The organism is Miniphocaeibacter halophilus (assembly GCF_016458825.1).
In the GTDB taxonomy this organism is placed as follows: Bacteria; Bacillota; Clostridia; order Tissierellales; family Peptoniphilaceae; genus Miniphocaeibacter; species Miniphocaeibacter halophilus.
This window is the reverse complement of the sequence record NZ_CP066744.1, coordinates 5,001-235,686: the sequence shown is the minus strand read 5'-3', so window position 1 is coordinate 235,686 and position 230,686 is coordinate 5,001. Positions and strand designations below refer to the sequence as shown.

Here is a 230,686-nt window from a genome sequence, read left to right as displayed (position 1 = left end):
TTCTGTAAAAGTAGAGGCTGCTCCTAATTTTAAGTAGGAATCTTCCTTATATACTTTTTTTAATTCAGGTATTTTATATAAATAAATGTAATTTAATGATTCATCATTTTTAACCATTAAATCTGTACCACCAGCAAAAGGAACTAACTCATTATTTTTCATTAATTCTAATGCTTCATCTAATGATTTAGGTGTATAGTTTTTTACCATAATCCTTCACCTTCCTTTGCAGCAATACCAACAGCTCTTACAATGGCATTATAGCCTGTACAACGACATAGATTTCCGGAAATACCATCTCTTATTTCCTCTTCTGTTGGATTTGGATTTTGACTTAGTAAGTATTCTGTAGCCAGTACCATTCCAGGAATACAAAAACCGCATTGGACTGCTCCAACAGAGCTATAGGCCTTATCTATTACATCAAATTTTTTAGTTTTACTAAATCCTTCAATGGTCATTACTTCACAGTTTTCAATTCTTCCAACAGTAAGCATACAGGAATTTGCTAAAACTCCATCTATTAAAACTGAACAAGCACCACATTCGCCTTCTTTACATCCACATTTTACACCGGTGGAATGAAAATAATTACGAAGTACATCTAGTAGTCTTTCAGAAGGATTTCCATTATATTCTACATTTTTTCCATCAAGAATAAATTTAATAGTATTATTCATTATTTTGCCTCCTTAAATGCTACTAAAGTTTCTTCCATTGTTATAGGGTTATGATTAATGTTTGATTTAGTTGCATTTTCAACAGCTTCTATATATGCACTGGCAACTCCTACTAAAGGTAGCTCTCCGGCTCCTTTTGCCCCATAAGGTCCTAACGGATATTCTACAATATGCATATCTACATCAAAGAATGGAATATCGGCAGCAGTAGGAATTATATAGTCGGTAAAACTATTATTTCTAATTCTACCCTTATTGTCATAATCCATATTTTCCATATGGGAATATCCAATACCTTGTAAAAGTCCACCCTCCATTTGTCCAACAACTATATTCATATCTATTGGTGTACCAACATCAAAGGAGGACCAAACTCCTATTACTTTATGGCCACCTGTTAAGGTATCAATTTCCAGTTCAATAATTTGTGCACCCCATGCATATGTTGGATAAGCGTCTCCTTGGAAAACATTAATATCAAAAGGTATAACAAAATCCGGCTCTTTAAAATTTTCTATTATAACCTGTTCTTCGTTTTCAATCCAATTGCTTCTTAATTTAATTGCAGCTCTTCTTAAAAGCTCTCCAACAACCATAAGGGAACGTGAAGCTACAGTAGGTCCAGAGTCAGGAACTCTATCTGTATCCGGATTGTTAATTAAAATTTCCTCGTAAGGAATATTAAGCTCATTAGCCACTATTTTAGAAAAAGTAGTTTTAAGTCCTTGACCAATATCGGCATTAGATGCTAATATTTCCACCTTATTGTTTGCGTGTTTTAATAATTTAACTTCAGCTTTAATTAAATCCCTTTCTGCTGAACCGGTAAAACCTGCTCCATGTAAATGCCAAGAAAATCCAATGCCTTTTCTGTATCTACCTGTTTGATTTTTGTATTCTTCCTTCTTTCTTCTATAATCTGATTTTTTCAGTATTTTTTCCATCATTTCCGGTAGAGGAACGTGGAAATGGAATTTTCCTGAAGTAGATGTAGAATCTCCTTCTTTTACAACATTGGCTAACTTAAAGTCTATTTCATCAATGTTTAAATCTCTAGCAATTCTGTTCATTATAGTTTCAACAGCAAAGAAGGTTTGTGGAGCACCAAAACCCCTGTAGGCTCCAGTAGGCGTTGTGTTGGTCTTTACAGCCTTACCATGAACTTTTAAATTTGGAACATTATAAACTCCATTAGAGCACATTAATCCCCTTTGAAGAACTACTGCAGATAAAGTTGTATAGGCACCGCCATCAAAAATTACATCTATATCCATAGCGGTTACCTTACCGTCTTTAACAGCTACCTTATATTTTGAAATAGAAGGATGTCTTTTAGTAGTAAATTCCATGTCCTCTCTTCTTTCAAAAATACATCTAACAGGTTTTTTTGCTTTATGGGATGCAACAGCTAATTGACAACCTAATAAAGAAGGATAATCCTCTTTACCTCCAAAGCCTCCGCCGGTAACATCTTGAATAATTTGTACCTTTCTTGCCTCTAAGCCCATTGCCTTAGCAACAGCACCGTGAACATAGTAAGGACATTGCATAGAACCTCTTACAGTAACTTTTCCATCATGATAATCTCCAATCATACCTTGAACTTCTAAGTAGGCCTGTTCTTGGTAACCTGTTCTAAAGGTTTCAGTATATACCTTATCCGCTTTAGAAAAAGCTTCTTCAACATCACCTTTTCCAAAATCATATTCAAAAAAGGCGGTATCTGATTTTTCAGGGTCTAAAACTGGAGTTAGAACTTCATAGTCAACAACTATTTTATTTAGTAGTTCGTCGACTATTTTTAAATCCGGACCAACTACCATTAAAATAGGATCCCCAATAAATTCTACAATTCCGTCAGCAAAAACCGGTGTATCGTCTTCTACCATATGTACTTCATTAATACCTGGAACATCATTTTTATCTACAATAAAATAACCCTCAGGTAAACTAGGTGTTTTGATATTTAAAATTTTTGCTCTAGCATATTTAGAACGGAGTACTCTTGCCTGTAACATTCCGTCAATATTTAGGTCTTCAACATATTTTGCACTACCATCTATTTTTGCACGATGATCTTTTTTTCTTACAGATTGACTTATATTCATTTATTTACCTCCCTTAGTAAATATATATAGCCTACTTAAATTATACTAATGAGCCAAGTTGTTTTCAAATACTTTGTTGCAATAACTCGCTTAATTTTAATAGTTATTATATAAAGAAGAAAAATTTGTGAAAATGTAGTAAAATATTACTTTGAGGAGGATTAAATGAGTAGAAAAAAACTATCAGGAAAAGCTTATAAGAAAAGAAAAAGACAAATCATGAGAAACAGGCTTTTCTTAATAATAATTATTATAGTAATAGTAGTATTAGCAGTAAATATTTTTTCACTTGGAAATGGCGACGACAGTGACAATAGATTTACAAGACTAATAGGTACTAGTGAATATGATAGAGAAGATGATGAAAAAAATAAAAGAAATAATAATATAGATGTGGAATATTCAGAAGCAACAGATGAAAAAGGATGGAAGGCAAATATAGAAAAAGCTAAAAAAGTCAATGAAAATGCTTCAGTAATTTTAGAAAATATTGACAGAATTCCGGAAGACTTGTTGAAGATGGCTGGAACTAATCCACAAACTATCGATTTTGTTGCAAAATTTGCCGATACTTCAATAAAATATAAACTTAATTATCCAAATAAAATATATAAAGATGTAGATTATCCTTATTATATTCAATGGGATCAAAGATGGGGATATAAAGAATATGGCTCAGGCGTAATTGGAAGTGCCGGTTGTGCACCAACTTCTTTAGCTATGATGTTATCGGGTTTACTAGGATATAATATAACTCCCGATGAAATTGCAGATATAGCCATTAATAATGGACATGTAGGTGATTATGGAACAGGCTGGGATATTTATCCCTTCATTGCTAGGGAATATAATTTAGATATTAAGGAATTAGAAATTGACAAAGAAGCCTTACTAACTGAATTGGATAAGGGTAATCCGGTAATAATTTCAGTAGGACCTGGAACATTTACAACAGTATCTCACGTTATGTTAATAGTAGGTAATGATGATAATAACAATTTAAAAATATATGATCCGAATAATTTGGGAAATAGTGAAAAAACTTGGGATTTTGATTCTTTCAAAGAAGAAGTTAAAAAAATGTGGGCTTTTAGTGAGTAGGATTTATGGAAAAACTAAAACAGTATAAAAAAGAATTTACTTATACCTATACATTAGGACCTTTTCCAACCTTTGAGCTAATAAATAGTAGACCGGAATTAGTGGACAGGGTTATTTTATCGGAAAAATTTAATGAATTAGATAAAATAATTTCAATTTTAAATGAAAACAGCATCCCTTTTTCCTTTGAACCTAGAACATTAGATAGAATAGGGAATAAAAAGAAAATATATGTTGCCGGTGTATTAAAAAAATATGATGAAAAAATTAAAGAAGGTAACCATTTAGTTCTTGATAATATAAGCGATATGGGAAATTTAGGAACTATTATAAGAACAATGGTTGCCTTTGGTATTAAGGATTTAGCCTTAATTGGAAATAGTTGTGATATTTTTAATCCTAAGGTAATAAGAGGAAGTATGGGGGCTTTGTTTAAAATTAGATTTGAATATTTTAAAACCATAGAGGACTATATTAAAAAATTCAATAACAATAAATATGCTTTTATATTAGATGAAGGCTCAAAAAATGTTTTAAACACCACCATAGTAAAGCCATATTCATTAATATTTGGAAATGAAGGCTCGGGTTTAGGAAAAGAATACTATAGAAATGATATTGAGAAAATTATAATAGAGCAAAGTAGTGAAGTAGATTCGTTAAATTTACCAATAGCAATAGGAATAGGTATATATACAATTAAAAATAAAGAATAAAGTGAAAAGAACCTACTTTTTTGTATATACATTTAAGTAGGTTCTTATAAATTAGTAGGGAATAATATATAAAAGGAAGGTGTTACATGTATAAAGCATATGTTTTTGATTTAGACGGAACAATTATTGACAGTTTAAACACAATAGCAGATTGTTTTAATGAAGAATTAATAAAGCTAGGCTATAAACCGGCAAAGGTTGAACTATTTAAATATTTTGTAGGAGATGGTCCTAGAATACTTACAGAAAGAGCATTGGCCTATATAATGGAAAGGGATAACCTTACTTATTCCAATGAAGAAAAAGAAAATATTATTAAAAAATTACATTCTAATTATCTAAATAGCTATAATAATATAGACGACGATTATACGGAAGTTTATAAAGGAATAAGAGAATCCTTAGAATATTTAAAGGAAAACAACAAAAAAATCGCAGTTTGTACAAACAAACCTTTAAAAGCAGCAAAAAATGTTTTAGAGAATAATTTTGGAGAAAATTACTTCGATTATATAATTGGACTAGATGAAAACACTCCAAGAAAACCAAATCCATATATGATGGAAAAATTAATAAGGGATTTAGATTTAAAGAAAGAAGAAATAGCATATTTTGGAGATACTTCTACCGATATGCTAACAGCTAAAAATGTAGAAGTCTATGCTGTAGGAGTAACCTGGGGATTTAGAAAAAGAGATGAATTAGAAGAATATGGAGCAGATAAGATAATTAATGATCCATTGGAAATTAAAAGAATTTAGGTGGAATATGAAAAAAATCTTTTTATTTATAACAATAGTTACTATACTTGTATTTCAAGAAAATGTTTCTTATGGAAGTAGTAAAATTGAAAGAATTTCTGGAACTAATAGGTATAAAACATCTGTGGAAATAAGTAAATATAATTACGAGAAAAATGAATATGTAGTCTTGGTAACAGGAGAAAATTATCCGGATGCAGTTTCAGCTGGGGGATTGGCATCTTATTTAAATTCACCTTTATTATTAACAGAGTCAAAATATTTAAATGAGGATACCTATACTGAAATTAAAAGATTAAACCCTAAAAAAATATATATTATTGGTGGAGAAAATGCTATTTCTAGTAGTATTTTTAATAAACTTAATAAAGAATATGAAGTAAGTAGAATTTCAGGTAAGGACAGATACTATACTTCTTATGAAGTTAAAGAGGAAATGATAAAATTAGGAGCTTCAAACAATATAGGAATTACAAATGGTAATAATTTTCCAGATGCTATTTCAGCAGGAGGGATTATTGCAGAAAAGGAATTGGCTTTATTATTAACTGATGGATATAAAGAGGAATTGACTGAAAATTCTAATATTCAATATATTTTTGGTGGATTAAATGTTGGTAACATTAGTGGTAAAAGATTAATGGGTACAAATAGGTATAAAACATCTTTAGAAATTGCCAAAGAAAAGGGAAATGAGGTAACAACTGTTATATTAGCAAGTGGTGAATCTTATCCTGATGCTTTATCTGCTATTTCACTTAGCAAAAAATACAATGCACCTATATTGTTAACAGCGAGAAATTCCATAGACAAAGAAGTTAAGGAGTATGTTAAAAAGGCAGGACAAATAATAGTGGTAGGAGGAACAGGTTCTATTTCAGATACTGTTATAGATGAAATAAAGGGAATTAATATTCCAGAGGAATTTTATATCTGGGATAAAATTAATAATTATAGTAGGGAAATTATAATGACAGAAGAAGAAATAAAGGATTTTAATAGAAAGAATATTCAACAGAACAATGATATGAATGATGTTTTGAATATAAATAAGACATATAGTAAAAATGAAATTATATCTATGATAAACGATCTATCTAAAGTTCCGAATAACTCCTACGGTAAAAACAACAATAAACATAGTCAAAAAACTAAAAATAATTGGAAGAATAATTTAAATTTAGAAAATGTAAGAGATCAAAAAGAATTAGCATTTGGAATAGTAACAGAGAGGACATTGTTAAGGACTTTTCCAACATGGGATGAAAATAGAACAAGTGGGGGAAGCCATGATTTTTTTACAGAAACAGCTTTAAATCCATGGGATCCAGTTTTAATTCTTCATTATAGTAAGGATGGTAATTGGATTTTTGGAATAACAGAGAATTATAAGGGTTGGATTTTTAAAGATTATATTGGAATAGAAGACAAAGAGAATATTAGAAACTATAAGAATTTGGAAAAAGAAGTAGTAATAGATAAACAAATTCAAATTAAAGATAAATATTTTGATATGGGGACGGCAATACCAATTTCTAATAATAATGTATTAATCCCAAATGTAGCAAAGAATGGTAATTTAGAAGTGTATGAAAACAATATTCCCGAAGTAGGAACAAATAGAGGATATATAGCCTATACAACTGCAAATATTGTAAAACAAGCTTTGAAATTTAAAGGGGAAGTTTATGGTTGGGGTGGTTCTAATAATGCTCATGATTGTTCTTCTTTTGTTCAAGATGTTTATAAATCTTTTGGAATTAAAATGTCTAGAAATACAAGGGATCAAGAAAATATGAAGTATACAAAAAGAACTAACTTAAGTGGATTATCCAGAAAGAATAAGATTGAGAAAGTTAAATCTCTTCCAGTTGGTACAGCATTATATATGAAAGGTCATGTTACTTTATATTTAGGAAAAGATTCAAAGGGAAATGAAAAGATTATTCACCAATATGATAGCCATTACGAAAATGGTAGATTTATTTCCGTTAAATCGTGTCAAATAACAGATATATTATTAGGTTCAAGTAGTGGTGTAACATATTTAGATAAATTTAATACTGCAGTAGAGTTTGTAAAACCGTAAAATATTTATTCTATTGCAAATAAAAAAGATACGACATATTTATTGTAAAAATTTTCAAAGTTTTTTTAATTGAGTCCTACTAGATTATTTATAAGTAATATAAAAAGGCAGATCAGAAATGGTCTGCCTTTTAGTATTTGGACAGGGGGTCGATATTTAGATATTTTTAATTACAAGGGGGTGTAATCTATAAGTTATTAACTAAAAAAACCATAAAACTATTAATAAGGGTTGTCAATTAAAGGAAATATTGGATAATATTTACTATAAATTAAAATTTTATTTTAAAATAATCGGTTAAAGGATATGATTTAAAAAAATAGAAGTAATAATAAAATATATAAAATACTGTAATGAACTAAGGATAAAAGAGAGATTTGGATTGTTAAGTCCAGTAGAGTATAGAGAATAATTATCTGCAACATAGCTGTGGTATTATTTTGAAAGCCATAGGTCAAGGTAGATTCGATTTTGCTCTTGATGTGAGTCTTTCAAAATAATTAAATAAAATTAGCTACAATATAATATAAAAAAACCAGAGCGATAAATCCGTTCTGGAAAAAGTCCAAATTTTTGGAGTTATCTTATTGCAGGTAGTTTTGTATTTCGTACGCTACAAAAGACAAAATAAAAAAGCAGACAGGGGAGTCTGCTTTTAAGTTATGGATAGGGGATCCATATTTAGATATCTTAATTACAAGGGGTGTAATTTATGAGTTAATATCTAAATACTATTATAGACTTATTGATAATGATTGTCAATTAAATTAAACATTGAATAAATATTTACTATAAAATATAAATTTAATATTATCAATATTTAAAATAGACTAGAAAACAGGTAAAACCTGCCTTTAAAATAATTTTATTTTACAGTTATTATATTTTTTAAATTATTTTCATTATAAATTTTTATGCCATTATTGTTTAATAAATTAGCTGTAATGCCATTTCCATTAATTAAATTATTTGAAAAAGTTCCATCGTAAATCTTTCCGAAACCACAAGAAGGGCTTTTAGATTTTAAAATTGCATGTTTAATATTAAATAATTTACATAGATCTAAAGCTTCATTGGCACCTTTAATAAATTCATTGGTTTTGTCTTTACCATTTTTATTTATAATTTTATCACCAACTATTTCACAAGGAATTCTAGGAGTTGGCAATCCACCGGCTTGTTCAGGACAAAAAGGAATGAGGCAAAAGTCATTGGAAATAAAATTAGAAATATTTACTTTTTGCTCCTTACCATCATACCTGCATTTACAGCCTAGTAAACAAGAACTAACTAAAATTTTCATATATTCTCCTTCTAACCTCTACAACCGGAAAGCCGACAATATTATAATAATCACCATAAACACTATCTACTAAATAAGTTCCAACTTCTTGTACTCCATAAGAACCGGCCTTGTCCATTGGTCGTTCAGAAGAAACATATTTCTTAATATAATTTAAAGAAAATTTTGTTTCCTCTACAAATTTAACTGCAGATACAGAATAAAATAAGTCGTAATTATTTTCATCTATAAAAAGACATACAGAAGTTGCAATATAATGAAATTTTCCTAAAAATGATTTTAAACTTAAAAAAGCATCTTCTTTACTCTTAGGTTTACCAAAAATTTTATCTTCTGTTACAACAATGGTATCAGCGGAAATAATAAGAGAATTTTTATTGTTTTTATATATGTTTTTGGCCTTTGCTAAGGCAATTTCACTACAGGAAATAAAGGAATCCTCTAAAAAGTCCAATTTTATATTATCATTAAAGGATTTTAACAGTATTTCTTTCTCGTTAACATTTGGTTTAATAATCTTAAAATCCCTTGTAATTTCTTTAAGTAATTCAATTCTTCTAGGGGAGGAACTACCAAGAATAACAGGGTATTTTTTATCGAATTTTAAGTTATTTGTAATATTAAAAACACCAATAGTATTAAAAATTTTATTCATTAATGTTTTCCTTTAAAATTTTTTCTTGTATATCTTTGCTAATATCCATTAATGATTTAAAAAAATCTTCTAAATATTGACTGTATTCTTTGTTTTGCAATAAATTTTTATTTTTTTCAATAATTAAGTTTTCCCTACTAGAATCTAAAACCTTCATATTATTTTTTATTTTATAGTCTACAACATATTTAACAAGATCCATTCTTTTTTCAAACAAAGTAATAATTTCTTTATCAACTTTGTCAATTTCTTTTCTTATACTTTCTAAATCATTCATAATAATCTCCCTTAAATATTTTATTAAATTATATCATATTAAAATAATTTGAAAATTATTTGAAAAATGAGCGGAAATGATGGAAAATCTTTTAAAACTTGAAAGAAAATGATTGATAATGATAGAAAATGATGGTATACTTTAATAAAGAGGTAGATAAAATGTTATTTGAAGAAAGAGCAAAGTTAATTATAAAGCAGTTAGAAGAAAAAAGTACAGTTTCCAATAAGGAACTAGTTAAATTATTAGATGTAAGTGAAGCAACAATAAGACGGGATTTAGACGTTTTAGAAGAAGAAGGAATATTAAACCGTGTACATGGTGGAGCAGTACTAAAAAAAATAGAGGTAAAAGAGGACACAGCAGAGGAAAAATTTGTTTCAAGAATAAAAGAAAAGAAACAAATAGCTAAAATAGCTTCTATATTAATAGAAGAAAAGGACTTTATATTTTTAGACGCCGGTACAACAACTTTCGAATTAATTCCATATTTACAAGATAAAAATATTACAGTAGTAACTAACGGACTAATGCATCTTGAAGAACTAATGAAATATAATATTAACTCCTATTTAATAGGTGGTCATATAAAAAAATCTACAAAGGCTCTAGTAGGTTCTATTGCTTTAAACAATTTAAAGACAGTTAATTTTTCCAAGGCCTTTATAGGAGCAAATGGAATAGATGTTGAGTATGGTGTAACGACACCGGATATTGAAGAAGCCAGTATTAAAAGCAAAGCAATAGAAAATTCCTTAAAAGCATATATTCTTGCAGATGAAACTAAATTTGGAAAGGTATATTTTTCTAAAATAGCAGAACTAAGACAAGGAACTATTATAACAAATGATATAGGTAAGATAAGTGATGAAATTAAGAAGAAAGCTAAAATACTAGGAGCTTAAGATGATTTATACAACAACATTAAATCCTTCTATTGACTATATTGTGAAAGTTTTAAACTTTAAAGAAGGTGAAACAAATAGGTCTCATTATGAAATGAAAATTCCCGGTGGAAAGGGAATTATGGTATCGAAACTTTTAAACAATTTAGGTATTAATTCACATAATATAGGTTTTGTTGGTGGATTTACAGGAGATTTTATAGAAAAATCTTTAAAGGAAATAGGAATAGGAACGGATTTTACAAAAATAAAAGATGATTCAAGAATAAATGTAAAACTCAAAACAAAAATAGAAACGGAAATCAATGCAAAAGGTCCGAAAATAAGACCAGAAGAAGAAAATGATTTTTTTGGAAAAATTAAAAATATTAAAGAAGATGATTTAGTTGTTTTATCAGGCAGTATTCCAAATTCTTTAAGTAATGATTTCTATGAAAGAATAGTAGTTGAATTAAATAAAAAAAATATTCAGTTTATTATTGACACTACAGGAAAAAAGTTACTTAGGGTTTTAAAGTACAAACCTTTTTTAATTAAACCAAATAAAAAAGAACTAGAGGATTTATTTGATGTAGAAGTAAATAGTCTTGAAGAAATAATTATTTATGGAAAAAAACTATTAGACCTAGGAGCTAAAAATGTAATAGTTTCTTTAGGTGCACAAGGAGCAGTATTTGTTAATAAATTCATGTCGATATACGCTCCGGCAATTAAAGGGAAATTAGTAAACAGTGTTGGTGCAGGGGATTCTATGGTAGGCGGTTTTATATTTGGTATAGAAAACGAACTTTCAGTAGAAGAATCATTTAAGTGGGCAGTAGCATCTGGAACAGCAACAGCTTTTTCAGAAGATATAGGTAGTAGAAAATTTATAGAGGAAATGTATAGTAAAGTTACATTAATAAAAAAATAAAGGAGCTATTATGGAAATTAGAGATTTATTAAAAAAAGATTTAATAATAATGAATTTAAAATCTTCAACAAAAGAATCAGTTATAGATGAAATGATAGATCAATTATATTTATATAATATTATTTCAAATAAAGAAGTATTTAAAAATGAAATAATGAATAGAGAGAAAGCTTCATCAACTGCTTTGGGAAAAGGTGTAGCAATGCCTCATGCAAAGACTTCAGTAGTAAATACTCCTGCAGTTGTATTTGCAAAATCAGACAATGGTTTAGATTTTGAGTCTTTAGACGGGGAATTAAGCTATTTGTTTTTTATGATTGCAGCACCAGCAGGAGCGAATGAAACCCATATAGAAACATTGGCTAAATTATCAAAATTAATACTTAAAGAGGACTTTGTCGAAAAGTTAAAAAATGCAAAAACTCCAGAAGAAGTATTAAAGATTATTGATGAAGAACAGGAAGAAAAAGCTAAAACAGAACAAACAATAGAAGATAGGAATAAGCCTTTTATAGTAGCAGTAACAGCTTGTCCAACAGGTATAGCTCATACTTACATGGCACAGGAAGCCTTGGAAGAAAAAGCTGAAAAATTAGGAGTTAATATAAAGGTAGAAACAAACGGTTCGGATGGTGTTAAAAATAAATTAACGAAAGAAGATATCAATAAGGCTATTGGAGTAATTGTATCTGCTGACACAAAAGTAGAAACGAATAGATTTAGTGGTAAGAAAGTCATTGAAACACCTGTTTCAGAAGCAATAAACAAACCGGAAAGATTAATAAATAAGATATTGGAAGGAAATATTCCAATATATAAAAAATCACAGTCACAGTCTGAAGATGAGGACAGTAAAAAAGATCAGGGAATAGGTAGTAGAATTTATAAGGACATAATGAACGGAGTTTCCCATATGCTTCCATTTGTAGTAGGTGGGGGAATCTTAATGGCCTTGTCCTTCCTATTTGAAAGAACCTTAGGAAACCAATCAACCCCATTTATATTTTTAAATACTTTAGGTGGAAATGCTTTTAATTTTCTACTTCCAATATTAGCAGGTTATATTGCCTATAGTATTGCTGATAGACCGGCATTAATGCCAGGTATGGTAGCAGGTATTATGGCAAGCAGTGGTTTTAGTTTTATTGAAGCAGCCGAAAACCAAGCAGGAGCAGGTTTTTTAGGAGCATTAGTAGGAGGGTTTGTAGCAGGGTATTCAATACTATTACTTAAAAAAATGACTTCTAAAATGCCAAAATCCTTTGAAGGATTAAAACCAATGTTAATTTATCCTGTATTAGGTTTATTATTAACGGGTTTTGTCATGTATATAGCAGTAAATCCTGTATTCGTAGTTATTAATAATGCAGTAAATACTTTCTTAAAAGGACTAGGAACTACAAATAAGGTTTTACTTGGAGTATTACTTGGTGGAATGATGGCTGTAGATATGGGAGGACCGGTAAACAAGGCTTCTTATGTATTTTCAACAGGAGTACTTGCAACAATAGGCGATGGAACATTTATGGCCTCATCAATGGCTGGAGGAATGGTTCCACCATTAGGAATAGCTTTAGCATCTACAATATTTTTTAGAAATAAATTTACAGAAAAAGAAAAACAATCGGGTTTTACTAATTATTTTCTTGGACTATCATTTATAACAGAGGGAGCAATACCTTTTGCAGCGGCAGATCCTCTAAGAGTTATAGGTTCATCAATAGTTGGTTCAGCAGTAGCAGGTGGTTTAACACAGTTATTTGGAATATCCTCACCAGCTCCTCATGGAGGAATATTCGTTGTTCCTGTAATGGATTCAGCAATGAAAGCTTTATTATTTATAGCATCAGTATTAATAGGTGCAGTTATAACAGGTTTAATATATGGTGCTGCTAAAAAAAGAAATAACGAATAGTTTTTTATTAATATATAATTATGATATAATATTTATGTTAAGACTTATAATAATATGGTAATCGTATTTAATTTTAGGGGGTATTTAATCAATGCTAGTATCAGCAAAAGAAATGTTAGACAAAGCTTTAGAAGGTCATTATGCAGTAGGTCAATTTAATATTAATAACCTAGAATGGACAAAAGCAATATTAGAAACAGCACAAGAATTAAAATCACCGGTAATACTTGGAGTATCTGAAGGTGCTGGAAAATATATGACAGGTTATAAAACCGTAGTAAAAATGGTAGAAGGAATGGTAGAAGAAATGGGAATAACAGTTCCTGTAGCTATTCATTTAGACCATGGTTCATACGAAGGAGCTAAAAAGGCAATAGAAGCTGGCTTTACTTCAGTAATGTTTGACGGTTCACATTATTCAATAGATGAAAATGTTGAAAAAACAAAAGATATTGTTAACCTTGCACACAGTAAAGAAATATCTGTTGAAGCAGAAGTTGGTTCAATAGGTGGAGAAGAAGACGGTGTTGTTGGTACTGGTGAATTTGCAGACCCGGCAGAATGTAAAATGATAGCTGACTTAGGAATTGATTTTCTAGCAGCAGGAATTGGAAACATTCATGGAGTATATCCTGAAAATTGGCAAGGATTAAACTTTGATGTTTTAGCAGAAATACAAAAAGAAGTTGGTAAATTACCATTAGTATTACACGGTGGTACAGGAATACCAACAGATATGATAAAGGAAGCTATAACATTAGGAGTTTCTAAAATCAATGTTAATACAGAATGTCAATTAGCATTTGCAGCTGCAACTAGAAAATATATAGAAGCAGGTAAGGACAAAGAAGGTAAAGGCTTTGACCCTAGAAAATTACTTGCACCGGGAACTCAAGCTATAAAAGATACAGTAAAAGAAAAAATGGAAATTTTCGGCTCAATAGGAAAAGCATAAAATTTTTACATTAATAAGGCATATAGAATATTCTATATGCTTTTTTTTGTTATATTTATTGTTATTAAGCAATAGAATATACTTAATCTATTATATAAAATATATTTAGTTTTTATTATAATAATCTTAATTAATGATTTTTATATAGAAAAGATGTATAATATAATTATAAATACATAAGATGACTTTGCATAACAAATAGTAAAATTTTGTTTTATTCTTAGTATTTGGAGTTTTAATCAGATGACTTTACTAAATTAACGAGCTGTACAATCGTTGATTACAGCAAATAAGGGGGAGATTATGAAAAATAAATTGCCAGAAGGTTTTTTATGGGGAGGTGCAGTTGCAGCACATCAATTAGAAGGTGGTTGGAAAGAAGGAGGAAAAGGTATTAGTGTTGCAGACGTAATGACTGTAGGCTCCGTTAATAAGCCTAGGGAAATTACAGATGGAGTTATACCAGGGAAAAATTATCCAAATCATGAAGCTATAGATTTTTATCATAAATATAAAGAAGACATAGCATTATTTGCCGATTTAGGACTTAAGTGTTTTAGAACTTCCATTGCTTGGACTAGAATTTTTCCAAAAGGTGACGAGTTAGAGCCAAATGATGAAGGATTGAAATTTTATGACGATTTATTTGATGAATGTTTAAAAAATGGTATAGAACCGATAGTAACATTATCTCATTTTGAAATGCCTTACCATTTGGTGATAGAATATGGTGGTTTTAGAAATAGAAAAACCATAGAATTTTTTGTACGCTTTGCAAAGGTTTGCTTTGAAAGATATAAGGATAAAGTGAAGTATTGGATGACATTTAATGAAATTAATAATCAAGCAAACTTTAATGAAGATTTTGCTCCATTTACAAATTCTGGAATAGTTTATAAAGAGGGAGAAAATAGAGAAGCTATAATGTACCAAGCAGCACATTATGAGTTAGTTGCTAGTGCGAGAGCAGTTATATTAGGTAAAAAAATTAATCCGGATTTTGAAATTGGATGTATGATTGCAATGGTTCCTTTATATCCAAAGACATGTAAACCGGAAGATGTATTAATGGCTCAAAAAGCAATGGAAAAAAGATATTATTTTACAGATGTTCATGTTCATGGAAGTTATCCAAATCATATTTTAAGATATTTAAATAGAAAAGGAATTAAATTAGATTTTACTGAAAAAGATAAAGAAGAGTTGGAAAATGGTGTGGTTGATTACATAGGTTTTAGTTACTATATGTCAAAAGTTGTAGAACATAAAGAATCTAATAAATTTTTTGACTATGATGAAAGTAAAGACATAGTTAAAAATGAATATGTAAAAGCTAGTGATTGGGGATGGCAAATTGATCCTGTAGGGTTAAGATATTCACTAAATTGGTTTACAGATATGTATAATTTACCGCTATTTATAGTAGAAAATGGCTTTGGTGCTTACGATAAAGTTGAAGAGGACGGATCAATACATGATGATTATAGAATAGAGTATCTAAAAGCTCATATTGAACAAATGAAATTAGCAGTTATCGAAGATGGAGTTAATTTAATAGGATATACACCTTGGGGATTTATAGATTTAGTTTCTGCAGGTACTGGTGAAATGGAAAAAAGATATGGATTTATTTATGTTGATAAAGATAACCAAGGTAAAGGTACATTGAAAAGAAGTAAAAAAGATTCATTCTATTGGTATAAAGAAGTAATAGAATCCAATGGTGAAAATCTTTAATTTAAAAATATAATATTAGGAGGGATAATATGAAAAAAGCAGTAATTATTTGCGTAGGAGCAATGTCTTCGTCAGTTATGGCAAAAAAAACAACAGATTATTTTAAAAATAAGGGAGAAGAAATTCAAGTAGATGCTTCTTCTGTAGGAGAAGGAAAAAAACAAATTGAAAAAGATGAATATGATGTATATTTATTAAGTCCTCAAGCTAAAATGAATTATGATAGTTTGAATACTATGGCTAAAAAATCAAATAAAGAAATTGTAAATATTCCATTTGATGCTTATGTACCTATACCTACGGGGGTTGAAAAATTAGCTAAGCTTATTGAAAATAACATCTAATTTATTTACTGAGTAGTTATTAAATAGTATTTAATAACTACTCAAAATTATATTTATATAAAGGAGTTTAGTATGGAAAATAACAATCATGAAGAAAAAATTGAAAAGACAGAAGATGATACAGAAGTAGTTTCATTTGAAATAATAATTCATAGTGGACAAGCAAGAACTATTATACATGAGGGCTTCAAGCTTATGAGAGAAGGGAATTATGAAGAAGCTGATAAAAAACTAGAGGAAGCAAATGAAGAAATTCTTCAGGCTCATAGAGCACAAACAAAATTATTACAGGATTTTGCAGCAGGCAAAGAAGTTGATATGAATGTAATAATGGTACATGCGCAAGATCATTTAATGACTACTATAGCTTTAAGAGAAGTTGCAATTGAAATGAATGTACTATATCAAAAGGTAGGAAAATTGGAGAGTGAATAGAAAAAAGCTAAGCAAAAAAGAAAAGAGAATAATTGATAGAAAAGGTAAGGAATTAAGTTTAAAAAACATGTATTTTAACAGGTATTTAATAGTTAGATACACAGTTGCATTCTTCTTTTTTATAAACGTATATTGGTTGATATCACTTTTTTTAACTAAATCATTTATGGTTATATTACCTTGTATATTAATTTTATTTTTAGTTTTTGTAATTTTTGAACATGTAAAATTATATAGTCATCACACCAATAAATTACCAAGAACAAAGTTATATTTTAAAATACAATTGTTTTTAAATATAATATTAATTATATTATCATGGACAAATTTATTTATAAAGATTTTTCCAATATTAAAGATTACACAAAAAACAAGATTATTAGTTTCGGTAGGACTATTAATAGGTATTATTATTTCTTATTTGATAATAAAAAAATTAAATATTATAGAGAAAAATAAAGATAAGCAATTTGAAAGAATAAAAAAATATGAGAAAGCTATAAGAAAATAAGGAGGAAGTTATGAGTAAGGGTTTAGGATTTTTGGAAAAATTCATGGGTCCAATGGCTAAAATAGCGCAGTTTAAATTGGTAAGGGCCGTAATGGCTGCAGGGGTTGCTAGTATTCCATTTACTATTGTAGGTTCAATGTTTTTGGTTTTAAATATACTACCGGATACAATTCCTGCATTACAAGGAATTTTTGATTCTTCAGTTTTTAGACTACAAGATTTGTATATGGTTGCAAATAAAGCAACAATGGGTATATTAGCATTATATTTTTCTATAGTTATAGGTTATGAATTAACTAAAATTTATGCTGACGAAGAAGATATAGATATAAATCCTGTAAGTGGTGCGTTATTATCATTATTTGCATTTTTTATGTGTATTCCTGAGTTAGTATTTGTAGATGGTAGATTTTCACTAATACAAAGTGTAACAGAAGATGAACATGTTATAAATGGTTGGAGAATGGTTGGAGATGGTGTTAGTAGAATAGGAACTTCTGGTATTTTTACAGCTATTATTATGGGAGTTATATCTGTATTAGTTTATCGTTTTTGTGTTAAGAGAAATTGGACAATAAAAATGCCAGATGCAGTACCTGAAGGAGTATCAAGGGCATTTACTGCATTAATACCTACATTTGTAGTTGCTTTTGTAGTACTAATTATAAATGGAGTTTTAGTTGCTTTAGGTACAGATATATTTAACATAATTGCAATACCTTTTGGATTTGTTACAAAACTAACAGATACATGGATAGGTATAGTTATAATATACTTCTTAATACATGCATTATGGTTAGTTGGTATCCATGGGGCTAATATAGTTGATGCATTAGTAAAACCTATGTTATTATCAAATATGGCTGCAAATGCTGCAGGTGCAAATATACCATTTGCAGGTGAATTTCAAAATACATATGTTGTATTAGGAGGTTCTGGTGCTACATTAGGAATGACTATTTTTATTGCTTTTTTAGCGAGATCTGAGCAGTTAAAAGTGTTAGGAAGAGCTTCATTAGGACCTGCTATATTTAATATCAATGAGCCAATAATATTTGGATTGCCTATAGTCTACAATCCTTTTATGGCAGTACCATTTTTCTTAGCTCCAATAACTACAGCATCTTTAGGATATTGGGCAACAAAATTAAAAATAGTAAAACCTATCATAGCACAGATGCCTTGGCCATCACCTGCGGGGACAGGTGCCTTTATTGGAACAGGTGGAGATTTTAAGGCGGTAATTCTGGCCTTTATATGCGTGATAGTAGCTTTTATTATTTATCTTCCATTTATTAAGTATTATGACAATAAATTATATAGAGAAGAACAAGGTAATAGTACAGACGTATAAAAAGATAAAAAAATCCTTAGTGTTTTTAACACTAAGGATTTTTTGCTATAAAAACTTCAAATAATTTAAATTATTATAGGAAAAAATATATTAAACAACATAGGGAAGAATAAAATTATCTATTAAATCCCATCTATCCCTTAAAGGAGTTCGCACAACTTTAGAAGCTATAGCGATTACCAGGTCGTATTTTGGAATTACTGCAATAATATTGCCACCTGTTCCCATAGCGTAAAAGGCCTTGTAATTTTCTATATTTCTTAGCCACCAAAGGTAGCCATAATCCTTACTGTAATCTTTTGTGCTTTTTTCTATCCAATCCTTTGAAATAATTTGCTCACCCTTATAAAGACCATTATTAAGATATAGCAGTCCAAATTTTGCCATGTCCTCTAAGGTTAAGGTTAATCCCCAACCTCCGATTGTAAGACCTTGTTTGTCCTTTAGCCATCCTTTTTCATCGGTAAATAAAATATCGTTTATATTGTAGGACTTCATTTCCACATCGGGTATTTCAGTCATGGAAATTTTAGAACAAAGGTACTTGTTTGTAAATTCTCTGGTAGTTAAGCTAGTCGTTTTAGTAATAATTCCGGAAAGTAAATGGGCAGAGGCATCGGAATATTTAAATTCACTATTATTTCCACCTAAACCTAAAATGCTAAGACAATGTTCTATCCAGTTTTCACTGTTAATGAGTTTTCCCAACTTCTGTCCAAAGCCACGGAAGGAATAAGGAGCAGTCATAGAAAGTAGTTCATGAATTTTAACCTTATCCCTAGTTCTATTTTTACTTAGTTCATATTCAGGAAAGTAATCTACAACCTTATCATCTAGGGACTTAATATAGCCCTTGTCTAAGGCTATACCAAAGGCAGCAGAAAGGACCGACTTGGTAACAGAGGCAACATTAAACCTGTCATTTTTGTTTTTATTATTAAAATATTCTTCTAAAAGGACCTCTCCGTTTTTTATAACCATAATTCCGTTTATATTTTCATAATTTTCTTTAATTTCCAAATTCAAATTACTTATATTTTCCTTATTCATATAATCACCTAAGACTATAATAGTATAAATAAAAAATAAAGACTAGGGCTTGAAAAATATTTAAATAATTTACTAAAAGTCTTATTTATCATATAATGGAAATGAAACATTTTTCATACATATTATAAGAAATAATTACAGGGGGATTTATGGCGAAAAAAAAAGATAAATATACATTTGAGTCCTCCATACATGTTCAGAGGGCAATTAAAAGAATGACACAACAGGAATTAGCGGATTTAGTAGGAGTTTCAAGACAGACTATAATGCAATTGGAAAAGAACAAATATAATCCTTCACTACTATTAGCCTATTCAATAGCACAGGTTTTTGGTGTGAGAATAGAGGATATATTTGAATTTAAAGAGGTGGTTTAATGGAATTGATAAAACAATTAATTGTTAAGTTAATGACCAATAATAATTTCATAAAGTTATCATTTATTATAAGTATATTAATGACAATATATATAATATATTTCTATTTATCAAAGGAAGGAAAAGATGAAAGAGGAAGAAAAATATATGGTGAGAGTGCATTTTTAGGATTTTTATTATATATTTTTGTTAGTAACGTATTACCTTTTCTATTACCTTTTGAAATAGATTTAGATGTTTTATTATTTTATGCAATTTCAACATATTTTTCTTTAGTATGCCCAACTTTTATATTTATATTGATTAAGAAAAAATATGAATAATTAATAAAAGTATCTATAAACAAGGTTTATAGATACTTTTATTAATTAACATAGTCTATTTGAATATGTAAGAAATGAAGTAATTAATAATTTGTTAATATTTTTTAATTCATTTATTTTTTTAGAACCAATAATATACTCAATTGTTTTCTCTTTTTCTTTTTTGTTTTTCATTAATTCTTCATATTTACTCAATGATACAACCTCCTAAAATACTATTTAAATACCGATATATACTAATTTTATCTTAGTATATCTTTTTTATTGGAAAATTTTATTCTATTTAATTTTCATTAACAATTATCTATAAATTAAAAGCCATGTTTTTATATTAATAAGATAAAATATTTCTCATTAATATAAAAATATATTTTAAAATGTATGAAATAGTTGACATTATAAAATAAATAGTTTATTATGTATTCAAGCAGAAAAACTGTTGTATAATCAAACGTTTGAAATAAAAAAGAAATTTTTAAGGAGAATAAATAAGTTAACTTATATTGTTTCAGGAATTTTAGTGGTTTCTATTTTAACTTTAGTTTTTAGGGCAGCACAGGGAAAAAGTTTATCAAACTTAGTTGCTAGTTTATTTTGGCTTCTATTTGGAGCTAGTACAGGATTTATTAGTTTTGCCAAGGTGAAGATTTGCTTATGTCCATAGGAATTACTGCTGGAATTTCTGTTGTAGCTTTAGTTTTAATAGAAATGGCCTATATCTTTGGTAAAAATAAAAGAAAGAGTAAGGCATAGGTAGATAAAAGGTTGACATAGTAGCCAACTTTTGTCAGTTTAAGAAGGAAAAGGAACATTCTAGGAAGTAAAGTAATTTATATAAGGATATTTAATATAATTATTTTACATATTTAATATATTTAAGGAGGAAATTATGAATAATATTGATAAAAAGAAAATGCGAGTAGAGGCTGACGCGGTATCTTATAATATTGTAATAGTGGTTTTTGCAATTTTGGCTGTTGCTGAGCTTATATTTAAATTTACAAGTGGTAAGTCAATTGCAAGTATATATCTTCTTATTTCAGCATCATTAATTGGTTCTTTTGGAAGATTATATATTACCTATAAGTATGATAGGAGTAAAAAGAATCTTTCATATTTGATATTTTTAGGTCTTGCAGCTGTTCTATGTTTGGCATTTGTTATATATGAAAGAATAATATTAGCGTAAATGTTTAAGAGAGAACCATTATAAACATTTTTATAGAAATAGCCTGTATATTTAGGAAAAGAATAAGCAAATGAAGTTGGAAAAGTTTGATTTTGAAAAGAATTAGGGAATATAAAAATTGAATATGATAAAAATGGAGGAAAAATGGCTTCAGAAAATAAAGTAATTACATTTGTGAAAAATCTTGGTTATGAACCGGTAGAAAAAGGTTCAATAATAGTAAGATATTTACCGGAAAATTTAAGTGCTAAAATAGCAAAAATGTTTACAGCAGAGATATATGTTTTACAAATATGTAAAAATGAAATAATTTTGTTACCTTTTAGTACAATTACAGGTTTTTTAAAAGAAGAAACCAGTCTTGTTATAAAAAACACAGAAATAAATAGTGTAGAAATAAAAGAAGAATTTTTAAATTACAATATTTATATAAAATATGGAGATGAAATAATAGCGTTAACAGCTCAACAAGCAGAAACTTCAGACTTAAGAAGTAATTCTTTTTATGGGGCAGGTCATAAGAAGAATTTAAAAAATGTTTTAAGTATTTTATCAGATTTTAATAAAAATACGTAATATAGTAACTTTGTAATTCACTAAAAGGTAAAAGGCTAGAATAAAGGTTGGCATAGTAGCCAACTTTTGTCATTTTAGGAAGTAAATTAATTTTATAAGGGGTTTTTATGGATAAGTTTTATTGATTATAGAGATTTTAATAATTTTAACGGCAGTTATTCTACATCAAGTAAAAGGTGATAAGGACTTAAAGACAGCTGCAGGAAGTGGAAGTTTTTATATATCTTTGTTGTTTTTTCTAGTAATAGGCCTTGTTAATTTAATTATTGGTAAAGGTCTTCCGGTAGAGCTAAGTCATTTGGATATGGCTTCTATATTATCGGTAATTTATTTAGGAATACTGGTATTTTTAAAGTCGAAAAGTAATAGTAAAGTTAAGAAATAAAGGTTTAAGAGAAAGGGTTATGGAAATATTCTTTTCATATAATGATAGAATTATTTATTCTTTATGAAAAACAAAGAAATGAGTTACTCTTAAGGTAACTCATTTCTTTACTAAACTCTATTAAATTAACTTCATAACCCTCTTCTTCAAGAAGTTTTATTAGGCCCTTTTCTCCCGGAAAATGACCTGCTCCTACTGCAATAAAGCTTTGATTTTCTCTTTCTAAATATTGTGGTAGTTGTTTAATCCAATTTAGGTTACGGTTTACCAGTAATAAATTGTACTCTTCTTCAGTCACTTCTAAGCTATTTGCATCTACATATTTTTCCAGAATATTTCCATCTATATATGATTGTAGTAATTCCTCAGTCATTTTTTTGTTTTCTTCATATGGCAGTATGGACTTAGCCCATTCGTTAGAGTCTGCCGGTTGGTCATATAATTTCGGTAAAACTTCGTATTGGTCTTCTGTGGTTTCTAAACCTATATTTTTTTGATTTTCGTTTTTGGCTGATAATGAACTTAGCTGTATATCCACTCCAAAAGCAGCCATAGGTGCGTATACTAGACCGTCGGTAATTTGTGAAATTCCAAACCTATTTAAAGAAGCTATATTTTCTTCTTTTAGTCCATAACTTTCAATGGTTTTAAGAAATTCGGTTTTTGTTTCTTCGTTTAATGTATTTATTAAAGGCTCACCACTTGTAATTTTTTCCATTAATACATCTTGAGTTTCCTCTTCTTGTAAATCCGTCATAAGTACTTCTGTAATAAAATTTTCACTTTCCTTAAGACTTTCTACTATTTCATTTGGGAAGGGATACATTTCCTCTTTTGCTATATGAATAGTTCCCAGCATATGACCTTTTACTTGACCATCTTTTTTTATTTCATAAAAAGGCCATGCTACATCAAGGGATTCTTTTTCTTCATTTTCTGTAGTTACTACTTCTCTAGTTTTTTCTGTTTCTTTCTTACTATTGTTATTGGAACAAGCTATTAATGTAAATAGGGTTAATATTAGTCCAACAACAAGTAAGTAAATTTTTTTCCTTTTCATATTTACCTCCAATTTTATTTACAAGAACATTATACTAGTAAATAATTCTTTTTAATAGTTACTAAAGTAATTAATTTCTTAATATATTAAATTTAATACATATTTGACTTAGGAAATCAATTGTAATACATAAAAACATTTATATATATTGACAAAATATAAATTAACAATTAGAATAAGCTTATAAAAATTTATATAAAAATATTTATACAATACAATAATTATAATAATAAGGAGAAATTAAAATGACATTTGATAAAGTTAAAGAAATAATAGTAGAAAATTTAGGAGTAGACGCCGGAGATGTTAAACCGGAAGCAAAGTTAATTGAGGATTTAGAGGCAGATTCTTTAGACGCTGTTGAAGTTTCAATGGCTTTGGAAGACGAATTCGATATTGAAATTGATGATGATGCTTTTGCCGGCTTAAGTACAGTACAAGATATTGTAAACTATATAGAATCAAATAAATAGGTAGAAATATGGAGTTTGAAAATATAAAGGAACTTATTAATATTTTTAATAATTCAGATATTGACAAATTAAAACTTGAGGATGGAGATTTTAAATTTTCTTTAGAAAGAAATAATACGGTTTTTGTTGAGCAGGCTGTTCAGCAAAAAGCTCCATTACAAAGTACAGAAACTCCAATACAAACAAATAATAGTGAAAATAAAGAAGAAGGTGTAGAGGATTATTATGTTTTTAAAGCTCCTTTAGTAGGAACTTTTTATGCTGCACCTTCTCCTTCTTCTTCACCATATGTTAAGGTTGGGGACACTGTAGAAGTAGATCAAGTAATTTGTATTATTGAAGCAATGAAAATGATTAATGAAATAAAATCGCCTGTTAAGGGCAAAATTGTTGAAATCTTAGTATCAAATGAGGATTTAGTAGAGTTTGATACTCCCATATATAAAATAGAGGCTGAAAATGTTTAAAAGGGTTTTAATTGCAAATAGAGGAGAAATTGCCATAAGAATAATAAGGGCCTGCCGAGAGTTGGGTATTGAGGCGGTTTCTGTTTATTCTACTGCAGATAAGGACCAACTACATGTAAAGTTAGCAGACTATGCTATATGTATTGGAAGTGCCAAGTCAAGTGATAGTTATTTAAATACAGACAATATAATTTCCGCTGCCCTTTCCATGAACTGTGATGCAATTCATCCGGGTTATGGGTTTTTGTCTGAAAATGCAGATTTTGTAAAAATAGTTGAAGCATATGGCATGAAATTTATTGGACCAAGTAGTGAAGTTATTTCGCTTATGGGAGATAAGGCCAAGGCTAGAGAACTAATGATAAAAAATAATATACCAACGGTTCCGGGCTCCGACGGTGTAGTTAATACAATAGAAGAAGCTGTAGAAATTTGTGAAAAAATAGGCTTTCCGGTTTTAATTAAGGCTGCTGCTGGCGGTGGCGGTAGAGGGATGCGTAGGGTATTTTCCATGGAGGATTTAAGTACGGAATATACCAATGCAAAAACTGAAGCCATAAATTGTTTTGGAAATGGAGACATGTATATTGAAAAGCTCGTTATTAATCCAAAACATATTGAATTTCAAATTATTGCAGATTCCTTCGGCAACACTATTCATTTAGGTGACAGGGACTGCTCAATTCAAAGAAGAAATCAAAAGATGATTGAAGAAGCTCCTTCGGTTTTCCTTGATGATGCTACAAGGGAAAAAATGGGACTTGTTGCAGTTAAGGCTGCTAAGGCCTGTAATTATGAAAATGCAGGTACTATTGAGTTTGTTGTAGATGAAAATAAGAATTTTTATTTTATAGAAATGAATACGAGAATTCAAGTGGAACATCCTGTTACTGAAATGGTTACAGGTGTTGATTTGGTTAAGGAGCAATTACGGGTTGCTTCGGGCTTGCATCTGTCTAAGGAGCAAAAGGATATTAAGTTAGACGGTTACGCCATTGAGTGTAGAATTAATGCGGAAAATCCTATGGAGAACTTTAGTCCTTCTGCAGGAACTGTAGACTTTTTCTATGCACCGGGCGGTATGAATACCAGATTTGATAGCTTTTTATACAATGGTTGTCCTATTAGTCCTTTTTATGATTCTATGATTGGAAAAATTATAGTAAAGGGTAGTACAAGGCTAGAAGCTATTAAAAAAATGAGAAGGGCAATAGAAGAAACTTTTATTGAAGGTATTAATACTAATCTTGGTTTTCAATATACTATTTTATTTGATAAGGATTTTGTTAGAGGTAATTTTAACACAGGTTATTTATCGGATAAGATGAATTGTTTATTAGACCGTATGCGATTAGTTGAGGATTAATATGAAAGATAATTTTAAAAAGAGAAAGAATTTACTTAATTTTATACGAAGAAACAGGGAAAAACCTCAATTAGAAAATAAAGAAGATGATAATTTTAATGATCATCTTTTTTATAAATGTCCAAATTGTGAAAAGTCCATTTTAAAGGACAATTTGCCGGAAACAAATTGGATATGTTCTAGTTGTGGTTTTTATTTACCCTTAAATAGTAAGGAAAGACTGGATTTAGTTATGGATATGGGCTATGAGGAAATTCAAGGCCAAGTGAATTATTCCAATCCATTGGACTTTCCAAATTATGTTGAAAAACTTGAAAACAATAGGAAAAAATCCGGTCAAGATGAAGCTATAAGGGTGGCTTTAGGAAAAATAAAAGGCTCATCTTGTGTTGTTGCTGTTTTAGATAGCAGTTTTTTAATGGGAAGCATGGGAACTTATGTAGGGGAAGAGGTTACTAAAGCCTTTGAAAAAGCTATGGACTTAAATTTACCGGTAATTATTTTTTCTGCAAGTGGTGGTGCAAGAATGCAGGAAGGAATTTTGTCCTTAATGCAAATGGCTAAAACTTCCAACGCTGTAAGACAACATAGTGAAAAAGGCCTACTTTATATATCTTGTTTAACAAACCCTACTACCGGCGGTGTTACTGCTTCTTTTGCAAGTTTAGGGGATATTATTATAGCTGAACCAAATGCTTTAATTGGTTTTGCAGGACCAAGGGTTATTAAACAAACAATTAAACAGGATTTGCCTGAAGGTTTCCAAAGTTCCGAGTTTTTAATGGAGCACGGATTTATAGATACAATTGTTGAAAGAGAAAACTTAAAGGAAGTCCTAAGTATAATTTTAAAAATTCATGGAGTTGAGGATTAATATGATTAAGAATATTGAAAAACAAATTAGTAAATTAAATTCTCAAATTGATGAATTTAAGAAGATGGAAGATAGTGATTTAGCTGATAATTTGATTCTTGAAGTGGAAAATAAGAAGAAGGAAATATTGGAAGAAGTAGCAGGGGAATTAACTGCCTACGATAGAGTATATTTAGCTAGACATATTGCCAGACCTAAAGCCAAGGATTTTATTTATCATCTCTTTAATAATATTATTGAATTTAAGGGAGATAGGCTTTTTAAAGACGACAAGAGTATTATTGGAGGTATTGCTACTTATTATGGAGTACCGGTTACTTTTATTGGCACAAATAAGGGAAAAGACACTAAGGAAAATATAGAGATGAATTTTGGAATGGCTAGTCCGGAAGGTTACAGAAAGGCAATAAGGCTTATGGAACAAGCCAATAAATTTCATAGACCAATTATTACCTTTATTGACACTCCTGGTGCCTATCCCGGAATAGGAGCAGAGGAAAGAGGACAAGGTGAAGCTATTGCCAGGTCAATTATGACCATGACCTCTTTAAAGGTTCCAATAATTTCTGTAATTACCGGAGAAGGTGGAAGTGGTGGAGCTTTAGCCTTAGGTGTTGGAAATAAGGTTATTATGATGGAAAATGCAATATACTCTATTTTGTCACCGGAAGGATTTTCTTCTATTTTATGGAAGGACAGTTCTAAAGCCGCAGAAGCTACTGAATATATGAAATTAACTTCTGATGATTTACTTGAAATGGGAGTTATAGATAGAGTTGTTAAAGAAAATATATCCTTTCTACAAGAGGATTTTAAAGATAATTTTAAAAGATTGGACAAGGTTATTAAAGAAGAGCTTACAGGTCTATTAAAATATACAGGTTTGGAGCTTCAAACAAAGAGAGAAAACAAATTTAGAAGCTTTGGAGTTTAATATGGGATTAAAAATTTTAGAAACATCCAGTTATCTTCCGGAAGAAATAATTACAAATGATGATTTTGCTAAGTATTTAGAAACTTCTGATGAATGGATTAGTTCAAGAACAGGAATAAGGGAAAGAAGAATTTCAAGAGTTGAAGACACCTCTCAATTAGCCTATAGTGCAGTTAAAAATCTGAATATTAAAGATAAAGAAAAAATAGATATGGTTTTAGTAGCAACATTTACTGCCGACAAATCCATGCCTAATATTTCTTCAGGAGTTCAAGGTTTACTTGGATTAAAAGAAAATATTTTTGCTGTTGATTTTAATATGGCTTGTAGCGGTTTTGTTGCAGGGCTAAATTTAATTGAAAAATTCTTAGATGAGGGTCGCCAAGCTATTTTAATAGGAGCGGAAGTAATTTCCAAATATTTAGATAAGTATGATAGAAATACCGTTGTACTATTTGGTGATGGCGCCGGTGCTGTTTTAATTGAAAAGAATAGTAGTAAACAATGTTTTGAAAGTGGAGTTAGGTCAAATGATGAATGTTTGACTTTAAATTATAAAGGATTAGAAGAAGTTAGGGAGTTTATTGGTATGAAAGGTAAGGAGGTATTTAGATTTGCAGTAGAAATAGTACCTTTGACTATTACCAATTTATTAAAAGAAAATAATTTAGACATTAATAGTATAGACCATGTAATTTGTCATCAGGCTAATTACAGAATACTTAATTCCGTTTCAAAGAAAACTAAAATTCCTATTGAAAAATTCTTTATGAATTTAGATAAATACGGGAATACCTCAGCAAGTTCAATACCTATTGCCTTAGATGAAATGAATAAAAAAGGTATTTTAAAAAGAGGGGAAAAAATAATATTAGTTGGTTTTGGAGCCGGACTTAGTTGGACAGGAACTTTAATGGAATGGTAGGAGAATAGATGAATTTACAAGATATTTTAGGTATAGAGTACCCAATAATACAAGGGGGAATGGCAAATATAGCAACAGGTGAGTTTGCTGCTGCAGTTTCAAATGCAGGAGGTCTTGGATTAATTGGAACCGGTGGAATGACCGTTGAGGAAGCTAAAGAGAATATTGAAAAATGTAAGAAATTAACAAATAAACCTTTTGGTGTAAATATTATGCTCTTGAATCCAAATGCAGATGAAGTTGCTAAACTTATAGTTGAATATGAAGTTCCGGTTGTTACTACCGGAGCAGGTAATCCTTCAAAGTATATTGATGAATGGAAGAAACATGGAATAAAAATATTTCCTGTAATACCGGCACCTTCCCTAGCAGTAAGAATGGAACGTTTAGGAGTAGATGGGGTAATTGCAGAAGGAACTGAATCAGGTGGACATATTGGTGAAATGACAACAATGGCTTTAATACCTCAGGTTTGTGACGTTGTAAAAATTCCCGTTATTGCAGCAGGAGGAATAGCTAGTGGAAGACAGATGTTGGCTGCTAGAGCTTTAGGTGCCATAGGAGTTCAAGTAGGAACTTGTTTGTTAGCTGCTGAAGAATGTCCAATTCATGAAAATTATAAAAACAGGGTTATTAAGGCAAAAAGCAGCAATATTACCGTTACAGGAAGAATTGGTGGAATACCTGTTCGCCTAATTAAAAATAGTATGACAAATGAATATATAAAAAGAGAAAAAGAAGGATGGACTAAGGAACAATTGGAAATATTTACCTTAGGCGGCTTAAAGAAGGCTGTTTTTGATGGTGATATAGATAATGGTTCTTTAATGGCAGGACAGGTTGTTGGACAAGTTAAGGAAATTAAAGCTGTAAAAGATATTATAAAGAATTTATACGATGAATATTTAGAAGAACTGGAGAAATTGAAATGTCAATAATGATTGGATCTAAGGAAATAAGTATTCCTGTTATTCAAGGTGGAATGGGAGTAGGAGTTTCTTTAGGTAATCTTGCCGGATCTGTAGCAAGAGAAGGGGGAATTGGAACTATATCTATGGTGGATATTGGTTTTAAGGAGCCTGATTTTTATACTAATAAAAAAGAGTCAGCTGCTAGGGCTTTTACTAAGGAATTAAATAAAGCAAGGGAAATATCTAAGGGTAATGGCTTAATAGCAACAAATATTATGGCGGCTTTAACAGATTATAAGGAATTGGTAAAAACTGCTGTAAAGGCTAAAGTGGACGCAATTGTTGTTGGAGCAGGTTTGCCTTTAGATTTACCGGGATTAGTTGAAACAAAGGATATAATGATTGCCCCAATTATTTCAAGTGCAAGGGCTTTGAAATTAGTTGTTAGAAACTGGATGAAAAAATACGATAGGACGCCGGATTTTGTTGTGCTTGAAGGAAGGGACGCAGGTGGACATTTAGGCTTTAAAAAAGAAGAAATTATTAATGAGTCCTATAGTTTAGAAACTATAACAAAAGATGTTTTATCCTATTTAGATGAGTTAAAAAACAATATAGGTAAAAAAATTCCTCTTTTTGTCGGCGGTTCATTTTTTGATGGCAATGACTTAAATATGGTTCAAGACTGGGGTGCTACAGGTATTCAAATAGGCACAAGGTTTATAGCTACAGAGGAATGTGATGTTAGTAAGGAGTTTAAGGACTTAATTGTTAAGGCCAAAGAAGAGGATATTGTATTATTACATAGCCCGGTTGGCATGCCTGCAAGAGCTATAAAAACTCCCTTAATAGAGAAAATGAACAAGGAAAGAATTCCATCTAAAAGATGTATTAATTGCTTAAAAACCTGTAATCCTAAAACTACTAATTTTTGCATTTCCGATGCTCTAATAAGTTCAGCTAATGGAGATGTTGAAAACGGTCTTTTCTTTAGTGGTAGTCTAGCTTATAGAATAAAAGGAATAACTACTGTTGAAGAAATTTTTAAGGAAATAAAAAATCAGTGGAGGAAAAGATGAAAATAGGTTTTTTATATGGTGGACAAGGAAGTCAGAAGGCAGGTATGGGTAAGGACCTATATGAAAATTATGATTATATTAAGGAATTTTATGATTCCCTTAATCTTGATTTTGATATAAAGGATTATTCTTTTAATAAGGACTTGGAAACAATTTCTGAAACAAAATATACTCAACCTATTATGGTTTCTTTTCAAATAGCTGTTACAAGGATTTTAAATAATTTAGGAGTTAAACCTTCCTTTGTTGCAGGTCTTAGTATTGGAGAATATTCTGCCCTTGCAGCTTCCGGAGTTTTAAAATATATAGATGCTGTAGAAATAGCCAATATTAGAGGGAAGTCCATGACTAAAGCAAGTTCCGGTATTAAAACCGGAATGGTAGCTGTAATGGGATTGGAAAAAGAAAAAATCGAAAGAATATTGGAAGAGCTTAGTGACAATGAAAATAAAGTTGAAATTGCCAATTTAAATTGTCCTGGTCAAATTGTTATTTCCGGAGAAGCTTCTAAAGTAGAGGAAGCAATAAGAGAATTAAAAGAAGCCGGAGCAAGACGGGCAATTCCTTTAAATGTTTCAGGACCCTTTCATACTTCATATATGGAGCCGGTAGCTAAAGAATTAGAAGAAGTGTTTAAGGAATATGATTTTTATGATGAGAAAATATCGATTGTCTATAATTTATTAGCTAGTGTAAGAAATGGTGAAGACATTAAGACAATAATGACTAAGCAAGTTAAATCAACTGTAAAATTTCAAGAATCAATTGAATACATGATAGGTCAAGGAGTAGACACCTTTATTGAAATTGGATTTGGAGATGTAATAAAAGGTTTTTTAAAGAAAATAGATAGAAAATTAAAAGTTTATTCTATTAATAATATAGAAAGTATTAAAGCCTTTGAAAAGGAGTTTAAGAATGTGTAATAAAAAAGTTGCCTTAGTAACCGGAGCAGGAAGAGGAATTGGTAGAACTATAGCAATAGAATTATCTAAAGAAGGTTATAATATAGCTTTAAACTTTAGATCAAACGAAGAAGAAGCTAATTTAGTAAAAGAGGAATGTGAAAAGAATGGAGCAGAGGTTTTACTTGTAAAGGCTGATGTTTCAATTTTTGAAGAATGCGAAAAAATATTTAAAGATATAAAGGAAAAATTTAAAAGATTGGACCTTCTTGTAAATAATGCAGGTATTACAAAGGATAATCTGATTATAAGAATGACACCGAAGGATTTTAACGATGTTCTTGAAGCTAATTTAAATTCAACTTTTTATTGTATGAAATTAGCATCAAGAATTATGATGAAGCAAAGATACGGAAAAATCATAAGTATTTCCAGTATTGTAGGTTTACATGGAAATGCTGGACAAGTTAATTATTCAGCCAGTAAGGCAGGTATTTTAGGTATGACAAAATCCTTAGCTAAGGAATTAGCATCTAGAAATGTAACTGTAAATGCTATAGCTCCGGGCTTTATTGAGACAAGTATGACTGAAAAATTACCTGAAGATATTATTAATTCAATGTTGGAAAATATACCTTTAGCTAAATTAGGCAGGCCTAAAGATATAGCTGATACAGTTGTTTTTCTAGCAAGTGACAAGGCGAATTATATAACAGGACAGACTATATCGGTAGATGGAGGTATGAGCATATAATGAAAAGAAGAGTTGTTATAACAGGACTTGGTGCTGTTTCTCCAATAGGAAATACCTTAGAGGATATTTACAAAAGCTTACAGGAAGGTTACTGTGCAGTAGACCAAATAACAAGATTTGATGTATCGAATAACAAAACGAAATTTGCTTGTGAGGTAAGGGATTTTAAACCTGAGGAATTTTTAGATAAAAAAACCATAAGAAGAATAGATTTAGTTAATCAGTTTGGTATAGTAGCTGCCCATAAGGCGCTAAATCATAGTGGAATAGAATTAGACAAGCTTGAAGACTTAAATAGATGTGGTGTAGTAATTTCTTCCGGAATAGGTGGACTAAAAACTATTCAAGATGAAACTATTAAAGGCAGCAAGAGGGGTTTTGAAAGAATTTCACCATTTTTTATTACAGGGGGAATTGCAAACATGACCTCTGCATTAATTGCCATTGAATTGGGTTTTCATGGTTATAGTGCTTGTCCTGTAACTGCTTGTGCTGGTGGAACCAATGCAATAGGTGATGCCTTTAGAAGTATAAGAGATGGTTACCAGGATTTAATATTTGCCGGTGGTTCAGAAGCCAGTATTACAGAAGTGGGAATTGGTGGTTTTACATCTATGAAGGCCTTGTCTACAGGAGAAAGTAAAGACAGAGTATCCATACCCTTTGACAAAGAGCGTTCAGGCTTTGTAATGGGTGAAGGAGCTGGAATAATAGTTTTAGAGGAGTTAGAACATGCAAAAAGACGTGGAGCTAAAATTCTAGCTGAATTAGTCGGTTACGGTGTAACTTGCGACGCCAGCCATATGACTGCTCCGGATAGTGAAGGAAGATTTACAGGAAGGGCTATGTTAGATGCAATAGAAGATGCAAAAATTAAACCAGAGGACATTGACTATATAAATGCCCATGGAACATCAACTCCTTTGAATGATAAATTCGAAACCTTAGCTGTAAAAAACACATTTAAAGAACATGCAAAAAATTTGAAAATTTCCTCTACAAAATCAATGACAGGTCATTTACTTGGTGGTTCAGGTGGACTGGAAGCTATTATATCTGTATTGGCTTTGGAAAATGGATATATACCTCCAACAGTTAATTATAAAGTGCTCGATGAAGAATGCGATTTAAATATAGTTCCCAATAAGGGTATATATGAAAATATTTCTTATGTTATGAGTAACTCATTTGGATTTGGTGGTCACAATGCTTCAATTATTATAAAAAAATGGGAGGAATAATGGAATATAATATTAATGAAATAGAAAAAATTATCCCACATAGATATCCTTTTTTATTAGTAGATAAGATTATTGACGGAAAAGAAGGGGAATGGGCTAAGGGAATTAAATGTGTAACTGCAAATGAACCATTTTTCCAAGGACATTTTCCAGGTTATAAAGTTATGCCGGGAGTATTAATAATAGAGGCCTTAGCACAAGTAGGTGCTGTTGCATTGCTGACTATTGATGAATTCAAAGGTAAAATTGCGTTATTTGGAGGAATTAAAAAGGCTAAGTTCAAAAGACAAATTATTCCGGGAGATGTACTTGAATTAGAATGTAGACTTACAAAAAGAAGAGGAAATGTTGGATTTGGTGAAGCAATAGCAAAAGTAGGAGACCAAGTTGCAGTTACAGCTGAATTGACATTTTTCATTTCTGACTAAAATTTAAAAAGAATATTATTAATTAAACAATTTACTTGCATAAATCTGTACTTTTTTGTTAATATTAAAGTAATATAAACTTAAAAGGGGAAAAGAATGATAGAAGAATTATTTAGTGAAGTATATGAAAAATTTAAACTGAATTTTTACAAGAATATATTTAAAAATTTTGAGACCAGAGAAGCCACCTTATCTGCAACAGAAACATTTTGTGTAGAGGTTATTAATGCATTAGGGCGACCAACAATAAGTGAATTAACGAATTTTTTGGAAATTTCACAACCTAATACTGCATACAAGGTAGCAAGTCTTGTAAAAAAAGGATATGTTAGAAAGGTTCAATCAAAAGAGGACAAAAGGGAATTCTATTTAGAATTAACAGATAGATTTCAAAATTATCAAAAGATTAAAAATGAGTATATCCATACGGTAATAGATAGGATGGAAGCAGAATTATCTAAAGAGGATTTAGAGAAATTTGAAGAAATTCTTGCAAGAATTAGCAATGAATTTATGCCTGAAGTTACTACATTTATGTTAGAAAATACAAATTCATAGTAGGATAAATCAAAAGCACAAGGATTAATTTTCCTGTGCTTTTTCTATGTCTATATTCCTATTTAAATTTTTTATATCTTTAGTTAAAAATATTACACTTAGTATAAAAGCAATTAAATCCGATACAGGATATGCTAGCCAAACACCTAAAAGTCCAAAGAATTTAGGTAGTATTAACAATACAGGTAAAAGAACTATTAACTGGCGAGATAAGGACAGTATTACTCCAATTATAGGTTTGCCTGTTGCTTGAAAATAATTGGAACTTAGTATTTGAAAACCCAGTATTGGAAAAACAAAGGATGTAACTTTTAAGGCTTCAACGGTTATTGGCATAATGGTGTTAATATTAGAAGCATTAACAATAAACAGATTTATTAATAATTCCGGTGCTAACATAATTACACAGTAGCAAATTGAAATGTATATGGTAGCTATTATAATTGCATAGATTAAAGTTCTTTTCACACGTTCGTATTTTTCTGCTCCATAATTGTATCCTAAAATTGGTTGAGAACCTTGGTTTAAACCGAATATAGGCATAAAAGCTATAGTGCTTATACTCTGTACTATTCCCATTGCAGTTATTGCATTTTCATTTCCGAATTTTGCTAATTGTATATTGAATATAGTTATAACAAGACTGGAAGCTATTTGCATTCCAAAAGGAGATAATCCTAGACTTAAAATTTCCCCTACAGTATGTAATTTCAATTTAATATTTTCTTTAGTAATTCTAATAGATGATTTTGAACCAAAGAAAAACATTAGAACCCAAACAAAAGAAAAAAATTGTCCAATTATTGTGGCTAAAGCAGCTCCTTTTACACCTAGTCCAAGTAAGATTACAAAAACATAGTCTAAAATTATATTTGTTATAGCACCTATTAGCATCGTTCCCATAGCTATAGTAGGGCTACCTTCTCCTCTTATAAAATAGTTAAGTCCAAATCCAATCATTTGAAATGGTATACCTATGGCTATAATTTTCATATAATCCATGGCATAAGGTAAAAGAACTTCTTTACTTCCAAGGATTTTTAAAATCGGTTCAAGAAAGAAAAATATAATTGCAAATATAATAAAGGATAACCCTACGAGCATAGTGAAGGAATTACCTAGAATTTTTTCAGCCTGATCCTTTCTACCTTGACCTAGTCTTATAGATGAAAGGGAATTTCCTCCCATTCCAACCAACATGGCAAAAGCCATTATTGCCAAACTTAGTGGATATGTTAAATGAACACCACCAATGGCAAGGGAATTTACCTGACCTAAAAATATTTTATCTACAACATTATAAAGGGCGTTAACAATCATTCCAATAATTGCAGGAATTGAAAACTTTAAAAGTAATTTAGTTATAGGCTCTGTTCCCAATAATTCATTTTTATTTGTATTCATGTGCACCTCCCAATAATAATGTATATTGGAATATGTATTTTGTAAAGCAAATTATTTTTATTAATGGGTATAAAGAAAATAAGAAAATTTCAAGGTAAATATAAGGAGGATTGTAATGAATGCTGAAGTAAAAGAAGTCTTGCTTTTGGAAACAGAAGATGAATTTAAGTATATGACAGTTAAACAAATTCTTGATGATAATAATATACCTTATATTATAAAAGATAAGGGTTCAGGAGGCTATATGAGAATAATAGGTGGATTTTCCATTTATTTAAAAGAAATTTATGTATCTTCTGAAGATTATAAGAAGGCATATGATTTAGTAAAGGAATTTATAGAAAAAACAAAGGAATAATAAAAATAAAGATAGTATGATTTTATACTATCTTTATTTTAGTCTTATTTAACTGTAACTCTATGGTAGATTTTTTTACCCTTTTTAATAACCAGTTCATCATTATCAAAGTCATCTAGGGTAATGTTTTTCCTAAAGTCATCTACAACGACTCCATTAATTGAAATTCCATTTTGTTGGACTAATCGTCTACCTTCGCCATTGGATTTAGTTAATTCCAATTCTGTTAACAGATTTAATATTCCAACGCCTTCAGTAAATTTTTCTTTACTAAGTTCTGTTGTAGGCATATTTTCATCAACGGCATTATTACTAAATAAAGCTTTTGAAGTTTCTAAAGCCTGTTTAGCTTTTTCTTCTCCATGTACTAATTTTGTAATTTCATAGGCTAAAACCTCTTTACCCTTATTTATTTCCGCACCTTCTAAGGCTCCTAATCTTTTACATTCTTCTATAGGTAAAAATGTAAGCATAAGTAAGAATTTTTCAACATCTCTATCATCAATATTTCTCATATACTGGAATAGTTCATAAGGGGTTGTTTTTTCTTCATCTAACCAAACTGCACCCTTCATGGATTTACCCATTTTTACACCATCGGCAGTAGTTAAAAGTTTAAAGGTAATTCCATATACTTTTTCCTGTTCTAATTTTCTAACTAAATTATAGCCGCCAATTATGTTTGACCATTGGTCAGAGCCACCCATTTGTAGTTTTACTCCGTGTTTTCTATATAGAACCAGAAAATCATAGGATTGCATTAGCATATAGCTAAATTCAAAAAATGTAAGTCCATCATGTAATCTATTTTTATATGAATCTAGGGTTAACATTTGACTAACTGAAAAATGTACACCTATTTCCCTCATAAAGTCCAAGAAATTTAGGTTTAGTAACCAATCTGCATTGTTTTCAATTATGGCCTTATCATTTTCAAAATCTAAAAATCTTCCTAATTGATTTGCAAAGCATTTTGCATTATGTTCTATTGTTTCTTTAGTCATAACCATTCTCATATCGGATCTTCCTGAAGGATCTCCAACCATGGTTGTTCCTCCACCAAGTAAAGCTACTGGTACATGGCCATGTCTTTGCATTCTCATCATAATCATAATTTGAATGAAGTGACCAATAGTTAGACTGTCGGCAGTGGCATCAAAGCCGATATAAAATTTCACAGATTCATTTTTTAACAGTTCCCTTAATTCATCTTCATGGGTTGCTTGTTCAAAGTATCCTCTTTCAACTAATTCATCAAAAACATTATCATGTTCTAATTTGTAATTAATCATTTACTTCCTCCATAAAATAAAAAATCTCCTAGTTGAAAGGACGCGTTACCGTGGTACCACCTTTCTTTACTAGAAGTCTCTTTGTTAAGTTAGGCACTTAACAGCCGTAACAAAAAATGTTGTAATTCCCTTGAAGACACTACTCAACAAGGTACTGATCATTTTATAAGTTAATATTTATTTATAACTGAAACTATAATATAAAAGTTATAAATAGTCAAGTTTCTTATCTTAATATTATATTTTAACTTTTTTAAAATAATTAAAATAATTTATATAATTATTTGCAAATGTAAATAAATTATGTTATGATTAAATGCAATAAATTACTTGTTGATATTTTTATCAAATAAGTGAGAAAGGATAAATTAAATGGTGGTTCACATGAAATTACATAATTTAGCAGCTAACTATTTTAACTTTTATTTTAGCTTTACTAACTATTTTAGTAAGGTCTTTTTGAGGTTAGCTGCAAAATAAAAGTTTCATGATATATTAATATACATTTATCAAAAAAGAGACTAGCAGATTAACTTCTGCTAGTCTTTTTTATATATATCCTTTAATTAATAAGTTTTATATAAGAATAATATATATTTTTTGGGAGGTTTATTATGATAGTAAAATTAAAAAATGGATTACAAAATGAAAAAACAAAAAGGCTAATTAAATGGTTAAATGAAAGAAATTTAGAAGTACATCCTTCAGAGGGAAAGACCTATACTGTTTTAGGCTTAGTAGGTGATACTTCCATAATAGATGTTAATAGTATTAAAGCCTTTGATATTGTAGAAGCTGTAACTAGAATTCAAGAGCCATACAAGGCAGCTAATAGAAAGTTTCATCCAGAGGATACAATTGTAGATGTAGGAGGAGTAAAGATTGGTGGAGGACACTTTGCTGTAATGGCAGGACCTTGTTCAGTTGAGTCAAAGGAACAGGTTTTAGAAATAGCAAGGGCAGTAAAGGCTTCCGGGGCAAATTTATTAAGAGGTGGAGCTTTTAAACCAAGAACATCTCCATACTCATTTCAAGGAATGGGAAATGAGGGAATAGAAATACTGTTGGAGGCTAAAAAAGAAACAGGACTACCAATAGTAAGTGAAATTATGGACATAGAGGATTTACCATTTTTTGAAGAAGTGGATATGCTTCAAGTTGGGGCAAGAAATATGCAAAACTTCGCCATGTTAAAAAAATTAGGACAAATAGATAAACCGATTTTACTAAAAAGAGGCTTGTCTGCAACTTATGAAGAATGGATAATGAGTGCTGAATATATTATGGCTGGTGGAAATAAAAATGTAATATTATGTGAAAGAGGAATAAGAACCTTTGAAACAGGTATAAGAAATGTATTGGATATTACAGCAGTTCCATATTTAAGGGAGAAAACCCATTTACCTATAATTGTTGACCCTTCTCATGCATCGGGAATGTGGGAAATGGTAGAGCCTTTATCAATAGCGGCAACAGCTATTGGAGCAGATGGACTCTTAATTGAAGTTCATAATGACCCGGAAAGAGCTTTATGTGATGGACCACAATCATTAAAACCGGAAAAATTTGAACATTTAATGCAGGAGATAAATAAAATTAAAACTGTAATGGTTTAAGTACTATTTCAGTTATAATATAAATATTAAATAAATTATATAAGGAGTTAAATTATGATAGTAAAATTAAAAAGAGGTATTGAGGATAAAAATGCAAAGGAATTAATTAAATGGTTAGAGAACCAAGGTTTAGAGGTTCAACCAACTATTGGTAAAACATACACTATTTTAGGTCTTGTTGGCGACACTGCATCTATTGCTATGAATTCGGTAAAGGCCTTTGAAGTTGTAGATTCAGTAACTAGAATTCAAGAGCCATACAAATCTGCAAATAAGAAATTACATCCAACACCATCTGTTGTAGATGTGGGGGGAGTAAAGATTGGTGGAGGACACTTTGCTGTAATGGCAGGACCTTGTTCAGTTGAGTCAAAGGAACAGGTTTTAGAAATAGCAAGGGCAGTAAAGGCTTCCGGGGCAAATTTATTAAGAGGTGGAGCTTTTAAACCAAGAACATCTCCATACTCATTTCAAGGAATGGGAAATGAGGGAATAGAAATACTGTTGGAGGCTAAAAAAGAAACAGGACTACCAATAGTAAGTGAAATTATGGACATAGAGGATTTACCATTTTTTGAAGAAGTGGATATGCTTCAAGTTGGGGCAAGAAATATGCAAAACTTCGCCATGTTAAAAAAATTAGGACAAATAGATAAACCGATTTTACTAAAAAGAGGCTTGTCTGCAACTTATGAAGAATGGATAATGAGTGCTGAATATATTATGGCTGGTGGAAATAAAAATGTAATATTATGTGAAAGAGGAATAAGAACCTTTGAAACAGGTATAAGAAATGTATTGGATATTACAGCCGTTCCATATTTAAGGGAGAAAACCCATTTACCTATAATAATTGACCCTTCTCATGCATCAGGAATGTGGGAAATGGTAGAACCTTTATCAATAGCGGCAACAGCTATTGGAGCAGACGGACTCTTAATTGAAGTTCATAATGACCCGGAAAGAGCTTTATGTGATGGACCACAATCATTAAAACCTTCTAAATTCGATAGATTAATGAAGGAAATAGCCTTAGTGAGAAATACAGTTAATGAAATAGGAGAAATGAAAAGTGAAAAGTCCCATTAAGATTCCAATAGATGCTTCAACAAAATACAATGTTGTAATTGGAAGAAATCTTTTAAATAATATTTCTAATAGAATAAAGGAATTAAAGGGAGATTGTACTGTTGCAATTATTACTGATGATATAGTTAACAGTTTATATGGTGAAGAAATATCTAAGGGACTATCTAATAATAAAATTAGAAATCATAAATTTGTATTTAATAATGGAGAAAAATCTAAAAATATTAATACTTTAAGCGAAATTTTAGAATTTTTAGCCAGTAATACAATTAATAGACAGGATTTGATTGTTGCCTTAGGTGGTGGAGTTGTTGGCGATATTGCAGGATTTGCAGCAGCAATTTACCTTAGGGGAATAGATTATTTACAAATACCTACAACTTTTCTTGCTGCAATAGATTCTTCTGTTGGTGGGAAAACAGCTATTGATTTAGAAGCCGGAAAAAATTTAGCAGGGGCTTTTAAACAGCCAATAGAAGTAATTTGTGATGTAGAAACATTTAAGACACTTGATGAGAAAATATTTGCTGATGGTATAGCAGAGGCTATAAAATATGGAGTTTTATTTGATGAGGAATTATTTAATAGATTTTTAAAAGACAAGCTTACAGCAAATAGTGAAGATATTATGGACATAGTGAAAAAATGTGTTGAACATAAAAGGGATATTGTTGCAAATGATGAATTTGATAGAGGTAAAAGACAATTGCTAAATTTAGGCCACACTGTAGGACATGCTATTGAAAGGTGTAGTGATTATGAAATAACCCATGGTCATGCAGTTGCTGCGGGAATGGGAATAATAGCAAGGGCTTCAGAAAAGAAGAATCTAGCTAAAGAAAGAATTAGTGAAAAAATTGAAAAGGCCTTAATAAAGAATAACCTTCCTATTAATTCAGAGTATTCTACAGAAGAATTATATGAAAAAGCTATAAAGGACAAGAAGGTTTTAGGTAGTAATATTAATTTAATAATTCCTGAAAGAATCGGAAAGTGTAAATTATATAATATTAAAACAGAAGAGATTAAAGAATTTATAGAATTGGGAAAGGAATAGTTTATGGATATTTCAATTAAACCAAATTATTTAAGTGGTGAAGTAGATGCAATTTCTTCTAAATCCCATGGTCATAGAATTTTAATTTGTGCAGCACTAGCAGATAAAGCTACAAATATAGTATTGGAAAAAACTTCAATTGATATAGATACAACTATGAATTGTTTAAGGGCATTAGGGGCAAAAATTGAAAAAGACGGAACTAATATAAAAGTTACGCCTATAGAAAAAACAAATTCAGTTCCTTTGCTGGACTGTATGGAAAGTGGAACTACCTATAGGTTGATGTTACCAATTGCAGCTGCCTTATATAGAGAAGTGGATTTTACCGGTAGGGGAAGATTGCCGGAAAGACCAATGTCGGACTTAATAAATGCAATGAAGGAACATGGGACTACTTTTTCTAAGGAAAAAATGCCTTTTACTGTGAAAAACGGTTTAAAAGGTGGAGTTTTTGAAATTCCCGGTGATGTTAGTTCTCAATATATATCTGGCTTGTTATTTGCAGCTCCCTTATTAAATGAAGATGTTGAAATTAGATTAACAACAAAACTAGAATCGGGAAATTATGTTGAAATGACAATAGATGCAATGGAGCAGTTTGGAGTAGTTGTAGAAAGACTTGAAAATGGATTTTTCGTTAAAAAAGGTCAAAAATATATATCTACAAGTGATGTAACAATTGAAGGTGACTGGTCAAATGCAGCGTTTTTCCTTGCTGCAGGTGCAATAGGAAAAGAAGTTGTTGTAAGAAAGCTAAATATGAACTCTACCCAAGGGGATAAGGAAATAGTTAAAGTATTAAAGGATTTTGGTGCTAAGGTGGAAGTTGGAAAGGACTATGTAAAAGTTAGTTCGAGTAAGTTAAAAGCAATAACTTTAGATATTTCAGAAATTCCGGATTCTTTACCTATATTGTCAATTGTTGCTTCTTGTGCTGAAGGAAAAACGGAATTTATAAATGCTAAAAGATTAAGATTAAAAGAAAGCGATAGGCTGGTAACCACTAGAAAAATGATTGAGAATTTAGGTGGTAAGGCTATTGAAGGACCTGAAAGCTTAACAGTTGAAGGTGTTGGAAAACTCAAAGGTGGTACTACGGAATCCTTTAATGACCATAGACTTGCAATGGCTTCAGCAATTGGCTCTATAATTTCAGAAAACAATGTAACTATTAAAGATGCAGAAGCTGTAAATAAATCTTATCCTAAATTTTATGAGGATTTTAAATCTTTAGGGGGAAAGATAGATGTCATCTAGTTTTGGTAGTAAATTAAAGGTTTCAATTTTTGGTGAATCCCATGGTAAGGCAATTGGATGTACAGTTGATAGTTTACCGGCCGGGGAAAAAATTGATTTAGACAGATTAAATCAATTTATGGGAAGAAGGGCACCGGGGAAAAATAAATTTGGAACTAAAAGAAAAGAAGCGGATGAAGTTGAATTTTTATCCGGAATAGTAGACGGAGTAACAACAGGTAGTCCATTAACAGCTATTATATTTAATAAAGATCAAAGATCAAAAGACTATAAAAACTTGGATATAATTCCTAGACCTTCCCATGCAGATTTTACTGCCTATGTAAAATACAAGGGATTTGCAGATATGAGAGGTGGCGGTCATTTTTCAGGAAGGCTTACAGCGCCAATATGTATTGTTGGAGGAATAGCTAAGCAAATTCTTGAAAGAAAAAATATTTTTGTAGGTGCTCATTTATTGTCCTTAGGTGAATTAAATGACGATTCCTATGATTTTGTAAATTTATCTAAAGAGGATTTAGAACTAGTATCAAATAGGGATTTTCCTGTAATAAATGAAGAAACCGCCGAGTTAATGAAAGAATATTTAAATAATATTAGAAAACAAGAGGATTCCATTGGTGGAATAATTGAAGCCGGAGTAATTGGTTTGCCTGTTGGACTTGGAAATCCTATGTTTGATGGAATTGAAAATAAACTTGCAAAAGTTTTATTTGGAGTTCCCGGAATAAAAGGCCTTGAATTTGGAAGTGGCTTTCAAGGGACAAAATTAAAAGGTTCAACACATAATGATGCTTTTGATATTGCTAATGGAAAAGTTGTAACAAAAACAAATAACAATGGTGGAATTATTGGAGGAATTTCCAATGGTATGCCGGTACTTTTAAAAGTTGCAATGAAAGCAACTCCTTCTATTTCCTTAGAACAGGATTCAATTAATTTAAATACCAATAGAAAAGAAAAATTGGTAATACATGGTAGACATGACCCCTGTATAGCTATAAGGGCAGTACCGGTAATAGAAGCAGTTGTTGCCATTGTAATATTGGATTTAATAATGGAAGAAGGGCTGTTGTAATTATGAAAGTAAATGAATATGGACTTTTAGGTGCTCATCTTTCCTATAGCTTTTCACCTGAAATACATGGCTATTTTGCAGACTACAAATATGAATTATTTGAAAAAGAAGAAGGGGAAATAGAGGAATTTTTAAAGGATAAAAATCTAAAAGCTATTAATGTAACCATACCCTATAAAAAAACAGTTATGAAATACTGTAATGAAATTTCAGACATAGCTAAGAGAATAGATGCAGTTAATGTTGTTAAATTTTCAAAGGGACAATTATATGGGGATAATACTGATTATTATGGTGTAAAGTACATGCTTTCAAAAGGCAAAATTACTATAAAGAACAAAAGAGTAGCCATACTTGGAGATGGTGCTACATCCCAAACCGTAAGGGTAGCACTTGAGGACTTAGGAGCTAAAGAAATACTTATAATTTCACGAAAGGGAAATATAAAATTTAGCGATTTGGAAAAATATAATTTTGTTGAGGTTATTATAAACTGTACACCTGTTGGAATGTACCCTGGAGAAGCAAAGTCCTTAGTGAATTTAAATAATTTTATAAACATAGAAGCAGTAGCAGATGTTGTTTATAATCCTGCTAGAACAGCCTTAATTTTACAGGGTGAAAAACTTGGAATTAAGACTATAAATGGACTTCCAATGTTAGTAGGACAAGCAAAACAAGCTGTCGAAATATTTTTAAATAAAAAAATAGAAAACAGTAAATTAGATAAGGTCTATGAAAAAATATACAGAAGTACCCATAATATTATACTTATTGGAATGCCCGGCTCAGGTAAAAGCAGTATAGGAGAAAAAAGTTGCACTAAAGTTAGGAAAAGAATTTATAGACATAGATAAGGAAATAGAAAAAGCAAAAAAAATGTCTATTCCACAAATTTTTGAAAGTGAAGGAGAAGAAGGCTTTCGGAAAATAGAAAAGGAGCTAACTCATAAATTCTCAAGAAAAACCGGTGTAGTAATATCAACAGGTGGCGGAGTTGTACTTGATGAAGAAAATTATAATCCTTTAAAACAAAATGGATTTATTGTACTTGTAGAAAGAGAAATAGAAAAACTTTCAACACAGGGAAGACCATTGTCCCAAGGCGGAATAAATAGACTAATAAAGTTAAAAGAAGAAAGACAAAGTAAATATGAGGATTTTAGTGATATTAAAGTAAATAATATCTATTTACCAAATGCTGTAGATGAAATAGTGGAGGCATTTAATGAAAATCCTAGTAATTAATGGACCTAATATAAATATGTTGGGAATAAGAGAGCCAGAGATATACGGTAGAGAAACCTACGATGATTTGATTGCCTATATAAAAGAAGAGACAAAACTATTGAATATAAAAGTAAGTTTTTATCAGTCCAATCATGAAGGGAATTTAGTAGATAAAATACAGGAGTCCTATGGTAAATATGATGGTATAGTAATAAACCCGGCAGCATACACCCATACATCTGTAGCCTTATTAGATGTAGTTAAGGCGGTGGGAATACCAACAGTAGAAGTTCATATATCGGACCCGGATAGTAGAGATGAATTTAGAAAAATATCCTACATAAGACAGGCCTGTGTCACCACAATAAAGGGTAAGGGATTTAAAGGATATATTGAAGCAATAGAATATTTAGTCAAACATCATAGTTAAGCTATGGTGTTTTTTATTTGAAATAAAATTATTAAGTATATTTATAAAATCAAGATAAAACTTAGAAATAATGATATAATATAATTTAATAACTATATTGGAACAAAATAAAATGTTAATAATATATAAATGATTTAAAATAAATATATATTTGGAAATTAATTGTTATTTAAATTCAGAAAGAGTAGAAGGAGGGGGAATGTTTTATTTTAAATAACAGTTAAAATAGTAACTATAATATTATTATGTGAGGAGGTTTAAATGTTAAAAGAATATGCCGATTTAGTAATTAGAAATGTAAAAGTGTATAACAGTTACTTTAAGAAATTTGATATGAAGAATGTTTACATTGTTGATGGTAAATTTTTGTATATTGGGAAAGACTATGATAATGTTTTAAAACCTAAAAAGATTATTGAAGGAAAAGAAAGATATTTAGTACCGGGACTTATAGATATCCATATGCATATTGAAAGTTCTATGGTATCGCCAAAGGGATTTAGTGATTTTATTGCAGGTTGTGGTGTAACAACTATTGTTTCAGAACCTCATGAGATGGCGAATGTAGCAGGTATAGATGGAATATATGAAATGATAAATGCTGGAAAAGATAGTAAAATAGATATATTTTATGGAATTCCAAGCTCTGTACCAGCCTCCTCAGAAGAACTTGAAACTACAGGTGGAAAAATTGATTACGAAGATATGAAAAAATTAAAGAAAAACCCTTTCGTTGCTTGTGTTGGAGAAGTTATGAACTATCGACAAGTTATAAAGCCTAATAATTTAGAAATTACTAAATTTATAGAGGATTTAAGAAAAACGGATAAAATTTTTCCGATAGAAGGACATTGTCCTGCCCTAGTAGATTTAGACTTAGCAAAATTCTTATATCTTGGTATTAATGCTGACCATACAGAACATAGTTTAGAAGAATTACACCAGAGATTTGAAAATGGAATGTTTGTGGAAATACAAGAAAAAATGCTTCATAAAGAAGTTATGGACTACATTATCGATAATAATTTATATGAATATTTTGCCTTTGTTACAGATGATGTTATGACCGATACCCTTTATGAATATGGACAATTAGACCATTTAGTTAGAAAAGCTATTAAATTAGGATTTACTCCTGAACAAGCTATTTATAATGCAACCTATACTCCGGCAAGGAGGATGAATTTATTCGATCGTGGTGTAATAGCCCCTGGAAAACTTGCGGATTTTGTATTATTGGATAATTTGGAAGAATTTACTGTAAGTTCTACATATAAAAATGGTAGATTAATTTATGATAAAAATATTACTGATAGTGAAGATAATAAGAAATATTTTTCAAAGCCATATTATAACAGCATAAAAATAAAAAAACAAGAAAAAGATGTTTTAAAAATAAAAGTACAAGAAAATGTTGAAAAAGTCCTTGTAAATGTAATGGAGTTAAAAGATAAAAGTACAAGAACTTCTAGAAAACAAATTGAAATGCCTGTAGAAAACAATATTTTAAAATGGGAAGATTCAGGTTGTTTATTAGCAGCTGTCTTTGAAAGATATGGTAAAAATAACAATATAGGAATTGGATTTTTAACAGGTGACTGTCATAAGGAAGGTGCAGTTGCATCAAGTTACGCCCATGACAACCATAATATTCTAGTAGCAGGTTCAAATGTAGAGGATATGATTTTAGCCTTAAACAGATTAATTGAAATGCAAGGGGGAATGGTAGTAACTAATAAGGGAGAAATTCAAGCTGATTTACAATTAAATGTTGGCGGGATACTATCTGAAGAACCTATTGCTAAAGTTGCTAATAAACTATCAGGTATTAGAGGAAAAATGATAGAGCAAGGATATAATCATTATAATCCAATTATGTCCTTTGGAACTTTAACTTTAACAGTAAGTCCTGAATTAAAAATAACTGATAAAGGTTTAATTGATGTGGTAAATTCAAAAATTATGCCATTATATGAGATATTATAGATAGGAGTTAAATATGAAAAGTAATAAAGAAGTTGTAAATGGAGGATTTCTTGAAAAAATATTTTTATTAAAGAAAAATAATACATCTATAAAGACAGAGGTTTTAGCAGGGATAACAACATTTGTAACAATGGCGTATGTATTGGGAACAATTCCTAATATGATGGCGACTGCTGGGCTAGATAAGGGAGTAATTTTAACTTCAATGGTAATACTTATAGTATTAACATCAGTTGCCATGGCAATAGTGACAAATAGACCATTTGCATTGGGACCGGGCTTAAGTAGTGTTGGTATAGTTGCCGGTATGATTTCCAATGAAGGTATTCCAATAGAAGTTGCTCAAGGAGTAATCTTTTGGAGTGGTATAATATTTGTTGTAATTTCTTACTTAGGAGTAAGAGATGCTGTTGTAAAGGCCATTCCTGCTAGTTTAAAACATTCTGTAAGTGCCGGTGTTGGATTATTTATAGCATTATTGGGATGTAGAAATGCAGGTATAATTGTAGGAGTAGAGGGAAAGAATTATTTAGCTTTTGGAGATTTCACAAGTATAGGAGTAATATTAGCTATAATAGGGTTTATTTTAATTTTAGTAACCAAAACTCTTAAAGTTCCAGGATATATGATAGTTTCAATAATAATTACTACTTTAATAGGTATACCAATGGGAATAACTAAATTACCTGAAACATGGTTTACTTTGCCAGCTAATCCTTTTAAATATTTTCTGCAAATAGATTTCTTAGGAGCTTTGAAATTTGCCTATATACCGTTTATACTGTCGTTATTTGTACCGGATTTTTTCTCTACCTTTGGAACAGCTTTAGGGGTAGGAGGAAAGGCAGGTTTTTTAGATGAAGATGGTAACCTTCCAGGAATCGATAAGGTATTTAAGGTAGATGCAATTTCAACAGTAGCAGGTTCATTATTTTGTATTCCTTGCATGACTACATATTTAGAGTCTTCTACCGGAGTTGAATCAGGAGGAAGAACGGGGCTAACGGTTATTTCTACAAGTGTGTGTTTCCTGTTGTCTTTATTAATAACCCCAATTGCATTAATGATTCCTATTGAAGCAACAGCACCGGCTCTTATAATTATAGGAATTGGAATGTTAAGTGCTATTAGTAAGGTGAAATTTGATGATTATACTGAAGCATTTCCTGCTTTTGCATGTATAGCTTTTACGGTTTTTGCAAATAATATTGCTAATGGAATTTGTGTTGCAATACCAGTATATTTAGTATTAAAAATAGCTTCTGGTAAAATCAAAGAAATACCTGTAACAATGTATATTTTAACTGCAATATCATTTTTATATTTTTATACAATTTCATAAAATATAAAAAATAGAAGGAAATAATATTTAAATATAGAATCATTAATAAATATAGAAAATAAAAACATTAAAAAGCATCATGGTTTTGGTTTTTAGAAAACTATGATGCTTTTTATTTAGTTTTTGTAATATTTTTTTAATCTATTGCTATAATTCTAAACAATATGTTTTAAAATTTTAATAGTTGGAAATATATTTCTAGTAAATTCAAATTAGGAAGTGGTTATATGTATATGAATAAAAATAGGCTAGAGGCTTTTTCAGATGGTGTTATAGCCATTGTAATTACTTTGTTAGTTTTAAACTTAAAAGTACCTAAAACACCATCTATTAATGAAATATGGAAAATTAGAGAAAGTTTAATTGCATATATTTCCAGCTTTATATTTGTTGTTGTTATATGGCAAAGTCATCACCAACTTTTATCTTTAGCCAAATCAATAAGTAATACTGCAGTTTGGGCTAATAATTTTTGGTTGTTTTGGTTAACTCTTTCTCCCTTTGTAACATATTGGATAAGTGAATTTCCTACAAAATTATGGCCAGCATTTTGTTATTCTGTAGTTTATTTTATGTGGAGTTTATCCTATGGAATTTTATCTAAAACATTATTAAAAGCCAATGAAGAGGATTCCAAATTCAAAAGAATATTATCCAATGATAGACGAAGCAAGTTTTCCTTAATTGTAAATATTTTAGTTTTTATAGGAATATTTTTTTGGCCTCCATTTGCAATAATTGGAAGATTGATTATATCTGCTATATGGGCTATACCTTATGGTAAAATTGGCAAATATTAAAAATAAGGTATAATATTACTTAATACAAACAAAAATATTGAAATATTATTTCTTTATATTATAATAGTGTTAAGAAGAAAAATAAAAATAAGGTAATTATCTATAGTTTTTATTATAATTAGTAAATATTAATGCTTAAAAAATATATTAAGAATTAATTTATATATAATTACAGACATTTCTTGGAGGGATGTAATGAATTATAAGATGGATATAAGCAAACTTGACACTGAAAAAAGAAATAAGAATTCGGAAAATTTAGACTCTCTAAATAGTTTGGAAATAGTTTCTTTAATGAATAAAGAAGATGAAAATGTGCCAAAAGCAATTGCTAGGGTTTTACCAACGATTGGAAAACTTGTAGATGCTGTTGTTGAAACTTTTAATAATGGTGGCCGTTTAATTTATATTGGGGCAGGAACAAGTGGAAGACTAGGTATTTTAGATGCCTCAGAATGTGTACCAACTTTTGGAGTAAGTAATGAAATGGTAGTTGGTCTAATAGCAGGTGGGAGTAAGGCAATTGTAGATGCAGTAGAAGGTGCAGAAGATAATAGAGAAATGGGAATTACAGATCTTAAAGATATTAATTTTTCTAAAAAGGATATTTTAGTTGGACTTTCTGCTAGTGGAAGAACGCCCTATGTTGTTTCTGCATTAGAATATGCAAAGGGAATTGGTGCTGTTACAGGTTCTGTTTCGTGTAATAGTAATTCTGAAATGGCTTCAATTGCTGATTATGGAATAGATATTTCTCCAGGTCCTGAAATACTTTCAGGTTCAACAAGATTAAAATCAGGTACTGCTCAAAAAATGGTATTAAATATGATTTCCACAGCTTCAATGATAGGTATAGGTAAGGCTTATAAGAACTTAATGGTAGATGTACAACCAACAAATGAAAAGTTAATTGAAAGATCTAAAAGAATAATAATGGAAGCTACAGATTCCAGTTATGAGAAAGCAGAGGAGTTTTTTGAAAAAGCTGACAGGAATGTAAAGGTTGCGATAGTAATGATTCTTACTAATAGTAGTAAGGACGATGCAATGAAGAAGTTAAAAGAAGCTAAGGGATTTGTCTCTAAAACATTGTAGGATATTTTTGGGATTACTGGAGCTACGATAAAAAACATATTAGTATTATTCTATTTAAGAAAGTAGAAAATTTAAAACGGCATACTCCCTCTATAGTATAAACATTAAGAATAAAATGTATATCTATGGATGGGAGTATTCTAAAATTAAAAATAATTAAATAAAAATTCCCCAGTAATTATTTTCTAGTCCTTCTTTTTGTTAAAAATAGAAATTTTTGGTGTTAGCAAGTCTATATTATCAGTTGCAGATTTGATTAATAATGAAAAAATTTCTGAGATCATTTTTTTAGATTCATCATCTAAATATTTGTATGAAGAAAATACAATTTTAGCTGCTTTAAGCCAACTAGTATTTAAAACGTCAATACTGGTTTTATTATTAATTTCAAATATTTCGAATATTTCAAATATTGCATCAAAAAACTGACTTCTTTTTTCCTCATCAACATTTGCTAACCAATTTCTTATTGTACTGTCAATAAATACACTATCGGAAGATACTTTATTTAAATAAACAAAGTCACTGCGCATTACTTCCCAAGTATAAATATCGTGTTGGGTTAAACCATCTTCATAACTGTGTATTACACTGTAATCCTCTTCATGTTCTAATAAAATTCCAACTATGGATGATTGGGGTAAAAATGTATGGATTTTATCTAAAACATTTCTATAGCCTTTTTCTTTTATTAAAATAGGGTTTAGTCCTGGACCGTCAAAATTATAAACCTTTTTAATTTTATCTTGAACTTTTTTTGAAGTAAAGGAAGATGAATAAATAGCCAGGTTTCCTCCTTTAGAATGACCTGCTACCCTAATTGGTAAATTGAAATTACCGGAAATTTTTTCCAAATAATTCTTTGATTCAATTTGGGCAGGAACTACATCCATAAAACTCATGTTGAAATCTTCCTTCCATCCTGTTAAGGTACTGTCAGTTCCTCGAAATGAAACAAAGATATTGTTGTCCAAGGTATCTATGGTAATGGCGGAAAACTGCTTTTCAGATTTTTCATCAACATCATTTACATAGGTATATAGTTTCATATTTCTAAATCTTTCATTTTTTGCCAATTCTTTAAATAAAGGATAATCATTTTCAAGAATTAGTTTATCTTTTAAGTCCTTGTCTTTTCTAAAAAGCTTATAGGCCTCCTTTATTGTAATAGGTTTGTCTATTTCTCTAGGAACTATATTATCAAAAGGTAAGTAAGAAAATCTTGCTAATATTAAAGCGTCAATATTGTTAAATTTTGCAATATTTATATTAAGATCCCCACGCCAATCTAAGTATTGAAATATTGTATTCATAATTCCTCCAAATAGTATATTTATTCATCCTTTTTATTATCTTTTACCAGCTTATTTCCTACAAAATATACTGATATTATAATTAATACTGTTACAGTTATATTTATTAAGTTTAAAGGTAGACTTTTATTGCGTTTAGCATTATTTTCAACTTCTATTTGATTGTTTACACTTGAAATTGAAAAGTTGTTATCATAAATTTGATTTGATACAGTTATTTTATATTCCTTTAAGTCCTTTAATTGATAGGTATAGGAATTTAAGATGGACCTATTTAAAAACAAGCTTTTATTATAGCTAAAGACAGCATATGTATCATCTAATTTATAAATATAAAGCGATGTATGATTAAAGTCTTTATTTAAGAGCAACTCTACATTTTTTGCAGTAGGCATACTCTGATATAGTAAATCTTCGTTGTGCTCTAATATTTCATCATTTGAAATAGTGTAAAATTTTTTTCCATCAATTATAAAAACAGATAGGAATATTAATAGTATAACTATAAAAATTTCTGTAATATAAGTGCGTTTTCTTTTCTTCATTTAATCAATTCCTTATTTAATTTATAATATAATTATATACTATTTTTAATATATGTTTAAATTGATAAGATATAAATTTGGAAATAGTTTTTATATGATATAATTTCTTTAAGAAAATGAGGGAGATATTATGATAAATATTCTTATAGTAATTTTTTTAATAATTTGTTTATCTGAAATAGTTAAATTAGTTAAAAACAAAGAAGTAAATTCACCATTAACAAAAATAATACCGGAAAATATTTTTTATTATTTTTACTTAATTACTTTAGTAATTATTGAAATTGTTTTGGTTGTTGTATTAATTTTTAATTTATTAAAATAGGAAGCTAATTGTATTAAAAGGCATTTGGAAATAAAAAATTCCAAATGCTATTTTTGTATCGTAAAAGTATATTAGTATAAAAAAGATATCTAAACAGTCGATATAATTTTATATTAATTTATAATATACTTTTAACATTAAATTAAAACAGGAGTTGTTATGAAAAATATATTAGAAATAAAAAATTTAACTAAATCCTATGAAAAGGGAAAGGAAATTATAAAAAATTTAAATATAGAAATTAAATCGGGGGAAATTGTTGGCTTTATTGGTCATAATGGAGCAGGAAAAACAACTATGATTAAATGTATAGTTGGTATACATGACTTTGAAAAAGGTGATATTTTTATTGATGGTATTTCCCTTTTAGAAGATCCTATTAGTTGTAAGAAGGTTATGGCATATGTTCCCGATAATCCGGATATTTATGAAAATTTAACAGGACTGGAATACTTAAATATGGTAGCCGATATTTTTAATATTTCAACAGAGGATAGGGAAAAATATATAAGAAAATACAGTGAAAGTTTTGAAATTTTAAATGCTTTACAGGATAATATTTCCACTTATTCAAGGGGGATGAAACAAAAGATTGTTTTAATTTCCGCCTTAATACACAATCCTAAATTATTGATTCTAGATGAGCCTTTTGTAGGCTTAGACCCTAATGCATCTTTTGAATTAAAAAAAATCATGAGGGAAATATGTGCAAATGGTGGTGCAGTATTATTTTCAACCCATGTGCTGGAAGTAGCACAAAATTTATGTACTAATATTTTAATAATAAAAAATGGAGAAATAATAGCTGAAGGTGAAACTAAAGCCATTATTGGTAAAAAAACTTTAGAGGAAATATATTTGGAGAACTATTATGTTAAATAACATTACTACCTTGGTGAAATATAATATTAAATCACAATTTAGTTTTAAAAATATCAAAAATTATATTAAAAATAATAAGGGAATGTTTCTTACCTTTGTAATTTTAGGTGTTTTTATAGTTTCATATATTTTTGGACAGGCAATTGTATTAATAGAATTAGGCTTGGGAGATTATATTCCAATATTGATTTTTTTCTTGATATTTATTATTTCTTTTATAGCAACATTTTCAAAAGCTAGAGACCAAATTTATAGTTTTAGAAATAAGGATATTTTTATGACTTTTCCATTAAAAACTCTATGGATAGTGCAAAGTAGATTTATAATAATATATTTTTATAATTTACTAATTAACCTCTTAATTACAATACCCTTTGCAATTGTATATTTTATATTTGTCAAAGTTTCAAGCTTAACAATTGTTAGTTGGGTATTGCTAACCTTATTTATTCCTGTAATTTCAATTAGTTTAGCTTTAATATTAAGTTCGGTTTTTAGTAGGCTCTTATCTGAATTTAAAAACAATAATTATTTATACAATGGTTTGGCCTTGTTATTAACAATAATTGTGATTTTCCTTTCTACTTATTTACCATTTAAATATATGGATGTGGAGTTTTCTATAGCTGGTGTAACTTTATTTGTAAGGGAATTTTTAAATTCAATTATGTATTATATTGTTCCATTAAATTGGATTTTTAATATTTTTAAAAACAATAGTATCTTTTACTTGTTTATAGTAATAGCTTCATCAGTAATTATTTATTTAATTACAGTAGTTTATATTAATTCTATATTTTTAAAAATAAATATTAATAAAGGAAAGAAAAAAAATAGTGGTGAAGATATAGAAACAAAGGCCTTTTCTAAAAAATCAATTTTAAAGGCCTTATATATTAAGGAGTTAAAATCTTATTTTAATTCAAGAATTTACGCCCTTAATACGATAATAGGACCTATTCTTTTAATAGTAATATCTGGCACGATACTGTTATTTGGATTTGAAAGTATAGGGTCCTTAGTAGGAAATATAGATTTAACGATGATTGGAAACATATACCCCTATATTGCCTGTATGATGATTTCTATGTCATGTACAACCCATGTTTCCCTTTCCTATGAAGGAAAAAACATCTGGTTTATTAAAAGTAGTCCAATTGATAATAAAAATTTATATAATAGTAAAATCCTATTAAATTTAACAATTATTATCCCAGCCGTACTTGTATATATTTTGTCGGTAATTAAAAGCGGTTTTAAAATAGAACAAATATTAATAGCCATATTTATTGTTTTAAGTTTTATGGTATTTATTGCAATATTAGGACTAAAAATCAACCTGAAATTTTTAAATTTCAACTGGGAAAATGAAGTTAAACTAGTAAAGCAAAGTATTAATACTTTTATTATAGTTCTAATTGGAATAGTAGGAACAATGCTAATAATTGGCATTAATATAATTTTTAAAAATTTTGCCCTGTATATTAATACGATTATTATCTTCTTGCTAGTAATATCGTCCCTTGTCCTATATAAAAATATTATAAAATTATCTTTTTAAGACTAGAAATTCTAGTCTTTTTTTATTTAAATTACTATTTGATATAATTATTATAGAAACATAGTAGAAAGGTATGGCGAAAGCTATAAATTGTTATTATATTTAAACTAAGGGGGAAGATATGAATAATATTTTAATAGTAGTGGATATGCAAAATGATTTTATAGATGGATCATTAGGAACTAAAGAGGCTAAAGCAATTGTGCCAAAGGTAATAGAAAAAATTAAAGATTTTCAGGGAAGAGTATTTTTCACAAGAGATACTCATAATGAAGATTATCTTAATACTTTGGAAGGAAAGAATTTACCAATTGAGCATTGTATAAAGGGAACTTTTGGTTGGGAAATTCAAGAGGACATTAATAAATTAAGGAAAACCACTCCTATTGATAAAGAGACTTTTGGTTCAAAGGATTTGGCCTTATTACTATATGAGGAAAATAAAAAAGAAAAAATAGATTCAATTACAATAATAGGCCTATGTACGGATATATGTGTAATATCCAATGCTTTAACTATTAAGGCATTTTTACCGGAAACTAATATTCTTGTAGATTCTTCCTGCTGTGCAGGTGTAACAGTAGAAAGTCATAAAAATGCATTAGAAGCATTAAAACCATGTCAAATAGAAGTTTTGTAAAATATTTTTATATAAAAATAACAAAATTTAATATTTATATTAGTAGATTGAAATATTAGGCAATTATTAAATAATTATTAAGATTGTTTTTGTTAATTTAAAAATAATCTACTATATGATAATATGTTTAGTATAATTGTTATATTTAGGAGTTAAAGTATATGAATAGAATAAAAGAGTTTTATGGAAAAAATAAGAAAATTATAAAGGCCATTTTAATAACTTTAATTATCTTATTAACTACATATGTGATTGTAAAAGAAGTAAGGGGATTAGATGCTAGAGAATTGCTGAGAATGGCAAGAACTATGACCTTTTGGCAAAAATTTATGTTTATAGCATTAGGTTTGTTGTGTTTTAGCTTTGCAGCGATTTATGATTTTATTTTAGCGGCTTATTATAGGATGAAAATGCCTAAACTTGAAGTTTTTAGAATTGGTTGGATATCCCAGTCCTTTAATAATTTCATTGGTTTTGGTGGAGTTGCAGGACTTACAATTAGGGAGTTTTCCTATAATAAATTCGATGTTGATAGAAAAGTAGTAAATAGAATTATGTTTATAGTTTTATTTTCAGACATTATAGGATTATTTTCCTTAGCTCTACCTTCCAGTATAGGATTGATAAAAATAGGTAAGCCTACTTTAATTCCATTAATGGTCTTAATGTTTGCAGTAGTTCTTTTATTTATTTTTAGCGATAAATTACCAATTAAAAAATACGTAACCGATGAGGATTCTATATTCGCTAAGGGACAATTAAAATTACGAGTTTTATTAACCTTACAATCTACATTTGAATGGTTTTTAGCTGCTTTATTTTTCGCTTTTACAATAAAGTTTTATCAACCAGAAATTTCCTTAATGGAGAGTTGTATTGTATATGTATTAGCAACAATTGTTGGAATTATAAGTATGATTCCAGGTGGACTAGGTTCATTTGAAGTTGCCTGTATGGTTTTATTTAAAATGATGGGTTATGGAGAGCCTAATATAGTATTTAGTCTATTAATTTGTAGAATTTGTTATACAATTATACCTTGGCTTGTTGGATTAATATTACTTATGATTTCACCAAAGGATGAATCTGGCGAGCAAGTTTTTGAAAAAGCTAATTTTATGTCCTTACTATTATCTTTTTCAGTATTAATGACCGGTGTAATTATCATATTATCTGTAGCAATGCCTAGACTATTTATTAAAATTAGAGTAATGGGAAGGCTCTTTCCGGATTATATGATAATGTTTAATAGGCGGTTTACCCTAGTAATTGGTATATTGCTTGTTGTCCTATCAAATGGAATAAAAAACATGGTTAAGGTAGCCCATAATTTGTCGGTTATGTTGTTAACTATAGCTGCAATAATCTATTTAAGTAAGGGAAGAAGTTATATTGAAGCTGTAATTTGTATAGTAATTGCTATGGCTTTATTATTAAATAGAAGGTATTTTCAAGCTTCAACAGGTAGGTTAAATAAAAGTCATCTTATTAAAAATTCGGTATTTGTATTCTTAATATTTATTACCTATATTATATTTTTTAATATAACCCATAAAGTTGATTTTTTAAACGGAACTGGAAAATATTCTTTGGATTTTATAAAGAACTATCCAATTTATGTATTATTCAGTCCATTGGTGGCAATACTTGTACTTGCTGTAATGGCGGGAATTAATAGAAAACATGTTGAATTTAAGAAAAATACCGATGAGGGTATGGAGATATTTAATAAGTTTTATGAAAAATATCCTTATACTCCATACACCCATCTCTTTTACATGGATGATAAAAATTATTTTTTAAATGAAAAAGGAACAGTTATGTTTCTTTATAGACCATATAAGGACAATATACTTGTTTTAGGTGATCCGGCAGGGGAACCAGATGATTTTGAAGATGCTATTGACGAACTTATTGAATGGGCTTATGGAAATAAAATGAAGGTGTGTTTTTATCAAATTACCGGTAAATATTTAGAGGACTATATGAGTATAGGATTTAGATTTTTAAAAATTGGTGAAAGCGCAACTGTAGATGTACAAAATTTTAACTTAGCGGGCAAGAGGAACAAGGTTTTAAGAAAAACCATTAATAGTATGGAAACAAAGGGTTTGTCTTTTAAAGTTATAGAGCCTCCATATGATAATAAAACCATGGAGGAATTAAAGGCTGTTTCTGATGAATGGCTAGGGAAAAGAGAAGAAATGCATTTTTCTCTAGGAGCTTTTGAAGAAAGTTATCTTAATAGAGCACCAATTTTTGTTATTGAAAATGAAGTAGGAGAAATTGAAGCCTTTGCAAATATGATGCCAATTAAAGGTAGTAAGGTACTTTCCATTGACTTAATGAGACATAAAAATGATGCACCTGATGGAATAATGGATATGTTATTTATTACTATTATTGAGTGGGCAAAGGAAAATGGCTACGAATATTTTGACTTAGGAATAGCGCCATTATCAAATGTTGGAAACAAGCGTTACTCAAGTACAAAGGAAAAGTTAGTGAATTTAGCATATGAATATGGAAATAAAATTTATGGATTTAAAGGATTAAGAAAATATAAAAATAAATTCAATCCGGAATGGAGTAGCGTATTTATAGCTTATAAAGATGATTTAAGTCTACCGGAAACTCTGCTAGCCTTAGTTAATGTTTGTTATGGTAGAGATACTATAAAGGATTTGGATTATTATGAAGAATTAAGAAAAAAGGCAATAAATTAAAAGGTAATAAAGTTTAAAAGCATCTGAAAGTTAGAATAAAACTAACATTTAGATGCTTTTTTTATAGTAAATATTTTGTGTTTTTAATTAGTTGCAATGTTTGTACCTGTTTCAACAACCTCTATCCAAGTTTGACCAGGGTTTAAAAGAATTTCTTCTCCATCGGAGTTTGTGAAAATTGTTCTGTCTGTTGCAGTATCTTTTGACCAGTTAATATCAATTACTTTTCCTTCTGTAATTAATTTACCGCTTCCCTTACCAATATGGGATATTTCTAAAGTACCAGCTGGTCCATTTACCTTACTGCTAGCAAATTCAATAATAATATTTTTTGCATAAACATTTTCTTCATCTGCTTCATCGACTATTTGAGTATCATTTCTAAATACTTCATAAGATTTTTTAGCTTCGTCATATTTGAAATCTACAATATAGGTTGAATTAAATGGAATATGAACTTCAGTAGCACTTTTTCCATTGTCCATTTGTTGTGAAATTTTATTTCCGTCTAAATCAAATTTAAAACCATCAAATTTTCTATCGGTTTCGTATCCTTTTTTTGAAATTGCATCATCTAATAATTCTATTGAAGTATAGGCATTATGTGGAGAAATTTTATTAACTTCCTTGTTTCTATAAAAAGTTGTACCTTCTAACTCCATACCATTTAAATTGTCTATATTTAATTTAGATATGGTACTCATACCTAAGTCACTACCGCCAAAATGAGCAAAAATACCGTTAAATTCAGCAATGGTTTGTACAAAGTAAGGTCTAGCTGATCTAACAGGTCCTATTAACTCTGCGTCACTATTTTGGAAAATAGCCAGATATCTTGTAAAATCTCCTTCAACTTTAAATTCATAAACTATACTAGCCTTATTAAAACCAGATTGAGGCATAGCTTCCGGATGGTTGTCCAACATTATTCCAATAACCGGATTATATTTATCTTTTTCAGAAATTTCACTACCATCAACTAAAGAATAAGGCTTTGTGTCATCATTTCCATTTATTTCTGTAGTACGAGTACTAGTAGTTTCATTATTGTTTTTTCCGTTACAGCTAGTTAATATTAATGCCATAAGGGAAAATAAAATTAGTAATTTTAATCTTTTCATTTAAACCTCCCTTTCTATATATAAATGATTATAACATAATATTCCTTTTTACTTATTAATTTGTTTTGAATAAAAAATTATGTTAGCATAATATTTAAATATAGATGTTTGGTAACTTATAAAAACAAATAGGAAGTAAAAAATTATAAATATTATTTTAGGAGAAAAATGGAAAAGTTATTATTAAAAAATGGAAATTACATTCCAAAATTAGGACAAGGAACCTGGAGGCTAGGGGAGAACTCAAAACAAAGAAAGTCTGAAGTAGAAGCCTTACAGTTTGGAATTGAAAAGGGTTTAAATTTAATAGACACAGCTGAAATGTACGGCGAAGGCGGTGCTGAATTAATAGTTAAAGAGGCAATAAAGGATTTTAATAGAAGGGATTTATTCATTGTTTCTAAAGTCTATCCCCACAATGCTTCTAGAAAGAAAATATTTTCAGCAGTAGAGAATACTTTAAAAAGACTAGGAAGCGATTATTTGGATTTATACCTTCTTCATTGGAGGGGGACTGTACCATTAAAAGAAACCATAGACTGTTTTGAAGAAATGGTAAAACAGGGAATTATTAAGCAATGGGGTGTTTCTAATTTTGACACCGATGACATGAAGGAATTGTTCTCAATACGAAATGGCAGTAATTGTGTTATAAACCAAGTGTTGTATCATTTAGGCTCAAGAGGTACAGAATATGATTTACAGAATTGGTTGATAGAAAATAATACTGTAATGATGGCCTATTGTCCCTTAGCCCAAGGAGGATATTTAAGAGAAGAATTAATTAAAAATAAATCGATTATAGAAATAGCAAAAAATCGTAACATAACTGTCTATCAGCTATTACTTGGATTTGTATTAAATAGAAAAAATACTATAGCAATACCAAAAGCAACAAAGAAAGAACATATAGAGGACAATATAAACTCTTTAGAAATAGTCTTAAATGAAGATGAATTAAAAATACTAAATAGGGAGTTTCCTGCACCAAATTTTAAAACTTGGTTGGATATAGTATAATATGTAATATATAGGTAGATTGTAATTATGTTTTTTGATTTTTTTAAGGAGGAATTTTAATGAAAGTTCATATTGTAACAGGTGGAGGAAGTGGCATAGGTTTTGAATGTGCAAAGAAACTTCCAGAAGGCGTTGTAGTAATAACAGGAAGAAATGAAGTTAAACTACAAAAAGCCGTAAAAGAGTTAAGTAATTTAAATGTAAATGCAAAATATTTTATTGGAGATGTTTCAAAAAGGGACTCTGTAAAAGATTTGTTGGAATATGCTAAATCCTTAGGGGAAATCGGTTCAGTAGTAAACTCTGCTGGGGTAAGTGGAGACGGTGCAGATGTAAGAAAAACACTTGAAATAGATTTAATGGGACCGGAAATTCTAATAGATGAACTATATAATTATTTAAGTAAGGATTCTGTACTTATATTAATTAGTTCCATGATGGGCTCAGTTATACCTGATAATCCGGAATATAATGAATTATTACAAGAACCGTCAAAGGATAATAACTTAGATAAACTTGAAAAATTAATGGAAGGCAATTCTTCAAATGCCTATAATTTCTCTAAAAAGGGAGTTAGATTATTAGTTAAAAAGAATGCAGAAAAATATGGAGAAAAGGGAGCGAGAATCCTTTCAGTATCTCCAGGAATTATTTTAACTCCAATGGCTGAAGAAGCAGCAAGGGAACATCCTGAGCAAATGGATTTCTTAAAATCTGTAACACCTATGGGAAGAACAGGTAAGGCAGAGGATATTGCAAATATGGTTGAATTTTTAGCTAGCGATAAAGCTTCCTTTATTACAGGTACAGATTTTACAGTAGATGGTGGATTGACTTTAAATTTACACAAACTAGCAGCAATAAAATAAAATAAGTCTAAAAGTATATATTTATTTTGGTTCTATAATTTATGGTGTTGGTGAAGGAAAATGAAAATCTTCTCCAGCACCATTTTTTTATAAAAAAGAGACATAACAACCATTTTTCCGATACAATAAATTCACTACAAAATACCAATCGGAGGTCATTATGTCTACAAGTAATTATATCTTAGATTTCTTAGGAATAAAAGATAAGAATATTAAATTTATTAAATTCAGCAATAACATGAGAAAGAACAATGTAACATATAAAGTTATAGACGCTAAACTTTCTTATACTCCTAATGTTTGTCCAATTTGTGGAAATATGGACAAGAATGCAATTATTAAGCACGGAAATAAAATATCAAATATTAAACTTCTTCCACTAAATGGAGATCCTACTATTTTAAAATTAAGAAAACAAAGATTTTTTTGTAAAGAATGTTCTCATACTTTTACAGCAAAAACCAATATTGTAGAGAAAAATTGTTTTATTTCAAATAGGGTAAAATTACATATAACTGAAAATCTAACTATGAAAATAAGTCAAAAGGATATTGCTAGGTTAAATTACGTATCTTCTAATACTGTTAGTCGTTCTTTAGAGGCTAATTATAAGGCTTTTAGAGTTAACAAGTCATATCTGCCTGAAACTTTGTGTTTTGATGAATTCAAATCCACTAAAGATGCTAAGGGCAGTATGAGCTTTATCTTTTGTAATGGTGATAGGAAGAATTTTAATATTATAGATATTGTTGAAAATCGTACTCTCCCTTATTTAACTAAATATTTTAGAAAGTTTACCTATAAAGCAAGAGCAAATGTTAAATATATTTGTATATATATATATATAAACCTTATATGTCATTAATTAAGGATGTTTTTCCTAATGCTCAAATAGTTTTAGATAAGTTTCATATTGTAAATCTTATTGGCAGAGCTTTGTTAAAAACAAGGATTGAAATAATGAAAAACTTTAGTACTTCCTCTATTGAATATAAAAGATTAAAAAGATATTGGAAGCTAATTCAAAAGGATTCTTCTAAACTTGATATAATCCACTTTAGTAAATGGACACATTTTAGTAAGTGGAAAAGCACATCTGATGTAGTAAATGAAACTATAGCTATTGATGATAATTTAAAGAAAACATATGAGGTTTATCAAATTCTTTTATCTGATATTAGATGTGAAAATTCTAAAGGATTAAGGGAACATTTAACTTTATTTAAGGATACAGTAAGTGAGCAAATGAAAGTAGCTATAAACACCTTGTTAAAATATTTTGAATATGTGAAAAACACTTTAAGTACGGACATTACAAATGGACCCTTGGAAGGTACTAATAATCTTATTAAAAGTATAAAAAGAATAGTTTTTGGATATAGGTCATTTTATAATTTTAGAAATAGGGTTTTTATAATTAAAAATTTAATGAAGCCAATAAAGAATTATCAGGCAACTATATAGCTGCCTGATATAAAAGTAGTTTGTTAGTTTATTGTATACCAACACCATTTGACAAAGAACCTTTATTTTAAGTAAATATATACTTTTTTCTATATAATACAATTAAAAAGACTAACTATATGAAGTCAAGTAAAAAAGATAAATTACGCAGACAATTAAATATCTAAAAATAGGCACACAAAAAATAAGTTATCAACAATAGAAATTATAAAAACACTATTGTGGAACAAACTCTAAATCGTTAATTAACAAATAGTGAAGAACTCTAATAAGTTTTTTAGCAACATGAGTAATAGCAACATTATGACACTTACCTTCACTGCGTTTCTTTTGGTAATAGTTTTTAAAGTTGTTATCTCTCATAGAAATTAGCCTAGCGGCTTGTAATAAAGCCCATCTTAAGTAAGGTGAACCTCGCTTTACCATAGAAACATTACTGGCTCTAAAATTACCGGATTGGTAGGTAGAAGGATCGAGCCCTGCAAAAGCTACAAGCTTTGAAGAAGAAGAAAATCTATGGATATCACCTATCTCCGATAAGATAATAGAACCTAGATTATATGAGATACCAGGTATAGTCAAAATAGGACTTTGAACATTCTCCATAATTGATTTTATCTCATTATCAAGTAATATAAGCTCCTCTTCGATATCATTGATTAGACGGATAGTTTGCTTAAGTTCAAAACTTAAAGCTCTACTATCAGAACCAATAGAGTTTTTAGCAGAGTTTTTGATATCAATTGCTTTAGCCTTGGAATACTTGCCCTTAGAATTTTTCTTAAGGATATTAGTAAACTTAGTAAGGTGAGCATCAGCTATTAATTTAAGAGATGGAAACTCATAAAGAATAGCCATAGTAGATTTTTGATTAATAGAATACAGACAATCAGTAATCTCAGGAAACATAATTTCAACAAGGCGGTTTAAAGAAACCTTTAGCTTAGAAGATTGTTCCCTAAGACGTTTTCTATGTCTAGTTAATGACTTTAACTCCAAAATCTGATAATCTAGATTAGAGTGGGGTTTTAAGTCAGGATTACTTAGCATAGAAGCAATACACTTAGCATCAACCTTATCGGTTTTAGTCTTTCTAAGCGTTAGAGCTTTTCTGAAAAGACTAGTTTGAAGCGGATTGAGGATAATGGGTGGGTAACCATTGCTGTTAAGAAAATTAGCGATATTAATGCTATAATGTCCAGTGGCTTCAAGCCCCACTTTTACAATTTCATCAGTAGAAGGAATAGAATCAATTAGATACTTAAAACCTTCAATAGAATTAGGAATAGTAAAAACATCCTTGATAACAGTACCATCAGAATGAACAATAAAACAATCATGCTTATTTTTAGAAACATCGATACCAACATATATCATAAAAAATCACCTCAATTAAATTTGTTGTGTTTTCCACATAGGCTATGTTGTGTATCCTTGTTCTAGATAAAACGTCTAGCGTTATCTAACTAATAAACAATAAAACATAGATATGTGGTTGGAGACTTAATTAAATAGTCGAACTATAGGAGTAAAAACCAATCCACAACATTATGTTTATTATATATAAAACATAAAAAACAATGAACTATAGTTGACTTAGTTCATTATACAAGGATAAGATTATGAAAAAGCTTAAATTAATATTATTATTTTCAATGACAATTTTTATACTTGTTAGTTGCTCATTAAATAATTCTGAGGAAAAATTAATTAAGGATTTTATAGAACTTAACTATGGTAGTTTTGAAGAGGATTCAAAAGAAATTCCTAGTTTGTCAGTTAGCGAATTGGGAATAAAAGATTCTCCTACAGAATCAGAAAATAGTGCCGGAAATTCAAATAAATTAGGAGAAAAGTATAGGAAATTTTTCACAGAGGACCTTTATGAAGAAATAATTGATAAGTCAATATTATATATATATATTGAAGATATAAATAAATACAAAGCAGAAGTAGAAAACATAGATATTAAATATGTTAAAGATAGTAGCCTAGGGAAAAAATATAAGGTAAATTATACTGGAGTAGTAGTAAAAAATAAAGAGGTTATTATTTCAGAAGATGTAGAATCGGAATTTACAGTATCTGAAGAAAATGGTAATTTTAAAATATCAAATTTACACAAGTATAAATCACCATGGATGATTATATTCCATGATAAAATTCCAAAAGAATAAATAAAAATATTTGACAAAGGAAAAATAATATAGTATTATCATATTTAATTTCATATAACTTTAAACCGATGAAGTGGAGATAAGAATAATTGTTAGCCCTTAAAGAGAGCTGGGATGGTGAGAAACAGCAGTAAGCAGATTATTAAATGGACCACTGAGGGCATAGTGAAAAGCTTAGGCTTAGTATTCTATGACGTAGGGCATACGTGAGTTGCCAGGGGTATGATGGTACCCTGATAGAGTAAGCGTTGTGCTTAAAACAAGGTGGCACCGTGGTGAATTTTTATATTTACCGCCCTTGACATATATTGTCGAGGGCGGTTTTTTTATTATTTAATATTTTTATAAATTTTAGGAGTTAAAAATGAAGAGTGTAACTTTTGTGTTGTACAGGTCAAAAATCAAAGAGAAATTTTACTGGCGTAGATAAAAATAAGATAGGTTTTAATTATTTAAATAGGTTAGAAGATGTTTTTAGTATAAATTTATAATTTTTAAGGAGAGTTAAAATGAATAAAGGACGTTACGGTCAACATGGTGGGCAATATATGCCGGAAGTTGTAATGGAAGAAATGAAAAAAATTGAAAAAACCTTTTATGAATGTATAGAAGACGAAAGTTTTATAAAAGAGTATAAGGATCTATTAAAAAATTATGTTAATAGGCCATCTTTATTATATTATGCAAAAAATATTTCAGAGGATTTAGGAGGAGCGAAAGTATATTTAAAAAGGGAAGATTTAAATCATACGGGAGCTCATAAAATAAATAATGTAATTGGACAGGCTCTTATAGCAAAAAAATTAGGCAAAACAAGACTTATTGCTGAAACGGGAGCAGGCCAACATGGAGTGGCTACAGCAACAATTGCGGCACTTTTTGGAATGGAATGTGAGATATTTATGGGAAAGGAAGATACAGACCGTCAAGCCTTAAATGTTTATAGAATGAAATTACTTGGAGCTAAAGTAAATGCAGTAAGGGAAGGTACAGAAACCCTAAAGGACGCTGTAAATGCAACAATTAGGGAGTTAGCAGGTAGATTTGATGACACTTTCTATGTACTTGGTTCAGCAGTTGGACCTCATCCTTATCCGGCAATGGTTAAATATTTTCAATCTGTAATTAGCAAGGAAGCAAAAAAACAAATACTTGAAGTTGAAGGTAAACTTCCTAAGGCGGTTTTAGCTTGTGTAGGAGGAGGAAGTAATGCAATAGGAATGTTTGCAGATTTCATTGAAGAAAAAGATGTACGCTTAATAGGATGTGAAGCAGCAGGTTTGGGCATAGAAACAGGAAAGCATGCTGCTACAATAACTACAGGAGAAGTTGGAATATTTCACGGTATGAAATCATATTTTGTTCAAGATAGCCAGGGACAAATTGCACCGGTTTATTCAATTTCAGCAGGATTGGATTACCCTGGCATTGGACCGGAACATTCCTATTTACATGAGACAAAAAGAGCGGAGTACGTTCCGGTAACCGATGAGGAGTCAGTACAAGCCTTTGAATATTTAGCTAAAAAAGAAGGGATTATCTGTGCTGTAGAATCTTCTTTTGCATTATCAAAAGCACTGGAAATTGCAAAAGAATATAGACCAGAAGACAGTATTATAGTTTGCTTATCAGGTAGAGGGGACAAAGATGTAGCTGCTATTGCAAGATACAGAGGGGAGAATATAGATGAATAGAATAGAGGAAGCTTTAAAAGACAAAAAATCTTTCATAGGATATATTACAGCAGGCCATCCAACAATAGATATATCGGAGAAGGTTATATATAAAATGGTTGAAGCCGGAACTGATTTAATAGAAATAGGGATTCCATTTTCAGATCCAAATGCTGAAGGTGAAGTAATTCATAATGCAAATATAAAGGCTTTAAAAAACGGTATGAAAATAGAAAAGGCCTTTGACTTAGTAGAAACTGTGAGAAAAAAAGTAAATGTTCCTATTGTATTTTTAACTTATTGTAATCCTGTATTTAAATATGGCTATGATGAATTTTTCAAAAAATGCAAAGAAGTTGGTGCAGACGGTATAATCGTGCCTGACCTACCATTTGAAGAAAGAGATGAAATGAAAGTTTTTGCAGATAAATATGGAATTATTATGATTACTTTAGTTCCTCCTGTTTCTAAAAATAGGATTGAAATGTTAGCAAAAGATGCTAAAGGATTTGCCTACTTAGTTTCTTCCATGGGATTAGCAGGAGTTAGAAAAAAATTTCCTGACGGAGTTAAAGAATTTGCAAAATTTGTAAAAGAAAATACCAATATACCGATTTTAATAGGATTTGGAATAGAAAATGAGGAACAAATAAAGGAAATGTCAGAAATTTCTGACGGAATTATTTTAGATTCAGCTATTGTTAATATAATTGAAGAAAGTGGAGAAGAAGCTCCGGAAAAAGTTTTTAAATTTATAAAGGAAATAAAAAATACTATAGCTTAAAGCAAATCATTATTAATAATTTTACTAGAAAGTATTTTTTCAAAAACAAAAATAAAGCTAGGGGAATAATCCCTTAGCTTTATTTTTAAATTTTATCTAATTTAATTATTTCATCTTTTCTTTTTGAAGTAATTTTTAATACTAATATATAGAAAAGAACTACAAAAACTGCTCCTAAAATATAGGATATTGTATAACTTTGAGGATCTAAACCTAAACGACTTTCTAAACCAAAACCAATAGGTTCATGGAATATATAGGAAGCAACTATAAAGGTATAGTAAAATCCTGGAATCATGGAAATCCAATAATTCTTTCCATGGGCTTTTAAATATACTGTAATTAATGCTAGGGCAAAAACAGCTACAAATTGATTTGTAAATCCAAAATATCTCCATAATAAGTTAAATCCGTCAGCATTTGATTTTGCAAAGAAAAGAATTGCAATAGCCGGTACAAATATAATTAAGGAAAGAACAACTCTTTTTACAGCGGATTTTTGGTCAATATTAAATTGCTCAGCTATCATTAACCTTAAGGATCTAAAGGCTGTATCACCAGAAGTAATAGGTAGTACTATAACCCCAGCTATAGCAAAAAGACCACCAACTGTTCCCATAAATTCCCTTGAAATAATTCCTACCATTTCTGTAGCACCGGTTGATACGTCAGTACCGGAGTTAAATAAAATCATTGCTCCAGCTGCCCATACCATAGCAATAAGGCCTTCTCCTATCATCATATTATAGAATACTCCACGGCCTTCTTTCTCATGTTTTACAGTTCTTGAAATTAACGTTGCTTGAGAACCATGAAAACCGGACATAATACCACAGGCAACAGTTATAAAGAATACAGGTATGAATTTTTGACCTGTTGGATGTTTTGCAAAAAGCAAGCCAGTATTTGTAAGATTGTGTAAATTTGCACCACCATCTCTTATAATACCTATGAATACTCCAATGGCAGATATAATTAAAACTGCACCAAATAAAGGATATACCCTACCGATTATCTTATCAATTGGGAAAATTGTAGAAATAATATAATAAAATAAAATTGCGGCATAAACAATCCAAATAACATTTGAATTAATATCCATGTGAAGAATATCGTTAACTATTAAGTCCCCTGGTGTATAAATAAATACTACACCTGTAAGTAACATTAATAGCCAAATAACAATATTATAGACTTTATTCATAGTATTTCCCATGTATTTTGAAACTAATTTAGGTACCTGTGCTCCATTGTTTCTCATAGAGATCATACCAACAAAATAATCATGTAAGGCTCCTGCTAAAACACATCCAATAGGAATGGTTATAAAAGCAACAGGACCAAATAAAATACCTTGAATAGGACCTAGTATTGGGCCGGTACCTGCAATATTAAGTAATTCAATAAGTTTATTTTTCCAACTTTTCATAGGTACATAGTCTACCCCGTCGTAGCTTTTAACTGCCGGTGTTTCCCTGTCATCTGGACCAAAAACCCTTTCACAGAACTTTCCGTAGAAATATCCTCCCACTATTAATAGAAACATTCCTAAAATAAATAAAAAAAACATAAAAAACCTCCTTTTTTGTTATTGGTAAAAAACTACCAACTTTTATTCTAACATTATTGATAAAATTAATAGATGATATTTATCAATATATAATATATTAAACTATTTTATAATAAATATAAATGTTTTTTACTTGAATTATGTATGTAAATTGTAATATGATATATATTATATGTTAACAAGGAGAGGTTATGGATTTACATAAAAAGAGGAAATTTTCTGTTTTTCTACAGATGCTAACAACAATTTTACTTTTCTATATTCTATATAAATTTGCAAAGAAAGAAATAAGTTTAATTTATTTAATAATTGGTGTATTAATTTTTTTAGCATCAATGTTTTATAGATTTAGAATTTTAACAAAAAATTTCTATGTACAAAGATTTAGAAAAACCAAAGTATTGGAATTTTTATCAAAAACGTTGCCTATTTTTGCTTTTTTTGCAATATTGTATATTCCGGACATATATGGAATAAATGCAATTATTGGAGCTATAATGTTTAATAGTAGTTTAATAATAGATGAAAGATATACTAAATATTATACTCAAGAAGAATATGATGAATATATGAAAAACAAGAAGAAGAAAAACAACAAAAAAAAGACAAAAAGTAAGAATGAAAGTGGGAAATAAATAATCCACTTTCATTTTTATTAAATAGTAGTCTTGAAAATATTAAGGATAAGTAGAGGAAATATATGGAAGTAATATTAATGAATATGTGTATGATACATGATTTAAAAGATGATAAAGTTTTAGTTTTAGATAAGGTAAAAAAAGAGGGTTGGGAAGGCTTAACTTTTCCCGGAGGTCATGTAGAAAAGAAGGAAAGCTTAGTTAATTCCTGTATTAGGGAAGTAAAAGAAGAAACTAATTTGGATATTGAAAATATTAAATTAAAAGGAATATTCCAATGGTATATGTTAGATTGTAATAAAAGATTAATTGGTTTGTTATATTATACAAATTCATATTATGGTAATTTAATTACCAATAACAGGGAAGGAAATCTATCATGGATGGAATTGGAAACATTTTTAAGAAAAGATAACAAGTCCGACTCTATGGATGAAATTATGAAAATATATATGGGAAAATATAAAGAGATAATATGTTATTATAAAGATGAGAAGCTAAATAATATTGACTATATTAAATAATCCTAATTAGGAGGGATACTATGAACAATATAGAGAGATTAAAGGAAGCTGTTAAAAAAAGTAATAATATTGTATTTTTTGGAGGAGCTGGAGTTTCGACAGCATCAGGTATACCGGACTTTCGTTCTGCAACTGGTCTTTATAACCAAAAAAATGATTCTAATTTTAGTCCAGAGTATATGCTTAGCCATGAGTTTTTTGCAAATCACCCTAAAGATTTTATGAAATATGTTAAGGAAAATCTAATTTATGAAGATGCTAAGCCAAATGCTGCCCATATTGGTCTTGCTAAATTAGAAAAAATGGGTAAATTAAAAGGAGTTGTTACACAAAACATAGATTCATTACATCAAATGGCAGGTAGTGAAAATGTAGTTGAAATTCATGGAAACTTAAGGGATTTTTACTGTACAAATTGTGGACATGAATATAGCTTAGAAGAAGTTAAAAATAATAATTATAGTATTGAGTGTAGTGCATGTAAAAATGGTATTGTAAGACCGGATGTAGTTTTATATGGTGAAAGTTTAAAGGAAAGAAATATTATAAATGCTATAAAATTAATAGGTGAAGCGGAAATACTTATAGTAGGGGGGACTTCCTTAAAGGTGTATCCTGCAGCTAGTTTTATTCAGTATTATAAAGGTAATAATCTAGTTTTAATAAATAAAGAAAAAACCGACTACGACCATATAGCTGACTATGTATATTATGATGATGTAGGAAATATAATTTCCTATTTAGCCGATATCTAGTTATTTGAAATTAATATAGCTAAAATACTGTATTTAATTGACATACAATAGGCTAAAAGATATACTTTTAATATACTTTATTACAAAAAAGTTTTAAATTTTTTTGTAAAGAATTAATTAATTCCTCTCAAAAGAGAGGTTTTTTATATAGTGGAGGTTTTATGATAGAAGTAAAAAACCTTGTAAAGGAATTTAAAGTTGGCTCTAATGTATTTAAAGCCGTTAACGATGTTTCTTTTACAGTAAATCAAGGTGAAATATTTGGAATTATTGGTTTAAGTGGTGCTGGAAAATCTACTTTAGTAAGATGTTTAAATAGGTTAGAAGAACCTACATCAGGTACTATTAAAATAGATGGTAAGATAATTACATCATTAAACCAAAAAGAATTATTGGAAGAAAGAAAAGATATTGGAATGATTTTTCAATCCTTTAATCTTTTTGATCAAAAAACCGTTTATAAAAATATAGCCTATCCCTTGGAATTATTAAAAATGCCCAAGGATAAAATAGAAGATAGAGTTAATGAACTATTGGAGTTTGTTGACTTAATGGATAAGAAAAACTCCTATCCAGCAGAGATTTCAGGAGGACAAAAACAAAGGGTAGCTATTGCTAGAGCAATTGCAACAGAGCCAAAACTACTTTTAAGTGATGAAGGAACATCTGCCCTTGACCCTGCAAATACAAAACAAATATTGGAATTACTTAAAAAAGTAGTTAAAGAACTGAATATGACAATTGTTATGATTACTCATCAAATGGAAGTAGCTAAAGATATTTGTGATAGAATTGCCGTTATGGAAAATGGAAAAATAATAGAGGAAAATACAGTAGAGGAACTTTTTAGAAATCCTAGGCATAAAAGAACTTTATCATTTATTGAAAATCTTAAAGAGTCAGATGATGAATTTTTATGGAATCCAGAGGATTTTAAAGGAAAACTCATTAGAATAACCTATGATGACAACACATCTAAAGAACCTATTCTTAGTGATATTGTTAAGAAGTTTGACTCTTCTATAAATTTAATACAGGGAAAAATCAACAAAGTAACAGATAAATCCATAGGCTATATGATAGTAGAAGTAATTGGGGATTACCAGGAATTAGGTAGAATTTTAGACTATCTGGAAGAAAAGAATATAAAGGCGGAGGTGCTATAATGACTTATGAACAAGTTTGGGAAGTAGTAGCGCCGGCAACTTTAGAAACTTTGTATATGGTTTTTGTTTCTTCAATAATAGCTGTAATACTAGGTTTACCATTAGCTGTTATTTTAGTAGTTACAAGGGAAGATGGAATATCTCCATCTAGCTATATCTATAATTTTTTAAGTACGGTTATTAATATTTTTAGATCCATTCCCTTTGCGATTTTAATAATGATACTATTGGGATTATCCAGAATTATTGTAGGAAAGGTAATAGGTCCAACGGCCTTTATTGTTCCATTGACAGTAGCCTCTATTCCTTTTGTTGCAAGATTAATGGAAGGTTATTTTTTAGACATGGATAAAGGACTAATAGAAGCAGCTAAGGCTATGGGGTCAACTAATTCTCAAATAATTTTAAAAGTTATGATTCCGGAAACCATGCCTATGATAATTAACGGTATTGTAATGACCATTATAAATATAATAGGATATTCTGCAATGGCCGGCTTTATAGGTGGTGGAGGGTTAGGAGCAGTAGCCTTAACCTATGGACATCAAAGGTCAATAACAATTCTACTATGGGTACCGGTAATTTTACTTGTAATAATAGTGCAGATTGTACAAATAATAGGTAATTACTTAAATAGAAAAATAAATAAAAAATAGGGGGTAAAAAATGAAGAAAAAAATATTAGCAATTTTGTTAGCAGTTTCAATGTTAGTAGTTGTTGGCTGTAGTTCTAAGGACAAGGAAAATGGCACTACAGAAACAACAGGTGCAGCAACAACTAGTGAAGAGAAGTTAGAAAAAATCAAAGTAGGTGCAACAGCAACACCTCATGGAGAAATATTGGAAGCGTTAAAAGAGGATTTTAAGGCTGAAGGATTAGAAGTTGAGGTAGTAGATTTTGATGATTATGTAATGCCAAACATTGCCTTAGACAGTGGCGATATTGATGCCAACTTCTTTCAACATAAACAATATTTAGAACAAGAAAATGACGAAAAAGGCTATGATTTTGTAGTTGCAGGAGAAATACATGTTGAGCCAATGGGATTTTATTCTACCAAGTATAAATCGTTAGATGAATTACCTGAAGGTGCAGAAATATTAATCCCAGATGATCCTACAAATGGTGGAAGAGCTTTATTACTATTAGAAAAAAATGGACTTATAAAACTGGATGACAGCACTAATTTAAGCGCTACAAAAGAAAATGTTGCTGAAAATCCTAAAAACTTAAAATTTACAGCCTTACAAGCAGTAAACATCCCAAGTGCTTATGTTGATGTTGATGGAGCCGTAATTAATTCCAATTATGCATTAACAGTGGATTTAAATCCATTAAAAGATAGTATTGTAACAGAAGGTAATGACTCACCTTATGTTAATATAGTTGCAGTAAAATCTGAAAATAAGGATAATGAAAATATTAAGAAACTTGTAAAGGTAATGACTTCAGAAAAATGTAAAAAATTCATAGAAGAAAAATATGAAGGAGCTGTAGTTCCTGCATTTTAAGGAAAAAAGAAATCAGTTTTTTGATTATATAATCTATAGTGTTGATGGAAATAAATCCGTTAGCACTATTTTTTATTGTAATAAAAGAAAGCTCCAAATGTAGTAAGAAAACTAGTCTAGCTATAATATGTATAAGAGTAATTTTTCATATACAAAATAGAATTATAATTATTATACAGTATTTATTTCAACATATAGAGGATAGGTAACGCATATAAAGATTAATATTATGTTGAAAATTATTAAGGCAATTATATAGTTATAAAGAAGTTGATATAATAGGAGTCGAATCATATAAATAATATATATATTTGTTGAAAAATACAAGTAAAACTGGGTGTCTGAAACTTTATGAGAAATTTAAGAAGGAAAGTAGTTAATGATATTTGCTAAATATGCAAGTTTAAGATATAAATATGGAAATAGAAAATTTTGGAGTAAAGGGTTTTATATAACTATGATAGAAGAAAGAGAAAAGTAATAGTAAATTGTATAAAAATCACTTAAAAAAGTTATAGTAATGGATAAATTAATCTTGAAAAACAGATAAGTCTTTTCTGTAAAAAAACAAGAATTAAGTATTAATAAAATAATTGTTTAATGGGACTGCTAGAGAAGAAAATACAATTAGCATTGAACAAATCACTTGTTTTACGAATAGTTATAATTATAAAACATTAAACTTTAAGAATATATAGTTTTGCGATATGATAATGGTAGGGTGTAAATATAAAATATATTGTAAAGGAATATTAAAATATGAGTTTATTTATTGAAATAATTAAAGTAATTTTTCCTACTTTTTTTCTAATAGGTTTAGGGTTTTTAGCAGGCAAGTATAATGTAATGTCAAAAAGTTTCGTAGATGAAGGAAATCGTTTAGTTTTTAATGTTTTCATGCCTCTATATATGTTAACTAGTATAGTTAATTCGAAATCCTTAAAAAACATTAATTTATATGTACTTTTATACGTAATAATATTTTATATTTTTGTTTTTGTAATAGCCATGTATTTATTAAATAGAACTAGGAGAAGCAGAGGTGTAAAAGCTACTATGCTTCAAGGAATTGTAAGACCAAATATGTTGCTTTTAGGAATAGCCTTAGCAACTAATTACTACGGTAAAAACATAGATATAAGTCCACTAATATTACTAATAGCATTTCTAGGACCAATTACCAATATTTTTGCAGTGTTAGGATTTGAAATTTATGCCAGTGTAGGAAAAATAAAATTTTCTAAAATAGTTATAAATATTATAAAAAATCCGTTGATTCTAGGTGCAATTCTAGGCTTGATAATTAATGTTTGTAAAATACCAATTTCTCCAATAATATTGGAACCGTTAACGGACTTAGGGTCCTTAACTACACCTTTAGGACTAATGTTTATTGGTGCAGGATTAATTTTGAAAAAGGATAGAACCATGTTAACAAATGTTTATCTTACTTGTTTAGGAAGAAATTTACTAATTCCGATATTTGGAGTTTTTATTGCGGTTCTTCTAGGATTTAGAGGAATGGATTTATTTGCAATAGTAATTTCCATGTCAGCACCGGCTGCGGTTTCAAGTTATGTTTTAGCTGTAAACTATACTGGTGAATCACAGTTAGCATCGAGAATAATAATGTATACTACTATTTTTAGTGTATTTACATTAGTAGTTGAATTTTATTTATTAACTTTAAAAAAATTGTTGTAGGTGTAATATGGTTATAGAAAAATTAGATATTAATTTAAATTATAATTTAAAAAAACTAGAGAATTTTTTAAGTAAGCAGGAGTTACGACTAGATAAAATAGATTCCGTTTATGTAGTTTATGATGAAGTTGGAGAAATTATTGCATCAACTGGTAAATATAGAAATATTATAAAGTTAATTGCAGTGGATAATAGATATAGAAATAGAAATATTACAAATATGACTATTTCAAAAATAATAGAAGAACTTTTCTTAGAAGGATATAGTAATTATTTTATTTTTACAATTAAAAAAAACGTAGATTTGTTTAATGATTTTGGATTTAAAATAGTTTCAGATACTGGAGAAGTTGTATTATTACATAGAGGTAAAAACGATATTTATGAAAGACTAAATAAATATGAAGATGTAAAGAAAAAAATTGAAAAATTTATAGTTGGAACAATTGTAATGAATGCAAATCCATTTACTAAGGGACATGAATTTTTAGTGAAAAAAGCTTTAGAAGATGTGGAAAAACTACTTATTTTTGTAGTTGAGGAAAATGATTCATTCTTTTCATTTAATGACAGATTAACTATGACAAAAAATGCTTTAAAGAATTATGAAAATATATTTATTTTACCATCAACTGAATATGTTATTTCTAATAGTACTTTCCCAACATATTTTATTAAGGACATATCAAAAATACATAAAGAATATGCGAAATTAGATATTTTGATATTTAAACAATATTTTATTCCGTATTTTAACATACAGAAACGTTTTATAGGAAAAGAAAAATTAGATAAGAGTACTGAAATATATAACAATGTTATGCAAGAATTATTAAAAGATATTGTTGAAGTTAAGGAAGTAGAGAGAAAAGAAATTAATGGAGAAATAATTTCAGCATCAAGTGTAAGAAAATATTACAAGGAAGGAAATTTTAGGAAAATAAAAAAAATAGTACCAGAAAGTACTTATAAATTCTTAAAAGATAAGTATGAAAAATAGTAGTTTAATAATTTTAAATGACAGAGAAAAAAGATGGAATAATTTTAATAAATTAATAAATTCAAGTAATAGAAAATCCTGGATTATTATCAGAGCTAATATTCCAGGAAATAATAAAACTTCATATTTGTCTAATTATTTATGTTATCAAGGTTTTAAAAAAATAATTGAAAATATAACAATAAAGGAAATTTATTATTATTTTGGCGAGGATGGTTTAAATATTTACTTTAGTACAAATGAAGATAGTTTATCTTTAAAGAAAAAAACCATCTTAATTGAAGAACAAGAAATAGGTAGGTTCATTGATGTAGATGTGATAGACAATGGTGGAATAATTTCTAGAACTGATTTAAACTATGAAAGAAGAAAATGTTATATTTGTGATAACGATGCAATAATATGTGTAAAAAAAAGAAAACATAGTGTAGACGAATTAATCAAATTTATTGAAGATAGCACTACAGAATTTATTTTCAAAGATAGTAAATATATATTTAAGAATATCTTTGAATTGGCTTGTATTATCGAACTATCAAGAACTTTTAGTTATGGTTGTGTGAATGTAATTGGCAATGGAAGTCATAGCGATATGGATTTAATAAGTTTTTTTAAATCCATAAAGTTATTAGGTTCTTATTATATTAAGGATCAATTTAATAATATAAAAAATTTTAAAGATTTAAGAAATTTAGGAAAAGAAATAGAAAAAGAGTTGTTTAAAATCACAAAGGGTATTAATACTTACAAAGGTTTAAATTTTTTAGTATTATTTGTTAGTTATGCTTTTTTTAATAATTATTCAATTAATGATTACTCTAAGATAATTAAAAAACTAGCAGATAATATATATGATGATTTTAATTCTAATCTAAATACAAACGGATATAGAATAAATGAAAAGTATAATATAAAGGGTATTAGAGAAATCCCTTATACAGGATTTGAAATAGTTGAAAATATATTTTGTCCTTATTTGAAAAATTTTAAAAATATACAAGAACTTAATTTAATAATTATGAAATATATTAATGACACCACTACAATTAACAGATGTGGAATAGATCAATATTATATATTTAAAAATTTAGTTTCAGAAGTAATAAATAAAAAGTTATCTAAAGAAGAGTTGGATAGATATTGCTTAGATAAAAATATAAGCACAGGAGGTGCTGCAGATATAATAATTATAACAATAATGTATTTTCTAATATATGTTTATGAGGAGGAAGGTGAGATAAGTGAAATTAATAAGAAATGGAACTTGTGGAAGTTTACAGTCTAATGATTGTTTAGTAAAAGTTAGTAAAAATAGCAGTAATGAAAATAAGATAATTATAGAAAGTATAGTAAAGGAAGAATTTGGAGAAGAGATTCAAGAAGTTATAGTAAACAAATTAAATGAATTAGATATTGAATCATGTATTGTAGAGATTGAAGATAAAGGAGCTTTGAATTTCACCATATCTGCTCGGGTAGAAACTGCGATAAGGAGAGCAATATGAGTAATAGAACATTTTTATTTATGCCTGGAAATAACCCTTCAATGATATTGAATTCGGATGTACTGGGATCTGATGTAGTTATTTTGGATTTAGAGGATTCTGTATCGTTAGATGAAAAAGATTCAGCGAGAATTTTAGTTAGAGAAGCTTTAAAATCTTTGCCTTTTATTAATTCGAAAGTTACTGTTAGGATTAATCCAACAGATAGTCCATATTGGAGAAAGGATTTAGAAGAAATAATACCAATGAATCCTTATGGAATAGTTATACCTAAAGCAAATAAAAAATCTATAATATGGATAGAAAAGGAAATTAATAACATTTCAAAATTTAATACTGAAAATAATATATATTTTTATCTTTTAATTGAAAAGCCTTCAGATTTAATTCACATTAAGGAAATTGTTGAATCTTCAAACAGGATAAAAGGTATATTGTTAGGAGCAGAGGATTATTGTAGTTATATGGGGATAAAGAGGACTAAAGATTCTAAAGAAATTGAGTATGCAAGATTTGTAATTGCAACTACTGCAAAAGCCTATAATCTAGAATGTGTAGATACTCCATTTACAGATGTTGATGATTTAGATGGACTTAAAGTAGATACAGAGTTTGCAAAGGCAGTAGGATTTTCAGGAAAGTTGTCAATTAATCCTAAACATATTGATTTAATCAATGAAATATTTAGTCCAAGTCTTGAAGAAATTGAATATGCAAAAGCTATAGTTGAAGCAGATAAAAATGCAAAAGAAAAGGGAATTGGTGTATTCAGTTTTAATGGTAAAATGGTTGATTTACCAGTAGTGAGAAGGGCAGAAATGATTATTGATTCTGCAAAAAAATGGAGCTTATTATAATGAGTAAAGAAATAAAAGAATATGGGAAAGAATTTACTGGTGCTTTTAAAAACGTAAAGTACAAAGACTATAAATTTAAAAAGAACAATAAAAAACCGGTATTTTTAGAGAGTATCTCCCAATTTAAAAATTTGTTAAATTTAAAAGATGGAATGACTTTCAGTTTTCATCATCATTTAAGAAATGGTGATTATGTTCTAAATATGATTATGGAGTATATACATAGTTTAAAAATCAAAGATATAACAATAGCATCTTCTTCATTTTTCCCTTGTCATGAAACCATAATAAAAATGATGGAAGATGGAACTGTAAAGACTTTACACGGTGATTATTTTTCAGGTCCAGTAGCAGAAGCTGTAAGCAAAGGAAAATGTAAACAGCCAGTAGTAATAACTACTCATGGTGGTAGGCCGAGAGAAATAATGGAAAATGAATTACCTATTGATATTGCTTTTATTGCGACGCCATCAGTAGACAAGGATGGAAATGGAACTGGTTCACAAGGACCTTCAAATTGTGGGGTTTTAGGCTATGCTATAGCAGATTCAATAATGGCTAAAAAAGTAGTTTTAATTACTGATAATATTGTAAGTGAAATTAATCAAAAAGAAATAGAGTTTTATAATGTCGATTATGTTTTAAAAGTAGATAAAATAGGTGATCCTAAAGGAATTGTCAGTGGGACAACACAAATTACTAAAGACCCAGTTGGTATAAAAATTGCTCAGAAATGTGCTAAAGTAATTGAAAATTCAGGATATTATAAAGAAGGATTTAATTTTCAAACAGGTGCTGGAGGAGTTTCTTTAGCTGTAGCAAAAGAATTAAAAGAAATCATGAAAAGAACTGGAGTTAAGGGTGGATTTGCTTCAGGAGGAATAACTGATTATTTAGTAGAAATGTTAGAAGAGGGATATTTTAAAAAACTTTATGATGTACAATGCTTTACTGTTGGTGCGACTGAATCTATCGTTAAAAATAAAAATCATATTAAAATGACAGCCAATGAATATGCAAATATAAATAACAAGAATAATATCGCAAACAAATTGGATTTTGTAATATTAGGTGCTTCTGAAGTGGACTTGAATTTTAATGTTAATGTAACAACTGGTTCAGATGGTGTCATTATTGGTGGTTCTGGGGGACATGCTGATACAGCGGCAGGTGCAAAGGTTTCAATTATTGTAAGTAAGTTGGTAAATTCTAGAAGGTCTGTTATCGTAGATAGAGTAAGAACGATCTCTACGCCAGGAGAAACAATAGATATAATTGTTACAGATAGAGGTATAGCAATTAATCCAAAAAGAACAGATCTTATAGAAAATCTTTCCAAAATAAAAAGCCTAGATATTGTGAATATTGAAGAACTTTATAGAAGAGCTATTAATTTAACAGGAAAACCTAAAAAAAGAAAGATCAGTGATGAAGTCGTGGCAATAAGCAAGTATAGGGATGGAACAATTTTAGATTTAATTTATAAAGTATGATTTTAACACTTAGGTGTTTAAATAAAAATTTATAAAAAGAAAGGAAGAAATTATGAAGGATATTAAAATTTTAGGAATGAAATTGCCGATAGTTTTATTAATAGCAGTTGTTATTGTAGTGGCAATAGCTTTAGGAGTTTTACCATCGGGAATGGTAGGAGCGTTTTTGTTTTTAATGGTATTTGGTGAAATCCTTAATTTAATAGGAAACAATACACCAATCGTAAAAACCTTTTTAGGAGGAGGACCTATAGTCGTAATACTTGTGGGATCTTTTTTGGTATATAAAAAAATATTACCAGAAGCTGATGTAGAGAGTATAGGTACTTTTATGAACGCGGGTGGATTTTTAGATTTTTATATAGCAGCTTTAATAACTGGTTCAATTTTAGGGATGAATAGAAAATTACTTATAAAAGCGGCAATAAGATATTTACCATGTATTATTGGAGGAGTGGCTGCTGCTTTAGGACTTGTAGCTATTTTTGCGGGGATAGCTGGTTACACACCAGGAGAGGCAATAGCTTATATAGGAATACCAATAATGGGTGGTGGAATGGGAGCAGGAGCAGTTCCAATATCTAAAGTATTTGAATCAGCATTAAATATTCCTGCAGCTCAAATAATGTCTAAACTTGTTCCTGCCGTAGCTTTAGGTAATGCTATGGCAATAGTAGCAGGTGGATTATTAGATAAACTTGGTAAAATAAAACCATCTTTAACAGGTAATGGGCAACTTATGAGAATTGATGATGGCTCCTTAGTAGAAGAAAAAAAAGAAGAAAGAAAAATGGAATTAGTAGATTATGGAAAGGGAATAGTAGTAGCAACAGCATTTTTTACTTTCGGAGCAATAATTGCAACAATATTAAAAAATGGAATAGGACCTATAAAAATAGATATACATACATATGCATGGATGATAGTATCTGTAGCAATAGCAAAAGCTACAAATATAATACCGGAAAACATCCAAGAGGCATGTGCAGGATGGTATCAATTTGTTGCTAAGAACTTTACAGCTGCTTTATTACTTGGAATTGGTATTGAATATACTGATCTTGGTGATATTATAGCTGCATTATCGCCACAATATTTTGTACTTGTATTATTAGTAATAATAGGTGCAATACTAGGTTCAGGATTTATAGGTAGATTAGTAGGTTTCTATCCAATAGAAGCAGCGATTACAGCTGGATTATGTATGGCAAATATGGGAGGAACAGGAGATGTTGCAGTATTAACAGCATCAAAAAGAATGGAATTAATGCCATTTGCTCAAATATCTTCAAGACTTGGTGGGGCATTTATCATATTTCTAGCATCTATTTTAGTACCTATATTTTTTGGATAGGAGGTTTTTATGTCAAATATTTACGAATTAGCATTAAAAAAACATGAGGAATGGAAGGGAAAGTTATCTATAGAATTAAAGGCTAAGTTAGAAGATAAGGATGATTTAGCTATTGCATATACTCCAGGAGTAGCTGAGCCTTGTAGGAAAATTGCAGAAAATAAAGATAATGCCTATAAATATACTTGGAAGGGAAATACTGTTGCAGTAATTTCTGACGGTACTGCTGTACTTGGCTTAGGAGATATAGGTCCGGAAGCGTCACTTCCGGTAATGGAAGGCAAGTGTGTTCTATTTAAAAAATTTGGACAGGTTAATGCTGTTCCCCTTGTACTAGATACGAAAGACCCTAAGGAAATAATTAATATAGTAAAGGCCGTTGCACCAACATATGGTGGAATTAACCTTGAAGATATTTCCTCTCCTAGATGTGTGCAAATCGAAAGAACCTTAATTGAGGAATTGGATATTCCGGTTTTTCATGATGACCAACATGGAACTGCTATTGTTGTTACAGCTGCACTTATTAATGCTTTGAAAATAGTAAACAAAAGAGCGGAAGATATTACAGCTGTAGTTTCAGGAACAGGGGCTGCAGGTTTTTCAATTATAAAGATGATAGAACAATTAGGTGTAAAAAACATATATGCCTTTAATAGATCAGGTGTATTAAATAAAAAACATTCACAGGAATATAATTTTGTAAAAAAAGAAATTGCAGAGATTACTAATTTAAATGAGGAAGACATAACACTTGAAGAAGCTATGAAAAAAGCGGATTTATTTATTGGTGTAAGTGGACCAAAGGTTTTAAATAAAGAAATGGTTTCATCTATGAAAAAGGATTCTATAGTATTTGCTATGGCAAATCCGGAACCGGAAATAGGTTATGAGGATGCAGTTGAGGCTGGAGCAAGAGTTGTTGGTACTGGTAGATCGGATTTTCCTAATCAAATTAACAATGTTTTAGCTTTTCCAGGTTTATTTAAGGGAGCTTTAAGAGCTAAGGCAAAAAAAATTACAGAGGAAATGAAAATGGCAGCAGCTGTAGGTATAGCAAAACTTGTTTCTAAGGATGAATTAAATGAAGAGTATATTATTCCTTCAGCATTTGATGATAGAGTTGCAGATATTGTTGCAGATGAAGTTGAAAAGAAAGCAAAAGAATTAGGAATTACTAGAGAGTAAAGAAGGACAATAAGAAAACGCCTATTAGTTAAAATAGGCGTTTTCTTATTGTTAATTATTATTTAAGAATAGATCGAAATTATCTTGTTTATCTTTGAACTCTTCCAGAAGCATCTCCACCAACTAGGTTTTCAACTTCTTCTATAGTTACTAGGTTAAAGTCACCATTAATTGTATGTTTTAATGCTGAAGCAGCAACACCAAATTCTAAGGCATCTTTAAAGTTCTTTCCTTCAAGTAAGCCGTGAATAGTTCCTGAAGCAAAGGAATCTCCACCACCAACTCTATCTACAATTCTAACTTCATATTTTCTTGAAACATAGAATTCATTTCCGTCATATGCACATGCAGACCAACCATTGTCAGATGCAGAGTAGGATTCTCTTAATGAGCTTATAACATATTTAAAGTTGAATTTTTCTATCATTTGTTTAAATATGTTTTTATATCCTTCTAATTCCAATTCTCCTGTAGTTACATCTGTATCGCCAGGTTTAAATCCTAAAGTTAAATGAGCATCTTCTTCATTACCAATACAAACATCAACATATTGCATTAAATTTGTCATAACTTTTTGAGCTTCTTCTGGAGTCCATAAATTTTTTCTATAGTTTAAATCTACGGAAACAGTAACTCCATTAGCTTTTGCTGCCTTACAAGCCGCTTCTGTTAAATCAGCTGCTTCTTTACTTAATGCTGGAGTTATGCCTGAAAAATGGAACCATTTTGCATCTTTAAATATTTTATCAAAGTCAAAATCTTTTATAGTTGCTTCACTAATGGAAGAATGAGCTCTATCGTATACTACTTTTGATGGTCTCATTGAAGCACCGGTTTCTAAATAGTAAATACCTACTCTGTCTCCGCCTCTAGTTATATAGTCTGTATGTACACCATATTTTCTTAGGCTGTTTACTGCAGATTGACCAATTGGATTATTTGGTAATTTACTAACAAAATAAGCTTCATGTCCATAGTTAGCTAATGAAACAGCTACATTTGCTTCTCCACCACCGTAGTTTACATCAAAAGAATCTGATTGAACAAATCTTCTGTATCCAGGTGTGGATAATCTTAACATTATTTCTCCTAAGGTAACAACTTTTGCCATAATTAAATCCTCCTTGTTATTTAGCTTCTCTTGCTTCTTTAACTTTGCCAACAAATTCTTTAGCGGAATTTGTCATTTCATCACTTGTGCCTTTAGTAAGGTTTCCACCAACACCAACGGCTATACATCCATTTTTAATCCATTTGTCAACATTATCAATACTAACTCCACCAGTTGGCATTAATACTGCTTGAGGCAATGGACCTTTAACCGCCTTAACAAAATCTGGACCAAATGCAGAACCAGGGAATACTTTAATAACATCTGCACCCGCTTCCATAGCTTTAATCATTTCTGTTAAAGTCATACAACCAGGCATATAAGGAATTTGATATCTGTTACATAATTTTGCACTTTCTAAATCAAAAGCAGGACTTACAATATATTTAGCTCCAGCTAAAATTGCAGTTCTTGCAGTTTCACTGTCCAGTACTGTTCCTGCACCAACTAATAGATCATCTCCAAATTCATTTGTTAATTCTTCAATAACCTTAGTAGCACCAGGTACTGTATATGTAATTTCGATTGCATCAATACCACCTGCCATACATGCTAAAGAGATTCTCTTAGCTTCTTCTGTAGATGTAGCTCTAATAACTGCTACAACACCAACTTTTTCAATTCTTTGAATAACTTCAAATTTTCTCATGATACCCTCCTTGCGTTTCACCATACAAAACTATATACTACAATATGAAACTTGTTAATTCTATTATAGTTGGTTTATAATAGAATTGCAAATAAATTTGAAAGGGTAGTGTAAAATCATGGCAGAAATAGTTCAATCTTTAGATAGGGCCTTAAATATATTGGAAATAGTAGCAAAAAATGAAAATGGAATAGGAATTAAAGAGTTAAGTGAACGGACTAGTCTACATAAAAGTACTGTACATAGACTTTTACATTCTTTAATTTACAAAGGATTTGTAGAACAGGATGAAATAACAGGAAAATATTTCATAACATTTAAATTATATGAATTAGGAATTAATAAGATTCAAAATATCGACTTAGTTAAAATTGCAAGACCATATGTTGAAGAATTAATGGATAAGGTTGATGAAGTAGTTCATTTAGTGGTAAGAGATGGAAATTACATTGTTTATGTTGATAAGGTTGAAAGTAAAAATACAATTAGAATGTTTTCAACTATTGGTAAAAGAACTCCTTTGTATTGTTCTTCAGTAGGTAAGGCAATTACTGCACATTTATCGGAAGAAGAAGTTGAAGAAATTTGGAATAGTTCAGATGTTAAAAAATTTACACCAACAACTATTACAGATTTTAATAAATTTAAAGAGGAACTTAAAAATATAAGAAATTTAGGATATGCTATAGATAATGAAGAAAATGAAATTGGGGTAAGATGTATAGGAGCACCTATTTTTAATATAGATGGAAAAGTAGAATCAGCCATAAGTGTTTCCGGTCCAGCTAATAGGATGACAGATGAGAAATTAAATGAAATTTCAAACTATATTAGATATTATGCAAACAAAATTTCAGAAAGATTAGGATATAATGTAAACTAATAGTTAAGAAATTACCACAATTTTTTAATTATATTGTTATTTAATTAGAAATAAATTACAATTGTATTGGAACTTTGTATATTATGGAGGTGAAATATGAAAGTTGATTGGAATGAGAAGGATAAAACCAAAGCGATTTATGGGATAATTGTAGCTGTTGTTTCTATAATATTTTTCTTTGTCCTATATAGAATTGATGATGTAAAAGAAAGTATAGGAACTTTCTTTGGGATTTTCTATCCATTCATAATAGGTGGTGTTTTTGCTTTTCTACTAAATTTACCCTTATCTTTTATAGAAAAAAAGTTAAATAAAATAAAGGCTTTTTCAAAATTAAAAGATAAGACTAAAAGAGTTATTTCCACTACATTAACATATGTTTTGTTTTTATTATTTATAGTCCTGTTTTTTAGCTTATTGATTCCACAATTATATGATTCAATTAAGACCTTAATTGATAGTGCTAGTAAGCTTATGACAACTACAAATTTATATAAAATAGAGGAAATACTAGAAAAGTTTAAGATTGACCCTAAAATAGTTGAATTTATTACTGATAGGGCAAATGAAATTTTAGGTTTTATTACGGATTTCTTTAAGGGGATTCTGCCAAGATTAGGCTCAATGGCTTCCGGTGTAGTAAATACAACAGTGGCTTGGTTTATTGGCTTTATTGCATCTATTTATATACTATTTGATAAGGAAAGATTTGGGGCATTGACTAGAAAGGTGTCTTATTCATTTTTGCCAACAAAAATTTCTGAAAATTTAATTAGAATAGTTATGAAAATCAATACTACTATGAAGGGGTATATTGGAGGACAGCTTTTAGTAGTTTCTATGCTAGGTATAATGATAGCTGTTGCTTTAAGTATTCTTGGAGTAGAAGGCGCAATTGCAATGGGCTTTATTATAGCTGTTACGGATTTAATTCCATATATAGGTCCTTGGATAGGTTCGGTACCAGTATTTTTAATGATATCGGTACAGAATTTCAATAAAGCATTAATATTTATTGTAATTATCTTAGTGGCCCAACAAATTGAAGAAAATTTACTTAAGCCAAGGGTGCAAAGCGATAAATTAGGTATTTCTGCTTTTTGGATTTTAGTTTCAATTATAATAGGTGGAAGCTTATTTGGAATTGTCGGTATGATTATAGGTGTGCCAATATTTGTTGTAATATATCAATTAATAAAGGAAGTATCAGAATATAAATTAAAGAAAAAAGGCTTACCAGTAGCTACTGACGAATATTTAAAGGAAGAAAATAAAATTATCTCAGGAAAATCCAGTGAAAACAAAGATGGGAAAATTTTAGATATGGACAATAATGAATAAGGATTATGAAAAGTGAAGGTTATAAATAAAACTTTCACTTTTTATCTACCAGAAAAATGTTTTCATGTTATAATTATTACATACTTATTAATTTTTAAAATAGGAGGAATTTATGAAGGATTATACAACGGATAAAATTAGAAACCTAGCTTTAGTTGGTCATAGCGGAAGTGGTAAAACCACTCTTACAGAGGCTATGCTATATAACACAGGAGTTATAGGAAGAATGGGGAAAGTGGAAGATGGAAATACAGTTTCTGACTTTTCAAAAGAGGAAACGAAAAGAAAAACTTCCATTAATACTTCAATTATTCCAATAGAATGGAAAGATACGAAGGTTAATTTAATAGACACTCCTGGATATTTTGATTTTCAAAGTGAGGTTTTTTCTGCCCTTAGAGCAAGTGAAGCTGCTTTAATAGTAATAGATGCTACAAATGGACTTCAAGTAGGAACTGAAAAAGTATTAAAATATACAAAAGAAATAGAATTACCTAGAATTATTTTTGTAAATAAAATGGAAAAGGAAAATGCGAAATTTGCAAAAATCGTTTCAGATCTTCATATTGAGTATTCTAAAAGAGTAATTCCTTTTACTTTGACTTTAGGAGAAGGAGAAGATTTCAAAGGTATTATAGATGTGTTAAATAAAAAAGCATATGAATATAATGGTTTTGAAAGAAAAGAAGTACCAATTCCTGAAAATAGAGTAGATGAAGTTGAAGTAGTTTATAATGAAATTAGTGAAGTCGTTGCTGAAACCGATGAAGAATTAATGGAAAAATATTTTTCAGGAGAAACATTTACCCATGAAGATTTAATGAGGGGTATTACTGCAGCATTACTTGAAGGTACAGCTGTTCCTTTAGTTGCAGGATCAGCAGAAACAGGGGCAGGTTTAGATGTATTATTTGATTTAATTGTTGAATACATGCCTTCACCAGATGATAAAAGAGCTAAATATGGATTCAGACATCAAGATGATGAATTTAGGGAAGTTTCAGTAGATGAACCTATGGCAGCAGTTGTATTTAAAACTGTAATAGATCCATTTGTTGGTAAAATTTCAATTTTCAAGGTAATATCAGGTAAAGTTACAAAGGATGCAGAAATCTATAATGTTACAAAAGACAAGGTTGAAAAATTAGGAGCTTTATTCTACTTAAGAGGTAAAGAACAAATAGAGGCAAAGGAAATAGTAGCTGGAGATATTGGAGCTATTTCTAAACTATCTGTTACACAGACTGGAGATACTTTAGCTTCAAAGGCTAATCCAACTTTATTTAAACCTATAAAATATCCTTCACCAACCTTATTTATTGCTATTGAGCCAAAAACAAAGGGTGACGAGGACAAAATCTCTGCAGCTTTGGGACGATTACAAGAGGAAGATCCTAGTTTAGTAACTAATAGGGATAAAGAAACCAAACAATTAACCTTAGGTGGCCAAGGTAATGTTCAATTACAAGTGGCTTTAGATAGATTAAAGGATGAATTTGGAGTTGAAACTGAAATTATTCCTTTAAGAATTGCTTATAGGGAAACTATTAAAGGAAAATCAGATGTTCAAGGTAAACATAAAAAACAATCTGGTGGAGCTGGACAATACGGAGATGTATTTATAAAATTTGAACCGTCTACAGAAGAATTTGAATTTGATGAAGAGGTTTTTGGAGGAGCAGTTCCGAAAAATTATTTCCCAGCAGTTGAAAAAGGATTAATGGAATCTTTAGAAAAAGGACCTTTAGCAGGTTATCCTGTAGTAAATTTAAAAGCAACTCTTTATGATGGTTCATACCACCCAGTTGATTCAAATGAAATGGCATTTAAATTAGCTGCACAGTTAGCATTTAGAAAAGGTATAAAGGAAGCAAATCCTGTATTATTAGAACCTATTATGAAAATTGAAGTAACAATACCAGAAGAATATATGGGCGACATAATGGGAGATATGAACAAACGTAGAGGTAGAATTTTAGGTATGGAACCTCAAACCGATGGTACTCAACTTGTTATTGCAGAAGCACCTCATGCAGAATTATTTGAATATGCAATAGATCTAAGATCTATGACACAAGCAAGGGGACAATTCAATATGGAATTTGTAAGATATGAAGAAGTACCTTCAAACATTGCTGAAAAGATAATAGAGGAATCTAAAGAAGAATAAAATATTACTTAAGAAGCTTTCTAGGAAAAGTGATTTTCTTAGAAGGCTTTTTTATTATTACTAACTAGGTATTGATAATAATAATAAAAGATGCTATACTTAAATAGAAAATAATTGATTTTTTTATATTCAATAAGTCAAAGAAAGTCAAAGTTAGAGGTGTAGTATGGCGGGTCTAAGTAATAGTATAGAAAGATTTATAAAGGATTTACTTGAACAAACAGAAGATGGTATAGTAGAAATAGGAAGAAATGATTTGGCAAATCAATTTAATTGTGCACCATCTCAAATTAACTATGTATTAACCACAAGATTTACTCCATATAAAGGGTATTATATAGAGAGTAGAAGAGGTGGAAGTGGATATATAAAAATAATGAAACTAACTTTTACAGAAGAATCGTCAATAGATCAAATAATTAATGATGTAATAGGTGATAGTATAACTAAGGATATGGCATATAATATAGTAAATAGTTTATACGAGGAAGAAATTTTAAGTAAAAGGGAAGGTCAATTAATACTACATGCATTGGAAGATGTGGCTCTTACCAATGTTAATATCAACTATAGGAATATTGTAAGAGCTGATATTTTAAGAAATATGCTATTGGCTTTTCTCCGATAGGAGGATAATTATGAAATGCGATAAATGTAATAATGATGCTAATTTTGAAATTCATTTTATAGATAATAACAATAAAAAGACTATTCGTTTATGTAAGGATTGTTACTTTAAATATATAAGTGATATTATGCCTAATATGGATTTAGGAGAAGGAGATTTTAAATATTTCCAAGAAATATTAAGCGATTTAATAGGTTCAATTATAAATACTAAATCCGGTAAGGAAAACAAGACAGAAGAAGATACTACAACAAAAGGTGAGAAAAAATGTTCCAATTGTGGTACAAGTTTATCAGAGATTATATCAAAGGGTAAATTTGGTTGTAGTCAATGTTATGAAGATTTTAAAGATGAAGTAAAGGAAATATTAAATCAAACACAAGGTGATAGTAAACATAAGGGAAAAATCCCGGAAAGATACGAAGGCCTAATTAAAATTAGGGATAAAATAGAAGAAAAAGAAGAAATCCTTAAGGATTTAATAGTAAATGAAGATTATGAAAATGCAGCAAAAATTAGAGATGAAATCAAAGAATTAAAAATAGATTTAAGTGAAATTGATGGAGAGGTAAATGGTTAGGTGGTTAGAACTAAAAAAAGATACAGAATATGATGATGTAGTTATTAGTTCAAGAATTAGATTAGCTAGAAACTTAACTAAATATAAATTTCCTAATAGTATGAATTCAGAAGAGGCAAAAGAAATTTCCGATATCTTTATTAAGGCTATTAAAAATATAGATGAAAATAAGGAATTTACAGTTGTTTCTTTAAAAAATATAGATAGTATTGACAGAAGAGTGCTAATGGAAGAACATTTAATTAGTCCAGAGCTAATTAAAAACAAGGATATTTCTTATTATATTATTAATGAAAAAAACTTTCTGAACCTAATGATTAATGAGGAAGACCATTTAAGGCTACAGGTTTTATTACCGGGGTTTGATTTGCATCAAGCTTTTGAAATTGCAAAAGTCACCGATAATAAACTTGAGGAGAATATAAATTTTGCCTTTGATAAGGACTTTGGTTATTTAACATCATGTCCTACAAATACAGGAACAGGTATGAGAGCATCGGTAATGTTACATCTACCTGCTTTAAAGCTTGGAAATTACCTTCAAGGTATAATGGACTCCCTAGCAAAGCTCGGTTTAACAATTAGAGGAGTTTACGGTGAAGGCAGTGACGCTTTAGGTGATATGTTTCAAATATCAAATCAAAGAACTTTAGGTTTTTCAGAAGTTGAAGTAATAGATAAATTAGAAAATATAGCAATAAAAATAATAGAAAGAGAACGAAATATTAGAAGAGAGTTACTTGGTCAAAAATCCAATTATTTAAAAGATAAGGTTTATAGGGCATTGGGAACATTAAAATATGCAAGAATTATTTCTGATAGGGAAGCATTAAAACATTTATCGTTTTTAAGAATGGGTATAGACTTAGGATTATATAATAGATTGAATTATAATCAAATAACAAATTTAATGTTATCGGTACAAAAGTATAATATATTAAAATACAAATATTCTTTAAAGTCTTTTGAAGAAGAAAATGTATTAAGAGCTGATTATATTAGAGATTTCTTCGAACAGGAGGAGATAATCAATGAATAACAAAAACATGGGGAATGTAGATACACTTCTTAAACTATCGTCAAATGAAAGTTATACAATGAAACATGATTATATAGGAACAGAACATATTTTATTGGCTTTTATGAAATTAAATAGTAAAGATACAGAAATACTTGTTAACGCCGGTGCAAATTATGAAAATTTGAAACAAGTTGTAGTTAACAGTATAGGTTATGGCAATGCTAACAAGATACCTGATAATTTAACTCCAAGGGTAAAAAGATTAATGGAGCAAAGTAGAGAAGTTGCTAGAGGTTTAGGTAGCAATTTTATAGGAACAGAACATATTCTTCTAGCATTATTGGAAGATGATGATTCTTTTTCAAGCTACATGCTAAATATAACTGGAGTTAACAAGGATAAGGTTAAAAAGGAATTAAGGGAGTATTTTGCCTCAGCTAGTCAAAAGGCAAATCAGCAAAGTAGACAAAATAAAGGTGATTCAGCTATAGATAAATTTGCTAAGGATTTAAATGAATTAGCTAGAGAAGGAAAAATAGACCCGGTTATTGGTAGAGATAAGGAAATAGAAAGAATCATACAAGTTCTTTTAAGAAGAACTAAAAATAATCCAGTGCTAATTGGGGAGCCGGGAGTTGGTAAAACAGCAATAGCAGAAGGTTTAGCCCAAAGAATTGTAGAAGGTAATGTTCCGGAAATAATAAAGGACAAAGAAATCGTAAGTTTAGACCTAGCTGGAATGATAGCCGGTACAAAGTATAGAGGGGATTTTGAAGAGAGAATAAAAAGCGTAATCGATGAGTTAATAAGTCAAGACAATGTAGTTTTATTTATTGATGAATTCCATACAATAATTGGTGCCGGTGGTGCTGAAGGGGCAATGGACGCTGCCAATATATTAAAACCGGTACTAGCAAGAGGCGAGTTACAAATAATAGGTGCTACTACAATAGATGAATATAGAAAACAAATTGAAAAAGACGCTGCATTGGAAAGACGATTACAACCAATTGTAGTAGAAGAACCAACTGTTGAAGATACTATTGAAATATTAAAGGGCTTAAGGGATAAATATGAAGCCCATCATAAAGTAGTAATAAACGATGAGGCAATAGAAGCTGCAGTGGAACTTTCAAATAGATATTTAACTGATAGATTTCTACCGGATAAAGCTATAGATTTAATTGATGAAGCAGCATCTAAAATAAGAATTAAATTTTTTGTAGCTCCACCGGATTTAAAAGAGCTAGAAGCTAAACTGGAAAAATTACAGACTAATAAAGATCAAGCTGTTGCAATGCAGGATTTTGAAAAAGCAGCAGAATTAAGAGACAGAATAAAAGAAATAAAAGAAGAGTTAAAAAATACACAAGAATCTTGGAAGATGAAAAAAAGAACTCATGAAATGGTAGTAGGATTTGATGAAATAGCAAATATAGTTTCTGACTGGTCAAATGTTCCAGTTACTTCTATGACTAAAGAAGAAAGTGAAAAATACTTGAATTTAGACAAGGATTTAAAGAAGACTGTAATAGGACAGGATCAGGCAATAGAATCAGTATCCCATGCAATAAAAAGAGCAAGAGTAGGGTTAAAAGATCCTAATAAACCAATTGGTTCCTTTATTTTTGTTGGACCTACAGGAGTAGGAAAAACATATTTGGCAAAATCTTTGGCAAAAGCTTTATTTGGTGAAGAAGATGCTATGATAAGAATTGACATGAGTGAATATATGGAAAAACATTCAGTTTCAAGATTAATTGGCTCACCTCCAGGATATGTTGGATATGACGAAGGGGGACAATTAACAGAAGCTGTAAGAAGAAAGCCTTATTCAGTAGTATTATTTGATGAAATTGAAAAGGCTCATCCTGATGTATTTAATGCTTTATTACAAGTTTTAGATGATGGTAGATTAACAGATTCTAAGGGTAAAGTAGTAAACTTTAAAAATACAATATTAATAATGACTTCAAATGTAGGAGCACATAGTTTAGAAAGAAAAAGTACTTTAGGTTTTACTTCTTCAGAAAATGAAGAAAAAGAAGAATATGATAAAAACAAGGAAATTATTACTGAAGAATTAAAAAGAACCTTTAGACCAGAATTTTTAAACAGGGTTGATGATATAATCGTATTTAGTAATTTAACAGAAAAAGATACTAAGAAAGTAGCAGAAATAATGTTAAATGAAATGGTTGAAAGACTTGCTAAATTAGAGATAAAAGTAAGTTATGACAATAAATTAATCAATTTAGTTAGTAAAGAGGGGTTTGATAAAACCTATGGTGCAAGACCATTAGAAAGAGTAATCCGAACTAAAATAGAGGACAAATTGGCTGAGGCAATTTTAAGTCAAGAAGTTCAAAGAGAAGATGAGATTATTATTTCTACAAGAGGAGACAAAGTTACTTTTAAGAAAAAAGAAAACAAACCAGTTGAGGTTGAAAGTAAATAATATAATTTAAAAGAGGGGTTGAAGTAATACTATAGTAGTATTTCGTCAACCCTTTTTTATTTACATATTATAGAGATAGAAAATTAGAAAATAAAACGAATTAATAGGTAGGAAATTAAAATTAAATTATTGTTACTTCTTAAGTTACATCTTTAAAATCTTAAGTAAACATAGTCTAAGGTAAAAGAATACTATTTAAACCATTTATTTTATAGATGGTTATAATTGTTTAATAGAGTATTATAGATTGAAGAAAAAAATATTTAATATATGTTATTATGTTAATGAGAATAAAAGATATTAATTAAAATTGGAGATAGAGATGAATACTGAAATGTCTATTATAATTCCTGCCTATAATGAAGAGGAAAATATAGAATTAATAGTTGAAGAATTAGAAAAAGTTGTTAATAAATTAAATATTAGCTACGAATTGGTTTTTGTTGACGATGGTTCTAAAGACAAGACTTGGAATAAAATTTCTAAAATTGGAGAAAACAATAAAAATATTAAGGGAATAAAATTTTCAAGAAATTTTGGTAAAGAATCTGCTATTTTTGCTGGACTTAATTATGCTAAAGGAAAATGTTGTGCTGTAATTGATAGTGATTTACAACATCCACCAGAAACCTTAATAGAAATGTATGGTTTTTGGAAAAATGGATATGATGTTATAGAAGGCATTAAATTAGAAAGAGGAAAAGAAAATAAATTATACAAATGGTTTTCTAAATTGTTTTATAAATTAATGTCCATATCAACTAAAGTGGATATGGAAAAAACCTCTGATTTTAAATTATTAGATAGAAAAGCCGTAGATGAAATAATAGCATTACCTGAAAAAAATATGTTTTTTAGAGCAATGTCCTCATGGGTTGGTTTTAAAACAATAACCGTTGGCTACCAAGTACAAGAAAGAGCAGCGGGAAATAGTAAATGGTCAACATTTGGCCTTATAAAGTATGCAATTAGAAATATTGTTTCATTTTCCACAGCTCCATTACAAATTGTTACCTTTCTAGGATTATTATTTCTTGTATTTACAATTTTTTTAGGAATTCACTCCCTATATAAATATTTTTCCGGACAGGCTTTAGGAGGATTTACAACTATAATATTATTACAATTGATTACAGGTTCCATTACGATGTTGAGTTTAGGTATAATAGGAATGTATATTTCTGCAATTTATGATGAAGTAAAAAATAGAAATAGATATATAGTAGAAAAATCTGTTAATATTATGGATAATTAAAATATATTAATTTAATATAGAGTTAAAGAACAATATTAGTGGTGAAAATAAGTGAACATGATTATTAAAAATATAAAGAAGTATAAGTCAATAATTATTTATTTAATAACAGGAATATTTACTACAGTAGTAAATTTAACGGTTTATAGTGTCCTAGTTAAATACGGTAATTTTAATATTAATATTGCAAATATAATTGCTTGGATTTCTGCAGTAGTTTTTGCCTTTTTTACTAATAAAATATTTGTATTTAATAGTAGAAATTTTAAAATTCCTCATCTTTTAAGAGAATTTGCATTGTTTTTAGGTGGAAGATTATTAACGGGTATAATTGAAATTGTAGGCTTTCCAATTTTAATGTTTTTTGGAATAGATCAAATAATCTTTGGAATAGAAGGGTTAGTGGCTAAATTTTTAATTGGTGCAATTGTAGTAATATTAAATTATTTTTTTAGTAAATATTTTGTATTTAAAAATAGAAAAGTTAACAAGTAATATAGTAAGATATGTTATATAGTAAGAAATATTAATAACATATCTTTTATAATATAAACTTAGAAGTTCTTTTTAAATAAGGAGAGAAATGAAAAAGAAAAAAATATTTAGATGTAAAGAATGTGATTATGAAACTGTTTCTTGGACTGGGAAGTGTCCCAGTTGTCAAGCTTGGGGAACTTTAAAAGAAGTTGAAATAGTTGAAAATAAAAAGTCGGGGAAAAACAATTTAGAAAATAAAGTAGCTTTAAAACTAAAGGATGTAGTAATAGATAGTAGTGAAAGAATTATTACATCAATGGAAGAATTAAATCGTGTTTTAGGAGGAGGAATTGTGAAAGATTCCGTTTCCATACTAACAGCTAGGCCAGGAGCGGGGAAATCAACATTATTTTTAGAAATGGCCTATGACTTAGCAGAAAAGGGAGTAAGGGTATTATATATTTCAGGAGAGGAATCGGAATCTCAAATAAAAGCAAGGGCAATTAGAACTATGGAAGAAATCCCCAATGAAATTTGGATAGTATCGACTACTTCTATGGACCTTGCTGTAAAAAATATAAAGGAGATTAATCCTGATGTAATATTTTTAGATAGTATTCAAACATTTACTTTAAGCGAATTTAATTCAAGAGCTGGCTCTCCGGTACAGACTATTGAATGTGCCAATATACTGGTAGATATAGCAAAAAACAAGGATAATCCTAAAGCTGTTTTTATGATAGGCCATATGACAAAAAATGATGAAATGGCAGGCCTAAGGACTTTGGAACATTTAGTGGATACGGTTATTTATTTAGAAGGTGAGATAGATGAGCCACTTCGAGTATTGATATCCACTAAAAACAGATTTGGACGAACAGGTGAAATAGGTTTATTTAATATGACAGAAAATGGCATAAAGGAAATTAAGGATATAGATAACCATTTTGTAACGGAAAGGGAAACTTCAATACCAGGTTCAGCCTTATCCATGATAAAAGAGGGCTCCAGAATGATGGTCGTAGAAATTGAAAGTCTTGTTTCAAAAACCTTCTTACCTTATCCTACAAGAATTGGCGATAGCTTAAGAAAGGATCAATTAAATACCTTAATATCCATTCTTGAAGAAAGAGGCGGAGTTAATTTATATGATAAAAATGTCATAATAAAAACAACCGGTGGTATTAGACTTTCAGAACAATCTGTAAACTTAGCTATAATCATGAGTATTGTTTCAGCTTTTTATAACAAGGGCATAGATAATAAAACAGTATTTATATCGGAAGTTGGACTTACAGGGGAATTGAAAAGAGTACCACAAATAGAAACAAGAATAGAGGAACTAAGTAGGTTGGGATATAAACGAGTGTTTATTTTTAAGACTAAAATAGATTTGAAAAAATTTAAGGATATTGAAGTCATACAATGTAGTAATTTAATGGAAGTTATTAAAAATACATTTAAATAGGTGTGGTATGGAAATACAGTATATAAAATATGGAACAGAAGAATATAAGGAGTCTATTATTTTAAGAGATGAGGTTTTACGTATTCCTTGGGGAAGAAGCATAAAGGAAGATGATTTAACCCTAGAAGACGGTTTTGATATTTTAATTGGTGGATTTATAAATAATAAGTTAAAGGGAGTTATAGTTTTACATCCACTAGATGAAAATGAAATTCAGATTAAATATCTAGCTGTTTCTAAAGATAGTAGAGGATTGGGAATAGGGAGAAAATTAGTTTTAGAAACTGAAAAGTATGCCTTAAACAACAATTACAAAAAAATCTTTTTAGAATCAAGAGATACAGCAGTGAATTTTTATAAAGAACTTAATTATATTGTAATTGATAAGCCATTTATGCCGGAATTTGTTCCTATTCTTCATATTCCAATGATAAAGGATATTTAAAAGGTGATTTTTAAAATATATAAAATTAATTATATAAATTATTTCAGTATATTTATGCAGACACATACAAGAAATAAAAAAGTATGTTGATAAATAACATTTAAATATGCATAATTATAAAAAAAATATTTAACTATAGGTTGACTTTAGTTATAAAAAATGATAACATATTAAAAATATTAACAATATCAAATGCAATGATAGAGACCTAAATAATAAAAATATTTTTAGAGAGTTAACGGTTGGTGAAAGTTAACAGTAGGTTTATTATTTTACTCACTCTATGGCAGATTTTTTGAAATAGTAGTAGAAAAATCCGGTAAATCCGTTAACTTTAAAAGAGGTGTTTAACACAAAAAGGGTGGTACCGCGGAATTATCTTTCGTCCCTATGCAGTTGCATAGGAATGAAAGGTTTTTTTTTATAATTATATTTATGAAAGGATGGATAGAATGGAAAGAATATTGGTAGCAAAACTGGATAATGGAATGGATTCGTGTTTAAGGGTGTTGTCTGTCTTAAGGAACAGAAGAGTACCGATTAATGAATTTAATTTGGCAGATAATGATTTAACCTTAAAAATTGATGAAAATAATTACAAAGATGTTCGTTTGTTTCTATCCAAACTTGCTGATATAAAAATACAATAATTTTTTAGGAGGAGAAATATATTATGTTTTATGAGAAAGATGGAGATTTAGGTGTTTTTGAAGGAAAGAAAGTTGCAATTTTAGGATATGGTAGTCAAGGTCATGCTCATGCTTTAAATTTAAAGGAAAGTGGAGTTGACGTAATGGTTGGACTTAGGGAAGGATCTAAGTCAATTGAAAAAGCTAAAGAAAATGGTTTAACTGTTAAATCAGTTTCAGATTGTGCAAAAGAAGCTGATGTATTAATGATTTTACTTCCGGATGAGAAACAAAAGGATGTTTATGATAATGAAATTGCTCCATATTTAAGAGAAGGACAATCTCTAGCATTTGCCCATGGATTTAATATTCATTACAAACAAATTGTTCCTCCTAACAATATAGATGTTTTTATGGTTGCTCCAAAAGGACCAGGACATTTAGTTAGAAGAGTTTACCAAGAAGGTATGGGAGTACCAGCATTAATAGCTATTTTCCAAGATTATTCAGGAAAAGCAAAAGATAAGGCACTTGCTTATGCAAAAGGTATTGGTGGATTAAGAGCAGGTGTTATTGAAACTACCTTTAAAGAGGAAACAGAAACTGACCTATTTGGAGAACAAGCTGTTTTATGTGGTGGGGTAACAGAGCTAATTAAAGCCGGATTCGATACTTTAGTAGAAGCAGGCTATCAAAAAGAAATTGCATATTTCGAATGTCTACATGAAATGAAATTGATTGTTGATTTGATTTATGAAGGCGGATTTGAAAATATGAGATATTCAATTTCAGATACTGCTGAATATGGTGACTATGTAACAAGTAAGAGAATTATAACTGAAGAAACTAGAAAAGAAATGAAACAAGTATTAAAAGAAGTTCAAGATGGAACTTTTGCTAATAATTGGATTGAAGAAAATAAAACAGGAAGAAAATACTATAATCAAAGAGTAGAAGAAGAACTTGCTCATCCAATAGTAGAAACCGGTAAGAAACTAAGATCAATGATGAAATTTATAAAAAAATAAAAGAAAATAAGGTGATTTAATGAATAGTGATAATATAAAGAAGGGTATGGAAAGGTCTCCTCATAGATCTCTTTTGAGAGCTTTAGGGGTTGATGAAAGGGATATGAAAAAGCCTTTTATAGGCGTTTGTAATATGTTTAATGAAATAGTTCCAGGGCATATTCATCTACGTCAAATTACTGAAGAAGTGAAAAAAGGCATCTACATGGAAGGTGGAATACCTTTTGAATTTCCTTCAATTGCAGTTTGTGATGGAATAGTTATGAATCATACTGGTATGAACTTTAGCCTACCTTCTAGAGAATTAATTGTAGATACAATAGAAGTTATGGTAAAAGCTCATAAATTTGATGGTTTAGTTATTGTTCCAAACTGTGACAAAACTGTTCCAGCTGCCTTAATAGCAGCAGCAAAACTTAATATTCCTACAATTATTGTAAGTGGTGGACCAATGTTAAAAGGTAAGACTACTAAAAGAGATGTAGACTTGATTTCAAGTTTTGAAGCTGTAGGTAGTGTAGCAAATCACCAAATGGATCAAGAAGAATTTGAAGAAATAGAAAGAAATGCTTGTCCAACCTGTGGTTCATGTTCTGGAATGTTTACAGCTAATTCAATGAATTGTATAACAGAATCATTAGGTATGGCTTTAGAAGGAAACGGTACTATTCCAGCTGTTTATTCTGCGAGAAAAGTTCTTGCTAAAAGAACAGGTCAACAGATTATGAAATTAGTTGAAGAGAATATTAGACCTAGGGATATTATGACATTGGAGGCCTTTGAAAATGCTTTAGCAATGGATATGGCTTTAGGTTGCTCAACAAATACAGTACTACATCTACTTGCAATAGCTGAAGCTGCAAAAGTACCTTTAACTTTAAACGATATTGATGAAGTAAGTAATATTACTCCAAATCTTTGTAAATTATCGCCGGCAGGTACAGATTATATAGAAGATCTTTATGCTAGTGGTGGTATTTATGCAGTATTGGATCAATTATCCAGAAAAGATGGGACAATAAATAAAAATTGTAAAACCGTATCATTAAAAACCATTGGTGAATTAATTAAAGATAAGTATATAGGTGGAGTAATCAGAACTATAGAAAATCCATATTCACCAGTTGGTGGAATAAAAGTATTATTTGGAAACTTAGCACCTAATGGAGCTGTAGTTAAAGCATCAGGCGTATTACCTGAAATGATGACAGCAAAATTAAAAGCTAGAGTTTTTGATAGTGAAGAAGAAGCTTATAAGAAAATTTTAAAACTTGAAATACAACCGGGTGATGCAATAATTATACGATACGAAGGTCCAAAAGGCGGTCCAGGTATGAGAGAGATGCTATCCCCTACTTCAGCATTAAATGGTATGAAATTAGATACCTCTGTTGCCTTAATAACCGACGGAAGATTCTCCGGAGGTTCCAGAGGAGCTGCTATTGGTCATGTATCACCTGAAGCTGCACAAGGCGGACCAATAGGCGTTGTCCAAGATGGAGATACTATTATAGTGGACATTCCTAATGGAGTTTTAAAAGTAGATTTATCTGATGAGGAAATAGAAAATAGACTTAGTAAATTTACTCCTAAAACTAAAGATGTTGACGGATATTTAGCAAGATATATGGAATATGTTTCTTCAGCCGATAAAGGAGCATGCTTTATAAATGATGCTTATTTAAACGATTAAGGAGATTTTATGAAGGGATCAGATTTTTTATTAAAATGCTTAAAGGCCGAAGGTGTAAATACGGTGTTTGGATATCCTGGAGGAGCTGTTATACCTTTATTTGATGCTTTGTATAGAGATGGTACTTTTAAAATATATAGAACCAGTCACGAACAAGGTGCTACTCATGCAGCAGATGGTTTTGCAAGAAGATCTGGAAAAACAGGAGTTTGTATAGCTACTTCAGGGCCAGGTGCTACAAACACAATTACTGGTATTGCAACAGCCTACTCGGACTCTATTCCTTTAGTGGTAATAACAGGTCAAGTAGGACAACAGCTTCTAGGGAAAAATTCCTTTCAAGAAGTTGATACAACAGGAATTACAATGAGCATTACTAAATACAATGTTCTAGTTACAGATCCTTATAAAATAGGTGAAGCAATACAAATGGCCTTTAATATTGCTAGAAGCGGTAGGCCAGGACCGGTAGTTGTCGATATAACAAAAGATGTTCTTGAAAAAGAAATTGAAGATTATGATTATAAATCTTTAGGAATAGACAGAGATGAAAGACATTTAGACTACATTAATAATATTAAAAAGGCTTGTGACCTAATTAAAAATGCTAAAAGACCAATAATATATGCAGGTGGTGGGGTTATTCGAAGTAACTCATCGGAACTTTTAAGAAAATTAGCCAACAATTTAAATATTCCTGTTATGAATTCAATAATGGGTATGGGAGCATTTGATATGACCGATGAAAAGTCCTATGGAATTGTTGGTATGCATGGTCAGAAAATTACTAATATGATGGTCTATAAGGCAGATGTTATACTGGGAATAGGCGTAAGATTTTCCGATAGAGCAATAGGTCACAGAAGAGGCTTTAGTGAAAATGCAAAAGTAATTCACATTGATGTTGATGGAACGGAATTTAATAAAAATATTGAAGCAGAAGTGGAAATTCTTGGAAATTTTAATGAAATATTAAAAATAATGATAGATGAATTAAAAGATGTACATTTTAAAATGGATTTTAATCATGAAAAGCTACCAAAGTCTGAGGAGAATTTCTTACCAAAAAGATATATAGAAAAAATTGAGGATATTTTTACAAATGAAGCCGTAGTTGTTACAGATGTAGGTCAACATCAGATGTGGACAATGATGTACTGGAAAGCTAAATATCCTAATAGAGTAATTACTTCCGGTGGACAGGGTACTATGGGCTTTGGAGTAGGTGCTGCAATTGGAGCTAAAATTGCAAAACCGGAAACGCCAGTTATATTAATAACTGGAGATGGTTCTTTTAGAATGAATCATAATGAGGTTTTAACCTTAAGCACATATAAAATACCTATTACAATTTTTGTTTTCAATAACAACACCTTAGGAATGGTGCGACAATGGCAGGGGATATTTGAAAATGAAAGATATTCCGAAACCGATATTTACGATGCTTTAGATTTTAAATATTTAGCAAAAGCCTATGGAGTAAACTATGCGGGAAAAGTAGCTAACGAAGAAGAATTGGAAAAAGCTCTTTGTAATTGTGATTTAAAAAATGGAATAAATATAGTTGAATGTATGATAGACCACGATGATTGGGCGTATCCAATGGTGGCTGCAGGTTCAAGTATAAATAATATTATTGAAAGAAATTAAATAACAATAAATATGAAGATACTAAACTACGAAAGTAGTTTAGTATTTTTTGTTTTAAGTAAAGATAAACTATAATATAAAGTATAAGAAGCATTGTAATTATTAAATATAATTAATAATTACAAAAATAAACTTAAAAAGTATTAAAAATACTTGACCAACTGGCATATTAATACTAATATATTAGTTAATATATCAAATAATATATTATAGTAATATTTAATAAAGTATATTACTAGTATTAAAATGGAGGGGGAAATGGGAGAAAAAATTACTATGAGTGAAAAAGTTTACATGAAACTTCACTCAAAAATAATGAATTTAAATATTAAGCCTGGGAAAAACATAAGTATAAAAGATATTTGCGAGTCAATGAATGTTAGTAGGTCTCCGGCTAGAGATGCAATTATTCGTTTGGAAGAAGAAGGATTAGTAGAGAGTATTCCACAAGTTGGAACTAGAATTACCAAAATAGATTTAAAAACGATGGAAGATGAAAGGTATCTCCGCCATTGTATTGAATACAAAATGTATATAGATTTTTTAGAAAACGATTATCTAAAGCCTGATTTAGAAAAATATGAAAAAATAATAAATTTACAAATGAAAGCAATAGAAGAAAATGATTTTATTTCTTTTTTAGAATATGATAATAAATTTCATGAAATATTATTCGAGACTACAAATAGAAGATTTATATGGAAGGTAATAACGGATAATCAGGCACATTATGGTAGAATTAGACTTTTATCCTTAGCTTCTATGGGTGTGGAACATTTAGAAGAATTAGTGGAAGAACATAAAGAAATGGTTGGATTTATGGAAAAAAGAGATAAGGATTCCTTAATAGAAGTATTAAATAAACACATTTCAGAATTAGTAGAGGAAAAATTTTGGTTAAAGGATAATTATCCGGATTTAATTAATATGGATAATGAAAGTAAAGAGAAAATAAATAGACTGGAAGAAAATAGTTTTTTAGATGAAATAATAAGGAAACAAAATGTTTAAGTTAATATATAAAAAATAAATTATAAAAATTAGAGGTGTAATTATGAAAATGACTTTTAGGTGGTATGGAAAAAACACAGACAAAATACCATTAAAGTATATTAAACAAATTCCTAATTGCTCAGGTATTATGGGCATGTTAGATGATATTCCTGCAGGGGAAATATGGACAAAGGAAAGAATAAAAGAATATGTTGACTATGTACATGAACATGGACTAGAAGTAGAGGTAATAGAAAGTGTTAATGTTCATGAGGATATTAAATTAGGACTACCTAGTAGAGAAAAATATATTGAAAATTATATTGAAACAATTAAAAACTTAGCAGAATATGGAATAAAGGTAATAGTTTATAATTTTATGCCTGTATTTGACTGGTTAAGAACGGATTTAGCAAGAGAAATACCAGAGGATGGTTCAAATTCACTATATTATGATGAAGAGGAACTAAAGGGATTAACACCACAAAAAATAGTTGAAAATACTATAAAGGATTCCAAGGGATTTACTTTGCCAGGTTGGGAACCGGATAGATTAAAGGAATTAGACGAAGTTCTTGAAAAATACAAATCAGTAGATGAGAAACAATTACTTGAGAATTTTAAATATTTTTTAGAAAAAATAATTCCGGTTTGTGAAGAAGTGGGAATAAAAATGGCAGTTCATCCAGATGACCCTGCATGGCCTATTTTTGGTTTACCTAGAATCGCCCATAGTAAAGAACAATTTGAAAAAATTATGAATTTAGTAGATAGTCCTGCAAATAATATTTGTTTGTGTACAGGTTCATTAGGATCTAATCCGGGCAATAATATACCTGAAATAGTAAGATATTTTGGTAAAAAGAATAAAATAGCCTGTGCCCATGTTAGAAATATTAAATTTTTAGGTTATAGAAAATTTAGAGAATCTGCACATTTTTCACCAGAAGGTGATTTTGATATGTTTGAAATTATGAAAGCTTTCTATGATACGAACTTTGATGGATATATTCGCCCAGACCATGGAAGAATGATTTGGGATGAAGAAGGTAGACCAGGGTATGGATTATATGACAGGGCCTTAGGTTTAGAATACTTAACAGGTCTTTGGGAAGCTATTGAAAAAATGGATAAAATTAACAAAAATAAATAAAATTTCAAAAAGGAGGTAAGTATGTTTGTTAAATTTGAAGAATTAAAATCGGTAATAAAAAAAGCTTTATTAAATGCCGGATTAAGTGAAGAACAAGCTGAAATTTGCTCAGAAGTTCATGCACAATCCAGCAGAGATGGAGTAGAATCCCATGGATTAAATAGGGTTCCAAGATTTATTGATTATGTTAATAAAGGTTGGGTCGATTTAAATTCTGAAATGGAACTAGTAAATGCAAGGGGATTTATGGAGCATTATGATGGAGGTTTAGGCATTGGTATTGTAAATGCTAAAAAAGCTTCTAAAAGAGCAGTTGAACTAGCTAAAGAACATGGATTAGGGTTGGTAACTTTAAGTAATACAACTCATTGGATGAGAGGTGGTACATATGCATGGGATACTGTAGAAGATGGTTTTATTGGAATAAATTGGACTAATACAGAATCTTCAATGCCTGTATGGGGAAGTAAAAAACCAACTATTGGAAATAACCCTATTTGTATTGCTGTTCCATATAAGGATAGACCATTTGTTTTAGATATGGCAATAAGTCAATATTCCTATGGAAAATTAGAGGTTACAAGATTAGCAGGTAAAGAACTTCCATATCCAGGTGGTTTTGATAAAGATGGAAACTTAACTTCTGTTCCGGGAGATATAGAAGAATCTTTAAGAATTTTACCAATTGGATATTGGAAAGGCTCAGGTTTTGCTATAGCCTTGGATTTAATGGCTAGTATATTAAGTAAAGGTAGAACAGCGGCCGATATGGATAGAGAAGGTAAGGGTAGTTGTACAGGTTGTTCGCAAGTTTTTATAGCTATTGACCCATATGTTTTTTCTACTAAGGAAGAAACTGAAAAAATAGCTGAAGGATTAATTAATCAAGTGAAAAATGCAGAAAGAATTGATCCAAACAAGGAAATAACATATCCGGGAGAAGGAGTTCTTGCTAGAAGAAAGAAAGCCTTAACCGAAGGAGTTCATGTAGACGATTCAGTTTGGGAAGAGGTTAAAAAACTATAGAAATATAGTTTGGATATATAAAAAGGAGGAGTTTATGGATATTTTTATTGGTATTTTATTATTAATATCATACTTTGGACTTATTTATTATGCTGCTAAAGGTGGAAATTTAATGGTTGGTTTTTTCATCATGGCAGTAATATGGATAGCTCTATGTATGATAGGGGGAAACTTAAAGTGGAATCCAACAAGTTTAGATGAAGCTTCAGCTATGCGAGATATACTTCAAGGTGGACCGGAAAGTTGGGGAGCAACAGCTGTAAATGTAATCTTTGGTAGCTGGTTTGGAAGAATTTTAATTGAAACAGGAATTGCAAAAAAACTAATACGTTCTGTTACAGAATTAGGTGGAGATGATCCTTTAATAACAACTGTTTTACTTTCAGTAGTAACTGGAATTATTTTCACATCTACATTTGGAGCAGGTGCAGTTGTAGCTATTGGAGTTATTGTACTTCCAATTCTTATGTCACTAGGAGTTCCAAAACCGGTAGCAGTTACAAGTTATTTAATGAGTGTTGGTAGTGGTATGTACATAAACCAAGTTCTTTTCACACAAATGAAAGGTATATTTGGAGATATGAACTATGACAGTAGTTATTTCCCATGGGCATTTTCTGCAATGGCAGTACAATTGGTAATAATTGCAGTTATGTTGATTTTCAATCTAAAAACCAAGAAGAAAAAAAGAAGAGCTTGGGCAGCAAGAGCTGTTAATACTGTTGAAGAGGATTATGTACCTACAATAGCTATGATAACTCCAATCATACCAACGGCTTTGGCAATAATATGGAATTGGAGTGCCATACCTGCCTTTATTGTAGGTTCACTTTGGGGATTAATATTCTGTAAGAGATTAACTGGATTTAGTCAAGCTTCAAGAACAATATCTAGAACTTTCTATGATGGTGTAATAGATGTTGCAAGTTTATTGGGATTCTTATTTATTCTACCTATGTTTAACAAGATTTCCGGTGTAGCAGCACCTTATTTTGAAGCCATACTAGGTGGAATATTACCAAAATCTACTATAACATTAGCATTAGTATTTGCAATAATAGCACCATTTGGTTTATTTAGAGGTCCTTTAACTATATTTGGTGCAGGAGCAGCAACAGTAGGAGTATTAAATGCAATAGGAAACTTTTCAACTCCATTTTTATTCTGTTTAATGTATGTACCTACAATAGCTATGAATCTATCTGTTTGTCCTACACAGTCATGGAATTTATGGGCGTTAAACTACAGTAAAGTATCTGTAAAGGATTTGTTGAAAACAGGATTTATTTGGGCTTGGATAATAGCTATTATTAATATAGTATTAGTATATTTCTTTTTTGGATAGATAGGAGGATCTAATGAGTAATAGAAAAATAAGAGTTGGTATTGATGTTGGTGGTACTCATACAAAAGCTGTTGCCATTGATGATTCAACCTATGAAATAGTTGGAATAGGATCTGTAAAAACAACACATGAGGATGAATTGGGAGTATCAGCAGGAGTAGTAGAGTCCTTTAAAAAATGTTTAACTGAAAATGGAATATCACCAGACGAAGTAACCTTTATAGCACATTCTACAACCCAAGCTACAAATGCATTGTTAGAAGGTGACGTTGCGAAAACTGGAATTATTGCAATGGGACAAGGAGTTGTTTCTGGATTCTTGTCAAAGATTCAAAGTAATATTAAGGATATTCAATTAGATGAGTCAGGAAAAAGAAAAATAAAAACAGCACATAGATATATAAATTTAAAGGAAATTAATTCTGTAAAAATTAACGAAACAATAGATGAATTGTTACAGGAGAACTGTAAAGTACTTGTAGCAACTAAAACATTTGGTGTAGATAATATCGATGAAGAATTAGAAGTTAAAAAACTAGGTGCCAAAAGAGGAATAGAAGTAACAGCTGCTTCTGACATAAGTAAACTCTATGGTCTTACAAGAAGAACTAGAACAGCAGTTATAAATGCTTCAATATTACCTAAGATGTTTGAAACAGCAGATAGTACCGAATCAGCAGTAAGAAAGGCCGGAATTAAAGCTCCACTTATGATAATGAGAGGCGACGGTGGAGTTATGGACATAGAGGAAATGAGAAAAAGACCTGTACTGACAATGCTATCAGGTCCTGCAGCTTCAACAGTAGGGGCCTTGATGTATTTAAGGGTTTCCAATGGTATTTTCTTTGAAGTTGGAGGAACTAGTACAGATATAGGTGTTATAAAAAATGGTAGACCTATGGTTGATTATGCTGTAGTAGGTGGTCAAAATACATTAATTAACTCCCTAGATGTCCATGTTTCAGGAGTTGCAGGTGGTTCAATGGTAAGAGCTAGTAAAAATAAAATTATAAAGGTTGGTCCTAGATCTGCCCATATAGCTAATTTACCTTATGCTACTTATTCAGATCCGGAAAAATTAAAAAACCCGGAAGTAGTAAGAATTGAACCTTTAAAAGATGATCCATCTGACTATATAGCAATAGAGTGTGATAATGGATTTAGAGTAGCAGTAACTGTTACAGATGCGGCAATAGTACTTGGTATAGTAAAAGAAGGGGATTTCTCATTTGGTAATAAAGAATCCAGTTTAATTGCAGTAGGTGCTTTAGCAAAAGAGTTGAATATGTCTGTTGAAGATTGTGCAAAAGCAATATTAGATGATGCAGCAGATACTTGTATAGCGGTAATAGAAGAACTAGCAACTAAATATAAAATAGAAAGAGAACAAATAACTTTAGTTGGTGGTGGCGGTGGAGCCTTAACCCTATTACCATTTACAGCAAACAAAATGGGGCTTCCATATCAAATAGCGGATAATGCAGAGGTAATTTCATCTATAGGAGTTGCTTTAGCTATGGTTAGAGATGTAGTTGAAAGGGTTATTCCTGATCCGACTCCAGATGATTTAGCGGATATTAGAAGAGAAGCAACAGATATGGCTATTAAATCAGGGGCAACTGCTGAAAGTGTTGAGATTCAAATAGAAATTGATTCACAAACATCTAAAGTTAGAGCAATAGCAACAGGTTCTACAGAAATTCAAACCCAAGACCTGTCTAAATCCATAGAAGATGAAGAAGCTAAGCAAATTGCCGCAGATTCAATGCAAGTAGATGCTTCAAAGGTAGAAATACTTGCTAAAAATTCTCATTTCTATGTAGTAGGTTATGAAAAACAAAAAACTACGGAAATTAGAGTGGTAGATAAAAAGGGATTTGTTAAAATACAAAGGTCTGACGGAGATGCTGTTGCAACTACAGCAGCAGGAGTAAGAGCATTAACAGACAAACTTTGGGAAGAAATGTCAGTTTATAAATCAGATATAAAATTATCTCCAGATTTCTATATGTGTATAGGTGCTAAGGTAATAGATTATGAAGGAATGGCATCACTTGAACAAATGCATATGGTAATGGATTCAGAGTTAATAACAAGACCTTCTAATGAGGAGATAATATTAATTTCAGCAAGAAATGATCTATAAATGAAAGAAGAAATAATTAGATTATTAGAAGTATCCGATTATGATTACTATAGATATTTGCTAAATCAAGATCCTATAAGAAAAAAAATAGATGAAGACACAGTAGATTATTTAATATCTAAATCTGTTAAGTGTGGAGAAGATGAAGCAAATAAAATATTAGGTAAATATAATAATGACGACATATTTAATATTGTAAAAGAGATGAATTTGAATATTGTTTTTACTGATAGTTCAGAAACTGGCTATTATGGATACTTTGAAGAACCGAATAAAATAGTCATATATAATAATTCAATAGAGGGTGCTTTCAATTTTTTCGAAAAATATACCGATATTTCTATTAATAAAGAATATATTGAAAAAGTTGTATTAGCCCATGAACTATTTCATTATGTAGAGTACAAAAATCCAAATTTATTTATAAATACCTATAAAATCGAATTATGGAGTATTTTAAAATATACAAGAAGGTCTAATATTGTTTATCTAGGAGAAATTGCAGCAATGGCCTTTGCTAATAAATTAATTGGTAAAAATACCTATTCACATATACTGGATTATATTTTATTATTTAATTTAGACAAAAAGCAGGCAGATGTATTTCTTCAAGAGATTACAAAATAAAAAGTTATATATTATAATAAGTGCATCTAAGAGTTAAAATAAATTAACTTTGAGATGCACTTTTTATATGGAAAAATATATATTTAATTATAGTTTGAAATGATAATATATATGTATATTAAATATTAAGGAGCGAAATATGGAAAAACTAAAATTAGCATTACTAGGCTGTGGTCACCTAAATGAAATCGTAGCAAGGGCTTTAAAGGATGGATATCTTCCAGAATATGAACTTGTAGGAGCCTTAGGAAGAAATTCTGACAAGGTAGTTGAATTTTCAAAGAAATATAACTGTACTCCCTGTAATAATATTGACCAATTATTATCTTTAAATCCGGATTTTGTAGCAGAAGCTGCATCAGTTGAAGCAGTAAAAAACTATGGTGAAAGGATTTTAAAAAACGGAGCAAGTCTTGTAGTATTATCAATAGGAGCTTTTGCCGATAGTGAATTTTATGAACAAATAAAAAATACTGCTTTTGAAAATAATAAAAAGGTTTATATTGCCAGTGGTGCAGTTGGTGGATTTGATGTACTGAGAACAGCATCGTTAATGAGTCCTATTACAGCTAAAATAAGTTCTAAAAAATCCCCGAAATCATTAGAAAAAACACCACTTTATAGGGGTGGTTTATTGGATATTAGAGAAAAAGAACAGGTGTTTACAGGAACTACAAAGGAAGCAATTGAAATATTGCCAACCCATGTAAATGTAGCAATAGCAACGGCTCTTGCCAGTGCAGGACCAGAGAACACAAAGATGAAAATAGATGCATTACCAAATTTTAAAGGCGATGAATATAAGATTGAAATTGAAGGCGAAGAAGTGAAAACAGATTTAAATATTTACTCTAAAACCAGCGATATAGCTGGGTGGAGCGTAGTATTTATACTTCAAAATATTGTTTCGCCAATTGTATTTTAGGAGGATATATGTTTGAAAAATTAGTTGTAATAGAACCGGTAAGCTTAATTCCGGAGGCAGAGAAAAAACTATATAATTACGCTAAGGAAGTTGTTATATATAATGATATTCCAAAAGATGAGGAAGAAATAATTAAGCGAATAGGCGATGCTGACGGCGTATTGCTTAGCTACACAAGTACTATAGGAAAAAACATATTGGATAAATGTCCAAATATAAAATATATAGGAATGTGTTGTAGTCTATATTCACCGGAAAGTGCAAATGTCGATATTCTAACAGCAAATAAAAAAGGGATTGTTGTTTATGGAATTAGGGATTATGGCGATGAAGGCGTTGTTGAGTACGTACTAAGTGAACTTATTAGATATTTACATGGCTTTGGAGAAAAACAGTGGAAGGAACTTCCTTTGGAAATTACAGATTTAAAAGTTGGGGTAATAGGACTTGGAACATCCGGCTCTATGATTGCCAATACATTAAAGTATATGGGAGGGGATTTATATTATTTCAGCAGGACTAGAAAAAAAGAAGAAGAAGAAAAAGGAATAAAATATTTACCCTTAGATAATCTTCTAAAGGAAGTAGATGTGATTTTTACCTGTTTAAATAAAAATATTATTTTAATGAAGGAAAAGGAATTTGAAAAATTTGGAAATGGTAAGATTATGTTTAATACCTCAATAGGTCCTTCTCATGATATTGAAGCACTAAAAAACTGGCTAGATAATGGAAATAATGAATTTTTCTGTGATTCTTTAGGAGCCTTAGGAGATGAAAAATTATTAACTCATCCAAATGTTAACTGTATGAATGTTTCATCTGGAAGAACAAAACAAGCCTTTGATAGATTGAGTAAAAAAGTTATTGAAAACATAGAGAAATATTTTGAAAATAAAAATAACCAATAAGCTATTATATTAAATAATTATATATCTCTTTAAATGATATACTATAGTAAAGGATTTTAATATAATATGAGGTAAAAAATGAAGGATTTCAAATCTTTATTAAACTATGATATATTTAAGGGAATACTTGAAGACGAGATGAAGCCAATGTTTAACTGTATTGGTATTTATTCCAAAAAATATTATAAAAATGAATATATATATTTTGATGGTAATGAATTAAATAATATTGGCTTAATTTATAAAGGAACTGTTCATATGATAAAAGAGGATTATTGGGGGAATAAATCAATTTTTATGATAATGAATAGAGGGGAAATATTTGGAGAAAGCTATATATGTAGTGATATTTTAACAAGTAGTGTTTCTTTTTATGCTAATACAGATTGTGAAATTATCTTTTTACCTTTTTCCAGGGTTTTAAAGACCTGTAAAAACTCATGTCAATTTCATAATAGATTAATTGAAAATATGGTTACAGAAATTGCAAAAAAGAATATTCAACTTATAGAAAAGGTGGACATATTAAGTAAAAGAACTATTAGGGAAAAAATTATGACCTATTTATCTCAGATAGCTCAAATTTCCGGAGAGAAGAGCTTTGTTTTACCAATGGGAAGAAATGAACTATCGGAGTATTTGGGAGTTAATAGAAGTGCTTTATCGAGGGAATTAGCTCAGATGAAAAAAGAAAAAATAATAGATTTTTCTAAAAATACCTTTGAAATATTATAAAACATTGAAAACGCAAATATTTTGTTGCTTATGCAACAGGGTATTTGCATTTTTTTATGTAAAATTTAATTAGGAGAAGAAAAGGTTTTTATAATATTTCTGGAGGTAATATATGTATAAATTTAAGATTAACGGAAAAGGCTATGAATATAGTAAGGATATATCTCTATTAACTTTTTTAAGGGATAATTTAAGTATTACATCGGTAAAAAATGGTTGCAATCAAGGTGCATGTGGAACTTGTTCAGTATTGGTAGATAGCAGGGTAATGAAAGCTTGTGTTGTTAGATTATCTAAAGTCGAAAACAAATCGGTTATTACTGTAGAAGGCTTATCAAGTAAGGAAAAGGAAATATATACATATGCTTTTGGAAAAACAGGTGCTGTTCAATGTGGTTTTTGTATTCCAGGTATGGTAATTGCAGCAAAAGGCCTTATTGACCAAAACCCAAATCCAACTAGAGATGATGTAAAAAAAGCTATTAGAGGTAATATTTGTAGGTGTACTGGATATGTAAAAATTGAAGATGCTATTTTACTAGCGGCAGAAATCTTCAGAGATAATAAAACAATTTCTAAGGAAAACTCTAAAGGGAAAATAGGTGAGGAGTTTGTAAGAGTAGATGCAAAGGTTAAAACACTTGGAGTAGCTAAATATGTTGATGATATTGTAATTGATGAAATGGTGTACGGTAAGGCTATAAGGTTACCAATTGCAAGGGCAAAAATACTTTCAATAGATAAATCTAAAGCTTTGGAACATCCTGGAGTGTTAGCTGTTTATACAGCAGAGGATATTCCTGGAGAAAGATATATTGGTCATTTACAAAAAGATTGGCCTGTTTTAATAGCAGAAGGAGAGGAAACAAGATATATTGGGGACGCAGTTGCCTTAATTGTAACTAAGACTAAAGAACAGCTAAAGGAAGCTAGTAAATTAGTAAGAATAGATTATGAAGAACTAGAACCTATAACAAATCCTTTTGATAGTATGAAAGAAGGGGCATATGAAATACATAAAAAAGGATTTAATCAGTTTGGTAATCATTATATTCCTAAAAACAATATTTTATACAATCCAATACTAAAGAGAGGAGATGTAGATAAAGCTTTGGAAAAAGCTGACTTTATATCGGAACATGATTACTATACACCCTTTACTGAACATGCTTTCATGGAGCCGGAATGTGCAATAGGAATTCCAAAAGCTGATGGGATAAAGGTTATTTCTGGAGGACAGGGAATATACGATGAATACAGAGAAATATCAGAGGCTTTAGGCTTAGCAAAGGAAAAAGTAGAAATACAATCTGCCTATGTAGGTGGTGGATTTGGTGGAAAAGAGGATATGAGTGTACAACATCATGCAGCTATTATGGCATTTCTTTTAAAAAGACCTGTAAAAGTTCTTTTATCCAGACAGGAAAGTATAAATATACATCCTAAAAGACATGCTATGTATATGCATTTTAAAGTTGGTTGTGATAAGAATGGGAAAATATTGGGAACTAAAGCCCAAATTATTTCAGATACAGGAGCTTATGCTTCTTTAGGAGGACCGGTCTTAGAAAGGGCCTGTACTCATGCCGGTGGTCCCTATTATTATGAAAATGTAGAAATAGAAGGCAAGGCTGTTTATACAAATAATCCACCTGCAGGAGCTTTTAGAGGATTCGGAGTATCCCAATCCTCTTTTGCAATGGAATCTGCATTAAACGAATTGGCAGAGAAAGTTGGAATTAGTCCATGGGAAATAAGGTTTAGAAATGCGGTTAGACCTGGTCAGCCTTTACCAAATGGACAAATTGCAGAACAAGGAACAGCTTTTCTTGAAACATTAGAGGCTTGTAAAGATTATTACTATAATTATTTAAATAAGGATCAGTATTATGTTGGAATTGCTTCTACATTAAAAAATGCAGGATTAGGAGTTGGTGTTGAAGATGTTGGTAGATGTAATTTATATATAGACAATGGAAAAATTCATATACGATCTTCTGCAGCGGGTATTGGACAAGGTATTCAAACGGTTTTAACCCAAGTAGTGTGTGAAACTTTAAATATTAGTCCGGAAAAATTAATAATAGATCATCCTAATACAAGTACGACACCTGATTCAGGAACTACAACAGCATCTAGACAGACTGTTTTTGCGGGAGAGGCAGCAAGAAGAGCCTCTTTAAAATTAAAAGAGGACTTAAAAAAATATGATTTAAAAAATTTAGACAAAAAACTGTATATTGGTGAATTTTCTTTTGATTCCGATCCATTAGGTACAAAGAAGAAAAACCCAATAAGCCATGTTGCCTATAGTTATGCTACACAAGTAGCTGTTATAAACAAGGAAGGGAAGGTAGTAAAAACATTAGCAGCCCATGATGTAGGAAAAGTAATCAATCCTAAAAGTATTGAAGGACAAGTAGAAGGTGGTACATTAATGAGTATGGGATATGCATTAACAGAGGATTTTCCACTAGAAAATGGAATACCAAAGGTAAAATATGGAACCTTAGGTTTGTTAAGAGCAACAGATGTTCCGGAAATAAAATCTGTTTTCATTGAAAAAAACAATGTAAAATTAGCATACGGCGCTAAAGGCATTGGGGAGATTTCATCTATTCCTTTTGTAGCGGCAATTCAAAATGCCTACTATAATAAGGATGGAATATTTAGAACTTCTTTACCATTAAAAGATACATTTTATAAAAAAGGAAAATAGAAAATGAAAACAAAAATTAAAATTACATTAATTGATAAAAAAGGCGATTATAATTGTCATAGAGGTCATAGGATAGGAGATGTATTCGATTTTGATACAGAAAGAGGAAAATTATGTCCAATGGCTATGCATGTAGCTTTTCCATATATAGATATATTAAGATATGGTGGAGATATTCCTAAAGGAAAAAATAATGATATTAGATTTTGTTGCCCGGATTGTGATGTTATAAATATCTTTAAATTGGAAAAATATTAAAATAATAGTATATAATACAGAAAGGATATGAATTAAAAAGATACTTTTATTTATGTCCTTTTTTTCATATTAATATTAAAAAATAGTTTTTAAGGAAAAACTTTTAAATAATCTATTTAAAAGTTGATTATTTCCTTACCCTGTATTAAAATTAAGATGTATTATAAAATAATTATGGGGATTTTCAGGAGGATATCAATGGGAAAAGAAAAATTTGAAAGAACGAAACCGCACGTAAATATAGGAACAATAGGTCACGTAGACCATGGTAAAACAACAACAACAGCAGCAATCACACTAGTATTAAATAAAAGATTTGGAAGTGGAGAATTTGTTGACTATGCAAATATAGACAAGGCTCCAGAAGAAAGAGAAAGAGGTATAACAATATCAACTTCTCACGTAGAATATGAAACTCCAAAAAGACACTACGCACACGTAGACTGTCCAGGCCATGCTGACTATGTAAAGAACATGATTACAGGAGCAGCACAAATGGACGGAGCAATACTAGTAGTATCTGCAGCAGATGGTCCAATGCCACAAACAAGAGAACATATATTACTTGGAAGACAAGTAGGAATACCAAAAATTGCAGTATTCTTAAACAAAGAAGACCAAGTAGATGATCCAGAATTAATAGAATTAGTAGAAATGGAAGTAAGAGATCTATTAAACGAATATGATTATGATGGAGACAACGCACCAATCGTAGTAGGATCTGCATTAAAAGCATTAGAAGATCCTGACGGAGAGTGGGGAGACAAAATCGTAGAATTAATGGAAGCAGTAGATGAATATATTCCAGAACCAGAAAGAGACGTTGACCAACCATTCTTAATGCCAGTAGAAGACATTTTCTCAATAACAGGAAGAGGAACAGTAGCAACTGGTAGAGTAGAAAGAGGAGTAGTAAAAGTAGGAGACAACGTAGAAATAATAGGTTTAACAGACGAAAAGAGAACAGTAGTAGTAACTGGAGTAGAAATGTTCAAGAAAATGTTAGACGAAGCACAAGCAGGAGATAACATAGGAGCATTACTAAGAGGAGTACAAAGAGAAGAAATCGAAAGAGGACAAGTATTAGCGGCTCCAGGAACAATTCAACCACATACAAAATTCGAATCAGAAGTATATGTATTAACAAAAGATGAAGGTGGAAGACATACACCATTTTTCTCAGGTTATAGACCACAATTCTTCTTTAGAACAACAGATGTAACAGGAGTTATTCAATTAGAAGAAGGCGTAGAAATGGTAATGCCAGGAGATAATGCTAAATTTACTATAGAATTAATAACACCAATAGCAATAGAAGAAGGATTAAGATTTGCTATAAGAGAAGGTGGAAGAACAGTAGGAGCAGGAGTAGTAACTAAGATTTTAGGATAGTTATGAAATTTTATTTCTAGAGCAAGGGCAACCTTGCTCTTTTTATAAATAGACTTGTTATTATATTTTTTGATTATTTTAGGAGGAAGAAATGGATAAAAAGAAAATTTTAGAAGACATTAAGACCTACATAACTGAAAACGATTTAAATGATAAAGAAATATTAAAATTTATATCGGATTTAAAATTAGACATAGTATGTGACTACTACAAGGATAAGGAAGGTATTTATGTAATTAAGAAGAAGGGTACTGTGGAAAAGTTTGACAGGGATAAGCTTTTTAATTCCTTAGCAAATACTTCAGATGCAGCAGGTACTATGATGACAAAATCAGATATAGAAATAGTAATTAGAGAAGTTAATAGAAAAATTGAAGCAAATAATAGAAATGTTGTTACTACAGTTGAATTAAGAGATTATGTAACAAATTCTTTAATAGATAATAGTTATACTAAGGTAGAGCAAATGTATAACTCCTAGATATATTAATTAAGGTAAAGGGACAAATGGAGGAATAATGAATTTTTATTCAGAGATTGATAATTTAAGCATGTATGTTAACAGTGAAGGCGGTTTTGTTGAAAGCCTTAAGGATACAAAAGTAGATATTCTGTATCCTATGAAAAAATTAAAGCAAGAAGATGGTAGTATAAAAACAAGGGGAGGAATCCATTCCTGTATGCCGAATTTTGGAATTGACAGTACGGGGAAATTAAAAAACCATGGTTATGGAAGGGGTTTTAATTGGGATTTATTAGATAAAAAAGAAAATTATATTGCCCTATTCTTAAGAGGATTAGAGGAATATTCCAACTTAGATTCCTATTTAGAATATGAAATTAAGGAAAATACACTTAAAATGAGTTTAACTTTTTTTAATAGGGATAATAAGGATTTATTAATAGCACCGGGATTTCATCCGTATTTTAAAAGTGAAAACAGCTATGTTAAAGTCAATGGAAACACTTTTACTAATGAAGAATTAGAAAAATCTGTTTACCTAGATGGAAATGAACTTAGTTTTGAAACAAAAAAATATAAATTCAAATACACCGGTAAAAATATTAATACCTTTGTTATATGGTCAGATTTCAAAGATGATTATATTTGTGTAGAACCAACCTATAATGGTCCAAGCTTTTTAGATAGTTACAATAAAAGTCCGTTTAATTTAAAACCTAAAGAAAAATTTGAATTTGAAGCAATTTTATCATGGGAGCCTAAATAATAGGCTCTTTTTTTTGATAGGTTATAATAGCATATGATATAATAATGTTATTTACGGAGGTGTTAAATATAGAATCTAAAAATAAGAATATAAAAAATTTAGAACTAATAAATACTGTTTTCATGTCATATATATTTTATTTTTTATCATCAATAATACCAATTACTTTTGTTGTATTACCGGCTCCTTCTATTATTCTGTCGGTAAAAAATGGTATGAAATATGGAATAATTTCCTTTTTAATAACTATGGCCATTATATTTATTACAGGGGGTACAATTATAGCTAGTGTACTGTTGCTGTTTTTATTGCCGATGATAGTTATAATGAGTAAAATGATAAAAGATAATTATAGTTTTAACAAAATAATACTGGTAAACTTCTTTGCCTTTATTTTTATATCTGTAGTTAGCTATTTGAACCTTAAATTTGCTTTAGATAAAGATATAATTGTTGTAATTTTAAATAAAATAGATGAAATTATTGTAAGTTTACCTGAGCTTGTAGGCATGATTCCAAACCTAGGTGATACAAAGGAAGTTATAAAATTGCTGGAAGATTCCTTTAATCTTATGAAGATGTTATTACCTTCTATTGCTATAATAATAATACTGACTATTGAATATTCTTCTCTTTTATATTCATTAAATGGACTAAGAAAAAGAGGAGTTAAAATAAAACAGAATTTTAGATTTATAAATATTAGAGTAAGTGGCGTTATGATAATACCTGTAATTTTAATTACTATAATTTTAGGATTATGTTATTATTTTAAAGTACCATACTATAGTATAATAATTCAAAATGTACTTGTAATATTTAATTTTATCTTTATAGTTTCAGGTATTGCACTTGTAGATTATTATCTTATAGGTAGGGTTAATAAATTTGTTAGGTTTATAATTCCACTAGTGCTTATTTCCTTTAGATTATTTAGAGGAGACATTCTATACGGAGCTATAGGCTTAATAGATATGTTTGTTAACTTTAGAAAAAGGTTTAAAAGGATAGAAAATGAAAAAGTTTAAATATTTTAATATTAGGGATATTATTATAATTTATATTATTTTAGTAATTTTCTCTATTATTATTTCCTATTACAATTTAATAATTGGGGTACTGTCCTTTATTGTAACAGCATATATGGGATTTTATGGCTATAAAGTAATTTATTCATCAGAAAAAAATTTCGAATTATTTATAGAAAAATTTAATGAGCAATTTGATGAAATAACTAGAAGAGCTATTTTTACTATGCCATTTTCCTTAGTTATTTTAAATGAAAAGGGCAAAATAACTTGGTATAATACGAAGTTTAAAAATATTTTTGGCGAAACGGAAAAATCCTATATTAATATAGACATAAGGAATATGTTTAAAGAAGCCAATATTGAAGAGCTTTTTTCCGGAAAAGAGTATATAGAAGTAGACTATGAAGGAAAGTTCTATAAATTCTTTATAAATGTCTTTAGCGATGAGTCAGGAGAAAGCAATGCATTGCTTTATGGAGTGGACTATACAGAAGAATTTAGATTATCTAAGGAGATTTTAAACAATTCCTTGGCAGTTATATCTATTAATATAGATAATTATGATGAGTTATATGAAAATACTGAAGTAAACCACAGACCCTTGGTCTTTGCTAAAATCGATGGAATTATTAACAGCTTTATTCAAGTATATGATGGCTTTTCAATAAAATTTGAACAGGATAATTATCTTTTAGCCATGTCTTATGAAAATTTAAGAAAAGTAATGGATAATAAATTTAATATTCTAGATGAAGTAAGGGACTTAGACGAAGGTAATAAAATTCCTCCAACATTGAGTATAGGAGTTGGAACTAAGGAAGTTTCACCATCAGAAAACTATAAAAGTGCAAGGGCTTGTATTAATATTGCTATAGGTCGTGGTGGAGATCAGGCTGTTGTTAAAATTGAGGACCATTATGAATATTTTGGCGGGAAAAATCAATCTGCTATTAAAAGTAGCTCTGTTAAGGCAAGGGTAATGTCAAATGGACTAGAGAAATTAATAGAGCAAGGTGGAGATGTCTTTATAATGGGACACAGAAACCCAGATATGGATTCAATAGGCTCCTGTTTAGGTGTAATGGAAATAGCAAATATTGTAGGTAAGAAAAGCTATATAGTCCTTGATAAAATCACGCCGGCTATTAACAAAATATACAACTCTGTGTTGGAAAACTATCCCGATGAAAATATAAAGGATAGGTTTATTAAACCTGAGGAAGCAATAGAATTATGTAAAAGTGATTCAACTGTAGTGGTTTTAGATCACCATAGAAGAACCCATTCAGAATGTCCTGAACTTTTAGATTTATCTGAAAATATTGTATTAATTGACCACCATAGAAGAGGTGGAGATTATATTGAAAATACGGTTTTAACATATTTAGAACCACATGCATCATCAACTTCTGAACTTGTTACGGAATTGTTGTTATATATGAGTGAAAAACTAAAAATTCCTAAGATAGTAGCAGAGGGCTTATTAGCGGGTATAACTGTAGATACTAAGAATTTTATATTACAAACAGGTGTTAGAACCTTTGAGGCTGCATCAATATTAAAAAGACAGGGAGCAGATAGTATTGCAGTTAAACAATTGTTTAAAGACAGTGTGGACACAGTTAAAACCAAAGGTGAAGTAGTATATAATGCAAAAATTTATAGGGAAAAAATTGCAATAGGTATACTTGATGAAGAAGTTTCCGAGTCAATTTTAATAGCTGCCCAATCGGCAGATGAATTATTAAATATAGATAATATTGTAGCTTCTTTTGTTTTAACAAAGGATAATGATAAAGTTCATATAAGCGGAAGAAGCTTAGGGGAAATATCTGTACAGTTGATTTTAGAAAAACTTGATGGTGGAGGACATTTAACTTCAGCAGGTGCTCAAGTAGAGGGTAGTATTGAAGAGGTTTTAAAGATATTAGAAAAAGTTATAGATGAGTATTTAGAGGAGGACAATAATGAAAATAATACTAATAGATGATGTAAAGGGTTTAGGTAAAAAAGGGGAACTTGTAAATGCTAAAACAGGATATGCAAGAAATTTTTTACTACCTAACAAATTGGCTTTAGAAGCAACTAAAGAAAATTTAGCAAACTGGGAAAGAGAACAAGAGGAACTAGAACAAAAAAGAAAAGAAGAATATGAAAAAGCAGTGGCTTTAAAAGAAAAATTAGAAGGTAAAAAAGTTGTTATTAAAGCTAAGGTTGGTGAAGGTGATAGATTATTTGGTGCTATTACAAGTAAAGATATTGCAGAAGCTTTAGAAAAACAAGTTGGTTTAGAAGTAGATAGAAGAAAAATTGAATTAAAGGAAAATATTAAAACTTTAAAAACTGTAGATCTTCCAGTTAGAATTTATCCTGAAGTTATAGCTAATATTAAGGTAGAAATTACTAAGGAGTAATTATGGAAAATTTACCAGAAAGCAGTAGAATATTTCCACATGATTTAAATGCAGAAATGTCTGTTCTAGGATCTATGATTCTTGATAAGAATGCTATAGATACTGCAACAGGCATTTTAAAATATGATGATTTTTATGCAAACAAAAATGCTGAAATATACAAAAGCATTGTTAATCTTACAGATAAGGGAGAGGCAATAGATTTTGTAACCTTAAGTGAAGAATTAAACAAAGAAGGAAAATTAGAATTCATTGGTGGAATGCAGTATTTAATGAGTTTAACTGAATTTGTACCAGGTCCAACAAATGTTGAGGCCTATAGTAAAATAGTTAAAGAAAAAGCTGTATTACGATATTTAATTAGAACTAGCGATGAAATAATGACAAAATGCTATTCTAATAATCCGGTAAGTGAAGTATTGGAATTTGCAGAATCTTCAATTTATAGTATTAGTCAAAGTAAAAACAAGGGGGATTTAGAAAGAATAGGTAACATTTTAGAAGCAACCCTTGACCAAATTAATCAAATGAGCTTAAATGAAGGTGGATTAACAGGTATTACAACAGGTTTAATAGACTTAAACAAACATCTATCGGGTTTACAAAAATCTGATTTGATTTTACTTGCAGCAAGACCTTCAATGGGAAAAACCACACTGGCTTTAAATATGGCTTTAAGTGCAGCTTTAGATGGTAAAAATGTAGCTATATTTTCTTTGGAAATGAGTAAGCTACAATTATCCCAAAGATTTTTAAGCTCATTGTCCTTAATTGACTTACAAAAGATAATTTCAGGAACATTGGAAGAAGATGATTTTGAAATGTTGGGAAATGCAATAAGAATTATGGAAAACACACCTATTTTTGTAGATGACACATCTAGTATTTCATTAACGGAATTAAGGTCAAAATGTAGAAGACTTTCATCTAAAGAAGGTCTTGATCTAGTTCTTATTGACTATTTACAACTAATGACAGACGGTTCAGGTAGAAATGAAAATAGGCAACAGGAAATTTCTAATATTTCAAGGGGACTAAAGGGACTTGCTAAGGAGTTAAATTGTCCGGTAGTCGCATTGTCACAGCTTTCTAGGGCTGTTGAATCAAGGACGGATAAAAGACCTATGCTTTCAGATATGAGAGAGTCTGGAGCAATTGAGCAAGATGCCGACATAGTAATGATGTTATATAGGGATGATTATTACAATCCGGAAAGTGAAAGACCAAATATTGCAGATTTAATAATTGCAAAGCATAGAAATGGTCCAACAGGTACAGTACAGCTATACTTTAATAAGAAGTATACGAAATTTACAGATTTAGTATCGGAAGAAGATAGTAGTTTTTATGGAGCATAGATTACAAAATACAATAATAGAAGATAATAGCTTAGTCATAAAGAAATTAGAATTAGAAGATGCTTTAAAAATAAAATCTTGGGGAAGACATAGTAACAAATTATTTATCGACTATGATTTAGCTAAGTATAATCAAAAAGAATTAAAAATATGGTATTATAGTAAAAAATCTGGAATACGAAATAAATATTTTGCTATATATAATTACAATAATGACTTTATAGGTTATATTGGAATTAAAGATATTAATATTTTTAAGAAAAGTTCAACTTTAGGAATAGTCTTAAATCCCAGCTTTATTTCAAAAGGATATGGATATAAAGCAATGTGTATATTTTTAGACTATTATTTTAATGAAATGAATATGAAAAGAATGAATCTTGAAGTAAATGAATTTAATGAACGAGCTATTAAATTATACAAAAAATTAGGATTTAGATATGTATCTGAGTATTTAGGAATGTTTGAAAATCAAAATATTAATTTTGATGAAATCGAATATATAAAATATAGGGATAATTTTGTTGTAAATAATGGGATTATCTACTCTAAGATACATATAATGACTTTAGATTATAGGAGATATAAATTAAAGGAGCAATATAATGAAATTTAGTTTAGATACTTTTAATTTAGATTTAGGTGAAACTCCTATTGAAAATCTTTTTTTAGACTTAATGATGCCTACAGCAGATGGAGAAGCTGTTAAAGTATATTTATATCTATATAGACAGGTTTTAAAAAACGACAACAACTATGAATTTGATGAAGATGATATATCAAAGGACTTAGGAATGAGCTTAGATGACTTTAAAAAAGCTTTAGAGTATTGGCTTGAAGTAGGTATAATATCGAGGGAATTAGTTGTAGAAACAGGAAAATATAATTATAAATTCATTAGTATTAGGGAATTGCAACTAGGTTCAAAACAGTTTTATGAATATAATAGAAATGAAGAAAAGTTTTTAAATAAAAACAACAATATAGAAATGTTTGAAAAAATAGAGGATATTTTAGAATTACCACTAACGAATACAAATATTATGGATATTTTAGACCTACAAAAGACCACAAATGTTTCTTCTGATTTAATAGTAAAAGCCTTTGAGTATTCAAAAAAGAAAACCGGTAAAATGAATTTTAACTATGTTTTTGGAATAATTAGAAATTGGTACTTAGACGGAATTAGAACAGTTGAAGATTATTACAATCTTTTAGATAGTGAAAAAACTAAAAAAGCTAACATTAGAAAGAAGAGAAAATACTACAAACCAAAAAGTGGTGACGAAAATAAACTGGATATTGACTTTAAAGAGAATTCAGAGGAATTAGAATATATTAAAAATTATTTAGCACAAAGGAATAAAGATGAATGATTTTATTTATGCTGATAAAAAATTAGAAAAAATCAGACATAAGAATAATATTATACTGGAAAAAAGAAAAGCTGAAATAAATAAAAAAATACCGGAATATAGATTACTAAGTTATGAAATAAAACTTAAAAATTTAGAGCTTATTAATATTATGAAAAATGGAACTAAGGAAGAGATTTCCTTAGTTGAAAAAGATTTAGCTAATTTAAAAAACAATAGGAAGAAATTATTAGTCAATAAGGGATTTCCTACAGATTATTTAGATAAAATATACAGTTGTAATATTTGTAAAGATGAAGGGGAAATTAATGGTAAGATTTGCGTATGTAAAAGGAATATTATAAATAGAATTCGTTTTAAAAAGGCAAATATGTACCAAGCAATAGATACTGAAACCTTTGAAAATTTTGACTTTAGTCTATTTAGGGAAGAGAAAAAAGAAAATGAACAAATTTCACCAAGGGAAGTTATTCAAATATTATTTAAAAAATTTAAAGAATATTCTGAGAATTTTTCAATAAAAAGCAAATCACTATATATTAGTGGAGATGTAGGAGTAGGAAAAACATATATTTGTAATTCAATTTCAAGTGAGGTTATTAAAAGGGGATATAATGTTGTCTATATGACTGCTTCGGATTTAATGCAGCAATTAAGGGCCAATCAATATGATGCCTTTAATAGAATGGTAGAAAATAGAGAAAAATATAATCTTATAGTCCAGGCAGATCTATTAATTATAGATGACCTAGGAACAGAATATATTACAGATCAATCTGTAGCAAATCTTTTTAATTTACTAAATACTAGAATAATACAAAAAAAACCGATTATTATTTCTACAAATATAGGATTTAATGAAATAAGCAGGGTTTATGATGAAAGAATATATTCTAGGATTAAAGACTTTGAAAAATATAAAATATTAGGCGATGATTTAAGAGGTAAAAAATAGGAAAGGAGGAATTATGATTACTGTAACAGCAGAACAGATGAGAAATATTGACAAATATGCAATTGAAAAAATTGGAATTCCTTCAATTGTACTTATGGAAAATGCTAAAAATGCTATGATAAATTATATTCCATTAGATGGATACGAAAAATATATTATAGTAGCTGGCGTTGGTAATAATGGTGGAGATGCCTTAGCTATGGCTAGGGATTTAATTCTTGAAGAAAAGGAAACCTATATTTATATAGCCGGAAATCTAGAAAAAGCTAGCAAGGACTTTAAAATAAACTATAATATCCTTAAAAACATAGGTGGAAATATTATAGTTTTAGAAAACAAGGATGATTTATTAAAACTTAAGGAAAATCTTGGTGAAGATTCAATAGTTATAGATGGTATTTTTGGAACAGGTTTAAATAGTGGCATAAGGGGAATAATATTTGAAATAATAGATTTATTAAACTCTTCAAATGCCTTTATTTTTTCAATAGATATTCCAAGTGGTTTAGATGCAGATACTGGTGCTATTCACGGTACATCTGTAAATGCTGACTTAGTAGTTACATTAGGACTTATGAAAAAAGGCCTTCTTAATTATGAAGGCGAAGTAATGGTCGAAAAAATAGGTATTCCTAAACAAGCTGTAGAAGCTGTTTTGGGATAATTTTTATTATTTATAAATCTATGCCAAAAAAATTTAGAGAGGGAAGTGCGAAAGCACTTAATAAATATGAGTGAATTTTCAAAAATTAAAACTAAACTATTAGCAGAGCAAATAGAAGAGGAAATATACAACTATATAATTAAGTCCAATTTAAGTATAGGCGACAAATTGCCAAATGAATTTGAACTGGCTGAAAAATTTGGTGTAGGAAGAAGTACAATTAGAGAAGCTGTAAAATTACTAGAATCCGATGGAATATTGGAGGTTAGGAGAGGTTCAGGAACATATGTAATAAATAAGATGCCAAAGGATATTGATCCCTTAGGTCTTAGCGCCATTGAAGATAAAATGGCTTTAGCCATGGACTTGGCAGATCTTAGAATATTATTAGAACCTGGAATTGCAGAAATGGCTGCTCAAAAAGCAACAGAAGATGATATTGAAAAGTTATATGAACTATGTAAAATAATTGAAGAAAAAATTGAAAAGGATGAAAACTATATAGAAGATGATATAAATTTTCATACCTATGTAGCCAAAAGTTCTAAAAATATGGTAGTAGAACAGTTAATTCCAATTATTGATACAGCAGTAATGATGTTTGTAAATGTAACCCATAAACAATTAACAGAAGAAACCATTTTAACTCATAGGGCAGTAGTCGATGCTATTTCAGAAAGAGATACAATAGGTGCAAAAACTGCAATGATGATGCACATGACATATAACAGGAATTTAATAAAAAAACTAATGAAAAAAGAAAAAGAAAGAAAAATATAAAAATAAATTTGAAAGTGTATTTTAATCGTTTAAAGTACACTTTTTTATTGTTTATTTTTAAAATATCTATATATAAAACTTATATAAAGTATAAGAAAATAACTTTAATTTTGCAAAAGTCATATGATGACTTGATATATTTATCTAAAAATGATATATTAAAAACAAGAAACATCAGATGTCTTTAAAGAAAACGTTATGACTAAAAAGGAGGTAATTATGAAATTACACAGTCAAAAGGTTAGGGCTTTAGCTCCGGAAAACGATCCTTTGAAAATGGGAATGGGTTGGACAGTGGAAGATTTAGAGAAACCACAGATTATGGTAGAAAGCTCCTTCGGTGACAGCCACCCGGGAAGTGCTCACCTAGACAAGCTTATTGAAGAGGTAACCAGGGGAATTATTGACGAAGGCGGTAAACCTGCAAGGTATTTTGCAACTGATATTTGTGATGGAATAGCACAAGGACATGACGGAATAAATTATTCACTAGTAAGTCGTGAGATGATTGCAAATATGATAGAAATACATGGTAATTCTACAGGTTTTGATGCAGGGGTATTTATTGCAAGTTGTGACAAATCCATGCCAGGAGCTTTAATGGGCTTAGCTAGATTGGACATGCCATCAATTGTAGTAGCAGGTGGAGTTATGGACGCAGGCCCAGACTTATTAACCTTGGAACAAATTGGAATGTATTCAGCGATGGAACAAAGGGGGGAAATAACAAAAGAAAAACTTACATACTATAAACATAATGCTTGTCCTTCTTGTGGAGCATGTTCCTTTATGGGAACAGCATCAACTATGCAAATTATGGCAGAAGCATTAGGCCTTGCTTTACCAGGGTCAACACTTATGCCGGCAACATCTGATGAGTTAAAGGAACAAGCTTATTTAGCTGGAAAACAAGCTATGAAACTTGTAGAAATGAATTTAAAAGTGTCAGATATTGTTACAATGAAATCCTTTGAAAATGCAATTATGGTACATGCGGCTATATCCGGTTCAACTAATTCACTTTTACACATACCGGCAATGGCTCATGAAATGGGTTTTGAAATAGATTCAGACACATTTGACAAAATGCACAGAGGAGCTCATTATCTTTTAGATATTAGACCAGCAGGAAAATGGCCGGCTCAATTTTTCTATTATGCAGGAGGAGTTCCGGCAGTAATGGAAGAAATAAAGTCACAATTACATTTAGATGTAATGACGGTAACAGGAAAAACTCTAGGAGAAAATTTAGAAGAATTAAAGAAAAATGGATTTTATGAAAAAGCTGAAAAACACTTAGAACCTTGGAAAATTAAAAGAACAGATGTAATAAGAACTTTTGATGATCCAATAGGGAAGGATGGAACAGTTGCTATTTTAAGAGGTAACTTAGCACCTGAAGGTTCTGTAGTAAAACATTCTGCAGTACCAAAAGAAATGTTTAAGGCTGTTTTAAAAGCTAGACCTTTTGATAGTGAAGAAGAGGCTTTAGCAGCTGTATTAAAGAAGGAAATTAAACCTGGCGATGCGGTATTTATACGCTACGAAGGACCAAAAGGTTCAGGAATGCCGGAGATGTTTTATACAACAGAAGCTATTTCTTCAGATGAAGAATTAGGAAAAACAATTGCTTTAATTACAGATGGAAGGTTTTCAGGAGCATCAAAAGGACCGGCTATAGGTCATGTTTCACCGGAAGCAGCTGATGGAGGTCCAATAGCATTAGTAGAAGAAAATGATTTAATAAAAATAGATATACCAGAAAGAATTTTGGAAATAGTAGGGATTAATGGTAAGGAATTACCTAAAGAAGAAGTGGATAAGATTCTGGAGGAAAGAAGAAAAAATTGGACACCAAAAGAAGCTAAGTATAAAAAGGGAGTTTTAAAAATATATGCAGATCATGCAGTTTCACCAATGAAAGGTGGCTATATGGTTTAACCATATAGGACAAGGAGGACAACATGTTTATGAATTTGTTTTTAGCAGCAGCTGTTTCACCAGAACCTTTACAACTTGATCCTACTAGACTGGTAATAGCTGCCATAATAGGCTTATTAATATTACTAGTATTAATTATAAAATTTAAAGTTCAAGCTATGATAGCTATTTTAATAGGTGCTATATCTATAGGCTTAATAGCGGGAATGCCATTTCAAGAAATCATTAATTCTGTAAACCAAGGTATAGGAGAAACCTTAAAGGGAATTGCCTTACTTGTAGGTTTAGGTTCCATGTTTGGAGCAATACTTGAAATTTCAGGAGGGGCACAGACATTAGCCATTACCATGGTTAATAAATTTGGAGATGAAAAAGCAGCATGGGCGTTAGGAATTACGGGTTTAATTATAGCAATACCGGTATTTTTCGATGCAGGTTTAATAATTTTAATACCTCTTGCTTTCTCATTAGCTAGAAGAACAAAACGTTCATCTTTGTACTATGCAATACCTCTATTAGCAGGACTTGCTGTAGGACATGCTTTTATTCCACCAACACCAGGACCTGTTTTAGTAGCAAAGATGTTAAATGTTGAATTAGGATGGGTTATAATGATAGGTCTTTTATGTGGTACCCTAGCAATGATTTTAGCCGGTCCGATATTTGGTTCCTATGTAGGAAAGAAATATTATATTGCACCACCAAAACAATTATCATTAGATGAAGATTTTGATGAATCAAAATTGCCTAAATTTGGCACAATAGTTGGAATTATTATGATTCCTTTAGTATTAATTATATTAAATTCAATAGTAAAAATATTGGATAATGATATTGCAAATAAAATAAAGCCAGTACTTGGTTTTCTTGGAGAACCTTTTATAGCCTTGACTATTGCAGTATTAGTTGCAATGGTACTATTAGGATTTAAACATGGATACTCTAAGGAAGAATTAGAGGAAGTAATGACTAAATCCTTAGAACCAACAGGTATGATACTCTTAGTTACTGCTTGTGGTGGATCCTTAAGATATATCTTACAGAACTCAGGAATTGGTACAGTAATAGGCGATGCAGTATCATCTGCAAATTTACCAATAGTAGTAGTTGCCTTTATTATAGCAGCGCTTGTAAGGGTTTCAGTAGGTTCATCAACAGTAGCAATGACAATGGCGGCAGGGATAGTTGCTACAATGCCTGTAATAGCAACATTACCTCCAATGCAATTGGCTTGTATTACAATGGCAATTGCAGGTGGTTCCACAGCGTTTTCACATTTCAACGATTCCGGTTTTTGGCTAGTAAAGTCACTATTGAGAATTGATGAAAAAACAACTTTAAAGACATGGACAGTAATGGAAACAATAGTTGGAGTTACAGGTTTTGTAGTAGCCTTAATACTATCATTAATATTTTAAAGAAAAAAATCCATATTGGAGTTATTATCCAATATGGATTTTCTTTTTATAATAATAGGTATTCAATAATAAAAACAGTCAAGCAGGATATAATTGCAACGGTCATCATATTTAGTTTTCTATAGGATAGTATAATTGCAATAATAAATACTATAATTGCAGAGATAATTGAGCTAGTAGAATATAGTATGGCAGGAAAAATCAATACTGAAAGAGTTACATAAGGCACATAATAGAGAAAAGACTTAATAAATTTATTATTTATTTCTTTTCTTATTAAAGTTAAAGGAATAGCTCTAATTAAGTAGGTAACTATTGCCATAACTAAAATGTAAATATATAAATTATTCATGACCTTCCTCCTTTAAAGGAAATATAATTGCAAATATACTGGTTAATACAATACTTATAATTATAATGTGTATTCCGGAACTTAATTCTTTTAAATATGGAATAATCGTAAATAAAAAGCTTACAAACATAGAAATTGTAATAATAATTGCAATTTTTTCATTGTTTTTTGTAGCAGGGATAATAGCGCTTATTAACATTGCATAAAGTGCTATATTCAAGGCTGAAACAAGTGTACTTGGAAGAATATCGCCAAGAATAACACCAAAAAAAGTGCCTAAAGTCCACCCAGGTATAGCAACTGCCATCATACCATATACATAATAGGGACTTAGTGGTTGTTTAGAAGTAATTGCAAGGCTATAAATTTCATCAGTTGTACCAAATGCCATAACAGCTCTCTTAATAAAAGAAGTGTTGTGTTCAATTTTTTGTGATAAAGAACTAGACATTAATAAATATCTGGAATTTATTATAATTTGGGAAATTGCCATTTCAAAAAATGGACTGTTAGCAGCAATAATTCCAAGACCGGCAAATTGCCCCGCTGAAGTTAAATTTGTTAAGGAAATAAGAGCAGCATCAATTGCATTTAAGCCAATATGACTTGCTTGTATACCAAAAGTAAAAGATACTGTAAAATAACCTAACATAATTGGTATTCCATTGTGCATTCCCATTTTGAAAAAAGTTTTATTACGACTCATTTTTCACCTCATATCATTAAATTATATCATAGAAAAAATCTTCTAGTAATTCTAAAAAAATATGTCTGGTTATTATTTTACTTTAAATTTACAAAGAGACTTTTATTTAAATACTTTTTACATGGATTAAATATATTTCTAATAATTCCCACTTATAATAAAAATAGAAATATGAGGAGGAATTATGAAGAAAAAAATTATAAGTTTATTATTGGTAATTGGTCTATTGTTTACCGGATGTAAGAATACAACATCAAAATCAAGTGAAAAAGTGGTTTTAGACAATGAAAAAGAACTGGCTAAAAATGTGATAATGATTATACCTGACGGAATGAGCGTAGATGTCTTAGCCCTAGCAAGATGGTACAATGGTGGCAAAGAATTAAACGTAGATTCTTTGGCAAATGGTTTAGTTAGAACATATTCCGGAAATGCAGCAATAACCGATTCAGCAGCAGCAAGTACAGCTTTAGCAACTGGAAATAAATCTGAAAATGGAAGAATAGGAGTTCTAGGGGAAGAATATACAATGCCTGGAATTGAAAAAGTCGCAGAAGAAGACAAATCAAAACCTGTTGCATCTGTATTAGAAGGTGCTAAACTACAAGGTAAAGCTACAGGATTAGTAGCAACTTGTGAAATAATGCATGCAACACCTGCAGGTTATTCCTCTCATAGCTTAGATAGAAATGATTATAATACCATAGGAGAACAACAAGTTTATCAAAATATGGATGTAGTCATATCTGGAGGAAGTAAATTCCTGTCACCAGAAGAAAGAGAAGACAAAGAGGATTTAAAGAAGATTATAAATGAAAAAGACTATAACTATGTTGAAAGTAAAGAAGAATTAGAAAAAGTTAAAGAAGGAAAAGTTTGGGCTATGTTAGCTGAAACTGCTTTACCTTATGATATGGATAAAAACGAAGACGATATATCTTTAGCTGAAATGACTAGTAAGGCAATAGAATTATTATCAAAAGATGAAGATGGATTTTTCTTAATGGTAGAAGCTAGTAAAATAGACTGGGCTGCTCATGCAAATGATCCAATAGGCATAATCTCTGATGCATTAGCCTATGATGAGGCAGTAGGTGTTGCCTTGGATTATGCAGAGGAAAACAAAGAAACTGTAGTAATTTCAGTTACGGACCACGCTAATAGTGGTATTACATTAGGAAATAGAACAGATGAAAGAAAAAACATATCGGAATATATGGAGCCTTTATCAAAAGCAAAATTAACAGGTGAAGGTGTAGAAAATAAACTAAAGGAAAATCCCGAAAAAATAGAAGAAACAATAGCTGAATATTTTGGTATAACAGATTTATCTGAAGAAGAAATAGCCGAAATAGAGAAGGCGGAAGAAGGAACATTAAATGCTATAATTGGACCAATGATAGCTGAAAGATCAGGAATAGGGTTTACTAGTGGTAATCATACGGGTGGAGAAGTACCTTTGTTTATATATACACCTGAAAAAGTAGAAAAACTATCTGGAACAATAGAAAACACCGACATACCAAAATATATTGCAAAAGTATTTGGCTTTGATTTAAAAGAAGTTACAGACACTCTTTTTGTTAACGCAAAAGAGGAATTTGAAAAAATAGGTGCAAAAATTAATATAAATACTTCCGATGAAAACAATCCGGTCTTAGAAGTAACAAAAGACAATACAAAAATTGAATTTCCTGAAAATAAAAATATTGCTATAAAAGATGGAAAAACAATAGAACTAACAGGAGTAACAGTTTATAATGGAAAAGATTTTTATTTATCTAAAGATGCAATTGAATTAGTAAAATAAAAATCAATCCTTAATAATAATTCATACAATGTCACCACATAAATAAGAGAGATAATTTAATTATCTCTCTTATTTATGTACATGGCCATTAAGATTTAAAAGGTAGGATTTTAATATGATATAATTACAATACTAATTTAAAGGAAGTTAAAAATTTAGAGGTAAAAATGAAAGTAGAAAATTTAGAAATAATAGACATAACAGAACAAGGTCAAGGTGTAGCTAAAAAAGACAATTTAGTTTACTTTGTAGAAGATGTAGTAGTTGGTGAAACAGTAGATATTGAGGTAATAGAAAAAAAGAAAAATTTTTTCATTGGAAAGAAAATAAGAACTTTAAAAAATAGTCCATATTATATTGAGTCAAATTGTAAATATTCAAAAGAATGTACAGGTTGCTCATTGTTAAATACAAAATATAGCAAGCAGTTAGAATTAAAAAAAGAATTAGTAAAAAATCAAATTTCAAGAATTGGTAATTTTAATATAGAAAATATTAACATAAGAGGACTTGAAGAGCCTTATTACTTTAGAAATAAAATAGAGTTAAAAGTAGATGAAAATTATAAAATTGGATATTATATAAAAAAATCTCATAAATTAGTCCCAATAGAAGAATGCTTGGTAGCAAGTAAAACAATAAACAATATAATGGATAGACTATTGGAATTAATTAAAAAATATAAAATTAAAGGCTATAATCGTAATAAAAATACAGGAATAATAAAAAATATTACAATACGAAGTAACTACCTAGATGAAATTCAGCTAACAATAACCCTTTCTAAAGATAAATTTGAAAATAAAGAGGAATTTATAGATGAAATATTTAAAATTGATGAAGTAATAGAACTATATTTTTCCATTAATAATAAGAAAAATAGCGAAGTAATGGGAGAAAAAGTAAAACAATATTTTTCTAAAAAAGAATTTATAGATAAAGTGGGAGAATTAAAATTTAAAATATCTCCTAAATCATTTTTTCAAGTAAATAGTTTAAACACTAAGAACCTATACGATATAGCACTAAAACAAATGAAATTAGAAGGAAGAGAAAATATATTGGATTTGTACTGTGGAATTGGAACAACAACACTGTATTTTGGTAAAAATGCAAAAACAGCAATAGGTGTTGAAATAGTAGAAGACGCAGTAAAAGATGCAAACATCAATAAAAAATTAAACAAGATAAATAATGTAGAATTTGTATTAGGTAAAAGTGAAGAAAAAATAGAAAAACTTTTAAATAATAACATAGATATAGTAATAGTTGACCCACCAAGAAAGGGACTGGACAAAAAACTAGTGGATATATTAGGAAGGTCTAAAATAAAAAAACTTGAATATATCTCCTGTAACCCGGCAACCTTGTCGAGGGATTTAAAATACTTGCAGGAATATGGATTTAAATTACAGGAAATAGAACTGTGCGATATGTTTCCACATACCATGCATGTTGAAGCCCTAGCCCTTCTTACGAAGTAAGAGGTGGCAGGTCTCATACAAAAAATCTCCAAGAAATCTAGTAGAACGAAGATTGATTGGTAAGATTAGACTGTTGAAGCCGTAACACTACTTGTGAAGGAGTGAAACGACTGAAGAAGTAGATGTACATCTGCAGATAGTTCTGCTCAATAACTAAAGTACTTGAAGAACCAGTTGCATCAGACCTACTAATAAATTTTGTAAGAAGATTTTAGTTAGGTCTAGATCATGCAAAGACTTCCCAAGAGCAAAGCAATTGTCAAGAAGTTGACTGTTGGAGCTGAACACTACTTACAAAGTAAACAGCTATAATATAATTATGAGAATTTAAGTAATTTGTAAATATAAAGGGAAGAGAAAAATGCTAATTGAAGAGTATGCTTGGAATCTCCATGAACAAGATTTAAAGCTAAAAAATGGTAATTTATACAGTGCTTCTAAAATTAAGCTAAAAGATGATAAATTATTACGCAATAAATTAATGATTATTTTAGAAGAAATAACACAATTTCAATTGGTTATTTGGGCAATCAACATTTCCATGCCCTTGTTGAAATATCTTGATAATAATTTACAAAATGACCCTAGAATAGAAAAGGCACTAGATATTTTAACACAACGATTAAAGGACCAACTAAAAGTAAGTGTATTAAGAAATGTTGGATTTGAAATTAATAGGTTGTCAAAAGAATCAACTTCAGAAATTAGCAAAATCGCTGCTAAATGTTTTTCACAAGCAATTGCTGTGGGACATATGAGAGGACATGCTCTTGTTTCAAGTGACTATTGTATAAATTTAGCTAATCTGTTAAATAAATCACCTACAGTAGAAAGACAAGGACAAATAGATATTGCAAAGAAAGTTATTGGGAATAAAAGTAATGAACTTTTATGGACTGTTGATTAGTAGGTAAGCGTATAGCTTTTATTTATATAAGATTAAAATAAGATATATGGAAACATTAAATAGGAAAATATGAATATAAATTTATAAAAGTTAAAAAATATAAAAACATAATATAAGGTGAATCAGAAAATGGTTGGAGATTTAAATAAGTAGTGGTACTGCTTAATAAAAATTGGTGTCTTTGATACATTTGGATATGAAATAATATTTGAGAGAGAAGTAAAATAAAAAGGCTAAACTTTAATGATATTTAGTCTTTAACTAGTATAGAGGAAGGGTGAATAAATTGAATTTAAGAACAAAATATTATAAAGTAAAATCTTTTGATGGGTATAATCTAAATTGCAAATTTGATTATCCTGAAAATTTTGACACTATAGCTATATTTTGCCATGGAAGTGGACCTAATACATATGATAATCGAAGATTAATAAATGGAATTGAATTCAATTACTATGATTTATTTTCTAAAGAGTTTAATAAAAAAGGCATTGCTTTTTGTAGATGGAATACTAGAGGATGTAAGCCTTCAGATATTCCACCGGATTTTATAGAGATAGATGATGAAAAATATAAAAGTTATTTACCGAGTAGTTCAATAGAGGACGTTGTAGAAGTTATAAGATTTTTTCGCAAAACTAGTGAATATAAGGAGAAAAGAATAATCTTAATAGGAATTAGTGAAGGTGCAACTATTATACCATTTTCAGCTAAAAATATTCAGGATGAAATAGATGCCTTGTTATTGTTAAGTTTTTCTTATGATAATTTAAAAGAAACAATTGAATGGCAATTAAGTGGTGGTAGTTCTATGGTAAACATGCTAAAATGGTTTGATTATTCTTTAAAGGGATATATTACTGAAGAAGATTTTAAGTTAGATAAATATGGTGTGAGAAAAACTGTTTTGAAAGATGTAGATTTTTTAGACTTAGATGTAAACAGAGATGGTAAACTAACATCTGATGACTATGCTCTGATGCTAAAGGATTATAAAATAGAATTATTTAGAGCAATTGAAGAAGAAGATGATGAATGGTTAAAAGAAAATTATAGTGTTTATTTGACTTCAAGATGGTTTAAGGAACATTTCGATTTACCGTCAATTTCTGATGTTATGCTATTTTTAAATATACCTATCTATATATTTCAAGGAGCTGATGATGCAAACATACCAATTACAGATGTAGACAAAATTCAGAAAGATTTTAAGAATAATCATAAATCAAATTTAAAATTATTTATTTTTGAAGAACATGATCATGATCTGAACTATTTATGGTACCCACTATACAATAAAATTTCTAGTGGACTACAGAAAGTATTTGAAGTGGCTTCAAGTTTATAATTATTTTCAAATTTTAAGGCTTTTAATTTTATTAGAAAGTCAAATTATAAGTTTAGGTGAATATATATTTAAAAATATAAAAGGATTTAATAAATGAAAAAACATAAAAATATTAGTGAGCAATGCTCGTTTTTATTTAACTAATTGTATTATTTAACGACAGAAAGACATATAATATATAGTAATAATAAGGATTATATATTTTGCTGTGATTTTTTTAATAAGGTTTAAAAATTACATTATTTTATAGTAAAGGGAGTATTGTAAATGAAAAAATTTCTATATATTGGAATGACTATGTTAATTTTAATGATAGTATATATTTTTGTTGGATTAAGTCATCCTGAATACTCTTTGCCTTTTAGTCTTATTTTAACCTATATATTATATTTTATTTATATTGTTATTATGATAATGATGTTTATATTATATTTTAAAAATAGAAATAAGTAGTTTTAGTACTTTTAATTTATTTAGGTGGTGTTGAGTATGGCAATGTGGAATCCTTGGAGAGGTTGTAAAAAATATAGTGAAGGTTGTAAATTTTGCTATATTCATAAGGGTGATTTTAAAAGAAATATTAATACAAATGAGATTGTTAAAACCAATAGAAAAATTTTAAAATGATAACTATAAACTTAAGTCCGGAAGGGTATACTTATGTTTTTCAACAGATTTTTTAATTGAAGAAGCAGATAATTGAAGAAAAGAGTGTTGGAAAATTATTAAGGACCGTTCAAACTTAAGTTTTTTATTTTTAACTAAAAGAATAGACAGATTTTTAGCTTGCATTCCGGATGATTGGCAAAATGGTTATGATAATGTTACTGTTTGTTCTACTATTGAAAATCAACTTACGGCAGATTATAGGCTGTCCATTTTTAAAAATCTACCAATAAAATATAAATGTATTACTGCCCAGCCCTTACTTGAGGAAATTAATATAGAAGAATATCTGGATAATATAAGGTAGTGGTTGTTGGTGGAGAGTCAGACTATAAGGCAAGACCTCTTAACTACAGTTGGGTACTTAATATTAGGGACCAATCTATTAGGAAAAATACAAGTTTTGAGTTCAGACAATATGGTACAAATTTTATAAAAGATGGAAAAATGTATAAACTACAGACTAAAATATTAGCTTCACAGGCTAGAAAGGCGTATATAAATTATTATAAAAAAATGAAAAGTGGGAAGACTTTATAAAGTTAAAAAAATATTTTGACAAGCTTGTTGGATTTGATATTTATAAATTATTAGATATTAAATTTTAGACATATTATAATAAGTCTTAATTGAAAAACTTAACAACAGGGGATAGTATGAAATTTCATATATTTAATACAAATAGGGAACAATTACTAAAAGAACTTAAATCTAGGAATATAAAGTTAAATAAATATGCTGAAATACTTCTTAGTAGAGATGAGTTTAATAGAATAGACGAAATGAAATTGAATATAATAGAGACATCTTTAAATGAACTTAATATAAAAGAGCCTACAAATTTGAAAGCGGTCTATATGGAAGCAAAGCAAAAGGGACTAGGATTATTACCTTTAGTTGTAGCACCCTTTATAAGACTAGGATACAAAGACCAAAATAGTAGTTTAAACAATGTTTTATCGGGGCAGAAGAAATCTCCAGACGGAGCGATTAATATAGCAACACCTATTTTATCTCAAGATGACTATTATCCAAAGGGATTTTACATAAGAAAGGTAGAAAATGACCTTTGGCTTAGGGGGTACATTTGTGATGATATGCATTTGTTTCAATTAGAAGACAGATTTATTTTTGCAGTTAAATAATTTAATATATCTGAAATTTGTAAAACAAAGAAGAAACAGGCGGGATTTATGGATTATAAAAATGATTTAATTAAAAGTATAATTAAATTACATACAACAAAATTAGGCAAAGAAAGGGCTAAAAAGAACCTTTCATTAGAAACTAATAATATAGTAACTTGGTGAAGGAAACAAATAATAAATCCCAATTCTTTAATTTCAAGAAAGGGGAAAAATTGGTATATAGCTTAAAGATAATTTTATAATTACTGTAAATGCAAGTAGCCATACTATTATTACAGCTGACAGGAAAGATAAGCCTATTTAGAGTTTATCTTTTTTATTTGGAAACAAACATCTATAATTAATTATGTTTAATTAAAATAATTTAATATTGATTAAAATTTTTAAATCCTTTAATATAAAAGAATAGGCTATTATTATTACGACAATGTTTTAACAATTTATTTCAAAATAATTAAAAGGAGGTAGTTACCAAAAATATAAGAATTATTAATTTTTTATTATTTACCTTTGGTAACAAAATTATGAATAACAATTTTTTAAATAAAAAAAGGACACGGCTCTTAGGCTTGTTTGCTTTTATTGCAACAGGTGGCGGTTTAATTGTTTCAACTGCCATTAATGAAAAAAACATTTATAAAACGGAAATTTTAATAATTTTTGGATGTTTTTTTGCCATTAGTCTAGTAGACCACTTTAAACAGCTTATTGAAAAGGATGATGAAAATGAAAATTAAGAAAAAAAGTATATATGTTTTTATTTGTTCATTTGTTGGGGTAACGTTAACATGGTTTATTAATCATAAAATGGGTTATGGAGCAGTAATAGCCAATGGTTTAGTAGGGGTTATGGCAGCTACTTTTCTCCCAAATGATTTAGCCGGGATAACGTATACTTCTTCATTTGTTGGAATGAGTTCTCTGTCTGTAATACCATCGTTTGCAGCAGCTTTTTTAGGCAGTATTATAGTTGGAATAATTTTTTTAATTACTGCAGAAATATATGCCGGAATAGGTGGCAAGGGAGGAACTACAGCTGCTTTATCGACAATTATTACAAAAACAATAATTAATTTTTTTAGTTAGGAGGACAATATGGAAGAGGTTATTATTTTAATAGTATCGATTATTGCAGGTATTGCAACTTATATTGTTTCAAATATTTTAAATAGAGGTCCGGTAATTGCTTCAGCTATTATAACTTTAGCTTCAGGACTTATGCTTCCCTATTTTTTCCCGATTATAGGCGATGTTCTAGCAACAGCGGCAGCTTGTTCTTCTTATGCCGGAATGATATCTGTTGAAAATGCATTGAATCCATTAGAAATGGCTGTAATATCGTTATTAACGGGCATATTATTCATAGCTGCTAGCAGTGCTTATGTAGGTATTGGTGGAAGACTAGGAACTATAGCTGCTATATCGTGTTTTGCTTGGCTAGGTTTTAAGAAGGTATTTGTTGGGTTAGATAAATAGTTTTAAGGTAAACCTTTGCTAAAAATATAATTTTTAAATTAAAAGGGGAGGGATTTATGAAAATAAATAAAGTAAAGCTAATAGCATACTGTGGAATGGTTGCTCTATTAGCTAGTTTAATTTTAGGCTTATTAGGTTATTCTAATAATACAAACGAAATAGATAATATTAAAAATCAACTATTAAAAATGCATGTGGAAAATAATATTAATTTAACTATGAAATATATTAAAAACTCTTATGGTACCTTAACTCAAGGAGATGAAACTCTACTTGATGCCAATGGTAATAGTATTGAAGGAGAATTTGGTGTAGTAGATAGTGTATTAGAGGATTTAGGCGACAAATCCACTATTTTTGTTAGAGTTAATGATGACTTTAAAAGAATTTCAACTAATATTATGGACGATGGTAATGAAAGAGCAACAGATACCTACTTAGGAAGAGACCATAATGCATATGAAACTGTAATTAAAGGTAATTTATATACTGGTGAGGCTGAAATACTAGGGGAAAATTATTATACTGCCTATGAGCCTATAAAAGACATTAACAATAATGTAATAGGATTGTTATTTGTTGGTATGCCAACAGAAGATTTAGATAAAGTAATTAATTCACATGATACAAAAATGGGTAATATTAATATTTTAATAATTGTTTTTAGAGCTATTGCATTAGGTTCTCTAATAGTTTTAGTCGGTGCATCGGTTTTTGAAACAAAGGATGATAAGAAAAAAATTAGTAGTAAAAAAGACAAGTCCAATAAATTAGAATAGAAAAATCAATTTTAAATATATAGGGAAATATAATGATAAAAGAAAGAAAAGAAATAATTAATAGTATAAAAAATAAAAAAATATATCTTTTAAGGCATGGCGAAACTAAATGGAATAGGGAAGGTCGTTGTCAGGGAATATTAGATTCTCCCTTAACAGATAGGGGAAGAGAACAAGTTAGAAGAAATGGGATCTTACTAAGAAAATATATTTCCAATATAAAAAAAGAAGATATACAAATGTATTCCAGCCCCCTAGGCAGAACTAAAGAAAGTTCAGAAATTATCTTAAATGAATTAAAGTGGAAAGTAGTAGATGTAATTTATGACAGTAATTTACAGGAAGGTAATTTAGGTTCTTGGGCTGGGAAAACCAAGGAAGAGATTTCTAAGGAAAACAATGTTGATTTTACAAATTTAGGTTGGTATTTTAACTCTCCTAATGGTGAAAGTTATAAGGATATAGAAAAACGTTGTTCTAAATGGCTAAGTAGCATTTCCAATATAGCTAAAGATAATATAATCTTAATGACCCATGGCTTAGTTAGTATTGTTCTAAGAGGACTTATCTTAGACTTGGATTTTAAGGAAGCTATTCAATTAAAGGTTCCGCAAAAGGGATTTTATTTTATTAACAATGGAATTATAAATTTTATTACAGAAGAATATGATGAGTTTGATTCATATTCATTTTAACTAGGTGAGGAAATAATGGATACAATTTTAATTGTTGAAGATGATTTGAAATTAAATGATGGTATAAGACTGGCGTTGAAAAATGAAAACTATAATTTTATTCAATGCTATAGTGTTGAATCTGCAAAAAATGAATTAAACTCAAAGGATATTGAATTAATTTTATTAGATATTAATTTACCTGATGGAGATGGGCTTGAATTTTTAAAGGAGATAAGATTGGTTTCAAACATTCCTATTATCTTAATTACAGCAAATAATATGGAAATAGATATAGTAACCGGGCTTGAACTAGGTGCCAATGATTATATTACAAAACCATTTAGCCTTATGGTGTTAAGAGCAAGAGTTGATGTTTGGTTAAGGCAGAATAAAAATAATTTCAGTTCGATTTATAAATCTGAAGACTATTATTTTGATTTTAGAAAAATGATTTTTAATGTAGGAAACAATTTAATTGAATTAAGTAAAAATGAACAGAAATTATTAAAAATACTTATAGACAATAAAAACAAAGTGGTATTAAGGGAGAGGTTAATAGACGAAATTTGGGATGGGGATTTAGAATATGTAGATAGTCATGCCTTAACTGTTATAGTGAAAAGGCTTAGAGATAAAATCGAAATAAGTCCCAAGCACCCTTTAAATATTAAAACAGTATATGGAATAGGATATACTTGGTCGGAGAAAAAATGAAAATATATTTACTTATAATTTTAGTAGGTTTATTAACTATATTGTTGATGTATTTATACTTTAAAAAAAGAGAAAATCAATTAATAGATAATTTACAAAATATGATAGAATTAGCTGAGAAAGATAATTATTCTTTTGTTAAATTTGATGAAAGTAAATTGTCAGTATTAGAAAATTCCATGAAACATTATTTAATTGGCAATAGGATAAAACTTAATAGTATCCTCAAACAAAAGGAAAGCTATGAAACTTTAATTTCAGATATTTCTCACCAAAGTATTACACCAATTTCAAATATTATTTTATATTCTGAATTATTACAAGAAAATCATAAGCTAGAAGAAATAGATGCTATAAAAAACCAAGTAGAAAAATTACATTTTTTAATTGAATCATTAATTAGTTTATCTCGTTTGGAGACAGGCATTATAACTATAAATCCTAAAAAGGAAAATATTAAGTTTTTGTTGCAAAAACTGGAAAATCAATTTAAGCCTAAAATACTAGAAAAAGGAATAAATTTTGAACTAGAAAACAAATCAATATACGCCAAATTTGATTTTAAATGGACAGAAGAGGCTATTGGAAATATTGTTGAAAATGCTATTAAGTATACAGATTATGGTGGTAAAATTACTATTTCAATTGAAGAATATCAATTTTTTGCAAGAATAGATATAAAGGATACGGGAATAGGAATAAAAGAAAAAGAATTAAATAAAATCTTTAAAAGATTTTTTAGGTCAAACGATGTAAATGGTACTGAAGGAGTAGGGTTAGGTTTATATTTAACTAGAAAAATTATTAATATGGAAGGGGGCTATTTAAAAGTAGAGTCTAAAAAAAGTGTAGGAACAAATTTTTCGGTGTTTCTACCTATTTAAATATATCAATATTGATATATTTAGGATATTAATTTGAAACATTTATATGATAAAGTCTATATTGAAATATTCAATATAGATTTTTTTTAATTATTTTTAATAAAATGAGGTAAATTAATATGGAAATTGTAAAGGCAAAAGAATTAAAAAAGATATATGGAAAAGGGGAAACTTCTGTTTGTGCTTTAAATGGAGTGAATTTAACAGTAAATAAAGGAGAGTTTTTAGCTATTGTAGGAACCAGTGGTTCTGGAAAGTCGACATTATTAAATATTTTAGGTGGATTAGATAATCCAACGGAAGGGACAATAATAGTAGATGAAAAGAATTTAAGTAAATTAAATGATGAGGAATTGACGATTTTTAGACGAAGAAATATCGGATTTGTATTTCAAAAATTCAACTTAATACCTATGCTAACAGTTTGGGAAAATATTATACTACCTATAAAGTTAGACGGAAGAAAGTTAGATGAAGAATATATTAAAAATATAATTAAAACTTTAGGTATAGAGGATAAGCTGGATAGTTTACCAAATACTTTATCAGGTGGACAACAACAAAGAGTTGCAATAGCTAGAGCTTTATCGACAAAACCGGCGATTATTTTAGCTGATGAACCAACAGGAAACTTAGATTCAAGAACAAGTCAAAGTGTGATGGGCTTATTAAAAGTAACTAGTAGAGAGTTTAATCAAACAACAGTAATTATTACTCATAATGAAGAAATAGCTCAACTTGCCGATAGAATTTTAAGGTTGGAAGATGGCGTAATCCTTTAAAAAGAGGTAGGAAATGGTAAAAATAAAAAACAAAGAAAGTATTTTATTATTAACTAATAGATTTATAAAATCATATAAGAAGAATTCCTTATCGTTAATATTAGGGATGTCTTTAATAATCACTTTAATAGTAAGTTTAACAACAATGTTATATACAAATCATAGACTTGAATCAATACAAAATCAGTTTATATATACAAATATGGACTATGAAATTAAAAATCTATCAATGGAACAGATAAAAGAATTACAAGAAAATAAAACAATTGAAAATTTAGGAATAGAAAAATACTTATCTACTATAAAAACAAAAAACAATCAAGCAGCTGTAATTATATCTGCTAATACAGATTCTATTTTAAAGGTTTCAAAATTAATTGAAGGGAAAATGCCTAAAAACAAAAATGAAATTGTAGCTGAGAAATGGACATTATTAAATTTAGGAATAAACCCTATAGTTGGAACAGAATTTAGTTTTCCAATTAAACCAGGTAATGTAAACAATAAATATAAAATAGTTGGAATATTAAATGATATGCCATTAAATAAGATGGGGGGTGCTATAATTCTATATACTAACTTAGTATACGATGATTCCAAGGAATATTTAGTACATTTGAAATTTAAAGAAAATATAAATATAGAAAAAGAAATAGAAAAAATAGAAAATGAATTAGAAATTCCAAATAAAAATATAGTAAAAAATCCTTGGCTTGAAAACAAAGAGGAATTAATAATAGCGAATATAAAGTTAAATGCTTTGTTGTTATTAATTGGTGGACTAATTGTGTTTGGAATATATAGAATATCATTAATAAAAAGAGAAAAACAATTTGGTATGTTAAGAGCTATTGGAGTAACTAAAAAACAAGTAAAGAAGATAATGATATTGGAATTATTAAAACTTTATTTTTATAGTATACCAATAGGAATAATAATTGGATTTTTAAGTGTAAAAATAATAACTAATTTTTCAAATGATGAAAATTTAAAAATATTTTTTTGGGGGAAATTAGAGAAGTTTAATATTATATATCCAATAAATGAAATTATTATAAGTATTTTAATGTTTTTTATAGTTCTTGTTTTTGTAGGAGTAATTGGAAGTAGGGGAATAAATGGAGTATCTATAATAAAAAATATTACAGGACATGGGAATACCGGTAAGGACAAATTTAGTTTAGTAAATATAACTGGAGAAGAAAATAAAAACCTATTATTAAAAAAACTAAGTATGAAGTATATATTTACTAATGTTAAAACTTCTTTTATTGTGATTTTGTCTTTAATAATAGGAGGAACCTTATTTTATGGCTTAGCATATAAATCCTATATAATTGAAGAAATAAATAATATACAAACTAGAACTAATTTCTATAATAGTGATTATTTATTAACTGCCTATGATGACATGGATATAGGTAAGGGGATTTCAGAATTAACATTAAATAATATTAAAAATATTGATGGAATACAAAGCATAGAAACTCAAATTGCTTTGCCAATTAAAGTAGTTGATAATAATGAAAGTAGAAATAAAGAATATTTAAATAATCAAGAAAAAATAGTAAATTCCCATTATGGTTTTTCACTTAGAGGAAAAGATAAGTTTGAAAATTTATATCATACTAAATTAAAGGGCTATAATGATAATGCTTTGGAAAAATTGAAAAAATATATTGTAGAAGGCAATATTGATAATAATAACTTGAAGGAAAATGAGATAATAATTGCAATGCCAAGAACTAGTAGCTATGGAAAATCTAAGGGAGCTGTTGGTTATTTTAAAAATGGACTAACAATTATAGACTATAAAGTTGGAGATACAATTACAATTAAATATACAGATATTAATAATATAAATTCTGAAAGATATTGGAATTTCTCAGATATCAATAACAAATATATGGAAAAGGATTATAAAATTTCAGCAATAGTATATTATCCTTATATGAAGTCAGTATCTTTGTTGGAACAAGTTTACCCCCTGCTTATAACTAGTGAAGAAAATATAAGAAAAATAGTTAATAATCCTACATATTTAACAATTAACGTAAATAGGAATGTACTTTCAAGTAAGACAAATGATAGATTGATTGAAGAAAAATTAATAGAATTAGCAGTTGAAAATGGAGAAGTTACAGCTAGGAGTTTAATTGAAGAAAAAGAAAAAATTGACACTATGTATAAAAAGGAATTAATTTATATTTATGGAATAGCCGTTGTAACATTTATTTTAGTTTTACTAAACTTAACTAATAACTTAAAGTACAGAATTCAAATTAGAAGGGAAGATTTTTATATTTATAAAGCTATAGGTATGGAAATAGATAGTTTAAAGAAAATTATATATTTTGAGAATATGATTTTTAGTATATTGTCATTATTCTTTATAGTAATTTTTTCTAAGATTGTTTCAAAATTTTTATATTATGAGGCAGAATTATATTTATACGGAATAGAATATAGATATAATTATCCGATAATTATAATTTTAGCTATGTTTACATTAATGATATCCTTTATAATTTCATATTTTCTAAATAAAAACTTAAAGAATGTTAATATAATAGAAAAACTTAGTATAATAGAATAACTAATATATTTATGGAATATTTCATAAAAACAATTTACAATAATACTATATTAAATTATTCTAACAGGGGTTGAAATATGAAATACGCTTTAATAAATGGAAAAATTATAGATGGAAGAGGATCAATTCCCATTGAAAAAGGTACTTTAATAATAGAAAACAAGAAAATTGTTTATGTAGGTAAGTATAAGGAAGTGTCTGGAGATTATAGGATAATAGATTGTAGTAATAAAGTAATTATGCCGGGGATTATTGATACTCATTTGCATTTTTCCGGAAATTTAACTGACAATGATTCTAATTGGGTACTGGAACCTATTATGCAAAAGGCTGTTGTAGCAGTGGAGCAAGCAAAGGAAACCTTGTTAGGTGGAGTTACAACAGTTGGTGAAATTGGTTTTATAGGTCTTAATATTAGGGATATGGTTGAACAAGGAGTAATGGAAGGTCCAAGAATTGTTGGAACAGGCAGAGGTTTTTGTAGAACTTGTGGACATGGGGATTCCCATAAGTTACCTTATGAATACAACAATGTAAGTCATCCTTGGGCAGAGAGAGTAGACGGACCTTGGGATTTAAGGAAAGCAGTGAGAATGCGTTTAAGAGATAATCCTGATGCAATAAAAATATGGTCAACAGGCGGTGGAATTTGGCGTTGGGATAAAAAACTTGACCCTCACTATACAATGGAGGAGATTCAAGCTGTTGTTGATGAATGTAAAATGGTTGGTATTCCGGTTTGGAGTCATGCTGAAGGCTTTGAAGGTGCTTTAAATTCAGCAAAAGCAGGGGTTCATTTAATTATTCATGGACAGACTTTAAACGATGAATGTTTAGGTATAATGGCAGAAAAGGGCATTTATTTTTGTCCAACTATTCAATTTTTACAAGAATGGTTTAAAACTTATGAACCACCGTATATACCACAAATTCATGATAAATACGAAGGAAGTACTGTAGAAGAAAAAGAACTGCAAAGAGTTTATGAAAATTTAAGGAAAGCTGCAAAAAAAGGCATAGGATTAACTATTGGTTCAGATTCCTTTTGTTCTTCCTTAACTCCTTATGGAAAAACAGCTATTGGTGAAATTTATTCCTTTGTGGAAAAGGCAAAATTGTCTATTATGGATACAATTGTAGCTGCGACAAAAACCGGTGCAGAAATGTTAAAAGTAGATAATATTACAGGTACATTAGAAGAGGGGAAATCAGCTGATTTGTTGATTTTAAACAAGGATCCACTAGAAAATATAAGAAACTTAAGTGCGAACTCTATGGAATATATTTTTAAAGAAGGTAAAATTATTAAGGAAAACTTTAATATTAATATAATTTAAAAATGACTAAAGAAAAACAACGTAATTTTAAAAGTTACGTTGTTTTTCTTTCTATAATTCTACATGGAAAGACCATATTTATTGGAATATTATAGTTATGAAAATTATATATGAAATTTGCTGCATATTTTCCCATTTCATAAGCAGGAGCATGGACCGTTGTAAGTGGTGGATTAGTAAATCTAGAACCTACTACATCATTAAATCCTATTATGGAAATAGTATTAGGAACTTCTATATTATATTCCTGTAAGGCATTTAAAGCTCCAATTGCAATTGAATCACTAGCTGCAAATATTGCTGATGGGAGATTGTCATCTTCAATTAATTTTTTCATCATTTTGTATCCGGACTGTATGCTAAAGGAATCTTCTATTAAGTAGGGCTTGTAGTCTATTTTATTTTCTTGGCAAAATTTAATAAAATATTTTTTTCTCTTATCTTCATAGAGAGTATTTTCATTAACATATTCTAAACCGCCTAAATATCCGATACTTTTATGGTTTTTGGATTTTAAAAGACTTAACAAATCATATACAGCATTTTTAAAGTCTAAAGAAATAGTATTGACGATTATTTTATCGGTACATAAATCTACAAAGATTATATTTTTATGTTTGTTTTTCAAAGTAGTAATTTCATCATTTGAAAACTTACCAATACAAATAAGACCGTCTACATCCTTTAATGAGTCAATATAGTTAACATCATCTTTAAAATTTCTAATTAATTCTATTTTGTTTTTCCTACAGTAATCTTCAACACCCTGTCTAATATATAAATAAAATGGATCTTGAATTTCTTCTTTTATAGAAAACCATTGTAAAACACCTATTGAAAAAGAATGACTACTTTTAGATTTTTTTCGAACAGTATAATTTAATTCTTTAGCAGTTTCAGTAACTATTTTTCTAGTTTCCGGAGCTACCTGTAGGGTAGGGTCTTCATTTAATATTCTAGAAACTGTTGTAATTGAAACTTTTGCTTTTTTAGCAATATCTCTAATAGTAGCCATATCTTTTACCCCTTATTTGTTCTTTAAATAAAAATTCCACGCAGTTTTAATTATTTTTTTAATATCTGTATATTCTGGACTCCAATTTAATAATTCTTTTGCCTTTTTGTTATTAGCAATTAACCTAGCAGGATCTCCTGGTCTTCTAGGACTTATTTCTACATTTATTGGTAGATTTGTAACTTCTTTAGCAGCATTTATTATTTCTAATACTGAAAAGCCCTCTCCATTTCCTAAGTTAAAAATATTACTTTCATTTCCGTCATATAAATAGTTTAATGCTTTAAAATGAGCCTCAGCTAAATCATTAACATGAATATAATCACGAATACAAGTTCCGTCTGGAGTGTCATAATCATCACCGAAAATATAAATAGTATCACGAACACCTAAAGGAACTTGTAATACTAAAGGTATTAAATGTGTTTCAGGATTATGAAGTTCTCCTATTATTCCATCTTCATGTGCTCCACAAGCGTTGAAATAGCGAAGTGCAACCCATTTTATATCATAGGCTTTTTCACACCATTTCATCATTTTTTCCATTGCTAGTTTAGTTTCACCGTATGTATTAGTAGGATTTGTTTCATCGTCTTCAGTAATAGGTATTTTCTTAGGATCCCCATAAGTTGCAGCAGTTGAAGAAAATACAATGTTTTTTACATTATGTTTTTTCATTATCTTTAATAGACAAATCATACCATAAACATTATTGTCATAATAGTCTAAAGGTTTAGTCATGCTTTCACCAACTAATGAATTAGCTGCAAAATGAATTATACCTTTAATGTCCTCTTTTGTAAAAACCTCATCCATAAATTGTAGATCTCTAATATCACCTTTATAAAATCTTGCTTTTGGATGAACTAATTTTTCAAACCCTGTTTGTAAATTGTCAACAATTACTATGTCTTCACCTTTTTCAATTAATTTGTAAACCGTATGGCTACCTATATATCCGGCGCCTCCAAGAACTAAAATACTCATAATTATCCCTCCTTGTTACTATTAATTATAGCATTTTAGTAAAAAAAGTCAATATTTTAGTAAAATAATTGACATATTTTAGTAAAATGGTATAATTGAATTAAAATAAAGCAAAGGAGAATATTATGAACTATCAAATTAGCAGATTAATAAATTTTGGTTTACAAAAAGGCTTAATAGAAACAGATGATGTTGAATATTCAGTTAATATGTTGTTGGATGTATTACAGTTAGATAGTTTTGAATTTTTTAAAATTGAGGAAGAATTAGCTACAGCCGTTCCAATATTAGAAGAGATGTTAGAGTATTCCGTTAATAAAGGAATAATTAATAATTCTGTAACAGAAAAGGATTTATTTGATACAAGAATTATGAACTGTATAATGCCACGTCCAAATGAAGTGGTTAATAATTTTACTTCTTTGTATGAAAAAGAAGGGGCAAATAGTGCTACAGATTATTTCTATAACTTGTCCATAGCTTCAAATTATATTAGAAAAACAAGGACAGATAAAAATATATTTTTTACATATGATAGTGATTATGGAGAAATTGAAATTACAATTAATATTTCTAAGCCGGAAAAAGATCCAAAAGAAATATTAAAGTCAAAAAACATTGTTTCTACAGGTTATCCAAAATGTGCATTGTGTAAAGAAAATGTTGGATTTAAAGGTGATTTTAATCGAGCAGCAAGACAAACCCATCGTATTATTCCAATAAAACTAGATAATGAAGAGTATTATTTACAATATTCTCCTTATGTATATTACAATGAGCACTGTATTGTTTTAAATAAAGAACATATTCCAATGAAAATAGACATTGAAACTATTTCAAAATTATTTTCCTTTGTAGAACAATTTCCTCATTATATGATTGGTTCAAATGCTGATTTACCAGTAGTAGGAGGATCTATTTTATCCCATGACCATTTTCAAGGAGGTAGATATATTTTTCCAATAGAAAATGCAAAAATTATGTATTCAGTAAAATTAGAAAAATATCCATCAACTTCTGTTGAGCTGTTAAAATGGCCTTTATCAACTATTAGGCTTTCTTCAGATAAGAAGAAGGAAGTATTAGAATTATCAGAAAAAATATTAGAGAAATGGAAAAATTATTCCAATATAGATTTAAATATTATAAATAAAACAGATGAAGTAAGACATAATACTATAACTCCAATAGTTCGTTATGAAAATGGGAAGTATATTATTTATTTAACATTAAGAAATAATAGAACTTCTGAAGACTATCCTTTTGGAATATTCCACCCTCATGAAAGCTTACATCATATTAAGAAGGAGAACATTGGTTTAATTGAAGTTATGGGACTGGCTATTTTACCGGCTCGTTTAAAAACCGAATTGGAGTTATTAGGTAAATGCTTACTTGGGCAAGAAGATATAAATAAACATGAATCTTTAGAAAAACATTATGACTGGTATAAAGATTTGAAAAATAAGGACTTTAATGAAAACAATGTAAAGGAATTTATTGAGGAAGAAACAGCGAAAATTTTCGTTAAAGCCTTAGATGACTGTGGTGTTTTCAAATTAGATGAAACAGGAAGTAAAGCTTTTATTGAATTTGTAGAATCTATTTAAATAGAAGAGAAGAGGAAATATATGCTTAAAGTAAAAGAAGTTATAAATTTAATAAGAAATGACAAACTAAATAATGATTTTTTAAAACTATATAAGGATGAAGAAAAAATCAAAGAGCAAAAGGAAAGATATATTGGTGCTTTAGAAAAATTTGAGTCCTTATATGGAAATGAAGAAGTTGAAATATACAGTGTTCCAGGAAGGACAGAAGTACTGGGAAATCATACAGATCATCAATTAGGTCGTGTTGTTGCAGCAGCAATAAATTTAGATATGATTGCAGTAGTTAGTAAAAGTGAAAATATTAATATTGTAAGTGATGAACAAGTTATTGAGGAAATAAGAATTGATGATTTAGATAAAAAGGAGAATGAAGAGGAGACCTCAGAATCTTTAATCAGAGGGGTTACTAGTAGATTAAAGGACCTAGGATATAAAATCGGAGGATTTAAAGGCTATTTTACCAGTGATGTATTAATAGGTTCCGGTTTGTCATCTTCAGCAGCTTTTGAAGTAATGATAGGAGCAATACTGTCAGGCTTGTATAATAATATGACTATTCCACCTGTTGAAATTGCAAAAGTAGGTCAGTATGCTGAAACTGTATATTTTGGAAAGGCAAGTGGGTTAATGGATCAGTGCGCTTGTTCTATAGGAAATTTAATTACTATAGATTTTAAGGATATTAATAATCCATTAGTTGAACACCTAGATGTAGATTTTTCAAAATTGAATTTAAGTATTTGTATTGTTGACACTAAGGGTTCCCATGCTGATCTTTCAAATGAATACACTATGATTTCCGGTGAAATGAAAAAGGTTGCAAATGTATTTAATCAAGATTATTTACGAATGGTTAATGAAGAGGAGTTTTTCAAAAATATTACTACTGTTTTAGAAAAATGTGGAGATAGGGCAACTTTAAGAGCAATTCATTTCTTCAATGAAAACAGACGAGTAGGAGAAATGGTAGCTGCATTGGAAAATTATAATCTTGAAGAAATTGAAAAACTTGTATCAAATTCAGGTGATAGCTCTTTTAAATATCTTCAAAATATATATAAAGGTGGAAGTATAAAATCACAAGAAGTTGCGGTTGGACTGGCATTATCTGAAAAAATATTAGGAACTAACGGTGTTTGTAGAGTTCATGGTGGTGGATTTGCAGGAACAATACAAATTTTTGTCAATAATGAATTTGTGAATGAATATAAAGAAAGTATTGAGAAAGTTTTTGGCAAAGGTTCTTGCTATGTTTTAAAAATCAGAGAAGATGGCGCTACTAAGGTTTTATAATCTAAGTTAGATTTTAAGTTGATTTTAATTATTTGACAAATAAAGAATATACAATTACAATGTATTTAATTGAATATATCTTCAGGGCAGGGTGAAAATCCCTACCGGTGGTAAAGCCCACGCACCGAAAGGTATGATTTGGTGAAATTCCAAAGCCGACAGTAAAGTCTGGATGAGAGAAGATAATAGTAATATATTGTTGATTTGCTCTGAAATGGTTTCATTTCAGAGCTTTATTTTTTTCTAGGTATAAAAATAAATAGATTTATAATTATATAAACATAAATCTAAAATAAAACAAGAATAATTATTTTAAAATTTTGCCCTGAACAATTTTGTTCAGGGTTTTTTGTTGTAATAAATTTATTTTAAACATTATTGGAGGAGAAATGGACGAAAAAAAGTTTATGGCTTTGGCAATTGAACTAGCAGAAAAAGGTAGGGGTAAAGTAAATCCAAATCCATTAGTAGGAGCAGTAATTGTAAAAGATGGGGAGGTTATTGGAAGGGGATACCATGAAGAGTATGGTAGGGCTCATGCAGAGGTTAATGCAATAAATTCCTCTAAAAAATCCTTATGTGGTTCAACAATGTATGTAACCTTAGAGCCTTGTTGTCATCAAGGAACAAATTCACCTTGTACAGAAGCAATAATAAAAAGTGGAATTTCAGAAGTTGTAGTTGGAACATTGGATCCAAACCCAATTGTTGCCGGAAAGGGAGTTGGAATTCTTAAAGCTAAAGGAATAAATGTAAAAGTAGGATTTTTAGAAGAGGAGTGCAAGGAATTAATAAAAATATTTTCTCATTATATTAAAACTAAAACTCCCTATGTAACTATGAAATATGCAATGACTATGGATGGAAAAATTGCAACAAAAACCAATAAATCAAAGTGGATTACAGGCGATGAGGCAAGGGAAAACGTCCACAAAACCAGAGGGGAATATGCCGGCATTATGGTTGGTATTAATACAGTTGTTAATGACGATCCAATGCTGACTTGTAGACTTGAGGGTTTCTATAATCCAATAAGAATTATATGTGATACTAATTTAATTCTTTCACTAGATTCAAAAATAGTAAGGACAGCAAGGAAGGTAAGAACAATTATTGCCACCTGTAATAGAGACCTTAAGAAACAAAGGGAATATATTAACCTTGGTTGTGAAATTCTTGTAACAGATATGAAAGATGGTCATATTAATCTTTCTCAACTAATGAAAAAACTGGGAGAAATGAAAATAGATAGTATTTTACTTGAAGGAGGAGGAACTTTAAATTGGTCGGCTTTAGAAGGGGGAATTGTGAAATCCCTTCAGGTTTATATTGCTCCCAAATTATTTGGTGGCTTACATGGTATTTCACCAATTAGAGGAGACGGCGTCAGTGATCCAATTAATTCAATAAAGTTGTCTCCACCAACAGTTAAATATTTTGGCTCGGATATTCTATTAGAAAGTGAGGTTTTATTTTAATGTTTACAGGAATTATTGAAGAAGTAGGAGAAATTGACAGTATTAGCCGTAAGGGAAATTCTTTAAGTTTAAGAATAAAAGCAGATAAAATTATGTCCAATATTTCAATAGGAGACAGTATTGCTGTTAATGGAATTTGCTTAACTGTTACAGAATTTACTCAAGATGGATTTTTAGTTGATTCTATGAGAGAAACTCTAGAAAAAACTTCCTTAAAAAATTCCAAAGTAGGAGATTTAGTAAATTTAGAAAGGGCAATGACAGCTAACGGCCGTTTTGGAGGCCATATAGTAACAGGACACATTGACGGAGTTGGAAAGATTGTAGAAGTAAAAAAAGATGAAATTGCAACTTGGTACAGAATACAAACCAATGAAAAAATTATGCAATATATTATTGAAAAAGGCTCAATAGCTATTGATGGAATTAGTCTTACTATTGTTGATTTTACAGAAGATAGTTTTAGAGTATCGGTTATTCCACATACCTTTAATGAAACAATACTATCCTATAAAAAAATTGGAAGTATGGTAAATTTGGAAAATGATTGTGTTGGTAAATATATTGAAAGAATTTTAAATATAAACAAAGAGAAGGAAAGCAATATTTCCAGGGAATTTTTATTAAAATATGGATTTTAGGAGGAAATAATGAAATTTAAATTAGTTGAAGAAGCTATTTCCGATATTAGAGAAGGAAAAATAGTAATGGTAGTTGATGATGAGGACAGGGAAAATGAAGGAGATTTAATTTGTGCAGCAGAATTTGCTACAAGGGAAAACATTAATTTTATGGCAAAGTATGCTAAAGGATTAATATGTATGCCTATGAGTAGAAAAATTGCTGAAAACCTACAGTTGACTCCAATGGTAACCGTAAATACCGATAATCATGAAACAGCCTTTACCGTTTCTATTGACCATAAAGAAACATCAACAGGTATATCAGCTGAAGAAAGAGGCCTTACAGCTCGTTTATCTGTAGATGAAAATAGTAAGCCGGAAGATTTTAGAAGACCTGGCCATATGTTTCCCCTTGTTGCAAAAGATAATGGAGTTTTAGAAAGAAATGGTCATACAGAGGCCACAGTAGACTTAATGAAATTAGCAAATTTAAAGGAATGTGGAATTTGTTGTGAAATTATGGCAGATAACGGGCAGATGATGAGAAGGGAAGAATTAAAAGAGTTTGCAAAAAAATGGAACATTACATATATTTCCATAAAAGATTTACAAGATTATAGAAAAAATAAGGACAAATTAGTAAAAATGGTTTCAAAGACTAATTTACCAACTAAATATGGAGACTTTACACTCTATTGCTATATAAATATATTAAACCAAGAACATCATTTAGCATTGGTAAAAGGAGATGTAAATAATGAAGGTAATGTACTTTGTAGATTACATTCTGAGTGTTTAACAGGAGATACCTTTGGCTCTTTAAAATGCGATTGTGGAAAACAACTGGAAAATGCTATGAAAAAAATTTCAGAAAAAGGGCAGGGAATAATTTTATATATGCGTCAAGAAGGTAGGGGAATAGGACTTGTAAATAAAATAAAGGCTTATAACTTACAGGATAAGGGAATGGATACTCTAGATGCAAATCTTGCCTTAGGATTTAAGGGGGATTTAAGAGAATATTATATAGGAGCACAAATGCTAAAGGACCTAGGAGTTAGTTCCATAAAACTTTTAACTAATAATCCGGATAAGGTAAATCAGCTTTCTGAATTTGGTATTAAGATTACAGAGCGTTTACCAATTGAAATAGAAGCTAATAAACATGATTTATTTTACTTAAATACAAAGAAAAATAGAATGGGACATATTCTAAATATATAGGAGGAAAAAATGAAAGTATACGAAGGAAATTTAATAGCGGACAATATAAAAGTTGGAATAGTAGCAGGAAGATTTAACGAGTTTATTACATCAAAGTTATTATCGGGAGCAATTGATGGACTTAAAAGACACAATGTAAAAGAAGAGGATATAGAAGTGGCTTGGGTACCTGGTGCTTTTGAAATTCCTTTAATAGCTGCTAAAATGGCTGAAAATAACAAATATGATGCAATAATATGTTTAGGAGCTATAATTAGAGGTTCAACTACCCACTATGACTATGTTTGTAGTGAAGTTTCAAAGGGCATAGCACATATTTCTTTAAATAGTGAAAAACCTGTTTTATTTGGAGTATTAACAACAGAAAACATAGAACAAGCCATTGAAAGAGCGGGAACAAAAGCAGGTAACAAAGGATTTGAATGTGCTGAAGGTGCAATTGAAATGGTTAATTTAATAAGGGGATTGGAAAGTTAAAAACTATATATAATTACCGCGGTAATTTGATTTTAATCACATTTTATAGTAGGATTAAGATGAAACCTTAGCCGTAAGGTGTAAATGTGCAGTGTAATCTTTAAAGTGAGTATGTTTAATAACTAGGAGCGTGTTATATATGAAAAAAAATACTCATGGCGAAAAAGCACTTTTAGCAGCAGAAAAACTTGTAGAAAAGATGGGTGGAATGGACAAAAGCAAGGTAAATGAAAAATTACCACTATTTGTTCGAGATGACATACCTTCGTATGCAGGAATAGCAACATTTTTAAAAACTCCATATTATGAAGATTTTAATAATATTAAGGATTTAGATGTTGCATTTGTAGGAGCACCTTTTGACGTAGGAACAACATTTAGACCGGGAACACGTTTTGGTCCAGAGTCTATGAGATCTATTTCAAAATTATTTAAAACATATAATTTTGAAGCGGGAATCGATTTAGCATTGGAAATGAAAATGGGAGATATTGGTGATATTTTCTCTATTCATGCAATAGACAGAGAAATTGAACAATTAAGTGAAGCAGTATCAACTATTTTAAAACAAAATGTATTTCCTGTTGTACTTGGAGGAGACCATTCTATTGCTTATGGAACAATAAAAGGAGTTGCAAAATCAATAGAAGGAAAAGTTGGAGTAATACAACTTGATCGTCATTTAGACATGACTCCACTTATGATGGGAGAAAAAATGCATGACACACCATTGTATCATGCAGGTTCATTACCAAATGTAGATCCTAAAAATATTGTTCACATAGGTATTGGTGGCTGGCAAAACGATGCAAGAGCAGCAGCTGGTACAAAAGAACGTGGACAAACAGTTTTAACAGTTGATGATGTAGATGAACTTGGAGTAGATAAAGTAGCTGAAATAGCTTTGGAAAAAGCTTGGGCAAATGGTGTAGAAGCCGTTTATCTAACAGTAGACGTAGATGTTATTGACAGTGGAATTTCAAATGGTACTGGATGGCCAGAACCAGGTGGATTACTTCCAAGAGAAGTTCTTAGATTAGTAAGAAAATTAGCGGAACCAGGTCTTATTGGTATGGAGGTTGTAGAAGTGAGTCCTCCTTATGATGACAATAATCAGCAAACAGCCTTAATGGGTGTTAGAATTATTTGTGATACCTTATGTTCATTAGTACAAAATGGACATTTACCAAAGAAATAAAAACTAGGTAAGAGTAAGTATATTAGAAGATAGGTATATACTTTTAGATTATACTGTTAAATAAATAATGGGCCGGTTTACTTATTATCGTTAAATTAATATGTCTTATTTTACATAAGTAAGTCGTTAAAAAACCACTATAATTTTTTAATTATAGTGGTTTTTATATGCTCAATTATTAGCAAATATAATAATTGAATGGTTTTACCTATAATTATAGAAAAACTGTAGGGGTATAAATATATTATTGATTGTAGGAGGAGACTATGGAGAAAAGTTTATATAAGGCAAGTATAGAGTCTATAGAAGGAATGAAAACTATAGCAAGGGTAAGAAATTTTGAATTAATATTAGATGAGCCAATAGAAGAAGGTGGCTTTGATGAAGGTATGACACCAGTAGAAGCCTTGTTATCATCCTTAGGTGCTTGAAAGATGATGGTGGCTAAAGGGTTTAGCAAAAAATTGAAATTAAATATTAAATCTATAAAAATTGATGTTAGTGGTGAAATGGATAAAAATAAAAGTAAAGGGTTTTCACTAATAAAAACGACTTATTATATAGATACTGATGATTCAGAAAAACAAATTAACAAATTTATTAACCTAATAGAAAAATATTGTCCTGTAAAACTAACAATTACAGACAGTCCTGAGTTTGAAACAGAAATAAAGATAATTTAATATATAGTAATTGGTAGTTGTTTTTATTTTTCTAACAAAATTAAAATACCATAAGGGCATATATAAAGCTAAATAATATTTTTAATAGCTTTATATATGCCATCATTATTGTTAGTGTCTGTAATCCATTTCGCCTTTTCTTTGATTTTTCTGTTAGCATTTCCCATAGCAATTGAATTTGGAAAAGTTTCAAATAGCTCAATATCGTTCATACTATCACCAAAAATATATACATTTTCTAAAGAAAAATCTTTTTCTTTTACTAAATCCATTAACATAACAGCCTTATTAGAAGAAATTTCTGTTATCTCTAGAGAATAATCTGATGTTTTGTGTACACCTAAATTATTTATGTCCTGTAACAATAGGTAACTGTCCTGTATTTTATTTTCATCAAAATTTGCAAGGTCTATTTTTAAGACGTCGATATTTTTTGTTATTAAAGAATCGGACAAGTTAAGAGTTTTTGTATTATAAAGTAACATCTTTTTATAGTAATCAATAGATTCTGTTGAATTTAAATAATGGTTATTATTAACAGTACCTAAAATTTTAATATGTTCATAAAAATATGATTCTTTATCAGTAAAAATATATTTTTCTTTGTTAGTAAATATAGTTGTATGATTTGTATCCTTTAATAGAATCGGTAAAGCTTCCTTTAGTGTTTCATTTTCAATAGGTATACGTTTAATTTCCTTATGATTTGAATCTATATATTGATGGCCATTATTTAAAATTAAATCACAACTTAAATCGTATTGTTCTAAAATCGGTTTTACCAAATCATAGTTTCTACCTGTTACAATTACCCACTTATATCCTAATTGATTTATTCTTTTTATAGCTTTTAAAGAATTTTCTGTAATTTCCTTTGAGTCAGATAGTAGGGTTCCGTCTAAATCAAATGCAAATAGTTTCATTTTATCACCTTCTTTTATAATATATTAAAAAACCTTTCAATTATTAATACTATCATGTATATAAGAAATTGTATATTTAGATTTGGTTTAGGGGCAACTAAATGCGAATTAATTTTATATAATTAGTCCCTTGAAGAACTTTATAATAAATATGATAATTAAAGTACTTCATGAAGGAAATTTTTTATAAAAATGAAAGGATAGAGACATGAAAAATAAAAATAAGTCGAGCTGGAAAGATGGTATACAAGTATTTGGTCGTTCACTTCTTTTACCTATTGCAGTATTAGCTCCTGTTGGAATGATAATGGGAATATGTAGTGCCCTTTCTCAACCATATATGTTGGAAAAATTTCCTTTAATAGGAAATGAAACACTTCAATTGATTATTAAAAGTTTGCAATCGATTACCAGTATTGTATTTAATAACATACCTTTACTTTTTGCTATGGGAGTTGCACAAGGGGTTGCTAAGAAAGAAAAAGGTATTGCAGTATTTGCTTCAGTTGCAGGTTATTTAACCTTAAACCAAGTAATGAATATATTTTTAACAGTAACAGGTAATCTTGCCGAACCTGAGACTATGGCACAAGTTGGACAGGGTATGGTATTAGGTATTCAAACCCTTAAGATAGAGGCTATGGGTGGGATTATTTGTGGATTAGTAGCAGCAAAAGTAGCTAATAGATTTTATAATTTAGAACTTCCATTGGCGTTTGCGTTTTTTGGAGGTAAAAAATCAATACCTATTATAACAATAGCGGCGATGGTGCCAATTGGTCTTGTAGTTCCAATAATATGGGAATTACTAACTAGATTTTTAATTAGTATATCTTTTATTTTTATGACACCATATATAGGGAGTGGTATCTTCTATGCTCTAAATAGGGCTTTAATTCCTTTTGGTTTACATCATGTTTTATCTTCTATAGTAAGATTTACTGAAGCAGGAGGAATATATATTATAAATGGTGCGGAATATATAGGTATCTTGCCAGCTATAAATGAAATTTTATTTAATTTAGGTCCTTCAGATCCCTCTTGGTCTCAATATATGCCAAAGCTAACAAGTTATTTAGGAGGAGCTCAAATGCTTACAACATTATTTAGAGTTCCAGCTATAGGATTAGCTATGTATAAAACAGCGTTTACTAAAAATAAGAAAATAGCTAAAGGTGTTATTTTAACATGTGTTTTAACAGCGTTTTTAGGAAATGTTACAGAACCGTTGGAATTTACTTTTCTATTTATTTCACCAGCTTTATTTATAGTGTATTGTATTATATCTGGAATAATGACTATTCCGTATCAGCTTTTAAATATATCTATAGGATATATACGAGGAACTATTTTTGATTTTGGTATTTTTGGACTTTTATATGAAAATACTCATTGGATAAATTTAATTTTATTAGGAATAGTAAATTTTGTAGTTTTTTATTTTGTATTTAAATGGTTCATTTTAAAATTTGAATTAGAAACTCCAGGCCGTGAATCATTTGAAGTTAATGAGGCTAGTAGTGTATTAATTAAAGAAAAAAACTGGGATAAAATTGCGGATATTGCTATAGAAGGTTTAGGAGGAAAAGAAAATATTTTAAGTTTGGAAAATTGTATTTCTAGATTAAGAATTGATTTAAAAAATCCAAAGTTAGTTGATGAAAAAGAATTAAAAAATTCAGGCTGTGCAGGAATTTTCTTCCCTAAAGAAAATCATATTCATGTAGTTTTTGGACCACATGTAGAATTTGTAAGATTAGCAATGGAAGATAAAATATAGACTACAAGGAGTATATATGAGAGCGTTATATGATTCTAAAAGTAAACTTGATGATAGGGGAATTAAAAAATTATTAACAGAAGAATCTAAAGTAGAGTCATGGTTAATAATTGAATCTGCTTTAGCAAAAGCCCAAGGTGAAGTTGGATTTATACCTAAAGATGCTGCTAATAACATACAGGATTCTTGTAAAATTGAAAATATAGATTTTGAAGAAATGTATAGAATTAAGGAGAAAATAGGGCATGGATTTGTACCATTTTTAAAAGTTTTAGTTAAAGCTTGTAATGATATCGGAGAAAAATATGTTCATTATGGTGTAACAACTCAGAATATACAGCAGACAGGACAATTATATATTCTTAAAGAAGTTATGGAAATAATAAAGGGGTTTATTTCTGATATTCTTGATAATTTATCTGTTTTAGCAGAAAATAATGCATTTACAGTTATGCCAGGAAGAACTCATGGGAAACATGCAATTCCAATAACATATGGCTATAAAGTATCTGTATGGATAAGTGAGTTAATTGCCAATTTAAATAGAATAAAGGAAAGTGAAAAAAGAATTTTTCAGGTTATGATGGGAGGAGCTGTAGGAAGTTTTAATGCTACAGGAGAATTAGGAAGAAGGGTACAGGATTTAGTTGCTAAAGAATTAAATATGTATTCTATGGAAGTTCCTTCAAGAAATATGTGTATACATAAAATAGAATTTATTAATAACTTAGCTATGTTATGTAATACATTTCACAAAATAGCAGAAGAAACATATTATACAGGACTGGAAGAAATAGGAGAAGTAAGTGAGAGTTTCACACCAGGAACTGTTGGAAGCTCAACAATGCCGCAGAAAATAAACCCTAAATTATCAAAGGGAATTATTGCTAATTCACAGAAACTCTATTCTATAGTATCTTTAGGATACTATTCTAGTGTTAGAATGTTTGAAGGAGATAGTAGTTCTTATATGCTATTTGATGGTTTATTAGAAGAAGCTGTTGAATTAGCCGCGGAAATAATAATTAGGGCTGAGGAACTAACACGAACAATAGATATTAAAAAAGATAAGATGAAAATAAATGCAGAATTAAATAAAGGGCTTGATAATAGTGAATATATTATGATGGAAGTAGCAAAAAAAATAGGTAAGGATAATGCTCATGAGTTAATGTATAAAAAAGCCATGCAGACCGAGATAGATGGTAAAGATTATCTAACTGTATTGAAAGAGGATAAAATTATATCAAGTATGTTTAAAGAAGAAGAGATAGAAGAATTAACAAATCCAGCAAATTATATAGGGGAAGGACCTAAAATTGCAAAGGACATGGCAAAAAAAGCAAAAGATAAGTCCTTGGAATTAAAATCTAAAATAAAGTAGATTACTTATCTATTGTTAATTCATCTAAGATGTAGAGAGGTATTTTAATGATAATATATTCAAAACAAGTTTGTACTTTAGATGGAATAGTAGAAGCTTACGTAAAAATTAAAGATGGAAAAATTATAAGTATAGATAAATCTTGTGATTCGGAATTTATTGATTATAGTAATTTAATAATTATGCCTGGTTATATAGACATTCATATACATGGTTGGGCAAATGGTTCATTTTGGATGGAAAAAACTCCGGAATCTATTTGGAAAATGCAAGAACATCTACCTAAGTGTGGCGTTACTTCTTTTTTAGCAACAACAGGGGCTGATTCTATAGAAGAAACCTGTAGATCTATTGAAGCAGCTAATATAGTTTATCTTAATCAAAAAAAGGGAGCGGATTTTTTAGGAGTCCATATGGAAGGGCCCTTTATTTCAAAAGAATATAAGGGGTTGCAACAGGAAGAACATTGTATCGAACCAAATATTAATTTAATGGAGAGATTTTATAATCTGCAAGATGATAAATCAATGATAAAACTTATGACACTAGCTCCTGAATTAAATAATGCAAAGGAACTCATTAAATATAATAAGGAAAGAAAAATACAAAATTCAATAGGCCACAGTGGAGCATCCTTTGATTGTATAAAAGAATTAAAACAATATGGATTAGGTGGAGTAACTCATATGTTTAGTGGTATGAAGGCATTTCATCATAGGGAATTAAGTGTAGTTGGAGCAGCCTTGTATTTTGATGATTTATATTGTGAGTTTGCAAAACAAACAGGTATGACTGTAAAGCATGAGGCTTTTGACTTTGTTTACAGATTAAAGTCAGATGATAAAGTATATTTAACTACAGATTGTCAAGGAATAGCTAGAACACAAAAGCCCTTCTATCACTATATTAGAGGAGAAAAATTCGAACCAGATAATGGAAAATTAAAAATTACAAAAGATTCTGGTGAGATAGAATTTATTGATCCAGATGATTATGATTCTGTAAAAGATTTAGAAGTAAGTTATGAAGATTCTGTAAAGAATATGTTAAAACATACTAATATGGATTTAATATCTTTAAGTAAAATTACTAGTTTAAACCCGGCAAAGTATATAGGTGTTGATAATAAAAAAGGATCTATAGAGATAGGAAAAGATGCTGATATTATAGCGTTAGATAGTAACTTTAATGTAATTAAATGCTATTGTAAGGGCATAGAATATTAAAAGTTAATAATTATAACATATAAAAGATCTTATATGAATAAAATAAAGATGAAGTATCTAAAACAATATAGATAGTATCATCTTTATTTTATTCATATATAGAATTTTAAATAAAAAATTCATCATATTTGTTTGATAATATATTTTCAATTTCATTGGCAGATTTATTTTCTAGTTTTTTTGAAAAGTCAGATTTTAAAAATTTGAAGTTTGTTCTAGAAAATCCTAGACTTATTAATTTATTGATATCATTGTCGTTGAAGAAATATTCCATTTTTATTGATTTATAATTAAGTTTTGAAACAATATCATGTATTCTATCAGAAAAAGTTATAATATAATCAAAATCAATATTTTTAATTAAATTTACTTCATTAATATCAAAAATTTTTACTATTTCAACCTCAACTCTATTTTTAAGTGCCTCAATAAAATATTGCACTCGTTCAAAGTAAGTATTTGTAACTATTATTATTTTTTTTATATTATGTCCAAATATTTTATTTTTATTAATCCATTTTTTTAATATTAAGGTAATTGTTAAATATTGTTCATCATCAAAGTTTACATTGAAGCTTTCTTCAATTTCTAAAGAATATTTCTTTACTAGATTATATAAAACAAAAAATTTAAAATGAGTATCCTTCACCAATTTATCCTTAAAAGAATAATTATAAGTTTTTGAAACAATTTCCTTATATAAATAATTATATATTTCTTTTTTTATTTCATTATTGGTATATAAAGTAGTATTAATATTATTTTGTATATTTTCTAAAAAATTATTTACTTTAGTTTCTAATAATTTATTTATAGGAAATTCTAATGAAGGGTAAAAATCCAACATTGTTGTAATTTGATTTAAAGCCGCATTTTCATATTTATCTAAAAAATAGTTTAGATTTAAGGAACTTAATTGTATATTGTATAAGGTGTTGATCTTATTATATCTTTTTCTCAATATTGCAACAGCAGTATAAATCAATAAGAACTTTTTAGAAGAATAGGTTAAATTACGAGAATATTTGTTTAAAAATTCAGTTAAATATATTTGACTGAATTTTTTTACATCTTTATAATTGTTTAACAATAATTCAACTATTAGATTATCTGAAGGGGTATTGGCCTTTCTAGGTAATATATTATAATCTTCATCAATCTCAAATAAAGGAATTAAAATTTGGATTACCAGTATTCTGTATTTAAGTTCATTACCTATAATAGTGATACCTTTCTTATATATAACTTCGACTTCAAGCTCCTTTTCTTCCAGATATTCTTTTAAAAATTTTGTATCTTTTTTCTTTGTTGTTAAAGATAGACCTAAATTATCGTAAACTTTTGTTAAATTTATACTGCCAGAGAAAAATGTTTTTGTAATTACATAGTAGATACGCTCATATTTATTTAAAGAATAATTATTCATATTTAATTCTTTAATAAAATCATTGACATTATTGTAACTAAGATCATGTATAATATAACCGTTTTTTATTGTTAGATATTTGTTTTTAGGAAGATATTTATTCAAATGATAGATATTTTTTCTAATAGTTGCAGCATTTTTGCTAAAATGTTTAGAAACTTTGCTTATATGAACGGAATTGTTTTCCTGTAAATATTTTAGCAATTTTAAATTATAGGAAGTTAGTGCCATAGTTATACCTCTTTGACTTATTTAAACTACTTTAAATTATTTAAAACCTTATATAAATTAAAATATTTGTTTTTCTATACAGTAATTTTAGCATTTAAATTTTATAGAAGCAATGTACAATATAAATCTTTTTTGACAATAAATAGGTTAATTATAAAATTTAAGTTCCCTTAGAGAAAGAATTTTATATAATTATTAGTTTATTAAAACTTTATAAAGAGTTAGATAAAATGAAAATCTTTAGCTGGTTTAGTCTAAAATATTGAATAATTATATTTTATTCAAATTATTTGAAATATTGAACCTAGTAGAAGTTTGTTGTATAATAATGCTATAGAATGATAAATAATTATCGTTTAATTTATAAATGACTAAAAGATGTATACTATGTTTAACTAAAGGAGAATTAAATGACAAAGATAATAGGTAGTCCAACAAGATATATACAAGGTAAAGGCGAACTGGAAAGATTTGTAGATCATGCTTCTACACTAGGAAATAGAATTTTTATTATTATTGATAAAAATATAAAAGATATTGTTTTACCTTTCATTGAAAAAAACTTAGAAGAAAAAAAAGTAAGTTTAGAAATAGTAGATTTTAATGGTGAATGTAGCAAGAATGAAATTAATAGATTAAAGGGAATATTGGAAGAAAAAGGTGGAGAAATTGTTGCAGGAATAGGAGGAGGAAAAACTCATGATACTGCAAAAGCCGTAGCTTTTTATGCAGAAAAACCTGTTATTATAGTTCCTACAATAGCCTCTACAGATGCACCTTGCTCTTCTTTATCTGTTATATATACAGATGATGGGGTTTTTGAAGAATACTTATTTTTACCTTCAAGTCCGAATATAGTGTTAATAGATAGTGATGTGGTTTCAAATGCACCAGCAAGACTCTTAGCAGCTGGAATAGGTGATGCATTAGCAACATATTATGAAGCAAGAGCATGTCAGAACTCAGGTGCTTTAAATATGTTTGGTGGCCATATTACAAAGACAGCAATGGCACTAGCTGAACTTTGCTACAATACATTAATAGAAGATAGTGTAAAAGCCTATCTATCTGTAGAAGAAAAAGTATGTACTAAAGCAGTTGAAAATATAATAGAAGCTAATACTTATTTAAGTGGAATAGGATTTGAATCTGGTGGACTTGCAGCTGCTCATGCTATTCATAACGGTTTAACAGTTATAGAAGAAGCCCATAATCTTTATCATGGAGAGAAAGTTGCATTTGGTACATTAGTGCAATTGGTTTTAGAAAATGCTCCAATTGAAGAAATAGAGGAGTTGATTTTCTTATGTCAAGAACTTGGCTTACCAACTACCCTAGAAGATTTAAATATTAAAGAAGTTAATAATGAAAAAATAATGGAAGTTGCAAAACTTGCATGTGCACCAGAGGACACAATGGGTAATATGCCATTTGAAGTAAAACCGGAAGATGTTTACGCTGCAATTATGGGAGCTGATTCTCTAGGAAAATATTATAGATAAAAAATGACAATGTTATGTTGTCTTTTAAATCTTTTTAAAAAAATAAATTCATCTAATTTATAAATTAGATGAATTTATTTTTTATTTAATTATTCTATCTTTCATTATATCTACATCTATGAAGACCACCTAATAATATTATATTTGCATATTATAATAATTGTTGTTATCTAAAATAGAATACAATTTGTCACGAAAAACAGAATAAATAGTTATTATTTATATAGGAGGTAATCTTATGAAAAAGATAATTAGTATTTTTTTAATAATGGTATTTGTTGGAGTTTTATATGGATGTAATAGTAAGCCCGTTGTAAATAATGACTATACTAGTGAAGGCACAGAAGTTAAGGGAAAAGAAGACATAATTATAAAATATTGGAATTCAAAGGAAAATAGCGAACCTATACTTGTAAAGTATGATGGAATAGAAGAGGATTTTAAGAATATAATAAAAGAATTAGAAAAAGTAAAGGCAGAAGACTCATGTGAATGTATAAGAGAAAATAATTTTGATAGTGGAGATATTATATTGTCCTTTGATAATATTTCAAATAATAAAATGCACATAAGAGTTAATGAAAAAAAGAAAAATAATACAAGTAAGGATTATTATTTGAATATGGAAAATGAAGTAGTAAATAGAATACAGGAATTCTATGATAAATCTATGGAAAATACTAAAGAAGATATTAAAAATGGGTTAAAGGTTACTTTACATGAGGTGGATTTTGAAAATGGAGAGTTAGTTCTGGAAGATTTCTCAAAAGAAAGAGAAAAAGACTTTGATGGTATTGTTACAAAATTAAATAATTATGAAAAATTAGATACAGATGTAAAATTTGTTAAACCTATAAGTTTTGAAAAAAATGGCACTATAGTTAGATTATCTACAAGTAGTTTTAACAATGATGTCGACTACTATTATGTTAGTTTAATAGAGAATAATATTGAAAAAATATTGCAAGTATATAAAAATGATGAAATTAATGGTGTATTATATGAGTTTTTCAAGGGTATTTTACTTGAAAAAGAAATAAAGATTGATGAATAAATGAATTCTATATCAAGTGGAAAAAGGGTGAAATGTTTTTATAACAAAAAACATTTCGCCCTTTTTAGTTACTGTAGTAAAAACTATTAATAATATATTTAAATAAATTGGAAAATATTTAAATATATTCAAAAATTTGAATAAATATGTTTAAATATCTTTAAATAGGTTATATATAATCTGTATGGATTTGTAATAGTTACAAAAATACATACATTATAAAATAGTCATGATTAAGGAGGTATCTTCAACATGAAAGCAGGTTGTGGAAGACCTACATTGAAAAATGCTCCGGTAGAGGAGAAGAAAGAATTAATTGTAGAAGAAAATATTAAGGAGGAACAAGCGATGATTAAAGTTGGTAAACCAGCACCATTATTTACAGCACCAGCATTTTATAATGGAGAAATGACAGAAGTAAATTTAGAAGATTATAGAGGAAAATGGGTATTATTATGTTTCTATCCAGGAGACTTTACTTTTGTCTGAGCGACTGAAGTGTCAGCAGTTGCTGCAAAAAATGATGAATTTAAGGATTTAGATGTACAAGTACTTTCAATGAGTGTTGACTCAACATTTGTACACAAGGTATGGAATGACCAAGAATTATCAAAAATGGTTGGAAAAGATATTCCATTCCCAATGTTATCAGACCAAGGTGGAACTATAGGTAAGATGTATGGTGTTTATGACGAAGAAGGTGGAACAGACACTAGAGGTAGATTTATTATAGATCCAGATGGAATTATTCAAGCATTTGAAGTTTTAACTCCTCCAGTAGGAAGAAATGTTTCAGAAGCTTTAAGACAAATTCAAGCTTACCAATTAGTAAGAAAAACTGGCGGTGGAGAAGTTACTCCTTCAGGTTGGAAACCAGGCAAGAAAACTTTGAAACCAGGTACTGGATTAGTTGGTAATGTATGGAAAGAATGGAAAGTTGAAGACGCATTTGAAGACTAATTAATAAAAAGTAGACATAGTAAAAAATGTCTACTTTTTTTGTATTTATATATTATATTGCAGTCCAACCACCGTCTACGTTTAATAATTGTCCAGTGGTATAGGATGAAAATTCAGAAGCAAAGTATACTACAGCTGTATCTAGTTCTCCTTTATTTCCTGTTCTACCCATAGGGCAATATGTTCCAACAACTGTATCGAAAGCATCGTTAGACAATACATCCTTAGTCATTTCAGATTCAAAATATGCTGGTCCAATTGCATTTACTGTAATTCCTTCTTTTGCCCATTCATTAGCAAGGGCTTTTGTCATCATAAAGACAGCTCCTTTTGTTGTTGCGTATGCAGTCATCATATTTGAATGAGGCATGGCAACTCTAGAGTGAATAGAACCTAGATTTATAATACGTCCATAATGGTTTTTCTTCATTATTTTACCGACTTCTCTAGCTACTTTATAAACGCCGTCAATATTTGTTCTCATCATTTTTTCCCAGACTTCATCACTCATAGTATCGGCAGGCTCACCTAAACCTAAGCCGGCATTATTTACTAAAATATCTATTTTACCATAATGCTTTTCTATATTATTTATAGCGTTTTTTACATCTTCTGTCTTAGTGACATCACAAGTCTGAACAAACACTTCATAACCTTTTGTTTCTAAATCTTTTTTTACTTCTTCTAATTTTTCAGCTCTTCTCGCCATTAAAGCAAGTTTCGCTCCTTGATTTCCCAATGCATTTGCAAATTGAACTCCTAATCCGCTAGAAGCTCCAGTTACTAAAGCAACTCTTCCAGTTAAATCAAAATAATCCTTCATTTTTTACCTCCAAATATATAAAAAGTTGTTTATATTTACGACTCAATTATATAACTAGATAAAGTAAAATGCAATAATTATTAATAAAATATCATTCTTAACATAGAACATTGAAAATAATGAGAACATTATTTAACAATTTTTATACTTATAATTAAGCAAAAAAAAACTGCCTTCAAGCAGTTTTTACTAATTTTTCTTTCTTACTATTCTTCGTATTCCTCTAGTCTTATCTAGTAAAGAACTAAGGGATATGTCTAAGTTTATATTATAAATAAATTTACCTAAAAGTTTTGACATGTCAACATGCCTATACCACGGTTTAGATTTAATTGAGTCAGGAACATAGGTAAGATTTGTAGAATATACAGCGTCAAGCTGTCCTTTTTCATAGTATTCATCAAATTTACTAGGACCTTCAGTAAATAGTGCAAAACTTACTGCTGCGTAAACTCTTCTAGCTTTTTGAGCTTTTAATTGTTCTGCAATATCTAAAACCGATTCTCCAGAAGCAATCATATCATCGACTATTAATATATCTCTTCCTTCAACATTTTTACCTATATATTCATGTTCAACAATAGGGTTTTTTCCGTTTACAATTCGACTATAGTCCCTTCTTTTATAAAAGAGTCCAATATCTTGTTGTAATACATTTGAATAGTAAACAGCTCTGTCCATTGCTCCAGTGTCAGGACTTATAATAATAATATTTTTATTATCCAATTCTTCATCGGATATATTTTCCCTACATAAAAAATCTTTTACTATTTCAGCTGTAGGATAGATATTTTCAAATGTTAATAATGGAATAGCGTTTTGTACATTTGGATCATGTACATCAAATGTATAGATTCCGTGTACACCCATATCTTCAAGTTCATGTAAAGCCATTGCACAATCTAGTGATTCTCTAGCCTTTCTTCTATGTTGACGACTACCATACATTAAAGGCATAACTACATTAATTCTTTTTGCCTTACCGTTTATAGCAGAAATTACTCTTTTAATATCTGCAAAGTGTTCATCAGGAGCCATTCTATTTTCAAAACCAAACATTTTGTAAGTTATTCCATAATTACCAATATCGGATAAAATAAAAACATCTTTACCTCTTACAGATTCATTAATTTGAACTTTAGCTTCACCGTTAGAAAAACGAGTTTCTGTAATATCTACTTTGAAAGTGAAATCTGGGTCATCAATATTGTATCTTCTTTTTAATTCAGCATCTACTTTTTCTCCAAAATCCCAAATATTTTTCATAACAATTAATCCCAATTCTCCTAGTGGGCTAGTGCTAAAAACTTCCTCAGACATGCGTGTAACTACCTCCATAATATTATTTTCATATTAAGAATATCATATAAAAATTATATAAACAACTGAATAAGTCACATTAAGAGAGTTAGTAAATCAGGTAGTTTATAAATTTTCTATATGAAATAAAATATATATTGGGTATACTTAAGAATAGTTTAATAATTTTATGTTATTATATTTATATGAATGAAAAAATAGATGACTTTTATTATATGAAAGAAGCGTTAAAAGAAGCTAAGAAAGCTAAAGACAAAGATGAAATCCCTATAGGATGTGTAGTTGTTAAGAATAATATAATAATAGGTAGAGGACATAATCTAGTGGAAAGTAACAACAATCCTTTAAGACATGCAGAGTTAATAGCTATTGAAGATGCATCTAAAAAAATTGATAATTGGAGATTTAATGGTTGTACTTTATATGTTACTTTAGAACCTTGTGCAATGTGTTCCGGTGCCTTAGTCTATTCTAGAATGGATAGGGTTGTCTTTGGTGCTTATGATTACAAAAGAGGATATTGTGGCTCTATTGAAAGTTTACCTACTAAAACAGAATTAAACCATAAGGTTGAAATTCTTGGTGGAGTAATGGAAAAGGAATGCTTGTTACTTATACAGGATTTTTTCAAAAAATTGCGAATTAGAAACAAAGCTAATTAAAAATGGATTTTATTTGTTGCTATATCCTACAAAAATTATCTAGTTGGAGAAAAACATGAGAAGATATTATAGCTTATCTGATTATTTTAAGGAAAAATACGGTTGCAAAATCTTGAAATTATCTATAAATGGAGGATTTACATGTCCTAATAGAATTAATGGTTTAAAGGGCTGTTTATTTTGTAGTGATTTAGGTTCTGGTGAGTTTGGAGGAGATTCTAACCTTAGTATTAAGGAACAAATAAGTAGGCAAAAGAATTTTCTAAAACATAAGAACAAATCAAATAAATATATTGCATATTTTCAAAGTTTTACAAACACATTTGATAAAATAGAAAATCTAAAAAATAAATATTATGAAGCATTAAATTGTGATACAATAATAGGATTAGCAATAGCTACTCGTCCGGATTGTATAGATGACGAGGTAATTGATTTATTAAAGAAGATTAATGAAAAATATGAATTATGGTTAGAGCTTGGATTTCAGACAAGCAAGGAAGAAACTGCCAATATAATAAGAAGAGGGTACAGCAACCAGGTTCTTATTAATGCCGTAAGAAAGTTAAATAGTGCAGGAATAAAGGTAGTAACCCACTTAATATTTGGACTGCCTTATGAAAATAAAACAGACTGGATTAATAGTGTGAATTTTATTTCTAGGTTAAATCTTTGGGGAGTGAAATTTCACAGTCTATATATTCAAAAAAATTCGGATTTATACACATATTATTTAAATAATAATTTTAAAGTTATAAGTAAAGATGAATATACAGACATGGTAAGTGAGGCAATTAGCCTTATACCAAAGAACTATGTAGTGCATCGTTTAACAGGAGATGCAGATAAGAAACAATTGTATTTGCCCAAATGGTCTGCAGATAAATTGTCGGTAATTGGATTAATACAAAAAAAGTTAAAAGATAATAATATTGTACAAGGAATAAATTACAATTATTAAATTGTTGACAGGAGGGGTTAAATGGAATTGCATATGGGTTTAGACGTAGGCTCAACTACTGTTAAGCTCGTTATTATAGACAAGGACAATAATCTAAAATATAGTGTTTACAAAAGACATAAATCAAATGTTGAAGAAACTGTTAAGGGTGTATTAACAGATGCATATAAACAATTTGAAAATGAAGATGTTACTATTATGGTAACCGGTTCTGGTGGTATGTTTGTTGAAAAATATTGGAACATGAACTTTATTCAAGAAGTTGTTTCAGGTACTACAGCTATTAGAACCTTAATTCCGGAAACGGATGTTGCTATTGAATTAGGAGGAGAGGATAGTAAAATCACCTACGTAACCGGTAGTGTTGAACAAAGAATGAATTCAATATGTGCTGGTGGAACAGGGGCTTTTATTGACCAGATGGCTTCTCTAATTGAAACTGATGCAGCTGGATTAAATGAACTAGCTAAAAATTATAATAAAGTTTTTCCAATAGCTTCTAGATGTGGAGTTTTTGCAAAAACCGACATACAAGCATTGATAAACCAAGGAGCCTCTAAAGAGGATATTGCTGTTTCTGTATTTCAATCAGTAGTAAATCAAACAATATCAAACTTAGCATGTGGTAGACCAATTAGAGGAAATATTGCCCTATTAGGTGGACCCTTACATTTCTTGTCCGAATTAGCGGAACGTTTTAAAGAAACTTTAGGAGAAGAAGGAAATAAATTTATTATTCCGGAAAATTCTCAGGTTTTTGTAGCCATTGGAGCTGCTATTGCTTCAAAGGAACTAGAATCTGTACCATTTAAAGCTATTATAAATAAAATAAACGAAAAAGTTGAATTAGAAATGGATACGGAAAATATTCTTGAGCCTTTATTTGAAAATGAAGAGGAATTAAAGGACTTTAAGGAAATTCATAAAAATGAAAAGGAAAAAATATGCAGACCTAAGTAGCTATGAAGGCAATTGCTATTTAGGAATAGATGCAGGTTCAACAACATCTAAAGTTGTTTTAATAGATGAGGATAATAATATTTTATATACTCATTATGCTAATAATTTAGGTAAGCCTTTAGAATTAGTAATAGAAGTATTAAAGGATATATATAGCAAATTAAATAGTAAAGCAAAAATAGTTTCCTCCGGTATAACCGGTTATGGAGAAGATTTTATTAAGGCTGCTATAGGTGTTGATATTGGTGAAGTTGAGACTATTGCCCACTATACTGCTGCAAAATATTTCGATGAAGAAGTTGATTTTATTCTTGACATTGGTGGTCAAGACATGAAAGCAATGCATATTACTGATGGGGTTATAGACTCAATACAATTAAACGAAGCTTGTTCTTCAGGCTGTGGTTCTTTTATTGAAACATTTGCAAAATCCTTAGGCTTAACTGTTGAAGAGTTTCAAAATGAAGCTTTAAAATCAAAAAATCCGGTGGATCTTGGTTCAAGATGTACTGTTTTTATGAACTCAAAAGTAAAGCAGGCCCAAAAAGAAGGGGCTACTGTAGCTGATATAGCAGCAGGATTATGTTATTCAGTAATTAAAAATGCTATTCAAAAAGTTATAAAGGTAAGAGACCCTAAAAAACTTGGAAAGAGTATTGTTGTTCAAGGCGGAACATTTTATGGAGACGCTATTTTAAGGGCTTTTGAAAAGGTAACAGGCAGAGTTCCAACAAGACCTAATATTGCAGGTTTAATGGGAGCCATGGGAATGGCTTTAATAGCCAAGGAAAAATCCACAGGGGTTTCAACTTTAGCAGATGAAGAATTTATAAATGATTTTTCCTATAGGCAAACACAAACAAATTGTAAACTTTGTAGTAACCAATGTGCCTTAAGTGTAAATATTTTTTCAAATGGGAAAAAATATATAACAGGAAATAGATGTGAACGTGGAGCGGGTATTAAGATTTCTGAAAATGATAAACTACCTAATCTTTACGAATATAAATATAATAGATTATTTAATTACTACGAAAGTCTTCCAGAGAAAAAAGCTATAAAAGGCAAGGTAGGAATTCCAAGAGTACTAAATATGTATGAAAATTATCCTTTCTGGCATACTTTTTTCACATCTTTAGGATACCAAGTTGTTTTATCGGGACCTTCTAGTAGGGAAATGTATGAAAAGGGAATTGATTCTATTACAAGTGAAACGGCTTGTTACCCGGCTAAAATGGTTCATGGCCATATTGAGGAGTTAATAGACAAAGATGTAGATTTGATTTTTTATCCTTCTATATTCTATGAAAAACAGGAGTATAAAAATGTGGATAATAATATTAACTGTCCCGTAGTAACAGGATATCCTGAAGTAATAAAGAATAATTTAGAGAATTTAGTAGATAAGAATATAAAGTTTAAGAATCCATTTTTATCTTTACAAAATAAAAAAAGATTAGCAAAAAGACTAGTTGAAGAGTTAGATGATGAAAATTTAGAGCCTAGAAATATTGTTAATGCTGTTGATAAAGCCTGGGATGAACTTGAAAAATTCAGAATGGATGTTAAAGAGGAAGGTAGAAGAGCTCAGGAGTATTTAAAGGAAAATAATTTAAAGGCTATAGTTCTTGCCGGTAGACCATACCATATTGATCCAGGTATAAATCATGGAATTCCTGAGTTGATATTATCCTTAGGATGGGGAGTTTTATCAGAGGATAGTGTTCTTACCTATGATGACGATATTGATGGAGAGTTAAGGGTTTTAGATCAATGGGTATACCATTCCAGACTATATAGAGCGGCAAAGGTCGTTGGAGAGAGAGAAGATTTAGAATTAGTACAGTTAAACTCCTTTGGATGTGGAATTGATGCTGTAACAACAGATCAAGTAAATGAAATTCTTAAATCCTATGGAAAAATATACACTGTAATAAAAATAGACGAGGTATCTAATTTAGGGGCTATTAAAATTAGGTTAAGGTCCTTAACCCAAGCATTGAAGGATAGAAAGTTTGTAAAACCTATAAATGTTGAAGCTCCTAAGAAAGTTTCTTTTACTAAGGAAATGAAGAAGAGACATACTATCTTAGCACCACAAATGGCGCCGGATCATTTTGAAATAATGCAAGCGGCTTTAGAAGCTGAAGGATATAAGTTTGAATTTTTAAAAACTGTAGATTCAAAGGTTATAGACGAGGGTTTAAAATATGTAAACAACGATTCTTGCTATCCGTCAATTACAGTAGTAGGACAAATGATGGAAGCAGTTGAGTCCGGAAGATATGACAATGATAACATTTCACTTTTAATGACTCAAACAGGTGGAGCTTGTAGGGCTTCAAATTATGTAGGATTTATTAGAAAAGCATTAGCTGAAGCAGGCCATCCAAATATTCCTGTTATAGCTTTATCGGCTCAAGGAATAGAGACCAACCCTGGCTTTAATATTACTTTAACATTAGGACATAAATTAATAATAGCTGTTTTATACGGCGATTTAATAATGAGGGTGTCAAATGCTACAAGGCCTTATGAAGTCAAAAAAAATGAAACAGATAATTTAAAAAGATACTGGATTGAAAAATGTAGAGAAGACATACAAACAAATAAAATTTCAGTATTTAAAAATAATGTTAAGCAAATTATTTCAGATTTTTCCAATATTGAAGTGGAAGATAAAATTATTCCAAAAGTAGGAATTGTTGGAGAAATTTTAGTTAAATATTTACCTGAAGCAAATAACAATCTACAGAAAATATTGGAGTCAGAAGGTACAGAAGTAGTATTACCGGATCTTATGGATTTCCTTATGTATTGTTTAAGAAATGCACACCATAAGAATACCTTACTTTCCAAAGGGAAAATAGGCAGCATAGTTTCAAGTGCTGGAGTAAAATTTATAGAATATTATAGAAATTTTGTAAGAGAGGAACTTAAAAAGTCAAAATACACTGCTCCTTTATTTATAACCGATTTGGAAAAGAATGCTGAAAAAGTGGTATCTCTTGGTAATCAGTACGGAGAAGGTTGGTTATTAACTGCTGAGATGATTGAATTAATCGAGGATGGAGCTAATAATATAGTATGTATTCAACCTTTTGGTTGCTTACCAAATCATATTACAGGCAAGGGTGTTATTAAAAAAATTAGACAACTATATCCTCAAGCAAATATTATACCTATTGACTATGACCCAGGTGCTAGTGAGGTAAATCAAGTTAATAGAGTTAAATTAATGCTTTCTCAAGCCAAGGAGATTTTAAAAGAGCAACAATTAGCAAATTAATTCTTAATACTATAATAGGAAAATTACAAATAATGTGATTTTCCTATTATTTTTATATTGGAATTTTGATATTGTATATTTCATGATATAATATTTAGTAATTATTTATGCACTCTTGGAGGAGAAATGAAGCTTAGGTCAATAGTGATTTTTTTTGTGTCTTTAGTGGTTATTGGAGGTACATGGTATGTAGTAGATGAGGTTTTGGATCTTAAGGCTAAATCTACTGTTGATATAGATGGAGAATCTTTAGGAAAAGGAAATAGAATAGAAACGGTTGTAGATGATGAATTAATGTTTTTAGTAGTAGGTGTCGATAAAAACATTGATGCTGTAGGAGAAGCTCAAAATACAAGAGTAAGAACAGATACTATGATACTGACAACTGTAAATTTTGAAAAAGGTACAATAGACCTTATTTCCTTACCACGTGATACAAAAATCAAGTATGAGGGAAGTTTTATAAAATTAGGAGAGGCACATTCCTATGGTGGAATAGAAGGAACTCTAAAGGCAGTTAGAAATTTAACAGGACTTGATATCGATTATTATATGAGCGTAGATTATGATGCGGTTTTAAGACTTGTAGAGGTAATTGGTGGTGTAGAAGTTGACTCCCCTCAAGAAATTAACGCTCCGGAAATTAATATTCATATTCCAAAAGGTAGAACTGTTTTAGACGAAAATCAATCCTTATATTTTCTTAGGGCTAGGGAGGTTTTAAAAAACAGATCAGATCTTGAACGTATGAAAAATCAACAATATTTTTTAAAACAACTTGTAAAAGAAGTAACAAAACCCTCTAACCTTTTAAAAATTCCGGAATTATTAGAAGTATATAAGGACAATGTTACAACTAATATAGATTTAGGAAGTTTAGGAAATGTAGCTTTACAGGCAGCTAAATTCGATTCGTCAAAAATGACAACTCAAACACTAGAGGGAACTGACGATTACGAATATAATGCTAATGGTAAAAAAATTTCTTATTTTTATGTTGATGAGAAAAAAATGAATGAATTATTTTCTAAAAGATATCCAGATTATTTTTTAGATAAAGCCGAAGTTGATAAGTATGAAACCGAAAATACGGAAATACCGAAAGAGAAAAATAGAAATTATAATTTTAATTAGGTGGTTAAATGCGTCTAGATAGGAAAAAAGAACATATAGAAAATTATTTAAAATCCGACTATAAAGGTGAAACATTATTTGAAGATATATATATAGAAAATAATGCATTACCGGAAGTGAATTTAGATGAAATAGATACAAGTATGAAATTTTTAGGTAAGAATATTAGTTTTCCTCTAATGATTAATGCTATAACAGGAGGAGGAGAGGAACTAGCTGATATTAATGAAGATTTAGCAAGACTTGCCAAAATATTCAATATTCCTATGGCAGTTGGCTCTCAAACAGTTGCTATTGAAAGAGAAGAATGTAAAAGTTCTTTTGAAATAGTAAGGGATATTATTGGAAAAGATAATATAGTCATAGGAAATATTTCTGCAAATGCTCCTATAGAAAATTTTTTAGAAGCTAGTAAAATGATTGATGCCGATGCTATGCAAGTACATTTAAATGTCGCACAAGAGCTATTTATGGAAGAAGGAGATAAACACTTTAGGGGGATTAAGAAAAATATTTCTAAATTTCTTGAAGTGTACGATAAGCCGATTATAGTTAAAGAAGTGGGATTTGGAATATCTAAAAAAGTTGCTTGTGAATTGAAGGGCATAGGAGTTAAATATATAGATGTTGCAGGAGCTGGAGGAACTAATTTTATAGAAATAGAAGATATTAGAAATTTTAGTTCAGATTATTCAGATTTATATGAATGGGGTATTCCAACGGCAAAAGCATTAATTGAATGTAGAGGCATTTCAGATGATTTGTTTATAGTAAGTAGCGGTGGAATAAAAACAGCACAGGATATTGTTAAATCTTTAGTAGTTGGAGGTAATTTAACAGCTATTAGTGGAGAAATATTACTATATTTAATGCATGGTGGATTTGATGCAGCAAAGGACTATGTTGAATCTCTTATAAGAAAAACAAAAATATTAATGGTTTTACTTGGAAAGAAAAATATTAAGGAATTGACAACTGTTGAGTATAAAATAACAGGATATTTAAAGGAATTAATAAACCCTTAAACATGGGTTTATTTTTTTGTTTTTAATAATTGTAGATTTATTGTAGAAATTATAAAAAATCTAAATGTTGAAATAACTGGTTTTAGAAAAATAATTATTTTTGATATTTATTTTTCTAATGATATAATATTTAAGAAATCTTATACACCATATTGGAGGAATTATGAAAAAAAAATCAGTTATAATATTTATCGCATTTCTACTTATATTTGGAGCTGCGTTTTATATAATAAACGAACTTTTAGATTTACAGGTTGCAACTACTGTAGATATAACTGGAGATGAGCTAGGTAAAGGAAATGAAATAGAGCCGGTAGTAGATGATGAGCTTATGTTTTTACTACTAGGTGTTGATAAAAATCCCGATGTAAGTGAAGAACAACAAGATGACCATGTTAGAACGGATACAATGATATTGGTAAATGTTAATTTTGATAAGGGAACCATAGATTTAATATCAATTCCAAGGGATACTAAGGTTAATTATAATGGAAGCAACATAAAAATAAATGCAGCCCATGCATATGATGGAAAAGTTGGTGCTTTAAAAGCTGTACGACAGTTAACAGGACTGGATATAGATTATTTTATGAGTGTAGATTATAATGCAGTTCTAAGACTTGTTGAAGTAATTGGAGGAGTTGAAGTTGACTCTCCACAGGTTATAGAAGCACCGGAAATAGGTGTATATATTCCTAAGGGAAAATCTGTATTAGATGAAAAACAATCCTTGTATTTTTTAAGGGCAAGGGAGGTTTTAAAAAATGGCTCTGATTTTGAAAGAATGGAAAATCAGCAATACTTTTTGAAACAACTAGCAAAAGAAGTTACTAAAATATCTAATTTACCTAAGATACCAAAACTCCTAAAGGTTTTTAAAGATAATGTTGAACATAACCTTAGTTTAGGAAATTTTGGAAGTATTTTACTACAGGCAGTAAAATTCGATTCATCGAAAATGACAACAATGACCCTGGAAGGAACAACAGGTAGGGAGTACAATGGAAATGGAAATCCAGTAGATTATTTTTATGTAGACAAAGAAAAAATGAATAAATTATTCCTAGAAAAATATCCAGAATATTTTTTTAACAAATCACAAATAAATTCTTATGAATAAAAAAATAAACCCATTTTTATGGGTTTATTTCAGGCTGTTGACAATGAAATTGTCAGCAGCCTTTTAAAATGGGTAAAAATAATATAGGGTGATAAAAATGATGGGTAAAAAAGACAAGATAAGTAAAACACAAATAGAGATATTAAGTTTAGATTCATTAGTTCCACAAGATCATTTGGTAAGAAAACTGGATCAAGTTATTGATTTAAGCTTTATCTACGATTTAGTAAAAGATCTTTATTCTAAAACAGGAGCCGAAAGTATAGATCCTGTTGTTTTAATAAAATTAAATATTATCCAATATACATTTGGAATTAGGTCTATGCGACAAACAATAAAAGAAATAGAAGTTAATGCAGCATATAGATGGTACTTAGGATATGGATTAACTGAGAAAATACCACATTTCTCAACCTTTAGTAAAAATTATCAAAGACGATTTAAAGGAACAGATATTTTTGAACAAATATTTTTCAGAATTTTAAATGAAATAGCTAAATGTGGATTACTTACAGAAGAAAATATATACATAGATGGAACTCATATAAAGGCAAATGCAAATATACATAATAAAGAAACCATAGAAGTAGAAGAATCTGTTAAATATTACCAAGACATATTAGAAAAAGAAATAAATGAAGATAGAAAAAATCATAATAAAAAACCATTAAAAAAAAACGAAGAAATCAAAACAAAAGAAATAACAGTAAGTAAAAATGACCCAGATTGTGGAATATTTCATAAAGGAGAGCATAAAAAAGTATTTGCATATTTATCAAATACAGCGTGTAATGATTATGGAATAATACTTGATTTTGAAGTAACCTCAGGAAATAAACATGATTCAACAGTATTTCCTATATTATATGAGAGAATAAAGAATAAATATAAAAGTAATAAATACATAGCAATTGATGCAGGATATAAAACACCGGCAATAGCAAAACAAATACTTGATAATGATAAAATACCATTATTACCATATAAAAGACCAATGACAAAAAAAGGGTTCTATAAAAAATATGAATATGTTTATGATGAATATTATGATTGTTATATATGTCCAAATAACAAAATATTAAAATATAGTACAACCAATAGAAATGGATATCAAGAATATAAAAGTAATCCTAACGATTGTAAAAACTGTAAATATGTCAAAAATTGTACAGAAAGTAAGAATAATCAAAAAGTAGTAACTCGTCATATCTGGGAAGAATACATAGAAAAATGCGAAGATATTAGACATACTAAAGGATTTAAAGAAAAATATGGAAGAAGGAAAGAAACAATAGAGAGAGTTTTCGCTGATGCAAAAGAATTACATGGGATGCGATACACATTACATAGGGGTTTAGAAAGAGTTAAAAATGAACTATACCTCTTATTTGGGTGCATGAATTTAAAGAAGTTGGCAAAAATCATATGGAAAAGGTATAAGAATTCTTCCGAATTACATGTTTTATTTGAAGATTTGAAAAATATTTCAAATTTCAGAATTTTAAAAAGGCATTTTAGATTATTGATAAATTCTAAAATGCCTTTTGTCTTCAATCTGAAATAAACCCATTTTTATGGGTTTATTTTTTATCTTCTCTATATTTTCTCATTACTTCTGCAAAAATTTCTGCACTTGATGGAGGTGTATATGTAATTGCATTTGCACCAGCATCAATAGTTGCCTCTATTTGTTCATCTGTTTTTCCACCAGTTGCTATTATAGGAAATTCAGGACCAAATATATTTCTAGCTTTTCTAACTATATTTATTGTATTTTTTCCACCGGAAATATTAAAGATATTTGCACCTGCCTTTGCCTTTCCTTCAAAATCATCATTTTCAGAAACAATAGTAGCTACTATTGGTATATCTAAGGATTCAGCTATTAAGGCCAAGGTATCATTTTGCATAGGTGCGTTTACAACTACACCATATGCTCCAAGTAATTCAGCTTGAAGGGCTAGTGTTAAAGATCTTTCACCAGATGTTAAACCTCCTCCTACTCCTATAAATAAGGGAGTGAAAGAAGAAGATAAAAGTGCCTGGGTAATGGTTAAAGTTGGTGTAAATGGATAAACTGCCATAACGGCATCAGGATTACTATTTTGGATTACAGCAACATCTGTAGAAAAAATCAAGGATTTTATTCTTTTATTTAAAATAATAATACCACTACATTTTCTAATGACATTAGGAACCTTAACTGAACGAGTTCTAAGGTTAGATTTAATTTCTGGAATAAAATTATGTTTCATGAATTACCTCCATAATGTATATTTTTTAGTATACCATTTATTATAAATATTACATAATCTTTATGAAAATTAATTTGTAAAATTATTACTTATATGGTAATATACTTAGGTAATCCTTGCTACGTAAAGTGGCCAGAGACCAGAAGGAGGTGTATTTAATGAGAAAATACGAAGGTGTTTTAGTATTTAAACCAGATTTGGAAGATGAAGCAAGAAATCAAGCTTTTGATCGTATAAAAGAAACTATAGAATCGAACGGTAAAATCTCTGAAATTTCAGACTGGGGTAAAAGAAAATTAGCTTATGAAATTGACTATATTAAAGAAGGATACTATTATATTGTAGATTTTGAAGCTAATCCTGAGTTGATTACAGAGATAGAAAGAAGAAGTAGAATATCTGATGCAATCATTCGTTATATGTTTGTAAGAAAAGATGCATAGGTAGGAGGAATTAACTTGAATAATGTTATATTGATTGGTAGACTTACAAGAGATCCTGAATTAAGATATACTGCAGGAACTGGAGTGGCTATGTGTAGATTTACACTAGCAGTTGACAGAGGTTTATCTAGAGATAAAAAAATGGAAATGGAACAAAAGGGGCAACCAACAGCTGATTTTATTGGTTGTATTGCTTGGGGTAAAACTGCAGAATTAGTTGCTAATTATTTGTCTAAAGGAAGGCAAGTTGCTATTCAAGGAAGAATACAAACAAGTTCTTATGATGGTCAAGATGGCAATAGAGTTTATAGAACTGATGTAGTCGCAGAAAGAGTAGAGTTCATAGGAAGTAATCCTTCTTCAGGACAAGGTATGAATACAGGATTTAATCAAGTTAATAACTATAACCAAAATGCAGGTTTTAATCAAGATGTTAGTGATGATAATTTTGGGTTAGGTGACGATGCCTTCCCATTAAATGATGAAGATATACCGTTTTAATATAGGAGGACTTTAAGTGCAAAGAAGATATAGACCTAGAAAGAAAATTTGTGCTTTTTGTGCTGATAAAAACAAAACCATAGATTACAAAGATGTTAACAATTTAAAAAAATTTGTTAGCGAAAGAGGAAAAATTCTTCCTAGAAGAGTAACTGGTTGTTGTGCTAAGCATCAAAGAGCAGTAACTGAAGAAATTAAAAAAGCTAGACAAGTAGCATTGCTACCATATAGCGCTGATTAATAAATAAAGCTCTGTTGCATAACAGGGCTTTTTCTATTTTTACATAGAATTATGTATGCTATAATCATATATAGATTAGGAAATAGGAGAAAGTTATGAAAATATGCTATCTTGCAGATGCAACTAGCGCCCACACAAGGAAATGGTGTGATTTCTTTTTAAGTAAAGGTTATGAGATTATAATAATTTCTTTAGGGGATGCAGTCATAGAAGGATGTAAAGTTTACTCCTTTGGAATGAAGGATTTAATATTAAAAAGTGATATAAATAAATTATTTAACTATACAACAAAAATTAGAAAAGTAAAAAAAATTATTAAAGAGGAAAATCCAGATATTATTCATGCACATTATGCAACAAGTTATGGAATATTAGCATCGATGTTAAATATTCATCCATATATATTATCTTTTTGGGGTTCAGATGTCTATGACTTTCCAAATAGATCTGCTATACATAAATTTATGTTAAAGCATAATATTAAATCAGCGGATTATATTATGTCTACATCAAAGGATATGAAAAAAGAGATTTTGAAATATACAAATAAGAATATACTTGTAACTTATTTTGGAGTTGATATTAATATATACACTCCTAGGAAAGTTGAAAGATACGATGATTTTACTGTTGGAACGGTAAAATCATTTTATGAGAAATACTCCTTAGATTATCTGATTAAGGGATTTAAAATTTTTGTTGATAAAATTAAAGATGAAAATATTAAACTTTTACTAGGGGGAAAAGGAAAAGAGGAAGAAAATCTTAAAAGATTAACTAAAGACTTAAACTTGGAAAAACAAGTGGAATTTTTAGGCTTTTTAGACCAGGAAAATGTTGTAAAAGCATTTAATAAAATGGATGTTGCAGTATTTCCTTCAACTCAAGAAAGTTTCGGTGTAGCGGCAGTTGAAGCCCAAGCTTGTGGTATTCCAACAATAGTAACTAATGTTGGAGGACTACCTGAAGCAACTAAGCCAGGTGAAACCAGCTTAATTGTTGAGCCGAAAAATGCTGAACAAATAGCAGATGCTTTAGAAAAATTGTATTATGATGAAGAATTACGAAAAAATATGGGTAAAAAAGCTAGAGAATATGTATTAGAAAAATTTGATATTGTTGATAATTTCAACTATGTTGATGAAGTATATAAAAAAATTATTAAAGAAAAAGAAGTGTAAATTATGAGATATTTAAGAACATTAGGTTTAATAATATTAGATATTATATTAATAAATTTTAGTTATTTATTAGGACTTGTACTACGTTTTGATGGTAAAACTCCGGAAATATATTTAAATAGTTATTTTAAATACGCCATCTATATAACATTATTACAAATAGTAATATTTTATTTTTTTGGTCTTTATAAAACCATGTGGAGATACGCAAGTATTGAAGAGTTTTTAAAGGTAATAGGGGCCGTTGTTTTTGCTAGTGTTGCTACAGCGATTGTATTTATAACTTTAATAGATAGAGAGATTCCAAGATCAATATATGTAATGGCACTTTTATTTGAAACGGTGCTAATTTCCGGTGTAAGATTATTTTCTAGGGCAAGGGATGTGTTTTTGTCAAAAGGGTTTAAAAACGGTAAAAAACCAACTTCTCAAATTAAAAGAACCTTAATAGTAGGAGCAGGAGAAGCTGGAGTCTTAGCTCTTAAAGAATTAAGAAAACATAAAGAAATTGCTTCAATTCCCGTAGCTTTTATAGATGATGCTCCAGAGAAAAAGAATAAAATCATAAAGGGTATACCAGTTGTTGGTACAAGACATGATATTCCTAAGGTTGTAAAGGATTATAAAATTGATGAAATACTTGTAGCTATGCCGTCAATACCTGAAGTACAACAAAAGGAAATATTGGAAATAGCAAATAAGACAAAAATTAAGACAAAAATAATTCCCGGCTATTATAAGGTAATAGAAGAGGATAAATTTGATTTAAATCTTATAAGAGAAGTGGAAATAGAAGATTTATTAGGTAGAGATGAAATAAAACTCGATGACAATTCATTGTCGGAATTTATTGAAAATAAAGTCATATTGGTTACAGGTGCAGGTGGCTCTATTGGTTCAGAGTTATGTAGGCAAATTATTAAATATAATCCAAAACAACTTGTAATGTTAGATTTTTATGAAAATAATATATATGATATTCAAAATGAAATAAAGAGAACTTATGAAGACCCTCAAATAGTAGTATTAATAGAAAATATTAGGGAAATGGAAAGAATGGAATATGTATTTGATAAATACAAACCAAATGTAGTGTTCCATGCTGCTGCTCATAAGCATGTTCCTTTAATGGAGGACTCTCCGGTTTCAGCAATTAAAAACAATATATTTGGAACATTAAACCTTTTAAAATGTTCTGATAGGTTTGGAATAGATAAATTTGTAAATATTTCAACAGATAAGGCTGTAAATCCTACTTCTATTATGGGATGTACAAAACGTGTTTGTGAAATAATGGTTCAGACAATGAATGAAAAATCTAAAACGGATTTTGTTGCAGTAAGATTTGGTAATGTGCTAGGTTCTAATGGATCGGTAATACCTTTATTTAAAAATCAAATAAAAGAAGGTGGTCCTGTAACAGTTACACATCCGGACATAATTAGATATTTTATGACTATAACAGAAGCTTGCCAATTAGTAATGCAGGCAGGAGCAATTGCTAAAGGTGGAGAAATATTTATTTTAGATATGGGAGAACCGGTGAAAATTTTAGATTTAGCAGAAAAATTAATAGAATTATCGGGCTTTGTACCATATGAAGATATTAAAATAGAATTTACAGGATTAAGACCAGGTGAAAAACTTTATGAGGAATTACTTCTAAATAAAGAAAACTCATGTAAAACTGAATTTGAGAAAATATTTATAGAAAAACCTTATGTACATGATACTGAAATTTTAAATAAAGGATTAGAGAAACTGGAAAAAGATATTCATAATAATAATAAGCTAGAATTAGTAAATGATTTAAAATATATTGTTCCTAATTTTACTCCAGATATTTAATAGAGGATAATAATGAGAAATAGTGTATTAGAAGTTTGTTCCTATTACATGGGTTCAACTTTATATCAAAATTTATTTGATCAATTTGATAATGAAAAAATTGAACATGATATTTTATATTTTTGTTCCAGTAAAACTGTAATAGAAAGAGAAATACCAAACAATTTAATTGTTTCTCAATCATTTAAACCATTGGATAGAGTTGCGTTTCATGTAAAACATAAGAAGGTCTACAAGGATATTCAAAATAAAGTGGATTTTAATAAGTATTATATGACCCATGCTCATTCCTTGGTTTCAAATGGTTATATTTCAATGAGAATTAAAGAAGATTACGGTATTCCATATATAGTTGCAGTGAGAAACACCGATTTATTTACGTTTTTAAGACTATATCCCTTTGTAAGAAATACAGCAAAGAGAATTTTAAATGAAGCGGAAAAAGTAATATTCTTGTCTCCAACCTATAGGGATTTAACTGTAAATAAGCATGTAAATAAAGTAGATAGGGATAAGATACTGGAAAAATCCATTATATTACCAAATGGAATAGATCAGTATTATTTAGATAATGGACAAATTAAAGAAAAAAGCAATATGCAAGATGCTAATCTAATTTATGTTGGCAGGGTAGATGATTTAAATAAAAATGTTATAACTACTATTAAAGCTTGTAAAGAACTTATAAAACAGGGGTATAATATTAAACTTACCTTAGTTGGAAGGTTAAAAAATTCAATTTTTAAAAAAATAGTTAAAAACAACACATTTATTAAACATATTGCTGAAACTGACAAATATGGAGTAAGAAAAGCCCTAAGCGAAAATGATATTTTTATAATGCCATCTAAAAAAGAGACCTTTGGTTTAGTATATGTTGAAGCTATGAGTCAAGGATTGCCAGTTATATATTCAAAGGGGCAAGGCTTTGACGGTCAATTTCCGGAAGGCTATGTTGGCTACCATGTAAAATATAACGATGTAGATGAAATAGTTAAGAAGGTAAAAGAAATTTTAAAAAATTATAATAATATGTCTATTAATGCAGCGAAATCTGCTAAAAAATTTAATTGGAAGGATATATCCAAAGAATATATAGAAATTTATAATAATATAAGGAATAAATAAGTATGAAAGTAATGATAGCTTCTCAAGGTTATCCTACAAAAAAATATCCTATGAATGGAATTCATCAATTTGCTTATGCAAAAGCCTTGAAAAAACATGGTGTTGACACATATGTTGTTGCATTAGACCTTAGATCTTTTAGAAGAAAAAGAAAATGGGGATATGAAGAAAAAATAGTTGATGGAATAAAAACATATGCAATAAATATACCATTGGGAAATATTAATCAAAAACTTCTATGTAATATAGGAGCTTTTTTCTTAAAAAGAAAAATTGACAGTATATTGAATAAAGAAAAAAACACAGACATTATTCATTCACATTTCACAGAACCATCCTATTCTTTTATAAAGACAATAAAGGATAAGAAAATCAATATACCGGTAATTGTCTCAGAGCATTCTTCCTCTATAAATAAAGAAGATATTAGCCATATTAGAAAAGACAAGCTGGAAGTTGCAAAATATGTATATAATAATTGTAATGAATTATTAGTTGGAAGTCCCTTTTTTCAAGAAAGAATGTATAAGAATTTTGGAGTAAGGCCAATATGTACCCCAACTGTTGCAAACACCGATGTATTTACACTTAACAATTACAATTTTAATAAAAATATATATAGGGTTATATCTACCGGTAATTTAAAATATGAAAAAGGACATAGGGAACTAATTAAGGCATATGGTAGGGTCTTTAGGAATATAAATAGTGAATTAATAATTTTTGGAGAAGGAGAAGACAGAGAAGTATTAGAAGAACTTATTAAAGAAGAAAAAATTAACCATAAGGTATTTTTAAAGGGACATAAATCCATTGAAGAAATTGCTAAAGAATATAATAATGGTGACTTGTTTGTACTAGCATCACATTCTGAAACCTATGGTAAAGCTTACATAGAAGCAATGATATGCGGACTTCCGGTAGTAACAACTAGAAATGGTGGAAGTGAACATTTCATACAAGAATTCAATGGTACTATTGCAAATGTATTAGATGTAAATGATTTAGCAAATAAACTTGAATTCATGTATAATAATAGACATAAGTTTAATAAAAAAATAATTAGTGGATATGCAAATAGAAATTTTTCGGAAAAAGCTTCTATTTTAGAATTAAAAAAAATATATTCTGCAGTTTTAAGGGGAGAAAAATATGTCAGATAAAAAAAGAAAGAGTTTCAGTGATATTAATAAAAAATATAGTTTTTTAGACGAAGGTGTAGAAGGATTAAAAAATAGAAATGTTACACGAGATGAAGAAGCTAGAAGAAGGACAATGTCTGAAAACTCTGAAAAGAACAATAGACAAGGTAGGAATCAACAGACTCATAGAAATCCTAGAAGTAACAATAATAGACAGGATTTTAGAGATCATACAATAAAAATGGACGCTCAAGCTATTGAAAAAGAACGTAGAAGAGTTGAAATGAAAGCAAGAAGGGAAAGAGAACAAAAAAGAAAAAAAAGATTAACAATTTCAGTTTTTCTTGGAATAGTAATAGTAGTAATTGTAGCCTTTGCCTTTAAAACATGGCTAGACAAAGGAAACGCAAAGACAAATCCTATTGTTGCAACAGAGCCTGCTGAAAAGAAACAAAACAAAGAAACGGATGTTGAAACATTAAAAGGTTTCGTTGTTACTACAAAAGCTACTAAATGTTTTGAAGATAGTAATGATTCCTCAACGGAATTAAAGGAAATTCTAGCAGGGGAATATTTGGAAAAATATGGAACAGTTGATGAATTTACAAAAATTAAATACCAAGGTACTGAAGGCTATGTTCATACAGTAGACATTACTGAAATTAGTAAAGAAGACGAACTTAAAGTAATAGACGGTATTTTAATTGTAAACAATAAATATACTTTGCCTGAAGAATATGAAGCAGGTAAAAATAGTGAAGCGAATACAAACTTTGATATTATGGTAAAAGCTGCAAAAACTGATGATGTTAATATTAAAGTAGCAAGTGATTATAGAAGTTATGAATTACAAAAGAACAACTCCTATGATAGCGAAGGTATTAGTGCATATGGTGAATATTTAAGTGATGGTTCTCAAGTTCCAGCAGGGGCAAGTGAACACCAAACAGGTTTGGCCTTTGATGTATATGGCGAATATGATAATAAATATAGTAAAAACTTCGCTGATTCTAAAGAATATAAATGGCTAAAAGAAAATGCTCACAAGTATGGTTTCATAATTAGATACCCTGAAGGAAAAGAAGAAATAACTGGTAGAAAAGCAGAGCCTTGGCATTTAAGATATGTTGGTACTAAAGCTGCTAAGGAAATACATGCTAATAACCAAACATTAGAAGAATATTTAGGATTAGTTAAAAACACTGGAAATGAAGATGAAAACACCAATAATGAATTAAAAGAAAACAACAATTCCAATAATGATGAGAAGAATAATTCTTCAGCAGATAATAATTCATCAAACAATAATGACAGTAACTCCCTAGATAATAATTCTAATGAAGAGAATAATAATAGAAGTTCAAATAAAAAAGAAGATTCCGATAATTCTAAAAATAATGAAAATAACAATTAATTCAAAAATCAACAGTTTAAACTGTTGATTTTTTGTATCTTTTTAAGCAGTAAAAATATGATAATATCATATGAAGAAGAATTATCAAAAGGAGAAAATCAATGGATAAGATTATAGAAATCTGTATTATAATTGCACTTATATTTGTATTTTTTAAATTAATAAAAACTTCCATAAAGTTTTTTGGTAAAATTATAATAAATGGTATAATTGGAGTAGTGAGTCTTTTTATATTTAATGCTATAGGTGGAATTATAGGTTTAAATTTAGCCATAACACCTATTAATGCAATTATTTCAGGAATATTTGGCATTCCTGGTATAATTGTGTTATTATTTATAAATGCATAATAAGTTATTAAGACTTTATAAATCAGGAGGTAATTATGTCAGAATTTAAGTTAGAAGCTAAAATAAGAAAGAGTATAGGTAAAAATAAAGTAGACAAATTAAGAGTTGAAAAATTAATACCTAGTATCGTTTATGCAAAAGGTAAAGAAAGTATGCCAATAGTACTAGATGCAAAAGAATTTGATAAAATATATTTAGGAGCTGGTACAAGTAATATAATCGATTTGGAAATAGATGGAGTAACTAAACCTGCATTAATTAAGGAAGTTCAAAAACATCCATTTAAAAATCAATATATTCATGTAGATTTTCTTGGAGTAGATATGTCTGAGAAGATGAGAGTTGTAATTCCAGTAGTACTAGAAGGAAGAGATTCAATAAGGGTTCAACCATCTGTATTAATGCAATTAGTAAATGAAATCGAAGTTGAATGTTTACCAGCGGACCTACCAAGTGAAGCAATGGTAAATGTTGAAGAAATGCAAATAGGAGATACTTTATTAATTAAGGACCTAGATGTATTTAATAACGAAAAAGTTGAAGTATTAGTTGATCCAGAAGAAGTTATAGCAACATTATCAGAGCCAAGAGAAGAAGAAATTGAAGAAGAAATTGAAGAAGTTGATGCTTCAGACGTTCCAACAGTTGGAGAAGAAGAGGAAGAAGCTTCTGAAGAATAAAAAAATAGTTGACAGAATTTGAGATTCTGTTATACTTATTATGTTAATTAAATAGTTGGCTACCAAAGACCGTAGGTATCGAAAGATTTAAATATCCTACCGAGGTGGATAAGATAAATATAATATCTTTCTGCCTTTTGGTGGAAAGATTTTTTTATGTGTAGCCGTAGTGGAGGTGAAAGTTTAGTGAAGGATTATGTTTTAGAGAAAAAACAATCAGTAGTTAATGAAATTAAAGAAAATATTGAATCTTCAAAGTCGATTGTATTAGTTGATTATAGAGGATTAAATGTAGAAGAATTAACAGATCTTAGAGACAGATTTAGAAAAGAAGATGTAGTGTATAAGGTTTATAAAAACACTATGATGAACTTTGCTTTTAAGGAACTGGGTTTAGAAGATATTCTTGAATTATTAGAAGGACCTAATGCAGTAGCATTTAGTAAAGAAGATCCTATAGCAGGAGCTAGAATTGCAAATGAATTTGCAAAAGAACATGAAAAACTAGAAATTAAAGCAGGTTATTTAGAAGGCGAATTTTTAGATTTAGAAGCAGTAAAGGATTTAGCATCTATACCAGCAAGAGAAGTATTGTTAGCTAAATTACTTGGAAGCTTTAAGGCTCCAATATCTAATTTCGTATACTTAGTAGATGCAATAGCTAAGAAAAAAGATGAAGAATCACCAGCAGAAGAAGCGGTTGAAGCATAATAAAAAGAAGATTAAATATATAAATTAAACGGAGGTTTAGAAATGTCAGTAGAACAAATATTAGAAGCTATTGAGAACATGAGTGTTCTTGAATTAAATGAATTAGTAAAAGCAGCAGAAGAAAAATTTGGTGTATCAGCATCAGCACCAGTAGTAATGGGTGGACCAGTTGCAGCAGGTGGAGAAGCAGCAGCAGCTGAAGAAAAATCTGAATTTGATGTTGTATTAGAAGCAGCAGGAGCTGAAAAAATTAAAGTTATAAAAGCAGTTAAAGATATAACTGGTTTAGGATTAAAAGATGCTAAAGCATTAGTAGATGGAGCACCTAAAACAATTAAAGAAGGTGTAGCTAAAGCAGAAGCTGAAGAAATGAAAACTAAATTAGAAGAAGTTGGAGCTACAATAGAATTAAAATAATAGCTTAAAACCCTGTGTAACAGTTAATGCTGGAACATAGGGTTTTTTTGTGAGCATGAAAAATTTAGGATGTAGATAACAATATAATTTTTTTGACAAGTTTTCAATGCTACATACTAGTTTATGATAATATTATAAAAAGAGGTGTGGGAATTGTATGTACTAAAAAGTTTTTTAGAAATAACTGTATACATAGTAAAATTAATTTCGGTGGCTACTTTAATAATTGGATTACTTTCATATTTAAAAGATATTCTTATTGCTATTTTTACAAAAAATTACAAGGAAATAAAAAAGGTAAAAAACAAATTAGGTGGAATTGTATTATTAGGTCTTGAAATTTTAATTATTGCAGACATTGTAGAAACCATTATTAATCCGACTTTTAAAGATATTGGACTTTTAGCAGCCATTGTAGCTATACGAACAGCTATTTCTTATTTCTTAAATAAAGAGATTGAAAGCAGTGAAGAGAGTATTAAGAGGTAGATTTATGAATGTAGATGTTAATATTAGCAATATTAAATTAGAAACGGATAGACTTATTTTAAGATCATGGGAAATTACTGATTTAGAAGATTTTTATGAATATGCTTCTGTTGAAGGTGTAGGAGAATTAGCAGGATGGGACCATCATCAAAATATTGAAGAAAGTAAAAAAATACTGGATATGTTTATTAAGGATAAGAAGGTGTTTGCCATTGAATTAAAAGAGAACAATAAGGTTATAGGTTCTTTGGGAATAGAAGAATATGAAGATGAATTAGAAGAACTGAATTTATTAAAAGGCGGGGAAATAGGTTTCGTTATCAGTAAAGAATATTGGGGTAGGAAAATAGCACCTGAAGCAGTATTAAAAGTAATTGATTATTGTTTTAATGAACTAGGTTATGATTTTTTAGTTTGTAGTCATTTTATAGAAAATAAGCAATCTAAAAGGGTTATAGAGAAAAGTGGATTTAAATTTTATAAAAATATTGACTTGAAAATCTCTAGGGGAATTATAAAAGAAGCAAAAATGTATTTATTATTTAATGAAAACAAGGCTATTAATAAAAAAATTTAATAAATTTACAAAAAATTAACTCCATTTCACAATTTTTATATTTGCAAACATTTTCAAAAATATATTAAAAAATATTTTTATATAAATTAAGCCATTATTCTTTTTTAATCTTATTTTCAAATTTAATAAAAGACAATGAGTTTAAAATAGAAGGATTATATTTATTATTTGAAATTTTTAAATTTGATGATTTTAAAGTGCAGATAAACATTTATACTATAAGTAAACGTTATCACGAAATATATCGTTTTCTCCCTATTATAAATGTTGAAATATCAATGTTTTGCTGTTGACAATAGTTGAAATATTTGATAATTTTGAATAAATATTATTACTTTAAATATTTATTCTATAAACAATTTGAAAGGAGAATTTATGGAGTTTATTGGAGAGGGTTTAACTTTCGATGATGTTTTATTAGTACCTTTAGAATCAGAAATTTTACCAGCAGATACTGATGTAAAAACTAAATTAACATCAAAGATTAAATTAAATATACCACTATTAAGTGCAGGTATGGACACTGTAACAGAATCAAAAATGGCTATTGCCATGGCTAGACAAGGTGGAATTGGAATAATACACAAGAATATGTCAATAGAAAGACAGGCTACTGAGGTGGATAAGGTAAAGCGTTCAGAGCAAGGAGTTATTACAGATCCATTTTTTCTTTCACCTGTGCATAAAATATCAGAAGCATTAGAGATTATGTCTAAGTATAAAATTTCAGGAGTTCCTATAGTAGATGAAAATAATATGCTTCTAGGAATAATAACCAATAGGGATATTAGATTTGAAACGGATTTTGACAAGCCAATTGATGAAGCTATGACAAAAGAAAATCTAATTACAGGCGATATTGATATAACTATGGAAGAAGCCTTAGAAAAACTAAAGATGCATAAAATTGAAAAATTACCATTAGTTGATGATGAATATAAATTAAAAGGCTTAATAACCATAAAGGATATAGAAAAAACCGTTAAATATCCAAACTCCGTAAGAGATGAAAAAGGAAGATTATTAGTAGGAGCAGCTGTTAGTACCTCTAAAGATTGTTTTGAAAGAATTGCTGCTTTAGATAAAGCAGGAGTCGATGTAGTTGTTATAGATACAGCTCATGGTCATTCTAAAGGGGTTTTAGAAATAGTAAAAATGATTAAGGCATCTTTTCCTGACTTACAAATTATTGCAGGAAATGTTGCAACAGGTGAGGCAACAGAAGCTTTAATAAAGGCTGGTGCAGATGCTGTTAAGGTAGGAATTGGACCTGGTTCAATTTGTACAACAAGAGTTGTTACAGGAATTGGTGTACCTCAAGTTACTGCTATTATAAATTGTTATAATGTTGCAAAAAAATATAATATACCAATCATAGCAGATGGGGGTATTAAGTATTCTGGAGATATTACAAAAGCATTAGCAGCAGGAGCTAGTACAATTATGGCAGGTTCTCTATTTGCCGGTACTGCTGAAAGTCCTGGAGATATTGTAATTTATGAAGGAAGAAGATACAAAGAATATAGAGGAATGGGTTCTATAGCTGCTATGAAAGATGGTAGTAGTGATAGATACTTCCAAGAGGACAGTAAAAAATTTGTTCCTGAAGGTGTAGAAGGTAGAGTTCCTTTTAAAGGCGAGATTACTGAAATTATTTATCAATTAATTGGTGGCGTTAGAGCAGGAATGGGTTATACTGGTAGTAAGACTATATTAGATCTACATGAAAGAGCTAAGTTTATAAAAATAACATCGGCTTCGTTAGTAGAAAATCATCCTCATGATATAACTATTACAAAAGAATCACCAAATTATACAACTTCTTAATAAACTATTATAATAGTTTAAGAATATACAATTTAAATTTATAAAATTGAAACAAAGCTCATTTTTGGGCGGAAGTATATCTAGGGTTCCGAAAGTTTAAACTTTGCTGGTCCAAGCGATATAAATACAAAAATGTATTACACCTAAGGGATAAAAGCCCAGAGGGGTAGGTTTCGCCGAACCTACCTTTCTGAGCTTTTTTAATACTAAGGAGAAATTATATGGAATTATTATATAAAGGAAAAACTAAAGATATTTATAAAGGAGAAGATGGCAATTTAGTCTTACAATTTAAAGATGATGTTACAGGAGTAGATGGTCATTTTGATCCAGGAGCTAATCAAGTAGGATTGTCTATTGAAGGTGTAGGAAAAGAAAATCTAAAGATGTCTAAATTCTTTTTTGAAAAATTAAAGGAAAATAATATTTCTACCCATTATATTTCAGCAGATATTGAAAATAATACAATGGTTGTTAAACAGGCCAAGGTATTTGGTAAAGGTGTAGAGGTTATATGTAGATACAAGGCTGTAGGAAGTTTTATTAGAAGATATGGCTTATATGCAAAAGAAGGAATGAAATTACCAGCCTATACAGAAATTACTTTAAAAGATGATGAAAGAAACGATCCACTAATAACTAAAGATGCATTATCAATTTTAAATATACTAGATAATGAAGAATATAATATGATTGTTGGTCTTACTAAAGATATATCCGGAATTATTAAAAGAGAGTTAGAGAAAAAGGGCTTAACCCTTTATGATATTAAACTGGAATTTGGTAAACTTGATAATGGTGAAATAGTTTTAATTGATGAGTTATCTGGTGGAAACATGAGAGTTTATAAAGGCGATGAATATATAGACCCAATGGAATTGGGAAAATATCTTTTTTAACAAAAGAATATAATAAAGTATATCTAGGGTTCCGAAAGTTTAAACTTTGCTGGTCCAAGCGATATAATTGCTATGCAATACACCGAATGGAGAAAAGCCAAGACGGGTAGGTTTATTAACTTACCCATCTTGGCTTTATTTAATTATATAAGGAGGAGTCATGAATAAAACTATCTTCATTGAAAAAAGAAAGGAATTTAATTCAGAAAATTGTAAACTATACAGAGAATTTAAAAATTTTCTAAGTATAGGAAACCTACAATCAGTTAGGGTTATAAACGCTTTTAATATTTCTAATTTTACTAAAGAGGAATATGAGGATTTAGAAAACAAATTATTCAAAAATGAAAATACAGATATTTTTTATGAAAATAAAATTCAGTTAGAAGATGATGAAAAAGCTTTTAGAGTACAAGGTAAGGATGGACAATACAACCAAAGAGAAGATATGACAAATGAATATATTAAAAAATTCTTTAGTTATGACAATATTAATATAAAACATTCAAAAGTTATAATTTTAAAAGGAATAGACAATTCTGATTTAGAGAAAATAAAGAAATATTATATAAACAATGTGGATAGTAAGGAAATTCCTTTAGATGATTCTTCTGTTTTTATATTTGAAGACTGTGAAGATAAGATAGAAAAAGTAGATAATTTTATTAATATGAATGAAAGAGAATTGGAAAACTTAATTTCAAACTTTGCCATGGATCTAGATGATATAAAATTTGTACAAAATTATTTTAGGGAAGAAAATAGAAATCCTAATATTTGGGAACTAAAGACAATAGATACATATTGGTCAGACCATTGTAGACATACAACTTTTTTTGACGGAAATTAACAATGTTAATTTTAAAGAAGGTAAATATAAGGAGACTTTAGAAAAAGTATTTAAAGAATATTTAGAATCTAGAAAATTTGCCCATAATAATAGTAAACCTGTTACTTTAATGGATATGGCAACAATTAATATGAAGGAATTAAGAAAACTAGGTTTATTAGACGACATGGAAGTTTCGGATGAAATAAATGCTTGTAGTGTTGAAGTAAAGGTTGATGTTGAAGGTAGAATGGAAGATTGGCTACTACTATTTAAAAACGAAACCCATAATCATCCTACAGAAATTGAGCCTTATGGTGGAGCACATACATGTATTGGTGGTGGAATAAGAGATCCTCTTTCATCAAGGGCCTTTGTACATCAAGCAATGAGAATAACCGGTGCTAAAGATCCTAGGACAAAACTTGAAAACACCTTGGAAGGAAAATTACCACAAAGAAAAATCTGTCAGTCTGCAATGGAAGGCTACAGTGATTATGGTAATCAAATAGGATTAGCAGGAGGCCTAGTAAAGGAAATATACCATGATGGCTACGAAGCTAAAAGAATGGAACTAGGCGCTTTAGTTGCAGGAGTACCAAAAAAATGGGTTAGAAGGGAAAATCCAAATCCAACGGACTTAATTGTACTTTTAGGTGCTAGAACCGGTAGAGATGGTTTAGGAGCGGCAGTTGGCTCTTCTAATGTTCAGGATAAAAGTTCTTTAGAAACAGCTGGTGCAGAAGTCCAAAAGGGAAATCCTCTAGCGGAAAGAAATATTATGAGGTTATTTAGAGATGAAAAGGCAACAAGATTAATAAAAAAATGTAATGACTTTGGAGCTGGTGGAGTTGCAGTAGCAATTGGAGAATTAGCCAATGGATTAGTTATAGATTTAGATTCTGTTCCATTAAAATACAAGGGATTACATGGAGGGGAAATAGCCTTATCTGAATCTCAGGAAAGAATGGCTGTTGTTATAGAAAAAAAGGATATTGATGAATTTTTAGATTTGGCAGAAAAAGAAAATATTGAAGCTACAATTGTTGCAGAAGTTTTTGAAGAACCAAGAATGAAAATGATCTGGAGAGGAAAGGAAATAATAAATCTATCAAGGGAATTTTTAGATAGCAATGGTGCAAGAAAACAAGTCGATATAAATATAAATAGTCCAAAAGAAATAGACTATTTGTTTAATAATAATATAGATGAGAAATCAAATATTGAAGATAATATTAAAAAAATTGTAACTGATATTAGGTATGCTTCTCAAAAAGGCCTAATTAAAAACTTTGACAATAGTATTGGAAAAGGAACTGTACTTTCTCAATTAGGTGGAAAGAACAAAATTACTAGTCAAGAAGGAATGGTTGCAAAATTTCCGGTATTAAATAAAAATACGACTTCTTGTTCAATTATGACCTATGGCTACGACCCATATTTAGCAGAAAAAAGCCAATTTCATGGTGGATACTATGCTGTAATTGAATCCTTGGCGAAAGTAGTTGCTTTAGGTGGTGACTACAAAAAGGCAAGATTGAGTTTTCAAGAGTTTTTTGAAAGATTGGATAAAAATCCTGACAAATGGAGTAAACCTGTTAGTTCTTTACTAGGGGCCTACAAGGCTATGAAAGACCTAAATATACCTGCTATAGGCGGTAAAGATAGTATGAGTGGTACTTATGAAGATATTACTGTACCTCCAACATTAATTTCTTTTGCTGTTACAAAGGAAGACGTAAACAATATAGTAAGTAGAGAATTAAAATCTGAAAATTCTACAATTATTTTAGTTGAAATCCCTCTACTTGAAAATGAACTTTTGAATATTGAAATTTTAAAAGAAAAATATGAAGAAATAAAGGAACTTGTAAATAAGGGTCATATTCTTTCTGCATCTACAATAAGCTCAGGAGGAATTGGTAAAGCCCTTGTAGAAATGGCTATGGGAAATAATATTGGAATTGAAATTGAAGATAATATTAAAGATAAATTATTTAAAAATTTATTTGGCTCAATAATTATTGAAGTAGATAATAGCAATGTGGCTACTATAGGAAAAATAGGTGAAGTAATAGGACATACTAACAACAGTTCCCTTATTAATATTAATAATGAGAAAATTTTAATCGATATTTTAAAAGAAGAAAGCCTTAAGGTTTTAAATGATATATATCCATTAGAAGAAGCAAAAGAAGATAGGGAAAAATTAGATTTAAATTACAAGATAAATAAATTTGAAGAAGCTGTTGAAAAAGAAGCTAAGGTATTAATTCCTGTTTTACCGGGAACAAATGGAGAATATGATTTAGAAAGAACATTTTTAAAAGCCGGAGCTAAGGTTGAAAAAATTGTATTTAATACCTTAACAAAAGAACTGGTTGAAAAATCTTTTATTGAACTTAGAGAGGCAATTGAAAGAAATAACATCTTAGCCTTTGCAAATGGTGCTTTAATGGGTGAAGAATTAGAAAGCAATGGAAAATTAATAGAAATAATACTTTCCCAAGAATCTATAAAAGAAGCAGTAGAGGATTTAATTAAAAATAGAAAAGGATTAGTAATAGGTTTAGGTGCAGGCTTTACAGGCCTTGTAAATTCCGGACTAATAGAATTTGGAGAAATAAAAAAGGGAAGTAGTATAGAAATTGCTAAAAATGAATTTGATGGTTTTATTTCCGATTTAGCAGATGTTAAGCTTGTTTCTAAAAATTCTCCTTGGTTGTCCAAGATGGAAGTAGGCGATGTTTATACAGCACCGGTAGCTACTAGACAAGGTAGAATCCTACTAGGAAATGCAAGGGAAAATTTAATTAAAAACAATCAAATTATAACAGTTACTAGTAAAAATTTATTTAATTCTGAATTATCTATTGATGGACTTATTAGCCCATGTGGTAGAGTAATAGGATTAATAGGATTAATAGACAGAATAGAAGAAGGTTTATTTATAAACAACAACATAAAAGGATATTCAAAAATAATAGAATCTGGAGTTAATTACTTTAACAAATAGGAGGAAACAATGAAGGTAGCTGTAATTATGGGAAGTATATCAGATAGGGAAATAGCAAAAAAAGTAAAAAACAAATTAGATGAATTGGAAATAGAAAACTCAGTTAATGTTATTTCAGCTCACAGGTCATTAGACCTACTAATGGATTTTTGTAAAAAAGTAGAGGAAGAAGAAATTGGGGTAATAATTGCAATTGCAGGTATGTCTGCTCATTTGGCAGGAGTTACAGCTGCTTTAGTTGATATACCTGTTATAGGTATTCCGGTAAAATCAAAAGCACTGGAAGGTTTAGACGCCCTACTATCTACTGTACAAATGCCAAAAGGAGTACCTGTTGCTACAGTGGCAATAGATGGAGGAGAAAATGCAGCAATATTAGCCGGTAAAATACTAGCTTTAAATAATAAAAAAATAATGAATAATATAAAACAACTGAGGGAAAAAAGCAGGGCCGATATTATAGAAATTAATAAGGATTTGGAAATATAGGTGTATTATGAGTGGTATATTCGGGTTTTTCAACAATGAGGATATTGAAGCTATAAGGTATTTACAATATGGTCTTTATGGTGTTCAACATAGAGGCCAGGCTGAAGTAGGAATTGCAACTATTGATAATGATAGAATTAATTATCTAGTTGGTGAAGGTTTGGTTGGGGAGAATTTTAGTAATAAAGTATTAAGAAAATTCAATGGAAATAAAGCTATGGGATATGTAAAATATGCCTTTAGATTTGAAGAGGAAAATCCTATGCCCTTTATATCAAAGAAAAATGGAATGTCTTCCTTAATGGTAATAGATGGCAAAATTATTTCAAATATATCCTATGAAAAACTAAGGGAGAAAATTCAAGGTAATAAAGAAGAGTTAAAGAAATATTTGTCCAATATAAAAGGGGCTTTTAGTCTTGGATATATGGATAATGAAAAAATTGTAGCAATAAGGGACCCCTATGGTGTTAAGCCATTGTCTGTAGGAGTTAATGATTCGGGCTATGTTATATCATCTGAAACCTGCGCAATAGACTCAATTGGGTATAAATTATTAAAGGATTTAGAGCCTGGTGAAATATTCATTGGAACAAATTCAGATTATGAGTTTATAAAATATTCAAATGAAGAAAGCAAACTCTGTCTATTCGAAATGGTTTATATAGCAAGACCTGATAGCTATATTGATGGTGTAAGTGTATATAGAGCAAGATATAATTCTGGACAGGTATTATATGAGGAAAATAAAACAGAAGCCGATATTGTAGTTGGTGCTCCGGATTCCGGAATAATTGCAGCATTAGGCTATTCTTACGCTTCAAAAATTCCATACATGGAAGGAATAGTAAAAAATAGGTATATAGGAAGAACATTTATTGAGTCAGATCAGGAAAATAGAGAGAAAAGTGTAAATATTAAACTTAATCCAATAATTGAAAATGTAAAGGATAAAGATATTATTTTAGTAGATGATTCCATAGTTAGAGGTACAACTACAAAAAGGTTGATTAAGATGTTAAAGGATTCAGGAGCTAGAAAAGTTCATTTAAGAATTGCATCTCCACCTGTAGTCAATAAAGATGATTTAAGTATAGATATTCCTAGTGAAGAAAATCTTATAAGTCGAAGTAAGAGCTTTGAAGAAGTGGCAAGGGAAATACAAGCTGACTCCCTATACCATTTAAGCTTACAAGGGCTTAGAGATTGTTGTGGCAACAAAGGATATTATGAAAAATATTTTGCATAAGGAGAAAGTTATGAATTTAACATATAAGGATTCAGGCGTAGATAAAGAAGCGGGATATAAGGAAGTACAATTAATAAAACCTCTAATTAAAAAAACCTTTAGAGAAGGAGTAATTTCTGATTTAGGTGGATTTTCCGGTTTGTTCGGCATAAATAAGGACAAGTATGAAGAACCGGTGTTAGTTTCAGGAACTGATGGTGTTGGAACAAAATTAATGTTGGCATTTAAAATGGATAAACATAATACAGTAGGTGAAGATTGTGTAGCCATGTGTGTTAATGATATTCTTTGCCAAGGAGCTGAACCTATTTTTTTCCTAGACTATATTTCAACTGGAAAATTAATACCGGAAAAAATGTATTCAATAGTTGAAGGTGTTTCAAATGGGTGCGTAAAAGCTGGCTGTGCCCTAGTTGGAGGAGAAACAGCGGAAATGCCGGGCCTATACGAAGAAGATGAATATGACTTAGCTGGTTTTGCTGTAGGAATAGTCGATAAAAATAAGATAATTGATGGTAAAAAAGATATAAAAGAAGGAGATGTTATTTTAGCCTTACCTTCTACAGGTGTACATAGTAATGGATATTCAATAGTAAGAAAAATTATATTTGAAAAGATGAATTATAAATTGGACATGTATATAGAAGAACTAGAATCAACCTTAGGTGAAGAATTACTAAAACCTACAAGAATATATACTAAGCCATTATTAGACCTAGTAAGAAAATTTAAAATAAACGGTATATCCCATATAACAGGTGGCGGTTTATATGAGAATATTCCACGAGCATTACCTAAAGGCTTAACTGCAAAGGTTAATACTAAAAAAATTGAAAAACATGAAATATTTAATCTACTACAAAAATGGGGAAATGTAGATACAAAGGAAATGTACTCAACGTTTAATATGGGCATTGGAATAGTATTTTTTGTTAATAAGGATATAAAAGATGATGTTCTAAATTATTTAAAAGAAATAGATGAAAAAGTATATGAAATAGGTGAAGTTATAAAGGGAGAAGAAGGAGTAATCCTATGTCATTAAATATAGCTGTAATGATTTCAGGAAGTGGAAGTAATTTACAGAGTATAATTGATGCTATAGAAAAAAATATATTAAAAAGTGAAATTAAAATTGTAATTTCCAATATGGAAAAAGCTTATGGATTAGTAAGGGCAAAAAAGCATGGAATTGATGCAGTGTATTTGTCTAAAAAGGATTACAGCTCCTTAAAGGAATATGAAAAAGAATTACTGGAAGTTTTTAAAAATAAAAAAATTGATTTAATTGTATTAGCTGGCTACTTGGGAATAGTACCGGAGGAAATCATTAAATATTACAAAAATAAAATAGTTAATATTCATCCATCTTTAATTCCAAGTTTTTGCGGCAAGGGATTTTATGGGATAAATGTACATGAAAAAGTTTTAGAATATGGAGTAAAAGTAACAGGAGCTACAACTCATTTTGTAGACGAAGGTGTGGACACTGGACCGATTATTATACAAGAGCCTTTGAAAATAGAAGAAGAAATAACTGCAGAAGAATTACAGAAAAGAGTTTTAGATATTGAGCATAAAATATTAGTAGAAACAATTAGGCTAATAGAAGATAAAAGGCTTGAAATAAACGGAAGGAAAGTGCTAATAAGGAGATAGTATGGATATTTTAGTAATAGGAAATGGTGGAAGGGAACATGCACTTATTTGGAAAATTGCTCAAAGTAAATTGGTAAATAAAATTTTCTGTGTTAATGGCAATGGTGGCATTAACACAATAGCTGAAAACATTGGCTTAAAAAGCAATTTGGATATATTGAACTTTGCAAAAAATAATAATATTGACTTAACAATAGTAGGCCCTGAAAATCCTTTGTGCGAAGGAATCGTTGATTTATTTGAAAAAAACTCCTTAAAAATCTTTGGACCAAATAAAAAATCTGCCCAACTAGAAGGCAGTAAAGAATTTACAAAGGAATTTTTAATGAGAAACAATATTCCTACTGCAAAATATTTTTCCTATACAGATTATAATAGTGCCATAAAGGGATTAGAAAACTTTAAATTTCCCTTAGTAATTAAGGCAGATGGTCTTTGTAAAGGAAAGGGAGTATTTATTTGTGAAAACAAAGATGAAGCTAGTAAGAATCTTAAAAAGATTTTCATAGATAAAGTTTTTGGAGAAGAAGGAAATAAAATAGTAATTGAAGAATTTTTAGAAGGATTTGAAGCTTCCTTAATATGTCTAGTATCAAAAAATAATATTGTACCCTTAGAACCTGCAAAGGATTATAAAAAAATAGGTGAGAAGGACACAGGAGAAAACACAGGTGGTGTAGGGTGTATATCTCCAAATCCATTTCTAGATGAAAATACAAAAAAAGATTTAAATAATATTGCTAAAAAAATACAAGATGCATTAGAGGAAGAAAAATTAGCCTATAATGGTGTTTTATTTATAGGATTTATGATAACAGAAGAAGGAGCGAAAGTATTAGAATTTAATGTCCGATTTGGAGATCCTGAAACTGAAGTTATTCTTCCGAGATTAAAATCTGATTTGCTTAATATTATATTAAAAACCATGAACAATGAAATATCTAATGAAGATTTACAGTGGGATGAGAAATACTGTTTAACGACTGTTCTTTGTTCTGGTGGCTATCCCGATAAATACGAGATTAACAAAGAAATAATTGGGTTGGATAAGGTAGATGAAAACATAATAGTATTTCATAACGGTACAAAACTAAAAAATGAAAAACTAGTAACAAATGGAGGAAGGGTCCTTTCAGTAACTGCCCTTGCAGAGACCTTAGAAGAAGCAGGAAACAAAGTTTATGAAAATATTAATAGAATAAATTTTGAAGGAAGGTATTATAGAAAAGATATCGGAATTTTATAAATCGGGATTTGTTTTAGTATTTTGTATGATTTATAATGTTTAGAGTAAATATTTTAGAAAAAAGTATAATTTAAATTAAGTAGCAATGAAACTAGAAAAATCAACAGTTATTTGTATTACTATTAAATGGTGTTGATTAAACAATATAATACTATATGTGGTTCAAGCTTAGGCGTTTGGACCACTTTTTAGTTTTAAAACTGTATATTTTTATTTTGTTCCTAATAGATATTTAAATATTACAATTTTTTCTCGGTAATAAAAAGCACCTACATATAACTATTGTTCTTAGATCTTATAGTTTAGGCCTCTTAAATAAATTATATTCATCAAAAAATAATCAAATTTAAAACAGGGCTGATAATTAAATTAATATACTAGAATAACATGGTATAATATTATAAATATTATAAAATATAGGAACATTTCTTATGACGATTTTAAAATAATACTTTAGATATGAAAGCAATTTAAATAATATTATAGAAGTATTACTTTAAATTATTTAATCTATCAGGAATTTAAATATCTAGCCTATATTAAAATTATAATGTTTTATTAGAGCGTATTTAAAGAGCGGTATACTGCTCATGAAAAAAATAGTTTCAAAAGAGTAATTTAAAAGGTAAAACAACATAACAATAGATAAGAGTTATTTGACTTGATAATGAATACAAACCTTGTTTTTAGGTCTTGGAAATTGGGGTTAATTTTGAAATTTAGTGTAAGTGTTTTATATATGGAGGGAAATAATGAAGGCATTAAAAATATTTGAACCAAAAATATTAAAAATAGTAGATATTGAAGAACCAAAGATAGTAGATAAAAATGATGTAAAGATTAAAACTATGACAACTGGTATTTGTGGTTCAGACGTTAGTATGTATGCTGGGACAAATACAATGGTTGTTTATCCTAGGATATTTGGACATGAAATGGCTGGGGAAGTAGTTGAAGTGGGATCTTCAGTGGAAAATCTGAAAGTTGGAGACCATGTAACAGTAGACCCTGTAAATAATTGTGGGTATTGCCACGCTTGTAGAGAGGGTAGGCCTAATATATGCTACAACTTAAAAGTGAGAGGAGTACAAGGAGAAGGTTTTAATGCAGAATACATAGTCGTTCCTAAGGATGCTGTTTATAAATTATCCAGCAGTATTCCTTGGGAGGAAGCTTGTTTAATAGAACCATATACAATAGGTTTTAACGCTACATCACGAGCAGGATTAAAACCAGCTGATACACTTTTGATTTTAGGAGCTGGTACAATAGGTCAAACGACTTTAAGAACGGCTTTAATGATGGGAGCAAGAGTTATAATAAGCGATATAGATGATGAAAAATTAGAGACAGCAAAAAATCAAGGTGCCTTTTTAACCATTAATCCAGCTAGGGATGATTTGAAAAAAATAATAGAAGAAAATACAGAGGGATTTGGTCCCAATGTGGTTATAGATGCAGTTTGTATTCCAGAGACAGTAGAACAATCCATAGAACTAGCAGCTCCAGGGGGTAGAGTAGTTACATTGGGATTTTCTGAAACACCTTCTAAGATTCAACAAAAACATATAACTGCAAAGGAGTTGGATATAAGAGGATCAAGATTAAATAATAGGAAATTTGCATCTGTAATTAAAAGTTTAGAGGATAAAAAAATAAACTTCGATGATATGATTTCCCACGTAATTGACTTTAAAGACGCCAAAGATGCTTTTGAAATTATGTTGGATGCAAATACTCCTAAGAAAAAGATAGTGTTGAAATACTATTAGGTATAGGAATGTTTTAGATTTGAAATAATTAAAACTAAGGGTTAAAAATTATAATTTATCCCTTAGTTTAATTATGTTATGAGGAAATTTTATAGTGATTAATTAAATTCTCTCATTAATCCACTCAACAATTTCAGCTATAATTTTGTCTTTAACCGGTTCATTTAATATTTCGTGGAAAAGTTTTGGATAAATAATTAAGCCCTTGTCTTTAGAGGCTATTTCTCCAAACAGGTCTCTAGAATCTTTTTCTGATACAAGTCCATCATCTGCACCATGTAATATTAATACTGGAGCAATGAATTTATCTGCATTCTTTTTTAAATAATGAACTCCCGAGATAACTTCTTTTACTAATTTAGCAGAGATCATATTTTTTACCAGAGGGTCAGCTATGTATTTTTGTACTACATTTTGATCGGAACAAACTCCATCGCCTAAGGCATTTTTAAAGTAGAACTCATCATCTGCATCCATTAGTTTGTCCGGAAATAATTTAGTGTTGAATCTAGTTAAGGCACCGGATAAAATAATACCCTTTGCTTTTCGTGGATATATTGTTCCAAATAAAGTTGCTGTTTCTCCTCCCATACTGTGACCTAAGACGAAAATAGGAATACCGGGATTTTCTTGCTCGGCAATTTTAAAGAAGAAATTTGCGTCACTTGGCATATCTTTGTAGTCATTAAAATAAACATCTTTCCCTTTTGATTTTCCATGACCTCTTTGATCGTATCGGTAAACGGAAAAGTTATTTTCATTTAGTTTTTCAGTTACATAGTCGTATCTGTTTAAATGTTCACATAATCCATGGCAAATTAATACAACGGCTTTTGGATTATCCACTTTATCTGACCTCATTCTAAGTTCTGTCCCATCAAAGGAAGGAACTAATTTTTCTTCGTACATCTTATCATCTCCTTTACAGTAATTTTAACATATTAAATGTATTTGTAGTCCAGCATTATATGCTATTTAAAATTATTATTTATTTTATATTAATATAGAGTAAACTTGACTAAATTGGGAAATTAGGGTAAAATAAGGTGCAATTGAATAGGACTGTGATTGGAAGAGATCTTAATACTGAGATAAGAGAGTTGCTGTTTGGTGAAAAGCAAAGGATGTATTTAGTGAAAATGGCCCATGAGTCTAAGTTAATGAGGACTTAATTTATTTAAGTTGAATTAGAGTGGTACCACGAATATTACCTTCGTCTCTATTAGAGATGAAGGTTTTTTTTATGACCTAACAGCAATCTTTGATTGCGTTGTAGGTCAGATGCAGTCTTGTCCAAAAGCGAAGCGATTGGCAAACAAAGTTGTATTATGACTTAACCCAACGAGCAAGGCGAGTTGCAGGTAGTCAGCAGATTATTGTAGCTAAATATAAAATTTGGACAATAAGTTGCATAAGACCCGTAACAAATCAAAGATTTGAACTAGGTCCATAAGATGCAGTCTTGTTAAAAAGAAAAGAGTTAGACATATGAAGTTGAATTAGACCTGTAGCAAGCTAAAAGATTTTGACTAGGGCTTCAGTCGTAATTTCAAACCGGTTGCAGTAAACTACTCTTGGAGAAATCTGACATAAGACCTGTAACAAAATCAAAGATTTGGACTAGGGCTTCAAATTGTAGTTTGTTATATTGCAAGTCAGAACTAGGGAATTTATATAGTATTAAGTTATAGAAAAGGTAGAAGATTTAAAAAGGACAGATTTTTATATTAATGGATATAGTAAAATACTATTACCAATAAGAAAAAAGAAGAATATGTTAATTAATTTATTTTTAATTATAATACGAGGAGATGATATTTTTGAGTAATAAAAAAGCTTATTATTTGACAACGCCTATTTATTATCCTAGTGATAATTTACACTTAGGCCATACCTACACAACTATTATTGCAGATACTTTAAAAAAAATTAGGCAAATACAAGGTTACGATGTTTTTTTTACAACAGGTACAGATGAACATGGTCAAAAGCTTTTAGAAAAGGCTAAGGAAGCAGGAAAAGAACCTTTAGAATATATAGATCCAATTGTAGAAAGTGCAAAGGAATTATGGAAAAAACTTGATATTAATTATGACGCCTTTGTTCGTTCTACTGATAAGCAACATGAAAAAAATGTACAAGCAATTTTTCAAAAACTATATGACAAAGGTGATATTTATAAATCCGTATACAAGGGAAATTATTGTGTACCTGATGAGGCTTTTTGGACAGATGCCCAATTAGTAGATGGAAAATGTCCAGATTGTGGTAGACCGGTACAATATCATGAAGAGGAATCCTATTTTTTCAAATTATCTAAATATCAAGATAGAATAATAAAACTATATGAAGATAACCCTAATTTCCTATTACCTGAATCTAGAAGAAATGAAATGTTAAATAATTTTATTAAAAAGGGATTAGATGATTTATCAGTTACTAGAAATAGTTTTGACTGGGGAGTTAAAGTTCCTTTTGATGATAACCATATTATATATGTTTGGATTGACGCCCTTTCATGCTATTTAACAGGTATTGGTTATGGTGTAGATGAAGAAAAATTCAACAAGTATTGGCCAGCCGATGTTCATTTAGTAGGAAAGGAAATTGTAAGATTCCATGCTATTATTTGGCCAGCTTTATTAATGGCATTGGATTTAGAAGTTCCTAAGGAAATATTTGCCCATGGATGGATATTATTTGATGAAGATAAAATGAGTAAATCTAAAGGCAATATTGTTTATCCTGAACCAATTATAGATTTATATGGTGCAGATGCCTTAAAATATTTTATTTTAAGGGAGTTTGTTTTTGGTAATGATGGAAATTATACAAACGAGAAATTCCTACAAAGAATAAATTCGGACTTAACTAATGATTTAGGTAATTTAGTTTCCAGAACTGTTACTATGGTTGAGAAATATTTTAATGGGGAAATTAAGGAACCGGTAGAAAAAGAAGAAGTAGATAGGGAATTAATAGAACTGGCAGAAGGAACTATTGATGAGGTTGAAAAATATATAGATGAATTAAGTTTTAATAATGCTTTAGAAAGTATATGGAAATTAATAAGAAGAACTAATAAATATATTGATGAAACTGAGCCTTGGGTTTTAGGAAAAGAAGAAAATTATAATAGGCTTTCAACAGTACTCTATAATTTAGTGGATAGTTTAAGAATTGTAAATATTTTAATTAGTCCTTTTATTACAGATACTGCTAAAAAAATTCAAGTACAAATCGGTTTAGAAGAATTAAATTGGGATGATGCTAGAGTGTTTGGACTTACTAAAGTAGGTACAGTTGTGAAGAAAACCGAGAATTTATTTCCAAGACTAGATATTAAAAAAGAACTGGTAAAGCTTGAAGAAGCAAATAATAAATTAATAGAGGAAAGAAAAAAGGAAAAAGGCATGGATGTAGAAAAAACAGAAGAAGAAAAAGAAGAAGAATTAATTACAATAGATGATTTTGACAAGGTAAAATTAAAGGTTGGAGAAATAATAGAGGCTGAAAATCATCCTAAAGCAGATAAGCTATTGGTTTTTAAAATAAAAATTGGGGATGAAGTAAGGCAAATTGTCTCCGGTATAAAAAAATGGTACACTGCAGAAGACTTAATTGGAAAGAAGGTTATTGTTTGTACTAATCTTAAACCTGTAAAATTAAGAGGCATTGAATCTAATGGAATGATTTTAGCAGCTGACAAAGGTGAAGATTTAACATTACTTTCAACTTTATCAGATATTGAAAGTGGAGCTGATGTTTCATAATGAAATTTATGATAGATAGCCATGCCCATTTAGATGATGAAAAATTTAATTATGATAGGGATTTAATTATTAACGATTTATATGATAATTATGTAGCCTATTATATTAATCCTGCTTCTGACATGAACTCTAGTAAAAATACATTGGAGTTATCTTCAAAGTATGATTTTATTTTTTCAGCTATAGGAATACATCCTCATGAAGCTGAAAAATTTACAGATGAAAATTTAGAAGAATTAAGACAAATGGCTAAAAATGAAAAAGTTGTGGCAATAGGTGAAATAGGTTTAGACTATTATTATGATAATAGTCCAAGGGAAATACAAAGAGAAGTATTTAGAAAGCAAATGAATTTAGCGAAGGAATTAGGCTTGCCGGTTATTATTCATTCAAGGGATGCCTATGGTGAAACCTTTGACATATTAAATGAATTTAAAGGTGAAGTTATAGGGGTAATGCATTGTTATTCAGGCTCTATTGAAATGGCTAGAAGATATATGAGTTTAGGCTACTATATTTCCTTTGCAGGTCCGGTAACCTTTAAAAATGCTAAAAATGTTAAAGAAACTGCAAAACAAATTCCTTTAGATAGATTATTAATAGAAACGGATTCTCCTTATTTAACTCCTACACCTAATAGGGGAAAGAGAAATGAACCTAAGTATGTTAAATATGTTGCTGAAACAATTGCCCAGTTGAGAAATGTAGATACTGATGAAATTATTGAAGCAAGTAGGGAAAATACTATAAAACTATTTAATTTAAAGGGAATTAAATTTGATGATTAAGGAAATTATAGTTGTTGAGGGAAGAGATGATGTAACAGCAGTAAAAAAAGCCTGTGATTGTGAAATAATAATTACTGGCGGTTATCACTTTCCTAAAGATTTATTTAAAAGATTAAAAAAGGCTCAAAAAGAAAAGGGTTTAATAGTTTTAACAGATCCTGATTATGCAGGTGAAAGAATTAGAAAAATTATTAATAAAAATATTAAAGGTGTTAAAAATGCCTATATTGAACAGGATAAAACCATAAAAAATGGAGATATAGGCATAGAAAATGCCAAGCCAGAGGATATACTAAATGCTTTGAAAAATGCCAAGGCAAATTTTGAAGATACTAGGGATGAGTTTTCTTTTGACGATATGGTTTATTATGAGCTTACTGGTCCAGGATCAAAAAATAGAAGGGAAATTGTAGGTAATTTACTTTCAATAGGCTATGGAAATTCTAAACAATTCTTGAAAAGATTAAACAAATATAATATTTCAAGAAAGGAATTAGAGGAGGCTTTATTAAAATTTGAAAGATAATAGACTATATCAACCGAGTTATTTAAAAGAGGTTTTAAAAAAATTTAATTTTACTTTTTCCAAAGCTCTAGGACAAAATTTTCTGACAGATGGGAATATTATAAGGAAAATTGTTAAGGAGTCCAGTATTTCAAAGGAAGATACAGTACTTGAAGTAGGACCGGGTTTTGGAACTTTAACAGAGGAGTTAGCAATAAATGCTAAGCAGGTTATAGCTGTTGAAAAAGACAGTCGTTTAATGGAAGTTTTAGAATTTACATTAGAGGATTTTGAAAATGTTATAATTATAAATAATGATATTTTAAAAGAGAATATAAAAAAAATAAAGGAAGAATTTTCTCCTAATAGAAAATTAAAAGTTGTGGCTAATTTACCATACTATATTACAACTCCTATTATTGAATATTTAATTGAAAATAAGGAGTATATAGATTCTATTACAATAATGGTACAAGAAGAAGTTGCAAAGAGAATAGTTGCTACTAAAGACAACAAGGATTACGGAAGCCTTTCACTATATATAGCCTATAATTCCGACGCAAGGATTATTGGAAAGGCTCCAAAAAATATTTTTATGCCAAGTCCTAAAGTGGACAGTGCAGTAGTAATTCTGGAATTAAGAAACAAAGAATTTAATGTAGATGAAGATTTACTATTTAAAATAATTCATTCAGGATTTACTAAACGAAGGAAAAATATTTTAAATTCCTTAACAACTGGATTTGCTAATATTAAAAAGGAAGAATTAAAGGAAGTATTAGCGGAGTTAAAAATCAATTCAAATTTAAGGGCAGAGAATTTATCCTTAAATGATTTTATAAATATTACAAATAAAATTAATGATGATTAAAACAAAAAGTTCAGGGTATTAATAAATCGTAGAGAAAGGAGAGATTTATTAATGGCAAATGTAGTAGTTTATTCAAGTGATACTTGTCCATATTGTGTGGCAGCTAAACAATTTTTAGAAAACAATAAAGTTGCGTTTACTGAAAAAAATATTTCAAAGGATTCTAGTGCGAGAACAGAATTAATGAAAATGGGACATATGGGTGTTCCGGTAATTCTAGTAGATGAACAAGAAGTTGTTGGTTTCGATGAACCAAAGTTAAGAAATTTACTTGGATTATAATATAAATTTTCAATTAGGGAGATTATACAATTGTATAATCTCTTTATTTTTATATAAATAAGAATTTTTTGAAAGATATATAAAGTGGAGGTACGAAATGCCGATAATAATTCCTAAAGATCTACCGGCTAGCGATATACTAAAAGCAGAACGTGTCTTTGTCATGGACGAAGAAAGAGCTAGAACACAAGATATTAGACCTTTAGAAATGGCAATAATAAATCTTATGCCTACTAAAGTTGAAACTGAGACCCAGTTATTAAGAAGAATTTCCAACACAGCCCTACAGGTTAAGGTGGATTTAGTTAGAACTATGACCTATGAAAGTAAAAATACCAGTAAGGCCCATTTGGAAAAATTTTATATTACATTAGATGAAATAAAAAACAAAAAATATGATGCAATGATAATTACAGGAGCACCTGTTGAACTAATAGATTTTGAAGAAGTTGATTATTGGGAAGAATTACAGGATATTATGGAATTTGCTAGAAAAAATGTTTTTTCTACCTTATTTATTTGTTGGGCATCTCAGGCTGCCTTATATCATTATTATGGAATCCAAAAGTATGAGATGAAAGAAAAATTATTTGGAGTTTATGAAGTCAATTTACAAGAAAAATCTGTTTTAACAAATGGTTTTGATGAGTCGTTTTATGCCCCTCATTCCAGATATACTTTTTCAGATATTGAGGACATGAAAAAAATTGATGATATAAAAATTTTAGCTTCTTCAGATAAAGTTGGCATGCATATGGCATCAACAAAAGATAATAGATTTATATTTATAAGCGGTCATGGAGAATATGATACCTATACATTAGACAGGGAGTATAGAAGGGATATAGCAAAAGGACTTGATATAAGTATTCCGGAAAATTATTATAAGGATGATGATCCTGAAAAGGGAGTTTCTGTTAAGTGGAAGGCACACAGTAATTTATTCTTCTCAAATTGGTTAAATTATTGTGTCTACCAGGAAACGCCTTATGATATAAATAAAATAGAGGAAAAGAAATTATAAATAAAAAAACACCTAAAATAGGTGCCTATATGTAGAGGCACAATTAAGTGCCTTTTGATTATGCATTTAAATCTGAAAGTAATTTTTCAATGTCTAAGCCGTGAACCATAGCTGCTTCTTCAAGGCTTTCCATTTGACTACCTGGACATCCGATACATGACATTCCGTTTTGCAAAAGAACTTCAATAGCGTCTGGATAAGTTCTTATAATGTCACCTATTAACATATCTTTAGTGATTTCCATAATTTTCCTCCTTAATTCTTATACCTATATAATATCTTTATTTATAATAAAAATCAATATGGAGATTAAGAAATAATAAAAAAGGTATATAAGTATTTAAGGAGGAATTCAAATGAAAATAAATATAACAAATACAGCTAAGGAAAATTTAGATAAAATATTAGAAGCTTCAGGTAAGGAGTATTTTAAATTAGTACCGGGAAGTCGTTCTTGTTGTGATATAATTTTTACTTTAGTAGCATCTGATAAATCCGAAAACGATAAGATGTATGAAAATGATAAGTATAAATTTTTAATTGAAGAGGACTTAGATGGTATTTACGATAAAATAGATGTAGACTATATTACAGAAGGTTTTACAAAAGGATTTAGCATAGTAGCAAAATAAATGGTGGTGGGATATGCAGACAAGTTATATAAAACAAAAAGATATTCACTTTTTAGATTTAAGAGAGAATTTAAAAAATAAAGAATATAGAAACTTAAAAAATAACTTAGAAAAATATAATCCCATAGATATTAAAGATTTTATTGAAGAATTAGAGCCGCTTGACAGAGTCTTGGTTTTTAGACTTTTAAGCAAAGATGATGCAATAGAAGTTTTTTCTTCTTTAGAAAATGAAGAACAAATAAGATTAATACAGGCATTTACCGATACAGAACTAGATCGTATTCTCAATGAATTAAATATTGATGATATGGTTGATATGATTGAGGAAATGCCTGCTTCTATTGTAAAAAAAATAATAAGACACACTGACAGCAGTAAAAGAAAATTAATTAATGAATTTTTACAATATCCTGAATCAAGTGCTGGAAGTCTAATGACAATAGAATATGTTGAGCTTAAAAAATACATGACAGTAGAGCAAGCACTTACTAGGATTAAAACTACAGGTATAAATAAAGTAACAGTTTACACTTGCTATGTAACAGATGAATCAAAAAAATTAATAGGATTTGTTTCTTTAAGGGACATTGTAATTAGTGAAAAAGATGTTTTAATAGGGGATTTACTACATGAGAAGGTTATTTTTGTTCATACCCATGATGACCAGGAGCAAGTAGCGGAAGTTTTTAAAAAATATGGCTTTGTTGCTTTACCGGTAGTGGATAATGAAAATCGTATGACAGGTATAATTACCGTTGATGATATACTGGATGTAATGGAGCAAGAAGCTACAGAAGACTTTCAAAAAATGGCTGCTATGTCACCAGATGATGAAAGTTACATAGAGTCTTCAGTTTGGTATTTGGCAAAAAGAAGGATTAATTGGTTACTTATACTAATGATATCTTCAGCCTTTACAAGTGCAATAATAGGCCATTATAACTATCTTTTAATTGCCTACACATCCTTATATAATTTTTCTCCTATGATAATGGGTGCAGGTGGTAATTCCGGAAATCAATCCTCAACTACTATTATTCGTGGCTTGGCTACAGGTGATATAAAAATAGGTGATTGGCTTAAAGTTATGTTAAAAGAACTTAGGATTGCAATATTAGTTGGAGCTATTTTAGGTGGAGTTAATTTTATAAAGAACCTAATATATGACAAATTAAGTATAGCCTATGCCTTAATAATTTCAATTTCATTAATATTTACAGTTTGTTTTGCGAAATTTGTAGGTGGACTTTTACCAATTCTTGCAAAAAAATTAAAGATAGATCCTGCTATAATGGCGGGACCTGTAATTAGTACCCTTGTTGATTCAGTAAGTCTTTTAATATATTTTAATGTAATAAAAATAATATTGCCTATTTAAATAAAAAAACTATTGACATTATTGGATAATAATCGTATAATAATTTGTTAGCTTGACGAAAGTTGCATAATATGTTATATTATGTATAGTGTGTAAGTATTTTCGTCAAGGAGGGGTAAATATTGTCCAGTGCAATAAATCTAGAATATTTGAAAAACCAAGTTCGAAAAAATATTGGGAAGAAAGTAGTTGTAAAGGCTGATAAGGGAAGAAATAAAATTATTACTAAAACAGGAATAATTGAGAATGTTTTTCCTAGTTTATTTACAATAAAAGTTGTAAATGAATTTGATCAAGAAAGAACAGTATCCTATACCTATACAGACTTATTGACTTCAACTGTAGAATTACAGATATGTTAAATGAAACGACGTAAGTCGTTTTTTTTATTGTAAAAAATAGTTGTTACCATAATATAGATAGATATACTATGATATAATTAATTAGCAATAGAAATTGGAGATAATAATGTATAAAATTAATTCATACGGGAAAATAAATCTATCATTAGATATTATTAATAAGAGAGAAGACGGCTATCATAATATAGATACAATTATGCAGTTAATAGATTTAAAGGATATTTTATATATAGAAGAAAATAAATTTAATAATTTAAAAATAAGTTGTAATAATAAAGAAGTGCCAACAGATGAAAATAACCTGGTTTATAAGGCTTGGAATCTTTTAAAGAAATACAAAGAGAATGATTACGGTTTAAATGTAGAAATCGATAAAAAAATACCTATTGCAGCAGGCTTAGCGGGTGGAAGTTCAAATGCAGCTTATTTTATGAAGGCTATAAATGATATTTGGAAACTAAATTTAAGTAACGATGAGTTAAAACAATTAGGAAAAAAAATAGGTGCAGATCTGCCTTTTTTCTTTGAGGAAGGAACTGTTAGAGCAGAAGGTATAGGAGATGTTTTTTCACCGGTAAAAAACTTTAAAAATATAAATGTTTTAATTGTAAACAATGGTTATAAAATAAGTACTGAATATGTATATAAAAAAATAAAACCTTTAAATAAAAATAAAATTGAAAAATGTATAAAAACAATTGAAGAGGGAAAGCCCTTTAAAAAAGAATTTTATTATAATGCAATGACAGAGATTAGCGCAGGAATATGCCCACAAATCCATGAGATAATAGACGAATTATATTCTTTAAATGCGTCTGTTGCCTTAATGTCGGGGTCAGGTTCAACGGTTTTTGCCTTATATGAACAAGAAGATGGGCTTAATAATGCTTATAATAAACTTAAAAATAAATATGAATTTGTATATAAAACTAAAACTTTGTAGGTGATATATGGATAATAGACCAATTGGTATTTATGATTCCGGTTTTGGGGGATTGTCGGTACTAAAGGAATTAAGAGATAAATTACCAAAAGAAGATTACCTTTATTTTGGTGATACAAAAAGAATTCCCTATGGCTCAAAGGACAAAGAAACCATACAATTATTTTCAAAACAAGTTACGAGTTTTTTAATGGAAAAAAATGTAAAAATGATTGTTTTGGCTTGTAATACAGTTACAGCAAATGCTATGGAGTATTTACAAGAAAATTTTAATATTCCAATTATAGGAATTATTGACTCAGGAGTAAAGTCGGCAATAAGCTCTAGTAAAAACAATGTTATTGCAGTTTTAGGAACTGAGGCTACTATTAACAGTGAGGTTTACTACGAAAAATTAAAAAAAGAAAATAAAGAGTTAGAAATTTTATCTGTAGCTTGCCCTGAATTTGTCCCATTAGTAGAAGAGGGAAGCAATAAAGAAAAAGAAATAGAAGAAGCAGCAAAAAAATATTATAAAGAAATTTCCAATAGGGAATTTGATACGGTTATACTAGCCTGTACCCATTATCCTCATATAGTTACTGAAATAAAAAAGGTGTTTGGGGAAAATAAAACATATATTAATCCTGCTATAAAGCTGGTAGATAATATAAAAAAATTTCTTGAGTATAATAATTTAGAAAACGGGAAAAATAGTTTAGGAAATATAGATTTTTATACAAGTGGAGAATTAGATAGCTTTAGAGAAAATGGCTCAATATATTTTGGCGAGAAAATAGAAGATGTAAAAAGTAAAATTTTTTAAGGAGATTTTATGAAAATATATAGATATAATTATGAAAACAAAACAGAAATAGGTATAGAGGACAATAATAAAATTATAAAACTAAATGGTTACAACAATATAGTTGAAATGATTGAAAATGGATATAATAATTCGAAGAAAATTGAAGATTTAATATCTGAAGAATTTAGAGAATTTGATTCTATTAATATTTTATCGCCAATAGAAAGACCTATTCATGATATTATTTGTGTTGGTAAAAATTATGCAGACCATATATCTGAGCTAGGTGGAGAAATAACAAGTGAATTCATACCTAATTATTTTGGAAAAAGAGCTAATAGAATACTCGGTCATGACGATACTATTAAGGGTATATTTGATATTGATAATGAAATGGATTATGAAGTGGAATTAGCTGTAATAATTTCAAAGGATTGTAAGAATATTAAAAAAGAAGATTATAGAAACTATGTTTTCGGATTTTCTATTTTCAACGATATTTCTTCCAGATATTTACAAGGCTATCATAAACAGTGGTATAGGGGTAAAAGCGTTGATAATTATTCAGTATTAGGACCTTGTATAGTTACAATAGATGAATTTGAATTTCCTCTAAGTTTAAATTTAGAGACTTTTGTTAATGGAGAATTAAGACAAAGTTCAAATACAAATAAAATGATTTTTAAAATAGAGGATATTATTGAAGATCTATCTAGGACCATGACCTTAGAACCAGGTGATATTATTGCAACAGGCACCCCTTCTGGAGTTGGCAAGGCTTATAATCCACCGAAATATTTAGTAGCAAATGATACAGTTGAATTAAGAATTGAAAAAATTGGAATATTAAAAAATAAAATTCAATAAGAGAACCTTAAAATTTAGTAAAACCCTAAGTCCATATTTGGATTTAGGGTTTCAGATTCTTAAGGCTCTCTTTTTAATTTCTCTTTACATTTTGGACATATACCCCTAAATTCTAAGGAATGACTAATTATATCGTAGCCTGTATTATTTGAAAGCTCATTTTCTAAACTGTGTAGGGGACAGTCTTTTAAAGGTATAACTTCCTTACACCTAATACATACTAAATGATGTATATGATTTTTGCTATTATATTGATAAAAAACTTCACCATCAATTTCAACAACCTTATTAATTATATTTTTATTAGAGAGGGTATTTAAATTTCTGTATATTGTTGATAAATTTATTTTTTTCTTCTTATTAACAATTGTATAAAGATTTTCAGCAGAAATAGGGTTTTTAATATTTATAATTTCATTTAAAATAATTTTTCTAGCTTCAGTGACCTTTAAATTATTTTCCCTTAAAATATTTTCTATCATAGTAACTCCTTTGTATTGACATTAATTATAGTTTATTTTATAATTAAATGCAAATGCAAATCATATGCATTATGGAGGATTTATGAAAAGAAAAATTTTATTAATATTATTATTGTCCTTGGTTTTAGTTTCTTGTACTAATAAAAACAATGACAATGAAAAAAATATCTATACAAGTATTTACCCAATAGAGTATCTTACTAAAGAAATAGTCGGCAATAAGTATAAGGTTATTAATATTATTCCAGAAGGTGCAGAAATTCATGGTTGGGAACCGTCAATGAAAACTGTAGCATCTATGTCCGATTCTCAGTTAATACTAGTCAATGGCTTAGGACTGGAATCTTGGGCAGATTCTGTTTCAGAATCAGTAGGAGAAGATAAAATTGTAGAAGTTAATAAGGGTATTGACTATATTAAATTAACTGAAGGGGAAAAAGATAATCATGGCCATGGTGATTATGACCCGCATATTTGGTTAAGCATAAAGAATATGATAGTGATGGCTAAAAACATAGAAGAAGAAGTTGTAAAATTGGATCCGGAAAATAAATCATATTATAGGGAAAACCTAGAAAGACTTGAGACAAATTTAAAAGAACTGGACAATAAATTCAAATCATCACTGGAAGAATATAAGGGAAAAGCCATTATTGTTCCTCATGATGCCTTTGGATACTTAGTTAGGGATTATAATTTAAAACAAATACCCATTGAAGGAATTAATTCCAGTTCGGAACCTGATTTAGGTACAGTTGCAAAAATTGTTGATGTGGCAAAAAATAATAACATAAATACTGTATTTTATGAATATGGCGGAAGTGAAAAAATAGCAAAAACCATAGCAAAGGAAATAGACGGAAAAATCAAAGAAATTTATTCTTTGGAAAACATTACAGAAGAATTGATTAAAAACAAGGATAATTATTATACTTTAATGGAAAAAAACCTAAACAATATTTTGGAGTCCTTTAAATAATGGAAAAATCAATAGTATTAGAAAATTTAAATTTTGGATATGATAAAAAAATATTAAACAATATAAATTTAGAAATTACTAGGGGAGAGTTTATAGGAATAGTTGGCCCTAATGGTGCTGGAAAAAGTACTTTATTAAAAATAATAATAGGTCAATTAAAACCCAATAGTGGAAGAGTAAAAATCCTAGAGAATAATGGAAAAGATAAAAGTATAGGCTATTTAAAACAGATGAATATTGAAGTTGGCGTAAGTTTTCCTATTACACCATTAGAAATAGTAATGTTAAATTTATATAATCAAATGGGATTAATGAAAGTACCTAATAAAAAAATTAAAAATATGGCATTAAATGCCTTGTCTATGGTAAATTTACAGGAAAAAGCCTATTATAATTACAATAATATGAGTGGTGGAGAACAACAAAGGGTTTTAATAGCTAAGGAATTAGTAAAAAATTCAAATATATTGATTTTTGATGAACCTACAGCAGGAATAGATCAAGATAGTAAAGAATTATTATTTAATATATTGGACCATCTAAATAAGAAGCACAATATTACAATTATAATAGTTACCCATGAATTAGAATTTTCAAAAAAATACTTTAATAGAATTTTAAAATTGGAAAATGGTGAACTTAAAGATTATTCAGAGGTAAATATATGGTAATTTTCAAATATGATTTTATGTTAAAATCCTTTATAGTCGGAATGTTGATTTCTATTACAGTTCCCTTAATTGGCAGTATTGTAGTTAGTAAAAAAACATCTACTATTGGTGATGCACTATCTCATACTTCCTTAGCTGGAGTAGCAATTGGCCTTATAGTTGGTATTAATCCTATAATAGGTTCTATTGTGGTTTGTCTTTTAGCTGCATTTTCAATTGAGTTTTTACGAAAGAAGTTTCCTAAGAGTTCAGATATTGTAATTGCAATTGTAATGAGTTTTGGAATAGGACTAGCTGCTATTTTATCTGATTTTATTCCGGGAGCTAATAATTTAGAGTCGTTTTTATTTGGAAGTATTGCTGCAGTTAGTAATTTTGAAGTTATTCTAGTCCTAATAATTTCAATAATAGTAATTTTACTGTATATGAAAATGTATTATGGATTATTATATATTGTATTTGATGAAAAGGGAGCTGAACTGGCAGGAATTCCAGTTAAGAGAATTAATTTTATCTTTACAGTATTAACGGCTTTAACAATAGCAGTAGGCTCAAGGATTGTTGGAGTGTTAATGATTTCTTCCTTAATGGTTCTACCTGTTGCAACAGCTATTAGAATATCGAAATCTTTTATACAAACTATAAAAATATCGGTAATATTAAGTTTTGTTTATGTAATGGCAGGTATAGTAATATCCTTCTATTTCAAATTAAAACCAGGTGGTACTATTGTTATAATTGGTGTAATAGTATTAATAATTGAATTGATTTATGAGAAAATAAGAAAAAAACAAGCATAATCGCTTGTTTTTTTAATTATCAGCAAAATTGTCAAAATAACCTTGTATTAAGACTAAAGGAGTACCCTTGTCTCCTGAACCGCTTATTAAATCACTTAAGGAACCTAATAAGTCGGTAATTTGTCTAGGGGTTGTTCCTATAGAGGCATTTTGTCCAATTAAATTACTATCTTTATGGATGATTTTTTCTTTTATAGCCTCTGTTCTTTCATCATCGGAAAGGTCTCTTAAATCCGTATCAGCTATATATTTAATTTTAATTTCACTAGGTGTACCGACTAAATCGGAGGTATAGCCTGGCGAAACTACAGGATCGGCTAATTCCCAAATTTTACCAACAGGATCTTTAAATGCGCCGTCTCCATATATCATTACTTGAATATTTTTATTATATTTTTCCTTTAAAATCCTTTGTAGGTTTTCAACAAATTCCTGCGATTTTCTAGGAAATAGTTTTATAGAATCTTCAGTTGCTAAGTTTGATCCATAAAGTCCGTAGATTTCATTATAACCACTTCCCTTAATTGGTTTAGCTAAAATATCGGCTAAGGTATAGATGGTTTTCACACCGAGCTTTTTAAACAGTTCCGATAAATATTTTCTTTCGTGTATATCTGCAACTAGTAATTCATCACAAAGTTTAGCAATATCTTCAGGATTATTAGTTAGGTAAATTTCAATATTATCATTTACAGCATAGCTTTTATATAATTCTACATAATTAACTCCGGTAAATCGATGTAGGGAATTTTTTCCAACTAAATCCCAATATTCTTTTTCTGTTAAAGTATCCTTATATATATTAATATCTTTTCCAAGAAGTAGGGATTTATCAAATAATGCGTTTCCAACTTCATCGGAAGGATAGCTTAAAAATACTTTAATTTTTTTCTTTGTATTTGCTATGGCCTTCATTATCATTGAAAATCTATTTCTACTTGTAATTGGAAAAACCACACCTATTGACTTGTCATATTTAGCGTTTAAGTCTTCTGTAATACAATCTATATTTACATAATTACCTTGAGCTCTGGCTAGTAAGGACTCTGTAATAGCAAAAACATCCATATCATTTAAAACAATATTATCTTCTTTAATGATTTTTTCAACAGTTTCTTCTATAATCTTTACTAAATCATCGCCTTCTTTAATGATTGGTGTTCTAATACCTCTTGCAATAGTTCCTATATTTCTTGTCATAAGTCCTCCTAATTTATTTTATTATAATATCTTCAGTTATTATTATATCCACAGGAATGTCGAATTTTTCAAGAGGAAGCTCATTAACTATTTGAAAATTATAAGCTAAAGCTATTTTCAATGGAGATGAATTTAAACTAGCAAAAAATTTATCATAAAATCCTCCACCATAGCCCATTCTATATTTATCTCTTGTAAAAGCTACTCCAGGTGTAATAACCAAATCTATAATATCATTATTTACAAAATTTCTTAAGTGTTTTTTTGGCTCTAAGATATTATAGTATCCGGAAACTAAGTCATTATCTAAATCCTTTATTAATGACAATTTCATAATATTTTCTTCCTTATCAATATAGGGTACATATAGATTTTTCTTCTTCTTAATAATATATTCCATAATTGGTCTTGTATTAATTTCTGATCCAAAACTAACGTAACAAAAAATATTATTAAATTTATCCAAAAAATTTGAATTTAAAAGTAGTTTAAAAATACTATCATCTAAAGTGTTCTTATGTTCTAAAGATAAAGAATCCCTCTTTTTTATAATATCTTTCCTTAATAATTTCTTGTTCAAGATGCATCCTCCTATATAATTATTATACACTTAATTCATATAATAATAGTATATCAAATATTAACTTTTCTTAATCTTTATATATTTTTTTGTAACCATTTTGTAACTTTTAATTAAAATCATAAAAAATTATGATATAATTGTTAATGATATGTTGAGGTGATGTATTGGTAGAATTTAAAGATGTTTCTAAAATGTATAAAAACAATGTTTTAGCATTAGATAATATTAATTTTAAAATAGATGAAGGTGAATTTGTATTTGTAATTGGAGAAAGTGGAGCAGGTAAGTCCACACTTTTAAAATTGATCTTAAAAGAAGAAAATCCTACATCTGGAGAATTATATTTATTTGGAGATAATATTACTAAACTTAGAAATAGACGTGTACCTATTTTAAGAAAACAAATAGGTGTTGTTTTTCAAGATTTTAGATTAATTGATAATAAAAATGTATATGGTAATTTACAATATGTAATGGAAATTTTAGGGTATTCAAGACGTTATATAAAACGTGAAATACCAAAATTACTGGAAAAAGTAAATCTACTAGGAAAAGAAAAATCCTATCCATATCAATTGTCCGGCGGTGAGCAACAAAGAGTTAGTATTGCAAGAGCTTTAATTGTAAAGCCAAAGATTTTAATTGCAGATGAACCTACAGGTAACCTAGATCCTAAAACTGCAGATGATATAGTAAAAGCATTGGATCAGATTAATAAAGAAGGAACTACTGTAATTATGATAACTCACGAAAAAACAATTGTTGACTCAATGAAAAAAAGAGTTATTCATTTAGAAAAGGGCAAAATAATCAGAGATGAAAAAGGTGGTAAATATGAGGAAAATTAGAGTATTTTTTGCCACTTTAAAAGAAGGTATAAAGAGCCTTTGGAAACATAGGGGTATGGGATTTGCTTCGGTACTATCCATTATGTTGGCACTTATAATATTAGGTGTTATTCTTATTTCGGCCTTAACCTTAAATCAATATGTTTTAGATTTAGAAAAAAAAGTCGACGAAGTGGTTGTATATATGGATAAGGATAGTGACCAAACAATTATTGATTCACTAAAATCAGATTTGGGAAATGACAAATTCGTCAAGGATATACGATTCAAATCAAGTGAAGAAGCTTTAAAAGAATATACAAAAAGTATAGGTGAATCGCAAAGTTATTTACTTGAAGGAATGGAAGGAGCATTACCACCATCATATGTAGTAACATTAAATGATGTAAGGGATGCTGAAGAGTTCAGTAATGAAGCAACAAAATACGAAGGTGTATCCGAAGTAATATTTTTCAAAGATACTATTGAAAAAGTAGTTAAAATTTCTCACTATGTTCAAATTGGTGGAGCTGTTGGAGTAGTTGCATTAGTTATAATTTCAATATTTATAATTTCCAATACTATAAAGCTTACTGTATTTGCAAGAAAGAGAGAAATTCAAATAAAAAAATATATCGGTGCAACTAATACTGTTATAACGGGACCATTTATAGTTGAAGGAGCAGTATTTGGATTAATAGGTTCCGGTTTAGCATTTGCAGCTATATATTTTGGATATGATTTATTATTTAAGAGATTTGCAGAAGCAATTCAGCAAAACTTAGCAGGGTACCTGATACCAATAGAACTAATCTACAAGGATATTTTGATAATATTTTTGACTTTAGGTATGGGCATTGGTATAATAGGTTCATTAATGTCAATTAGAAAATACTTGAAAGTATAGGGAGGACAAGAATTGGGTCATAACAAGAAAAGATTTTTAGCTATGTTATTACTATCTTCTATAAGTCTTACTACAGTTTCTTTTGCTGATAGCATAACTGAAATGGAGAACAAAAAGAATTCAAATCTAAAATCAGCTGATGAATTAAAAAATTCAATTAATTCATTAGAACAAGAAAAGAATTCTTTAGCAGGAGATGTAGCAGTTATAGATCAAGAAATTAGTGCATTAGAAGCTCAAATAAGTGAACTAATGAAACAAATTTCTGCTTTGGAAATTGCTATTCAGGAAACTGAAGAAGAAATTAAAAAATTAGAAGAAAATATAGATAAAAATCAAAAAGAGTTTGAAGAAAGACTTGGTGCAATGTATAAAAACAGTCAAGTTGGTTACTTAGACATAGTTTTTTCATCATCAGGAATAGATGATTTATTATCAAAAGCTTCAACAATGAAATTTATTACAGAATATGATAAAGAAATAATAAATAATCTTAAAAATGATAAGCTTGTAATAGATGCAAAAAAATCAGAATTAGATGGACAAAAACTATCTTTAGAAATATCTAAACAGACTTTAGATAATAAAAATGCTGAGCTATATGCATCAAAAGCTAACAAATTAGTATTAATTGAAGAAGCTGCAAACAAGCAATCAATATCTCAAGCTGAATTAGAACAATTAGAATCAGAAATCTATACATTAGAAAAAAATATTAGTTCAGAAAAAGCAGCTCAAGCAGAAGCTGCAAGAAAAGCTAGAGAACAAGCGGCTCAAGCAAAAGCAACAGCACAAGCACAAGCAAAAGCTAGTTCCAGCAATAAACAAGTTACTTCTACAGTAAGTACAAAAAGTAGTGTAGGAGCAGGTGAAATATCTACTAACGTAGGTAATGGAACATTAGGATGGCCAGTACCATCTTCTAGAAATATAACTAGTAATTACGGTTATAGAACATTATTTGGTGTTCCGGAATTTCATATGGGAGTTGACATAGCAGCACCACTTGGAACTGCAATAGCATCAGCAGATAGTGGAACTGTAATATATTCAGCTTACACAGGAAGTTATGGAAACTTAATGAAAGTTCAACACGACAGTGGATTGGTTACATATTATGCACATTTATCATCATATGTAGCTTCTGTAGGCGAAAGAGTGTCTAAGGGACAAACTATCGCAAGAATGGGTTCTACAGGAAATTCAACAGGATCTCATTTACACTTTGAAGTAAGGGTAAATGGAGCTCATACTAATCCATTAAATTATATTCAATAATTATTTAAACAGACTTTTTTTGAAAGTCTGTTTTTTTGTGTTAAAATTAAAGTATTATATTATAATAAAAATAACGAGGAAATATGCTTAAAGATTTATTGAATTTACACAAGGGAGATATTATCTCTATAGTTGGAAGTGGCGGTAAAACCACAACGATGTTTAAATTAGCCGATGAACTTGTAGGCAATAGAGTTTTATTGACAACCAGTACTAAAATATTAAAAGAATATGGCGGAAAATTTATTACCATAGATGATATTTCACAAATAAAAGAAAGTTTGGAAAAAAACATATATTTAACTGGAAAATGTTTCACCGAATATAAATTTTCAGGAATAAGCAATAGCGATTTAAATAGGGTGAAAAAATACTTTGACTATATTATTATAGAAGCAGATGGCTCAAAAACGTTACCATTAAAAGGATGGAGGGACAATGAACCGGTAATTTTAAATTCGTCAAATAAAACTTTGGGAATTATCCCTATGGATGTTTACAAAGTTGAATTGGGAAAAATAGAAATTTTCCAAAGAGAGTTATTCTTTAGTCTTGTTGGTTCAAATAAAAGGATATTTGATACTGAATGTATTTTCAAATTAATTAACTCCCCTGTAGGTTTATTTAAAAATACTACAAAAGAAAAGTATATTCTCTTTAATAAATGTGACAATATGGAAATGGTAAACATTTGCAAAGAAGTAGTTGATGATTTAACACATAAATATAATATAGATAAAAATATTAAATTTATTTGTGGTTCATCATTAAAAGGAAAGTATTATGGCTGTTAGTTGTATAGTTATGGCATCGGGTATGTCTAAAAGAATGAATGAAAACAAATTGTTATTAACCCTTAACAAGAAGATGATATTTGAATATATTTTAGATACTATTAGTAGAATTGACTTCGATGAAGTTATAGTTGTAACAAGATTTAAAGAAATAATCGATTATTCTAAAAAATACAAGTATAAAGTTGTTATTAATAAGAATTTTGAAGAAGGACAAGCAAGCTCTATTAGGCTTGGGGTAAATAGTGCTAAGAAAAATAATGATTATATGTTTTTTGTGGCAGACCAGCCTTTTATAAGAGAAAAAACAATAAATTATATATTGGAGAAAAACAAAGAAAACAAAGGAAAGATTATTGTACCATATTATAATGGCCTAAAAGGCAATCCGGTTGTCTTTGGGAATATATTTAGAAAAGACTTACTAAACCTATCGGGAGACAAGGGTGGTTCAATTGTAATAAAACAAAATAAGGATAGAGTAAAAAATATTTTTATTAAAACAGAAGATAGTTTTGAGAATTTTGATATAGATAATAAAAAAGATTATGAGGTATTAAAGAGAAAATATGAAAAATGATATTATTGTAGTAAGAGGCGGTGGCGATATTGCTACTGGCGTAATTCAAAAACTCCATAGAACAGGATTTAGAGTTTTGGTGCTAGAAATTGAAAAACCTACTGCAATTAGAAGAACAGTAGCAGTATCAAGCTGTATATATACAAATGAATATACAGTTGAAGATATTGTAGCAATAAAATGTGAAAATAACTCAGATGTTTATGCAGCTTGGGAAAATAACAAAGTTCCAGTAGTAGTAGATCCGGATGGAGAAACCATAGATAGATTTAAACCTAAATATATAGTAGATGCAATTATAGCAAAGAAAAATATTAATTTTAATAAATTTAAAGCTTTTGGTAAAATAGCTTTAGGACCTGGATTTGAAGCAGGAAAAGATGCTGATATAGTCATAGAAACAAATAGAGGACATGATTTAGGTAGACTTATATTTAAGGGATTTGCTACGGAAAATACCGGAAGTCCAGGTGATATTGCTGGAAGAACATTAGAAAGAGTAATATATTCTGAATTTGAAGGGGTAATTAACCATATAAAAAATATTGGCGATCTAGTAACAAAAGGTGAAACTATTGCGACTATAGATGGAAATGAAGTAAAGAGCAATTTAACTGGTGTTTTAAGAGGGCTCATAAATAATGGTTTCTTTGTAACAAAAGGTTTGAAAATTGCAGATGTTGATCCACGAAAAGAAGAGGTTGATAATTGTTTTACAATTTCCGACAAAGCAAGAGCAATAGGAGGAAATACACTAGAAGCTATATTGATTTTAGAAAATAGTGGGAAAGATAGGGGGTAAATATGGAAACCCAAGTTTTAACTAAAATAGCAAAAAAAGTAGAAAAGGGAGAAAAGGCTGCCTTAGTAATATTAGAGAATAATTGTGGTTCTGTACCGGGAAAAGAAGGCTCTTTAATGGGAGTTTTTGAAGATGGATCCATAGTAGGTACTGTTGGTGGAGGAGCTATTGAATTTGACATTGTCCAAAGAACTTTAAAAGCCATGGAAAGAAACAAGAATTTCAAATTTGATTATTCCTTAACAGAAGATGGAGAATTACAAATGGCCTGTGGTGGGCAAACATCCGGTTTTGTAAAAATATTTGTTCCTAAAAACAATTTAATAATATTTGGAGCTGGACATTGTGCACAAAAATTAGCTAAATTTGCCTTAGGGTGTAACTTTAATGTAACAATTGTAGACGATAGAGAAGAATTTAAAAATCATCCAGACTTTGAGGGAATTACTGAATATATAGTAGGTATTCCAGAAGATATTGTAGATAAACTTAAATTCGATAAAAATTCAACCTATATTGTTATAGCAACAAGAGGTCATATGCATGACTATGAAGCGACTAAAGCAGTAATAGAAAAAGATTATAAATATATAGGAATGTTAGGTAGTAGAAAAAAAGCAATAGAATTGAAGGAAAAGTTAGTAAACAGTGGAACAGACCTTGATTTAGTAAATAAAATATACCTACCTATTGGATTGGACATATCAAATGGATCAATAGAGGAAATAGGAATATCAATACTAGGAGAAATATTAAAAGTAAAAAATGGTTTAGATGGAAAATCTAGGAAAATAGAAATAGAAAATAGAGATTAAAAAGAGCTATTATGATTAAATAGCTCTTTTTTGTATAGAAAAATTAATATGCTTTTTTCATTAGCGCTTTAACTATAATAGGTATTAACAACAATTGTATAATAATTCCAGGCAAACCAGTAATTATAGAACCTGATAACCATATATAAGGTGAAATTTTCGACATACCTAGCATAGTAAATAGAACATAAGATACTATAGCACCAAAAATTCTCCCAATAATCATAGAACAAACCAAAGAAAGAATTATATTACTTGTTCTCTTATAAATAATTCCAGAAAATAAACCATATCCTAACAATTCAAAAGTCATTATATAAAGAGTAGGTATTGGTGGCATATTAATAATTAGGAAATTAATTAAAGGTAAAAGAACCCCAATAATTGCTCCGTAGGTTGGTCCTAAAAGAAGCCCTGCTATTAAAACAGGAATATGCATAGGCAAAAATACATTACCTGGAATACCGGTAAGATGAACTAAAGTAGGTAAAATTATACCTATAGATAATAATAAGGATGAATAAACTAATTTTTTTGTTTTCATAAACACCTCCACTACAATATATTATACACTTATAAACTTATTTGAAAATATTGTTAAAGTTAATATTAATAAATAGCAATAAAACATAATAAAAAAATATTATAAAACAAGAAAGGATAGACAAATTTAAAAGAATCAGTAGCTTTAAAATTGGATTATTGGCTCTTTACAGCTACTTTATATATGTAAAAGAAATGTAAAAAACAAGTAAAAAAGATTTGACAATATTAAAAATAATTGATAATATAAATAGGCACTCAACTGAAGTGCCTTTTTAATTGGAAACAAAAAAATAAAAGGTGTTGACAAAAAGAAATACCCTATGGTATACTTAAAAAGTTGTCACGAGAGTGCAACAAGAACCTAGACAAAAGAAAAGTGTAAAAAACTTTGAGAAAAAGTACAACCAAAACAATAATTTTCGGTGTAAAATTAAGAAGAAGTCAGCAAGAGCTGAATCAAACATTTAATTGAGAGTTTGATCCTGGCTCAGGACGAACGCTGGCGGCGTGCTTAACACATGCAAGTCGAACGAGAATCTTATCAGTGGAAACTTCGGTAGAAACAGATAAGAGGAAAGTGGCGAACGGGTGAGTAACGCGTGAGCAACCTGCCTTACACAAAGGGATAGCCTCGGGAAACCGGGATTAATACCATATGAGACCCCATTGGCGAGTGCCAAAGAGGTTAAAGATTTATCGGTGTAAGATGGGCTCGCGTCTGATTAGCTAGTTGGTAGGATAAAAGCCTACCAAGGCAACGATCAGTAACCGGCTTGAGAGAGTGAACGGTCACATTGGAACTGAGACACGGTCCAAACTCCTACGGGAGGCAGCAGTGGGGAATATTGCACAATGGGGGAAACCCTGATGCAGCGACGCCGCGTGAGC

At 29.4% G+C, this 230,686-nt stretch carries 230 protein-coding genes, 1 rRNA gene, 2 pseudogenes, 1 riboswitch and 2 other annotated features (2 of these 236 only partly in view); of the genes and pseudogenes, 200 read left to right on the top strand and 33 right to left on the bottom strand.

Going from position 1 to position 230,686, the window contains the following annotated elements; translation table 11 throughout:
- The 3 genes in view from JFY71_RS01175 to JFY71_RS01165 are tightly spaced (each overlapping or abutting the next) and all read right to left on the bottom strand, a layout consistent with a single transcriptional unit that may run on beyond the window.
- Positions 1-210, bottom strand: partial view of an FAD binding domain-containing protein gene (locus tag JFY71_RS01175; protein WP_243661223.1) — the start only. Its footprint begins 609 nt before the window's first position; the window shows 210 of its 819 coding nt (coding positions 1-210); its start codon is at positions 208-210; its stop codon lies off the left edge, out of view.
- Positions 204-680 (bottom strand): (2Fe-2S)-binding protein, encoded by a 477-nt coding sequence (locus JFY71_RS01170; protein ID WP_243661222.1) that lies wholly within the window; start codon positions 678-680, stop codon positions 204-206. Before JFY71_RS01170 ends, JFY71_RS01175 begins: the two co-directional genes overlap by 7 nt.
- A complete protein-coding gene (locus JFY71_RS01165) occupies positions 680-2,788 on the bottom strand; it encodes a xanthine dehydrogenase family protein molybdopterin-binding subunit (protein ID WP_243661221.1) in 2,109 nt (702 codons plus the stop codon). The genes JFY71_RS01170 and JFY71_RS01165 overlap by 1 nt, the downstream gene beginning before the upstream one ends.
- Before the next feature lie 165 nt (positions 2,789-2,953).
- Here JFY71_RS01165 and JFY71_RS01160 point away from each other — a divergent pair, with 165 nt between their 5' ends.
- The 5 genes from JFY71_RS01160 to JFY71_RS12155 all read left to right on the top strand — a co-directional run bounded on the left by JFY71_RS01160 (position 2,954) and on the right by JFY71_RS12155 (position 7,867).
- Positions 2,954-3,889: a C39 family peptidase gene (locus JFY71_RS01160; protein ID WP_243661220.1), complete on the top strand. Its 936-nt coding sequence runs from the start codon at positions 2,954-2,956 to the stop codon at positions 3,887-3,889.
- Positions 3,890-3,894: 5 nt separating this feature from the next.
- Positions 3,895-4,605, top strand: a complete 711-nt coding sequence (locus tag JFY71_RS01155; protein ID WP_243661219.1) for a TrmH family RNA methyltransferase — start codon at positions 3,895-3,897, stop codon at positions 4,603-4,605.
- A gap of 86 nt (positions 4,606-4,691) precedes the next feature.
- The gene (locus tag JFY71_RS01150) at positions 4,692-5,366 is read left to right on the top strand and encodes an HAD family hydrolase (RefSeq protein ID WP_243661218.1); all 675 of its coding nucleotides are present in this window, start codon (positions 4,692-4,694) and stop codon (positions 5,364-5,366) included.
- Between the two features lie 7 nt (positions 5,367-5,373).
- Positions 5,374-7,455 (top strand): cell wall-binding repeat-containing protein, encoded by a 2,082-nt coding sequence (locus tag JFY71_RS01145; protein WP_243661217.1) that lies wholly within the window; start codon positions 5,374-5,376, stop codon positions 7,453-7,455.
- Positions 7,456-7,774: 319 nt separating this feature from the next.
- Positions 7,775-7,867 carry an IS3 family transposase gene (locus JFY71_RS12155; RefSeq protein ID WP_420846434.1) on the top strand — a complete coding sequence of 31 codons (93 nt, stop codon included), beginning with the start codon at positions 7,775-7,777 and terminating at the stop codon, positions 7,865-7,867.
- A gap of 453 nt (positions 7,868-8,320) precedes the next feature.
- Here the strand turns inward: JFY71_RS12155 and JFY71_RS01140 are convergent, their stop codons facing one another.
- From JFY71_RS01140 to JFY71_RS01130, 3 genes are read right to left on the bottom strand one after another with little or no spacing between them, the layout of a single operon-like run.
- Positions 8,321-8,758 (bottom strand): 2-thiouracil desulfurase family protein, encoded by a 438-nt coding sequence (locus JFY71_RS01140; RefSeq protein ID WP_243661216.1) that lies wholly within the window; start codon positions 8,756-8,758, stop codon positions 8,321-8,323.
- Positions 8,742-9,413 (bottom strand): nucleoside triphosphate pyrophosphatase, encoded by a 672-nt coding sequence (locus JFY71_RS01135; protein ID WP_243661215.1) that lies wholly within the window; start codon positions 9,411-9,413, stop codon positions 8,742-8,744. Before JFY71_RS01135 ends, JFY71_RS01140 begins: the two co-directional genes overlap by 17 nt.
- Complete coding sequence (locus JFY71_RS01130; RefSeq protein WP_243661214.1) at positions 9,406-9,690, bottom strand: chorismate mutase; 285 nt, start codon at positions 9,688-9,690, stop codon at positions 9,406-9,408. Before JFY71_RS01130 ends, JFY71_RS01135 begins: the two co-directional genes overlap by 8 nt.
- A 161-nt stretch (positions 9,691-9,851) precedes the next feature.
- On the opposite strand from JFY71_RS01130, the gene JFY71_RS01125 reads away from it, so the two are divergent.
- The 9 genes from JFY71_RS01125 (at position 9,852) to celB (ending at position 18,759) form a co-directional block, all read left to right on the top strand.
- A complete protein-coding gene (locus tag JFY71_RS01125; RefSeq protein ID WP_243661213.1) occupies positions 9,852-10,595 on the top strand; it encodes a DeoR/GlpR family DNA-binding transcription regulator in 744 nt (247 codons plus the stop codon).
- A gap of 1 nt (position 10,596) precedes the next feature.
- On the top strand, positions 10,597-11,508 hold the full coding sequence (gene pfkB / locus JFY71_RS01120) for a 1-phosphofructokinase (RefSeq protein ID WP_243661212.1): 912 nt from the start codon (positions 10,597-10,599) through the stop codon (positions 11,506-11,508).
- A 10-nt stretch (positions 11,509-11,518) separates the two neighbouring features.
- On the top strand, positions 11,519-13,423 hold the full coding sequence (locus JFY71_RS01115; protein ID WP_243661211.1) for a PTS fructose transporter subunit IIABC: 1,905 nt from the start codon (positions 11,519-11,521) through the stop codon (positions 13,421-13,423).
- A 91-nt stretch (positions 13,424-13,514) separates the two neighbouring features.
- Positions 13,515-14,378, top strand: coding sequence for a class II fructose-1,6-bisphosphate aldolase (gene fba / locus JFY71_RS01110; protein WP_243661210.1), 864 nt, complete (start codon positions 13,515-13,517; stop codon positions 14,376-14,378).
- Positions 14,379-14,681: 303 nt separating this feature from the next.
- Positions 14,682-16,115, top strand: coding sequence for a 6-phospho-beta-glucosidase (locus JFY71_RS01105; protein ID WP_243661209.1), 1,434 nt, complete (start codon positions 14,682-14,684; stop codon positions 16,113-16,115).
- A 29-nt stretch (positions 16,116-16,144) separates the two neighbouring features.
- Positions 16,145-16,459, top strand: coding sequence for a PTS cellobiose transporter subunit IIB (locus JFY71_RS01100; protein WP_243661208.1), 315 nt, complete (start codon positions 16,145-16,147; stop codon positions 16,457-16,459).
- Positions 16,460-16,531: 72 nt separating this feature from the next.
- A complete protein-coding gene (locus JFY71_RS01095; protein WP_243661207.1) occupies positions 16,532-16,894 on the top strand; it encodes a PTS cellobiose transporter subunit IIA in 363 nt (120 codons plus the stop codon).
- Positions 16,887-17,405, top strand: a complete 519-nt coding sequence (locus JFY71_RS01090; protein ID WP_243661206.1) for a hypothetical protein — start codon at positions 16,887-16,889, stop codon at positions 17,403-17,405. The genes JFY71_RS01095 and JFY71_RS01090 overlap by 8 nt, the downstream gene beginning before the upstream one ends.
- A gap of 10 nt (positions 17,406-17,415) precedes the next feature.
- Positions 17,416-18,759 carry a PTS cellobiose transporter subunit IIC gene (gene celB / locus JFY71_RS01085; protein ID WP_243661205.1) on the top strand — a complete coding sequence of 448 codons (1,344 nt, stop codon included), beginning with the start codon at positions 17,416-17,418 and terminating at the stop codon, positions 18,757-18,759.
- Between the two features lie 90 nt (positions 18,760-18,849).
- On the opposite strand, the gene JFY71_RS01080 is transcribed toward celB, so the two are convergent.
- Complete coding sequence (locus JFY71_RS01080; protein ID WP_243661204.1) at positions 18,850-19,809, bottom strand: serine hydrolase domain-containing protein; 960 nt, start codon at positions 19,807-19,809, stop codon at positions 18,850-18,852.
- Between the two features lie 149 nt (positions 19,810-19,958).
- Between JFY71_RS01080 and JFY71_RS01075 the strand changes: the two genes are divergently transcribed.
- Together JFY71_RS01075 and JFY71_RS01070 are read left to right on the top strand one after the other, a co-directional pair.
- Positions 19,959-20,186 (top strand): helix-turn-helix transcriptional regulator, encoded by a 228-nt coding sequence (locus tag JFY71_RS01075; protein ID WP_243661203.1) that lies wholly within the window; start codon positions 19,959-19,961, stop codon positions 20,184-20,186.
- The gene (locus JFY71_RS01070) at positions 20,186-20,509 is read left to right on the top strand and encodes a hypothetical protein (RefSeq protein WP_243661202.1); all 324 of its coding nucleotides are present in this window, start codon (positions 20,186-20,188) and stop codon (positions 20,507-20,509) included. The genes JFY71_RS01075 and JFY71_RS01070 overlap by 1 nt, the downstream gene beginning before the upstream one ends.
- Before the next feature lie 45 nt (positions 20,510-20,554).
- On the opposite strand, the gene JFY71_RS01065 is transcribed toward JFY71_RS01070, so the two are convergent.
- Positions 20,555-20,704 (bottom strand): hypothetical protein, encoded by a 150-nt coding sequence (locus tag JFY71_RS01065; RefSeq protein WP_243661201.1) that lies wholly within the window; start codon positions 20,702-20,704, stop codon positions 20,555-20,557.
- 694 nt (positions 20,705-21,398) lie between these two features.
- On the opposite strand from JFY71_RS01065, the gene JFY71_RS01060 reads away from it, so the two are divergent.
- The 3 genes from JFY71_RS01060 (at position 21,399) to JFY71_RS01050 (ending at position 22,659) form a co-directional block, all read left to right on the top strand.
- Entirely contained in the window at positions 21,399-21,698 is a 300-nt protein-coding gene (locus tag JFY71_RS01060) for a DUF6442 family protein (RefSeq protein ID WP_243661200.1), read from the top strand.
- Between the two features lie 144 nt (positions 21,699-21,842).
- Positions 21,843-22,274 (top strand): hypothetical protein, encoded by a 432-nt coding sequence (locus tag JFY71_RS01055; protein ID WP_243661199.1) that lies wholly within the window; start codon positions 21,843-21,845, stop codon positions 22,272-22,274.
- A gap of 121 nt (positions 22,275-22,395) precedes the next feature.
- Positions 22,396-22,659, top strand: coding sequence for a hypothetical protein (locus tag JFY71_RS01050; RefSeq protein ID WP_243661198.1), 264 nt, complete (start codon positions 22,396-22,398; stop codon positions 22,657-22,659).
- A 61-nt stretch (positions 22,660-22,720) separates the two neighbouring features.
- Here JFY71_RS01050 and JFY71_RS01045 read toward each other — a convergent pair whose 3' ends face one another.
- Positions 22,721-23,719, bottom strand: coding sequence for a TraB/GumN family protein (locus JFY71_RS01045; RefSeq protein WP_243661197.1), 999 nt, complete (start codon positions 23,717-23,719; stop codon positions 22,721-22,723).
- A 245-nt stretch (positions 23,720-23,964) separates the two neighbouring features.
- On the opposite strand from JFY71_RS01045, the gene acpP reads away from it, so the two are divergent.
- The 13 genes from acpP to JFY71_RS00980 all read left to right on the top strand — a co-directional run bounded on the left by acpP (position 23,965) and on the right by JFY71_RS00980 (position 34,634).
- A complete protein-coding gene (gene acpP, locus JFY71_RS01040; RefSeq protein WP_243661196.1) occupies positions 23,965-24,192 on the top strand; it encodes an acyl carrier protein in 228 nt (75 codons plus the stop codon).
- 8 nt (positions 24,193-24,200) lie between these two features.
- On the top strand, positions 24,201-24,659 hold the full coding sequence (gene accB / locus JFY71_RS01035) for an acetyl-CoA carboxylase biotin carboxyl carrier protein (protein WP_243661195.1): 459 nt from the start codon (positions 24,201-24,203) through the stop codon (positions 24,657-24,659).
- Positions 24,652-26,025, top strand: coding sequence for an acetyl-CoA carboxylase biotin carboxylase subunit (gene accC / locus JFY71_RS01030; protein WP_243661194.1), 1,374 nt, complete (start codon positions 24,652-24,654; stop codon positions 26,023-26,025). Before accB ends, accC begins: the two co-directional genes overlap by 8 nt.
- A gap of 1 nt (position 26,026) precedes the next feature.
- Positions 26,027-26,899 (top strand): acetyl-CoA carboxylase, carboxyltransferase subunit beta, encoded by an 873-nt coding sequence (accD, locus tag JFY71_RS01025; RefSeq protein WP_243661193.1) that lies wholly within the window; start codon positions 26,027-26,029, stop codon positions 26,897-26,899.
- A gap of 1 nt (position 26,900) precedes the next feature.
- Complete coding sequence (locus JFY71_RS01020; RefSeq protein WP_243661192.1) at positions 26,901-27,833, top strand: acetyl-CoA carboxylase carboxyltransferase subunit alpha; 933 nt, start codon at positions 26,901-26,903, stop codon at positions 27,831-27,833.
- Position 27,834: 1 nt separating this feature from the next.
- Complete coding sequence (locus JFY71_RS01015) at positions 27,835-28,758, top strand: beta-ketoacyl-ACP synthase 3 (RefSeq protein WP_243661191.1); 924 nt, start codon at positions 27,835-27,837, stop codon at positions 28,756-28,758.
- Between the two features lie 8 nt (positions 28,759-28,766).
- A complete protein-coding gene (locus JFY71_RS01010; protein ID WP_243661190.1) occupies positions 28,767-29,696 on the top strand; it encodes a nitronate monooxygenase in 930 nt (309 codons plus the stop codon).
- On the top strand, positions 29,687-30,748 hold the full coding sequence (locus JFY71_RS01005) for an NAD(P)H-dependent flavin oxidoreductase (RefSeq protein ID WP_243661189.1): 1,062 nt from the start codon (positions 29,687-29,689) through the stop codon (positions 30,746-30,748). Before JFY71_RS01010 ends, JFY71_RS01005 begins: the two co-directional genes overlap by 10 nt.
- Positions 30,745-31,674 (top strand): ACP S-malonyltransferase, encoded by a 930-nt coding sequence (gene fabD / locus JFY71_RS01000; protein ID WP_243661188.1) that lies wholly within the window; start codon positions 30,745-30,747, stop codon positions 31,672-31,674. The genes JFY71_RS01005 and fabD overlap by 4 nt, the downstream gene beginning before the upstream one ends.
- A complete protein-coding gene (gene fabG, locus JFY71_RS00995; protein WP_243661187.1) occupies positions 31,667-32,407 on the top strand; it encodes a 3-oxoacyl-[acyl-carrier-protein] reductase in 741 nt (246 codons plus the stop codon). The genes fabD and fabG overlap by 8 nt, the downstream gene beginning before the upstream one ends.
- Positions 32,407-33,648, top strand: coding sequence for a beta-ketoacyl-ACP synthase II (gene fabF, locus JFY71_RS00990; RefSeq protein ID WP_243661186.1), 1,242 nt, complete (start codon positions 32,407-32,409; stop codon positions 33,646-33,648). The genes fabG and fabF overlap by 1 nt, the downstream gene beginning before the upstream one ends.
- Positions 33,648-34,076: a 3-hydroxyacyl-ACP dehydratase FabZ gene (fabZ, locus tag JFY71_RS00985; protein ID WP_243661185.1), complete on the top strand. Its 429-nt coding sequence runs from the start codon at positions 33,648-33,650 to the stop codon at positions 34,074-34,076. Before fabF ends, fabZ begins: the two co-directional genes overlap by 1 nt.
- A gap of 96 nt (positions 34,077-34,172) precedes the next feature.
- On the top strand, positions 34,173-34,634 hold the full coding sequence (locus JFY71_RS00980) for a MarR family winged helix-turn-helix transcriptional regulator (RefSeq protein WP_243661184.1): 462 nt from the start codon (positions 34,173-34,175) through the stop codon (positions 34,632-34,634).
- A gap of 24 nt (positions 34,635-34,658) precedes the next feature.
- On the opposite strand, the gene JFY71_RS00975 is transcribed toward JFY71_RS00980, so the two are convergent.
- Complete coding sequence (locus tag JFY71_RS00975; protein WP_243661183.1) at positions 34,659-36,038, bottom strand: MATE family efflux transporter; 1,380 nt, start codon at positions 36,036-36,038, stop codon at positions 34,659-34,661.
- 115 nt (positions 36,039-36,153) lie between these two features.
- Between JFY71_RS00975 and JFY71_RS00970 the strand changes: the two genes are divergently transcribed.
- The gene (locus JFY71_RS00970) at positions 36,154-36,396 is read left to right on the top strand and encodes a putative signal transducing protein (protein ID WP_243661182.1); all 243 of its coding nucleotides are present in this window, start codon (positions 36,154-36,156) and stop codon (positions 36,394-36,396) included.
- 44 nt (positions 36,397-36,440) lie between these two features.
- Here the strand turns inward: JFY71_RS00970 and tyrS are convergent, their stop codons facing one another.
- Positions 36,441-37,688 (bottom strand): tyrosine--tRNA ligase, encoded by a 1,248-nt coding sequence (gene tyrS, locus JFY71_RS00965; protein ID WP_243661181.1) that lies wholly within the window; start codon positions 37,686-37,688, stop codon positions 36,441-36,443.
- A gap of 614 nt (positions 37,689-38,302) precedes the next feature.
- Here tyrS and aroF (JFY71_RS00960) point away from each other — a divergent pair.
- The 12 genes from aroF (JFY71_RS00960) (at position 38,303) to murQ (ending at position 50,671) form a co-directional block, all read left to right on the top strand.
- On the top strand, positions 38,303-39,304 hold the full coding sequence (gene aroF / locus JFY71_RS00960) for a 3-deoxy-7-phosphoheptulonate synthase (RefSeq protein WP_243661180.1): 1,002 nt from the start codon (positions 38,303-38,305) through the stop codon (positions 39,302-39,304).
- A 54-nt stretch (positions 39,305-39,358) separates the two neighbouring features.
- Complete coding sequence (aroF, locus tag JFY71_RS00955; protein WP_243661179.1) at positions 39,359-40,393, top strand: 3-deoxy-7-phosphoheptulonate synthase; 1,035 nt, start codon at positions 39,359-39,361, stop codon at positions 40,391-40,393.
- Positions 40,377-41,450 (top strand): 3-dehydroquinate synthase, encoded by a 1,074-nt coding sequence (gene aroB / locus JFY71_RS00950; RefSeq protein ID WP_243661178.1) that lies wholly within the window; start codon positions 40,377-40,379, stop codon positions 41,448-41,450. Before aroF (JFY71_RS00955) ends, aroB begins: the two co-directional genes overlap by 17 nt.
- 3 nt (positions 41,451-41,453) lie before the next feature.
- Positions 41,454-42,710, top strand: coding sequence for a 3-phosphoshikimate 1-carboxyvinyltransferase (gene aroA, locus JFY71_RS00945; protein WP_243661177.1), 1,257 nt, complete (start codon positions 41,454-41,456; stop codon positions 42,708-42,710).
- Positions 42,700-43,788, top strand: a complete 1,089-nt coding sequence (gene aroC, locus JFY71_RS00940) for a chorismate synthase (RefSeq protein ID WP_243661176.1) — start codon at positions 42,700-42,702, stop codon at positions 43,786-43,788. Before aroA ends, aroC begins: the two co-directional genes overlap by 11 nt.
- A gap of 2 nt (positions 43,789-43,790) precedes the next feature.
- On the top strand, positions 43,791-44,645 hold the full coding sequence (locus JFY71_RS00935; protein ID WP_243661175.1) for a shikimate dehydrogenase family protein: 855 nt from the start codon (positions 43,791-43,793) through the stop codon (positions 44,643-44,645).
- Positions 44,632-45,036, top strand: coding sequence for a shikimate kinase (locus JFY71_RS00930; protein WP_338041875.1), 405 nt, complete (start codon positions 44,632-44,634; stop codon positions 45,034-45,036). Before JFY71_RS00935 ends, JFY71_RS00930 begins: the two co-directional genes overlap by 14 nt.
- Positions 45,017-45,448 (top strand): type II 3-dehydroquinate dehydratase, encoded by a 432-nt coding sequence (gene aroQ / locus JFY71_RS00925; protein WP_243661174.1) that lies wholly within the window; start codon positions 45,017-45,019, stop codon positions 45,446-45,448. Before JFY71_RS00930 ends, aroQ begins: the two co-directional genes overlap by 20 nt.
- A 261-nt stretch (positions 45,449-45,709) precedes the next feature.
- A complete protein-coding gene (locus JFY71_RS00920; RefSeq protein ID WP_243661173.1) occupies positions 45,710-47,434 on the top strand; it encodes an adenine deaminase C-terminal domain-containing protein in 1,725 nt (574 codons plus the stop codon).
- A gap of 13 nt (positions 47,435-47,447) precedes the next feature.
- Positions 47,448-48,776 carry an NCS2 family permease gene (locus tag JFY71_RS00915; protein ID WP_243661172.1) on the top strand — a complete coding sequence of 443 codons (1,329 nt, stop codon included), beginning with the start codon at positions 47,448-47,450 and terminating at the stop codon, positions 48,774-48,776.
- A gap of 227 nt (positions 48,777-49,003) precedes the next feature.
- A complete protein-coding gene (locus JFY71_RS00910; protein ID WP_243661171.1) occupies positions 49,004-49,576 on the top strand; it encodes a TMEM175 family protein in 573 nt (190 codons plus the stop codon).
- Positions 49,577-49,771: 195 nt separating this feature from the next.
- Entirely contained in the window at positions 49,772-50,671 is a 900-nt protein-coding gene (murQ, locus tag JFY71_RS00905) for an N-acetylmuramic acid 6-phosphate etherase (protein ID WP_243661170.1), read from the top strand.
- Positions 50,672-50,856: 185 nt separating this feature from the next.
- On the opposite strand, the gene JFY71_RS00900 is transcribed toward murQ, so the two are convergent.
- Both JFY71_RS00900 and JFY71_RS00895 read right to left on the bottom strand, forming a co-directional pair.
- The gene (locus tag JFY71_RS00900) at positions 50,857-51,984 is read right to left on the bottom strand and encodes an Mbeg1-like protein (protein WP_243661169.1); all 1,128 of its coding nucleotides are present in this window, start codon (positions 51,982-51,984) and stop codon (positions 50,857-50,859) included.
- A 20-nt stretch (positions 51,985-52,004) separates the two neighbouring features.
- Positions 52,005-52,529: a hypothetical protein gene (locus JFY71_RS00895; RefSeq protein WP_243661168.1), complete on the bottom strand. Its 525-nt coding sequence runs from the start codon at positions 52,527-52,529 to the stop codon at positions 52,005-52,007.
- Positions 52,530-52,659: 130 nt separating this feature from the next.
- Between JFY71_RS00895 and JFY71_RS00890 the strand changes: the two genes are divergently transcribed.
- The 5 genes from JFY71_RS00890 (at position 52,660) to mprF (ending at position 58,663) form a co-directional block, all read left to right on the top strand.
- Positions 52,660-52,854 (top strand): hypothetical protein, encoded by a 195-nt coding sequence (locus tag JFY71_RS00890; RefSeq protein ID WP_243661167.1) that lies wholly within the window; start codon positions 52,660-52,662, stop codon positions 52,852-52,854.
- A gap of 168 nt (positions 52,855-53,022) precedes the next feature.
- A complete protein-coding gene (locus JFY71_RS00885) occupies positions 53,023-53,736 on the top strand; it encodes an ABC transporter ATP-binding protein (RefSeq protein ID WP_243662114.1) in 714 nt (237 codons plus the stop codon).
- Positions 53,726-55,297, top strand: a complete 1,572-nt coding sequence (locus JFY71_RS00880; protein WP_243661166.1) for a hypothetical protein — start codon at positions 53,726-53,728, stop codon at positions 55,295-55,297. Before JFY71_RS00885 ends, JFY71_RS00880 begins: the two co-directional genes overlap by 11 nt.
- A gap of 121 nt (positions 55,298-55,418) precedes the next feature.
- Positions 55,419-55,937, top strand: a complete 519-nt coding sequence (locus JFY71_RS00875; protein ID WP_243661165.1) for a cysteine hydrolase family protein — start codon at positions 55,419-55,421, stop codon at positions 55,935-55,937.
- Positions 55,938-56,098: 161 nt separating this feature from the next.
- On the top strand, positions 56,099-58,663 hold the full coding sequence (gene mprF, locus JFY71_RS00870; RefSeq protein WP_243661164.1) for a bifunctional lysylphosphatidylglycerol flippase/synthetase MprF: 2,565 nt from the start codon (positions 56,099-56,101) through the stop codon (positions 58,661-58,663).
- 83 nt (positions 58,664-58,746) lie between these two features.
- On the opposite strand, the gene JFY71_RS00865 is transcribed toward mprF, so the two are convergent.
- Positions 58,747-59,784, bottom strand: coding sequence for a DUF3048 domain-containing protein (locus JFY71_RS00865; RefSeq protein WP_243661163.1), 1,038 nt, complete (start codon positions 59,782-59,784; stop codon positions 58,747-58,749).
- Between the two features lie 168 nt (positions 59,785-59,952).
- Between JFY71_RS00865 and JFY71_RS00860 the strand changes: the two genes are divergently transcribed.
- The 4 genes from JFY71_RS00860 to JFY71_RS11975 all read left to right on the top strand — a co-directional run bounded on the left by JFY71_RS00860 (position 59,953) and on the right by JFY71_RS11975 (position 63,137).
- Positions 59,953-60,804, top strand: coding sequence for an aldo/keto reductase (locus tag JFY71_RS00860; RefSeq protein ID WP_243661162.1), 852 nt, complete (start codon positions 59,953-59,955; stop codon positions 60,802-60,804).
- Positions 60,805-60,863: 59 nt separating this feature from the next.
- A complete protein-coding gene (locus JFY71_RS00855; RefSeq protein ID WP_243661161.1) occupies positions 60,864-61,673 on the top strand; it encodes an SDR family NAD(P)-dependent oxidoreductase in 810 nt (269 codons plus the stop codon).
- 160 nt (positions 61,674-61,833) lie between these two features.
- Positions 61,834-62,538, top strand: coding sequence for a transposase family protein (locus JFY71_RS11980; protein WP_263457740.1), 705 nt, complete (start codon positions 61,834-61,836; stop codon positions 62,536-62,538).
- A complete protein-coding gene (locus JFY71_RS11975) occupies positions 62,529-63,137 on the top strand; it encodes a transposase (RefSeq protein ID WP_263457739.1) in 609 nt (202 codons plus the stop codon). The genes JFY71_RS11980 and JFY71_RS11975 overlap by 10 nt, the downstream gene beginning before the upstream one ends.
- Positions 63,138-63,353: 216 nt before the next feature.
- Here the strand turns inward: JFY71_RS11975 and JFY71_RS00845 are convergent, their stop codons facing one another.
- Positions 63,354-64,514 (bottom strand): IS110 family RNA-guided transposase, encoded by a 1,161-nt coding sequence (locus JFY71_RS00845; RefSeq protein ID WP_243661160.1) that lies wholly within the window; start codon positions 64,512-64,514, stop codon positions 63,354-63,356.
- 245 nt (positions 64,515-64,759) lie between these two features.
- Here JFY71_RS00845 and JFY71_RS00840 point away from each other — a divergent pair, with 245 nt between their 5' ends.
- The 3 genes from JFY71_RS00840 (at position 64,760) to trpA (ending at position 67,771) form a co-directional block, all read left to right on the top strand.
- Complete coding sequence (locus tag JFY71_RS00840) at positions 64,760-65,314, top strand: hypothetical protein (RefSeq protein ID WP_243661159.1); 555 nt, start codon at positions 64,760-64,762, stop codon at positions 65,312-65,314.
- Between the two features lie 509 nt (positions 65,315-65,823).
- Entirely contained in the window at positions 65,824-67,008 is a 1,185-nt protein-coding gene (gene trpB, locus JFY71_RS00835) for a tryptophan synthase subunit beta (protein WP_243661158.1), read from the top strand.
- A complete protein-coding gene (trpA, locus tag JFY71_RS00830) occupies positions 67,001-67,771 on the top strand; it encodes a tryptophan synthase subunit alpha (RefSeq protein ID WP_243661157.1) in 771 nt (256 codons plus the stop codon). The genes trpB and trpA overlap by 8 nt, the downstream gene beginning before the upstream one ends.
- A gap of 85 nt (positions 67,772-67,856) precedes the next feature.
- On the opposite strand, the gene JFY71_RS00825 is transcribed toward trpA, so the two are convergent.
- Positions 67,857-69,341: a carbon starvation CstA family protein gene (locus tag JFY71_RS00825; RefSeq protein ID WP_243661156.1), complete on the bottom strand. Its 1,485-nt coding sequence runs from the start codon at positions 69,339-69,341 to the stop codon at positions 67,857-67,859.
- Positions 69,342-69,532: 191 nt separating this feature from the next.
- Here JFY71_RS00825 and JFY71_RS00820 point away from each other — a divergent pair, with 191 nt between their 5' ends.
- The 14 genes from JFY71_RS00820 to JFY71_RS00755 all read left to right on the top strand — a co-directional run bounded on the left by JFY71_RS00820 (position 69,533) and on the right by JFY71_RS00755 (position 83,037).
- The gene (locus tag JFY71_RS00820; protein WP_243661155.1) at positions 69,533-69,976 is read left to right on the top strand and encodes a hypothetical protein; all 444 of its coding nucleotides are present in this window, start codon (positions 69,533-69,535) and stop codon (positions 69,974-69,976) included.
- A gap of 65 nt (positions 69,977-70,041) precedes the next feature.
- Positions 70,042-70,503, top strand: coding sequence for an 8-oxo-dGTP diphosphatase (locus JFY71_RS00815; RefSeq protein WP_243661154.1), 462 nt, complete (start codon positions 70,042-70,044; stop codon positions 70,501-70,503).
- Between the two features lie 20 nt (positions 70,504-70,523).
- Complete coding sequence (locus tag JFY71_RS00810; RefSeq protein ID WP_243661153.1) at positions 70,524-71,258, top strand: NAD-dependent protein deacylase; 735 nt, start codon at positions 70,524-70,526, stop codon at positions 71,256-71,258.
- 161 nt (positions 71,259-71,419) lie between these two features.
- Positions 71,420-72,424 (top strand): methionine ABC transporter ATP-binding protein, encoded by a 1,005-nt coding sequence (locus tag JFY71_RS00805; RefSeq protein WP_243661152.1) that lies wholly within the window; start codon positions 71,420-71,422, stop codon positions 72,422-72,424.
- Positions 72,424-73,080 (top strand): methionine ABC transporter permease, encoded by a 657-nt coding sequence (locus JFY71_RS00800; protein ID WP_243661151.1) that lies wholly within the window; start codon positions 72,424-72,426, stop codon positions 73,078-73,080. Before JFY71_RS00805 ends, JFY71_RS00800 begins: the two co-directional genes overlap by 1 nt.
- 10 nt (positions 73,081-73,090) lie before the next feature.
- Entirely contained in the window at positions 73,091-73,936 is an 846-nt protein-coding gene (locus JFY71_RS00795) for a MetQ/NlpA family ABC transporter substrate-binding protein (protein ID WP_243661150.1), read from the top strand.
- A 759-nt stretch (positions 73,937-74,695) separates the two neighbouring features.
- The gene (locus JFY71_RS00790; protein WP_243661149.1) at positions 74,696-75,640 is read left to right on the top strand and encodes an AEC family transporter; all 945 of its coding nucleotides are present in this window, start codon (positions 74,696-74,698) and stop codon (positions 75,638-75,640) included.
- 7 nt (positions 75,641-75,647) lie between these two features.
- The gene (locus JFY71_RS00785; RefSeq protein WP_243661148.1) at positions 75,648-76,640 is read left to right on the top strand and encodes a nucleotidyl transferase family protein; all 993 of its coding nucleotides are present in this window, start codon (positions 75,648-75,650) and stop codon (positions 76,638-76,640) included.
- Complete coding sequence (gene citX, locus JFY71_RS00780) at positions 76,630-77,925, top strand: citrate lyase holo-[acyl-carrier protein] synthase (protein ID WP_243661147.1); 1,296 nt, start codon at positions 76,630-76,632, stop codon at positions 77,923-77,925. Before JFY71_RS00785 ends, citX begins: the two co-directional genes overlap by 11 nt.
- Complete coding sequence (citD, locus tag JFY71_RS00775) at positions 77,882-78,145, top strand: citrate lyase acyl carrier protein (RefSeq protein WP_243661146.1); 264 nt, start codon at positions 77,882-77,884, stop codon at positions 78,143-78,145. Before citX ends, citD begins: the two co-directional genes overlap by 44 nt.
- Complete coding sequence (locus tag JFY71_RS00770) at positions 78,142-79,002, top strand: HpcH/HpaI aldolase/citrate lyase family protein (RefSeq protein ID WP_243661145.1); 861 nt, start codon at positions 78,142-78,144, stop codon at positions 79,000-79,002. The genes citD and JFY71_RS00770 overlap by 4 nt, the downstream gene beginning before the upstream one ends.
- On the top strand, positions 79,002-80,495 hold the full coding sequence (citF, locus tag JFY71_RS00765) for a citrate lyase subunit alpha (RefSeq protein WP_243661144.1): 1,494 nt from the start codon (positions 79,002-79,004) through the stop codon (positions 80,493-80,495). Before JFY71_RS00770 ends, citF begins: the two co-directional genes overlap by 1 nt.
- Before the next feature lie 52 nt (positions 80,496-80,547).
- On the top strand, positions 80,548-81,849 hold the full coding sequence (locus tag JFY71_RS00760) for a 2-hydroxycarboxylate transporter family protein (RefSeq protein WP_243661143.1): 1,302 nt from the start codon (positions 80,548-80,550) through the stop codon (positions 81,847-81,849).
- 9 nt (positions 81,850-81,858) lie between these two features.
- A complete protein-coding gene (locus JFY71_RS00755; protein ID WP_243661142.1) occupies positions 81,859-83,037 on the top strand; it encodes an NAD(P)-dependent malic enzyme in 1,179 nt (392 codons plus the stop codon).
- An 88-nt stretch (positions 83,038-83,125) separates the two neighbouring features.
- On the opposite strand, the gene JFY71_RS00750 is transcribed toward JFY71_RS00755, so the two are convergent.
- Positions 83,126-84,148, bottom strand: coding sequence for a sugar kinase (locus JFY71_RS00750; protein WP_243661141.1), 1,023 nt, complete (start codon positions 84,146-84,148; stop codon positions 83,126-83,128).
- Positions 84,149-84,164: 16 nt separating this feature from the next.
- Positions 84,165-84,797 carry a bifunctional 2-keto-4-hydroxyglutarate aldolase/2-keto-3-deoxy-6-phosphogluconate aldolase gene (locus tag JFY71_RS00745; RefSeq protein WP_243661140.1) on the bottom strand — a complete coding sequence of 211 codons (633 nt, stop codon included), beginning with the start codon at positions 84,795-84,797 and terminating at the stop codon, positions 84,165-84,167.
- A 118-nt stretch (positions 84,798-84,915) separates the two neighbouring features.
- Between JFY71_RS00745 and JFY71_RS00740 the strand changes: the two genes are divergently transcribed.
- From JFY71_RS00740 to JFY71_RS00545, 40 genes are all read left to right on the top strand, one after another.
- Positions 84,916-85,680 (top strand): IclR family transcriptional regulator, encoded by a 765-nt coding sequence (locus JFY71_RS00740; RefSeq protein ID WP_243661139.1) that lies wholly within the window; start codon positions 84,916-84,918, stop codon positions 85,678-85,680.
- 96 nt (positions 85,681-85,776) lie between these two features.
- A complete protein-coding gene (locus JFY71_RS00735; RefSeq protein ID WP_243661138.1) occupies positions 85,777-87,021 on the top strand; it encodes an AI-2E family transporter in 1,245 nt (414 codons plus the stop codon).
- Between the two features lie 112 nt (positions 87,022-87,133).
- On the top strand, positions 87,134-89,191 hold the full coding sequence (gene fusA / locus JFY71_RS00730) for an elongation factor G (protein WP_243661137.1): 2,058 nt from the start codon (positions 87,134-87,136) through the stop codon (positions 89,189-89,191).
- Positions 89,192-89,357: 166 nt separating this feature from the next.
- A complete protein-coding gene (locus tag JFY71_RS00725) occupies positions 89,358-89,819 on the top strand; it encodes a CtsR family transcriptional regulator (RefSeq protein WP_243661136.1) in 462 nt (153 codons plus the stop codon).
- A 10-nt stretch (positions 89,820-89,829) separates the two neighbouring features.
- Positions 89,830-90,399 (top strand): hypothetical protein, encoded by a 570-nt coding sequence (locus JFY71_RS00720; RefSeq protein WP_243661135.1) that lies wholly within the window; start codon positions 89,830-89,832, stop codon positions 90,397-90,399.
- Positions 90,392-91,438, top strand: a complete 1,047-nt coding sequence (locus JFY71_RS00715) for a protein arginine kinase (protein WP_243661134.1) — start codon at positions 90,392-90,394, stop codon at positions 91,436-91,438. The genes JFY71_RS00720 and JFY71_RS00715 overlap by 8 nt, the downstream gene beginning before the upstream one ends.
- Positions 91,431-93,878: an ATP-dependent Clp protease ATP-binding subunit gene (locus tag JFY71_RS00710; protein ID WP_243661133.1), complete on the top strand. Its 2,448-nt coding sequence runs from the start codon at positions 91,431-91,433 to the stop codon at positions 93,876-93,878. Before JFY71_RS00715 ends, JFY71_RS00710 begins: the two co-directional genes overlap by 8 nt.
- A gap of 322 nt (positions 93,879-94,200) precedes the next feature.
- Positions 94,201-95,133 (top strand): glycosyltransferase family 2 protein, encoded by a 933-nt coding sequence (locus JFY71_RS00705; protein ID WP_243661132.1) that lies wholly within the window; start codon positions 94,201-94,203, stop codon positions 95,131-95,133.
- 57 nt (positions 95,134-95,190) lie between these two features.
- On the top strand, positions 95,191-95,628 hold the full coding sequence (locus JFY71_RS00700; protein ID WP_243662113.1) for a GtrA family protein: 438 nt from the start codon (positions 95,191-95,193) through the stop codon (positions 95,626-95,628).
- Between the two features lie 88 nt (positions 95,629-95,716).
- Positions 95,717-97,078 carry a DNA repair protein RadA gene (gene radA, locus JFY71_RS00695; protein WP_243661131.1) on the top strand — a complete coding sequence of 454 codons (1,362 nt, stop codon included), beginning with the start codon at positions 95,717-95,719 and terminating at the stop codon, positions 97,076-97,078.
- 7 nt (positions 97,079-97,085) lie between these two features.
- Positions 97,086-97,523, top strand: a complete 438-nt coding sequence (locus JFY71_RS00690; protein ID WP_243661130.1) for a GNAT family N-acetyltransferase — start codon at positions 97,086-97,088, stop codon at positions 97,521-97,523.
- 188 nt (positions 97,524-97,711) lie between these two features.
- Positions 97,712-97,916, top strand: a binding site (T-box leader).
- Between the two features lie 59 nt (positions 97,917-97,975).
- The gene (locus JFY71_RS00685; protein ID WP_243661129.1) at positions 97,976-98,173 is read left to right on the top strand and encodes a hypothetical protein; all 198 of its coding nucleotides are present in this window, start codon (positions 97,976-97,978) and stop codon (positions 98,171-98,173) included.
- Between the two features lie 23 nt (positions 98,174-98,196).
- Positions 98,197-99,180, top strand: a complete 984-nt coding sequence (gene ilvC / locus JFY71_RS00680; RefSeq protein ID WP_243661128.1) for a ketol-acid reductoisomerase — start codon at positions 98,197-98,199, stop codon at positions 99,178-99,180.
- 19 nt (positions 99,181-99,199) lie between these two features.
- Positions 99,200-100,873 (top strand): dihydroxy-acid dehydratase, encoded by a 1,674-nt coding sequence (gene ilvD / locus JFY71_RS00675; RefSeq protein WP_243661127.1) that lies wholly within the window; start codon positions 99,200-99,202, stop codon positions 100,871-100,873.
- 9 nt (positions 100,874-100,882) lie between these two features.
- Positions 100,883-102,523 carry a biosynthetic-type acetolactate synthase large subunit gene (gene ilvB, locus JFY71_RS00670; RefSeq protein ID WP_243661126.1) on the top strand — a complete coding sequence of 547 codons (1,641 nt, stop codon included), beginning with the start codon at positions 100,883-100,885 and terminating at the stop codon, positions 102,521-102,523.
- A gap of 258 nt (positions 102,524-102,781) precedes the next feature.
- Positions 102,782-103,534, top strand: a complete 753-nt coding sequence (locus JFY71_RS00665; RefSeq protein ID WP_243661125.1) for a GntR family transcriptional regulator — start codon at positions 102,782-102,784, stop codon at positions 103,532-103,534.
- A gap of 43 nt (positions 103,535-103,577) precedes the next feature.
- A complete protein-coding gene (uxuA, locus tag JFY71_RS00660) occupies positions 103,578-104,669 on the top strand; it encodes a mannonate dehydratase (protein WP_243661124.1) in 1,092 nt (363 codons plus the stop codon).
- Positions 104,670-104,690: 21 nt separating this feature from the next.
- Entirely contained in the window at positions 104,691-105,695 is a 1,005-nt protein-coding gene (gene yiaK / locus JFY71_RS00655; RefSeq protein WP_243661123.1) for a 3-dehydro-L-gulonate 2-dehydrogenase, read from the top strand.
- A 34-nt stretch (positions 105,696-105,729) separates the two neighbouring features.
- Positions 105,730-107,040: a citrate transporter gene (locus JFY71_RS00650; protein WP_243661122.1), complete on the top strand. Its 1,311-nt coding sequence runs from the start codon at positions 105,730-105,732 to the stop codon at positions 107,038-107,040.
- Between the two features lie 13 nt (positions 107,041-107,053).
- Positions 107,054-109,186, top strand: a complete 2,133-nt coding sequence (locus JFY71_RS00645) for a hydantoinase/oxoprolinase family protein (protein WP_243661121.1) — start codon at positions 107,054-107,056, stop codon at positions 109,184-109,186.
- Positions 109,187-109,813: a hypothetical protein gene (locus JFY71_RS00640; protein ID WP_243661120.1), complete on the top strand. Its 627-nt coding sequence runs from the start codon at positions 109,187-109,189 to the stop codon at positions 109,811-109,813.
- A 139-nt stretch (positions 109,814-109,952) separates the two neighbouring features.
- Entirely contained in the window at positions 109,953-110,738 is a 786-nt protein-coding gene (locus tag JFY71_RS00635) for an aspartate dehydrogenase domain-containing protein (protein WP_243661119.1), read from the top strand.
- An 8-nt stretch (positions 110,739-110,746) separates the two neighbouring features.
- Positions 110,747-111,649: a D-isomer specific 2-hydroxyacid dehydrogenase family protein gene (locus tag JFY71_RS00630; RefSeq protein ID WP_243661118.1), complete on the top strand. Its 903-nt coding sequence runs from the start codon at positions 110,747-110,749 to the stop codon at positions 111,647-111,649.
- Between the two features lie 78 nt (positions 111,650-111,727).
- Positions 111,728-112,384 (top strand): Crp/Fnr family transcriptional regulator, encoded by a 657-nt coding sequence (locus tag JFY71_RS00625; protein ID WP_243661117.1) that lies wholly within the window; start codon positions 111,728-111,730, stop codon positions 112,382-112,384.
- Between the two features lie 112 nt (positions 112,385-112,496).
- Positions 112,497-115,103, top strand: a complete 2,607-nt coding sequence (gene xdh, locus JFY71_RS00620) for a selenium-dependent xanthine dehydrogenase (protein WP_243661116.1) — start codon at positions 112,497-112,499, stop codon at positions 115,101-115,103.
- 3 nt (positions 115,104-115,106) lie between these two features.
- Positions 115,107-115,361 (top strand): TIGR04076 family protein, encoded by a 255-nt coding sequence (locus JFY71_RS00615; RefSeq protein WP_243661115.1) that lies wholly within the window; start codon positions 115,107-115,109, stop codon positions 115,359-115,361.
- Positions 115,362-115,559: 198 nt separating this feature from the next.
- Positions 115,560-116,753 carry an elongation factor Tu gene (gene tuf, locus JFY71_RS00610; protein ID WP_243661114.1) on the top strand — a complete coding sequence of 398 codons (1,194 nt, stop codon included), beginning with the start codon at positions 115,560-115,562 and terminating at the stop codon, positions 116,751-116,753.
- Between the two features lie 91 nt (positions 116,754-116,844).
- Complete coding sequence (locus JFY71_RS00605; protein ID WP_243661113.1) at positions 116,845-117,234, top strand: ATP cone domain-containing protein; 390 nt, start codon at positions 116,845-116,847, stop codon at positions 117,232-117,234.
- A 37-nt stretch (positions 117,235-117,271) separates the two neighbouring features.
- On the top strand, positions 117,272-117,982 hold the full coding sequence (locus JFY71_RS00600) for an aldose epimerase family protein (protein WP_243661112.1): 711 nt from the start codon (positions 117,272-117,274) through the stop codon (positions 117,980-117,982).
- 44 nt (positions 117,983-118,026) lie between these two features.
- Positions 118,027-119,010 (top strand): DUF2232 domain-containing protein, encoded by a 984-nt coding sequence (locus tag JFY71_RS00595; RefSeq protein WP_243661111.1) that lies wholly within the window; start codon positions 118,027-118,029, stop codon positions 119,008-119,010.
- Entirely contained in the window at positions 118,997-121,003 is a 2,007-nt protein-coding gene (locus JFY71_RS00590) for a DHH family phosphoesterase (RefSeq protein WP_243661110.1), read from the top strand. Before JFY71_RS00595 ends, JFY71_RS00590 begins: the two co-directional genes overlap by 14 nt.
- Positions 120,981-121,427: a 50S ribosomal protein L9 gene (rplI, locus tag JFY71_RS00585; protein ID WP_243661109.1), complete on the top strand. Its 447-nt coding sequence runs from the start codon at positions 120,981-120,983 to the stop codon at positions 121,425-121,427. Before JFY71_RS00590 ends, rplI begins: the two co-directional genes overlap by 23 nt.
- A gap of 2 nt (positions 121,428-121,429) precedes the next feature.
- The gene (gene dnaB / locus JFY71_RS00580; RefSeq protein ID WP_243661108.1) at positions 121,430-122,785 is read left to right on the top strand and encodes a replicative DNA helicase; all 1,356 of its coding nucleotides are present in this window, start codon (positions 121,430-121,432) and stop codon (positions 122,783-122,785) included.
- Positions 122,775-123,401 (top strand): GNAT family N-acetyltransferase, encoded by a 627-nt coding sequence (locus tag JFY71_RS00575; protein WP_243661107.1) that lies wholly within the window; start codon positions 122,775-122,777, stop codon positions 123,399-123,401. The genes dnaB and JFY71_RS00575 overlap by 11 nt, the downstream gene beginning before the upstream one ends.
- Positions 123,391-124,161, top strand: coding sequence for a DnaD domain-containing protein (locus JFY71_RS00570; protein WP_243661106.1), 771 nt, complete (start codon positions 123,391-123,393; stop codon positions 124,159-124,161). The genes JFY71_RS00575 and JFY71_RS00570 overlap by 11 nt, the downstream gene beginning before the upstream one ends.
- Complete coding sequence (locus JFY71_RS00565) at positions 124,154-125,116, top strand: ATP-binding protein (RefSeq protein WP_243661105.1); 963 nt, start codon at positions 124,154-124,156, stop codon at positions 125,114-125,116. The genes JFY71_RS00570 and JFY71_RS00565 overlap by 8 nt, the downstream gene beginning before the upstream one ends.
- Positions 125,117-125,129: 13 nt before the next feature.
- Positions 125,130-125,780, top strand: coding sequence for an NAD(P)H-hydrate epimerase (locus JFY71_RS00560; protein ID WP_243661104.1), 651 nt, complete (start codon positions 125,130-125,132; stop codon positions 125,778-125,780).
- Positions 125,781-125,825: 45 nt separating this feature from the next.
- Positions 125,826-126,560: a FadR/GntR family transcriptional regulator gene (locus tag JFY71_RS00555; RefSeq protein WP_243661103.1), complete on the top strand. Its 735-nt coding sequence runs from the start codon at positions 125,826-125,828 to the stop codon at positions 126,558-126,560.
- Positions 126,561-126,779: 219 nt separating this feature from the next.
- Positions 126,780-128,501, top strand: coding sequence for a dihydroxy-acid dehydratase (gene ilvD, locus JFY71_RS00550; protein ID WP_243661102.1), 1,722 nt, complete (start codon positions 126,780-126,782; stop codon positions 128,499-128,501).
- Between the two features lie 23 nt (positions 128,502-128,524).
- Entirely contained in the window at positions 128,525-129,919 is a 1,395-nt protein-coding gene (locus tag JFY71_RS00545) for a GntP family permease (protein WP_243661101.1), read from the top strand.
- Positions 129,920-129,965: 46 nt separating this feature from the next.
- Here the strand turns inward: JFY71_RS00545 and JFY71_RS00540 are convergent, their stop codons facing one another.
- Both JFY71_RS00540 and JFY71_RS00535 read right to left on the bottom strand, forming a co-directional pair.
- Positions 129,966-130,271 (bottom strand): AzlD domain-containing protein, encoded by a 306-nt coding sequence (locus JFY71_RS00540; RefSeq protein WP_243661100.1) that lies wholly within the window; start codon positions 130,269-130,271, stop codon positions 129,966-129,968.
- Positions 130,264-130,977 (bottom strand): AzlC family ABC transporter permease, encoded by a 714-nt coding sequence (locus tag JFY71_RS00535; RefSeq protein ID WP_243661099.1) that lies wholly within the window; start codon positions 130,975-130,977, stop codon positions 130,264-130,266. Before JFY71_RS00535 ends, JFY71_RS00540 begins: the two co-directional genes overlap by 8 nt.
- Positions 130,978-131,161: 184 nt before the next feature.
- On the opposite strand from JFY71_RS00535, the gene JFY71_RS00530 reads away from it, so the two are divergent.
- From JFY71_RS00530 to JFY71_RS00445, 20 genes and pseudogenes are all read left to right on the top strand, one after another.
- Entirely contained in the window at positions 131,162-132,787 is a 1,626-nt protein-coding gene (locus tag JFY71_RS00530; RefSeq protein WP_243661098.1) for an alkaline phosphatase, read from the top strand.
- Positions 132,788-132,954: 167 nt separating this feature from the next.
- Positions 132,955-134,271, top strand: coding sequence for a 23S rRNA (uracil(1939)-C(5))-methyltransferase RlmD (gene rlmD / locus JFY71_RS00525; RefSeq protein WP_243661097.1), 1,317 nt, complete (start codon positions 132,955-132,957; stop codon positions 134,269-134,271).
- A 361-nt stretch (positions 134,272-134,632) separates the two neighbouring features.
- Positions 134,633-135,178, top strand: coding sequence for a putative immunity protein (locus JFY71_RS00520; protein ID WP_243661096.1), 546 nt, complete (start codon positions 134,633-134,635; stop codon positions 135,176-135,178).
- Positions 135,179-135,464: 286 nt separating this feature from the next.
- Positions 135,465-136,526, top strand: coding sequence for an alpha/beta hydrolase (locus JFY71_RS00515; protein ID WP_243661095.1), 1,062 nt, complete (start codon positions 135,465-135,467; stop codon positions 136,524-136,526).
- Between the two features lie 267 nt (positions 136,527-136,793).
- Positions 136,794-136,979, top strand: coding sequence for a hypothetical protein (locus JFY71_RS00510; protein ID WP_243661094.1), 186 nt, complete (start codon positions 136,794-136,796; stop codon positions 136,977-136,979).
- A 36-nt stretch (positions 136,980-137,015) separates the two neighbouring features.
- On the top strand, positions 137,016-137,153 hold the full coding sequence (locus tag JFY71_RS00505) for a DUF5131 family protein (RefSeq protein ID WP_243661093.1): 138 nt from the start codon (positions 137,016-137,018) through the stop codon (positions 137,151-137,153).
- Positions 137,154-137,244: 91 nt separating this feature from the next.
- A pseudogene (locus JFY71_RS12150) lies at positions 137,245-137,499 on the top strand (DUF5131 family protein); the annotation flags it as partial.
- Positions 137,499-137,732: a DUF5131 family protein gene (locus JFY71_RS12145; protein WP_420846426.1), complete on the top strand. Its 234-nt coding sequence runs from the start codon at positions 137,499-137,501 to the stop codon at positions 137,730-137,732. The pseudogene JFY71_RS12150 and the gene JFY71_RS12145, both read left to right, overlap by 1 nt.
- A 116-nt stretch (positions 137,733-137,848) precedes the next feature.
- Entirely contained in the window at positions 137,849-138,337 is a 489-nt protein-coding gene (locus tag JFY71_RS00500) for a hypothetical protein (RefSeq protein ID WP_243661092.1), read from the top strand.
- A 48-nt stretch (positions 138,338-138,385) separates the two neighbouring features.
- Positions 138,386-138,502, top strand: a complete 117-nt coding sequence (locus JFY71_RS00495; RefSeq protein WP_243661091.1) for a DUF3781 domain-containing protein — start codon at positions 138,386-138,388, stop codon at positions 138,500-138,502.
- 362 nt (positions 138,503-138,864) lie between these two features.
- Entirely contained in the window at positions 138,865-139,077 is a 213-nt protein-coding gene (locus tag JFY71_RS00490; protein ID WP_243661090.1) for a hypothetical protein, read from the top strand.
- Positions 139,067-139,426, top strand: a complete 360-nt coding sequence (locus JFY71_RS00485; protein ID WP_243661089.1) for a hypothetical protein — start codon at positions 139,067-139,069, stop codon at positions 139,424-139,426. Before JFY71_RS00490 ends, JFY71_RS00485 begins: the two co-directional genes overlap by 11 nt.
- A gap of 9 nt (positions 139,427-139,435) precedes the next feature.
- Positions 139,436-139,816, top strand: a complete 381-nt coding sequence (locus JFY71_RS00480) for a hypothetical protein (protein WP_243661088.1) — start codon at positions 139,436-139,438, stop codon at positions 139,814-139,816.
- 56 nt (positions 139,817-139,872) lie between these two features.
- Positions 139,873-140,595: a Cache 3/Cache 2 fusion domain-containing protein gene (locus JFY71_RS00475; RefSeq protein ID WP_243661087.1), complete on the top strand. Its 723-nt coding sequence runs from the start codon at positions 139,873-139,875 to the stop codon at positions 140,593-140,595.
- Between the two features lie 32 nt (positions 140,596-140,627).
- The gene (locus JFY71_RS00470) at positions 140,628-141,290 is read left to right on the top strand and encodes a histidine phosphatase family protein (protein ID WP_243661086.1); all 663 of its coding nucleotides are present in this window, start codon (positions 140,628-140,630) and stop codon (positions 141,288-141,290) included.
- A gap of 15 nt (positions 141,291-141,305) precedes the next feature.
- A complete protein-coding gene (locus JFY71_RS00465; protein ID WP_243661085.1) occupies positions 141,306-141,986 on the top strand; it encodes a response regulator transcription factor in 681 nt (226 codons plus the stop codon).
- A complete protein-coding gene (locus tag JFY71_RS00460) occupies positions 141,983-142,870 on the top strand; it encodes a sensor histidine kinase (protein ID WP_243661084.1) in 888 nt (295 codons plus the stop codon). Before JFY71_RS00465 ends, JFY71_RS00460 begins: the two co-directional genes overlap by 4 nt.
- A gap of 119 nt (positions 142,871-142,989) precedes the next feature.
- Positions 142,990-143,652: an ABC transporter ATP-binding protein gene (locus tag JFY71_RS00455; protein ID WP_243661083.1), complete on the top strand. Its 663-nt coding sequence runs from the start codon at positions 142,990-142,992 to the stop codon at positions 143,650-143,652.
- Between the two features lie 13 nt (positions 143,653-143,665).
- Complete coding sequence (locus JFY71_RS00450; RefSeq protein WP_243661082.1) at positions 143,666-146,248, top strand: ABC transporter permease; 2,583 nt, start codon at positions 143,666-143,668, stop codon at positions 146,246-146,248.
- A gap of 77 nt (positions 146,249-146,325) precedes the next feature.
- Positions 146,326-147,585 (top strand): metal-dependent hydrolase family protein, encoded by a 1,260-nt coding sequence (locus JFY71_RS00445; RefSeq protein WP_243661081.1) that lies wholly within the window; start codon positions 146,326-146,328, stop codon positions 147,583-147,585.
- A 34-nt stretch (positions 147,586-147,619) separates the two neighbouring features.
- Here JFY71_RS00445 and JFY71_RS00440 read toward each other — a convergent pair whose 3' ends face one another.
- Both JFY71_RS00440 and galE read right to left on the bottom strand, forming a co-directional pair.
- The gene (locus JFY71_RS00440) at positions 147,620-148,600 is read right to left on the bottom strand and encodes a LacI family DNA-binding transcriptional regulator (protein ID WP_243661080.1); all 981 of its coding nucleotides are present in this window, start codon (positions 148,598-148,600) and stop codon (positions 147,620-147,622) included.
- A gap of 12 nt (positions 148,601-148,612) precedes the next feature.
- Positions 148,613-149,587, bottom strand: a complete 975-nt coding sequence (galE, locus tag JFY71_RS00435) for a UDP-glucose 4-epimerase GalE (RefSeq protein WP_243661079.1) — start codon at positions 149,585-149,587, stop codon at positions 148,613-148,615.
- A 125-nt stretch (positions 149,588-149,712) separates the two neighbouring features.
- On the opposite strand from galE, the gene JFY71_RS00430 reads away from it, so the two are divergent.
- The 9 genes from JFY71_RS00430 (at position 149,713) to JFY71_RS00390 (ending at position 158,176) form a co-directional block, all read left to right on the top strand.
- Positions 149,713-151,197: a UDP-glucose--hexose-1-phosphate uridylyltransferase gene (locus tag JFY71_RS00430; RefSeq protein WP_243661078.1), complete on the top strand. Its 1,485-nt coding sequence runs from the start codon at positions 149,713-149,715 to the stop codon at positions 151,195-151,197.
- Positions 151,198-151,218: 21 nt separating this feature from the next.
- Positions 151,219-152,493 carry a galactokinase gene (locus JFY71_RS00425; protein ID WP_243661077.1) on the top strand — a complete coding sequence of 425 codons (1,275 nt, stop codon included), beginning with the start codon at positions 151,219-151,221 and terminating at the stop codon, positions 152,491-152,493.
- Between the two features lie 73 nt (positions 152,494-152,566).
- A riboswitch (FMN riboswitch) is annotated at positions 152,567-152,681 on the top strand.
- Between the two features lie 201 nt (positions 152,682-152,882).
- Complete coding sequence (ribD, locus tag JFY71_RS00420) at positions 152,883-153,971, top strand: bifunctional diaminohydroxyphosphoribosylaminopyrimidine deaminase/5-amino-6-(5-phosphoribosylamino)uracil reductase RibD (protein WP_243661076.1); 1,089 nt, start codon at positions 152,883-152,885, stop codon at positions 153,969-153,971.
- Positions 153,971-154,612, top strand: a complete 642-nt coding sequence (locus JFY71_RS00415) for a riboflavin synthase (protein ID WP_243661075.1) — start codon at positions 153,971-153,973, stop codon at positions 154,610-154,612. The genes ribD and JFY71_RS00415 overlap by 1 nt, the downstream gene beginning before the upstream one ends.
- Positions 154,613-154,621: 9 nt before the next feature.
- Positions 154,622-155,818 carry a bifunctional 3,4-dihydroxy-2-butanone-4-phosphate synthase/GTP cyclohydrolase II gene (locus tag JFY71_RS00410; RefSeq protein ID WP_243661074.1) on the top strand — a complete coding sequence of 399 codons (1,197 nt, stop codon included), beginning with the start codon at positions 154,622-154,624 and terminating at the stop codon, positions 155,816-155,818.
- Positions 155,819-155,827: 9 nt separating this feature from the next.
- Positions 155,828-156,295 carry a 6,7-dimethyl-8-ribityllumazine synthase gene (ribH, locus tag JFY71_RS00405; RefSeq protein ID WP_243661073.1) on the top strand — a complete coding sequence of 156 codons (468 nt, stop codon included), beginning with the start codon at positions 155,828-155,830 and terminating at the stop codon, positions 156,293-156,295.
- A gap of 139 nt (positions 156,296-156,434) precedes the next feature.
- On the top strand, positions 156,435-157,493 hold the full coding sequence (locus JFY71_RS00400) for an agmatinase family protein (protein WP_243661072.1): 1,059 nt from the start codon (positions 156,435-156,437) through the stop codon (positions 157,491-157,493).
- Positions 157,494-157,759: 266 nt separating this feature from the next.
- Entirely contained in the window at positions 157,760-157,924 is a 165-nt protein-coding gene (locus tag JFY71_RS00395; RefSeq protein WP_243661071.1) for an OsmC family protein, read from the top strand.
- A 3-nt stretch (positions 157,925-157,927) separates the two neighbouring features.
- A complete protein-coding gene (locus JFY71_RS00390; RefSeq protein WP_243661070.1) occupies positions 157,928-158,176 on the top strand; it encodes an OsmC family protein in 249 nt (82 codons plus the stop codon).
- A 68-nt stretch (positions 158,177-158,244) separates the two neighbouring features.
- On the opposite strand, the gene JFY71_RS00385 is transcribed toward JFY71_RS00390, so the two are convergent.
- A complete protein-coding gene (locus JFY71_RS00385) occupies positions 158,245-159,099 on the bottom strand; it encodes a Cof-type HAD-IIB family hydrolase (RefSeq protein ID WP_243661069.1) in 855 nt (284 codons plus the stop codon).
- A 208-nt stretch (positions 159,100-159,307) separates the two neighbouring features.
- Here JFY71_RS00385 and JFY71_RS00380 point away from each other — a divergent pair, with 208 nt between their 5' ends.
- The 3 genes from JFY71_RS00380 to nagA are packed head-to-tail and all read left to right on the top strand — an operon-like array spanning position 159,308 to position 163,489.
- Complete coding sequence (locus JFY71_RS00380; protein WP_243661068.1) at positions 159,308-160,879, top strand: PTS transporter subunit EIIC; 1,572 nt, start codon at positions 159,308-159,310, stop codon at positions 160,877-160,879.
- A gap of 16 nt (positions 160,880-160,895) precedes the next feature.
- Positions 160,896-162,263 (top strand): class-II fumarase/aspartase family protein, encoded by a 1,368-nt coding sequence (locus JFY71_RS00375; RefSeq protein ID WP_243661067.1) that lies wholly within the window; start codon positions 160,896-160,898, stop codon positions 162,261-162,263.
- 47 nt (positions 162,264-162,310) lie between these two features.
- Positions 162,311-163,489 (top strand): N-acetylglucosamine-6-phosphate deacetylase, encoded by a 1,179-nt coding sequence (gene nagA, locus JFY71_RS00370; RefSeq protein ID WP_243661066.1) that lies wholly within the window; start codon positions 162,311-162,313, stop codon positions 163,487-163,489.
- Between the two features lie 106 nt (positions 163,490-163,595).
- Here the strand turns inward: nagA and JFY71_RS00365 are convergent, their stop codons facing one another.
- A complete protein-coding gene (locus tag JFY71_RS00365) occupies positions 163,596-165,146 on the bottom strand; it encodes a helix-turn-helix domain-containing protein (protein ID WP_243661065.1) in 1,551 nt (516 codons plus the stop codon).
- A 410-nt stretch (positions 165,147-165,556) separates the two neighbouring features.
- Here JFY71_RS00365 and JFY71_RS00360 point away from each other — a divergent pair, with 410 nt between their 5' ends.
- From JFY71_RS00360 to prxU, 3 genes are all read left to right on the top strand, one after another.
- Positions 165,557-166,648 carry a glycerol dehydrogenase gene (locus tag JFY71_RS00360; RefSeq protein ID WP_243661064.1) on the top strand — a complete coding sequence of 364 codons (1,092 nt, stop codon included), beginning with the start codon at positions 165,557-165,559 and terminating at the stop codon, positions 166,646-166,648.
- Positions 166,649-166,886: 238 nt separating this feature from the next.
- Positions 166,887-167,702 (top strand): hypothetical protein, encoded by an 816-nt coding sequence (locus JFY71_RS00355; protein ID WP_243661063.1) that lies wholly within the window; start codon positions 166,887-166,889, stop codon positions 167,700-167,702.
- Positions 167,703-167,954: 252 nt separating this feature from the next.
- Positions 167,955-168,662 carry a thioredoxin-dependent peroxiredoxin gene (gene prxU / locus JFY71_RS00345; RefSeq protein ID WP_263457738.1) on the top strand — a complete coding sequence of 236 codons (708 nt, stop codon included), beginning with the start codon at positions 167,955-167,957 and terminating at the stop codon, positions 168,660-168,662.
- Between the two features lie 52 nt (positions 168,663-168,714).
- Here the strand turns inward: prxU and JFY71_RS00340 are convergent, their stop codons facing one another.
- A complete protein-coding gene (locus JFY71_RS00340; protein WP_243661062.1) occupies positions 168,715-169,485 on the bottom strand; it encodes an SDR family oxidoreductase in 771 nt (256 codons plus the stop codon).
- Positions 169,486-169,674: 189 nt separating this feature from the next.
- Positions 169,675-170,805: a ribose-phosphate pyrophosphokinase gene (locus tag JFY71_RS00335; RefSeq protein WP_243661061.1), complete on the bottom strand. Its 1,131-nt coding sequence runs from the start codon at positions 170,803-170,805 to the stop codon at positions 169,675-169,677.
- Between the two features lie 185 nt (positions 170,806-170,990).
- Between JFY71_RS00335 and tadA the strand changes: the two genes are divergently transcribed.
- The 7 genes and pseudogenes from tadA (at position 170,991) to JFY71_RS00300 (ending at position 181,520) form a co-directional block, all read left to right on the top strand.
- Complete coding sequence (gene tadA / locus JFY71_RS00330) at positions 170,991-171,467, top strand: tRNA adenosine(34) deaminase TadA (protein WP_243661060.1); 477 nt, start codon at positions 170,991-170,993, stop codon at positions 171,465-171,467.
- A 55-nt stretch (positions 171,468-171,522) separates the two neighbouring features.
- Positions 171,523-172,428, top strand: a complete 906-nt coding sequence (mnmL, locus tag JFY71_RS00325; RefSeq protein ID WP_243661059.1) for a tRNA modification radical SAM protein MnmL/YtqA — start codon at positions 171,523-171,525, stop codon at positions 172,426-172,428.
- Positions 172,429-172,449: 21 nt separating this feature from the next.
- Positions 172,450-176,677 (top strand): annotated as a pseudogene (locus tag JFY71_RS00320) (acyl-CoA dehydratase activase-related protein).
- Positions 176,678-176,803: 126 nt separating this feature from the next.
- Entirely contained in the window at positions 176,804-177,811 is a 1,008-nt protein-coding gene (locus JFY71_RS00315) for an LCP family protein (RefSeq protein ID WP_243661058.1), read from the top strand.
- Between the two features lie 8 nt (positions 177,812-177,819).
- A complete protein-coding gene (fni, locus tag JFY71_RS00310) occupies positions 177,820-178,836 on the top strand; it encodes a type 2 isopentenyl-diphosphate Delta-isomerase (RefSeq protein WP_243661057.1) in 1,017 nt (338 codons plus the stop codon).
- Positions 178,837-178,999: 163 nt separating this feature from the next.
- Complete coding sequence (locus JFY71_RS00305; protein WP_243661056.1) at positions 179,000-179,956, top strand: LCP family protein; 957 nt, start codon at positions 179,000-179,002, stop codon at positions 179,954-179,956.
- A 97-nt stretch (positions 179,957-180,053) separates the two neighbouring features.
- Positions 180,054-181,520 carry an IS1182 family transposase gene (locus JFY71_RS00300; RefSeq protein WP_243661055.1) on the top strand — a complete coding sequence of 489 codons (1,467 nt, stop codon included), beginning with the start codon at positions 180,054-180,056 and terminating at the stop codon, positions 181,518-181,520.
- A gap of 16 nt (positions 181,521-181,536) precedes the next feature.
- Here the strand turns inward: JFY71_RS00300 and JFY71_RS00295 are convergent, their stop codons facing one another.
- On the bottom strand, positions 181,537-182,211 hold the full coding sequence (locus tag JFY71_RS00295; RefSeq protein ID WP_243661054.1) for a hydrolase: 675 nt from the start codon (positions 182,209-182,211) through the stop codon (positions 181,537-181,539).
- 158 nt (positions 182,212-182,369) lie between these two features.
- Here JFY71_RS00295 and rpsF point away from each other — a divergent pair, with 158 nt between their 5' ends.
- The 24 genes from rpsF to JFY71_RS00175 all read left to right on the top strand — a co-directional run bounded on the left by rpsF (position 182,370) and on the right by JFY71_RS00175 (position 206,319).
- Positions 182,370-182,654 carry a 30S ribosomal protein S6 gene (gene rpsF, locus JFY71_RS00290; protein ID WP_243661053.1) on the top strand — a complete coding sequence of 95 codons (285 nt, stop codon included), beginning with the start codon at positions 182,370-182,372 and terminating at the stop codon, positions 182,652-182,654.
- Positions 182,655-182,669: 15 nt separating this feature from the next.
- Positions 182,670-183,155, top strand: coding sequence for a single-stranded DNA-binding protein (locus tag JFY71_RS00285; protein ID WP_243661052.1), 486 nt, complete (start codon positions 182,670-182,672; stop codon positions 183,153-183,155).
- Positions 183,156-183,171: 16 nt separating this feature from the next.
- Positions 183,172-183,396: a 30S ribosomal protein S18 gene (rpsR, locus tag JFY71_RS00280; RefSeq protein ID WP_243661051.1), complete on the top strand. Its 225-nt coding sequence runs from the start codon at positions 183,172-183,174 to the stop codon at positions 183,394-183,396.
- Positions 183,397-183,491: 95 nt separating this feature from the next.
- Positions 183,492-184,577 (top strand): glycosyltransferase, encoded by a 1,086-nt coding sequence (locus JFY71_RS00275; RefSeq protein WP_243661050.1) that lies wholly within the window; start codon positions 183,492-183,494, stop codon positions 184,575-184,577.
- A 3-nt stretch (positions 184,578-184,580) separates the two neighbouring features.
- Complete coding sequence (locus tag JFY71_RS00270) at positions 184,581-186,425, top strand: polysaccharide biosynthesis protein (protein ID WP_243661049.1); 1,845 nt, start codon at positions 184,581-184,583, stop codon at positions 186,423-186,425.
- A gap of 12 nt (positions 186,426-186,437) precedes the next feature.
- A complete protein-coding gene (locus JFY71_RS00265) occupies positions 186,438-187,553 on the top strand; it encodes a glycosyltransferase family 4 protein (RefSeq protein WP_243661048.1) in 1,116 nt (371 codons plus the stop codon).
- Between the two features lie 2 nt (positions 187,554-187,555).
- Complete coding sequence (locus tag JFY71_RS00260) at positions 187,556-188,716, top strand: glycosyltransferase (RefSeq protein WP_243661047.1); 1,161 nt, start codon at positions 187,556-187,558, stop codon at positions 188,714-188,716.
- Positions 188,706-190,109: a M15 family metallopeptidase gene (locus JFY71_RS00255; protein ID WP_243661046.1), complete on the top strand. Its 1,404-nt coding sequence runs from the start codon at positions 188,706-188,708 to the stop codon at positions 190,107-190,109. Before JFY71_RS00260 ends, JFY71_RS00255 begins: the two co-directional genes overlap by 11 nt.
- 101 nt (positions 190,110-190,210) lie before the next feature.
- The gene (locus tag JFY71_RS00250) at positions 190,211-190,459 is read left to right on the top strand and encodes a pro-sigmaK processing inhibitor BofA family protein (RefSeq protein ID WP_243661045.1); all 249 of its coding nucleotides are present in this window, start codon (positions 190,211-190,213) and stop codon (positions 190,457-190,459) included.
- A 35-nt stretch (positions 190,460-190,494) separates the two neighbouring features.
- Positions 190,495-191,139 carry a 50S ribosomal protein L25 gene (locus tag JFY71_RS00245; RefSeq protein WP_243661044.1) on the top strand — a complete coding sequence of 215 codons (645 nt, stop codon included), beginning with the start codon at positions 190,495-190,497 and terminating at the stop codon, positions 191,137-191,139.
- A gap of 44 nt (positions 191,140-191,183) precedes the next feature.
- Positions 191,184-191,303: a sequence feature (ribosomal protein L10 leader region), on the top strand.
- Between the two features lie 22 nt (positions 191,304-191,325).
- Positions 191,326-191,850: a 50S ribosomal protein L10 gene (gene rplJ, locus JFY71_RS00240; protein WP_243661043.1), complete on the top strand. Its 525-nt coding sequence runs from the start codon at positions 191,326-191,328 to the stop codon at positions 191,848-191,850.
- 42 nt (positions 191,851-191,892) lie between these two features.
- The gene (rplL, locus tag JFY71_RS00235) at positions 191,893-192,267 is read left to right on the top strand and encodes a 50S ribosomal protein L7/L12 (RefSeq protein WP_243661042.1); all 375 of its coding nucleotides are present in this window, start codon (positions 191,893-191,895) and stop codon (positions 192,265-192,267) included.
- A gap of 153 nt (positions 192,268-192,420) precedes the next feature.
- Positions 192,421-192,756 carry a DUF1622 domain-containing protein gene (locus JFY71_RS00230; protein ID WP_243661041.1) on the top strand — a complete coding sequence of 112 codons (336 nt, stop codon included), beginning with the start codon at positions 192,421-192,423 and terminating at the stop codon, positions 192,754-192,756.
- A 4-nt stretch (positions 192,757-192,760) separates the two neighbouring features.
- A complete protein-coding gene (locus tag JFY71_RS00225; RefSeq protein ID WP_243661040.1) occupies positions 192,761-193,333 on the top strand; it encodes a GNAT family N-acetyltransferase in 573 nt (190 codons plus the stop codon).
- A gap of 375 nt (positions 193,334-193,708) precedes the next feature.
- Positions 193,709-195,160 (top strand): IMP dehydrogenase, encoded by a 1,452-nt coding sequence (guaB, locus tag JFY71_RS00220; RefSeq protein ID WP_243661039.1) that lies wholly within the window; start codon positions 193,709-193,711, stop codon positions 195,158-195,160.
- Between the two features lie 221 nt (positions 195,161-195,381).
- Positions 195,382-196,059, top strand: coding sequence for a phosphoribosylaminoimidazolesuccinocarboxamide synthase (locus JFY71_RS00215; RefSeq protein WP_243661038.1), 678 nt, complete (start codon positions 195,382-195,384; stop codon positions 196,057-196,059).
- Between the two features lie 160 nt (positions 196,060-196,219).
- Positions 196,220-196,909, top strand: coding sequence for a hypothetical protein (locus JFY71_RS00210; RefSeq protein ID WP_243661037.1), 690 nt, complete (start codon positions 196,220-196,222; stop codon positions 196,907-196,909).
- Entirely contained in the window at positions 196,896-199,904 is a 3,009-nt protein-coding gene (locus JFY71_RS00205; protein WP_243661036.1) for a phosphoribosylformylglycinamidine synthase, read from the top strand. The genes JFY71_RS00210 and JFY71_RS00205 overlap by 14 nt, the downstream gene beginning before the upstream one ends.
- 9 nt (positions 199,905-199,913) lie before the next feature.
- A complete protein-coding gene (purE, locus tag JFY71_RS00200; RefSeq protein ID WP_243661035.1) occupies positions 199,914-200,393 on the top strand; it encodes a 5-(carboxyamino)imidazole ribonucleotide mutase in 480 nt (159 codons plus the stop codon).
- A gap of 7 nt (positions 200,394-200,400) precedes the next feature.
- Entirely contained in the window at positions 200,401-201,642 is a 1,242-nt protein-coding gene (locus JFY71_RS00195) for an amidophosphoribosyltransferase (protein WP_243661034.1), read from the top strand.
- 10 nt (positions 201,643-201,652) lie between these two features.
- The gene (gene purM / locus JFY71_RS00190) at positions 201,653-202,687 is read left to right on the top strand and encodes a phosphoribosylformylglycinamidine cyclo-ligase (protein ID WP_243661033.1); all 1,035 of its coding nucleotides are present in this window, start codon (positions 201,653-201,655) and stop codon (positions 202,685-202,687) included.
- Complete coding sequence (purN, locus tag JFY71_RS00185; protein WP_243661032.1) at positions 202,678-203,301, top strand: phosphoribosylglycinamide formyltransferase; 624 nt, start codon at positions 202,678-202,680, stop codon at positions 203,299-203,301. Before purM ends, purN begins: the two co-directional genes overlap by 10 nt.
- A gap of 1 nt (position 203,302) precedes the next feature.
- On the top strand, positions 203,303-204,547 hold the full coding sequence (gene purD / locus JFY71_RS00180) for a phosphoribosylamine--glycine ligase (RefSeq protein WP_243661031.1): 1,245 nt from the start codon (positions 203,303-203,305) through the stop codon (positions 204,545-204,547).
- Between the two features lie 752 nt (positions 204,548-205,299).
- The gene (locus JFY71_RS00175; protein WP_243661030.1) at positions 205,300-206,319 is read left to right on the top strand and encodes a zinc-binding alcohol dehydrogenase family protein; all 1,020 of its coding nucleotides are present in this window, start codon (positions 205,300-205,302) and stop codon (positions 206,317-206,319) included.
- Between the two features lie 102 nt (positions 206,320-206,421).
- Here JFY71_RS00175 and JFY71_RS00170 read toward each other — a convergent pair whose 3' ends face one another.
- On the bottom strand, positions 206,422-207,228 hold the full coding sequence (locus tag JFY71_RS00170; RefSeq protein ID WP_243661029.1) for an alpha/beta hydrolase: 807 nt from the start codon (positions 207,226-207,228) through the stop codon (positions 206,422-206,424).
- A 902-nt stretch (positions 207,229-208,130) separates the two neighbouring features.
- Here JFY71_RS00170 and metG point away from each other — a divergent pair.
- The 6 genes from metG (at position 208,131) to JFY71_RS00140 (ending at position 213,562) form a co-directional block, all read left to right on the top strand.
- A complete protein-coding gene (gene metG / locus JFY71_RS00165) occupies positions 208,131-210,092 on the top strand; it encodes a methionine--tRNA ligase (protein ID WP_420846425.1) in 1,962 nt (653 codons plus the stop codon).
- Between the two features lie 8 nt (positions 210,093-210,100).
- Complete coding sequence (locus tag JFY71_RS00160; protein WP_243662111.1) at positions 210,101-210,880, top strand: TatD family hydrolase; 780 nt, start codon at positions 210,101-210,103, stop codon at positions 210,878-210,880.
- Positions 210,873-211,406 carry a ribonuclease M5 gene (gene rnmV, locus JFY71_RS00155; RefSeq protein WP_243661027.1) on the top strand — a complete coding sequence of 178 codons (534 nt, stop codon included), beginning with the start codon at positions 210,873-210,875 and terminating at the stop codon, positions 211,404-211,406. The genes JFY71_RS00160 and rnmV overlap by 8 nt, the downstream gene beginning before the upstream one ends.
- Positions 211,396-212,256 (top strand): 16S rRNA (adenine(1518)-N(6)/adenine(1519)-N(6))-dimethyltransferase RsmA, encoded by an 861-nt coding sequence (rsmA, locus tag JFY71_RS00150; protein WP_243661026.1) that lies wholly within the window; start codon positions 211,396-211,398, stop codon positions 212,254-212,256. The genes rnmV and rsmA overlap by 11 nt, the downstream gene beginning before the upstream one ends.
- Positions 212,257-212,307: 51 nt before the next feature.
- Positions 212,308-212,538 carry a glutaredoxin family protein gene (locus tag JFY71_RS00145; protein ID WP_243661025.1) on the top strand — a complete coding sequence of 77 codons (231 nt, stop codon included), beginning with the start codon at positions 212,308-212,310 and terminating at the stop codon, positions 212,536-212,538.
- Between the two features lie 97 nt (positions 212,539-212,635).
- The gene (locus JFY71_RS00140; protein ID WP_243661024.1) at positions 212,636-213,562 is read left to right on the top strand and encodes a homoserine O-succinyltransferase; all 927 of its coding nucleotides are present in this window, start codon (positions 212,636-212,638) and stop codon (positions 213,560-213,562) included.
- 58 nt (positions 213,563-213,620) lie between these two features.
- On the opposite strand, the gene JFY71_RS00135 is transcribed toward JFY71_RS00140, so the two are convergent.
- Entirely contained in the window at positions 213,621-213,806 is a 186-nt protein-coding gene (locus tag JFY71_RS00135) for a DUF1858 domain-containing protein (protein ID WP_243661023.1), read from the bottom strand.
- Positions 213,807-213,918: 112 nt separating this feature from the next.
- On the opposite strand from JFY71_RS00135, the gene JFY71_RS00130 reads away from it, so the two are divergent.
- The 6 genes from JFY71_RS00130 (at position 213,919) to JFY71_RS00105 (ending at position 218,534) form a co-directional block, all read left to right on the top strand.
- Complete coding sequence (locus JFY71_RS00130; RefSeq protein WP_243661022.1) at positions 213,919-214,194, top strand: iron-sulfur cluster biosynthesis family protein; 276 nt, start codon at positions 213,919-213,921, stop codon at positions 214,192-214,194.
- A gap of 13 nt (positions 214,195-214,207) precedes the next feature.
- Complete coding sequence (gene mgtE, locus JFY71_RS00125) at positions 214,208-215,575, top strand: magnesium transporter (RefSeq protein ID WP_243661021.1); 1,368 nt, start codon at positions 214,208-214,210, stop codon at positions 215,573-215,575.
- Positions 215,576-215,697: 122 nt separating this feature from the next.
- Entirely contained in the window at positions 215,698-215,937 is a 240-nt protein-coding gene (locus tag JFY71_RS00120) for a Veg family protein (RefSeq protein WP_243661020.1), read from the top strand.
- A gap of 106 nt (positions 215,938-216,043) precedes the next feature.
- Positions 216,044-216,880, top strand: a complete 837-nt coding sequence (ispE, locus tag JFY71_RS00115) for a 4-(cytidine 5'-diphospho)-2-C-methyl-D-erythritol kinase (protein ID WP_243661019.1) — start codon at positions 216,044-216,046, stop codon at positions 216,878-216,880.
- 7 nt (positions 216,881-216,887) lie between these two features.
- On the top strand, positions 216,888-217,685 hold the full coding sequence (gene murI, locus JFY71_RS00110) for a glutamate racemase (RefSeq protein ID WP_243661018.1): 798 nt from the start codon (positions 216,888-216,890) through the stop codon (positions 217,683-217,685).
- 9 nt (positions 217,686-217,694) lie between these two features.
- Positions 217,695-218,534 carry a fumarylacetoacetate hydrolase family protein gene (locus JFY71_RS00105; RefSeq protein ID WP_243661017.1) on the top strand — a complete coding sequence of 280 codons (840 nt, stop codon included), beginning with the start codon at positions 217,695-217,697 and terminating at the stop codon, positions 218,532-218,534.
- 59 nt (positions 218,535-218,593) lie between these two features.
- Here the strand turns inward: JFY71_RS00105 and JFY71_RS00100 are convergent, their stop codons facing one another.
- Complete coding sequence (locus JFY71_RS00100) at positions 218,594-219,016, bottom strand: Fur family transcriptional regulator (protein WP_243661016.1); 423 nt, start codon at positions 219,014-219,016, stop codon at positions 218,594-218,596.
- A gap of 82 nt (positions 219,017-219,098) precedes the next feature.
- On the opposite strand from JFY71_RS00100, the gene JFY71_RS00095 reads away from it, so the two are divergent.
- Genes JFY71_RS00095 through JFY71_RS00085 form a run of 3 tightly spaced genes read left to right on the top strand, consistent with a single transcriptional unit; the run spans position 219,099 to position 221,466 of the window.
- The gene (locus JFY71_RS00095) at positions 219,099-219,995 is read left to right on the top strand and encodes a metal ABC transporter solute-binding protein, Zn/Mn family (RefSeq protein ID WP_243661015.1); all 897 of its coding nucleotides are present in this window, start codon (positions 219,099-219,101) and stop codon (positions 219,993-219,995) included.
- A complete protein-coding gene (locus JFY71_RS00090) occupies positions 219,995-220,666 on the top strand; it encodes a metal ABC transporter ATP-binding protein (protein WP_243661014.1) in 672 nt (223 codons plus the stop codon). The genes JFY71_RS00095 and JFY71_RS00090 overlap by 1 nt, the downstream gene beginning before the upstream one ends.
- Positions 220,666-221,466, top strand: a complete 801-nt coding sequence (locus JFY71_RS00085) for a metal ABC transporter permease (protein ID WP_243662110.1) — start codon at positions 220,666-220,668, stop codon at positions 221,464-221,466. The genes JFY71_RS00090 and JFY71_RS00085 overlap by 1 nt, the downstream gene beginning before the upstream one ends.
- A 12-nt stretch (positions 221,467-221,478) precedes the next feature.
- Here the strand turns inward: JFY71_RS00085 and JFY71_RS00080 are convergent, their stop codons facing one another.
- Together JFY71_RS00080 and JFY71_RS00075 are read right to left on the bottom strand one after the other, a co-directional pair.
- The gene (locus JFY71_RS00080; RefSeq protein WP_243661013.1) at positions 221,479-222,666 is read right to left on the bottom strand and encodes a coenzyme F420-0:L-glutamate ligase; all 1,188 of its coding nucleotides are present in this window, start codon (positions 222,664-222,666) and stop codon (positions 221,479-221,481) included.
- A gap of 13 nt (positions 222,667-222,679) precedes the next feature.
- Positions 222,680-223,246 (bottom strand): 5-formyltetrahydrofolate cyclo-ligase, encoded by a 567-nt coding sequence (locus JFY71_RS00075; protein WP_243661012.1) that lies wholly within the window; start codon positions 223,244-223,246, stop codon positions 222,680-222,682.
- Positions 223,247-223,413: 167 nt separating this feature from the next.
- On the opposite strand from JFY71_RS00075, the gene ftsE reads away from it, so the two are divergent.
- From ftsE to JFY71_RS00040, 7 genes are all read left to right on the top strand, one after another.
- The gene (ftsE, locus tag JFY71_RS00070) at positions 223,414-224,097 is read left to right on the top strand and encodes a cell division ATP-binding protein FtsE (protein ID WP_243661011.1); all 684 of its coding nucleotides are present in this window, start codon (positions 223,414-223,416) and stop codon (positions 224,095-224,097) included.
- Positions 224,084-224,983, top strand: a complete 900-nt coding sequence (gene ftsX / locus JFY71_RS00065; RefSeq protein ID WP_243661010.1) for a permease-like cell division protein FtsX — start codon at positions 224,084-224,086, stop codon at positions 224,981-224,983. The genes ftsE and ftsX overlap by 14 nt, the downstream gene beginning before the upstream one ends.
- Before the next feature lie 12 nt (positions 224,984-224,995).
- Positions 224,996-226,261 (top strand): murein hydrolase activator EnvC family protein, encoded by a 1,266-nt coding sequence (locus tag JFY71_RS00060; protein WP_243661009.1) that lies wholly within the window; start codon positions 224,996-224,998, stop codon positions 226,259-226,261.
- 83 nt (positions 226,262-226,344) lie between these two features.
- On the top strand, positions 226,345-227,055 hold the full coding sequence (yqeC, locus tag JFY71_RS00055) for a selenium cofactor biosynthesis protein YqeC (protein WP_243661008.1): 711 nt from the start codon (positions 226,345-226,347) through the stop codon (positions 227,053-227,055).
- Positions 227,045-227,635 carry a nucleotidyltransferase family protein gene (locus JFY71_RS00050; RefSeq protein ID WP_243661007.1) on the top strand — a complete coding sequence of 197 codons (591 nt, stop codon included), beginning with the start codon at positions 227,045-227,047 and terminating at the stop codon, positions 227,633-227,635. Before yqeC ends, JFY71_RS00050 begins: the two co-directional genes overlap by 11 nt.
- Entirely contained in the window at positions 227,625-228,437 is an 813-nt protein-coding gene (gene yqeB / locus JFY71_RS00045; RefSeq protein WP_243661006.1) for a selenium-dependent molybdenum cofactor biosynthesis protein YqeB, read from the top strand. The genes JFY71_RS00050 and yqeB overlap by 11 nt, the downstream gene beginning before the upstream one ends.
- A gap of 2 nt (positions 228,438-228,439) precedes the next feature.
- Positions 228,440-229,252 (top strand): XdhC family protein, encoded by an 813-nt coding sequence (locus JFY71_RS00040; protein ID WP_243661005.1) that lies wholly within the window; start codon positions 228,440-228,442, stop codon positions 229,250-229,252.
- Positions 229,253-229,295: 43 nt separating this feature from the next.
- Here JFY71_RS00040 and JFY71_RS00035 read toward each other — a convergent pair whose 3' ends face one another.
- Positions 229,296-229,796 (bottom strand): ECF transporter S component, encoded by a 501-nt coding sequence (locus JFY71_RS00035; protein ID WP_243661004.1) that lies wholly within the window; start codon positions 229,794-229,796, stop codon positions 229,296-229,298.
- A 466-nt stretch (positions 229,797-230,262) separates the two neighbouring features.
- On the opposite strand from JFY71_RS00035, the gene JFY71_RS00030 reads away from it, so the two are divergent.
- A 16S ribosomal RNA gene (locus JFY71_RS00030) occupies positions 230,263-230,686 on the top strand (it continues 1,106 nt past the right edge of the window).

Bases quoted from the DNA above. Each gene is read 5' to 3' on its own strand.
- JFY71_RS01170 (WP_243661222.1), bottom strand. From the start codon at position 680: ATGAATAATACTATTAAATTTATTCTTGATGGAAAAAATGTAGAATAT.
- JFY71_RS01165 (WP_243661221.1), bottom strand. From the start codon at position 2,788: ATGAATATAAGTCAATCTGTAAGAAAAAAAGATCATCGTGCAAAAATA.
- JFY71_RS01160 (WP_243661220.1), top strand. From the start codon at position 2,954: ATGAGTAGAAAAAAACTATCAGGAAAAGCTTATAAGAAAAGAAAAAGA.
- JFY71_RS01155 (WP_243661219.1), top strand. From the start codon at position 3,895: ATGGAAAAACTAAAACAGTATAAAAAAGAATTTACTTATACCTATACA.
- JFY71_RS01150 (WP_243661218.1), top strand. From the start codon at position 4,692: ATGTATAAAGCATATGTTTTTGATTTAGACGGAACAATTATTGACAGT.
- JFY71_RS01145 (WP_243661217.1), top strand. From the start codon at position 5,374: ATGAAAAAAATCTTTTTATTTATAACAATAGTTACTATACTTGTATTT.
- JFY71_RS01140 (WP_243661216.1), bottom strand. From the start codon at position 8,758: ATGAAAATTTTAGTTAGTTCTTGTTTACTAGGCTGTAAATGCAGGTAT.
- JFY71_RS01135 (WP_243661215.1), bottom strand. From the start codon at position 9,413: ATGAATAAAATTTTTAATACTATTGGTGTTTTTAATATTACAAATAAC.
- JFY71_RS01130 (WP_243661214.1), bottom strand. From the start codon at position 9,690: ATGAATGATTTAGAAAGTATAAGAAAAGAAATTGACAAAGTTGATAAA.
- JFY71_RS01125 (WP_243661213.1), top strand. From the start codon at position 9,852: ATGTTATTTGAAGAAAGAGCAAAGTTAATTATAAAGCAGTTAGAAGAA.
- pfkB (WP_243661212.1), top strand. From the start codon at position 10,597: ATGATTTATACAACAACATTAAATCCTTCTATTGACTATATTGTGAAA.
- JFY71_RS01115 (WP_243661211.1), top strand. From the start codon at position 11,519: ATGGAAATTAGAGATTTATTAAAAAAAGATTTAATAATAATGAATTTA.
- fba (WP_243661210.1), top strand. From the start codon at position 13,515: ATGCTAGTATCAGCAAAAGAAATGTTAGACAAAGCTTTAGAAGGTCAT.
- JFY71_RS01105 (WP_243661209.1), top strand. From the start codon at position 14,682: ATGAAAAATAAATTGCCAGAAGGTTTTTTATGGGGAGGTGCAGTTGCA.
- JFY71_RS01100 (WP_243661208.1), top strand. From the start codon at position 16,145: ATGAAAAAAGCAGTAATTATTTGCGTAGGAGCAATGTCTTCGTCAGTT.
- JFY71_RS01095 (WP_243661207.1), top strand. From the start codon at position 16,532: ATGGAAAATAACAATCATGAAGAAAAAATTGAAAAGACAGAAGATGAT.
- celB (WP_243661205.1), top strand. From the start codon at position 17,416: ATGAGTAAGGGTTTAGGATTTTTGGAAAAATTCATGGGTCCAATGGCT.
- JFY71_RS01080 (WP_243661204.1), bottom strand. From the start codon at position 19,809: ATGAATAAGGAAAATATAAGTAATTTGAATTTGGAAATTAAAGAAAAT.
- JFY71_RS01075 (WP_243661203.1), top strand. From the start codon at position 19,959: ATGGCGAAAAAAAAAGATAAATATACATTTGAGTCCTCCATACATGTT.
- JFY71_RS01070 (WP_243661202.1), top strand. From the start codon at position 20,186: ATGGAATTGATAAAACAATTAATTGTTAAGTTAATGACCAATAATAAT.
- JFY71_RS01060 (WP_243661200.1), top strand. From the start codon at position 21,399: ATGAATAATATTGATAAAAAGAAAATGCGAGTAGAGGCTGACGCGGTA.
- JFY71_RS01055 (WP_243661199.1), top strand. From the start codon at position 21,843: ATGGCTTCAGAAAATAAAGTAATTACATTTGTGAAAAATCTTGGTTAT.
- JFY71_RS01045 (WP_243661197.1), bottom strand. From the start codon at position 23,719: ATGAAAAGGAAAAAAATTTACTTACTTGTTGTTGGACTAATATTAACC.
- acpP (WP_243661196.1), top strand. From the start codon at position 23,965: ATGACATTTGATAAAGTTAAAGAAATAATAGTAGAAAATTTAGGAGTA.
- accB (WP_243661195.1), top strand. From the start codon at position 24,201: ATGGAGTTTGAAAATATAAAGGAACTTATTAATATTTTTAATAATTCA.
- accC (WP_243661194.1), top strand. From the start codon at position 24,652: ATGTTTAAAAGGGTTTTAATTGCAAATAGAGGAGAAATTGCCATAAGA.
- accD (WP_243661193.1), top strand. From the start codon at position 26,027: ATGAAAGATAATTTTAAAAAGAGAAAGAATTTACTTAATTTTATACGA.
- JFY71_RS01020 (WP_243661192.1), top strand. From the start codon at position 26,901: ATGATTAAGAATATTGAAAAACAAATTAGTAAATTAAATTCTCAAATT.
- JFY71_RS01015 (WP_243661191.1), top strand. From the start codon at position 27,835: ATGGGATTAAAAATTTTAGAAACATCCAGTTATCTTCCGGAAGAAATA.
- JFY71_RS01010 (WP_243661190.1), top strand. From the start codon at position 28,767: ATGAATTTACAAGATATTTTAGGTATAGAGTACCCAATAATACAAGGG.
- JFY71_RS01005 (WP_243661189.1), top strand. From the start codon at position 29,687: ATGTCAATAATGATTGGATCTAAGGAAATAAGTATTCCTGTTATTCAA.
- fabD (WP_243661188.1), top strand. From the start codon at position 30,745: ATGAAAATAGGTTTTTTATATGGTGGACAAGGAAGTCAGAAGGCAGGT.
- fabG (WP_243661187.1), top strand. From the start codon at position 31,667: ATGTGTAATAAAAAAGTTGCCTTAGTAACCGGAGCAGGAAGAGGAATT.
- fabF (WP_243661186.1), top strand. From the start codon at position 32,407: ATGAAAAGAAGAGTTGTTATAACAGGACTTGGTGCTGTTTCTCCAATA.
- fabZ (WP_243661185.1), top strand. From the start codon at position 33,648: ATGGAATATAATATTAATGAAATAGAAAAAATTATCCCACATAGATAT.
- JFY71_RS00980 (WP_243661184.1), top strand. From the start codon at position 34,173: ATGATAGAAGAATTATTTAGTGAAGTATATGAAAAATTTAAACTGAAT.
- JFY71_RS00975 (WP_243661183.1), bottom strand. From the start codon at position 36,038: ATGAATACAAATAAAAATGAATTATTGGGAACAGAGCCTATAACTAAA.
- JFY71_RS00970 (WP_243661182.1), top strand. From the start codon at position 36,154: ATGAATGCTGAAGTAAAAGAAGTCTTGCTTTTGGAAACAGAAGATGAA.
- tyrS (WP_243661181.1), bottom strand. From the start codon at position 37,688: ATGATTAATTACAAATTAGAACATGATAATGTTTTTGATGAATTAGTT.
- aroF (WP_243661180.1), top strand. From the start codon at position 38,303: ATGATAGTAAAATTAAAAAATGGATTACAAAATGAAAAAACAAAAAGG.
- aroF (WP_243661179.1), top strand. From the start codon at position 39,359: ATGATAGTAAAATTAAAAAGAGGTATTGAGGATAAAAATGCAAAGGAA.
- aroA (WP_243661177.1), top strand. From the start codon at position 41,454: ATGGATATTTCAATTAAACCAAATTATTTAAGTGGTGAAGTAGATGCA.
- aroC (WP_243661176.1), top strand. From the start codon at position 42,700: ATGTCATCTAGTTTTGGTAGTAAATTAAAGGTTTCAATTTTTGGTGAA.
- JFY71_RS00935 (WP_243661175.1), top strand. From the start codon at position 43,791: ATGAAAGTAAATGAATATGGACTTTTAGGTGCTCATCTTTCCTATAGC.
- aroQ (WP_243661174.1), top strand. From the start codon at position 45,017: ATGAAAATCCTAGTAATTAATGGACCTAATATAAATATGTTGGGAATA.
- JFY71_RS00920 (WP_243661173.1), top strand. From the start codon at position 45,710: ATGTTAAAAGAATATGCCGATTTAGTAATTAGAAATGTAAAAGTGTAT.
- JFY71_RS00915 (WP_243661172.1), top strand. From the start codon at position 47,448: ATGAAAAGTAATAAAGAAGTTGTAAATGGAGGATTTCTTGAAAAAATA.
- JFY71_RS00910 (WP_243661171.1), top strand. From the start codon at position 49,004: ATGTATATGAATAAAAATAGGCTAGAGGCTTTTTCAGATGGTGTTATA.
- murQ (WP_243661170.1), top strand. From the start codon at position 49,772: ATGAATTATAAGATGGATATAAGCAAACTTGACACTGAAAAAAGAAAT.
- JFY71_RS00900 (WP_243661169.1), bottom strand. From the start codon at position 51,984: ATGAATACAATATTTCAATACTTAGATTGGCGTGGGGATCTTAATATA.
- JFY71_RS00895 (WP_243661168.1), bottom strand. From the start codon at position 52,529: ATGAAGAAAAGAAAACGCACTTATATTACAGAAATTTTTATAGTTATA.
- JFY71_RS00890 (WP_243661167.1), top strand. From the start codon at position 52,660: ATGATAAATATTCTTATAGTAATTTTTTTAATAATTTGTTTATCTGAA.
- JFY71_RS00880 (WP_243661166.1), top strand. From the start codon at position 53,726: ATGTTAAATAACATTACTACCTTGGTGAAATATAATATTAAATCACAA.
- JFY71_RS00875 (WP_243661165.1), top strand. From the start codon at position 55,419: ATGAATAATATTTTAATAGTAGTGGATATGCAAAATGATTTTATAGAT.
- mprF (WP_243661164.1), top strand. From the start codon at position 56,099: ATGAATAGAATAAAAGAGTTTTATGGAAAAAATAAGAAAATTATAAAG.
- JFY71_RS00865 (WP_243661163.1), bottom strand. From the start codon at position 59,784: ATGAAAAGATTAAAATTACTAATTTTATTTTCCCTTATGGCATTAATA.
- JFY71_RS00860 (WP_243661162.1), top strand. From the start codon at position 59,953: ATGGAAAAGTTATTATTAAAAAATGGAAATTACATTCCAAAATTAGGA.
- JFY71_RS00855 (WP_243661161.1), top strand. From the start codon at position 60,864: ATGAAAGTTCATATTGTAACAGGTGGAGGAAGTGGCATAGGTTTTGAA.
- JFY71_RS11980 (WP_263457740.1), top strand. From the start codon at position 61,834: ATGTCTACAAGTAATTATATCTTAGATTTCTTAGGAATAAAAGATAAG.
- JFY71_RS11975 (WP_263457739.1), top strand. From the start codon at position 62,529: ATGTCATTAATTAAGGATGTTTTTCCTAATGCTCAAATAGTTTTAGAT.
- JFY71_RS00845 (WP_243661160.1), bottom strand. From the start codon at position 64,514: ATGATATATGTTGGTATCGATGTTTCTAAAAATAAGCATGATTGTTTT.
- JFY71_RS00840 (WP_243661159.1), top strand. From the start codon at position 64,760: ATGAAAAAGCTTAAATTAATATTATTATTTTCAATGACAATTTTTATA.
- trpB (WP_243661158.1), top strand. From the start codon at position 65,824: ATGAATAAAGGACGTTACGGTCAACATGGTGGGCAATATATGCCGGAA.
- trpA (WP_243661157.1), top strand. From the start codon at position 67,001: ATGAATAGAATAGAGGAAGCTTTAAAAGACAAAAAATCTTTCATAGGA.
- JFY71_RS00825 (WP_243661156.1), bottom strand. From the start codon at position 69,341: ATGTTTTTTTTATTTATTTTAGGAATGTTTCTATTAATAGTGGGAGGA.
- JFY71_RS00820 (WP_243661155.1), top strand. From the start codon at position 69,533: ATGGATTTACATAAAAAGAGGAAATTTTCTGTTTTTCTACAGATGCTA.
- JFY71_RS00815 (WP_243661154.1), top strand. From the start codon at position 70,042: ATGGAAGTAATATTAATGAATATGTGTATGATACATGATTTAAAAGAT.
- JFY71_RS00810 (WP_243661153.1), top strand. From the start codon at position 70,524: ATGAACAATATAGAGAGATTAAAGGAAGCTGTTAAAAAAAGTAATAAT.
- JFY71_RS00805 (WP_243661152.1), top strand. From the start codon at position 71,420: ATGATAGAAGTAAAAAACCTTGTAAAGGAATTTAAAGTTGGCTCTAAT.
- JFY71_RS00800 (WP_243661151.1), top strand. From the start codon at position 72,424: ATGACTTATGAACAAGTTTGGGAAGTAGTAGCGCCGGCAACTTTAGAA.
- JFY71_RS00795 (WP_243661150.1), top strand. From the start codon at position 73,091: ATGAAGAAAAAAATATTAGCAATTTTGTTAGCAGTTTCAATGTTAGTA.
- JFY71_RS00790 (WP_243661149.1), top strand. From the start codon at position 74,696: ATGAGTTTATTTATTGAAATAATTAAAGTAATTTTTCCTACTTTTTTT.
- JFY71_RS00785 (WP_243661148.1), top strand. From the start codon at position 75,648: ATGGTTATAGAAAAATTAGATATTAATTTAAATTATAATTTAAAAAAA.
- citX (WP_243661147.1), top strand. From the start codon at position 76,630: ATGAAAAATAGTAGTTTAATAATTTTAAATGACAGAGAAAAAAGATGG.
- JFY71_RS00770 (WP_243661145.1), top strand. From the start codon at position 78,142: ATGAGTAATAGAACATTTTTATTTATGCCTGGAAATAACCCTTCAATG.
- citF (WP_243661144.1), top strand. From the start codon at position 79,002: ATGAGTAAAGAAATAAAAGAATATGGGAAAGAATTTACTGGTGCTTTT.
- JFY71_RS00760 (WP_243661143.1), top strand. From the start codon at position 80,548: ATGAAGGATATTAAAATTTTAGGAATGAAATTGCCGATAGTTTTATTA.
- JFY71_RS00755 (WP_243661142.1), top strand. From the start codon at position 81,859: ATGTCAAATATTTACGAATTAGCATTAAAAAAACATGAGGAATGGAAG.
- JFY71_RS00750 (WP_243661141.1), bottom strand. From the start codon at position 84,148: ATGGCAAAAGTTGTTACCTTAGGAGAAATAATGTTAAGATTATCCACA.
- JFY71_RS00745 (WP_243661140.1), bottom strand. From the start codon at position 84,797: ATGAGAAAATTTGAAGTTATTCAAAGAATTGAAAAAGTTGGTGTTGTA.
- JFY71_RS00740 (WP_243661139.1), top strand. From the start codon at position 84,916: ATGGCAGAAATAGTTCAATCTTTAGATAGGGCCTTAAATATATTGGAA.
- JFY71_RS00735 (WP_243661138.1), top strand. From the start codon at position 85,777: ATGAAAGTTGATTGGAATGAGAAGGATAAAACCAAAGCGATTTATGGG.
- fusA (WP_243661137.1), top strand. From the start codon at position 87,134: ATGAAGGATTATACAACGGATAAAATTAGAAACCTAGCTTTAGTTGGT.
- JFY71_RS00725 (WP_243661136.1), top strand. From the start codon at position 89,358: ATGGCGGGTCTAAGTAATAGTATAGAAAGATTTATAAAGGATTTACTT.
- JFY71_RS00720 (WP_243661135.1), top strand. From the start codon at position 89,830: ATGAAATGCGATAAATGTAATAATGATGCTAATTTTGAAATTCATTTT.
- JFY71_RS00715 (WP_243661134.1), top strand. From the start codon at position 90,392: ATGGTTAGGTGGTTAGAACTAAAAAAAGATACAGAATATGATGATGTA.
- JFY71_RS00710 (WP_243661133.1), top strand. From the start codon at position 91,431: ATGAATAACAAAAACATGGGGAATGTAGATACACTTCTTAAACTATCG.
- JFY71_RS00705 (WP_243661132.1), top strand. From the start codon at position 94,201: ATGAATACTGAAATGTCTATTATAATTCCTGCCTATAATGAAGAGGAA.
- JFY71_RS00700 (WP_243662113.1), top strand. From the start codon at position 95,191: ATGATTATTAAAAATATAAAGAAGTATAAGTCAATAATTATTTATTTA.
- radA (WP_243661131.1), top strand. From the start codon at position 95,717: ATGAAAAAGAAAAAAATATTTAGATGTAAAGAATGTGATTATGAAACT.
- JFY71_RS00690 (WP_243661130.1), top strand. From the start codon at position 97,086: ATGGAAATACAGTATATAAAATATGGAACAGAAGAATATAAGGAGTCT.
- JFY71_RS00685 (WP_243661129.1), top strand. From the start codon at position 97,976: ATGGAAAGAATATTGGTAGCAAAACTGGATAATGGAATGGATTCGTGT.
- ilvC (WP_243661128.1), top strand. From the start codon at position 98,197: ATGTTTTATGAGAAAGATGGAGATTTAGGTGTTTTTGAAGGAAAGAAA.
- ilvD (WP_243661127.1), top strand. From the start codon at position 99,200: ATGAATAGTGATAATATAAAGAAGGGTATGGAAAGGTCTCCTCATAGA.
- ilvB (WP_243661126.1), top strand. From the start codon at position 100,883: ATGAAGGGATCAGATTTTTTATTAAAATGCTTAAAGGCCGAAGGTGTA.
- JFY71_RS00665 (WP_243661125.1), top strand. From the start codon at position 102,782: ATGGGAGAAAAAATTACTATGAGTGAAAAAGTTTACATGAAACTTCAC.
- uxuA (WP_243661124.1), top strand. From the start codon at position 103,578: ATGAAAATGACTTTTAGGTGGTATGGAAAAAACACAGACAAAATACCA.
- yiaK (WP_243661123.1), top strand. From the start codon at position 104,691: ATGTTTGTTAAATTTGAAGAATTAAAATCGGTAATAAAAAAAGCTTTA.
- JFY71_RS00650 (WP_243661122.1), top strand. From the start codon at position 105,730: ATGGATATTTTTATTGGTATTTTATTATTAATATCATACTTTGGACTT.
- JFY71_RS00645 (WP_243661121.1), top strand. From the start codon at position 107,054: ATGAGTAATAGAAAAATAAGAGTTGGTATTGATGTTGGTGGTACTCAT.
- JFY71_RS00640 (WP_243661120.1), top strand. From the start codon at position 109,187: ATGAAAGAAGAAATAATTAGATTATTAGAAGTATCCGATTATGATTAC.
- JFY71_RS00635 (WP_243661119.1), top strand. From the start codon at position 109,953: ATGGAAAAACTAAAATTAGCATTACTAGGCTGTGGTCACCTAAATGAA.
- JFY71_RS00630 (WP_243661118.1), top strand. From the start codon at position 110,747: ATGTTTGAAAAATTAGTTGTAATAGAACCGGTAAGCTTAATTCCGGAG.
- JFY71_RS00625 (WP_243661117.1), top strand. From the start codon at position 111,728: ATGAAGGATTTCAAATCTTTATTAAACTATGATATATTTAAGGGAATA.
- xdh (WP_243661116.1), top strand. From the start codon at position 112,497: ATGTATAAATTTAAGATTAACGGAAAAGGCTATGAATATAGTAAGGAT.
- JFY71_RS00615 (WP_243661115.1), top strand. From the start codon at position 115,107: ATGAAAACAAAAATTAAAATTACATTAATTGATAAAAAAGGCGATTAT.
- tuf (WP_243661114.1), top strand. From the start codon at position 115,560: ATGGGAAAAGAAAAATTTGAAAGAACGAAACCGCACGTAAATATAGGA.
- JFY71_RS00605 (WP_243661113.1), top strand. From the start codon at position 116,845: ATGGATAAAAAGAAAATTTTAGAAGACATTAAGACCTACATAACTGAA.
- JFY71_RS00600 (WP_243661112.1), top strand. From the start codon at position 117,272: ATGAATTTTTATTCAGAGATTGATAATTTAAGCATGTATGTTAACAGT.
- JFY71_RS00595 (WP_243661111.1), top strand. From the start codon at position 118,027: ATGTTATTTACGGAGGTGTTAAATATAGAATCTAAAAATAAGAATATA.
- JFY71_RS00590 (WP_243661110.1), top strand. From the start codon at position 118,997: ATGAAAAAGTTTAAATATTTTAATATTAGGGATATTATTATAATTTAT.
- rplI (WP_243661109.1), top strand. From the start codon at position 120,981: ATGAAAATAATACTAATAGATGATGTAAAGGGTTTAGGTAAAAAAGGG.
- dnaB (WP_243661108.1), top strand. From the start codon at position 121,430: ATGGAAAATTTACCAGAAAGCAGTAGAATATTTCCACATGATTTAAAT.
- JFY71_RS00575 (WP_243661107.1), top strand. From the start codon at position 122,775: ATGGAGCATAGATTACAAAATACAATAATAGAAGATAATAGCTTAGTC.
- JFY71_RS00570 (WP_243661106.1), top strand. From the start codon at position 123,391: ATGAAATTTAGTTTAGATACTTTTAATTTAGATTTAGGTGAAACTCCT.
- JFY71_RS00565 (WP_243661105.1), top strand. From the start codon at position 124,154: ATGAATGATTTTATTTATGCTGATAAAAAATTAGAAAAAATCAGACAT.
- JFY71_RS00560 (WP_243661104.1), top strand. From the start codon at position 125,130: ATGATTACTGTAACAGCAGAACAGATGAGAAATATTGACAAATATGCA.
- ilvD (WP_243661102.1), top strand. From the start codon at position 126,780: ATGAAATTACACAGTCAAAAGGTTAGGGCTTTAGCTCCGGAAAACGAT.
- JFY71_RS00545 (WP_243661101.1), top strand. From the start codon at position 128,525: ATGTTTATGAATTTGTTTTTAGCAGCAGCTGTTTCACCAGAACCTTTA.
- JFY71_RS00540 (WP_243661100.1), bottom strand. From the start codon at position 130,271: ATGAATAATTTATATATTTACATTTTAGTTATGGCAATAGTTACCTAC.
- JFY71_RS00535 (WP_243661099.1), bottom strand. From the start codon at position 130,977: ATGAGTCGTAATAAAACTTTTTTCAAAATGGGAATGCACAATGGAATA.
- JFY71_RS00530 (WP_243661098.1), top strand. From the start codon at position 131,162: ATGAAGAAAAAAATTATAAGTTTATTATTGGTAATTGGTCTATTGTTT.
- rlmD (WP_243661097.1), top strand. From the start codon at position 132,955: ATGAAAGTAGAAAATTTAGAAATAATAGACATAACAGAACAAGGTCAA.
- JFY71_RS00520 (WP_243661096.1), top strand. From the start codon at position 134,633: ATGCTAATTGAAGAGTATGCTTGGAATCTCCATGAACAAGATTTAAAG.
- JFY71_RS00510 (WP_243661094.1), top strand. From the start codon at position 136,794: ATGAAAAAATTTCTATATATTGGAATGACTATGTTAATTTTAATGATA.
- JFY71_RS00505 (WP_243661093.1), top strand. From the start codon at position 137,016: ATGGCAATGTGGAATCCTTGGAGAGGTTGTAAAAAATATAGTGAAGGT.
- JFY71_RS00500 (WP_243661092.1), top strand. From the start codon at position 137,849: ATGAAATTTCATATATTTAATACAAATAGGGAACAATTACTAAAAGAA.
- JFY71_RS00495 (WP_243661091.1), top strand. From the start codon at position 138,386: ATGGATTATAAAAATGATTTAATTAAAAGTATAATTAAATTACATACA.
- JFY71_RS00490 (WP_243661090.1), top strand. From the start codon at position 138,865: ATGAATAACAATTTTTTAAATAAAAAAAGGACACGGCTCTTAGGCTTG.
- JFY71_RS00485 (WP_243661089.1), top strand. From the start codon at position 139,067: ATGAAAATTAAGAAAAAAAGTATATATGTTTTTATTTGTTCATTTGTT.
- JFY71_RS00480 (WP_243661088.1), top strand. From the start codon at position 139,436: ATGGAAGAGGTTATTATTTTAATAGTATCGATTATTGCAGGTATTGCA.
- JFY71_RS00475 (WP_243661087.1), top strand. From the start codon at position 139,873: ATGAAAATAAATAAAGTAAAGCTAATAGCATACTGTGGAATGGTTGCT.
- JFY71_RS00470 (WP_243661086.1), top strand. From the start codon at position 140,628: ATGATAAAAGAAAGAAAAGAAATAATTAATAGTATAAAAAATAAAAAA.
- JFY71_RS00465 (WP_243661085.1), top strand. From the start codon at position 141,306: ATGGATACAATTTTAATTGTTGAAGATGATTTGAAATTAAATGATGGT.
- JFY71_RS00460 (WP_243661084.1), top strand. From the start codon at position 141,983: ATGAAAATATATTTACTTATAATTTTAGTAGGTTTATTAACTATATTG.
- JFY71_RS00455 (WP_243661083.1), top strand. From the start codon at position 142,990: ATGGAAATTGTAAAGGCAAAAGAATTAAAAAAGATATATGGAAAAGGG.
- JFY71_RS00450 (WP_243661082.1), top strand. From the start codon at position 143,666: ATGGTAAAAATAAAAAACAAAGAAAGTATTTTATTATTAACTAATAGA.
- JFY71_RS00445 (WP_243661081.1), top strand. From the start codon at position 146,326: ATGAAATACGCTTTAATAAATGGAAAAATTATAGATGGAAGAGGATCA.
- JFY71_RS00440 (WP_243661080.1), bottom strand. From the start codon at position 148,600: ATGGCTACTATTAGAGATATTGCTAAAAAAGCAAAAGTTTCAATTACA.
- galE (WP_243661079.1), bottom strand. From the start codon at position 149,587: ATGAGTATTTTAGTTCTTGGAGGCGCCGGATATATAGGTAGCCATACG.
- JFY71_RS00430 (WP_243661078.1), top strand. From the start codon at position 149,713: ATGAACTATCAAATTAGCAGATTAATAAATTTTGGTTTACAAAAAGGC.
- JFY71_RS00425 (WP_243661077.1), top strand. From the start codon at position 151,219: ATGCTTAAAGTAAAAGAAGTTATAAATTTAATAAGAAATGACAAACTA.
- ribD (WP_243661076.1), top strand. From the start codon at position 152,883: ATGGACGAAAAAAAGTTTATGGCTTTGGCAATTGAACTAGCAGAAAAA.
- JFY71_RS00415 (WP_243661075.1), top strand. From the start codon at position 153,971: ATGTTTACAGGAATTATTGAAGAAGTAGGAGAAATTGACAGTATTAGC.
- JFY71_RS00410 (WP_243661074.1), top strand. From the start codon at position 154,622: ATGAAATTTAAATTAGTTGAAGAAGCTATTTCCGATATTAGAGAAGGA.
- ribH (WP_243661073.1), top strand. From the start codon at position 155,828: ATGAAAGTATACGAAGGAAATTTAATAGCGGACAATATAAAAGTTGGA.
- JFY71_RS00400 (WP_243661072.1), top strand. From the start codon at position 156,435: ATGAAAAAAAATACTCATGGCGAAAAAGCACTTTTAGCAGCAGAAAAA.
- JFY71_RS00395 (WP_243661071.1), top strand. From the start codon at position 157,760: ATGGAGAAAAGTTTATATAAGGCAAGTATAGAGTCTATAGAAGGAATG.
- JFY71_RS00390 (WP_243661070.1), top strand. From the start codon at position 157,928: ATGATGGTGGCTAAAGGGTTTAGCAAAAAATTGAAATTAAATATTAAA.
- JFY71_RS00385 (WP_243661069.1), bottom strand. From the start codon at position 159,099: ATGAAACTATTTGCATTTGATTTAGACGGAACCCTACTATCTGACTCA.
- JFY71_RS00380 (WP_243661068.1), top strand. From the start codon at position 159,308: ATGAAAAATAAAAATAAGTCGAGCTGGAAAGATGGTATACAAGTATTT.
- JFY71_RS00375 (WP_243661067.1), top strand. From the start codon at position 160,896: ATGAGAGCGTTATATGATTCTAAAAGTAAACTTGATGATAGGGGAATT.
- nagA (WP_243661066.1), top strand. From the start codon at position 162,311: ATGATAATATATTCAAAACAAGTTTGTACTTTAGATGGAATAGTAGAA.
- JFY71_RS00365 (WP_243661065.1), bottom strand. From the start codon at position 165,146: ATGGCACTAACTTCCTATAATTTAAAATTGCTAAAATATTTACAGGAA.
- JFY71_RS00360 (WP_243661064.1), top strand. From the start codon at position 165,557: ATGACAAAGATAATAGGTAGTCCAACAAGATATATACAAGGTAAAGGC.
- JFY71_RS00355 (WP_243661063.1), top strand. From the start codon at position 166,887: ATGAAAAAGATAATTAGTATTTTTTTAATAATGGTATTTGTTGGAGTT.
- JFY71_RS00340 (WP_243661062.1), bottom strand. From the start codon at position 169,485: ATGAAGGATTATTTTGATTTAACTGGAAGAGTTGCTTTAGTAACTGGA.
- JFY71_RS00335 (WP_243661061.1), bottom strand. From the start codon at position 170,805: ATGTCTGAGGAAGTTTTTAGCACTAGCCCACTAGGAGAATTGGGATTA.
- tadA (WP_243661060.1), top strand. From the start codon at position 170,991: ATGAATGAAAAAATAGATGACTTTTATTATATGAAAGAAGCGTTAAAA.
- mnmL (WP_243661059.1), top strand. From the start codon at position 171,523: ATGAGAAGATATTATAGCTTATCTGATTATTTTAAGGAAAAATACGGT.
- JFY71_RS00315 (WP_243661058.1), top strand. From the start codon at position 176,804: ATGAAGCTTAGGTCAATAGTGATTTTTTTTGTGTCTTTAGTGGTTATT.
- fni (WP_243661057.1), top strand. From the start codon at position 177,820: ATGCGTCTAGATAGGAAAAAAGAACATATAGAAAATTATTTAAAATCC.
- JFY71_RS00305 (WP_243661056.1), top strand. From the start codon at position 179,000: ATGAAAAAAAAATCAGTTATAATATTTATCGCATTTCTACTTATATTT.
- JFY71_RS00300 (WP_243661055.1), top strand. From the start codon at position 180,054: ATGATGGGTAAAAAAGACAAGATAAGTAAAACACAAATAGAGATATTA.
- JFY71_RS00295 (WP_243661054.1), bottom strand. From the start codon at position 182,211: ATGAAACATAATTTTATTCCAGAAATTAAATCTAACCTTAGAACTCGT.
- rpsF (WP_243661053.1), top strand. From the start codon at position 182,370: ATGAGAAAATACGAAGGTGTTTTAGTATTTAAACCAGATTTGGAAGAT.
- JFY71_RS00275 (WP_243661050.1), top strand. From the start codon at position 183,492: ATGAAAATATGCTATCTTGCAGATGCAACTAGCGCCCACACAAGGAAA.
- JFY71_RS00270 (WP_243661049.1), top strand. From the start codon at position 184,581: ATGAGATATTTAAGAACATTAGGTTTAATAATATTAGATATTATATTA.
- JFY71_RS00265 (WP_243661048.1), top strand. From the start codon at position 186,438: ATGAGAAATAGTGTATTAGAAGTTTGTTCCTATTACATGGGTTCAACT.
- JFY71_RS00260 (WP_243661047.1), top strand. From the start codon at position 187,556: ATGAAAGTAATGATAGCTTCTCAAGGTTATCCTACAAAAAAATATCCT.
- JFY71_RS00255 (WP_243661046.1), top strand. From the start codon at position 188,706: ATGTCAGATAAAAAAAGAAAGAGTTTCAGTGATATTAATAAAAAATAT.
- JFY71_RS00250 (WP_243661045.1), top strand. From the start codon at position 190,211: ATGGATAAGATTATAGAAATCTGTATTATAATTGCACTTATATTTGTA.
- JFY71_RS00245 (WP_243661044.1), top strand. From the start codon at position 190,495: ATGTCAGAATTTAAGTTAGAAGCTAAAATAAGAAAGAGTATAGGTAAA.
- rplL (WP_243661042.1), top strand. From the start codon at position 191,893: ATGTCAGTAGAACAAATATTAGAAGCTATTGAGAACATGAGTGTTCTT.
- JFY71_RS00225 (WP_243661040.1), top strand. From the start codon at position 192,761: ATGAATGTAGATGTTAATATTAGCAATATTAAATTAGAAACGGATAGA.
- guaB (WP_243661039.1), top strand. From the start codon at position 193,709: ATGGAGTTTATTGGAGAGGGTTTAACTTTCGATGATGTTTTATTAGTA.
- JFY71_RS00215 (WP_243661038.1), top strand. From the start codon at position 195,382: ATGGAATTATTATATAAAGGAAAAACTAAAGATATTTATAAAGGAGAA.
- JFY71_RS00210 (WP_243661037.1), top strand. From the start codon at position 196,220: ATGAATAAAACTATCTTCATTGAAAAAAGAAAGGAATTTAATTCAGAA.
- purE (WP_243661035.1), top strand. From the start codon at position 199,914: ATGAAGGTAGCTGTAATTATGGGAAGTATATCAGATAGGGAAATAGCA.
- JFY71_RS00195 (WP_243661034.1), top strand. From the start codon at position 200,401: ATGAGTGGTATATTCGGGTTTTTCAACAATGAGGATATTGAAGCTATA.
- purM (WP_243661033.1), top strand. From the start codon at position 201,653: ATGAATTTAACATATAAGGATTCAGGCGTAGATAAAGAAGCGGGATAT.
- purN (WP_243661032.1), top strand. From the start codon at position 202,678: ATGTCATTAAATATAGCTGTAATGATTTCAGGAAGTGGAAGTAATTTA.
- purD (WP_243661031.1), top strand. From the start codon at position 203,303: ATGGATATTTTAGTAATAGGAAATGGTGGAAGGGAACATGCACTTATT.
- JFY71_RS00175 (WP_243661030.1), top strand. From the start codon at position 205,300: ATGAAGGCATTAAAAATATTTGAACCAAAAATATTAAAAATAGTAGAT.
- JFY71_RS00170 (WP_243661029.1), bottom strand. From the start codon at position 207,228: ATGTACGAAGAAAAATTAGTTCCTTCCTTTGATGGGACAGAACTTAGA.
- metG (WP_420846425.1), top strand. From the start codon at position 208,131: ATGATATTTTTGAGTAATAAAAAAGCTTATTATTTGACAACGCCTATT.
- JFY71_RS00160 (WP_243662111.1), top strand. From the start codon at position 210,101: ATGATAGATAGCCATGCCCATTTAGATGATGAAAAATTTAATTATGAT.
- rnmV (WP_243661027.1), top strand. From the start codon at position 210,873: ATGATTAAGGAAATTATAGTTGTTGAGGGAAGAGATGATGTAACAGCA.
- JFY71_RS00145 (WP_243661025.1), top strand. From the start codon at position 212,308: ATGGCAAATGTAGTAGTTTATTCAAGTGATACTTGTCCATATTGTGTG.
- JFY71_RS00140 (WP_243661024.1), top strand. From the start codon at position 212,636: ATGCCGATAATAATTCCTAAAGATCTACCGGCTAGCGATATACTAAAA.
- JFY71_RS00135 (WP_243661023.1), bottom strand. From the start codon at position 213,806: ATGGAAATCACTAAAGATATGTTAATAGGTGACATTATAAGAACTTAT.
- JFY71_RS00130 (WP_243661022.1), top strand. From the start codon at position 213,919: ATGAAAATAAATATAACAAATACAGCTAAGGAAAATTTAGATAAAATA.
- mgtE (WP_243661021.1), top strand. From the start codon at position 214,208: ATGCAGACAAGTTATATAAAACAAAAAGATATTCACTTTTTAGATTTA.
- ispE (WP_243661019.1), top strand. From the start codon at position 216,044: ATGTATAAAATTAATTCATACGGGAAAATAAATCTATCATTAGATATT.
- murI (WP_243661018.1), top strand. From the start codon at position 216,888: ATGGATAATAGACCAATTGGTATTTATGATTCCGGTTTTGGGGGATTG.
- JFY71_RS00105 (WP_243661017.1), top strand. From the start codon at position 217,695: ATGAAAATATATAGATATAATTATGAAAACAAAACAGAAATAGGTATA.
- JFY71_RS00100 (WP_243661016.1), bottom strand. From the start codon at position 219,016: ATGATAGAAAATATTTTAAGGGAAAATAATTTAAAGGTCACTGAAGCT.
- JFY71_RS00095 (WP_243661015.1), top strand. From the start codon at position 219,099: ATGAAAAGAAAAATTTTATTAATATTATTATTGTCCTTGGTTTTAGTT.
- JFY71_RS00090 (WP_243661014.1), top strand. From the start codon at position 219,995: ATGGAAAAATCAATAGTATTAGAAAATTTAAATTTTGGATATGATAAA.
- JFY71_RS00080 (WP_243661013.1), bottom strand. From the start codon at position 222,666: ATGACAAGAAATATAGGAACTATTGCAAGAGGTATTAGAACACCAATC.
- ftsX (WP_243661010.1), top strand. From the start codon at position 224,084: ATGAGGAAAATTAGAGTATTTTTTGCCACTTTAAAAGAAGGTATAAAG.
- yqeC (WP_243661008.1), top strand. From the start codon at position 226,345: ATGCTTAAAGATTTATTGAATTTACACAAGGGAGATATTATCTCTATA.
- JFY71_RS00050 (WP_243661007.1), top strand. From the start codon at position 227,045: ATGGCTGTTAGTTGTATAGTTATGGCATCGGGTATGTCTAAAAGAATG.
- yqeB (WP_243661006.1), top strand. From the start codon at position 227,625: ATGAAAAATGATATTATTGTAGTAAGAGGCGGTGGCGATATTGCTACT.
- JFY71_RS00040 (WP_243661005.1), top strand. From the start codon at position 228,440: ATGGAAACCCAAGTTTTAACTAAAATAGCAAAAAAAGTAGAAAAGGGA.
- JFY71_RS00035 (WP_243661004.1), bottom strand. From the start codon at position 229,796: ATGAAAACAAAAAAATTAGTTTATTCATCCTTATTATTATCTATAGGT.